The sequence below is a fragment of the Noviluteimonas gilva genome (assembly GCF_009740395.1).
Lineage (GTDB): Bacteria > Pseudomonadota > Gammaproteobacteria > Xanthomonadales > Xanthomonadaceae > Noviluteimonas > Noviluteimonas gilva.
In genome coordinates this window covers 281105-503061 of the sequence record NZ_WOXT01000002.1, presented here as the reverse complement: position 1 = coordinate 503061, position 221957 = coordinate 281105, and the positions used below count along the sequence as shown (strand labels likewise).

At 66.7% G+C, this 221957-nt stretch carries 227 protein-coding genes, 4 tRNA genes, 1 other RNA gene and 2 pseudogenes (2 of these 234 running past the window's edge); 98 read left to right on the top strand and 136 right to left on the bottom strand.

What is annotated here, in order from left to right:
* The 12 genes from GN331_RS09390 to GN331_RS09335 form a co-directional block, all read right to left on the bottom strand.
* Nucleotides 1-156 carry the 5' portion of an RNA polymerase sigma factor gene (locus tag GN331_RS09390; RefSeq protein WP_156641708.1) on the bottom strand. It extends 1137 nt beyond the left edge of the window, so the window shows 156 of its 1293 coding nt (coding positions 1-156); its start codon is at nucleotides 154-156; its stop codon lies off the left edge, out of view.
* Nucleotides 157-221: 65 nt separating this feature from the next.
* The gene (locus GN331_RS09385; RefSeq protein WP_156641707.1) at nucleotides 222-608 is read right to left on the bottom strand and encodes a type IV pilin protein; all 387 of its coding nucleotides are present in this window, start codon (nucleotides 606-608) and stop codon (nucleotides 222-224) included.
* A gap of 6 nt (nucleotides 609-614) precedes the next feature.
* Nucleotides 615-4238, bottom strand: coding sequence for a PilC/PilY family type IV pilus protein (locus GN331_RS09380; protein WP_197427066.1), 3624 nt, complete (start codon nucleotides 4236-4238; stop codon nucleotides 615-617).
* A gap of 14 nt (nucleotides 4239-4252) precedes the next feature.
* Entirely contained in the window at nucleotides 4253-4786 is a 534-nt protein-coding gene (locus GN331_RS09375; protein WP_156641705.1) for a pilus assembly PilX family protein, read from the bottom strand.
* Nucleotides 4783-5799 (bottom strand): PilW family protein, encoded by a 1017-nt coding sequence (locus GN331_RS09370; RefSeq protein WP_156642037.1) that lies wholly within the window; start codon nucleotides 5797-5799, stop codon nucleotides 4783-4785. Before GN331_RS09370 ends, GN331_RS09375 begins: the two co-directional genes overlap by 4 nt.
* Before the next feature lie 8 nt (nucleotides 5800-5807).
* Nucleotides 5808-6269, bottom strand: coding sequence for a type IV pilus modification protein PilV (gene pilV / locus GN331_RS09365; protein WP_156641704.1), 462 nt, complete (start codon nucleotides 6267-6269; stop codon nucleotides 5808-5810).
* Nucleotides 6269-6904, bottom strand: a complete 636-nt coding sequence (locus tag GN331_RS09360) for a GspH/FimT family pseudopilin (RefSeq protein ID WP_156641703.1) — start codon at nucleotides 6902-6904, stop codon at nucleotides 6269-6271. The genes pilV and GN331_RS09360 overlap by 1 nt, the downstream gene beginning before the upstream one ends.
* A 105-nt stretch (nucleotides 6905-7009) precedes the next feature.
* Nucleotides 7010-8467 (bottom strand): DHA2 family efflux MFS transporter permease subunit, encoded by a 1458-nt coding sequence (locus GN331_RS09355; RefSeq protein ID WP_156641702.1) that lies wholly within the window; start codon nucleotides 8465-8467, stop codon nucleotides 7010-7012.
* A gap of 25 nt (nucleotides 8468-8492) precedes the next feature.
* Nucleotides 8493-8933 (bottom strand): YciI family protein, encoded by a 441-nt coding sequence (locus tag GN331_RS09350; RefSeq protein ID WP_156641701.1) that lies wholly within the window; start codon nucleotides 8931-8933, stop codon nucleotides 8493-8495.
* Between the two features lie 130 nt (nucleotides 8934-9063).
* Entirely contained in the window at nucleotides 9064-9327 is a 264-nt protein-coding gene (locus GN331_RS09345) for a hypothetical protein (RefSeq protein WP_156641700.1), read from the bottom strand.
* 368 nt (nucleotides 9328-9695) lie between these two features.
* Nucleotides 9696-11171 (bottom strand): M61 family metallopeptidase, encoded by a 1476-nt coding sequence (locus GN331_RS09340; RefSeq protein WP_156641699.1) that lies wholly within the window; start codon nucleotides 11169-11171, stop codon nucleotides 9696-9698.
* A 61-nt stretch (nucleotides 11172-11232) separates the two neighbouring features.
* Nucleotides 11233-12432 carry a low temperature requirement protein A gene (locus tag GN331_RS09335; RefSeq protein WP_156641698.1) on the bottom strand — a complete coding sequence of 400 codons (1200 nt, stop codon included), beginning with the start codon at nucleotides 12430-12432 and terminating at the stop codon, nucleotides 11233-11235.
* A 99-nt stretch (nucleotides 12433-12531) separates the two neighbouring features.
* Here GN331_RS09335 and GN331_RS09330 point away from each other — a divergent pair.
* From GN331_RS09330 to GN331_RS09320, 3 genes and pseudogenes are all read left to right on the top strand, one after another.
* Nucleotides 12532-13382 (top strand): annotated as a pseudogene (locus GN331_RS09330) (NAD-dependent protein deacetylase).
* A 103-nt stretch (nucleotides 13383-13485) separates the two neighbouring features.
* Nucleotides 13486-13872 (top strand): BlaI/MecI/CopY family transcriptional regulator, encoded by a 387-nt coding sequence (locus tag GN331_RS09325; protein ID WP_156641697.1) that lies wholly within the window; start codon nucleotides 13486-13488, stop codon nucleotides 13870-13872.
* Nucleotides 13865-15847, top strand: a complete 1983-nt coding sequence (locus GN331_RS09320; RefSeq protein WP_156641696.1) for a M56 family metallopeptidase — start codon at nucleotides 13865-13867, stop codon at nucleotides 15845-15847. Before GN331_RS09325 ends, GN331_RS09320 begins: the two co-directional genes overlap by 8 nt.
* A gap of 80 nt (nucleotides 15848-15927) precedes the next feature.
* Here the strand turns inward: GN331_RS09320 and GN331_RS09315 are convergent, their stop codons facing one another.
* Nucleotides 15928-17250 (bottom strand): DEAD/DEAH box helicase, encoded by a 1323-nt coding sequence (locus GN331_RS09315; RefSeq protein WP_156641695.1) that lies wholly within the window; start codon nucleotides 17248-17250, stop codon nucleotides 15928-15930.
* Between the two features lie 306 nt (nucleotides 17251-17556).
* The gene (locus GN331_RS09310) at nucleotides 17557-18693 is read right to left on the bottom strand and encodes a right-handed parallel beta-helix repeat-containing protein (protein WP_156641694.1); all 1137 of its coding nucleotides are present in this window, start codon (nucleotides 18691-18693) and stop codon (nucleotides 17557-17559) included.
* Nucleotides 18694-19176: 483 nt separating this feature from the next.
* Between GN331_RS09310 and GN331_RS09305 the strand changes: the two genes are divergently transcribed.
* Both GN331_RS09305 and GN331_RS09300 read left to right on the top strand, forming a co-directional pair.
* Nucleotides 19177-20214: an MBL fold metallo-hydrolase gene (locus tag GN331_RS09305; RefSeq protein WP_156641693.1), complete on the top strand. Its 1038-nt coding sequence runs from the start codon at nucleotides 19177-19179 to the stop codon at nucleotides 20212-20214.
* Nucleotides 20214-21050 carry an exodeoxyribonuclease III gene (locus tag GN331_RS09300; RefSeq protein ID WP_156641692.1) on the top strand — a complete coding sequence of 279 codons (837 nt, stop codon included), beginning with the start codon at nucleotides 20214-20216 and terminating at the stop codon, nucleotides 21048-21050. Before GN331_RS09305 ends, GN331_RS09300 begins: the two co-directional genes overlap by 1 nt.
* Nucleotides 21051-21096: 46 nt before the next feature.
* Here GN331_RS09300 and GN331_RS09295 read toward each other — a convergent pair whose 3' ends face one another.
* Nucleotides 21097-21537, bottom strand: a complete 441-nt coding sequence (locus GN331_RS09295) for a hypothetical protein (protein ID WP_156641691.1) — start codon at nucleotides 21535-21537, stop codon at nucleotides 21097-21099.
* 88 nt (nucleotides 21538-21625) lie between these two features.
* Nucleotides 21626-21835, bottom strand: a complete 210-nt coding sequence (locus GN331_RS09290; protein ID WP_156641690.1) for a hypothetical protein — start codon at nucleotides 21833-21835, stop codon at nucleotides 21626-21628.
* Nucleotides 21836-21984: 149 nt separating this feature from the next.
* On the opposite strand from GN331_RS09290, the gene GN331_RS09285 reads away from it, so the two are divergent.
* Together GN331_RS09285 and GN331_RS09280 are read left to right on the top strand one after the other, a co-directional pair.
* Nucleotides 21985-22422: a response regulator gene (locus GN331_RS09285; RefSeq protein ID WP_156641689.1), complete on the top strand. Its 438-nt coding sequence runs from the start codon at nucleotides 21985-21987 to the stop codon at nucleotides 22420-22422.
* An 8-nt stretch (nucleotides 22423-22430) separates the two neighbouring features.
* Nucleotides 22431-22919 carry an NUDIX hydrolase gene (locus GN331_RS09280; protein WP_156641688.1) on the top strand — a complete coding sequence of 163 codons (489 nt, stop codon included), beginning with the start codon at nucleotides 22431-22433 and terminating at the stop codon, nucleotides 22917-22919.
* Here GN331_RS09280 and GN331_RS09275 read toward each other — a convergent pair.
* Nucleotides 22882-23892: an alpha/beta hydrolase gene (locus GN331_RS09275; RefSeq protein WP_156641687.1), complete on the bottom strand. Its 1011-nt coding sequence runs from the start codon at nucleotides 23890-23892 to the stop codon at nucleotides 22882-22884. The two genes, GN331_RS09280 and GN331_RS09275, sit on opposite strands and share 38 nt — an antisense overlap.
* Before the next feature lie 16 nt (nucleotides 23893-23908).
* Nucleotides 23909-24175: a DksA/TraR family C4-type zinc finger protein gene (locus tag GN331_RS09270; RefSeq protein ID WP_156641686.1), complete on the bottom strand. Its 267-nt coding sequence runs from the start codon at nucleotides 24173-24175 to the stop codon at nucleotides 23909-23911.
* Nucleotides 24176-24301: 126 nt separating this feature from the next.
* Between GN331_RS09270 and GN331_RS09265 the strand changes: the two genes are divergently transcribed.
* Together GN331_RS09265 and GN331_RS09260 are read left to right on the top strand one after the other, a co-directional pair.
* Nucleotides 24302-24778, top strand: a complete 477-nt coding sequence (locus tag GN331_RS09265; RefSeq protein ID WP_156641685.1) for a VOC family protein — start codon at nucleotides 24302-24304, stop codon at nucleotides 24776-24778.
* A 157-nt stretch (nucleotides 24779-24935) separates the two neighbouring features.
* Nucleotides 24936-27023 carry a TonB-dependent receptor plug domain-containing protein gene (locus tag GN331_RS09260; protein WP_156641684.1) on the top strand — a complete coding sequence of 696 codons (2088 nt, stop codon included), beginning with the start codon at nucleotides 24936-24938 and terminating at the stop codon, nucleotides 27021-27023.
* 15 nt (nucleotides 27024-27038) lie between these two features.
* Here GN331_RS09260 and GN331_RS09255 read toward each other — a convergent pair whose 3' ends face one another.
* From GN331_RS09255 to GN331_RS09245, 3 genes are all read right to left on the bottom strand, one after another.
* Nucleotides 27039-27419 carry a YciI family protein gene (locus GN331_RS09255; protein ID WP_156641683.1) on the bottom strand — a complete coding sequence of 127 codons (381 nt, stop codon included), beginning with the start codon at nucleotides 27417-27419 and terminating at the stop codon, nucleotides 27039-27041.
* A gap of 103 nt (nucleotides 27420-27522) precedes the next feature.
* A complete protein-coding gene (locus GN331_RS09250; RefSeq protein WP_197427065.1) occupies nucleotides 27523-28917 on the bottom strand; it encodes a pyridoxal phosphate-dependent decarboxylase family protein in 1395 nt (464 codons plus the stop codon).
* Between the two features lie 91 nt (nucleotides 28918-29008).
* On the bottom strand, nucleotides 29009-30709 hold the full coding sequence (locus GN331_RS09245) for a cation:proton antiporter domain-containing protein (RefSeq protein ID WP_156641682.1): 1701 nt from the start codon (nucleotides 30707-30709) through the stop codon (nucleotides 29009-29011).
* Nucleotides 30710-30858: 149 nt separating this feature from the next.
* Here GN331_RS09245 and GN331_RS09240 point away from each other — a divergent pair, with 149 nt between their 5' ends.
* Nucleotides 30859-32067 carry a hypothetical protein gene (locus GN331_RS09240; protein WP_156641681.1) on the top strand — a complete coding sequence of 403 codons (1209 nt, stop codon included), beginning with the start codon at nucleotides 30859-30861 and terminating at the stop codon, nucleotides 32065-32067.
* Nucleotides 32068-32070: 3 nt separating this feature from the next.
* On the opposite strand, the gene GN331_RS09235 is transcribed toward GN331_RS09240, so the two are convergent.
* Nucleotides 32071-32790, bottom strand: a complete 720-nt coding sequence (locus GN331_RS09235) for an SOS response-associated peptidase (protein WP_156641680.1) — start codon at nucleotides 32788-32790, stop codon at nucleotides 32071-32073.
* A gap of 230 nt (nucleotides 32791-33020) precedes the next feature.
* On the opposite strand from GN331_RS09235, the gene GN331_RS09230 reads away from it, so the two are divergent.
* Entirely contained in the window at nucleotides 33021-33413 is a 393-nt protein-coding gene (locus tag GN331_RS09230; RefSeq protein WP_156641679.1) for a hypothetical protein, read from the top strand.
* A gap of 2 nt (nucleotides 33414-33415) precedes the next feature.
* Here GN331_RS09230 and GN331_RS09225 read toward each other — a convergent pair whose 3' ends face one another.
* Nucleotides 33416-34990, bottom strand: a complete 1575-nt coding sequence (locus tag GN331_RS09225) for a CPBP family glutamic-type intramembrane protease (RefSeq protein WP_156641678.1) — start codon at nucleotides 34988-34990, stop codon at nucleotides 33416-33418.
* Nucleotides 34991-35105: 115 nt separating this feature from the next.
* On the opposite strand from GN331_RS09225, the gene GN331_RS09220 reads away from it, so the two are divergent.
* From GN331_RS09220 to GN331_RS09210, 3 genes are read left to right on the top strand one after another with little or no spacing between them, the layout of a single operon-like run.
* The gene (locus GN331_RS09220; protein WP_156641677.1) at nucleotides 35106-35384 is read left to right on the top strand and encodes a TFIIB-type zinc ribbon-containing protein; all 279 of its coding nucleotides are present in this window, start codon (nucleotides 35106-35108) and stop codon (nucleotides 35382-35384) included.
* 29 nt (nucleotides 35385-35413) lie between these two features.
* Entirely contained in the window at nucleotides 35414-35785 is a 372-nt protein-coding gene (locus tag GN331_RS09215) for a VOC family protein (protein WP_156641676.1), read from the top strand.
* A 51-nt stretch (nucleotides 35786-35836) separates the two neighbouring features.
* A complete protein-coding gene (locus tag GN331_RS09210) occupies nucleotides 35837-36355 on the top strand; it encodes a hypothetical protein (protein WP_156641675.1) in 519 nt (172 codons plus the stop codon).
* Here the strand turns inward: GN331_RS09210 and GN331_RS09205 are convergent.
* The 13 genes from GN331_RS09205 to GN331_RS09145 form a co-directional block, all read right to left on the bottom strand.
* A complete protein-coding gene (locus GN331_RS09205) occupies nucleotides 36352-36618 on the bottom strand; it encodes a hypothetical protein (protein ID WP_156641674.1) in 267 nt (88 codons plus the stop codon). The genes GN331_RS09210 and GN331_RS09205 overlap by 4 nt on opposite strands.
* 11 nt (nucleotides 36619-36629) lie before the next feature.
* Nucleotides 36630-36974 (bottom strand): hypothetical protein, encoded by a 345-nt coding sequence (locus tag GN331_RS09200; protein WP_156641673.1) that lies wholly within the window; start codon nucleotides 36972-36974, stop codon nucleotides 36630-36632.
* A gap of 153 nt (nucleotides 36975-37127) precedes the next feature.
* On the bottom strand, nucleotides 37128-37736 hold the full coding sequence (locus tag GN331_RS09195) for a hypothetical protein (protein ID WP_156641672.1): 609 nt from the start codon (nucleotides 37734-37736) through the stop codon (nucleotides 37128-37130).
* A 93-nt stretch (nucleotides 37737-37829) separates the two neighbouring features.
* The gene (locus GN331_RS09190; RefSeq protein ID WP_156641671.1) at nucleotides 37830-38087 is read right to left on the bottom strand and encodes a hypothetical protein; all 258 of its coding nucleotides are present in this window, start codon (nucleotides 38085-38087) and stop codon (nucleotides 37830-37832) included.
* Nucleotides 38088-38115: 28 nt separating this feature from the next.
* Nucleotides 38116-38334, bottom strand: coding sequence for a hypothetical protein (locus GN331_RS09185; RefSeq protein ID WP_156641670.1), 219 nt, complete (start codon nucleotides 38332-38334; stop codon nucleotides 38116-38118).
* A gap of 62 nt (nucleotides 38335-38396) precedes the next feature.
* Nucleotides 38397-39443: a serine hydrolase domain-containing protein gene (locus tag GN331_RS09180; RefSeq protein ID WP_156641669.1), complete on the bottom strand. Its 1047-nt coding sequence runs from the start codon at nucleotides 39441-39443 to the stop codon at nucleotides 38397-38399.
* Between the two features lie 29 nt (nucleotides 39444-39472).
* The gene (locus GN331_RS09175) at nucleotides 39473-40294 is read right to left on the bottom strand and encodes a helix-turn-helix transcriptional regulator (protein ID WP_197427064.1); all 822 of its coding nucleotides are present in this window, start codon (nucleotides 40292-40294) and stop codon (nucleotides 39473-39475) included.
* 55 nt (nucleotides 40295-40349) lie between these two features.
* Nucleotides 40350-41357, bottom strand: coding sequence for a bestrophin family protein (locus GN331_RS09170; RefSeq protein ID WP_156641667.1), 1008 nt, complete (start codon nucleotides 41355-41357; stop codon nucleotides 40350-40352).
* Nucleotides 41358-41372: 15 nt separating this feature from the next.
* On the bottom strand, nucleotides 41373-42671 hold the full coding sequence (locus tag GN331_RS09165) for a cytochrome b (protein WP_156641666.1): 1299 nt from the start codon (nucleotides 42669-42671) through the stop codon (nucleotides 41373-41375).
* A gap of 9 nt (nucleotides 42672-42680) precedes the next feature.
* Nucleotides 42681-43181 carry an Ohr family peroxiredoxin gene (locus tag GN331_RS09160; RefSeq protein ID WP_156641665.1) on the bottom strand — a complete coding sequence of 167 codons (501 nt, stop codon included), beginning with the start codon at nucleotides 43179-43181 and terminating at the stop codon, nucleotides 42681-42683.
* On the bottom strand, nucleotides 43178-43948 hold the full coding sequence (locus GN331_RS09155) for an SDR family oxidoreductase (RefSeq protein WP_156641664.1): 771 nt from the start codon (nucleotides 43946-43948) through the stop codon (nucleotides 43178-43180). The genes GN331_RS09160 and GN331_RS09155 overlap by 4 nt, the downstream gene beginning before the upstream one ends.
* Nucleotides 43949-43979: 31 nt before the next feature.
* Nucleotides 43980-45017, bottom strand: coding sequence for a LysR family transcriptional regulator (locus GN331_RS09150; protein ID WP_156641663.1), 1038 nt, complete (start codon nucleotides 45015-45017; stop codon nucleotides 43980-43982).
* Nucleotides 45014-45265, bottom strand: a complete 252-nt coding sequence (locus GN331_RS09145) for a sigma factor-like helix-turn-helix DNA-binding protein (RefSeq protein WP_156641662.1) — start codon at nucleotides 45263-45265, stop codon at nucleotides 45014-45016. Before GN331_RS09145 ends, GN331_RS09150 begins: the two co-directional genes overlap by 4 nt.
* Before the next feature lie 144 nt (nucleotides 45266-45409).
* Here GN331_RS09145 and GN331_RS09140 point away from each other — a divergent pair, with 144 nt between their 5' ends.
* The 5 genes from GN331_RS09140 to GN331_RS17020 all read left to right on the top strand — a co-directional run bounded on the left by GN331_RS09140 (nucleotide 45410) and on the right by GN331_RS17020 (nucleotide 49008).
* Entirely contained in the window at nucleotides 45410-45889 is a 480-nt protein-coding gene (locus tag GN331_RS09140) for a carboxymuconolactone decarboxylase family protein (RefSeq protein ID WP_156641661.1), read from the top strand.
* A 14-nt stretch (nucleotides 45890-45903) separates the two neighbouring features.
* Nucleotides 45904-46326, top strand: a complete 423-nt coding sequence (locus GN331_RS09135) for a cupin domain-containing protein (protein WP_156641660.1) — start codon at nucleotides 45904-45906, stop codon at nucleotides 46324-46326.
* A 61-nt stretch (nucleotides 46327-46387) separates the two neighbouring features.
* Nucleotides 46388-47278, top strand: coding sequence for an RNA polymerase sigma-70 factor (locus GN331_RS09130; RefSeq protein WP_156641659.1), 891 nt, complete (start codon nucleotides 46388-46390; stop codon nucleotides 47276-47278).
* A gap of 138 nt (nucleotides 47279-47416) precedes the next feature.
* Nucleotides 47417-48238, top strand: coding sequence for an alpha/beta fold hydrolase (locus tag GN331_RS09125; protein ID WP_156641658.1), 822 nt, complete (start codon nucleotides 47417-47419; stop codon nucleotides 48236-48238).
* 392 nt (nucleotides 48239-48630) lie between these two features.
* Nucleotides 48631-49008: an HNH endonuclease gene (locus GN331_RS17020; protein ID WP_156641657.1), complete on the top strand. Its 378-nt coding sequence runs from the start codon at nucleotides 48631-48633 to the stop codon at nucleotides 49006-49008.
* On the opposite strand, the gene GN331_RS09115 is transcribed toward GN331_RS17020, so the two are convergent.
* The gene (locus tag GN331_RS09115; RefSeq protein WP_156641656.1) at nucleotides 49005-49745 is read right to left on the bottom strand and encodes a restriction endonuclease; all 741 of its coding nucleotides are present in this window, start codon (nucleotides 49743-49745) and stop codon (nucleotides 49005-49007) included. The two genes, GN331_RS17020 and GN331_RS09115, sit on opposite strands and share 4 nt — an antisense overlap.
* Before the next feature lie 58 nt (nucleotides 49746-49803).
* Nucleotides 49804-50013 carry a twin transmembrane helix small protein gene (locus GN331_RS09110; RefSeq protein WP_231734438.1) on the bottom strand — a complete coding sequence of 70 codons (210 nt, stop codon included), beginning with the start codon at nucleotides 50011-50013 and terminating at the stop codon, nucleotides 49804-49806.
* Between GN331_RS09110 and GN331_RS16775 the strand changes: the two are divergent.
* Nucleotides 50012-50224, top strand: a pseudogene (locus GN331_RS16775) (GntR family transcriptional regulator); the annotation flags it as partial. The gene GN331_RS09110 and the pseudogene GN331_RS16775 sit on opposite strands and share 2 nt — an antisense overlap.
* 184 nt (nucleotides 50225-50408) lie before the next feature.
* Here the strand turns inward: GN331_RS16775 and GN331_RS16770 are convergent.
* On the bottom strand, nucleotides 50409-50891 hold the full coding sequence (locus GN331_RS16770; RefSeq protein WP_231734472.1) for a hypothetical protein: 483 nt from the start codon (nucleotides 50889-50891) through the stop codon (nucleotides 50409-50411).
* Nucleotides 50892-50947: 56 nt separating this feature from the next.
* The gene (locus GN331_RS09100; protein WP_156641653.1) at nucleotides 50948-51445 is read right to left on the bottom strand and encodes a hypothetical protein; all 498 of its coding nucleotides are present in this window, start codon (nucleotides 51443-51445) and stop codon (nucleotides 50948-50950) included.
* Nucleotides 51446-51520: 75 nt separating this feature from the next.
* Here GN331_RS09100 and GN331_RS09095 point away from each other — a divergent pair, with 75 nt between their 5' ends.
* Nucleotides 51521-51979 carry a hypothetical protein gene (locus GN331_RS09095; protein ID WP_156641652.1) on the top strand — a complete coding sequence of 153 codons (459 nt, stop codon included), beginning with the start codon at nucleotides 51521-51523 and terminating at the stop codon, nucleotides 51977-51979.
* Between the two features lie 57 nt (nucleotides 51980-52036).
* On the opposite strand, the gene GN331_RS09090 is transcribed toward GN331_RS09095, so the two are convergent.
* The 6 genes from GN331_RS09090 to GN331_RS09065 form a co-directional block, all read right to left on the bottom strand.
* The gene (locus GN331_RS09090; RefSeq protein WP_156641651.1) at nucleotides 52037-55552 is read right to left on the bottom strand and encodes a methylmalonyl-CoA mutase family protein; all 3516 of its coding nucleotides are present in this window, start codon (nucleotides 55550-55552) and stop codon (nucleotides 52037-52039) included.
* A gap of 324 nt (nucleotides 55553-55876) precedes the next feature.
* A complete protein-coding gene (locus GN331_RS09085; protein WP_156641650.1) occupies nucleotides 55877-56389 on the bottom strand; it encodes a hypothetical protein in 513 nt (170 codons plus the stop codon).
* Between the two features lie 38 nt (nucleotides 56390-56427).
* On the bottom strand, nucleotides 56428-56886 hold the full coding sequence (locus GN331_RS09080) for a hypothetical protein (protein ID WP_156641649.1): 459 nt from the start codon (nucleotides 56884-56886) through the stop codon (nucleotides 56428-56430).
* A 73-nt stretch (nucleotides 56887-56959) separates the two neighbouring features.
* Nucleotides 56960-57430 (bottom strand): cupin domain-containing protein, encoded by a 471-nt coding sequence (locus GN331_RS09075; protein WP_156641648.1) that lies wholly within the window; start codon nucleotides 57428-57430, stop codon nucleotides 56960-56962.
* On the bottom strand, nucleotides 57427-58230 hold the full coding sequence (locus GN331_RS09070; RefSeq protein WP_156641647.1) for an MBL fold metallo-hydrolase: 804 nt from the start codon (nucleotides 58228-58230) through the stop codon (nucleotides 57427-57429). The genes GN331_RS09075 and GN331_RS09070 overlap by 4 nt, the downstream gene beginning before the upstream one ends.
* Entirely contained in the window at nucleotides 58227-58940 is a 714-nt protein-coding gene (locus GN331_RS09065; RefSeq protein WP_231734437.1) for a glutathione binding-like protein, read from the bottom strand. The genes GN331_RS09070 and GN331_RS09065 overlap by 4 nt, the downstream gene beginning before the upstream one ends.
* Before the next feature lie 55 nt (nucleotides 58941-58995).
* On the opposite strand from GN331_RS09065, the gene pdxR reads away from it, so the two are divergent.
* Nucleotides 58996-60441: a MocR-like pyridoxine biosynthesis transcription factor PdxR gene (pdxR, locus tag GN331_RS09060; protein ID WP_156641646.1), complete on the top strand. Its 1446-nt coding sequence runs from the start codon at nucleotides 58996-58998 to the stop codon at nucleotides 60439-60441.
* Between the two features lie 103 nt (nucleotides 60442-60544).
* Here pdxR and GN331_RS09055 read toward each other — a convergent pair whose 3' ends face one another.
* Entirely contained in the window at nucleotides 60545-62065 is a 1521-nt protein-coding gene (locus tag GN331_RS09055; RefSeq protein ID WP_156641645.1) for a tetratricopeptide repeat-containing sulfotransferase family protein, read from the bottom strand.
* A 223-nt stretch (nucleotides 62066-62288) separates the two neighbouring features.
* Here GN331_RS09055 and GN331_RS09050 point away from each other — a divergent pair, with 223 nt between their 5' ends.
* The 9 genes from GN331_RS09050 to GN331_RS09010 all read left to right on the top strand — a co-directional run bounded on the left by GN331_RS09050 (nucleotide 62289) and on the right by GN331_RS09010 (nucleotide 70327).
* Nucleotides 62289-63389, top strand: a complete 1101-nt coding sequence (locus tag GN331_RS09050) for a Glu/Leu/Phe/Val dehydrogenase dimerization domain-containing protein (protein WP_156641644.1) — start codon at nucleotides 62289-62291, stop codon at nucleotides 63387-63389.
* Nucleotides 63390-63525: 136 nt separating this feature from the next.
* Entirely contained in the window at nucleotides 63526-64683 is a 1158-nt protein-coding gene (locus GN331_RS09045; RefSeq protein WP_156641643.1) for an isovaleryl-CoA dehydrogenase, read from the top strand.
* Between the two features lie 98 nt (nucleotides 64684-64781).
* Complete coding sequence (locus GN331_RS09040) at nucleotides 64782-65957, top strand: thiolase family protein (RefSeq protein WP_156641642.1); 1176 nt, start codon at nucleotides 64782-64784, stop codon at nucleotides 65955-65957.
* A 139-nt stretch (nucleotides 65958-66096) separates the two neighbouring features.
* Entirely contained in the window at nucleotides 66097-66492 is a 396-nt protein-coding gene (locus GN331_RS09035; protein ID WP_156641641.1) for a hypothetical protein, read from the top strand.
* A gap of 221 nt (nucleotides 66493-66713) precedes the next feature.
* A complete protein-coding gene (locus GN331_RS09030) occupies nucleotides 66714-67073 on the top strand; it encodes a hypothetical protein (RefSeq protein ID WP_156641640.1) in 360 nt (119 codons plus the stop codon).
* 127 nt (nucleotides 67074-67200) lie between these two features.
* Nucleotides 67201-68808 carry a carboxyl transferase domain-containing protein gene (locus GN331_RS09025; protein ID WP_156641639.1) on the top strand — a complete coding sequence of 536 codons (1608 nt, stop codon included), beginning with the start codon at nucleotides 67201-67203 and terminating at the stop codon, nucleotides 68806-68808.
* Between the two features lie 169 nt (nucleotides 68809-68977).
* The gene (locus tag GN331_RS09020) at nucleotides 68978-69493 is read left to right on the top strand and encodes a bactofilin family protein (RefSeq protein WP_156641638.1); all 516 of its coding nucleotides are present in this window, start codon (nucleotides 68978-68980) and stop codon (nucleotides 69491-69493) included.
* 2 nt (nucleotides 69494-69495) lie between these two features.
* Nucleotides 69496-69858: a hypothetical protein gene (locus GN331_RS09015; protein ID WP_156641637.1), complete on the top strand. Its 363-nt coding sequence runs from the start codon at nucleotides 69496-69498 to the stop codon at nucleotides 69856-69858.
* Between the two features lie 40 nt (nucleotides 69859-69898).
* A complete protein-coding gene (locus tag GN331_RS09010; RefSeq protein ID WP_156641636.1) occupies nucleotides 69899-70327 on the top strand; it encodes a hypothetical protein in 429 nt (142 codons plus the stop codon).
* On the opposite strand, the gene GN331_RS09005 is transcribed toward GN331_RS09010, so the two are convergent.
* From GN331_RS09005 to GN331_RS08995, 3 genes are read right to left on the bottom strand one after another with little or no spacing between them, the layout of a single operon-like run.
* On the bottom strand, nucleotides 70324-70566 hold the full coding sequence (locus GN331_RS09005; protein ID WP_156641635.1) for a DUF6587 family protein: 243 nt from the start codon (nucleotides 70564-70566) through the stop codon (nucleotides 70324-70326). The two genes, GN331_RS09010 and GN331_RS09005, sit on opposite strands and share 4 nt — an antisense overlap.
* Entirely contained in the window at nucleotides 70566-72416 is a 1851-nt protein-coding gene (gene feoB / locus GN331_RS09000) for a ferrous iron transport protein B (protein WP_156641634.1), read from the bottom strand. Before feoB ends, GN331_RS09005 begins: the two co-directional genes overlap by 1 nt.
* A complete protein-coding gene (locus GN331_RS08995) occupies nucleotides 72413-72661 on the bottom strand; it encodes a FeoA family protein (RefSeq protein ID WP_331713432.1) in 249 nt (82 codons plus the stop codon). The genes feoB and GN331_RS08995 overlap by 4 nt, the downstream gene beginning before the upstream one ends.
* Before the next feature lie 96 nt (nucleotides 72662-72757).
* Here GN331_RS08995 and GN331_RS08990 point away from each other — a divergent pair, with 96 nt between their 5' ends.
* From GN331_RS08990 to yeiP, 8 genes are read left to right on the top strand one after another with little or no spacing between them, the layout of a single operon-like run.
* The gene (locus GN331_RS08990; RefSeq protein WP_156641632.1) at nucleotides 72758-73546 is read left to right on the top strand and encodes an enoyl-CoA hydratase-related protein; all 789 of its coding nucleotides are present in this window, start codon (nucleotides 72758-72760) and stop codon (nucleotides 73544-73546) included.
* Nucleotides 73546-75558, top strand: a complete 2013-nt coding sequence (locus GN331_RS08985) for an acetyl/propionyl/methylcrotonyl-CoA carboxylase subunit alpha (RefSeq protein WP_156641631.1) — start codon at nucleotides 73546-73548, stop codon at nucleotides 75556-75558. The genes GN331_RS08990 and GN331_RS08985 overlap by 1 nt, the downstream gene beginning before the upstream one ends.
* Nucleotides 75558-76454 carry a hydroxymethylglutaryl-CoA lyase gene (locus GN331_RS08980; RefSeq protein ID WP_156641630.1) on the top strand — a complete coding sequence of 299 codons (897 nt, stop codon included), beginning with the start codon at nucleotides 75558-75560 and terminating at the stop codon, nucleotides 76452-76454. Before GN331_RS08985 ends, GN331_RS08980 begins: the two co-directional genes overlap by 1 nt.
* Nucleotides 76451-78934 (top strand): sensor domain-containing protein, encoded by a 2484-nt coding sequence (locus GN331_RS08975; protein ID WP_331713430.1) that lies wholly within the window; start codon nucleotides 76451-76453, stop codon nucleotides 78932-78934. The genes GN331_RS08980 and GN331_RS08975 overlap by 4 nt, the downstream gene beginning before the upstream one ends.
* Before the next feature lie 40 nt (nucleotides 78935-78974).
* Entirely contained in the window at nucleotides 78975-79412 is a 438-nt protein-coding gene (locus GN331_RS08970) for a GNAT family N-acetyltransferase (RefSeq protein WP_231734436.1), read from the top strand.
* A 2-nt stretch (nucleotides 79413-79414) separates the two neighbouring features.
* The gene (locus tag GN331_RS08965; RefSeq protein WP_156641627.1) at nucleotides 79415-80713 is read left to right on the top strand and encodes a metal-dependent hydrolase family protein; all 1299 of its coding nucleotides are present in this window, start codon (nucleotides 79415-79417) and stop codon (nucleotides 80711-80713) included.
* Nucleotides 80714-80752: 39 nt separating this feature from the next.
* Nucleotides 80753-81523, top strand: coding sequence for an SDR family NAD(P)-dependent oxidoreductase (locus GN331_RS08960; RefSeq protein WP_156641626.1), 771 nt, complete (start codon nucleotides 80753-80755; stop codon nucleotides 81521-81523).
* Nucleotides 81524-81527: 4 nt separating this feature from the next.
* On the top strand, nucleotides 81528-82094 hold the full coding sequence (gene yeiP, locus GN331_RS08955) for an elongation factor P-like protein YeiP (RefSeq protein ID WP_156641625.1): 567 nt from the start codon (nucleotides 81528-81530) through the stop codon (nucleotides 82092-82094).
* Between the two features lie 5 nt (nucleotides 82095-82099).
* Here the strand turns inward: yeiP and GN331_RS08950 are convergent, their stop codons facing one another.
* Nucleotides 82100-82654, bottom strand: coding sequence for an NUDIX hydrolase (locus GN331_RS08950; RefSeq protein ID WP_156641624.1), 555 nt, complete (start codon nucleotides 82652-82654; stop codon nucleotides 82100-82102).
* Between the two features lie 150 nt (nucleotides 82655-82804).
* On the opposite strand from GN331_RS08950, the gene GN331_RS08945 reads away from it, so the two are divergent.
* The 4 genes from GN331_RS08945 (at nucleotide 82805) to mtnC (ending at nucleotide 86373) form a co-directional block, all read left to right on the top strand.
* Entirely contained in the window at nucleotides 82805-84355 is a 1551-nt protein-coding gene (locus tag GN331_RS08945; RefSeq protein ID WP_156641623.1) for an amino acid permease, read from the top strand.
* 121 nt (nucleotides 84356-84476) lie between these two features.
* Nucleotides 84477-85115, top strand: coding sequence for a methylthioribulose 1-phosphate dehydratase (locus GN331_RS08940; RefSeq protein ID WP_156641622.1), 639 nt, complete (start codon nucleotides 84477-84479; stop codon nucleotides 85113-85115).
* On the top strand, nucleotides 85112-85672 hold the full coding sequence (locus GN331_RS08935; RefSeq protein ID WP_156641621.1) for a 1,2-dihydroxy-3-keto-5-methylthiopentene dioxygenase: 561 nt from the start codon (nucleotides 85112-85114) through the stop codon (nucleotides 85670-85672). The genes GN331_RS08940 and GN331_RS08935 overlap by 4 nt, the downstream gene beginning before the upstream one ends.
* Nucleotides 85672-86373: an acireductone synthase gene (gene mtnC / locus GN331_RS08930; protein ID WP_156641620.1), complete on the top strand. Its 702-nt coding sequence runs from the start codon at nucleotides 85672-85674 to the stop codon at nucleotides 86371-86373. The genes GN331_RS08935 and mtnC overlap by 1 nt, the downstream gene beginning before the upstream one ends.
* A 99-nt stretch (nucleotides 86374-86472) precedes the next feature.
* Here the strand turns inward: mtnC and GN331_RS08925 are convergent, their stop codons facing one another.
* Nucleotides 86473-87732, bottom strand: a complete 1260-nt coding sequence (locus GN331_RS08925; RefSeq protein ID WP_231734435.1) for a calcineurin-like phosphoesterase C-terminal domain-containing protein — start codon at nucleotides 87730-87732, stop codon at nucleotides 86473-86475.
* Between the two features lie 25 nt (nucleotides 87733-87757).
* Here GN331_RS08925 and GN331_RS16765 point away from each other — a divergent pair, with 25 nt between their 5' ends.
* Nucleotides 87758-88213, top strand: coding sequence for a hypothetical protein (locus GN331_RS16765; RefSeq protein WP_231734434.1), 456 nt, complete (start codon nucleotides 87758-87760; stop codon nucleotides 88211-88213).
* Here GN331_RS16765 and GN331_RS08915 read toward each other — a convergent pair.
* Entirely contained in the window at nucleotides 88210-90093 is a 1884-nt protein-coding gene (locus GN331_RS08915; protein ID WP_156641617.1) for an HAL/PAL/TAL family ammonia-lyase, read from the bottom strand. The two genes, GN331_RS16765 and GN331_RS08915, sit on opposite strands and share 4 nt — an antisense overlap.
* Nucleotides 90090-91460 (bottom strand): histidine--tRNA ligase, encoded by a 1371-nt coding sequence (gene hisS / locus GN331_RS08910; RefSeq protein ID WP_425489277.1) that lies wholly within the window; start codon nucleotides 91458-91460, stop codon nucleotides 90090-90092. Before hisS ends, GN331_RS08915 begins: the two co-directional genes overlap by 4 nt.
* A gap of 167 nt (nucleotides 91461-91627) precedes the next feature.
* Here hisS and GN331_RS08905 point away from each other — a divergent pair.
* Nucleotides 91628-91704 (top strand) — tRNA-Pro (locus tag GN331_RS08905).
* 90 nt (nucleotides 91705-91794) lie between these two features.
* Here GN331_RS08905 and GN331_RS08900 read toward each other — a convergent pair.
* Together GN331_RS08900 and GN331_RS08895 are read right to left on the bottom strand one after the other, a co-directional pair.
* Nucleotides 91795-92328, bottom strand: a complete 534-nt coding sequence (locus tag GN331_RS08900; protein ID WP_156641615.1) for a riboflavin biosynthesis protein RibA — start codon at nucleotides 92326-92328, stop codon at nucleotides 91795-91797.
* Between the two features lie 142 nt (nucleotides 92329-92470).
* Nucleotides 92471-92962 (bottom strand): DUF3313 family protein, encoded by a 492-nt coding sequence (locus tag GN331_RS08895; RefSeq protein ID WP_197427063.1) that lies wholly within the window; start codon nucleotides 92960-92962, stop codon nucleotides 92471-92473.
* A gap of 140 nt (nucleotides 92963-93102) precedes the next feature.
* Between GN331_RS08895 and GN331_RS08890 the strand changes: the two genes are divergently transcribed.
* The gene (locus tag GN331_RS08890) at nucleotides 93103-94119 is read left to right on the top strand and encodes an AraC family transcriptional regulator (protein WP_156641613.1); all 1017 of its coding nucleotides are present in this window, start codon (nucleotides 93103-93105) and stop codon (nucleotides 94117-94119) included.
* A 22-nt stretch (nucleotides 94120-94141) separates the two neighbouring features.
* Here the strand turns inward: GN331_RS08890 and GN331_RS08885 are convergent, their stop codons facing one another.
* From GN331_RS08885 to GN331_RS08875, 3 genes are all read right to left on the bottom strand, one after another.
* Nucleotides 94142-95092 carry an alpha/beta fold hydrolase gene (locus GN331_RS08885; RefSeq protein WP_156641612.1) on the bottom strand — a complete coding sequence of 317 codons (951 nt, stop codon included), beginning with the start codon at nucleotides 95090-95092 and terminating at the stop codon, nucleotides 94142-94144.
* A gap of 160 nt (nucleotides 95093-95252) precedes the next feature.
* Complete coding sequence (locus GN331_RS08880) at nucleotides 95253-95672, bottom strand: hypothetical protein (RefSeq protein ID WP_156641611.1); 420 nt, start codon at nucleotides 95670-95672, stop codon at nucleotides 95253-95255.
* A 179-nt stretch (nucleotides 95673-95851) separates the two neighbouring features.
* Nucleotides 95852-98179, bottom strand: a complete 2328-nt coding sequence (locus GN331_RS08875; RefSeq protein ID WP_156641610.1) for a catalase — start codon at nucleotides 98177-98179, stop codon at nucleotides 95852-95854.
* A 165-nt stretch (nucleotides 98180-98344) separates the two neighbouring features.
* On the opposite strand from GN331_RS08875, the gene GN331_RS08870 reads away from it, so the two are divergent.
* From GN331_RS08870 to GN331_RS08860, 3 genes are read left to right on the top strand one after another with little or no spacing between them, the layout of a single operon-like run.
* Nucleotides 98345-98866 carry a hemerythrin domain-containing protein gene (locus GN331_RS08870; RefSeq protein WP_156641609.1) on the top strand — a complete coding sequence of 174 codons (522 nt, stop codon included), beginning with the start codon at nucleotides 98345-98347 and terminating at the stop codon, nucleotides 98864-98866.
* An 11-nt stretch (nucleotides 98867-98877) separates the two neighbouring features.
* Entirely contained in the window at nucleotides 98878-99399 is a 522-nt protein-coding gene (locus GN331_RS08865; RefSeq protein ID WP_156641608.1) for a hypothetical protein, read from the top strand.
* A 20-nt stretch (nucleotides 99400-99419) separates the two neighbouring features.
* Nucleotides 99420-99815, top strand: a complete 396-nt coding sequence (locus GN331_RS08860; RefSeq protein ID WP_156641607.1) for a hypothetical protein — start codon at nucleotides 99420-99422, stop codon at nucleotides 99813-99815.
* Here GN331_RS08860 and GN331_RS08855 read toward each other — a convergent pair.
* Genes GN331_RS08855 through GN331_RS08835 form a run of 5 tightly spaced genes read right to left on the bottom strand, consistent with a single transcriptional unit; the run spans nucleotide 99812 to nucleotide 105039 of the window.
* Nucleotides 99812-100867: a sulfate/molybdate ABC transporter ATP-binding protein gene (locus GN331_RS08855; RefSeq protein WP_156641606.1), complete on the bottom strand. Its 1056-nt coding sequence runs from the start codon at nucleotides 100865-100867 to the stop codon at nucleotides 99812-99814. The genes GN331_RS08860 and GN331_RS08855 overlap by 4 nt on opposite strands.
* Before the next feature lie 6 nt (nucleotides 100868-100873).
* Complete coding sequence (cysW, locus tag GN331_RS08850) at nucleotides 100874-101734, bottom strand: sulfate ABC transporter permease subunit CysW (protein ID WP_156641605.1); 861 nt, start codon at nucleotides 101732-101734, stop codon at nucleotides 100874-100876.
* On the bottom strand, nucleotides 101727-102578 hold the full coding sequence (gene cysT / locus GN331_RS08845) for a sulfate ABC transporter permease subunit CysT (protein WP_156641604.1): 852 nt from the start codon (nucleotides 102576-102578) through the stop codon (nucleotides 101727-101729). The genes cysW and cysT overlap by 8 nt, the downstream gene beginning before the upstream one ends.
* 3 nt (nucleotides 102579-102581) lie before the next feature.
* Complete coding sequence (locus tag GN331_RS08840; protein WP_156641603.1) at nucleotides 102582-103580, bottom strand: sulfate ABC transporter substrate-binding protein; 999 nt, start codon at nucleotides 103578-103580, stop codon at nucleotides 102582-102584.
* Between the two features lie 13 nt (nucleotides 103581-103593).
* Nucleotides 103594-105039, bottom strand: a complete 1446-nt coding sequence (locus GN331_RS08835; RefSeq protein ID WP_197427062.1) for an OprO/OprP family phosphate-selective porin — start codon at nucleotides 105037-105039, stop codon at nucleotides 103594-103596.
* A 203-nt stretch (nucleotides 105040-105242) separates the two neighbouring features.
* Here GN331_RS08835 and GN331_RS08830 point away from each other — a divergent pair, with 203 nt between their 5' ends.
* From GN331_RS08830 to GN331_RS08805, 6 genes are all read left to right on the top strand, one after another.
* On the top strand, nucleotides 105243-105584 hold the full coding sequence (locus GN331_RS08830) for a hypothetical protein (protein ID WP_156641601.1): 342 nt from the start codon (nucleotides 105243-105245) through the stop codon (nucleotides 105582-105584).
* 85 nt (nucleotides 105585-105669) lie between these two features.
* Complete coding sequence (locus tag GN331_RS08825) at nucleotides 105670-106224, top strand: Hemin transport protein (protein ID WP_156641600.1); 555 nt, start codon at nucleotides 105670-105672, stop codon at nucleotides 106222-106224.
* A 33-nt stretch (nucleotides 106225-106257) separates the two neighbouring features.
* Entirely contained in the window at nucleotides 106258-108366 is a 2109-nt protein-coding gene (locus tag GN331_RS08820; protein WP_156641599.1) for a TonB-dependent siderophore receptor, read from the top strand.
* Nucleotides 108363-108659 (top strand): hypothetical protein, encoded by a 297-nt coding sequence (locus GN331_RS08815; protein ID WP_197427061.1) that lies wholly within the window; start codon nucleotides 108363-108365, stop codon nucleotides 108657-108659. Before GN331_RS08820 ends, GN331_RS08815 begins: the two co-directional genes overlap by 4 nt.
* Nucleotides 108656-110173, top strand: a complete 1518-nt coding sequence (locus tag GN331_RS08810) for a PepSY-associated TM helix domain-containing protein (RefSeq protein ID WP_156641598.1) — start codon at nucleotides 108656-108658, stop codon at nucleotides 110171-110173. The genes GN331_RS08815 and GN331_RS08810 overlap by 4 nt, the downstream gene beginning before the upstream one ends.
* The gene (locus tag GN331_RS08805) at nucleotides 110170-110454 is read left to right on the top strand and encodes a DUF3325 domain-containing protein (protein WP_197427060.1); all 285 of its coding nucleotides are present in this window, start codon (nucleotides 110170-110172) and stop codon (nucleotides 110452-110454) included. Before GN331_RS08810 ends, GN331_RS08805 begins: the two co-directional genes overlap by 4 nt.
* Here the strand turns inward: GN331_RS08805 and argH are convergent.
* The 8 genes from argH to GN331_RS08765 form a co-directional block, all read right to left on the bottom strand.
* On the bottom strand, nucleotides 110451-111731 hold the full coding sequence (argH, locus tag GN331_RS08800; RefSeq protein ID WP_156641596.1) for an argininosuccinate lyase: 1281 nt from the start codon (nucleotides 111729-111731) through the stop codon (nucleotides 110451-110453). The genes GN331_RS08805 and argH overlap by 4 nt on opposite strands.
* The gene (gene argC, locus GN331_RS08795; protein WP_156641595.1) at nucleotides 111728-112699 is read right to left on the bottom strand and encodes an N-acetyl-gamma-glutamyl-phosphate reductase; all 972 of its coding nucleotides are present in this window, start codon (nucleotides 112697-112699) and stop codon (nucleotides 111728-111730) included. Before argC ends, argH begins: the two co-directional genes overlap by 4 nt.
* On the bottom strand, nucleotides 112696-113295 hold the full coding sequence (locus tag GN331_RS08790; RefSeq protein WP_156641594.1) for a GNAT family N-acetyltransferase: 600 nt from the start codon (nucleotides 113293-113295) through the stop codon (nucleotides 112696-112698). Before GN331_RS08790 ends, argC begins: the two co-directional genes overlap by 4 nt.
* Nucleotides 113292-114626, bottom strand: a complete 1335-nt coding sequence (locus GN331_RS08785; protein WP_425489276.1) for an acetylglutamate kinase — start codon at nucleotides 114624-114626, stop codon at nucleotides 113292-113294. Before GN331_RS08785 ends, GN331_RS08790 begins: the two co-directional genes overlap by 4 nt.
* Nucleotides 114623-115717, bottom strand: coding sequence for an acetylornithine deacetylase (locus GN331_RS08780; RefSeq protein ID WP_331713452.1), 1095 nt, complete (start codon nucleotides 115715-115717; stop codon nucleotides 114623-114625). The genes GN331_RS08785 and GN331_RS08780 overlap by 4 nt, the downstream gene beginning before the upstream one ends.
* Nucleotides 115710-116912 carry an argininosuccinate synthase gene (locus tag GN331_RS08775; RefSeq protein ID WP_156641593.1) on the bottom strand — a complete coding sequence of 401 codons (1203 nt, stop codon included), beginning with the start codon at nucleotides 116910-116912 and terminating at the stop codon, nucleotides 115710-115712. Before GN331_RS08775 ends, GN331_RS08780 begins: the two co-directional genes overlap by 8 nt.
* 41 nt (nucleotides 116913-116953) lie before the next feature.
* Complete coding sequence (locus GN331_RS08770; RefSeq protein WP_156641592.1) at nucleotides 116954-117982, bottom strand: N-acetylornithine carbamoyltransferase; 1029 nt, start codon at nucleotides 117980-117982, stop codon at nucleotides 116954-116956.
* Between the two features lie 242 nt (nucleotides 117983-118224).
* Complete coding sequence (locus GN331_RS08765; protein ID WP_425489283.1) at nucleotides 118225-118659, bottom strand: hypothetical protein; 435 nt, start codon at nucleotides 118657-118659, stop codon at nucleotides 118225-118227.
* A gap of 123 nt (nucleotides 118660-118782) precedes the next feature.
* On the opposite strand from GN331_RS08765, the gene cysS reads away from it, so the two are divergent.
* From cysS to GN331_RS08750, 3 genes are read left to right on the top strand one after another with little or no spacing between them, the layout of a single operon-like run.
* Nucleotides 118783-120159: a cysteine--tRNA ligase gene (gene cysS / locus GN331_RS08760; RefSeq protein WP_156641591.1), complete on the top strand. Its 1377-nt coding sequence runs from the start codon at nucleotides 118783-118785 to the stop codon at nucleotides 120157-120159.
* Complete coding sequence (locus GN331_RS08755) at nucleotides 120156-120605, top strand: SufE family protein (protein WP_156641590.1); 450 nt, start codon at nucleotides 120156-120158, stop codon at nucleotides 120603-120605. The genes cysS and GN331_RS08755 overlap by 4 nt, the downstream gene beginning before the upstream one ends.
* Nucleotides 120602-121837, top strand: a complete 1236-nt coding sequence (locus GN331_RS08750) for an MFS transporter (protein ID WP_331713429.1) — start codon at nucleotides 120602-120604, stop codon at nucleotides 121835-121837. The genes GN331_RS08755 and GN331_RS08750 overlap by 4 nt, the downstream gene beginning before the upstream one ends.
* Before the next feature lie 84 nt (nucleotides 121838-121921).
* On the opposite strand, the gene dksA is transcribed toward GN331_RS08750, so the two are convergent.
* Entirely contained in the window at nucleotides 121922-122953 is a 1032-nt protein-coding gene (gene dksA, locus GN331_RS08745; protein ID WP_331713428.1) for an RNA polymerase-binding protein DksA, read from the bottom strand.
* Between the two features lie 110 nt (nucleotides 122954-123063).
* Here dksA and yidD point away from each other — a divergent pair, with 110 nt between their 5' ends.
* Nucleotides 123064-123291: a membrane protein insertion efficiency factor YidD gene (yidD, locus tag GN331_RS08740; RefSeq protein ID WP_331713427.1), complete on the top strand. Its 228-nt coding sequence runs from the start codon at nucleotides 123064-123066 to the stop codon at nucleotides 123289-123291.
* A 63-nt stretch (nucleotides 123292-123354) separates the two neighbouring features.
* A complete protein-coding gene (locus GN331_RS08735) occupies nucleotides 123355-124716 on the top strand; it encodes a dihydroorotase (protein WP_156641588.1) in 1362 nt (453 codons plus the stop codon).
* Nucleotides 124717-124761: 45 nt separating this feature from the next.
* Here the strand turns inward: GN331_RS08735 and folE2 are convergent, their stop codons facing one another.
* The 7 genes from folE2 to efp all read right to left on the bottom strand — a co-directional run bounded on the left by folE2 (nucleotide 124762) and on the right by efp (nucleotide 130002).
* On the bottom strand, nucleotides 124762-125685 hold the full coding sequence (gene folE2 / locus GN331_RS08730) for a GTP cyclohydrolase FolE2 (protein ID WP_156641587.1): 924 nt from the start codon (nucleotides 125683-125685) through the stop codon (nucleotides 124762-124764).
* Nucleotides 125686-125746: 61 nt separating this feature from the next.
* Nucleotides 125747-126478 carry a phytoene/squalene synthase family protein gene (locus GN331_RS08725; protein WP_156641586.1) on the bottom strand — a complete coding sequence of 244 codons (732 nt, stop codon included), beginning with the start codon at nucleotides 126476-126478 and terminating at the stop codon, nucleotides 125747-125749.
* Complete coding sequence (locus tag GN331_RS08720) at nucleotides 126475-127134, bottom strand: phosphoglycolate phosphatase (RefSeq protein ID WP_156641585.1); 660 nt, start codon at nucleotides 127132-127134, stop codon at nucleotides 126475-126477. Before GN331_RS08720 ends, GN331_RS08725 begins: the two co-directional genes overlap by 4 nt.
* 5 nt (nucleotides 127135-127139) lie before the next feature.
* Nucleotides 127140-127859: a bifunctional 2-polyprenyl-6-hydroxyphenol methylase/3-demethylubiquinol 3-O-methyltransferase UbiG gene (gene ubiG, locus GN331_RS08715; protein ID WP_156641584.1), complete on the bottom strand. Its 720-nt coding sequence runs from the start codon at nucleotides 127857-127859 to the stop codon at nucleotides 127140-127142.
* Nucleotides 127860-127877: 18 nt separating this feature from the next.
* A complete protein-coding gene (locus GN331_RS08710) occupies nucleotides 127878-129209 on the bottom strand; it encodes a TRZ/ATZ family hydrolase (protein WP_156641583.1) in 1332 nt (443 codons plus the stop codon).
* A gap of 2 nt (nucleotides 129210-129211) precedes the next feature.
* Complete coding sequence (locus tag GN331_RS08705) at nucleotides 129212-129436, bottom strand: hypothetical protein (protein ID WP_156641582.1); 225 nt, start codon at nucleotides 129434-129436, stop codon at nucleotides 129212-129214.
* Nucleotides 129436-130002, bottom strand: coding sequence for an elongation factor P (gene efp, locus GN331_RS08700; protein ID WP_331713426.1), 567 nt, complete (start codon nucleotides 130000-130002; stop codon nucleotides 129436-129438). The genes GN331_RS08705 and efp overlap by 1 nt, the downstream gene beginning before the upstream one ends.
* 78 nt (nucleotides 130003-130080) lie before the next feature.
* Here efp and epmB point away from each other — a divergent pair, with 78 nt between their 5' ends.
* Together epmB and GN331_RS08690 are read left to right on the top strand one after the other, a co-directional pair.
* On the top strand, nucleotides 130081-131094 hold the full coding sequence (epmB, locus tag GN331_RS08695) for an EF-P beta-lysylation protein EpmB (protein ID WP_156641581.1): 1014 nt from the start codon (nucleotides 130081-130083) through the stop codon (nucleotides 131092-131094).
* Between the two features lie 108 nt (nucleotides 131095-131202).
* Nucleotides 131203-133281 carry an EAL domain-containing response regulator gene (locus GN331_RS08690; protein ID WP_156641580.1) on the top strand — a complete coding sequence of 693 codons (2079 nt, stop codon included), beginning with the start codon at nucleotides 131203-131205 and terminating at the stop codon, nucleotides 133279-133281.
* 104 nt (nucleotides 133282-133385) lie between these two features.
* Here GN331_RS08690 and htpX read toward each other — a convergent pair whose 3' ends face one another.
* Nucleotides 133386-134291 (bottom strand): protease HtpX, encoded by a 906-nt coding sequence (gene htpX, locus GN331_RS08685; protein ID WP_156641579.1) that lies wholly within the window; start codon nucleotides 134289-134291, stop codon nucleotides 133386-133388.
* A 78-nt stretch (nucleotides 134292-134369) separates the two neighbouring features.
* On the opposite strand from htpX, the gene gluQRS reads away from it, so the two are divergent.
* The 4 genes from gluQRS (at nucleotide 134370) to phbB (GN331_RS08665) (ending at nucleotide 137585) form a co-directional block, all read left to right on the top strand.
* Nucleotides 134370-135299, top strand: a complete 930-nt coding sequence (gene gluQRS / locus GN331_RS08680) for a tRNA glutamyl-Q(34) synthetase GluQRS (RefSeq protein WP_231734433.1) — start codon at nucleotides 134370-134372, stop codon at nucleotides 135297-135299.
* Nucleotides 135300-135346: 47 nt separating this feature from the next.
* Nucleotides 135347-136087: an acetoacetyl-CoA reductase gene (gene phbB / locus GN331_RS08675; RefSeq protein WP_156641578.1), complete on the top strand. Its 741-nt coding sequence runs from the start codon at nucleotides 135347-135349 to the stop codon at nucleotides 136085-136087.
* A 150-nt stretch (nucleotides 136088-136237) separates the two neighbouring features.
* Nucleotides 136238-136744 carry a polyhydroxyalkanoate synthesis repressor PhaR gene (gene phaR, locus GN331_RS08670; RefSeq protein WP_156641577.1) on the top strand — a complete coding sequence of 169 codons (507 nt, stop codon included), beginning with the start codon at nucleotides 136238-136240 and terminating at the stop codon, nucleotides 136742-136744.
* Between the two features lie 100 nt (nucleotides 136745-136844).
* Nucleotides 136845-137585, top strand: coding sequence for an acetoacetyl-CoA reductase (phbB, locus tag GN331_RS08665; RefSeq protein ID WP_156641576.1), 741 nt, complete (start codon nucleotides 136845-136847; stop codon nucleotides 137583-137585).
* A gap of 121 nt (nucleotides 137586-137706) precedes the next feature.
* Here the strand turns inward: phbB (GN331_RS08665) and GN331_RS08660 are convergent, their stop codons facing one another.
* Complete coding sequence (locus GN331_RS08660) at nucleotides 137707-138597, bottom strand: M48 family metallopeptidase (protein ID WP_156641575.1); 891 nt, start codon at nucleotides 138595-138597, stop codon at nucleotides 137707-137709.
* A gap of 26 nt (nucleotides 138598-138623) precedes the next feature.
* Entirely contained in the window at nucleotides 138624-140471 is a 1848-nt protein-coding gene (locus tag GN331_RS08655) for a formylglycine-generating enzyme family protein (RefSeq protein ID WP_231734432.1), read from the bottom strand.
* A 121-nt stretch (nucleotides 140472-140592) separates the two neighbouring features.
* On the opposite strand from GN331_RS08655, the gene rnd reads away from it, so the two are divergent.
* From rnd to GN331_RS08640, 3 genes are all read left to right on the top strand, one after another.
* Nucleotides 140593-141690 (top strand): ribonuclease D, encoded by a 1098-nt coding sequence (rnd, locus tag GN331_RS08650; RefSeq protein ID WP_331713425.1) that lies wholly within the window; start codon nucleotides 140593-140595, stop codon nucleotides 141688-141690.
* Nucleotides 141691-141778: 88 nt separating this feature from the next.
* A tRNA-Ala gene (locus tag GN331_RS08645) sits at nucleotides 141779-141854 on the top strand.
* Nucleotides 141855-141925: 71 nt separating this feature from the next.
* On the top strand, nucleotides 141926-142243 hold the full coding sequence (locus GN331_RS08640) for a hypothetical protein (RefSeq protein WP_156641572.1): 318 nt from the start codon (nucleotides 141926-141928) through the stop codon (nucleotides 142241-142243).
* 10 nt (nucleotides 142244-142253) lie between these two features.
* Here GN331_RS08640 and GN331_RS08635 read toward each other — a convergent pair whose 3' ends face one another.
* The 5 genes from GN331_RS08635 to GN331_RS08615 all read right to left on the bottom strand — a co-directional run bounded on the left by GN331_RS08635 (nucleotide 142254) and on the right by GN331_RS08615 (nucleotide 150225).
* Nucleotides 142254-143543, bottom strand: coding sequence for a hypothetical protein (locus tag GN331_RS08635; protein WP_156641571.1), 1290 nt, complete (start codon nucleotides 143541-143543; stop codon nucleotides 142254-142256).
* Nucleotides 143544-143632: 89 nt separating this feature from the next.
* On the bottom strand, nucleotides 143633-145399 hold the full coding sequence (locus GN331_RS08630; protein ID WP_156641570.1) for a hypothetical protein: 1767 nt from the start codon (nucleotides 145397-145399) through the stop codon (nucleotides 143633-143635).
* Nucleotides 145400-145545: 146 nt separating this feature from the next.
* Nucleotides 145546-145944 carry a DUF6258 family protein gene (locus GN331_RS08625; RefSeq protein ID WP_156641569.1) on the bottom strand — a complete coding sequence of 133 codons (399 nt, stop codon included), beginning with the start codon at nucleotides 145942-145944 and terminating at the stop codon, nucleotides 145546-145548.
* A gap of 457 nt (nucleotides 145945-146401) precedes the next feature.
* Nucleotides 146402-147055 carry a hypothetical protein gene (locus GN331_RS08620; RefSeq protein ID WP_156641568.1) on the bottom strand — a complete coding sequence of 218 codons (654 nt, stop codon included), beginning with the start codon at nucleotides 147053-147055 and terminating at the stop codon, nucleotides 146402-146404.
* 2 nt (nucleotides 147056-147057) lie between these two features.
* Nucleotides 147058-150225 carry an RHS repeat domain-containing protein gene (locus GN331_RS08615; RefSeq protein WP_156641567.1) on the bottom strand — a complete coding sequence of 1056 codons (3168 nt, stop codon included), beginning with the start codon at nucleotides 150223-150225 and terminating at the stop codon, nucleotides 147058-147060.
* A gap of 169 nt (nucleotides 150226-150394) precedes the next feature.
* Between GN331_RS08615 and GN331_RS08610 the strand changes: the two genes are divergently transcribed.
* Nucleotides 150395-150868: a GNAT family N-acetyltransferase gene (locus tag GN331_RS08610; protein WP_156641566.1), complete on the top strand. Its 474-nt coding sequence runs from the start codon at nucleotides 150395-150397 to the stop codon at nucleotides 150866-150868.
* On the opposite strand, the gene GN331_RS08605 is transcribed toward GN331_RS08610, so the two are convergent.
* Nucleotides 150865-151401, bottom strand: a complete 537-nt coding sequence (locus GN331_RS08605) for a hypothetical protein (protein ID WP_197427059.1) — start codon at nucleotides 151399-151401, stop codon at nucleotides 150865-150867. The two genes, GN331_RS08610 and GN331_RS08605, sit on opposite strands and share 4 nt — an antisense overlap.
* A gap of 138 nt (nucleotides 151402-151539) precedes the next feature.
* Here GN331_RS08605 and GN331_RS08600 point away from each other — a divergent pair, with 138 nt between their 5' ends.
* A complete protein-coding gene (locus tag GN331_RS08600; RefSeq protein WP_425489282.1) occupies nucleotides 151540-152586 on the top strand; it encodes a serine hydrolase domain-containing protein in 1047 nt (348 codons plus the stop codon).
* On the opposite strand, the gene GN331_RS16760 is transcribed toward GN331_RS08600, so the two are convergent.
* Nucleotides 152583-153302, bottom strand: a complete 720-nt coding sequence (locus GN331_RS16760; RefSeq protein WP_231734431.1) for a M15 family metallopeptidase — start codon at nucleotides 153300-153302, stop codon at nucleotides 152583-152585. The two genes, GN331_RS08600 and GN331_RS16760, sit on opposite strands and share 4 nt — an antisense overlap.
* A 166-nt stretch (nucleotides 153303-153468) precedes the next feature.
* Here GN331_RS16760 and GN331_RS16755 point away from each other — a divergent pair, with 166 nt between their 5' ends.
* The 3 genes from GN331_RS16755 (at nucleotide 153469) to GN331_RS08585 (ending at nucleotide 156056) form a co-directional block, all read left to right on the top strand.
* Nucleotides 153469-153657 carry a hypothetical protein gene (locus GN331_RS16755; protein WP_231734430.1) on the top strand — a complete coding sequence of 63 codons (189 nt, stop codon included), beginning with the start codon at nucleotides 153469-153471 and terminating at the stop codon, nucleotides 153655-153657.
* An 87-nt stretch (nucleotides 153658-153744) separates the two neighbouring features.
* Complete coding sequence (locus GN331_RS08590; RefSeq protein WP_156641563.1) at nucleotides 153745-154653, top strand: hypothetical protein; 909 nt, start codon at nucleotides 153745-153747, stop codon at nucleotides 154651-154653.
* Between the two features lie 35 nt (nucleotides 154654-154688).
* Nucleotides 154689-156056, top strand: coding sequence for a cryptochrome/photolyase family protein (locus GN331_RS08585; RefSeq protein ID WP_156641562.1), 1368 nt, complete (start codon nucleotides 154689-154691; stop codon nucleotides 156054-156056).
* 22 nt (nucleotides 156057-156078) lie between these two features.
* Here GN331_RS08585 and ispG read toward each other — a convergent pair whose 3' ends face one another.
* Nucleotides 156079-157359: a flavodoxin-dependent (E)-4-hydroxy-3-methylbut-2-enyl-diphosphate synthase gene (gene ispG, locus GN331_RS08580; RefSeq protein WP_156641561.1), complete on the bottom strand. Its 1281-nt coding sequence runs from the start codon at nucleotides 157357-157359 to the stop codon at nucleotides 156079-156081.
* A 70-nt stretch (nucleotides 157360-157429) separates the two neighbouring features.
* On the opposite strand from ispG, the gene xseA reads away from it, so the two are divergent.
* Together xseA and GN331_RS08570 are read left to right on the top strand one after the other, a co-directional pair.
* Entirely contained in the window at nucleotides 157430-158773 is a 1344-nt protein-coding gene (xseA, locus tag GN331_RS08575; protein WP_156641560.1) for an exodeoxyribonuclease VII large subunit, read from the top strand.
* Between the two features lie 19 nt (nucleotides 158774-158792).
* Nucleotides 158793-160235, top strand: coding sequence for an aldehyde dehydrogenase family protein (locus tag GN331_RS08570; RefSeq protein WP_156641559.1), 1443 nt, complete (start codon nucleotides 158793-158795; stop codon nucleotides 160233-160235).
* On the opposite strand, the gene GN331_RS08565 is transcribed toward GN331_RS08570, so the two are convergent.
* Nucleotides 160236-163049, bottom strand: a complete 2814-nt coding sequence (locus GN331_RS08565; protein WP_331713424.1) for an EAL domain-containing protein — start codon at nucleotides 163047-163049, stop codon at nucleotides 160236-160238.
* 291 nt (nucleotides 163050-163340) lie between these two features.
* Between GN331_RS08565 and GN331_RS08560 the strand changes: the two genes are divergently transcribed.
* The 5 genes from GN331_RS08560 to GN331_RS08540 are packed head-to-tail and all read left to right on the top strand — an operon-like array spanning nucleotide 163341 to nucleotide 167853.
* Nucleotides 163341-163931 (top strand): RNA polymerase sigma factor, encoded by a 591-nt coding sequence (locus GN331_RS08560; protein WP_156641557.1) that lies wholly within the window; start codon nucleotides 163341-163343, stop codon nucleotides 163929-163931.
* Nucleotides 163928-164911: a hypothetical protein gene (locus tag GN331_RS08555; protein WP_156641556.1), complete on the top strand. Its 984-nt coding sequence runs from the start codon at nucleotides 163928-163930 to the stop codon at nucleotides 164909-164911. The genes GN331_RS08560 and GN331_RS08555 overlap by 4 nt, the downstream gene beginning before the upstream one ends.
* Complete coding sequence (locus GN331_RS08550) at nucleotides 164908-165495, top strand: IMPACT family protein (RefSeq protein WP_156641555.1); 588 nt, start codon at nucleotides 164908-164910, stop codon at nucleotides 165493-165495. The genes GN331_RS08555 and GN331_RS08550 overlap by 4 nt, the downstream gene beginning before the upstream one ends.
* Nucleotides 165495-167270: an ABC transporter transmembrane domain-containing protein gene (locus GN331_RS08545; protein ID WP_156641554.1), complete on the top strand. Its 1776-nt coding sequence runs from the start codon at nucleotides 165495-165497 to the stop codon at nucleotides 167268-167270. The genes GN331_RS08550 and GN331_RS08545 overlap by 1 nt, the downstream gene beginning before the upstream one ends.
* 4 nt (nucleotides 167271-167274) lie before the next feature.
* Complete coding sequence (locus GN331_RS08540) at nucleotides 167275-167853, top strand: HD domain-containing protein (protein ID WP_156641553.1); 579 nt, start codon at nucleotides 167275-167277, stop codon at nucleotides 167851-167853.
* Here the strand turns inward: GN331_RS08540 and GN331_RS08535 are convergent, their stop codons facing one another.
* From GN331_RS08535 to GN331_RS16545, 8 genes are all read right to left on the bottom strand, one after another.
* Nucleotides 167854-169446 (bottom strand): acyl-CoA dehydrogenase family protein, encoded by a 1593-nt coding sequence (locus tag GN331_RS08535; protein WP_331713423.1) that lies wholly within the window; start codon nucleotides 169444-169446, stop codon nucleotides 167854-167856.
* 72 nt (nucleotides 169447-169518) lie between these two features.
* Complete coding sequence (locus GN331_RS08530) at nucleotides 169519-169725, bottom strand: cold-shock protein (RefSeq protein WP_036169005.1); 207 nt, start codon at nucleotides 169723-169725, stop codon at nucleotides 169519-169521.
* Between the two features lie 100 nt (nucleotides 169726-169825).
* A complete protein-coding gene (locus GN331_RS08525) occupies nucleotides 169826-170587 on the bottom strand; it encodes an S-methyl-5'-thioinosine phosphorylase (RefSeq protein ID WP_156641551.1) in 762 nt (253 codons plus the stop codon).
* Between the two features lie 17 nt (nucleotides 170588-170604).
* On the bottom strand, nucleotides 170605-171156 hold the full coding sequence (locus tag GN331_RS08520; RefSeq protein ID WP_156641550.1) for a hypoxanthine-guanine phosphoribosyltransferase: 552 nt from the start codon (nucleotides 171154-171156) through the stop codon (nucleotides 170605-170607).
* Nucleotides 171153-172151, bottom strand: coding sequence for a beta-N-acetylhexosaminidase (nagZ, locus tag GN331_RS08515; protein ID WP_156641549.1), 999 nt, complete (start codon nucleotides 172149-172151; stop codon nucleotides 171153-171155). The genes GN331_RS08520 and nagZ overlap by 4 nt, the downstream gene beginning before the upstream one ends.
* 52 nt (nucleotides 172152-172203) lie before the next feature.
* Nucleotides 172204-173538: a 23S rRNA (uracil(1939)-C(5))-methyltransferase RlmD gene (gene rlmD / locus GN331_RS08510; RefSeq protein ID WP_156641548.1), complete on the bottom strand. Its 1335-nt coding sequence runs from the start codon at nucleotides 173536-173538 to the stop codon at nucleotides 172204-172206.
* A 108-nt stretch (nucleotides 173539-173646) separates the two neighbouring features.
* Nucleotides 173647-174297 carry a YdbL family probable chaperone protein gene (locus tag GN331_RS16550; RefSeq protein ID WP_197427057.1) on the bottom strand — a complete coding sequence of 217 codons (651 nt, stop codon included), beginning with the start codon at nucleotides 174295-174297 and terminating at the stop codon, nucleotides 173647-173649.
* 47 nt (nucleotides 174298-174344) lie between these two features.
* A complete protein-coding gene (locus GN331_RS16545; protein WP_197427056.1) occupies nucleotides 174345-176360 on the bottom strand; it encodes a translocation/assembly module TamB domain-containing protein in 2016 nt (671 codons plus the stop codon).
* 112 nt (nucleotides 176361-176472) lie between these two features.
* Here GN331_RS16545 and era point away from each other — a divergent pair, with 112 nt between their 5' ends.
* Nucleotides 176473-177369 carry a GTPase Era gene (gene era / locus GN331_RS08500; protein WP_156641547.1) on the top strand — a complete coding sequence of 299 codons (897 nt, stop codon included), beginning with the start codon at nucleotides 176473-176475 and terminating at the stop codon, nucleotides 177367-177369.
* Nucleotides 177370-177372: 3 nt separating this feature from the next.
* Complete coding sequence (recO, locus tag GN331_RS08495; RefSeq protein ID WP_331713422.1) at nucleotides 177373-178104, top strand: DNA repair protein RecO; 732 nt, start codon at nucleotides 177373-177375, stop codon at nucleotides 178102-178104.
* 6 nt (nucleotides 178105-178110) lie between these two features.
* Here the strand turns inward: recO and rnc are convergent, their stop codons facing one another.
* From rnc to rpoE, 7 genes are all read right to left on the bottom strand, one after another.
* Nucleotides 178111-178785, bottom strand: a complete 675-nt coding sequence (gene rnc / locus GN331_RS08490; RefSeq protein WP_331713421.1) for a ribonuclease III — start codon at nucleotides 178783-178785, stop codon at nucleotides 178111-178113.
* Nucleotides 178769-179149, bottom strand: coding sequence for a DUF4845 domain-containing protein (locus tag GN331_RS08485; RefSeq protein ID WP_156641546.1), 381 nt, complete (start codon nucleotides 179147-179149; stop codon nucleotides 178769-178771). The genes rnc and GN331_RS08485 overlap by 17 nt, the downstream gene beginning before the upstream one ends.
* A 41-nt stretch (nucleotides 179150-179190) precedes the next feature.
* Nucleotides 179191-179988 carry a signal peptidase I gene (gene lepB / locus GN331_RS08480; protein WP_156641545.1) on the bottom strand — a complete coding sequence of 266 codons (798 nt, stop codon included), beginning with the start codon at nucleotides 179986-179988 and terminating at the stop codon, nucleotides 179191-179193.
* A gap of 36 nt (nucleotides 179989-180024) precedes the next feature.
* Nucleotides 180025-181818 carry a translation elongation factor 4 gene (lepA, locus tag GN331_RS08475; RefSeq protein ID WP_156641544.1) on the bottom strand — a complete coding sequence of 598 codons (1794 nt, stop codon included), beginning with the start codon at nucleotides 181816-181818 and terminating at the stop codon, nucleotides 180025-180027.
* Between the two features lie 116 nt (nucleotides 181819-181934).
* Nucleotides 181935-183458 (bottom strand): DegQ family serine endoprotease, encoded by a 1524-nt coding sequence (locus tag GN331_RS08470; RefSeq protein WP_156641543.1) that lies wholly within the window; start codon nucleotides 183456-183458, stop codon nucleotides 181935-181937.
* A 53-nt stretch (nucleotides 183459-183511) separates the two neighbouring features.
* The gene (locus tag GN331_RS08465; protein WP_197427055.1) at nucleotides 183512-184414 is read right to left on the bottom strand and encodes a sigma-E factor negative regulatory protein; all 903 of its coding nucleotides are present in this window, start codon (nucleotides 184412-184414) and stop codon (nucleotides 183512-183514) included.
* Nucleotides 184411-185028 carry an RNA polymerase sigma factor RpoE gene (rpoE, locus tag GN331_RS08460; RefSeq protein WP_156641541.1) on the bottom strand — a complete coding sequence of 206 codons (618 nt, stop codon included), beginning with the start codon at nucleotides 185026-185028 and terminating at the stop codon, nucleotides 184411-184413. Before rpoE ends, GN331_RS08465 begins: the two co-directional genes overlap by 4 nt.
* Before the next feature lie 191 nt (nucleotides 185029-185219).
* Here rpoE and GN331_RS08455 point away from each other — a divergent pair, with 191 nt between their 5' ends.
* On the top strand, nucleotides 185220-187271 hold the full coding sequence (locus GN331_RS08455; protein WP_156641540.1) for a 3-hydroxyacyl-CoA dehydrogenase NAD-binding domain-containing protein: 2052 nt from the start codon (nucleotides 185220-185222) through the stop codon (nucleotides 187269-187271).
* A 79-nt stretch (nucleotides 187272-187350) separates the two neighbouring features.
* Here the strand turns inward: GN331_RS08455 and GN331_RS08450 are convergent, their stop codons facing one another.
* The 13 genes from GN331_RS08450 to GN331_RS08390 all read right to left on the bottom strand — a co-directional run bounded on the left by GN331_RS08450 (nucleotide 187351) and on the right by GN331_RS08390 (nucleotide 197981).
* Nucleotides 187351-187716 carry a PilZ domain-containing protein gene (locus GN331_RS08450; protein WP_156641539.1) on the bottom strand — a complete coding sequence of 122 codons (366 nt, stop codon included), beginning with the start codon at nucleotides 187714-187716 and terminating at the stop codon, nucleotides 187351-187353.
* A complete protein-coding gene (locus GN331_RS08445) occupies nucleotides 187713-188681 on the bottom strand; it encodes a DNA polymerase III subunit delta' (RefSeq protein WP_331713420.1) in 969 nt (322 codons plus the stop codon). Before GN331_RS08445 ends, GN331_RS08450 begins: the two co-directional genes overlap by 4 nt.
* Nucleotides 188678-189322 (bottom strand): dTMP kinase, encoded by a 645-nt coding sequence (gene tmk, locus GN331_RS08440; RefSeq protein ID WP_156641538.1) that lies wholly within the window; start codon nucleotides 189320-189322, stop codon nucleotides 188678-188680. The genes GN331_RS08445 and tmk overlap by 4 nt, the downstream gene beginning before the upstream one ends.
* A complete protein-coding gene (gene mltG, locus GN331_RS08435) occupies nucleotides 189319-190332 on the bottom strand; it encodes an endolytic transglycosylase MltG (RefSeq protein ID WP_425489281.1) in 1014 nt (337 codons plus the stop codon). The genes tmk and mltG overlap by 4 nt, the downstream gene beginning before the upstream one ends.
* Nucleotides 190333-190414: 82 nt before the next feature.
* On the bottom strand, nucleotides 190415-191236 hold the full coding sequence (gene pabC / locus GN331_RS08430; protein ID WP_156641536.1) for an aminodeoxychorismate lyase: 822 nt from the start codon (nucleotides 191234-191236) through the stop codon (nucleotides 190415-190417).
* Nucleotides 191233-192588: an aminodeoxychorismate synthase component I gene (locus tag GN331_RS08425; RefSeq protein WP_331713419.1), complete on the bottom strand. Its 1356-nt coding sequence runs from the start codon at nucleotides 192586-192588 to the stop codon at nucleotides 191233-191235. The genes pabC and GN331_RS08425 overlap by 4 nt, the downstream gene beginning before the upstream one ends.
* Before the next feature lie 16 nt (nucleotides 192589-192604).
* The gene (fabF, locus tag GN331_RS08420; protein WP_156641535.1) at nucleotides 192605-193837 is read right to left on the bottom strand and encodes a beta-ketoacyl-ACP synthase II; all 1233 of its coding nucleotides are present in this window, start codon (nucleotides 193835-193837) and stop codon (nucleotides 192605-192607) included.
* A gap of 120 nt (nucleotides 193838-193957) precedes the next feature.
* Nucleotides 193958-194197, bottom strand: coding sequence for an acyl carrier protein (gene acpP / locus GN331_RS08415; RefSeq protein WP_036169052.1), 240 nt, complete (start codon nucleotides 194195-194197; stop codon nucleotides 193958-193960).
* A gap of 133 nt (nucleotides 194198-194330) precedes the next feature.
* Entirely contained in the window at nucleotides 194331-195077 is a 747-nt protein-coding gene (gene fabG, locus GN331_RS08410) for a 3-oxoacyl-ACP reductase FabG (protein WP_156641534.1), read from the bottom strand.
* Nucleotides 195074-196021, bottom strand: coding sequence for an ACP S-malonyltransferase (fabD, locus tag GN331_RS08405; RefSeq protein WP_331713418.1), 948 nt, complete (start codon nucleotides 196019-196021; stop codon nucleotides 195074-195076). Before fabD ends, fabG begins: the two co-directional genes overlap by 4 nt.
* Nucleotides 196022-196153: 132 nt before the next feature.
* Nucleotides 196154-197131 (bottom strand): beta-ketoacyl-ACP synthase III, encoded by a 978-nt coding sequence (locus tag GN331_RS08400; RefSeq protein WP_156641533.1) that lies wholly within the window; start codon nucleotides 197129-197131, stop codon nucleotides 196154-196156.
* Nucleotides 197132-197195: 64 nt separating this feature from the next.
* Nucleotides 197196-197387, bottom strand: a complete 192-nt coding sequence (rpmF, locus tag GN331_RS08395; protein ID WP_156641532.1) for a 50S ribosomal protein L32 — start codon at nucleotides 197385-197387, stop codon at nucleotides 197196-197198.
* A gap of 45 nt (nucleotides 197388-197432) precedes the next feature.
* On the bottom strand, nucleotides 197433-197981 hold the full coding sequence (locus GN331_RS08390; RefSeq protein ID WP_156641531.1) for a YceD family protein: 549 nt from the start codon (nucleotides 197979-197981) through the stop codon (nucleotides 197433-197435).
* Between the two features lie 116 nt (nucleotides 197982-198097).
* On the opposite strand from GN331_RS08390, the gene GN331_RS08385 reads away from it, so the two are divergent.
* Together GN331_RS08385 and GN331_RS08380 are read left to right on the top strand one after the other, a co-directional pair.
* The gene (locus GN331_RS08385) at nucleotides 198098-198463 is read left to right on the top strand and encodes a hypothetical protein (RefSeq protein ID WP_156641530.1); all 366 of its coding nucleotides are present in this window, start codon (nucleotides 198098-198100) and stop codon (nucleotides 198461-198463) included.
* Nucleotides 198464-199033, top strand: coding sequence for a Maf family protein (locus GN331_RS08380; protein WP_156641529.1), 570 nt, complete (start codon nucleotides 198464-198466; stop codon nucleotides 199031-199033).
* A gap of 4 nt (nucleotides 199034-199037) precedes the next feature.
* On the opposite strand, the gene GN331_RS08375 is transcribed toward GN331_RS08380, so the two are convergent.
* Nucleotides 199038-200924, bottom strand: a complete 1887-nt coding sequence (locus GN331_RS08375) for an ArnT family glycosyltransferase (RefSeq protein ID WP_156641528.1) — start codon at nucleotides 200922-200924, stop codon at nucleotides 199038-199040.
* A 68-nt stretch (nucleotides 200925-200992) separates the two neighbouring features.
* Between GN331_RS08375 and GN331_RS08370 the strand changes: the two genes are divergently transcribed.
* From GN331_RS08370 to GN331_RS08355, 4 genes are all read left to right on the top strand, one after another.
* Nucleotides 200993-201943: an AAA family ATPase gene (locus tag GN331_RS08370; protein ID WP_156641527.1), complete on the top strand. Its 951-nt coding sequence runs from the start codon at nucleotides 200993-200995 to the stop codon at nucleotides 201941-201943.
* Nucleotides 201944-201945: 2 nt separating this feature from the next.
* Nucleotides 201946-202905, top strand: coding sequence for a DUF58 domain-containing protein (locus GN331_RS08365; protein WP_156641526.1), 960 nt, complete (start codon nucleotides 201946-201948; stop codon nucleotides 202903-202905).
* Nucleotides 202906-202955: 50 nt separating this feature from the next.
* Entirely contained in the window at nucleotides 202956-204860 is a 1905-nt protein-coding gene (locus tag GN331_RS08360; protein ID WP_156642020.1) for a transglutaminase TgpA family protein, read from the top strand.
* A gap of 64 nt (nucleotides 204861-204924) precedes the next feature.
* The gene (locus GN331_RS08355) at nucleotides 204925-205413 is read left to right on the top strand and encodes a Slp family lipoprotein (protein WP_156641525.1); all 489 of its coding nucleotides are present in this window, start codon (nucleotides 204925-204927) and stop codon (nucleotides 205411-205413) included.
* A gap of 432 nt (nucleotides 205414-205845) precedes the next feature.
* Here GN331_RS08355 and GN331_RS08350 read toward each other — a convergent pair whose 3' ends face one another.
* The 4 genes from GN331_RS08350 to dnaX are packed head-to-tail and all read right to left on the bottom strand — an operon-like array spanning nucleotide 205846 to nucleotide 208863.
* On the bottom strand, nucleotides 205846-206202 hold the full coding sequence (locus GN331_RS08350; protein ID WP_156641524.1) for a histidine triad nucleotide-binding protein: 357 nt from the start codon (nucleotides 206200-206202) through the stop codon (nucleotides 205846-205848).
* 11 nt (nucleotides 206203-206213) lie between these two features.
* Nucleotides 206214-206804 (bottom strand): recombination mediator RecR, encoded by a 591-nt coding sequence (recR, locus tag GN331_RS08345; RefSeq protein ID WP_331713416.1) that lies wholly within the window; start codon nucleotides 206802-206804, stop codon nucleotides 206214-206216.
* Nucleotides 206805-206817: 13 nt separating this feature from the next.
* Nucleotides 206818-207138 (bottom strand): YbaB/EbfC family nucleoid-associated protein, encoded by a 321-nt coding sequence (locus GN331_RS08340; RefSeq protein ID WP_156641523.1) that lies wholly within the window; start codon nucleotides 207136-207138, stop codon nucleotides 206818-206820.
* 33 nt (nucleotides 207139-207171) lie between these two features.
* Nucleotides 207172-208863 (bottom strand): DNA polymerase III subunit gamma/tau, encoded by a 1692-nt coding sequence (dnaX, locus tag GN331_RS08335; protein ID WP_156641522.1) that lies wholly within the window; start codon nucleotides 208861-208863, stop codon nucleotides 207172-207174.
* Nucleotides 208864-208966: 103 nt separating this feature from the next.
* Between dnaX and GN331_RS08330 the strand changes: the two genes are divergently transcribed.
* A tRNA-Ser gene (locus tag GN331_RS08330) sits at nucleotides 208967-209059 on the top strand.
* Nucleotides 209060-209117: 58 nt separating this feature from the next.
* An RNA gene (ffs, locus tag GN331_RS08325) (signal recognition particle sRNA small type) lies at nucleotides 209118-209214 on the top strand.
* On the opposite strand, the gene GN331_RS08320 is transcribed toward ffs, so the two are convergent.
* Genes GN331_RS08320 through GN331_RS08295 form a run of 6 tightly spaced genes read right to left on the bottom strand, consistent with a single transcriptional unit; the run spans nucleotide 209201 to nucleotide 212945 of the window.
* Nucleotides 209201-209641, bottom strand: coding sequence for a molybdenum cofactor biosynthesis protein MoaE (locus GN331_RS08320; protein WP_156641521.1), 441 nt, complete (start codon nucleotides 209639-209641; stop codon nucleotides 209201-209203). The two genes, ffs and GN331_RS08320, sit on opposite strands and share 14 nt — an antisense overlap.
* A gap of 1 nt (nucleotide 209642) precedes the next feature.
* On the bottom strand, nucleotides 209643-209888 hold the full coding sequence (locus GN331_RS08315; protein WP_156641520.1) for a MoaD/ThiS family protein: 246 nt from the start codon (nucleotides 209886-209888) through the stop codon (nucleotides 209643-209645).
* Nucleotides 209885-210376, bottom strand: a complete 492-nt coding sequence (moaC, locus tag GN331_RS08310) for a cyclic pyranopterin monophosphate synthase MoaC (RefSeq protein WP_156641519.1) — start codon at nucleotides 210374-210376, stop codon at nucleotides 209885-209887. Before moaC ends, GN331_RS08315 begins: the two co-directional genes overlap by 4 nt.
* Nucleotide 210377: 1 nt before the next feature.
* Complete coding sequence (gene moaA, locus GN331_RS08305) at nucleotides 210378-211415, bottom strand: GTP 3',8-cyclase MoaA (protein WP_156641518.1); 1038 nt, start codon at nucleotides 211413-211415, stop codon at nucleotides 210378-210380.
* The gene (locus GN331_RS08300; RefSeq protein ID WP_156641517.1) at nucleotides 211412-212179 is read right to left on the bottom strand and encodes an MBL fold metallo-hydrolase; all 768 of its coding nucleotides are present in this window, start codon (nucleotides 212177-212179) and stop codon (nucleotides 211412-211414) included. Before GN331_RS08300 ends, moaA begins: the two co-directional genes overlap by 4 nt.
* Nucleotide 212180: 1 nt before the next feature.
* Nucleotides 212181-212945 carry a 3-deoxy-D-manno-octulosonic acid kinase gene (locus GN331_RS08295; RefSeq protein ID WP_156641516.1) on the bottom strand — a complete coding sequence of 255 codons (765 nt, stop codon included), beginning with the start codon at nucleotides 212943-212945 and terminating at the stop codon, nucleotides 212181-212183.
* A gap of 24 nt (nucleotides 212946-212969) precedes the next feature.
* Between GN331_RS08295 and GN331_RS08290 the strand changes: the two genes are divergently transcribed.
* Nucleotides 212970-214034: a glycosyltransferase family 9 protein gene (locus GN331_RS08290; RefSeq protein ID WP_331713415.1), complete on the top strand. Its 1065-nt coding sequence runs from the start codon at nucleotides 212970-212972 to the stop codon at nucleotides 214032-214034.
* Nucleotides 214035-214109: 75 nt separating this feature from the next.
* Here the strand turns inward: GN331_RS08290 and GN331_RS08285 are convergent.
* Nucleotides 214110-214200 (bottom strand) — tRNA-Ser (locus GN331_RS08285).
* A gap of 126 nt (nucleotides 214201-214326) precedes the next feature.
* Between GN331_RS08285 and GN331_RS08280 the strand changes: the two genes are divergently transcribed.
* Nucleotides 214327-214734, top strand: coding sequence for a DUF6165 family protein (locus tag GN331_RS08280; protein ID WP_156641515.1), 408 nt, complete (start codon nucleotides 214327-214329; stop codon nucleotides 214732-214734).
* 148 nt (nucleotides 214735-214882) lie between these two features.
* Nucleotides 214883-215587: a PP2C family protein-serine/threonine phosphatase gene (locus GN331_RS08275; protein ID WP_156641514.1), complete on the top strand. Its 705-nt coding sequence runs from the start codon at nucleotides 214883-214885 to the stop codon at nucleotides 215585-215587.
* Between the two features lie 120 nt (nucleotides 215588-215707).
* Here GN331_RS08275 and dnaQ read toward each other — a convergent pair whose 3' ends face one another.
* From dnaQ to GN331_RS08260, 3 genes are read right to left on the bottom strand one after another with little or no spacing between them, the layout of a single operon-like run.
* Complete coding sequence (gene dnaQ / locus GN331_RS08270; RefSeq protein ID WP_156641513.1) at nucleotides 215708-216439, bottom strand: DNA polymerase III subunit epsilon; 732 nt, start codon at nucleotides 216437-216439, stop codon at nucleotides 215708-215710.
* On the bottom strand, nucleotides 216436-216891 hold the full coding sequence (gene rnhA, locus GN331_RS08265; RefSeq protein ID WP_156641512.1) for a ribonuclease HI: 456 nt from the start codon (nucleotides 216889-216891) through the stop codon (nucleotides 216436-216438). Before rnhA ends, dnaQ begins: the two co-directional genes overlap by 4 nt.
* On the bottom strand, nucleotides 216888-217550 hold the full coding sequence (locus tag GN331_RS08260) for a class I SAM-dependent methyltransferase (RefSeq protein ID WP_156641511.1): 663 nt from the start codon (nucleotides 217548-217550) through the stop codon (nucleotides 216888-216890). The genes rnhA and GN331_RS08260 overlap by 4 nt, the downstream gene beginning before the upstream one ends.
* 45 nt (nucleotides 217551-217595) lie before the next feature.
* Between GN331_RS08260 and gloB the strand changes: the two genes are divergently transcribed.
* From gloB to GN331_RS08245, 3 genes are all read left to right on the top strand, one after another.
* Nucleotides 217596-218360 carry a hydroxyacylglutathione hydrolase gene (gene gloB / locus GN331_RS08255; RefSeq protein ID WP_156641510.1) on the top strand — a complete coding sequence of 255 codons (765 nt, stop codon included), beginning with the start codon at nucleotides 217596-217598 and terminating at the stop codon, nucleotides 218358-218360.
* Nucleotides 218357-219574 (top strand): lytic transglycosylase domain-containing protein, encoded by a 1218-nt coding sequence (locus tag GN331_RS08250; RefSeq protein ID WP_156641509.1) that lies wholly within the window; start codon nucleotides 218357-218359, stop codon nucleotides 219572-219574. The genes gloB and GN331_RS08250 overlap by 4 nt, the downstream gene beginning before the upstream one ends.
* 65 nt (nucleotides 219575-219639) lie before the next feature.
* Nucleotides 219640-220428, top strand: a complete 789-nt coding sequence (locus tag GN331_RS08245) for an enoyl-ACP reductase FabI (RefSeq protein WP_156641508.1) — start codon at nucleotides 219640-219642, stop codon at nucleotides 220426-220428.
* Nucleotides 220429-220499: 71 nt separating this feature from the next.
* Here the strand turns inward: GN331_RS08245 and GN331_RS08240 are convergent, their stop codons facing one another.
* A protein-coding gene (locus tag GN331_RS08240) for a SurA N-terminal domain-containing protein (RefSeq protein ID WP_156641507.1) crosses the window boundary here: on the bottom strand, nucleotides 220500-221957 show its 3' portion. It continues 510 nt past the right edge of the window; the window shows 1458 of its 1968 coding nt (coding positions 511-1968); its start codon lies off the right edge, out of view; its stop codon occupies nucleotides 220500-220502.

Here is a 221957-nt window from a genome sequence, read left to right as displayed (position 1 = left end):
GGCGTCCTGCGCGAGTTCCTCGGCCAGGCCGACGTCGCGCACCATGCGCGCCAGGCCCGCGATCAGCCGGGTCGACTCGATGCGCCAAACCGCGTCGATGGTGCGGCGGACGTGGCCCTGCACGTCGCGCGCGGTGTGGTCGTTCGAAACATCCATGGGCGGCGATGACACCACCGCCGCCCCGGTCACGCAACCGGCGATTGCGTTGAACGCAGCCGGTTCTACCAGCAGCCCGATGTCGTCGGGGTGCGCACGTTGCGGTTGGTGAGCGTCATCGTGCCGCACTTGTCCTTCTGCTGGGCGCCCAACGGCCGCGCGCGCAGCGTGAAGCTCGTCGCGGCGGGCGACCCGGTATCGAACTCGATCGCATAGTGCTGGCGCACGTCCGCCGAGCAATCCGGCCAGCCGCCGCCCTGGTAGGTCATGGCCGTGGTGTAGTAACGCTCCAGCGCGCCGGCGGCCTCGGTGAGGCAGCCCTGCGCGGCGGCGCGGCGCGTCTTCATCGTGGCGAAGCCGTAGCCCGCCACGGCCATCGCCGCGAGGGCCGCGACGATGCCGACGGTGATCATCAGTTCCAGCAGGGTGAAGCCGAGCGCCTTACGTTTCATGGGTCATCAGTCCTTGAGGATTTCGCGCCACATCACGCGACGGGGATCGCCACCACCCGGCTGGACCTTGGCCGAATCCACCGAGCCGTCGGTCTTGCCGAAGAAGATGCGATCGCCGACGAAGACGACCTTGGTCGGGCTCGCGCCCGTGCTCATCGAACCCACGCCCACCTGCACCGGCCCGTTCGGGGTGTTGATGGTGATCGTGTCCAGGTTGGTGAAGGCGCCGTCCTTGTTCATGTCGAAGAACGGTTCGGCCAGCGCGGTGCCGGTGAAGGCGTCCACCGAGTTGATGAAGCCCGAGCCGCCGGCTTCGCACGTGGAGGCCGTCGGCGGAATCATCGTCGAGGTGACGACGGACGCACCCTTCAGCTGCGGACGGACCACGATGCGTTCGCCCGCGGTCGGGTTGTTCCAGTCCAGGTACCAGCCCTTCTTGCCGGAGGGCAACGGCGCGGTTTGTTCCAGCGCGCGGTAGATGCGCCCGTTCACCGTCGTGGTGCCGGCGATCGTGCGTGCCTGCAACTGCGACTGGATGACCGTGGCGCCTTCGTCGATCACGCCGTACAGGGTCTGCACGGTGTTGTCGCTGACGTCGCCGATCGTGAGGTAGCTGCCCGTGCCGAAGAACACCCACTGGCGACCGTCCGCGGGATCGCGACCGACGGCGATACCCGCGGTGATCGGCTGCCCGGTGCGCGTGCGATACAGCGGCTGGCCGCCGTTCGCGAGGGCCCAGCTGCCCGCCGTCGCACCGGTGAAGTCGAACTTCCACAGGTTGCCGTTCTTGTCGCCGGCGTAGATGTAATCGGTGGTGCCGTTGCCGTCGATGTCGCGGGCGCGCGGGTCGAACAGCGCGTTGTCGCCACCCGAGCCGGTATCGATCTTCTTGATCACCGCACCCGTGGCGACATTGACGATGAACAGCACCGAATGACCATTGGTGCTGTTGAGGCCGTTGCCGATCATCACCGCCTTGGTATTGGTCGCATCGTTCAGCGTGATGATCTGCCCTTCGCCGATCACCATGCCCATGTCGCCGCCATCGTCGCGCAGCTCCCACAGCACGTTGCCTGCGGCGAAGCTCGAGGGCGTCGTCACGTCCAGGCCGAACAGGCCCTTGCCGCCGCGGCCGAGCGCGCCGACCAGGTAGTTCTTGCCGGGGGTCTGCTTGAAGCTGGAGACCATGACCGGACCATCGACGAAGTACTTGTGCGAGTACTGCGGATCGCTGAGCGTGGCCAGGTCGGCGAAGTTGAGGCCGCCGGGCACGAAGGCGAACAACTCGGCGCCGGTCAGGGCGTTGAATGCGTGCAGCATGCCGTCGTTGGCACCGACGAAGAGCGTCTTGGTGTCGCCGGAATACATCGGCGAGGAGTTGACGATGTCGCCGAGCAGCGAGTCGCGGTTGCGCTGCGTGCCGCCCATGCGGCGTTCCTGCGACCAGTCGCCCTTGATGTAGTTGACGTTGTTGGCGCCGGTCACCGGCGCGATGCCGGTGGTGCGCGCGAGCGCGGTGGTCTGCGTGGTCGTCGGGAAGGTCTGGCCGCCGGTGCCGTTCCAGGTGAACACCTTGCGCCCGGCGTAAGCGATCTGGGCGGAGGATTTCCATGCCGGCACGGCCGACAGGCCCGAGCTCGACGCATCCCACGCGCTCATTTCGCCGATCCACTTACCGGAGACGTAGGTCGCCTGGTAGATGCGCGAATCGGTGGTGAACGAGGTGGAGTTGGCGGTCACGTTCGATGCCGAACCCAGGCGCGCGGCCACGGTGGCCAGCGCGTCGACCATCGCCTGCGCGAACTCGCTCGGGTTCTTCGCCGTCACGAAGTTGCCGTGGCCGTTGACCGAGGCGTGCCACAGGTCGTCGATGCGGTCGGCGTCTTCGGTGTCGGTCGGGTCGCCCCAACGCTTGGTGCCGTTGGTGATCGAAGGAAGATCCACGGCGGGGTTGAGGTTGCCCTGCAGGCCGATCGACACGCCCATGGTGACCATGTGCTGCCAGAAGGCCTGGTCGGCGTTGGAGGTCGGCACGTTGTTGGTGAGCGCGCTCATGAGGTCGCGCTTCCAGTAGTACATCGCCACGTCGGCGAGCGTGTTGCCGCGCGTGCTCGTGCCGCCCGAGAAGTTGTCGCGGTACGGACTGGCGATGGCGTAGCTGTAGGTCTGCGAGTTCGGGCCGGTGATGCTCGGGCCCGCGGTGCCGTCGGCGTCGCCGACCGGATTGTTGTAGCCGCTGTTGTCGTTCCAGTAGCCGTCGGTGGTGAGGATGGCGAAGTTCTGGCGGCAGCTGAGCTGGTTGGCGCCCGTCTCCGGGCCCCACGGGCCGGTGGCGGAGGCATCGGAGAAGTATTCGCCCGCGCGTTGCAGCGCGCCCTTCAGCGGCGTGCCGTTGTTCGCGTCGGCGGCGTGCAGCGTGGTGAACCATGCATTGCGGTTGGTACCGCTGAACACACCGTTGTTGGTGCCGACCGGGATGTTGAGCGGGCTGCGGTTCCAGATCGAGTCGTAACCCACGCGCAGCGAGCTGCCGGCCAGGCGGCTGAAGGCTTCGCTCGCGCCGGCCTTGGCCACCTTGATGCGGGTGCGGTGGTAGGAGTACCAGGTCGCGTAGTTGACCAGTTCGTTCGACAGCGAACGCTGCACGAGCGCGTTGGTGGAATCGCGGTACTGCGGCGTGGACGAGGTGCAGTTCACCCAGTCGTTGGAGCCGTTGGTACCGCCGCCGCCGCAGCGGTTGCTGTAGGTGGCGTTCCAGGAGAAGGCGACGTTCTTGAAGCCGGAGGCGGCGTTGAAGATGACGTACCAGGTGCCCGGCGTCGGGTCGTTGATGACGCACGATTCGCTGTTGCTGGTGCCGTTGATCGAACGGCAGTCGTAGACGGTCGTCGACGGCGTGCCGTTGAAGCGCACGTACATCTGCGCACCGTTGCCGCTGCCGTTGGACTGGCTGCCGTTGGTGCCGAACGAGCCGCCCGACGAGGTGACCGTGAGCTGCGAGGCGTTGGCGGGCACCGTCATCGCGATCGCGGTGGTGTTGTTGCCCGTCGTCGTCGTCGCCAGCGTCGAGGAACCGGAGTTGGTGCCCGACACGACCGTGTTGTATTCGGCGCGCACGATGTCGCCGCCGGCCGGGGTGATCTGGTAGCGGTAGTACGAACTCGTCGCGCCCATGTTCGTCGCGCCATCCTTCGGCGCGTAGAACGTGCGGGTGGCCGAGCCGAGGTTGGTCGCGCTGCTCAGCTGGCTGTCGTCGGAATACGCGCTGGCATACGACGTACCGCCCGTGTATCGGGTGTCGTCGGCCTTGATCCACGCCTGGTAGTTGATGCTTGGGTTGTAGTACAGCGTGTTGCGCGTGTACGCGGTCAGTCCCACGTTGACCGGCGTGGTCGTCGGCACTTCGCTCGAGCTGCTGGCGCCGGGCATGAAGTCCCATGCCATCGAACCGGAGTCGTCGAGGATGAAGCGCACGTTCGCCGGCGGATACGCGGTGCCCGATTGCAGCGGCACGTCCGGGATCGTGACCGCCACGCTGGGCAGCGCGATCATCGTCGTGCAGAAGGCGAAGACCAGCGCGGTCAGGCGCGCGTTCTTCGGGCGGGAATGTTTGACGGTCTGGGCAACCATGGCCATGACTCCGTTCAGGGCACTGCGTAATTGGTCTGGAGCATCACCGACGAGCGACCTGCGGCCTCGCTCAACGCGGTGATGCGATATCGGCTTTCGGTGCCGGTGCATGTTGCGTTCGGGTCCTGGTTATCCAGGCACTGCCCTTTCGCCTCGACGTTGACCGCGATCAACTCGACGATGTACTTCGCGCCGACCGAGTGCGTGCCCATGTCGATGTCGACCACTTTGGCCGTGTTCCAGTTGGCCGCCGTCTTCCAGCGCGGTGCATCGGTCGGCGCCGGAATGGCGCACAAGCCGTTGAGGCAACCGCTGCCGGGCACCGGGGGCTTGCCCGATGCGAACTGTTCGCCCTGGCGCAACGCGGCCTCCGCCGCCTGGAAGCTCGCGCTGCGGTCGGCCATGTTGGCGCTCATGCGCTCTTCCATCAGCGTCGAACGCAGGCTGACGAGCGCCAGCATCGACATCACCAGCAGCAGGATGAGCACCACGACCAGCGCGATGCCGCGCTCGCCGTTGCGGGATGGGATCGAAGGAATGCGGTTCATGTCAGTCGGTTCCGCAAGGTGACGGTGTGTTCGAGCCGTCGGGTGATGGGTTCGTGGGTCGTGCCGTCCTGGTCGACTTCGACGACCAGCACGATGCGCACGGCGATCACGTTGCCCTGCGCCCACTGGGCCGCCGACACCGACGCCGCCGGGACGTAGTCGTTGCCGCCGGCGAGCAGGTAGCTCAGTTCCATGTCCTGCACGCCGTCGGCGATTTCCTGGAACTGCGGGCTCGGCGCGCCGTTGACGTTGACGATGGTGGATTGGTAGAGCGAGCGACCGCCGCGTGCGTTCGCGCCGATGTACCAGCGCGACATGCGCACGTGCGCGATCTGCGAGAGCGCGGGGTACATGTAAACCGTGCCCGTCATCGAGCACGAGAGCGGGAACCCCATGCCCGTCGTGCAGTTGCCGGGGACGAACGTACCGGCGTAGGCCGCCTGCAGGACGTTGCTCGTGCCGTTGGAGGCCGCAGTGACCTGGAACACGGTCGCCTGCTTGAAATCGCAGACCAGCGCGATGTCGCCGGTGCGGAAACCGTGGTTGACGGTGTTGACCGTGAACTGGCCGGTGGTGTGCGTCACGACGCCGACGCTGTCGGCCAGGCCGGCCTTGAGTTCGACGGCATCGGTGCCCGCGATGCGCGCGGGGGCCGTGGTGCCGAACGAATCGCCGGGGAACGGGGTCGCGCCGTCGAAGCCGCGGATGCGGTTGTCGAAGTTCGTCCACCAGTTGGAGTTCGTGCGCAGCACGTTGACCGTGTCGACGTTGGCTTCGCACACGTTGCCGGCCGACTCGCGCATTTCGCGCGACATCACCTCATAGGAGGTGCGCACGTTTTCCTGGATGCGGCCGAGGTGTTCGCTGGTGCTGTAGACCTGCTTGTTGGCGAGGAACATCGCCAGCGCCGCGGCGGTGACGATCATGCCCAGCACGAGCGAGATCATCAGCTCCACGAGGGTGAAGCCGAGGACGGCGCGCGGTGCGCGGATGTGTCGGTTGCGAATGGGCATGTCGGTCCTCACAGCTGCGTCGTCGTCTCAACGAATTCTTTGTCGCTGCCACCGGCGCGCGTGTCGTCCCACGACACCTTGATCTTGCATTCGCGCGCACCGCACGTGATCGTTCCGCACGCGCGCGGACCAAGGACGTCGACGCGCTGCATCGTTTCCATCCAGTGGTGCAGATCGTTGGCGACGATGTCGCCTGCATCCGGCACGGCGCACGTTTCCGGGATGTTGTAGCGACCCTGCACCGCAAGGTCGTCGTTGGCGCGCATCGCATCCAGGATCGCGTAGGTCTGCGCGACCGCCTGGCTGCGTTCCAGCGCGCTCTGGCTGTTGCGCAGCGCGGTGAGTTGCATCGCGGCGATGCCGAGCAGGCCGAAGGCGAGCACGACGACGGCGATCAGGACTTCCACCAGGCCGACGCCGCGTTGCGTGCGGCGCGAGGGCGGGCGGCGATTGGAGGCGATCTGGTTCATCAGGGATTCCCGGGAGCGGCGCAAACGCCATCGGTGTCGACGCGGGTGACGGACATGCGGCTGCCGACACCGATCTCGATGCGGCGGACGTTCTCCGCCGGGCGACCGACCGGCAGGCACACGTCGATGCGGCCGGTGGCCATGTCGTTGTTGGGCGGGCTGCGGGCGAAACCGTCGGCGCGGAAGGTCACCTGGCTGCCGTTGGCCGTGGCCAGGCTGGCGCTCGGCAGGATCCGCACGTTCGGCGGCAGCGTGCTCTGGCGCACCAGCGTGTCGGTGCCGGTGTTGTAGAGGTCGTTGCCGTTGATGTCGATGTAGGTGATGAACCCCGTCGCATCGCTGGCGTTGGCCGGGGCGCAGGTCGGCGTCGTCGACGTCGGGTTGCGGCTCAGGCACAGCGTGGTGCGGTGGTTGAAGCGCATGGCTTCCATGCGCGCGGTCTGCAGCGACGTCAGCAGCTCATTGGCCCCACCGGCGAGGCGGTTCGAGTTGATCGTGCTCTCGAACTGCGGAACGGCCACGGCCAGCAGGATGCCTGCCACCACGATCGTGACCATCAGTTCGATGAGCGTGAACCCGGCCGCAGTTTGGCGCGGCGCGAAAACGCGTCGACGTGCTTGAAGGATCTCCCCCACGCTGCCTTCCCCTTAGAGGCGAGCTAGTGGGCGTATTAAGCCTGCGGCATCGTCCCGAATGGAAGAGATCGCGGCTCCACTGATCAGTCCTGTGACGACCGTTCGTCACTCAACGGCTGCTTGATCCCCTGCCGGCAGCCCTGCCCCGTGTGAATCCGTGACGGGCGTCCGAACTCGGATCACGACCCAACCGATGAGGGCCGCGGAGGCCGCGCACGCCGCGCCGATGACGAAGGCCACGTGGTATCCGCCGTTGAGGGCGGTCACCGCATCGGCGCCCGCCGCCTGCAGCGACGCGGTGCGTGCCGAGGCCAGGCTCGCGAGCACGGCGAGCCCCAGGGCGCCGCCCATCATGAAGGACGTGTTGACCAGCCCGGAGGCCAGGCCCGAATCGGCCGGCGACACATCGCTCATCGCCGCGAGCAGCACCGGATTGAACGCAAGCCCCGCGCCGATGCCGAGCAACACCATCCCCGGCAGCACGTGCGTGGTGAAGTCGCCCGCGACCGGCGCGGCCGCGAAACACGCAAGCCCCGCGGCAGCGAGCAGCAAGCCGACCGCGAGCGGCCCGCGAATGCCGAAGCGCATGACGATCTTCGCCGACAGCCCGAGCGAGAACGCGGCCATGATCAGGTTCGCCGGCAGGAACGCCAGGCCCACCTGCATCGGCCCGTAGCCGAGCACGAGCTGCATGTAGAGCGCGGAGAGGAAGAACCACGCGAACATCGCCGCGGCCCACAACACGCCGACGACGTTCGCCGTGGCGACGTTGCGCAGCTTGAACATCGACAGCGGCATGAGCGGTTCGCGCACGCGCGCTTCGATGACGAGGAACACACCGAGCAACACGATCGCTGCGGCAAGCAGGCCGAGCGTCGTCGGCGACGTCCATCCGGCTTCGTTGCCGCCGACGATCGCGTACACCGCGAGCATCATGCCGACGGTGACGGTCACCGCGCCCGCGACATCGAGCTTGCCGCCGGCCGCATGCCCGCTGCCGCCCGGCAACAGGCGCAGGCAGAGGAAGAACACGATCGCGCCGATCGGAATGTTGACCAGGAAGATCCAGTGCCAGTCGAGCGCGCTGGTGAGCAGGCCGCCGAGCAACACGCCGACGCTGCCGCCGCCGGCGCACACGAAGCCGTAGACGCCCATCGCCTTCGCGCGATCGGCCGGTTCATGGAACAACATCATGATCAGCGACAGCGCGACCGAGGTGACCACCGCGCCGCCGAAACCCTGCACGGCGCGCGCGATCACCAGTTCGGTCTGCGAGGACGACAACCCGCACCACAACGAGGCCAGGGTGAAGGCCACGATGCCCGCGAGGAACAAGCGCCGATGCCCGTACAGATCGCCCAATCGCCCACCCAGTAGCAGGAACCCGCCGAAGGTCAGCAGGTACGCATTGACGACCCACACCAGCGAGGCGTCGTTGAACTGCAGGTCCTGTTTGATCGACGGAAGCGCGACGTTCACGATCGTCGAGTCGAGCACGATCATCAGCACGCCCAGGCACAGCACCATCAGCGCGAACCATCGGCGGCGGGCATCGAGTTGCATGCGCGGGTTCCATGTCCTGCGTGGATTACTGGCGCGACGCGTTGCGCGCGGCGGCCTCTTCGAACAACTGCTTCTCGCGATCGCGCAATTCCTGCGGCATCACGTCGCCGAAGTCTTCGGCTTCGAACAGCGGGCGGATCTCGATGTCCGAATCTTCGTTCGGCATCGGATTGGGGCAGCGCTTGACCCACTCGATGGCTTCTTCCATCGAACGCACCTGCCAGACCCAGAACCCGGCGACGAGCTCCTTGGCTTCGGCGAACGGGCCGTCGGTGACGGTGCGCTGCTTGCCGGAGAAGCGGACGCGCGCGCCGTCCTTCGAAGGCTTGAGGCCATCACCGGCGAGGAGGATGCCGGCCTTGACCAGCGCCTCGTTGTACGCGGTCATCTCGCGCAGCAATTCTTCGGTGGGCAGGGCGCCGGCTTCGGAACCGGGCGTGGCTTTGACGATGACCATGACGCGCATGGGGAAACTCCTTGTGGTTGGGGGTGACGACAAGGACGACGAACGGGGGTGGCGCGGATCGACATGGAAGCACAAAAAAAGACGGCGGCCTTTCGGCCGCCGTCCTCGTGTCGCTTGTTGCCTGGGCCGATCAGTTGGCCGGGGCAGCAGCCGTCGAAGCGGCGGCCGGAGCAACGGCGGTCGACGCGGCCGGGGCCGTCATCGAAGCGGCCGGCATGGCGGTCGACGGCATGGCCGGGGTCATCGGCGCAGCCGGGGCGGCCATGGTGGCCGGGGCAGCGACGGTGGCCGAAGCGGCCGGAGCGGCTTCTTCGTTCTTCTTGCAGCCAACCAGGGCCACGGCGATCAGCGCGCCACAGGCCAGGGCGAGCTTGGTCTTCGTTTCGTTACGCATGGAGTCCTCCTCGTCCGGGCACTTCGCCCGAGGGTTAATCTTGCAGGAATACGGGATCTGTCGTGATGTTCGCGTTGTCCCCCGCGGGTCATGGCCGCTTCCACCCATGTCCGGCCATGCAATCGTCGAACGCATCCTCGCGCGGTTTACCGACATCGAGGTCGCGGGTCTTCGAATCGCAATCGGCTTGCGCGGTGTCGAAGGGCGTGGCGCCTTTGCCGGTCCAGCCGCGCTCGTGAGCGCAACCGAAGGCAAGGGACGCAACGACCAGGATCGACAACACACGAAAGCGCATCGGCGGACACAAGGTAAGCGGCCGGCGCGCATCCTGCCGGAATCCGCGCCCATTTGTAATCCCCCTCCCCCCACTATTTCGTACCTTGGGGCCCCTCCGGCACGAAAATCGCATCGAACCGCATGCGTTCGGCCTGCCCGGCGCCGGGTTCGCGGCTGACGTACATCTCTTCGACGAAGCTGTCCATCCGCAGCCCGAGTGCTGAAAACGCGGGGCGAATGTCGAAATCGCCGGTGCTCTCGACCGCCTGGGCGAGGAAGGGACGGAAGTCCGAATCGGTCAACTCGCCCGCAATGCGCACGATGTCGTCCAGATCGTAGGTTTGACCCGCCTGGCCGAACTGGCGGCGCATTTCGCGCAACAGATCCGGCAAACCGACCCGATCCGCGCTGCGTTTGCGCAACTCCACGTCGAGCGCCAGGGCCGCCAGGCTCCCGCCGCCGTAGACCAACTGGCGATTGGGCTGCTTGTCCTTGCCCGCCTCGCGCACGGTCATCGACAGTCCCTGCGCATGGCGGGCGATCAGTGCGCGGCGCGGCACGTTCTCCAGGCGCTTGAACAACAGCGGCGCGTCGATCAGCCCGTTCTTCGCGAGCGTGGCGATGGTCAGGTAATCGGTCGCGCCTTCCTTGAACCACTCCTCGTGCCAATCGGTCGGCACGATCGTCAGCCCGTTCCAGAAGTGCAGCAGCTCGTGCGCCATGACATAGCCCCAGATCACCTCGTTGCGCGCGTCGGCATCGCCCTGGATGAACTGGCTGAAGCTGCTCGCGAACGCGCCGCCATCGCCGCTCGCGTCCTCGTTGATGACGATCAGGTACCGCTTTGAGCGCGGCGCGCCGCCGAACAGATCGAAATAGCTCTGGAGCTGCGTGCGCAACAGGCGTTCGAAACGCGGCTTCGCAGGCAGGTAGCGCTTGCCGAGCACGAGCGTGAGTTGCACGCCGCCGGCTTCGAACGTGCTCGCATCCGCGGTGCCGAGGAACAGGGCATTGCTGGTGAGTTCGCGGCGCGAAGCGACATCGAACGTGCGCGCGTCGACTTCCGTCCAGGGCGTGTTCGCACGCCACCCTTTCGGCAAGTCGAACGTCACGCGGATCGGATCGGCGAAGGCCACGTCGCCGTCGGCGAAGAACAGCGCCGCACCCGTGACCATCAGGCCTTCGTCGGTGCGATAGCTGACCTCCTCCATGCCCGCGGGCCAGGGATGGGTGTCGTGCTCGAGCTTCACCGTGTAGTCCAGGTGCAACCGGCGCTTGCCCTGCACTTCGAAATCGCCGCTGCCCAGGCTCTTCAGCGCGACGGGCGCCCCGCTCGCATCGGTGACGCGCATGTTTTCGACCAGGTCCGCCTGCCCGTTCGGCAAGCCGTCGGCCGACATGATGTTGAACATCGAGAGCACGTCGCTTTCCTGCCAGACATCGGCGACGACATGCGCGCGCCAGGCTTTGTTGTCGATCGCCACCCGATAAGTGTTGGGTTGTCCGTCGCCGGCCATGGCGAAGGACGACAGGCAAAGCAGGCACAGCGCGAGGACAAGACGCAGCATCGGGGCGATCCGGACGGGTTCCACCAACGGATACTGCGCGCGCCGGCCCGGTTGCAGGGCCTCATTCGTCGCCGAGCAGGGCTTCGGCGACCTTGCGCACCGCCAACGATTCCCAGATCGCGACCACCAGCAACGCACCGTTGGCCAGCAGCGCCACGTGCAGCGGCGTGAGGACGTGCGTAAACGTCGGCCAGGCCAGCAGACCGAGCAGCCCCAGGCCGACCAGGTGCGACAAGGGCGGCGCGCGGCGGTCGTTCGTGATCCATTTGAACGTCGCGTTGCCGACCAGGTAGAGGATCGGTCCGCCGAGGATGATCGCCAGTTCCAGCCTCTGCCCGTGATGCGGATGCGCGATCACCAGCTCGTCCGCGACGGCGCACGCGATGATGCCGCCGACGATCAGCACGTGCACGTAGGTGTAGGCCGAGCGTGCTTCGCGACCCGGATCGTCCGCGCGTTCGATGCGTTTGGTCGCGCGCTTGGCGCCGGTGTCGAAGTAGATCCACCACATCAGGATCGTGCCCAGCACGGCGTTGACGAACCCCATCGACGTCGCACGACCCCATTCGCGCGCGGCGAAGGTCATGCCGGTGACGAGCAGGGATTCGCCGAGCGCGATGATGATGAACAAGGCGCAGCGTTCGGCCAGGTGCGCGCCTTCGACATCCCAATCCTCGATCGACGATTTGCCGAGGCCCGGCACCCAGAAATACGAAATCGGCGCGAGCGATTCGATCAGCAGCGCGATCGCCCACCACACCATGCGTGCGTCGTGCGTCGTCATCGCGCCCGCGATCCAGAACGTGGAAAACACGACGGTCCACACCAGGATGCGTTGGAAGTTGCGCCGCATGTGCACCGGTTCGCGACGCACGGCCCACAGGAAGAACAACGTGCGCCCGACCTGCAACGCGGTGTACGACAGCGCGAACAACAACCCGCGCGAATCGAAGGCCTTCGGGATCGCGATCGACAAGCCGATGCCGGCGAGCATCAACAACAGCAGCGCCAATCGCACCGGGATGCGTTCGGGATCCAGCCAGTTGGTCACCCACGAGGTGTCGATCCACACCCACCACACGCCAAGCAGCAGCATGCCGACCTGCAGCAGCCCACTCAGCGAGAGGTCGGCCACCAGCGTGTGCGAAAGCTGGGTGACCGCAAAAACGAAGACGAGGTCGAAAAACAGCTCGACCATCCCCACCTTGCCGCTGTCGGCGGCATCGCGCGAGCGCAACAGGGAGGGACGGCGCTTGCGCATTCGGCGGCTCGCGGGCGGGAGGCGTGGCGATCATGCCGCAGCGGCCGTGGCGGCCATGCTCACGTCGCGCGCGCGACAATCCCTTCGAACAGGACAGACATGACTTCCGAAGCACACGCCCTCGCCGACTGGTTGCATGCGCATCGACGCGTGTTCGTGCTGACGGGCGCCGGATGCAGCACCGCATCGGGCATCCCCGACTATCGCGATCGCAACGGCGACTGGAAGCGCAAACCGCCGGTCACCTACCAGGCCTTCCTGCATGAACCCGCCACGCGCGCCCGCTATTGGGCACGCAGTCATGCCGGTTGGCCGATGGTCGCGCACGCGCGGCCGAACGCCGCGCATCGCGCGCTGGCCGCGCTCGAACACGACGGACGCGTCGAACGCCTCGTGACGCAGAACGTCGATGGCTTGCATCAACGCGCAGGCAGCCGCGATGTCATCGATCTGCACGGACGCATCGATGCGGTGCGTTGTCTGGCGTGCGGCGCGTTGTCTTCGCGCGATGACGTGCAACAACAACTGATCGCGCGCAATCCCGAATGGACGCAGGCCGTCGACGCCGCGATCGCGCCCGATGGCGACGCGGACCTCGACGCGATCGACACGACGACCTTCGTCGCACCGCACTGCGATGCGTGCGAAGGCCTGCTGAAACCGGATGTCGTGTTCTTCGGCGAGACGTGCCGCGCGATCGCGTGTTCGATGCGCAGGCGGCGTTGCAGGCGAGCGATGCGATGCTCGTCGTCGGTTCTTCGCTGATGGTGTATTCGGGCTATCGGTTCGCCGTGCGTGCCCGCGAGGCCGGCCTGCCGCTGGCGATCCTCACCTCCGGCACGACGCGCGCCGATGCCATCGCCACGCTCAAGCTCGATGCCGACAGCGGGCAAACCCTCGGCAACGCATTGAAAGCGCTGGGAATTCAGGACACCGCGGACGCCGCCTAGTCCGATCCGGCCCATGACTTCCTTCATAGACAAAATGGTCTAGACAACTCGGTCTAGTCGGCGTAGCGTGCCCACTATCGCTCCAACGCACAGCGCCATACCGATGACCGACCGCAAGCCCACCGCCGCCGAACTCGACCTGCTCAACACGCTCTGGCGCATCGGTCCTTCGACCGTGAAGGACGTCCACCAGGCGATGCAGGAAGACAAGCCGACCGTCACCTACGCCAACGTGCTGCGCCTGGCGCAGGTCATGCACGGCAAGGGCCTGCTGGTGCGCGACGAAACGCAGCGCTCGCACATCTATGCCGCGGCGCAGGCGCAGGACGCGCTGCAGACGCACCTGCTCACCGATTTCATCCAGAAGGCGTTCGCCGGTTCCGGCAAGGGGCTGGTGCTGGCGGCGCTCAACGCGCACGTCTCGGACGCCGAGCGCGACGAGATCCGCAAGTTGCTCGACGCCACCAACGAGGGGACGCACGATGCGTGACTTCATCGACCAACTGATTCCCGCGATCGGCGAGGCCCTCGTCGATTTCACCTGGCAAGGGGCGTTGATCGGCGCGCTCGCCGCGTTGTTGTTGCGCGTCACGCGCCATTCGAAGCCGCAGGTGCGCTACGCGATCACCTGCCTTGCCCTGCTCGCCTGCGCGTTGCTCCCCATCATCAGCGTGCTGCGTTCGTTGCTCGATTCGGCGCCCGACACGCTCGCGTTCCAGGCCTGGGTCGCCGACGGCACGGTGCGCAACATCGCCGGAGACGACGCGCCGCTGGATTGGCAAGCGCGCCTGGCCACGATGCAGCCGATGATCGTCGCGCTGTGGGCCGCGGGCGCGAGCGTGTTCTGCCTGCGCACGCTGTTCGGCGTGGCGTGGGTGCAACGCATGCGCCTGTCGCCGCAGCCGCCGCTGCAGGCGCGCTGGCAGTCGACGCTCGATGCGCTCGCCACGCGCTTTCGCATGCGCGGTGTTGCGCTGCGCCTGGTCGAATCGCTCGATTCGCCCGTCGTCGCCGGTTTCTGGCGCCCGGTCGTGTTGCTGCCGATGTCGGTGGCGTTGCGCATGCCGTCGGAACTCGTCGAAGCGCTGCTGGCGCACGAACTCGCGCACGTCCGCCGCCACGACTATCTCGTGAACCTGCTGCAGCGTGCGGCCGAAGCGCTGCTGTTCTTCCATCCCGTCACCTGGTGGTTGTCGCATCGCATTCGCGTCGAACGCGAACTCGTCGCCGATGCGATCGCCGCCGATGTCATCGGCGATGGGCGCCGCCTCGCGGTCGCACTCGCCACGCTGTCGGATCTGCACGCCACGCGTCCCGCCCTTCCCCATCTCGCGCATGCCGCCCACGGAGGCCACCTGATGTCCCGCATCCAGCAATTGCTTCGCCCGCAACCGCGCCATCGCCTGCCCGCGGGGCGGATCGCGCTTCCCGTGATCGGCATTGCCGCGGCGTGCATCGCGTTCTATGCGCAGGCGCAGATCGGAAAGGCGTCGGACGTCGCGCCGGTCGCCGCCGAAACGCCCGCCGCTGCACCGGCGGCGCCTGCGATCGCTGCCGCGCCTTCCGCTGCTGCTGCGCCGTCGATCGCGCCGGCCGCGGAAGCAGCGCCTGCGGCCGCGCCGTCGCCCGCGGCAACCGCCGCACCCGCCGATGCAGCCGCGCCCGTCGCCGCACCGTCGGAGCCGGGGCCGTTCGCGCAGGTCCATCGCTATGGTCACGACGACAACGCATGGGCGCTGGTGCGCAAGGGTCGCGACGGTTACTCGATGTCCGGTTCCACCGACGACATGGACGACATCGATCTCGCCAGGCGCAGCCTGCAGCGCGATTTCATCTGGTTCCGCCGCGACGGCAAGGCGTTCGTGATCGACGATCCGTCGCTCGTGGCCCGCGCGCAGGCCGCGTGGAAGGACAGCGACGCGCTGGGCAACCGCATGTCCGCGCTCGGCGACCAGATGGAAGTGCACGGCAAGAAGATGGAAGCGCTCGGCGCGCAGATGGAAACGCTGTCGAAGACGCACGTCCCCTCGCCCGCCATGCAGGAAGCGCAGGAACGCATGGGCGCGCTCGGCCAACAGCAAGGCGAACTCGCCGGCCGCCAGCAGTTGCTCGCGATGAAGCAACGCAAGGCCGATACCGACGCCGAGCAGGACGCGCTCGGTCGCGAAATGGACAAGCTGGGCGACGAGATGGATGCGCTCGGCGATCAGATGGACGCACAGGGCAAGATCCTGGAGCGCGAATCGCAGAAGCTCGAGCGCAACCAGGAACCGATGGAACGCATCGGCGCGCAGATGGAAGAAGCCGCCAAGCCGATGGACGCCCTGGGCAAGCAGATGGGCGAACTGGGCAAGCAGCAGGAAAAGCTCGCCAAGAAGGCCGAGAAGGACCTCGACGTGTTGATCGGCGAAGCGATGCAGAAGGGATTGGCGAAGCCCGCCCCCTTCGCGCGCTCCGCGCAATAGCGCAGCAAGGCCCTCCCACGGGGCAAAAAAAAACGCCAGCCGCGAGGCTGGCGTTTTCCTTGTCTGCGATTACCGCGCTATCACGCGCGCGAATCGCGACGACCGCCGCTCGGCTTTCCAGCCGCGCTGCGATGCTGCTTCGGACCGGCATGCGCGTGACGCGGTTGCGCGGTGGCCGGCTTGCCGTGCGGGCGATGCCCGCGCTGCGGACGCTGCGTCGGCTTGCCGTTGTTGAACGGCGTGGCGTCCAGGCGGATCGGACGGCTCGGCTCGAAGCCTTTCACCGCATCCATCTGGATCTCCGCCTTCAACATGCGCTGGATCTGGCGCAGCAGGCCGCCTTCATCCGGCGAGACCAGCGAAAGCGCTTCGCCCGTCGCGCCGTTGCGGCCCGTGCGGCCGATGCGGTGCACGTAGTCTTCGGCGACCATCGGCAGGTCGTGGTTGATCACCAGCGGCAGGTTCGGGATGTCCAGGCCGCGCGCGGCGACGTCGGTGGCCACCAGCACGCGGGCCTTGCCCGACTTGAACTCGTTGAGCGCACGCTGGCGCGCCGCCTGGCTCTTGTTGCCGTGGATCGCGACCGCGGACAAACCGGCCTGCACGAGCTGTTCGGCCAGGCGGTTGCAACCGTGCTTGGTCTTGCCGAATACGAGCACCTGCTCGGTGTGGCGCTTGGCGAGGATGTCGATCAGCAGGTCGCGCTTGCGCGCGCCGTCGACCGGATGGGCGCGGTGCACGATCGTTTCGGCGATCGTGTTCTGCGCGGCCACCTGCACCTGCTGCGGCGACTTCATGAACTCCAGCGCCAGCTGCTTGATGTTGGACTCGAACGTGGCCGAGAACAGCAGCGTCTGGCGGGTCGACGGCACGCGCGCGAGCACGCGCTTGATCGCCGGCAGGAAGCCCATGTCGAGCATGCGGTCGGCTTCGTCCAGGACCAGCAGTTCGACGGCGTCGAGCTTGGCGGTGCCGCGCTCCAGGTGGTCGAGCAGGCGGCCCGGGCACGCGACGAGGATGTCGACGCCGCGACGGAACGCGTCGATCTGCGGCTGCATGCCGGCGCCACCGTACAGCGTGGTCACGTTGAGGCGCAGGTGGCGGCCGTAGGTCTTGATGCTGTCGCCGACCTGCACCGCGAGTTCGCGCGTGGGGACGAGGATCAGCGCGCGCGGCTTGCGCGGACCGATGGTGGTGGCGGGCTTGCCTTCCGAGAGGCGCTGCAGCAGCGGCAGGCCGAACGCGGCGGTCTTGCCGGTGCCGGTCTGGGCGCCACCGAGCACGTCCTGCCCGGAGAGGACGAGCGGAATCGCTTCGGCCTGGATCGGCGTGGGGGTGGTGTAACCGTTGTCGGCGAGCGCGCGCAGCAGCGCGGGCGAAAGCCCGAGGGTTTCGAACGTCATGTAAAGCTCCGATGTGAAGCACGCCGCGCAATGGCGGCGTGCACTCGAAGCTTTCCCTGATACCGCGCTGTCGAGTCAGTTTGTGCGCTCCGGCAGGCAGCCGGCGCGTGTCGCGCAACGAAAGAGGTACGGAGTGGGTCCGCCAAAAAGGGACCCGGGGGCCGGGAAAACGCTACGGCCGTGCGCGAGCGGGGCGAACCTTAACACGGCTCGGGCCCGGAAATCAGGAGGAATCCCAAAAAAAACGGCGCCCCGGAGGGCGCCGCTTCAGAAACCCGGTTCTAACGCCGGGTGTTCGGTACCGGTTTACTGGTACTTGTTGGTGCCGATCGTCCGCGTGGACGAGCTCTTCCACAGGATGTCGCGCTCGATCTTGCTGGACCAGCCGGTCATGGTGAACGGCGTGCGGGTCCGGGCGCCCAGTCGCGTGTAGTTCTGGTACGACAGGTTGTTGCTGTGGGTCACGCCGGAGGTGCCGGTGTTGTAGACGATGCCCGTCGCCGAGTTCAGGCGGATCGTGCAGTTGGTGACCTTCAGCGAGCTCACGCCATTGGTGCCCATGCCCAGGCTGCCGTTGCGTTCCATCGTGCACCCGGTGACGGTGACGCCCGAGGTGCGCTTCCAGATGTTGAAGCCGTACTTGGCGTTGTTGTTCAGGCGGCAGTTCTGGATGAGGATCGAACGCGCCGAACCACCTTCGTCCGGCTCGATGTCGATGCCGCACTCGGGCGAGGTGCCCTTGGAGTAGCTGAACTCCGAGTCGTAGACCTTGATGTTCGCGCAGTTGGTGATCGACAGGCCCTGGCGACGGTTGTTGGTCGAGACGATGTTGGCGATGACGACATCGTTCGCGTTGCCGCCGATGCAGACGCCATCGCCGGTGCACTTGGACACGCGCAGGTCGCGGATCGTGACGCGCGTGGAGCCGCCGCCGATCGAGATGCCGTGGCCCCATTCGTGCGTACCCGAACCGTAACGGTGCGTGTCGCGGTCGCCGACGAGCTGGCCGCCGGAGATTTCGACGTCCGAGTCGCCGTTGACGTGGATGAGGTAATGACGCGACAGCGACGAGGTCTTCGCCTTGAGGATCGCGCCGGCAGCCATCTTCAGGTGCATCTTGCTGCGCAGGTTGATCTTCTTCGACGTGTCGATCATGTACGTGCCGGCCGGGATGGTGACCGTGCCGCCGGTGGAGGGCAGCGCGTTGATCGCGGCCTGGATGCCGGCCGTATCGTCGTGGCTGCCGTTACCCACGGCACCATAGTTCTTCACGTCACGAACGGCAGTGCCACGCGCACGCGTCGGAGGCGTGGTGAGTGCGAAGGCCGGCATCGACACACCGCCGATGACGAGCGGTACGGCGAGGACGAGCGAGTTGCGGAGAAATTCGCGACGAGGCATTCCTGCCTCGCGCACTTCGTGCACGAGATTCGTGTTGTTCAAGGTCTGAGCCCCTTTCGTTGGCGGATCGACAATTGCGCCCAATAAGCAGCTAGTCGATCAAGTCAAAGACGGAAGTGTCGGTACGCGGCGATCACGCTGGAGCGTCGTTGTGTATGTCGACGTCTCGTGATGGCGTGGATGGACTCTACACGTCACGGATGTCGTTTCACCCCTTCATCACTCATCCAAACACGATCAGCGCATTCATGTTGGTTTCGGTTCAGACGAGTGACGAGGACAGCGCATTAATCTGCATTCGCTTAACACGCTGATAACTTTCGAGGCCTTTTTTTCCGGCTTTTTTCCGCGAAATCTCGTGCACCGCAACATCCGTGCCGTCGCTTTGCGCGGCTCAGTTCACGCACGCGACGTATTGCAGAGCATGCAACGCCCTCATGCACGACGACGGCCGCACTGCAGCGAACTTCGCGTTCGATCCACAGCCTGTCTCCAACTCCGCCCCCCACATTCGCGCGAGCCCCCATGCGCATCCATCGGCTCAACTGCATCAGCACGCGCCCCTTCGGTGGGCGACTCATCGACGGCACCACGCGTGGCGTGATGACACGCGGGCGATGCGTGAGCCACTGCCTGGTGATCGAAACCGGCGATGGCCTGTTGCTCGTCGACACGGGGCTGGGCATGGGCGATGTCATGGATCCCGAGCGCCGTCTCGCACCGGCCGCGCGCCGATTGCTCGCGCCGGACCTGCGCCCGGAAATGACGGCGGTGCGCCAGATCGAAGGCATGGGCTTCCGCGCCGACGACGTGCGCGACATCGTGCTCACGCACCTGGATTTCGACCAGGCCGGCGGCCTCGACGATTTCCCGCATGCCCGCGTGCATCTGTTCGCGAAGGAGGTCGAATACGCGGCCGCGCAGGCCAACTGGGGCGCCAAGCAACGCTATCGGCCGATGCAATGGAATACGCGGCCGCGCTGGATCCAGTACGACGCGCTGTCGGACGTGCCGTGGAAAGGCATGCCGTGCGTGCGCGATCTCACCGGCTTGCCGCCGGATGTGATCGTGTTGCTGCCGCTGCAGGGCCACACGCCCGGCCACGCGGGCGTGGCGATCAGCGCGGAGAACGGCTGGCACCTGCATTGCGGCGATGCGTACATGGATGCACGCGAGATGGGCGTCGATCCGCATGGCCGCTTCGGGATGCAGTTCTACGAGAAGTTCACCGCCGTGGATCGCGCGCAATACGCGCACTCGCAGCAACGCTTGCGCCTGATGCACTACAAGCATCCGGACGTGATCATGAATTGCGCGAAGGACCCGGGCGAGTTCGAACGCCTTGCGGGCCGCGCCGCACACCTCCCCGCCGATCCGATCACCCCGCTGGCGCGCGACCCGTACGTGGAGAAGATCGTGCGCAAGCGCGCCGGCGAGACGGCCGAACCGACGCCCACGCGCACCGCGACGGGCCTGGAAGTCGTCCACCACGATCCCGCGACATTCGATCTGGAACCCTTCGCCGCACCGCGCGGCTCCGCGCCTCCACAACCGAGTTCCTGATGGCGGCAGGCAAGGACGCATCCCTTCGCATCGCGACGTTCAATGTCAACGGCATCCGCTCGCGCTTGCCGCACTTGCTGCAGTGGCTGGAGAAGGAAGCGCCGGACATCGCGTGCCTGCAGGAACTGAAGGCCGCCGACGCGGGCTTTCCGATCGAGGCCATCCGCGACGCGGGCTACGGCGCGCTGTGGATGGGCCAACCGTCCTGGAACGGCGTGGCCATCCTCGCGCGCGGCGGCGATCCCATCGAGAGCCGCCGCGGCCTGCCCGGCATGCGCGACGACACGCAGAGCCGCTATCTCGAAGCGGCCGCGCACGGCGTCATCGTCGGTTGCCTGTATCTGCCCAATGGCAATCCGCGGCCGGGCCCGAAGTTCGATTACAAGTTGCAGTGGTTCGATCGCTTCATCGAACACGCGCAAACCTTGTTCGACAGCAAGCATCCCGTGGTCCTGGCGGGCGATTACAACGTGGTGCCCACCGACGCGCTGGACATCTACGATCCGACGCACTGGCGCAAGGATGCGCTGCTGCAACCGGAGACTCGCGAGCGCTACGAAGCGCTGCTTGCGCAAGGTTGGACCGATGCGCTGCGCACGCTGCATCCGGAGGAGAAGATCTTCACGTTCTGGGATTACTTCCGGAACCACTGGCCGCGCAACGCGGGGTTGCGGATCGATCATCTGCTGTTGAGCGATGACCTCGCGCCGCGATTGAAAGCCGCCGGCGTGGATCGCTGGGTGCGGGACTTGAAGGGCGCGAGCGATCACGCGCCGACGTGGGTGGAGATCGGGGCGAAGAAGGCTGCGAAAAAAGTGGCGAAGCGAAAGGCGTAACCCCTCCCCGGCCCTCCCCTGCATTTGCAGGGGAGGGAGCAGAGCGTCATTTCAGATTGATCTCACGCAGTAATTCTTCGCCCATCAACGTGCGCATCACTGTGCGCTTGCCGGAGGCTTCGTCGGCCTGCCGCACGTTCATCTTGGTCACCTTCTCCTGGATCGGCTGCATCTTCGCGTCCATGCCATCGAGCATGGCCATGTTCGGATAGGTCACGACCAGGTACACGTCCGCTTCCTGCGGGTTGTGCGCCTGCGCGCCATAGACGTGGTAATCGAGGACGTAGCCCGCCTTCTTCGCCTCCTCCATCACGACCTTCCAGTTCTTGCTCAGGTACTCCATGTAGTTCTCGAACTGCCCATCGACGATCTTGATGGCGCTGACGTTGGTGACGGGGCCTTCCGACCACGCGCGCTCCTGCGCGACCGCGGGAAGCGCGAGCAACGACAACAGCCCGGCAAGGAGCCAGGCGACCGGACGTTTCATGTGTGTTCTCCCATCCTGCGCGAACCCCTGACGCCTGACTCAACGCGCGCAAGCGGCCGTAACGGACAGCGTTCCCAGCGTCGGCTCGCTAACCGTAGGGAAGCGGATGCTCCCGCAGCAAAGAGCGCAGGTTGGCGAGCTTGACGCGGGCCTCCATGCTCAGCGTCAACCCATCGGGGGTGCGTTCGACCAGGCCCATTCCCAACAGCGTCTGCACGTGCTCGTCGGCGGGAACCACGCCGCGCTCCAACGCTTCCAGCAGGAACAGATAGTCGAAGTCGAGATCGCGACTTTTCATATCAGGATCGATGTTATCGAACCCATCCGTGAATTTGGTTTCACGTTCGACGACACACTTTCACAGTGCCTCCGTACGGCCGCTTCATCGGGATTTCACTGTCGAGGTTCGATGGTCGGCGCCACGCGAGACCTCTCCCGGACCCGTCCATGATCAGCGCCGCCGACATCCTTTCCGCCCGCGTGCTGGTCGTCGACGACGACTTCGATGCGTTGCGCACGCTGGAGCAGGTGTTGACCAGTGCCGGCTACACATGCGTGACCTGCACCACCGATCCACACGCCGTGCTCGACCTGCATCGCGAACAGGATTTCGACGCCATCCTGCTCGACGTGCTGATGCCCGGCATGGACGGCTTCGAAGTGATGGAAGCGCTCAAGCCGTGCGAACGCGACGGCTATCTGCCGGTGCTCGCGCTCACCGCCGAATCGGGCCATCGCACGCAGGCGTTGCGCTACGGCGCGAAGGATTTCCTGCGCAAGCCTTTCGATCCCGAAGAGTTGCTGCTGCGCGTGCGCAACCTGCTCGAAGTGCGCCTGCTCTACAAGGAACGCAGGATCGGCACGGCGATTTCCGTGGCCGCCTGAGCGGCGCGATGCCCGATACCAGCTGCGGCATCCTGTTGTGGCGTCGCGATGCAGACGCCGTGCGCGTGCTGCTCACGCATCCCGGCGGCCCGTTCTTTCGCAATCGCGATGACGGTGCCTGGACGATTCCCAAGGGCGGCGGCGAGCCCGGCGAATCGCACGAAGCCACCGCGCTACGCGAGTTCGCCGAAGAACTCGGCTCGCCGTTGCAAGGCGCCCTGCGCCCCCTCGGACAGATCAGGCAACGCGGCGGCAAGCTCGTCCACGCGTTCGCCGTGGAAGGCGACTTCGATGTCGCACACCTGCGCAGCAACGAGTTCGAATGCGAGTGGCCACCGCGCAGCGGCCGCCTGCAACGCTTCCCGGAAGTGGATCGCGCCGCGTGGTTCACCTTCGATCAGGCGCGCGTCAAGTTGCTCGCATCGCAGTGCGAATTGCTCGACCGCCTCGATGCCCTGCTCAGCGCAGGCTCGAAAGAAACTGTTCCTGGCGCTTGAGCGCCTCGCGCCCCTCGGCGGTATCCAGGTCGAATTGATACTCGTGCGGCAAACCCGGCGCGTGGTCTTCCGGCCAGAACAACGCATCCACGTGCACGCCTTGCGCGCGCAATGCATCGGCGAGCAGGTAGGAGTGCGCCTGCAGCGGATCGTCGTTGCCGACGGAAATGAAGGCGGGCGGGAAATCCTTCGTCACGTAACGCGCGACGGAGAACGTCGCCACGCGCGGATCCTTCCAGAAATCCTTGCGCCCCATGTAGGCCCACATCACCGAGCGCATGAACCACGACGGTTTGCCGTCGCGCGAGGTGCGCGTCAGCGCCGCATCGTAGGGACCGCAGAACAGGATCACGCCGACGATGCGCGCGGCCTCGACCGCAGGCTGGATACCGAGATCGCGCGCGTAGTCCCGACTCGTGGCGACATTGGCCAGTTGCGCCGCGATCTGCGCACCCGCCGAATCGCCGGCGAGCACGAAGCGATCGCGCCCGATTCCGTAGCGCGGCGCATTGGTCGACAACCATGCGAGCGCGCGATTGGCCTGCTCCACCGGCACGGGGTAATGCGCCCCGGGCGCGCGCGCGTATTCGATGCTCGCCACGCCGTAACCCTTCGACGCGAGGATGCGCGCGTAGTTGGCGACTTCCGACTTGCGACCCGCGACGAAACCACCGCCATGGATCCACACGATGGTCGTGCGCGGCGGCTTGCCGGCGGGGACGAAGAGGTCGAGCTTCGCATCGGCATCGCGGCCGTCGTAATTGACGTCGCGCATTTCGTTGACGCCCGCGGGCGGCACGTGTTTTTCGAGCTTGCGCGCCATCTTCGCGCCGCCCATGTCGAACACCGCGCGAATCGCCAACGCCGAAGGCCACGGTGAAAGCTTCGTCCAGGCGACGAGTGCGAGCACCACGAGCACGCACACGAACAGCGTCCGCTTGATGCCCCTGCGTTTGTGCGCCTCCCTGGCCATCCCCTTCCCCTTTCCTTCAGCGCAGTTGACTGTCCTTGCTTCCGCGCCGGTTGTAGCCGCTGAAGGCCTGTTCCTCGAGATCCGCCGCTTCCTGGCACGACACGCACAGGTGCACGCCGGGCACGGCTTCACGCCGGGCTTCGGGAATCCGCGCGCCGCATTCTTCGCAGTGTTCGAGCGAGGGTCCCTTCGGCATGCGATCGCGCACGCGCTGGACGCCGTCCTTGACGGTCGCGTCGATCTGGTCGTTGACGGCGTTGTCGCCCGCCCACCCGGTGGCCATGCACCACTCCTCCGCATCGCAACGCACGAAAGAATACCCGCGGGCCCATGAATGCAACGCGCCCGTGATCGCCGCGTAACGACCGCCCGTGCAAATTCACGCCTCCCCCACCCATGGAGCCCAGCAATGGCCGTTTCGTACATGCCTTCCGGCTATCACACGCTGACGCCGTCGGTCGTGGTCGACGACGCGAACAAGGCGATGGACTTCTACAAGAACGCGTTCGGCGCGAAGGAAACCTATCGCCTGCCGATGGGCGACAAGGTCGCGCACGCCGAAATGGACATCGACGGCTCGCGCTTCATGCTCTCCGACGAATTCCCCGAATGGGGCGCGCTGTCGCCCAAGTCGCGCGGTGGCGCCACCGGCGGCATGCTGATCTACGTCAAGGACGCCGACGCGGCGATCGACAAGGCCGTGAAGGCCGGCGCCACGGTCGTGCAGCCCCCTGAAGACCAGTTCTGGGGCGATCGCATGGGCACGGTGGTCGATCCCTTCGGCCACAAGTGGATGCTCGGCACGCACAAGGAAGAAGTGACGCCGGAAGAAATGGAGCGCCGCGGCAAGGCCTGGCTCGAGGACATGCAGAAGCGCACGAACTGACGACGCGTTCCATGACGACATCTGCCATGACCAATGGCACGGTCGCGCATATCGCTTAAACCAAACCTCACAACGCAACATCCATCTCCGGGACCGATGGCACGGTGCGCCGTGCCCTCGGGCTTTGCATTCTTTCGCAACTTCCGGGGGTTGTCAGATGCGTCGTTCGAATCGCCTGCATGGCGCTGTGTTGAGTGCGGCCCTGTTGCCGCTGTCCATCGCCAACGCACTCGCGCAGGAGGCCGCCGCGCCGCCGCCCGAGAAGGCCACCGTCGAAAACCCCGCGCGCACCTACACGCCCGACGACTTCACCCGCTTCGCGCCCAACAACGCGCTGGACATGCTGGAACAGGTGCCCGGCTTCGTCATCCGCACGCAGGTGGTCGAACGCGGCCTGGGCCAGGCGACCGGCAACGTGCTGATCAACGGGCAGCGCATTTCGGCGAAATCGAACGACGTGCTCAGCCAGTTGGGCCGCATTCCTTCGGGCAATGTCGTGCGCATCGAGATCGTCGACGGCGCGACGCTCGACATCCCGGGCCTGTCGGGCCAGGTCGCCAACGTGGTCACCAAGGCCGCCGGCATCAGCGGCCAGTGGGAATGGCGCCCCGACGTGCGCCGCGATTTCACCAATCCGCAGATCACGCGCGGCAACGTCTCGGTCAGCGGCGCGGCCGGACGCATGGACTGGACGGTCGGCTTCACCAACAACGCCAACCACAGCGGCGCGGGCGGGCCGACGGTGATCTACAACGCCGACGGCACCGTGCGCGAAAACCGCAACGACGAATGGACCGGCGAAAGCGACGCCCCCACGCTCAGCACGCAGCTGGCCTGGACGACCGAAAACGGTGGCAAGGGCAACTTCAACGGTCGTTATCAGCGCCTGATCTTCGATTACGTCGAAGAAGGCATCCGCGTCGGCGATCCCACCGTGCCCGATCGCTTCCGCACCGTGCTCGAAGACGAAGGCGGCTACAACTGGGAACTGGGCGGCGACTACGAGTTCAAGCTCGGCCCGGGGCGCCTGAAGTTGATCGGCCTGGATCGCTACACGCACGATCCGCTGGTCGACACGGTGTTCGACGATTATCTCGACGACGTCACGCCCACCGACGGCGCGCGCTTCCGCCGCATCGGCAACGAGACCGAGCGCATCGCGCGCAGCGAATACCGCTGGAAAGGTTTCGGCGGCGACCTGCAGGTGTCGGGCGAATACGCGTTCAACAAACTCGAGAGTGCTTCGACGCTGGCCTTGTCCACCGGCGACGAAGATTTCGTGCTCGTGCCGCTGCCCAACGGCACGGCCACGGTGCAGGAAGATCGCTATGAGCTGATGACCAGCTACGGCCGCGAACTCACGCCGGAGCTGCAGATGCAGGTGAACCTCGGCGGCGAGTACTCGCGCCTAGAACAGGTCGGTGCAGGCGGCCTGACGCGCACGTTCCGCCGGCCGAAGGGTTTGGTTTCCTTCGCGTGGAAGCAGTCGGAGAACACCGACTACAACTTCAAGCTCGAACGCCGCGTGGGCCAGCTCAACTTCTACGACTTCATCGCGTCGGTGAACCTCACCAACGACCAGGCCAACGCCGGCAATCCGGATCTCGTGCCGCCGCAGACATGGGAGTTGTCGGTCGAAGCCAACCGCAAGCTCGGCGCGTGGGGCACCACGACGCTACGCGCCTACGGCCAGCGCATCGACGACATCGTCGACACGATTCCCATCGGCCTGGATGGCGAAAGCCCCGGCAACCTCGAAGAGGCGACGGTGTACGGCTTCGAGTGGAAGGGCACGATCAACATGGATCCGCTCGGCTGGAAGGGCGCGAAGTTCGACGTGACCTGGCAGATGGAACACAGCAGCGTGCAGGATCCGCTGACGTTCGAAGACCGTCCGATCAGCAACAACCTCGCCGAGCTGGCCTCCATCGCGCTGCGACACGACATTCCCAACACCAACTGGGCCTGGGGCGGCGCGATCGACTATTCGTACTACGAGCTCGACTATCGCCTGACCGAAGTCGGCCGCCAGTGGGAAGGTCCGATCTGGGGCAACCTGTTCGTCGAGCGCAAGAACATCCTCGGCATGACGATCCGCCTGCAGGCGAGCAACCTGGGCGATGCGATGTCGATGTGGGACCGCACGGTGTACGTCGACCGCCGTACGGGCCCCATCGATTTCCACGAGATGCGCAACCGGACGATCGGCCCGATCTACAGCATCACTTTTAGTGGCAAGTTTTGAAGCCGGCGGGAAGTTTTAAGCCGCGACGGCCTTGTTCCCGCAATCGGCGTCCATGTCTTCGATCTGGCGCACCTCGCACTCGACGTTCCATTCGTCGCCGTGCACTTCGAGGAAGCGCTCGGTCAGCTTGATGGCTTCGGCCAGCGAGTCGGCCTTGAGGATGGCGTAGCCGCCGATCACTTCGCGCGACTCGGTGAACGGGCCGTCGGTGCGGCTGAGCTTGCCGTGGTTGTTGCGCAGGCGAACGCCTTCGGACGTCGGACGAAGGCCGGCGGTGTCGAGCAGCACGCCCTTGGCCATGAACTCCTCGATGAGCTTGCCCATCTCGGCCATCAGGCGCTCGCTCGGGACCTGGCCATTGTTTTCCTGCACGCGGACGGTGGAAAAGAAACGCATCGTGGAACTCCTTTGGGGTGGGAAGGAAAGCGGGCATTGCGCCCGTTTCACCCCATTCGACGAACGGGCGGGACGCGGATCGACACGCGTCCCGAAATTTTTTTCAGCCCCTGACCTGGCGCCAGACCCCGAGGATGGCGGCGACGCTGCGGGCGGCGTCTTCTTCGCTCGTGGCCCAGTTGGACACCGAGATCCGCATGGCGGCCTTTCCCTGCCAATTGGTCCCACTCAACCAGCAGGTGCCTTCCTGCTGCACGCCGGTGACGACGCGACGCGTGAGTTCGTCGTCGTCGCCGAAGCGCACCAGCACCTGGTTGAGGACGACGTCGGCCAGGATCGCAACGCCCTGCTCCGCCGCAAGGCCCTGCGCCATCTGCCGCGCCCGCGCGCACAGGCCATCGACGAGGTCCGCGATGCCGTCGCGGCCGAGCGCACGCAGGTTCGCGTAAGTCGGTACGCCGCGCGCACGGCGCGAGAAATCCGGCACCCAGTCGACGGCATCGCGCTCCACGCCCTGCGTCTGGATCAGATACGCCGCCGCCGTGGTCATCGCCGCGCGATGGTCTTCGCGCGACTTCACCAACGCCACGCCGCAGTCGTAGGGCACGTTGAGCCATTTGTGCGCGTCGGTCGCCCACGAATCGGCGAGTTCGACGCCATCGATCAACGCGCGCCGCTCCGAACTGGCGCTCGCGCGCGCCCACAAACCGAACGCGCCATCGATGTGCAACCACGCACCATGCGCATTGCAGGCCTCGCCGATTTCACGCAAGGGATCGAACGCGCCGGTGTTCACGTTGCCGGCCTGCGCGCAAACGATGGTCGGGCCTTCGAGCGTCGCGAGCTTGGCGCGCAACGCGTCGGGCTTCATGCGGCCCTGTGCATCGGATTCGACGCGCTGGATGCACTTGGTGCCCAGGCCGAGATAACGCAGCGCGACATCGATGGTGATGTGCGATTCGGCGGACGCGACGACGTTGATGCGCGGCGCGCCCTGCAAGCCATCTATCTCGACATCCCAGCCCACGCGCCGCAACACGCCGTGGCGTGCGGCCGCGAGGCACGTCAGGTTCGCCATCTGGCAACCGGTGACGAAACCGACGCCGGAATCGCGCGGCAGATCGAACAAGTCGAGCAACCAATCGCCCGCGACTTCTTCGACGACCGCCACCAGCGGCGAGATCACGTAGATGCCCGCGTTCTGGTCCCACGTGGAGACGAGCCAATCGGCCGCGAGCGACACCGGCGTCGCGCCCCCGATCACGAAGCCGAAATACCGCGGCGAATTGCAGGCCACCGCGCCGCGGGGGGCCTGCGATGCGAGGAGGTCGAGGACGGCTTCGGGGGCTTCGCCGGGGCCGGAGAGCGGCGTGCGCAAAGCGGCCATCAGTTCGTCGCGCGTGGCGGTGGAACCGACGCGACGTTCGGGCAAGGCGTTGAGATAGTCGAGGGCGTGCGCGTGGGCGCGCGAGAGGAGATCGTCGTAGGGCATGGTCATGTGCGGGCGCGGGAAAGGTACGAAGGAAAACCGGGACCTGTGGATCAACGACCGACCGCGTGCGTTCCGGTCATGCCGTGCGGCGAGCGGTTCAGGTACTGCCCTGGCCCTTCGCCCGCTCGATCACGTAATCGCTCATGCCATCCGCCAGTTCGACCTCGCCGAGGAACACCGTGCCGGCCTGGTCGCGCGCCAGCAGGCCCGCCTCTTCCTCGTTATGGCTGCGCACGATGATGTCGATATTCGGATTGAGGGTGCGCGCGACTTCCGCCATCTGCCGCACGCTGAACGTATCGGGCGTGGCGACGATCAACCAGCGCGCACCGGTGATGTGCGCCTGCACCAGGGTCGTCGCTTCGGCGGCATCGCCCGACACCGCCGCGTAACCCTGTTCCCGGAGTTGCTCCACGCGCTCGCGGTTCTGCTCGGCGACGACGACCGGAATGTCGTTGGCGGTCAGCTGCTGCACGATGCGCTTGCCCACGCGGCCATAGCCGACGAGGACCGCGTGGCCGGAGAGGTACTTCGCGTCGGTGGACGTCGGCAGCGCGGCCATCGGGTCGGCCGGTTGTTCCAGGCTTCGCGCGAGCGCGGAGCGTTCGCGGATCCAGCGCTGCAAGGGTTCGACCGCGGCGAACAGCAGCGGATTGAGTGCGATCGAAATGATCGCGCCGGCGAGGATCAGGCTGTTGCCTTCCGTGGGCAGCAGGCCGAGCGAGACACCGAGGCCCGCGAGGATGAAGGAGAACTCGCCGATCTGCGCCAGGCTGGCGGAGACCGTCAGTGCGGTGTTGAGCGGATAGCGCAGCAGCAACACCAGCGCGGCGGCGACGATCGTCTTGCCGATCACGATGATCGCCACGACTTCCACCACGCGTAGCGGTTCCTGCACGACCACCATCGGGTCGAACAACATGCCGACCGAGACGAAGAACAACACCGCGAACGCATCGCGCAGCGGCAGCGACTCCTCGGCCGCGCGGTGGGAGAACTCCGATTCGCGCAGCACCATGCCCGCGAAGAACGCGCCCAGCGCGAAGGACACGCCGAACAGTTCCGCCGCACCGAACGCGATGCCCACCGCGCACGCCACCACCGCCAGCGTGAACAATTCGCGCGATCCGGTCTGCGCCACCCACCACAACACGCGCGGCAGGAACTTGCGGCCGAAGACCAGCATCACGACGAGGAACGCACCGACTTTCAACAAGGTCGTACCGAGTGCGAGCCAGATGTTGCCGTCGCCCTCGGCCGCCGTGCCGCCCAGTGCGCCGGCGATCGGCGGCAGCAGCACGAGGACCAACACCATCGCCAGGTCTTCGACGACGAGCCAGCCCACCGCGATGCGGCCGTTCATCGAATCCAGCACGCCGCGCGCCTCGAGCGCGCGCAGCAACACGACCGTGCTGGCGACCGACAGGGCCAGGCCGAACACGATCGCCTCGGGCCAGGTCCAGCCGAACTGATAATGCGCGACGAGCGCGCCGAGCCCCGTCGCCGCCGCGATCTGCAGCACCGCGCCGGGCAGCGCGACCTTGCGCACGTCGAGCAGGTCCTGCAGCGAGAAGTGCAGGCCGACGCCGAACATCAGCAGCATCACGCCGATCTCGGCGAGTTCGGCGGCCAGGCCCGTGTCGGCGACGAACCCGGGCGTGAAGGGCCCGATCAGGACGCCCGCCAACAGATAGCCCACCAGCGCCGGCAAGCGCAGGCGCGCGGCGATGAAGCCGAGGATCAACGCCGCGCCGAAGGCGGTCGCGAGCGTGGAGATGAGCGTCAGGCCGTGGTCCATCCTGCAGGGGGTCCTCGATTCACGCGAAGGTCACGTCGACACGACTCTACAACGGCTGAACGCGTCAGGGGCTTCACGCGAATTCTCAGAATCGATTCAGTGCCACGGCCGCTAACTGCACGCAGGTCCACCAACCCCATAGGTGCGTCATGCGTTTCCATCGCAGTGCGATTCTCGCAGGTGCCATCGGCCTCGTCCTTGCCGGCGGCCTCGTTGCGCCCGATGCGTCGGCGCGCCAGAACGACAAACACCAACAGGACAACGAGAAGGCGAAGAAGCAGGCGCAGGCGCCGGCGAAGAAGCAGGCGCAGGCCCCGCAGCGCCCGCACCAGGAAGCGCAGCATCGCGCCGACAACGAGCGCCGCCAGTCGCAGCAGCGCGAGCAGTCGGAGCGCCGCATGGAACGCCAGCGCGAACAGGCGGAGCATCGCCAGGCGCAGGAACGCCAGCAGTCGCAGCAGCGTCGTGAAGCCGCGCAGCGCCAGCAGGCGCAGCATCGCGATGCGGAGCGTCGCCAGGCCGACGTACGTCGCGATGCCGAGCGCCGCCAGGCCGATGCGCACCGTCAGAACGACGCGCGCCGCCAGGCCGAAGCACGCCGCCACGCCGAAGCCCGCAACGAGGCGCAACGTCGCCAGGCCGACGCCCGTCGCGACGCGCAGCGTCGTGCGGATCTCCAGCGCGACGCCGATCGCCGACAGGCGCATCGCGCGGCCGATCAACAGCGCCGCGTCACCGAAGCCCAGCGCCAGCGCATGATCCAGCTGCAGCGCCAGCGTGAACTGGACTATCGCAACTACATGGCCTCGCGCCGCGTCGCCGAGCAGAACCGCATCGCGGCGCTGCAGGCGCAGCGTCGTGCGCAGCAGTACGCGTACCAGCGCTGGTACTGGCAGCAGCAGCTCGCGCAGCAGCAGCGTTGGTCGGCGCCGAGCTATTCGCGCGATCCGTACTTCTACGCGCCGGTGTCGTATCGCTACGCCCGCGATGGCCGCTACTACGACGCCAACCGTTACCAGGCCGACATGCTGCGACAGGCCGTCCGCCAGGGCTATGAAATGGGCGTGCGCGCCGGCATCGCCGACCGCCGCGACAACTGGCGCAGCGACTGGCGCAACAACTACGCCTACCAGGATGCGAGCTACGGCTACAACGGCTATTACGTCGACCGCAGCGAGTACAACTACTACTTCCGAGAAGGCTTCCGTCGCGGTTATCAGGATTCGTACGGCAACGACTATCGCTACGGCACCTACTACGGCGATCGCGACATGTACGACAGCAACGACGGTAATGACAACATCGCGGTCATCCTGACCAGCGTGTTGCAGTCGGTGCTGGGCCTGCAGCAGTACTGACGCTCACGCGTCGTCTTCATCGTCGGCGACATCGCCGAAGCCCACGGTGGCGACTGCATCCTCCTGCGGATCCACGGGATCCAGGAGGGTGTAGTCGTCTTCGTCGCGTGAGCGGATGCGGCGCGACACCGGATACGCCTCGAGCGCAGGCTGCGGCATGCGCGCAAGGAAACGTTGCGGGAACCACGGCCCTTCGATCCAGTCGGCGATCTTCGCCGATTCCACGAACACCGGCCCATCCGGCACCAACGGCGCCGGAATCGCCGCATTGCCCGCGGTCAGTACCGAGAACGAAAACACGTGCGGCTCCTCGCGGTGCCAGTGATCCCACAAGCCTGCCGCGAACAACACCTGCCCCGCCTGCGACTGGATGAAGTACGGCTGCGGCGGCGAAACGCTGCGATCCCACTTGTAATAGCCATTCAAGGGCACGACGCAGCGTCGCTGCTCCCACGGGCGCTTGAAGATCCGGCTGCGCGGTGCGCGGTCCAGGCGCGCGGTCACCGTCGTGTATTTCGTCTCGGGCAACTTCGACCAACTCGGGATCAGGCCCCAGTCGAAATCTTCGACGACGAGGCCCTCACCGCGATCAAGGATCACCGCTGCGGGTTTGCGCACCGCGATGTTGAAGCGATCCGGGCACGCGGCAAGCGCTGCGACCAGCGCGGCAGGCACGCCGCGCGGGAGACTCTCTTCGGAAAACGACTGCACGAACCGGCGCATGCGGCGATCCTCGCCCGCCGCGTGTCTTCGCCAGGCCAACGTGCGTCGGATCAAGCTCTACAGCCATCCGCCACCGCGCGTCACAGGCGCCGTGCCGTCACGTGGACGCAACGTGTGCCGGCGCTGAATCATTCACCCGCAGCGACGGCATGACATTCGGCGGACTGTGACCTGGGCCGCACGCATCGACGTCGCAAATCACGATCCTGCACGCCGTCATGGAGCGTCGCATGTTCGTTCGTCGTTGTATCGTCGGAGTGTTGATCGCGAGCGCCGTCTGCGCGCCCGCAATTGCGCAGTCGTTTTCGGTTGGCGCCACCGTCGTGCCGCACCGCACCGCGGTGCGCGCACAAGCCGACTTTCCCGTGCCCGCGTCCAGTCGCCGATTGACCACGCACACCTTCGGCAGCAGTTGGTACGTGCCCGATGCGATGCATGCCACCGCGGCGTTCTATCGCGGTGCGATGGCGCAACGCGGTTACCGCGTGGTGGCCGACGATACCCGCCGCGATGCCGTAAGCCTGCATTGGGAACGCGACGGCGAACGCGTCGAGATCCGCCTGCAACCGGTGCTCGGAGACGATGCCGGCACGCGCATGATCTTCAACGCGAGCGCCGGCTGACGTCAGGTCACCGCGATCAGCAACCCGATCGCCCATGCATTGTTGATCGCATGCAGCGCGATCGCCGGAGCGATCGATCCGGTGCGGCGCACGAGCCAACCGCCGAACAACCCCATCGCGAAATAAAACACGAAGCGCGGCGGATCGGTGTGCATGCAAGCAAACAGGAACGCCTGGATGCCATTCGCCCAGCGGAAGTCCAGGTGCCGCGCCATGCCATTGAGCAATAGGCCGCGAAACACCAGCTCCTCGAAGATCGGTCCGAGCAACGCAACGATGCACAGCGTCAGCATCACGCCGGAGGTGCCCTTCGCCTGTTCGGCGAGCGCGGCGACCATCTTCGTCTGCTCGGTCGAAGTGTCCACGCCGGTCACCGCAAACAGCGCGTTGAGCGCGAACACGATCACGAGCAGCACGGCCCAGTACGCGAGGATCCGCTTCCATGTCGCGCGCCACATGGCGCGATCGCCGAGCAAGCCGCGTCGTCCGAACACGCCGAGCACCGGCAGCATCAACAGCAGCGACACGCACATCGTCCACAGCATCAGCGTCAACAAGGCCGGCCCCATGCGCGCGCCGCCGCCGTCGAGCATTTGCGGCGCGACGAAGACCATCAGCACCGTGGGCACCGCGAGCGCGATCGCCGCGCCGTACCACGCGTGCCACAGCGTGACGCGCGGGAGCGGCGCCTGCGATATCCGGTGTTGCAGGCGACGCGCGACGCCGCGGTAATGCACGGGAACGAGCAGCAACAGCGGCAGCGCGGCCAGGCCCAGGCCCATCGCGATCACGGCGAACAACAACACCGGCATCTGGCCCGACAGCAAGGTCGAAGGGGCCGCGACGGCGAGTTGGCCGAAACGCTTGAGGTTCGGATAGAGCTGCGAAGTATCGCTGACGTCGAGCGTCGCGACCGCCGCGGGCCAGTCCTTGCGCGCCAGGGCGATGTCGAAGCGCAATTCGCGATAGGGCTCGAAGTCGGCGTCTTTCATCTCCTCGATCGCCGCGGCGGCCTTGTCCGGCTGGCCGGCGTGCAGCCACGCCCGTGCCAGGCGCGTCGGGACGATGGCGGCGTCCTCGTCGAGGCGCAGGGCCTTCAATGCGTAGTCGTCCGCCTTGTCGGCATCCAGGTTCGCAAGGTTCGCGTACAGGCGCGCGCGCAACTTGGGCGGCCATTGCTCCGACGCGGGGAGCCATCGCTCCATGCCCTGCACGGCGTCTTTCTCGCCATACACGCGATCGAGCTTGAACAACACGACTTCCGGCGCGTTGGGGAAACGCTTGTCGAGCTGCGCCTGGCAAGCAGCGGCATCCGCCTGTGCCGACTCGACGTACGTGCCGTACTCCACGTCGGTGTACCCGTCGCTGAAAGTGCATCGCTCGATCGCGAGCGCGACATCGTCGGGCGCGGCGGCCTGCGCGGCATCGAAACGCGCGAGCGCGTCGCGATACGCCGTCGCCGCGGCCGCCTCGACCTGCTCGCGGGCCGCAATGGACGTCGCCGCCTCCGCGCGCGCGCCGCCAACGAAGGTCCCCAGGGCCATCAAGCCCGCCAACCAGATTCCGAACGTCCGCATCCGAATATTCCTGCACCAATCCCCGCATACATCCTACGCGAGCCTTTCCAAAACCCTGACAACTTCCGGCCGCGAACCGGCTAACGTCGGTGCTCCCCCGAAACAGGTGTTCCGCATGCGCTGTCCCCATTGCCCCGACGCCACCCTCCTGATGACCGATCGCCAGGGCATCGAAATCGACTACTGCCCGACGTGCCGCGGCGTGTGGCTGGATCGCGGCGAGCTCGACAAGCTCCTCGAACGTGCCGGAAGCGCCGCCGCACCCGCGCCGCAACCCCAGGCCGCGCAGCCGGCGTATTCGCCGCATCCCCAGCAACACCAGCAGCATCACCAACATCACGGCAAGCCCTACTACAAGCACAAGAAGAGCTGGCTGAGCGAAATCTTCGACTGACTTCCTTCCCCCAATCCAAAGGCAACGCCATGGCCAATCCGGTCGGCTGGTTCGAAATCTACGTGCAGGATCTTCCACGCGCCAAAGCCTTCTACGAAGGCGTCTTCCAGACCACGCTCGAACACCTGGGCACCGGCGACGAAGTGCAGATGTGGGCATTTCCGATGGAACCCGAAGGCCAAGGCGCGGCCGGCGCCCTCGTCTACATGGCCGGCGCCCCGTCCGGCGGCATGGGCACGATCGTCTACTTCATGTGCGAGGACTGCGCCGTGGAAGCCAGGCGCCTGACCGAACAGGGCGGCCGGATCCACAAGGAGAAGTTCTCCATCGGCGAGTACGGCTTCATCGCACTGGGGCTGGACACCGAGGGCAACATGATCGGGCTGCACTCCCTGAAGTGAGCGGCCGCCAGGCGTAAGCTCCCGTCATCCGAACGCCGGGAGCCGACCGCCATGCGCACCGCCCTGTTGCTGACCGCCGCGCTCACCGTTTTCGGCGCGCGTGCGTCCGAAGCGACGCTCGACCCGCATTTCGAACCCATCGCCTTCCTCGTCGGCCATTGCTGGCGCGCGGACTTCCCAGACGGCAAGCAGGCCGACGTGCAGTGTTTCGAATCGCTGTACGGCGGCAAGCTGGTCGGCAACTGGCACGTCGTGGAAGGCTCCGACCCGGTTTACGAAGGACAGACGGTCTTCAGCTGGGACGATGCGAACAAGCGCGTGCGTTACCACTACTTCACCAGCACCGGCGCGGTGAGCGAGGGGTACTTCGTGCAGACCGCCGATGGCGCGACGATCCCCGAGCGGCACGTCTCCCCCGACGGCAGCGTCATCGAACTCGAAAGCAGCTACCGGCCCGATGGGAAGGACGGCTATCGCGTCGTGACGCGCGAGAAAACGAAGGACGGTTGGGTCGAACGCCGCAACATGCGTTACGTGCGCACCGAATGGCGCGAACGCGCGGCGCGTTAACGGAATCGCACGGAAGGCCGCAACGACTCGCCTTCCCCGCAGGGCCCGTCGACGCAATACCGCACCGCGCCCTGCAACGCCGCCAGGCACCCGGCTTCATCGATCGCGGTCGCGGCGATCTCCACTTCGCCCGCCGGGTCGCGCAGCCAAATGATGTCGCGCAGGAGGTCGGGCCGCAGCACCACGCGCCCCACGCGCGCTGAGTGTCCCCGGCGCAACGCCCAACACACCTGCGCGACATCGACCGCATCGACGGCACACACGACAACGCGCCTCAATTCGCCCGCGCGGCGACGGCGTCGAACACGTCCGCCGCCAGCGCCTGCCGCGCCAGGCACACCAGCAAGGTCTGCGCGCGCGTGCGTGCATCCACTTCGCGCGCCTCCAGGTCGCGCGCCGCGAATCGCGCCATCTCGCGCAATTGCGTCGAGGTCTGCGATTCGATCAAGCGCTCGATCCAACCAGCGCCACCGTGATCGAGCAGCGTCGCGACCACCGACGCCGCCGCGTGCAGAGCCTCGTCGGCCGAGCGCCCCGTGAGCAGGAACACCGCCCGCAGGCTCTTGAGCGCGTTGTCGCTGGCGCAGACGAAATCGGGGCGGGTATCGAAATCTTGCATGGCGATTGCCTTCCATCAGGTGTGACGGGAAGGTGCGCGCCAAACGCGCCCACGTCATTCGTCCTTTGGGGCAAGCGGGTGCAGGTCGAACAAAGTTGACTGGGTAGGAGATTTGCCCGAACGGGCCAGGAATGTGACGGGATAACGCGTGCGTTACTGGCCCTTGCAGGCCTCGCGCACCATCTCGTCGAGCCGCTGCAGTAGGTCGTAGGTCCGCCGGAGCCCGACCCTGCGCAACGTGTCTTCCCGATGCGCCTTCGCAGCTTCGCATCGTGCACGGTCTGCATCGAAGTTCGACGAAGACGCGACGGTGTAGGTCGGCCTGTCCGTACCCGCGATACGCGACATCACCTTGGCTCGCCGCACCGCAACGTCCCGCTTCGCCTGGGCGATCTCGATGTCGCGTTGCGTATCGGGCTGTGCGTCGTATGCAGCGCGCGTCGACTCGTCCGCGGCGCAAGGAAAACTCTGGAAGGAAACGGCGCCGCCCTTTCCGACGCACTTGTAGACCGTCGGTGTTGGATCAACGCGAATCTCGTCGACGAGCGCCTCGCTGGAGGGCGCAAGCTGCGTCACCAGCGACGCGTCCTCCGAATGCCCTGCCGTCTCCGCGCCGCGCGCGAGCATCCCGCGTACGAGCAGGAAGACAAGTGCGCCAAGCGCCAACAGCAACCACCAATGGAAAGTCGATCGACTCGATGACTTGCGCTGCGGCCTCACATCGGGCCGCACCGAGAACTTCAGATCAGCTGGATCTTCCACGCATTTCCCCAACGGACGTCCCCTACGCCCGAAGGGCACGCTACGTCAATGCGCGGTTGAGTTCAAATCGTAAGGTGAACGCGCCAGGATCGCTCACCGCCCGCCATACGCAAGCCCATCCATCATCTCCGCGAACCGCGTCCAATCGATGCGCTTGCGCAAGTGTCGGTTCGCGCCGCGCCAGTAGATCGAACCGCGGCCGACTTCGAGTTCGCCGAGTTTCTCGCGGCGCACGAAGACCTCCAGCCGCAGCGCCGATTTCGCTTTCACCAACTCCACGTTGGTCAATTCGGCGCGCACTTCATGCTTGCGCGAAGCAACAGTCCGGGTCGTACGCTTGCGGGTGGCCATGGCGCTCCTCCTCGTGGGCGCCGCGATCCTACTCCCCGCCGCGCGAAGGCTCCTCGCACAGCGCGCACTTCCGTCCGCGGCGCGCGTTGTAGATGCGGCCGACCACGTAGACCCACGCAGTGATCCCGCCCCAGACCAGCGCCTCGCTGATGGCGTAATGCAGCGGGCGATCGCGCAGCATGTGCGCGAGGAAAATCACCGGGGAGGCTATGGCGAAAGCGGCGAGCAACCAGCGGAGCCAGGGCATGACGGGCGTTTCCTGTGGGAGTTCGATGACAGGGACGCCCGCCAGCGGCGAATGTGACCGCCCTACTTCATCGCCGGCAACAGCTTCTCCGTGAACAGCTTGAACGTGAGCAGGTGCGGCTGGCGTTCGTTGTAGTTCGTCGTCGTGATCACGACGACCGCGCGCTTGTCGGGCACGAGGAACACGGTATTGCCGCCCATGCCCGCCATCGCGGGATACGTGCGGACTTCCTTGCCGACCGGCACCTTCATCAGCCACCACAGGTAACCGTAGTCGGCTTCCTCGCGCGCGGCAGCCTGCGCCGACAACGACGCCTGCACCCATGCCGCCGGGACGACCTGCTTGCCGTTCGCGCGTCCGCCGTCGAGATACACCTGCCCGAGCTTCCACAGATCGCGCGTGCGGAACCCGAGCCCACCGCCGGCCTGCGCCAAGCCCAGCGGCGCGAACTGCCATTCCGGCTTTTCGATTCCCAGCGGTCCGAACAAACGCCGTTGCGCGTAGTCCTGCAAGGGTTCGCCGACGGCGGTCTGTACCACTTCGCCCAGCGCCGTCACGCCCGCGGTGCAATAACGGAAGCTGCGCCCATGCGGCGAATCCTTGGGCTTCGAAATCCAGGCGGGGAAACCCTGCACCGGCAAGTCCGCCCAGAACTGCACCCAATCCTCGACCAGGTACATGCGCTCTTCGTTGCCGCGCGAAAACTGGTTCTCGTCGTCGCATTCGACCAGCGCCGACATCGTCAGCAGGTCTTCGACGGTGATCGCTTCCTTGCGCGGATCGGGATTCTGCATGTGCTGGCGACGCGCGGGCGGCAGCAGGTCGAACACGCGCGCATCCTTGCCGCTGATCTTGCCGTCTTCGATCGCCAGCCCCGCGAGGATGCCCGCGACGGTCTTCGTCGCCGAGCGCGTATTGCGCCGCGCCTCCGCGCCGCCTTCGTCGAAATAGTGTTCGTAGACGATCTTGCCGTCCTGCGCCACGAGCACGCTCGTGATCGCCTTGAAATCGCCGTTTTCCACTGCGCTTGTCGCGGGCGCGAACGCGTCCTGCGCCTGCGCGGCCAACGGGAACCCCATGCACATCGCCACCAGGCACCAACGCGACATCGACGATCTCCCTCGAGGAAGACCGCAGGCTAGCACCGCCGCAGCAGCCGATCTTGTATCCGCGCAACCTCGCTCCGCCCCAACGCCAGGCGCCGAAACGCGCCCGGCGTCATGCCGAACTCGGCGACGAAACACCGGTGCAGATGGCTCTGGTCGACGAACCCCAACGCGGAGGCCGCATCGGCCACCGCGCGTCCGCGCGCGATCGCCGACAACGCACGATGCAAGCGACGCTGCCGAATCCAGTCGCTCGGCGACTGCCCGAACCGCCGCCGGAACATGCGCGCGAGATACACCGGGTGCAGGTGCACGAGTGCGGCGAGTTCGCGAATCGAAGGCGGATCGCCGAGCGCATCATCCAGCCGTTCGACGACGCGATCGAGCACCGCATCGGCACGCTCGCTCGCGCGTTCGGCCGGTCGATCCATGAGCAGCTCGCCGACGATCGACTCGACCGCCAGCGGCGATGCCGCATCCCACTGCCACAACTCCGGCATCAGGCGCAGCGCGCGACCGAGCGCGCGGCGATCCAGCCGCACCGGGCCCTCGGGTGTTTCGATGCCGTCGGAAAACCGTCGCCACGCATCGAGCGGCATCGTCAGCGTCAGGAACAACCCGTCGAGCGATTTGAAGCGATCGCGATGCTCCGTGCCCGGCGGATTGAGGATCAGCGCCGGCTCCACGCACACCGCCGGCATGCCGCGCGCATCGCTCGCGTACGGGCCGGCGAGGACCAACACCAGATGCATGTCGCCGTGCTGGTGACGATGGATGGCGTGCTCGGGGATCGTCGGCCGCAGCTGCGCCAGGGCGATGTCGGCCGTCGCCTGCTGGCGAATCGAGTGGCCCATTACGCCGAGAGGGTGCGGGGTCTGCATGGCGGTGCCGTTGTAGCACGCGCCTGCGTTACATCGCGATCCCGCTCTCCAGGCGCGACGGCGCGGGCAACTGGATTTCCCCCAGCATCTCCCGCAGGTCCAATTCGACCTCCTCGCAAATCTTCGTGATCGGCACGTCGTTGGCGCCGCCCTCGAAGGGGTTCTCGGTGCTCGCCCCCACCTCGTCGAGGGACACATACATCCACGAAATGATCAGGCTCAGCGGAATCGCCAACCAAACCATGTACGCACCGGCCCAGCCGCCGAGACCGCTGCCGACGCGCGCAAGTTCGCCGATCATCCCGAAGGGCAGCAACACGCACAGGATCTTGACGAACAAGGAATGGATGAACGCGAACTGCCGCGGATACGGGTAATTCTTGATGCGCTCGACCTTGCCCTGCAGCTCGCCGAGTTCGCGCGTCGCACGTTGCACCTCGGCGAACGCGTTGGCAGGAATCGCGCCGGCGTCCAACATCCGCTTCGCGTCCGCAGTCTGCATCGCGAGCACTTGCCATGCCGGATTGCGCGACTCGAGCACCAGCGCGGCCTCTTCCGGCGCAACGAAGCGCGAGAGTTCGAACGTCAGCGTCTGCGCATGCTCAGGCACGGTGTAGTACTTCTTCCATTCGATGAAATTCGCCTTGTCGTGCTGCTCCCACGGCTTGTGCTTACGGAGTTCGTGGCGCAGCGCCGCCAGCCACGCCATGTGCCGGTTGATGAGGGTCTTGGCCGCGAACGTATCGGGCACCAGGTCGCGGCAACTCGCGCCGAAGGTGCGGCTGGCGCTGGCGATCGAAGCCCACAGCATCTGTGCATCCTGCATGCGCCCGTAGGTCTGCAGGTTCTTGAACCCGGCCGACAAGGCCACCGTGGTGCCGAGCAGGAACACGATGGCGAAGGGAATCTGCAGGTAATGCAGCCCCGCCACTTCGTACAACAGCACCGGCACCGTCGCGACCACGATCAGCACGTAGATACTGCGCCGCGTCCACATCAGGAACTCGGGCAGCGAGTAGGAACGATCGATCAACATGGCATCAGCTCCCGATCAGGTGTGCGGCGATCCCACGCGCGTCGGGACCGGCCTGGTCCGCTCGATGCCGAACGCGGTGTACACCCAAAGGAAACCGAAGAAGCCGAAATACGCGGCCACCAGCACGCGACCAAGCCCGTTTTCGACGGCTGCGACGTTGACGCCCTGCCCCAGCACGGCCGCGATCGCCGGCGTCGCCGCGCCCGCGCCGATCGCGCCGAGCAACACGAACGCAACCGCGAACATCCCGAGCGCCACTTTGTACCCGAGCCCGCGATACCGGATCGACTTCACCTTGCCGCGATCCAGCCACGGCATCAGGAACAGCGCGCCGATTGCGGCGAACATCGTGACCACGCCGAGCAACTTGTGCGGCACCACGCGCAACATCGCGTAGAACGGGGTGAAGTACCACACCGGCTTGATGTGTTCGGGCGTGACCAGCTTGTTGGCTTCGACGAAGTTGTCGTGCTCCAGGAACCAGCCGCCGAAGGTCGGCGCGAAGAAGACCACGAACGCGGCGATGATCAGGAACACGCTGGTGACCAGCAGATCCTCGAACGAGTAGTACGGGTGGAACGGGATGCCGTCCAGCGGCCTGCCGTTCGCCCCGGGCGTGTCTTCGATTTCCACGCCGTCGGGGTTGTTCGATCCGACCTCGTGCAACGCCAGCACGTGCAACACGACCAGCAACAACAACACCAGCGGCAATGCGATCACGTGCAGCGCGAAGAACCGGTTGAGCGTGGCATCGCCCGGCAGGTAGTCGCCCATGATCCATTCGGTCAGGCCCTGGCCCACGACGGGAATGGCACCGAACAGCGAGATGATCACCTTCGCACCCCAGAACGACATCTGGCCCCAGGGCAGCACGTAGCCGACGAAGGCTTCGGCCATCAACACCAGGTACACCAGCATCCCGAGTATCCACACCAACTCGCGCGGCTTCTTGTACGAGCCGTACAGCAACCCGCGGAACATGTGCAGGTAAACCACGATGAAGAACAGCGACGCGCCCGTTGAGTGCATGTAGCGGATCAGCCAGCCCCACTCCACGTCGCGCATGATGTGCTCGACCGAGTCGAACGCACCGGCCGCCGACGGGGTGTAGTGCATCGTCAGGAAGATGCCCGTCACCAACTGGTTCACCAGGACCACGCCCGCCAGCACGCCGAAGTAGTACCAGACGTTGAGGTTCTTCGGTGCGTAGTAGTCGGTCGTGTGCGCGGCGGTGAAGGACAGCAGCGGAATGCGGTCCTCGATCCAGGCGAGCACGCGATTGGTGGGGCGGATCTTCTCGTAATGCAATGCCATGGCAGCAACCTAGGTTTCAGGTGCCAGGACCACGATGTGTTCGATGCCCTGGCGGAACATCTTGGCGTACGGGCAGAAGCGTTCGGCCTGCCGCACGAGCTCCGCGGCGAGGCCGCGTTCGACACCCGGCAAATGCGCGTGCAACTCCGCCGACAACAGGAACAGGCCGTCGATCGGGTCGCGCGCGAATGTCACCGATGCTTCCACGCTCGCGTCGTGCACCACCACGCCGCAACGCGTGGCAAGCAAGCTCATGACGCCGTGGAAGCACGCCGCGTAACCCGCGGCCAGCAGTTCTTCGGGATTGCTGCCGCCGCCCGGCCCGCCCAATTCGGTCGGCAGGCGCAGTTGCGCAAGCAGCGTCCCGTCACCGGTCCGCACGACCCCCGAGGCACGCCCATGCGCCGCCTCGCCACCGGTCACGACGACGCGACCGGTGTACAGCGCTTGCGCTTCGTCGCCGAAGAACTTGTCCAGCAACTGCGTCGACGGGGGCGTGAGCGGGGTCATGCGTTGGCCGATGGCTTACGGCCATAGTCCGACTGCGCGAACCACCGATCGAAATCGAGCGCGCCCTGCCACGCCTGCCCCGCAGGCACGAGCGTTGCGTCCGACACCTCGCCGCCGAAATACAGCGCGTGCGGATCGGCGATCACGTCGCGCGAATCCTTCACGCGTTCCATGAAGCGATGCGCCAGCTCTGACAGCGGTGCACGTTCCGGGCCGGCGATGTCGAGGCTCGCATTCGCCGGCGTCTGCAATGCCGCGCGCCCCACCGCATCGGCGACGTCGTCCGCCGCGATCGGCTGCACCAGCGCCGAGGGCAATCGCACCGTGTTGCCTTCCGTCGCCGACTGGATGATGCCCGGCAGGAAATCGAAGAACTGCGTGGAGTGCACGATGGTGTACGGGATGCCCGATTCGCGGATCAGCGCTTCCTGCGCGTCCTTCGCACGGAAGTAGCCATTCGCGCGCGTGTTGGTGCCGACGACCGACAACGCGACGTGATGCGCGACTCCTGCGCGCTTCTCCGCGGCCACGATGTTCTTCCCGGCCGTCTCGAAGAACGCCGTCGCCGAGGCTTCATCGAATGCCGGGGAATTGGACAGGTCGACGACGACATTGGTGTCCTGCATCGCAGCATCGAGGCCGTCGCCCGTGAGGATGTCGACGCCCGTCTGCGGCGCCGCGGCGGTGACGTCGTGTCCCTGGTCGCGCAGGCGCTGCACCACCTTGCTGCCGATGCGGCCGGTTCCACCGATGACGAGGATCTTCATGTGCGCACTCCTGGGATTCGTGAAGTCGATGCTAGGAATCGTTGGCGCTGGCGAGTAGCCCTGCCGTCGGCGCCAGCGTGTTGCTTTCCGCGCACCAATCGCGCGGCATGGTGTCGAGGTCGATCCGGCGGATCTCCGTCGTCATGAAATCGATGAACGCGCGCACGCGCTTGGGCAACTGTTCGCGGCTGAGGTAGCAGAGGTAATGGCCGCGGTCGTCGGGCGCGTACTGGCGCATGCAGCTCACCAATCGACCGTCGTGCAGGGCATCGCACGCCTGGTAGGCCGGCAACTGCGCAAGGCCGTCCCCGCGCAACACAGCCTCCAGCGTGAGCTCGGCGTCGTTGAAGGTGAGTCCACCGTGCGGCGTCGCCGACGTCGACTTGCCATCGGCCTTGAACCACCACGGCTGCAGCCGACCGCTGGCCGCGCGCTGGTTGATGCAGGGATGTTGCGCGAGATCGTCGATCGACTCGGGCAAGCCGTGGCGCGCGGCGTACTCCGACGACGCGCACACCACCATCTGCATCGGAATCAGTTGCTTGGCGATGACCTGGCTGTCTTCGAGCGAGCCTTCGCGAAACGCGACGTCGATGCGATCGTTCACCAGATCGAACGGCCGCTCATCCAGCACGAGTTCCACCTCGACCTCCGGATACAGCGCGCGAAACCGCGACAGCAACGGCGCGACGACCTTGCGACCGAAGCCGCAAGTTGCCGACACACGTAGTTGCCCGCGCGGCGCGCCCTCGCGCAGTTCGCGCATTTCTTCCATCGCCAGCAGGATGCGTTCGACGCCGGGCCGGCAGCCGTCGTAGAAGCGCTCGCCTTCCGCGGTCAGCGACGTCGAACGCGTGGTACGCGAGAACAAGCGCGCGCCCAGCTGTCCTTCCAGTTTCTGCACGCTGCGGCTCACTGCCGAGCGGCCGATGCCGAGCCGGTCGGCTGCGCGCGCGAAGCTGCCTTCGGTGGCCACCGCGAGGAAGGCCACGACGCCGGCGTAACTCGTGGACAGACTGTGGGTGAGGAGGTCGTGCGCGGGGTCGCGCGACTGCAACAAGGGGCTCATGTGGTCTTACCTTCTTGAGGCTGGTCCTTCGGATCGGTTTCCGCGCGCACGAATGCACGCACGATGCGTCGCGCCTCCGCCAGGTGCTGTTCGCACGCGTCCTTCTGCACGCCGGTCAGGCGTTCGACTTCCGTATCGCTCGCATCGAACACCGCGTGCAGCAGGAACACCACGCGCGTGGTCGGCGGCAGTTGCGCGAGCAAGGTCAGGAATTCCGACCACACGCGCGCCGAGGGAGGCTGGTCCATGCCTTGAAGACGATTGGGCGCACGCGCCTGTGACAGGCGATTGGTGCGCCGTGCGCAACAGCCCGTGTCCGGACGAACGGCTACCGCAGGCGCGGCAGCGAGCCTAGATTGCGTCTCAACATTCGCCCCACGGAACTTGCTCCCATGACCCAGCGCATCGATTACAACGCCACCTCGCCCGAACTGGTCAAGAAGTTCGTCGAGTTCAGCCTGCTCACCCACAAGGGCACGATCGAAACGACGATCATCGACCTCATCAATATCCGCGCCTCGCAGATCAACGGCTGCGCGTTCTGCGTCGACATGCACAGCAAGGAAGCCACGATCCACGGCGAGCGGCCGCTGCGGCTGTACCACATCGCGGTGTGGCGCGAATCCACGCTGTTCTCCCCGCGCGAGCGCGCGGCGCTGGAATGGACTGAAGCACTCACCACGCTGCCACCGCACGGCGTGCCGCAGGCGACGTTCAACGCGGTGCGCGAAGAGTTGTCGGAGAAAGAGTTGTCCGACCTCACGTTCTGCGTCATGGCCATCAATGCCTGGAATCGCGTCAGCGTCGGCTTCGCGTCGGTGCCCGGCTCGATGGACAAGGCCTACGGTTTGACGCGCGCCAACCTGTCCTGATCGGAGGAGTCGCCATGCCTACTCGCACCCTCGTCTCCCTGCTGCTGGTCGCCGGGTTGGCGATCGGCTTTGTGAGCGCTTCGCAATCGGCCGGCAACACGCCGCCGCCCGAGCCCAAGGTCACGCCGCTGATGACTCAGCCGTTGCCCGAATTCCCCGGCAAGGAAGCGTTGATGCTGCTCGTGGAGTATCCGCCGGGCGCCGTCGAACATAAGCACCGCCACGATGCCCACGCCTTCGTCTACGTGCTCGAAGGCAACATCGTGCTGGGCGTGGAAGGCAAGCCCGAGGTTCCGCTCGGCCCCGGCCAGACCTTCCACGAAGGCACGAACGACATCCACACCGTCGGGCGCAACGCCAGCCAAAACAAGCCCGCGAAGTTCGTCGTGACCCTGGTGAAGGACATCGACAAGCCGGCACTCATTCCGGTGGAGTGACCGGCGCGCCCCGCGGGCGCAGTGGATGTCACAATGCGTCTTTCCAAATCGTCGAATCGATATGGAAGACGCCACCGACCTCTTCGGATCGCTACGGCCGCGCCTGATCGGCGCGGCCTATCGCATGCTGGGTTCCTCCGCCGAAGCCGAGGATGTGGTGCAGGACGTCTGGCTCCGCTGGCACGAGGCGGACAAGACCGCGATCGACAACCCCGAAGCCTGGCTGATCGCGACCACGACGCGCCGCGCGATCGATCGCCTGCGCTCGGCGCACGCGCAACGCGAACAATACGTCGGCATCTGGCTGCCCGAACCCGTCCTCACCGACGGCCCTGCAACGCCGGAACAGGTCAACGAGATCTCCAACGACCTGTCGATCGCATTCCTCACGGTGCTCGAACGCCTCGCACCCGACGCGCGCGCCGCGTTCCTGCTGCATGAAGTCTTCGAAGCCGATTACGCGGACATCGCGAAGACGCTGGGCAAGACCGAAGCCGCCACGCGGCAGATCGTCCATCGCGCGAAGCGGCAACTGGCCGAAGACCGCACGCGTTATCTCGTGACCGAACAAGCGCACCAGAGCCTGATGCGTCGCTTCGCCGACGCCCTCGCGCGTGGCGACTTCACCGGCCTGAAATCGATGATGTCCGAATCGGCGGTGCTGGTCGGCGACGGCGGCGGCTTCGTCAACAGTTTCCCGAAGCCGATGGTCGGCGGCGAGCGCATCGCGCAACTCCTGTTCGCGCCCACCTTGCGCCGCGAAGAAAACCATCTGCGCATCGAACTGGTGGAGATCAACGGCACCATCGGCGTGCTGCGTTACCTCGACGGCGAACTGGAGTCCGCCCAATCCTTCGTCAGCGACGGCGAACACATCCAGCGCGTCTACGTGCAACGCAATCCGGAAAAACTCGCGCGCATCCGCGCACATCAACACCTGCGCGTCGCCTGACGCGGCGCGTTTCACTCATCCGTTTCATTGATGCGCCACGCGCAACGCATTGCATCACGCGCAATGCCTACCAGCGTTCACCCCGGAGGATTACGTTATCGGTGTCGCCCCACGCGACCTCCCCCCAAGGAAACGCATATGTCCTACATCACCACGCAAGACGGCACCCAGATCTTCTACAAGGACTGGGGCAAGGGCCAACCCATCGTCTTCCACCACGGCTGGCCCCTGTCGGGCGACGACTGGGACACGCAGATGCAGTTCTTCCTGATGCAGGGTTACCGCGTCATCGCGCACGACCGCCGCGGGCACGGCCGCTCGTCGCAAACCTCCGGTGGCCACGAGATGGACACGTATGCCGCGGACGTCGCCGCGCTCGCGGAAAAGCTCGATCTGCGCGACGCCATCCACGTCGGCCATTCCACCGGCGGCGGTGAAGCGGTGCATTACGTGGCCAGGCACGGCAAGGAGCGTGTCGCCAAGGTCGCCATCCTCGGCGCGGTGCCGCCGATCATGGTCAAGTCCGACAAGAATCCGGGCGGCACGCCGATCGAGGTGTTCGACGGGTTCCGCAAGGACCTGGCGGCCAATCGCGCGGAGTTGTACTGGAACGTGCCGATTCCCTTCTATGGGTTCAATCGCGCGGGCACGCCGATCATCGAGTCGGTCCGCGCGAATTGGTGGCGCCAGGGGATGATGGGTGCGGTCAACGCGCACTACGAGTGCATCAAGGCGTTCTCGGAAACGGATTTCACCGAGGACCTGAAGAACATCAGCATTCCTTCGCTGGTGATGCACGGCGACGACGATCAGATCGTGCCGTTCGCCGATTCGGCGCCGCTTTCGAGCAAGTTGCTGAAGAACAGCACGCTGAAGGTTTACAAGGGATTCCCGCACGGGATGGCGACTACGCATGCGGATGTGATCAACAAGGATCTGCTCGAGTTCTTCAAGAGCTGAACGAGTTCGCTTGAAGCCCCTCTCCTTTTGGGGGAGGGGTAAAGCGCGCCTTAAACCTATTGGCGCGTCGCCCGAACGTTGATAGTTCCAAATTTTTTGGGAGAAAATTTGAAACTATCAACGCTGGGGCATCACCATTCGGGTCGCGTCGATCGTGGTCTTTCGCCCGGGCATTCCTTCGGGGCTGCAAAGCAAGCTTTGCAGGAAGCCGATCGTTTTCGAGGAGCGAAGCGCTCGCTCGTTAGTCGATTGTGCGCCGCAACCTGATGTATAACGTGCTCGCCCCATAGGCTCTCGCCTCGGGTGTTTCGCCCGGTCGGTTCTAGCCGTCGGGTTTCCGGATCGTCCCTTTTCAGGGCAGCCGGATTCTCCGACCAACTTGAGAACCGACAATGAGCAAATCCATACAAAACAATCGCCTCCGCGCATTCAACGCCCAGAAGGGGCGCTGCCACTACTGCGCTTGCCCGATCTGGTTAGATGATGAGCGAGCGTTTGCGTTGGCCTGGCCGCAACTGACGCGGAAGCAGCGCAGCCAATGTCGAGCGACCGCCGAACACATGCAAGCGAAGCAGGACGGCGGGACGAATCGCCGCGACAACATCGTCGCTGCTTGCTGCTACTGCAATCGATCTCGCCACCGCAGGCGCAGGCCTCTGGATGACATTCACTATCGGGCGTTCGTCCGTTCGAGGGTTGCGCGCGGGAAGTGGCCAACGATGAAGTGGATCGGTCATCGGCAACGCACAGCAGGCTACTCACCTGGCTAAATCTCGGGAGTGGCCTTGATGACCGTGATCGCTTCGTCGGCCTTTCGTTGCGACTCGCGGATTTCCTCCGGCGTTGGCTCCAGATGGTCGGGCTGCTCCATCGGGATCGGCGACGTGTCCAATACGTCGCCGTCGCCCGCATTCGGTACGACTTGCGGCTGAAGCATGATCGGTTCACCCGTCGGCAGCGGCTGCGCGGCGCGGTCCACCAACCGGTGGAACTGCGCCAGCACCATGAAGGACACCATTGCGAGCGTCGCGAGTGCAAAGAGGGTGAGCACGACGTACGTCAATCGCGAGTTCGATCCGGAATCCACCGATGCCGGCGGGCCAGGCAGTGGCCCGAGCATCTCGCGCAGGTCGTCGCCGTCGATGAGCTGTACATGGCCATGCCGCGTTGCCGCTTCGATCGCAGCGCGCGAGAACTCGCCGCTCGTGACCAGGATGGCGCCCGTGGCGCCTTCATTGACCATGATCCCGAGTAACTGGTGCACGTCGTTGTGCGGCACTTTCAATGCGTTCCAGTGTTTGCACTGGACGACGATGTACGCGTCGTCGCGACGCAGCTTCAGGTCGATGCCGCCATCGAACTTCGAACCGTTGGCGCCCGTGCCGCAATGATCGACCGTATATCCGGCGTTTCGATAATGCTCGGCAAGCAGGCGCTCGACCGCGGCCCAATGCGTTTGTGCGAGCGCATCCGTTCGCCGATGCGCGACGGGTTTCAGACTGGACATGCGATGCGCGCCTCCCCTTGGGCAGGGGAGATGCTACTTCGGATTGCCTTCTTTTGGCTCAGCCCGGATTGACGCCATGGAGGTCGATCCACCCCATCGCGCTCGCGAGCACGACGCCGAGGATCAACATGACGGACAATGCGATCCGCTTGGTCAAGGCGTTGACGGTTCGCTTGCTGCTGGAATCGTCGACGAGCATGTAATAGAGGCCCGCGCCGAGGTTGTAGAGGATCACGGCCAGGAACGCGACGATCACGAGGGTTTTCATGGCCCGGAAGGATAGGCAGGCGCCCGGCGCCCCGACAGACTCAGACGGCGCGGATTCGACCGGATCAGAGGGCATCACCCTGTATGCGGCGCTGGCCGCCGATATCGCCGCGTCCATCGCCAACGGCTCGTTGCGCTCGGGTGATCGACTGCCCTCGGTGCGCCAGCTCACCGCCAGCCGCCACGTGAGTCCGGCGACGGTTTTCGAAGCCTATTACCTGTTGGAAGCCCGCGGGCTGGTGCGTGCGCGTCCGCGGTCGGGGTACTTCGTCGCGCAAGCGCCGGCGCACGTGGCCGCCGAGCCGCGCACTTTGTCGAATCCGGATACCGCGCCGCGCGCGGTCGCGATCACCGACCTGATCTACGCGACCTTGCAGGCCACGGCCTCGCGCGACGTCATCCCGCTCGGCTCCGCGTTCCCGAGCCCGGCTGCGTCGCAGGATCGAGCGGTCCATATTCATCGTCGGTCATCTTCACCAGGCTCGTTCCCTTCTTCGCCAAGTACGCGTCGATGCGGTCGGCTAGTTCAGGGGCTGCACCGAAGACGGTGACGTCCGGGTCCGCCAGGATGGCCCATTGCTCCGAAGCGTCGAACATGACGAATTCCAGCGACCAATTCTCGCGGACGAATACGTGGTCGCGGAATGCGGTCCAGTTGGCCGGCAGCGTCTCCACGGGGTGGTCCGGCGTGTAGCGCGCGAAGCGCAATTCGGAGGGTGCGGCTACCGCAAGGATCGCCTCGAAGAACATCTCGGGCATGTTCGTGGCGGCGTACCGATCGCGATCGATCAGGCACCCGCGCCATGCGGGGTCGACGAACGGCGGAAGCATGCCGCCTTCTTCGTTGAAGAAGCGTTTGCGCGGGTCTGTCTGGGTCATGGCCGCATGATGGTCCGGCCTCTGCGTGCGCGCAATCTGCGAGCACGCCTCTCCGATTACTTGGTCGCCGACGACACCGGCTCGCCGCGGACCGCACCGAAGTCGTCCGCGCGCCCCAGGCCCAGCCACTCGGCATGCCCTTCGAACGCGTCGCCAATGAAGGCACCGACGTAAACGTAATAGTTGTCGCACGCTTCAGGCGAGAGCATGACCGTCGGCTTGCCTCCCAACTCTCCCCACGCAGGTGCGGGAAATTTGGCATCGCCCTCGATCACTTCCAGTCGCCGCCATTCGCCTGCCATGCAGGAGGTCGCGCGCTTGTCGGTGATGCGCAGGACGCTCGTGCGGACGACGTTGCCTTGCTTGTCGCGTTCGGTGAAGCGCCAGGTCTTGCCATTCGCCCAAGTGCTCGGTGCGACGAACTTGATGGTGGGCGAGATGTCTTCCATCGTGAGGTGGGCGCTGGGGTCTTCCGCGGTCTGGGGCGTGTTCGACTGCGAGCAGGCTGCGGTCGCCAGCGACAAGGTCAACAACGCGATGCGTAAGATGGGCATTCGGTTTCCCGCGGGAGGTGGCTGTCGCATCAGCCTAGGGTGGCGCGGCAGCCCGGGCGCACGCAAGATGCCGGCTTGAGCGGGCCGATCCGCCCGACAGGTTTGAGGCGCATTGAGATGCACGATGTCCGCGATGCTCTCGCCCTCCACGCTTTCGTGGCGGAACTCATGGCGCTCTTTCAAGGCGACATCCCGCGGCCGAATCCATTGATGGACGAAGATATCGACGCGACGTTGGTTGAGCTCTCGCTCATGCGCGACGACTTCTACGACACCTTTGCATTGCACGTGGCGCGTGAGTATCTGGCCGGGCGGATGGATTTCTACTGGGCCGACAAGGCCATGAACAGCTTGTTCGCCTGGTCGGATTTCGACCTGGCGGACGGCACCTTCGCCTGGGATGTCTTTGTCGCCTTCGACGAAGGCGAGTACGACCACAGCGCAGACCCCGAGGGCACTGATCCCGAGATCAAGTACACACGTCCTTACTTGCGGGAAGCGTTCGAACAGTTCGGGATCGAGTTACCGACGTAGCTGATGCAACCCCACCCCAGCCCTCCCCTGCATTCGCAGGGGAGGGAGCGAAGCGCGTTACATGTTGCGGCGGTATTCGCCACCAACGTCGTACAAGGCGTGGCTGATCTGCCCAAGGCTGTGCGTCTTCACCGCCTCCATCAGCGAAGCAAAGACGTTTTGGCGATCCCGCGCAGTCTTCTGCAGAAACCCCAGCCCCGTGTCGCCATTCCGCAGCGCCTGGTAGTTGGCGACATTCTCGATCTGCTGCCCCTTCTCCCCTTCCGTAGACCGAATCAACTCGATCTCCGTGACGATGTCCCCACCGTGATCCTTCGGCAGGAACGTGTTGACGCCGATGAGAGGCAGCGAACCATCATGCTTCTTGTGCTCGTAATACAACGACTCTTCCTGGATCTTCCCGCGCTGGTACATCGTGTCCATCGCACCCAGCACACCACCGCGCTCACTGATCGCTTCAAATTCCTTGTAGACCGCTTCTTCCACGATGTCGGTCAGCTTGTCGACGATGAAGCTGCCCTGCCAGGGGTTCTCGTTGAAGTTGAGGCCCAGTTCCTTGTTGATGATCATCTGGATCGCCACGGCGCGACGCACGCTTTCTTCGGTCGGCGTGGTGATCGCTTCGTCGTAGGCGTTCGTGTGCAGGCTGTTGCAGTTGTCGAACAACGCGTACAGCGCCTGCAGCGTGGTGCGGATGTCGTTGAACTGGATCTCCTGCGCGTGCAGTGAGCGGCCGCTCGTCTGGATGTGGTACTTCATCATCTGGCTGCGCGGGCCGGCGCCGTAGCGTTCGCGCATCGCTCTCGCCCAGATGCGGCGGGCGACGCGGCCGATCACGGTGTATTCGGGGTCCATGCCGTTGCTGAAGAAGAACGACAGGTTGGGCGCGAAGTCGTCGATCTTCATGCCGCGGGCCAGGTAGTACTCGACGATCGTGAAGCCGTTGCTCAGGGTGAAGGCGAGCTGGGAGATCGGGTTCGCGCCGGCTTCGGCGATGTGGTAACCGGAGATCGACACCGAGTAGAAGTTGCGGACTTGCTTGTCGACGAAGTACTGCTGGATGTCGCCCATCATGCGCAGGGCGAACTCGGTGCTGAAGATGCAGGTGTTCTGCGCCTGGTCTTCTTTCAGGATGTCGGCCTGCACGGTGCCGCGCACGGTCTTGAGGGTGTGTTCCTTGATGCGTGCGTAGGTGTCGGCGTCGATCACCTGGTCGCCGGTCACGCCCAGCAGGCCGAGGCCCAGGCCGTCGTTCGTCTCGGGCAGCATGCCGCTGTATTCGGGGCGCTTGCGGCCTTCGAACATTTTCTCGATGCGGTCGTGCGCTTCGTCCCAGCGCGTTTGTTCTTCGCGCAGGTACTTCTCGACTTGCTGGTCGATCGCGGTGTTCATGAACATCGCGAGGATGATCGGCGCGGGGCCGTTGATCGTCATCGAGACGGAGGTCGTCGGCGCGCACAGGTCGAAGCCGGAGTACAGCTTCTTCATGTCGTCGAGCGTGGCGATGTTGACGCCGGAGTTGCCGATCTTGCCGTAGATGTCCGGGCGCACGGCGGGGTCTTCGCCGTACAGCGTGACCGAGTCGAACGCGGTGGACAGGCGCGCGGCGGGCTGGCCGACGCTGAGGTAATGGAATCGGCGATTGGTGCGTTCGGGCGTGCCTTCGCCGGCGAACATGCGGATCGGGTCTTCGCCCGTGCGGCGGTAGGGGTACACGCCGCCGGTGTAGGGGTAGTCGCCCGGCAGGTTTTCTTTCTGCAGGAAGGTGAGGAGTTCGCCCCAGCTCTTGTAGGTGGGGGCGGCGATCTTCGGGATCTTCTGGTGCGAGAGGGATTCGCGGTAGTTGTCGACGCGGATCACCTTGTCGCGGACTTTGTATTCGTTGAAGTCGTCGGTGATGGACTTCAGGCGGGCGGGCCAAGTGCGCAGGAGTTTCAGCGCGTCGCTGTCGAGGGACTGGATGGCGTCTTGGTAGCGCTGGCGGAGCGTCAGCATGGAGGCGTCGACTCCGTGCGGACCCTCACCCCGGCCCTCTCCCGGAGGGAGAGGGAGAAGAGCGTCGGTCGCGAAGAGGTCCAAGGCGTTCGGCAACGCTTTGTCTTCAAGCGCATGCAGCGATTGCCAGTACGCCTGCGCGCGATCCGCGATTTCGCTCTGCGATTCGATGCGGCTGTTGATGCCCCTGCCCTGTTCGGCGATTTCGGCCAGGTAACGCACGCGGGCGCCGGGGATCAGCACGGTGGCGCGCGGTTCCTTCAGCGTGGTGTCGATGTGCGGGGTCCACTTGTCGTCCGGCAGGCCCAGCTTTTCGCGCAGCAGGCGCGTGAGGTTCGCGAACATCCAGCTGATGCCGGGGTCGTTGAACTGGCTGGCGATGGTCGGGTAGACGGGGAGGTCTTCGTCTTTCGTCGTGAAAGCGACGCGGTTGCGCTTCCATTGTTTGCGTACGTCGCGAAGTGCGTCTTCGGCGCCGCGCTTGTCGAACTTGTTGAGCACGATCAGCTCGGCGTAGTCGAGCATGTCGATCTTTTCCAGCTGGCTCGGTGCGCCGAAGTCGCTGGTCATGACGTACATCGGGAAGTCGACGAGGTCGACGATCTCCGAATCGCTCTGGCCGATGCCCGCGGTTTCGACGATCACCATGTCGTAGCCGAGGGACTTGAGGAAGGCGATGCAGTCCTTCAGCACGACGTTCGTCGCCATGTGTTGGCGGCGGGTGGCCATCGAGCGCATGAAGACGCGCTTGCTGCGCAGCGAGTTCATGCGGATGCGGTCGCCCAGCAGCGCGCCACCGGTGCGGCGGCGCGTGGGATCCACCGAGATCACGGCGATGCGCATTTCGGGGAAGGAGGCGAGGAAGCGGTTGAGGAGTTCGTCGGTCACCGAGGATTTGCCGGCACCGCCGGTGCCGGTGATGCCGATGACGGGGGTGGAAGGGGAATGGGGAATAGGGAATGGGGAATGGGCGCTCTGCGACCACTGTTTGCGCAGCTTCACCAGTTCGGATTCGGTGAACTCCTGGTCTTCGAGCGCGCTCAGCACGCGGCCGATGGAGATCTCGTCATCGATCGCGGGACCGACTGACCATTCCCCATTCCCTGTTCCCAATTCCCCGCGCGCAGCGCGCGCGCGGCGCACGACGTCTTCGATCATCGCCACCAGGCCCATGTGCATGCCGTCGTTGGGGTGGTAGATGCGCTCGACGCCGTAGTCCTGCAGTTCGCGGATTTCTTCGGGGGTGATCGTGCCGCCGCCGCCGCCGAAGACGCGGATGTGGCTCGCGCCGCGTTCGCGGAGCATGTCCACCATGTACTTGAAGTATTCGACGTGGCCGCCTTGGTAGGAGGAGAGCGCGATGGCGTCTGCGTCTTCCTGGAGGGCTGCGCGGACTACGTCTTCCACCGAGCGGTTGTGGCCGAGGTGGATCACTTCCGCGCCCTGGCCCTGGATGAGGCGCCGCATGATGTTGATCGCGGCGTCGTGGCCGTCGAACAGGCTCGCTGCGGTGACGAAGCGGAGCGGGCTCGTTTCGGTCTGGGGGGACGTGGCGACTTCGGTGGCGGGGGTGCTCATGGGGGCGCGCTCAGTACGGTTCTGGCTAATTCCGCATTGTAGCGCTGGGGGCGTTAAAGGCCTCCCCTCTTTCGGGACCGCCCGCCTGGGGCCGATTGGCGCGCCGCCCGAACGTGGTGTGTTCCGAACTTTTTTGGGAAAAAAGTTCGAAACACACCACGCTGGGGCATCACCTTGCGGGTCGCTTCGATCGTGGGCTTTCGCCCGCGCGTTCATTGGGGGCTGCAAAGCGAGCTTTGCAGGAAGCCGATCGTTTTCGTGGGGCGACGGCGTTAGCCCCTCTGGAGAGGGGTTGGGGAGAGGGTCCGGCGTGAGGCAGTTCCCTCAGGAAATCCAGTCCATCTTTCGGCTGGTGACGACCCAGCCTGCGGCGGTCTTGTCGAGTTCGAAGGTCCAGCCGCCTGCGCTCAGGGCGGCTTCGTAGTACTCGGCTCTCGCGGTGGCGTGCGTGGGCGATTTGATGTCGATGTCGCTGACGACGAACTGGAGTGCCGGTTCGTTCGTCTTGCGTAGTTGGAATTCGGGCATGCGGGTGCCTTTGAGCATTCCGGTCTTGCCGTCGGCGCATCGATGCACGCGCGGGGCGACGTCTTTGAAGCGTGCCATGAAGGCGTCGTTCGGCGAGTGTTTGCCATCGAGGCAAAGGACGGCCGGCTTGTCGTTCGCCAGGTCCGTGGCTTCGTTCTTGCCGAGGAGCGAGCGGAAGATTTGCTCGGCGATGTCGAGTCTGTCGTCGCGGGCTTCGGCTGCGGTGGGGGTGTCGGGCGCGGGGGCGTCGGGTTGCGACGCGCAGGCGGTGAGTAGGCTCAACGACAAGACGAGTGCGAAGGTGCGCATCGGTCCCCTCCCCAGGGTCGTGGGGAGAGCGTACTCCACTACCGCGGCAGGGATTGGCTTTGGCTCACCACGGGTGCCCCGGTCAGCCACTGGGTGAACCCGGGCGATTGAAACTCGAGGACGCCGCTCGGCCAGATGATCGGCAGCCGCCAGTGCGAGGACTCGTCACTCGCCGGGGCATCGGGGACGCGTGCTCGTTCGATGCCTTCGATCTGGAAGCCCGTGACTGCGCCGGAGACGGCCACGAAATCGATCGAGAAGCGCAGGCCGAAGACTTGGTGGAAGCGCAGGGTCGCAGGAGCGACCACGAAGTCGAACGTGCCGTCGTCGCGCTTGCGCCATTCGAGCAGGACGTCGATGTCGAGTTCGAGGTCCGAGGTGCCGAGTTCGGGGTTCTGGTCGACGAGCTTGAAGGCGTGAATCGTCGTGTCGTGCCAGGAGAGCGACGCGAAGTCGTCGGTGGTCCAGCGGTCGCGGGCGATGAGGGGATTTGGCATGCGACGAGTATGCAATGTGGCGCGCCAAGGGCACCCCTCCCCGGCCCTCCCCTGCTTTTGCAGGGGAGGGAGACTAGGCGTCGAGGTCGCGGGGGCGGATGCCCTGTTCTTCGCAGTAGCGGATGTACTCGGCGCGTTGCGTGCAGGCGTTCGCGACTGCACGCACTTCGCCGCCGGGGCCGATGAATTCGACTTCGCCGGTGACGACGACGAACGCGACCATGTCGTCGTCGCCGACGACTTTCCACCAGTCGACGTTGCCCGCCGGTTCGTGCACGTAGTCGCCGGGGCCGAGGATTTCGCCGCTGCATAGTTGCCGGTGGCCGGTGAGTTGGTGGACGTGCACTTCGCCGGTGTGGCGGTGCAGCGGCATCACGGTGCCGGGGGACATGCGCAGGAGTTCGACGAAGCCGCGGTCGCCCAGGAATTGCAGGGGCTTCGCCCATTTGCCGGGTTCGGTTGCGGGCACCCAGGGGAGGTCGGCGGTCGCGACGGCGCGCGAGGGGAGCGCGCCGCGGAGGGCGTCATGGAGGAAGGCGTTCATGCCGCCACCAGTTGGAAGAAGCGGTCGAACGAGGCTTCCACCGCTTCGCGTCCGTTGCCGAGGATGTTGCGGCCGCGGGAGAAGCCATAGACGTCTTTGTAGTCGTAGGGCGCGAGCAGCGCGCGCATGCGTCGGACGGAAGAAGGTTTCATCGGGGTGAAGTTCGGCACGCTGTGCATGAAGCTGACTTGTTTGCGGTCCTGCGTGACGTGCGGGCTGTCGCCGGGGAACAGGGTTTCGCCGCGCGGGCCGTTCTTCCAATGCAACGCGGTGCTGCCGGGGAAGTGGGCAGCGACGTTGATCAGGGTGACGTCGTTCGACAACGCGAGCGTGTCGCCTTTCCAGAATTGGATCGCGTTCGACGGGCGGCGCACCCATTCGCGATCCGCTGCGTGCAGCAGGATGCCGACGCCGCCGAGGGCTTCGCTCCATTCGACCATCGACGAGTAGAAGTGCGGGTGCGAGATGACGATGCAGTCCACGCCGCCGTTCGCCTTCAGTGCGTTCACCGCTTCATCGGTGACCAGGCCCAACGACTCCCACAGGATGTTGCCGCCGTCGGTGCGCAGGTGCAGTGCGCGTTGCGGGATGGCGTAGCCGGGCATGTCGATGCCGAGCAGGCCGTCGTCGTCTCCGATGCGGAGCGTGCGTTCGCGTTGCAGGGTTTCGAGCGTCGTCCACTGCTGGCCTTCCCACGCGACGTACTGGCGGTCGTCTTCGCACACGGGGCAATGCGTGGGCGGGGTGTCGCTCGGTGCGTACTGCGTGGCGCAGGTGGTGCAGATCCAGGCGGTGCTCATGCGAGGGCCTCGTCGATCAGCGAGAACTTGGGATTGGCGTAGACGTCGACGTAATCGGCGAAGGCGCGGTGCGTCGCGGGGCGTGCGCTCAGGGCTTCGAACCAGCGTTTGACGTTGGGGAAGTCGTCGAGGTTTTGTCCGTGGCCCTTGTGCGAGACGATCCACGGGTAGCAGGCGATGTCGGCGATCGAATACGCGTTGCCGGCGATGAATTCGCGGCCATTGAGGCGTCGGTCGAGGACGCCGTACAGGCGCGCGGTTTCCTTCGTGTAGCGCTCCATCGCAAACGCATCGCGTTGGTGTGCGTGCGTGCGGAACCAGCCGGATTGGCCGGCCATCGGGCCCAGGCCGGCGACTTGCCACACGACCCACTGCATCGTTTCGATGCGTGTGCGTTGGTCGCGTGCGAGGAAGGCGCCGGTCTTGTCGGCGAGGTATTCCAGGATCACGGCCGATTCGAAGATCGGCAGCGGTGCGCCGCCGTCGGCGGGGGCGTTGTCGACGATCGCGGGGATCTTGTTGTTCGGGGAGATCGCGAGGAAGTCGGGTTTGTGTTGTTCGCCGCGCGAGAGGCGCACGAGATGGAAGCGATGCGCGGGCATCTGTCCGCCGAGTTCGGCGAGTTCTTCCATGAACAACACGAGCTTCATGCCGTTGGGCGACTTGGCGTAGTAGAGGTCGAGCATCGGGTCCTCCGATGGGGTGTCCATGGATGCAGGGTCGCGCTAATCTGGCCCAGCGTCCGGGCCAGTTCGGAGAGAGTTCATGGAACCAGTTCTCCCCTTCGCCCCCGATTTGACGGGGTCGGCCGGTCATCTCGCCGGTTCGCTCCACCAGCAGTTGCGGGCGGCGATCCTCGACGGGCGCCTGGCGGCCGGAGCGGCCCTGCCCTCGTCGCGCACGCTTTCGGCTGAGCTCGGCATCGCGCGTAACACGGTGGTCGGTGCGTACGACTTGTTGGTCGCCGAGGGTTATGTGATGCCGCGGCGTGGCGCGAAGGCGGTGGTCGCCGATGTGCGCGGCCGCGCGATGCGCAAGCCCGATGCGCCGGTGCCTGTCGAAGATGCACGGCTAGCGCCGTTCTGGCGCACGCCCTTCATGCCACAGATGGCGGCGCGCGAATTGCCGGAGTGCAGCTTTAGGTTGGGTGTCGGCGATCACCGGCATTTCCCACATGCATTGTGGCGGCGGTTGACGGCGCAGGCGCTGCAGGCGTTCGCCAAGCAACCGTTTCGGTATGCGCCGTCCGAAGGCTTGCCGGTGCTGCGCACGGCGATCGCGCAGCACGTGGCGTTCGCGCGTGCGGTGGCTTGCACGGCGGACGACGTGATCGTGACGTCGGGGGCGCAGCAGGCGTTCGACCTGTTGGCGCGCTTGTTGGTCACGCCCGGCAAGACGCGCGTGGCCGTGGAGAATCCGGGTTATCCGTCGCTGCGTGCGGCATTCGCGGCGGTCGGCGCGGAGTTGGTGCCGATGCGTGTCGATGATGAAGGGCTTTGCGTCGAATGCCTGGGCGACAACGATGTCGACATCGTGATGGTCACGCCGTCGCATCAATCGCCGACGGGGGCGGCGCTGTCGTTGCGGCGGCGGATGGCGTTGCTGGATTACGCGCGGTCACGCAACGCGGTGATCATCGAAGACGACTACGACGGCGAGTTTCGGTTCGGGGGTCGGCCGCTGGATGCGTTGCAGACACTGGATCGCGACGGGATCGTGTTCTACGTCGGCACGTTTTCGAAGAGTTTGTTCCCGGCGCTGCGCAAAGGCTTCATCGTCGCGCCGCCGTGGGCGCGTGCGCCGCTCGCGCAGGTGAAAACGTGCGTGGATTCGCACAGCGATGCGATCACGCAGACGGTGCTGGCGCAGTTCATTCGCGATGGGCACATGGCGAGGCACGTGCGGAAGATGCGCGGGATTTATGCGGAGCGGCGTGCGGCGTTGTTCGCGGGATTGGAGTCGATGGACAAGTGGCTCGATCCGATTCCTTCGGAGGCCGGCATGCATACGGCGGCGCGGTTACGCGATCCGGACAACGCGCATCGGTTCTTCCAGTTGATGCGCGAGCACACGCCCGGCGCGCAGTCGATCGCCGAATATGCGATGGCGCCGTTGGCGGCGCCGGCGGTGGTGTTTGGGTATGGCGTGATCGATGCGGAAGAGATCACGATGCGGTTGAAGGCGCTGAAGCGCGCGCTCGAAAAAGCGTAACCCCTCCCCAGCCCTCCCCTGCAAGCAGGGGAGGGAGCAGTGCGTTCATCCCCCTTCCAAGGGGGATCAATCGCGCAAAGCGCGATTGAGGGGGATCGAGCCCTCAATCGCGAGCCGAATACCCATAAGACCCCAACGCCTTCTTCAACGGCGCCAACTGCCCCTCATAATTCCGCCAAGCCCCCTTCCCCTTCGCACGCGGCGCTTCCTGCACCACCCCGTCTTCCCACGGCAAGCTCAGGAATTCGAGCACGTCTTCCGCCACGCGACGCGGGTCGATCGTCAACTCGCCGTACCGCACATCGTGGATGCGATCCGGATACAGACGACGCCAATGCGCCATCAACTGGCGATAGCCCTTGTAGTACTCGGCCATCTCGCCCTGGTCGTAGGTGTGGCCGTAGAAACCGGGGAAGTGTTCTTTCAGGCTCGAGAAACACGTGTCCATCGGGTCGCGCGTGACGTGCAGGAACTTCGCGTGCGGGAGCGCGCGGGCGATGAAGCCGACGTTGAGTGCATTCACCGGCAGCGCATCGGTGAAGTACGGCTTGTCCTGCGTGTGCCAGCGCACATGGTCGAGGTAGCGACGACCAAGTTCGGCGAAGTCGATGTTCGCCGCGCCCTTCGCCAACCACACGTCGGGTTGCGGCGGGCCTTGTCGATCGACCATCCAGCGCAGTTGTTGCGTGAACTCGCGCAACTCACCGCCGGCGGCGACTTGCGAATGCGCGCCGAGGCTTTGTTCAAGCAAGGTCTGCCCCGAGCGCGGCATGCCGACGATGAAGATCGGCGTGGGGTCGCCTTCGCGTGGTTCGAACGTCGACGTGCCCGCATCGAGCGTTCCGAGATACGCGAACAAAGCCTGCGTATCGGCGTTGTCGTAGCGCATCGTCGCGCGGCGCAGGCGCAGTGCGGTTTCGAGCATGGGCCACGCTTGCGCGTACTCGCCGAGGTCGTCGAGTTCCTTGAACAACGCGTAGTGGAACAGCGCGGATTCGGCGTGTGCTTCGCCGACGCGGGCCACGTCGGCGCGCAGGCGTTCGACATGGTTGTTCGCGTGCGTCCAGTTGCGCAGCGTGGCGAGCGCCCACGCGGCGTGCGCGTAATCCGGGTGCGCGGCGAGCGCGGCTTCGAATTCGCCTTCGGCGCCGTCCAGGTCGCCGGTCTGCTGCAGCGACGTGCCGATCAGGTGGTGGATCGGCGCGGTCTCCATCCCGAGTTCGAGCGCGCGTTGCGCCAATTGCAGGGCTTGCTTCGGCAGGTACGCGAACGACATCAGCTTGCCGAGGTCGGCGTGGATCGTCGGGGTGCCGGCGGTCAATACGCTGTCGTAGGTCGCAACGCTCGCGGCCAATTCCATCTCGCCCACGGCGTACAGGCGCTTGGCGATCATGTCGAGCAGGTCGGCGTCGGACTGCCGGGCTTCCCAGGCTTTCAGGGCGTGATGAGTGGCGTCGCGCAGCCGGCCTTCGCGTCCATTGATGAGGGACAGTCGAAGGTGCGCCATGGGCGCCATCTCGGGATCTTCGGCGAGGGCCGCGTAGGCCTCGCGCGCCTGTGCGGTCTGTTGCGCGTTCAGCAGGCGCTCGGCGGTTTGCCAAGCCTGCAGGGACTGCGGTTCCATCGGTCGATCCCGGGGGTTATGAGAATGAAGTCGTGAAGACGAGTGTAGCGGTGCCGACACGGGACCGATCCGGGCGATTGGAGTAGACTGCGCCGCCTGCGGAGGGCGCCACGCCGCGCTCCTCGCCCGCAGTCTCCAGGATTCTCAACGACTTACCTCGACTTGTCGGTGTCCCTGTGACGCGTATCACGCGCATGCAGGCGGCGCACGACCGGAGCTCCCGATGATTTTCGAAACCCTCGACACCTACGGCCACGAACAGGTCGTGTTCTGCCACAACAAGGATGCGGGCCTGAAGGCCATCATCGCCATCCACAACACCGTGCTCGGCCCCGCGCTGGGCGGCACGCGCATGTGGCCGTACAAGACCGAGGCCGACGCGCTCAACGACGTGCTGCGCCTCTCGCGCGGCATGACGTACAAGAACGCGGTGGCGGGCCTGAACATCGGCGGCGGCAAGGCCGTCATCATCGGCGACCCGGCGAAGGACAAGTCCGAAGCGCTGTTCCGCGCCTTCGGCCAGTTCGTCGAATCGCTCGGCGGCCGTTACATCACGGCCGAAGACGTCGGCATCGACGTCAACGACATGGAATTCGTGTACCGCGAGACCGAGTACGTCACCGGCGTGCACCAGGTGCACGGTGGTTCGGGCGACCCCTCGCCGTTCACCGCCTACGGCACGCTGCAGGGCCTGATGGCCACGCTCAACAAGAAGTACGGCGACGAAGAAGTCGGCAAGTACTCCTACGCCGTGCAGGGCCTCGGCCACGTGGGCATGGAGTTCGTGAAGCTGCTGAAGGAACGCGGCGCGAAGATCTTCGTCACCGACATCAACAAGGCGCTCGTCGACAAGGCCGTCAGCGAATACGGCGCCGAAGCCGTGGGCCTGGACGAGATCTACGACGTGCCGGCCGACGTCTACTCGCCGTGCGCGCTGGGCGCGACGGTCAACGAGCAGACGCTGCCCCGCCTGAAGGCCAAGGTCATCTGCGGCGCCGCCAACAACCAGCTGGCGAACACGCAGATCGGCGATGAAGTCGAGAAGCGCGGCATCGTCTACGCGCCGGACTACGCGGTGAACGCGGGCGGCGTCATGAACGTGTCGCTCGAGATCGACGGTTACAACCGCGAACGCGCGATGCGCATGATGCGCACGATCTACCACAACCTCGCGCGCATCTATGAAATCTCCGACCGCGACGGCATCCCGACCTACAAGGCCGCCGACCGCCTCGCCGAAGAGCGCATCAGCGCGATCGGCAAGCTCAAGCTGCCGCTGGGCCGCGCGCAGCCGCGCTTCCAGGGCCGCATCCGCGGGCATTGATTCCTGCGGAATCAACGCCCCCCAAAGTTTGCTTCGGCAAACTTTGGGCCCCGGGGCTTGCAGGCCAAATCCCGCCGCTGTCGCGGCGCCCCTTTACTAAAGGGGCTGTTCCACCAGAACTAAGACGAGGTCGGTAATGCGCGCTTTTCCGCTGGGTGAAGACATCGATGCACTGCGCGACGCGGTCCGCCGCTTCGCAGACGCCGAAATCGCGCCGCGCGCGGCGAAGATCGACGAAGAAAATGTCTTCCCGCAGGATCTGTGGCTGAAGCTCGGCGAGATGGGCCTGCTCGGCATGACCGTGCCGGGCGAACTCGGCGGCAGCGACATGGGCTACCTGGCGCACCTGGTCGCGATGGAAGAGATCTCGCGCGCATCGGGTTCGGTCGGTCTGTCGTACGGCGCGCATTCGAACCTGTGCGTGAGCAACCTCTACGCCAACGGCACGCAGGCGCAGCGCGAGAAGTATTTGCCGAAGCTGTGCAGCGGCGAATGGAAAGGCGCGCTCGCGATGAGCGAGCCGGGTGCCGGTTCCGACGTCGTCGGTTCGATGGCGTGCAAGGCCGAATTGCGCGGCGATGTCTGGGTCGCCAACGGCAACAAGATGTGGATCACCAACGGCCCCGAAGCCGACGTGCTGATCGTCTACATGCGCACCGCGGGCAAGGATGCGGGCAGCGCGTGCATGACGGCCTTCCTCGTCGAAAAGGGCATGAAGGGATTCAGCACGGCGCAGAAGCTCGACAAGCTGGGCATGCGCGGTTCCAACACGTGCGAGCTGGTGTTCGAGAACTGCGAGATTCCGAAGGACAACGTCCTCGGTGAAGTGAACAAGGGCGTCAAGGTGTTGATGTCGGGCCTGAACACCGAGCGCCTCGTGCTCACCGGTGGCCCGATCGGTTTGATGCAGGCCGCGATGGACATCGCCTTGCCCTACGTGCGCGAGCGCAAGCAGTTCGGCGAAGCGATCGGCACGTTCGGGATCATGCAGGCGAAGATCGCGGACATGTACACGGCGCTGCAGTCCTCGCGCGCGTTCGCTTACCAAGTGGGTCGCGATTTCGACGCGGGGCACAAGTCGCGCATCGATTCGGCCGCGTGCCTGCTGCACGCCACCGAAGCCGCGGTGCAGGTCTCCCTCGAGGCCATCCAGGCCCTGGGCGGCAACGGCTACATCAACGAGTTCGCGACCGGGCGGATCCTGCGCGATGCCAAGCTGTACGCCATCGGCGCGGGCACCAACGAAATCCGCAGGATGTTGATTGGGCGGGAGTTGTTCGACGGGAAGTTCTGACCGCAGACCGTGAGGTTTGCGGCACTGCAACAAACGGACCTAGAATCGGGACCGACCCGGCACCACCTTGCCGGCCTGCCCTCCCGAGAATCCCCACCATGTCCGACATCGTCATCGTCGGTGCCAAGCGCACCGCCATCGGCGCCCTCCTGGGCCAGTTCACCGGCGTTCCCACCACGACCCTCGGCGCCGCCGCGATCTCGGGCGCGCTCGACCACGCGGGCGTCGCGCCCGACCAGGTCGACGACGTGATCATGGGCTGCGTGCTGCCCGCCGGCCTCGGCCAGGCGCCCGCACGACAGGCCGCCATCGGCGCGAACATCCCGACCGCCGCCGGCGCCATGACCATCAACAAGGTGTGCGGCTCGGGCATGAAAGCCGTGATGCTTGCGCACGACCTGATCAAGGCCGGTTCGGCGAATGTCGTCGTCGCCGGCGGCATGGAGTCGATGACCAACGCGCCGCACCTGCTCAACGGTTCGCGCACCGGTACGAAGTTCGGTGCGGTCACGATGCTCGACCACATGCAGACCGACGGCCTCGTCAATCCTTACGACGGCCAGGCGATGGGCGTGTTCGGCGAGATGTGCGTCGGCAAATACAACTTCACCCGCGAAGAGCAGGATGCGTACGCGGCCGAGAGCGTGCGTCGCGCGCAGGGCGCCGTGCAGTCGGGCGCGTTCAAGGCGGAAATCGTTCCCGTCGTCGTCGCCGGCCGCAAGGGCGATGTCACGATCGATACGGACGAAGGCCCGGGCAAGATCGACGCCGCGAAAATCCCCACGCTTAAACCTGCGTTCAAGAAAGACGGCACGATCACCGCCGCAAGCTCCTCCTCCATCAACGACGGCGCCGCCGCGACCGTGCTGATGTCATCTGAAGAAGCCGTTAAACGCGGCCTCACGCCGCTCGCACGCATCGTCGCGCACGCTACGCATTCGCAAGCGCCGGAGTGGTTCACCACCGCGCCGGTGACTGCGATTGCGAACGTGCTTGGGAAGGCGGGCTGGAAGGCCGAGGAGGTGGACCTGTTCGAAGTCAATGAAGCGTTCGCGTGCGTGGCGATGGCGCCGATGCGCGAGCTCGGCATCCCGCACGAAAAGCTCAACGTCAACGGCGGCGCGGTTGCACTCGGTCATCCGATCGGTGCCAGCGGTGCCCGCCTCATCGTCACCTTGTTGCATGCGTTGAAAGCGCGTGGTGGCAAGCGTGGCGTTGCCGCTCTGTGCATCGGCGGTGGTGAAGCGACGGCCATCGCTGTTGAAATTGCGTGAAGCCGTCGAACTTGCGTGAAGAGTAGAACGACGAAGCTGAAAGTTTCCGGCCAAGACACTTGACACGCGACAACCGCCGGTTGAGATTGATATTGGCGCGCAAAGCGCGTTGCCCATCCTAACGACGAGGAAGAAACACATGTCCACCATCAATAAGGCTCTGCTCGCCATGGCCCTGGGTCTCGCCCTGGCCGCGTGCACGAACAAGGAACAGGCTGCCGACTCCGCCGCCGAAGCCGGTCAGGCTGCGGGCGAAGCCCAGCAGGCCGCCGACAACGCCGCCGCCACGGGCGACGCCGCTGCCGCCGACTCGGCCCAGGCCGCTGCCGACACGGCCGCTGCCGCCGCCGACGCCGCTGCCACGCAGGCCGACGCTGCTGCGACCAACCCGACCGCGACCGGCGCCGACGACGCTGCCGACGCCGCCGAGAACGCGGCCGACGCCGCCGAACAGGCGCAGGACTCGGCTGAAGAAGCCGCTGCCTCGGCCGATGCCAAGACCAACAACGACGCCACGACCCCCGCCAAGAAGTAATCGGGATCGCCAGTCGTACCCCGCATTCACGCTGGCCTTCACGGGGCTGAATTGTGGTTACAATGCGAAGGCCGCCGGTTCGCCGGCGGCTTTTTCTTGTTAGACCAGCAGTCGTAGTCAGTGAACGAATGAAGCCGGCCGAAACGCGACCGGACTGCCACGCGCACTGGCGTTGCCTGACCCGTTAGCATCCTTCAGACAACTCCTCCAGGAGAGATTCCATGAACACGAAGCTCTATGTCCTCCTCGCCGCCGGCGTCCTCGCTCTCGCGGCCTGCAAGAACGAAACCCCGACCGCCCAGGCTGAAGCCGCCCAGGCTGCCGACGCCGCCGCCGCCGCTGGCGACCAGGCTGCCGCCGCCGCCGACGCTGCTGGCACCGCCGCCGCCGAAGGCGTCGACGCCGCTGCCGCCGCCACCGGTGAAGCCGCTGCCGAGACCGGCGCTGCCGTGACCGAAGCCACCGACACCGCCGCCGCTGCCGCCACCGACGCCGCCGCGTCGACGGCCGAAGCCGCCAAGGACGTCGCCGGTTCGGCCGAAGCCGCCGCGACCGAAGCCAACGAAGAAGTGAAGAAGTAATTCTTCGATTTTTCGAGCAAGACCCGAAACCCGCCGAAAGGCGGGTTTCTTTTTGGGCGGCCCGAATCCGGCGAAGGCGAGGCACGGCCGGTTATCCTTCACGGCATTGCACTCCAAGCGAAGCGACATGCCCGCACTCGTCTCCAGCCTCGACCCCCGCTCGCAGGATTTCCAGGACAACGCGGCCTATCACCGCGCACTCGTGGAAGAACTCGACGCACGCTTGCAGCGCGTGTCGGAAGGCGGTGGCGCCAAGGCGCGCGACAAGCACACCGAGCGCGGCAAGCTGCTGGTGCGCGATCGCATCACCGCCCTGCTCGACCCGGGCTCGCCCTTCCTCGAAATCGCACCGCTCGCCGCCGAAGGCATGTACGACGGCGCGGCGCCCGCCGCGGGCATCGTCGCCGGCATCGGCCGCGTGCACGGCCAGGAAATCGTGATCGTCGCCAACGACGCGACGGTCAAGGGCGGCACCTACTTCCCGATGACGGTCAAGAAGCACCTGCGCGCGCAGGAAGTGGCGCGCGAAAACAACCTGCCGTGCGTGTACCTCGTCGACTCCGGCGGCGCGTTCCTGCCGTTGCAGGATGAAGTCTTCCCCGACAAGGAACACTTCGGCCGGATCTTCTACAACCAGGCGCGGCTGAGCGCGGAAAACATCCCGCAGATCGCCGTCGTCATGGGCTCGTGCACCGCGGGCGGCGCGTACGTGCCGGCGATGTGCGACGAATCGATCATCGTGCGCGAGCAAGGCACGATCTTCCTCGGCGGCCCGCCGCTGGTGAAGGCGGCGACGGGCGAAGTCGTCGATGCCGAATCGCTCGGCGGCGCGGACGTACACACGTCGGTCTCCGGCGTGGCCGACCACTTCGCCGAAGATGATCGCGATGCGCTGCAGATCGCGCGCAACCTCGTCGCGCACCTCAACCGCAGCAAGACCGTGCAGGTGGCGACGCAGCCTTCGCGCGAGCCCCTGTTCGCGAGCGAGGAGCTCTACGGCATCGTGCCGAAGGACACGCGCCGCCCGTTCGACATCCGCGAGGTGATCGCGCGCATCGTCGACGGCAGCGAATTCCAGGAGTTCAAGGCGCGCTACGGCAAGACGCTGGTATGCGGCTTCGCGCACATCCACGGTTATCCGGTCGGCATCATCGCCAACAACGGCATCCTGTTTTCCGAGAGCGCGCTCAAGGGCGCGCACTTCATCGAGTTGTGCAACCAGCGCGACATCCCGCTGGTGTTCCTGCAGAACATCACCGGCTTCATGGTCGGCCGCAAGTACGAGAACGCGGGCATCGCGAAGGACGGCGCGAAGATGGTGACGGCGGTGGCGTGCTCGCACGTGCCGAAGTTCACCGTGGTGATCGGCGGCAGCTTCGGTGCGGGCAATTACGCGATGTGCGGCCGCGCGTACGGCGGTCGCTTCCTGTGGATGTGGCCGAATGCGCGCATCAGCGTGATGGGCGGCGAGCAGGCAGCCTCCGTGTTGTCGACGGTGAAGCGCGACGGCATCGAAGCGTCGGGCAAGTCCTGGTCGGCCGACGAGGAAGAAGCCTTCAAGGCGCCGATCCGCGACCAGTACGAGTCGCAGGGCAATCCGTATTACGCGAGCGCGCGCTTGTGGGACGACGGCATCATCGATCCGGCCGATACGCGTCGCGTGCTGGGCCTCGGGCTCGCCGCGGCGCTCAATGCGCCGATCGAAAAGGGGCGGTTCGGCATTTTCCGCATGTGAGTCGTGCGTCGCACGTTCGGCGCGCGAATGTGATCGCGCGCACCGATGAATGCGCGACGCAAAAAAGTTACCTGTCCCGCGCCTGAAGATCGCTCCCCAAGAGGCAGCGTCATCGGCGCGTGACGAGTGCTAGCCTCCGGGTTCCCTCAAAGCAGCAGGACTCCAGCCCATGGCCCTTTGGAAAGATCAGGCGCCCGCCAAGCCCGCCACCGGCAACCCGCCGCCGACGTCGGAGCCGGCGCGCTTCCAGCCTGAAGTCACGTCGGTGCCGACGCCTGCCGCCGCCGCGCCCGCTCCGTCGCCGACGCCTGCAGCGCCGCGTCCGGCCGCGCGCCAGATCAGCGAATCGGTGATCGCCGCCGACCTCACCATCGAAGGCAAGATCCACGGCACCGGCCACGTGCGCATCGCCGGCCAGTTCAAGGGCGACGTCAACGTCGAAGGCGACCTGACCATCGAGAAGGGCGCCAAGCTCACCGGTGGCGTCAAGGCGCAGAAGATCATCATCGCGGGCGAGTTGGACGGCAACGTCGAAATGGCGCAGCGCGTCGAACTGCTCGAAAGCGGCGTGCTCAACGGCGATCTGAAGGCCGCCTCGTTCACCGTCGCGGCGGGTTCGCGCATGCGCGGCTCGGTCGAATTCGGTTGGGACGAGAAGACCGGCCGCAAGGGCGACGACGCCTGAGCATGAGTGCCGCGCGCCCTGGAACGGCAGGTGCCACGCGCACCTGTCCCCACTGCAAGGCGACGATCCTCGAAAGCGCCAGCGTGTGCCCCGCCTGCCGGGGCCACCTGCGTTACGACGAGGCCGCGCTCGCACGCGCGAAGACGGCGATCCAGCCGTTGCAGATCGAAGGCACGATCTCGCCTCCCGACGGCGACACCGTGTTCGAGTATTCGATGGTGTTGTCGATCAAGAACGACCGTGGCGAGGAGGTCGCGCGCCAGGTCGTCGGCGTGGGTGCACTGCAGCCCGATGAGAAGCGCACGTTTTCGGTCGTCGTCGAGATGATCGAAGCGACGGGCGCGAAGGGCAAGCGCAGGCACTGATCGGCGGCGCTAGACTGTGTCCTCCAGCGAAGGGGGACGCATGGATTCGACGCCGGTGCGCATGTTCAAGGGCGCCATCCTGTTCGGCCTGATCGGGCCGGTGGTCGGCGCGTGGGTCTTCGTCGTTCTGTATGCGATCTATGCGGGCGAATGGGTCGTCATCCCGATCGGCTTCATGTTTTCGCTGATCGTCGCGCACTTGTACGGAGGCCTCGCGGCCCTCGCCACCGGCGCAATTGCGGGCGCGTTGCGTCCGATGTGGCGTCAACGGTGGCTCCATCTCGACGTCGCGGCATTGGGCGCGGCGATGTCCATCGCCTCCACGCCTGTATTCGAACCGCGACCGGAGCCACTCCTGCTGGCTGGCATCGCCGTCGTGGGTGCCGTTGCAGCGATGGCGTGTGCCGCCGTCTACATCCACGTGTTCGAGCCGTGGCGACGCATTCCCCCCGCAACGCCCGAAACCTAGTGCGACGAACACCCGTCGCAACCGCCGTCGCCACACGCGGCGGCGTTGCGCACCGCGGGCGCAATCCACACACCCAGCTTGCGCATCCACTGCGGCCGCGTCTCGCGCACCAGCGGCACCGCGCACGCGATGCGCAATTTGCGCACGCCCGCGGGCCAACGCGAATTCAGAACGAACGCGCCGCTCGCGACGACCACGACACCCACGACGACGTACTGCGCGACGATCCCCGCGTGCATCACCCGCCTCCCATCGCAACCGCGACCTGGTACGTCACCAGCGACGCGAGGTACGCCAGGGCGAACAGATACCCGGCGCTGATCGCCATCTGCTTCCACGATCCGGTTTCGCGCTTGATCGTCGCCAGCGTCGACAAGCACTGCGGCGCGTAGATGTACCAGACGAGCAGCGACAACGCGGTCGCGAGCGACCAGCCGCTCGCGATGATCGGCGACAACGCCGCCGACGCCGCGGCATCGTCCGCCGCCTGCAGCGCATACACCGTCGCCAGCGACGACACCGCGACTTCGCGCGCCGCCAAACCCGGGATCAGCGCGATGCATATCTGCCAGTTGAAGCCGATCGGCGCGAACACGGTCTGCATCGCGCGACCGATGTGCCCCGCGAAACTGTTGGTGACGTCCGTGCCGCCGTGCGGGAAATACAGCAGCACCCACAGCAGCACCGTCATCGCCAGGATGATGCCGCCCACGCGCTTGAGGAAGATCGCCGCGCGCTCCCACAGGCCGAGCGCGAGATCGCGCGGATGCGGCATGCGGTACGACGGCAGTTCCAGCATCAGCGCATGCTCGCTCTTGTCGCGACGCCACTTCTTCATGACCCACGCCACGGCGAGCGCGCTGAGGATGCCCGCGACATACAGCGCGAACAACACCAGGCCCTGCTGGTTGAACCACCCGATCTTGCGCGCGGGAATGAACGCGCCGATCAGCAGCGCATACACCGGCAAGCGCGCCGAACACGTCATCAGCGGCGCGACGATGATCGTTGCCAGGCGATCGCGCGGATCCTGGATCGAGCGCGTCGCCATGATCCCGGGGATCGCGCAGGCGAACGACGACAGCAGCGGAATGAACGAACGCCCGGAGAGGCCGGCCTTCGACATCAAGCGATCGAGCAGGAACGCCGCGCGCGGCAGATAGCCCGATTCCTCGAGCGCGAGGATGAAGAGGAACAGGATCAGGATCTGCGGCAGGAACACGATCACGCCGCCGACGCCTGCGATGATGCCCTTCGAAATCAGGCTGTTGAGCGGACCTTCCGGCAACGTGGCCTCCGCCCAACCCGCGAGCCAGGCCGTGCCGGCGTCGATGCCGTCCATCAAGGGCGTCGCCCAGGAATACACAGCCTGGAAGATCAGGAACATCACCACGGCGAACGCGACGATCCCGAGGATCGGATGCAGCAGCCAGCGATCGAGCGCGTCATCGATCTCCGCCGTGCGGCGCGGCATCGTCACCGCGAGCGACAGCAGGCGGCGCGTTTCGGCATGTAACGCATCCGGATCGACATCGGCGGCCGTCGAAACAGGCGGCTGCGCGTTGGCCGACATCGAATCGAGCATGGACACCAGCGCCTGCGCGCCGTTGCGACGCACGGCGATCGTCGGGACGACGGGCACGCCGATCTCGCGTTCGAGCTTGGCCAGATCCACTTCGATGCCGCGGCGCTTGGCCGCATCCATCATATTGACCGCGAGCACCATCGGCCGGCCGAGCGCGCGCACTTCGAGCGCGAAGCGCAAATGCAGGCGCAGGTTGGTGGCGTCGACGACGCAGACGATGACGTCGGGCGCCGGTTCACCGGGATAGAAGCCGCGGCACAGATCGCGCGTGATCGCTTCGTCCAGGCTAGCGGCATGCAGGCTGTAGGCGCCGGGCAAATCGAGCAGCGCGTACGAGCGGCCCGAGGGCGCGTGGAAGCGGCCTTCCTTGCGCTCGACGGTCACGCCGGCGTAGTTCGCCACCTTCTGCCGGCTGCCGGTCAGCAGGTTGAACAGCGCCGTCTTCCCGCAATTGGGGTTGCCGACGAGCGCGACGCGCAACGGAACGGCGTGCGCGGCACTCATGCGGCGGCCTCGTCGCGACGCACCACGATGCGGTGCGCTTCGGCGCGACGCAGCGCGAAGCGCGTGAAACCCACCTGGACCAGCAAGGGTTCGGCACCGAGCGGACCGGAGGCCACCACTTCCACCAATTCGCCGGCCACGAAGCCGAGTTCGCGCAGTCGGCGCGCGATGGCGTCGTTCGGCGCGTGGTCTTCGACGCGTTCGACGGCGGCGGCGATGCGGCGCGGCAGGTCGGTCAGCCTCACGTTGGGGGGTGTCCGGGGCAAATAGGAATTGTTCTCAAGAATACCACTGCGGCGGGCCGGCTTATCATTCGGCTCCTTTCCCTGACGGACGGCCCGATGCGCGACAGCCTGCAGTTGCTCCGCGAGGGCGCCCTCGCCCGCCTGCGCCTGGCCCGGCCGCAGCTGCACAACGCGTTCGACGCCGCCCTGATCGCCGATCTCACGGCCACGCTGGAGGAGGTCGGCAGCGACCCCGGCGTCCGCGTGCTCGTGCTCGAAGGCGACGGCGCCTCGTTCTCGGCGGGCGCCGACCTGAACTGGATGCGCGACATGGCCACGGCCAGCGAGGCGGCCAACCGCGACGACTCGCTGAAGCTCGCGCGCCTGATGCGCACGCTCGACGAACTCCCGAAGCCGACCATCGCCCGCGTCCACGGCGCAGCCTTCGGCGGCGGCGTGGGCCTGGTCGCCTGCTGCGACATCGCCATTGCCTCGGCCAATGCCACCTTCGGCCTCACCGAAGCGCGCCTGGGGCTACTGCCCGCGGTGATCTCGCCCTACGTGATCGCCGCGATCGGCGCGCGCCAGGCGCGGCGCTGGTTCGCCACCGCCGAACGGTTCGACGCGAACGAAGCGCATCGCATCGGCCTGGTGCACCAGGTCGTCCCCGATGAAGCCGCGCTCGACGCCGCCGTCGCGCAGCAGGTGAGCCTCCTGATGCAGGCCGGCCCCGTGGCCGCATCGACCGCGAAGTTCCTCGTACGTCGCATTGCAAACACGCACGACGCCTACACCATCGATGCACAGAACGCGGCGCTCATCGCCGCGCTCCGCGTTTCGCCCGAAGGCCAGGAGGGTCTGTCGGCCTTCCTCGGCAAGCGCAAACCCGCCTGGACGGAAACCTGATGTTCGATACGGTCCTCATCGCCAACCGCGGCGAAATCGCCTGCCGCGTGATCCGCACCTGCCGTCGCCTCGGCATCCGCACCGTCGCGGTGTTCTCCGAGGCCGACGCCGATGCGCAGCACGTGCGCCTGGCCGACGCCGCGTATCCGATCGGCGGCTCGCGCCCGCAGGACAGCTACCTGCGCGGCGACGCGATCCTCGAAGTCGCGAAGAAATCCGGCGCGCAGGCGATCCACCCCGGCTACGGCTTCCTCAGCGAGAACGCCGACTTCGCCGACGCGGTCGAAGCCGCGGGCCTGGTGTTCATCGGCCCGCGCGCGGCGTCGATGCGCAAGATGGGCAGCAAGGCCGGCGCGAAGGAATTGATGCAGGCCGCGAACGTCCCCGTCGTTCCCGGCTACACCGGCGTCGACCAATCGCCCGACCTGCTCGCGCGCGAAGCGGCGCGCATCGGCTTCCCACTGATGATCAAGGCCGCGCACGGCGGCGGCGGCAAGGGCATGCGCATCGTGCGCGTGCTCGATGAATTCCTGCCCGCGCTCGAATCCTGCCAACGCGAAGCGCGCAACGCCTTCGGCCGCGACCGCGTGCTGCTCGAACGCTACGTCACGCGCCCGCGCCACATCGAAATCCAGGTGTTCGCCGATACGCACGGCAGTACGCTGCACCTCAACGAACGCGAGTGTTCGGCGCAGCGCCGCTATCAAAAGGTGCTCGAAGAATCCCCGTCGATCCTGCTCACGCCCGAACTGCGCAAGCAGATGGGCGATGCCGCCGTGGCGGCCGCGCGCGCGATCGACTACGTCAACGCCGGCACCTGCGAATTCATCGTGGAATCCGACGAAGACGGCAAGCCGACCGGCTTCTACTTCATGGAGATCAACACGCGTCTCCAGGTCGAACATCCGGTCACCGAACTCGTCACGGGCCTGGATCTCGTCGAATGGCAGCTGCGCGTCGCCGCGGGCGATGCCCTGCCGCTCACGCAGGAACAAATTCGCCAGGACGGCCACGCGATCGAAGTGCGCCTGTACGCCGAAGACCCGGAAGCCGGCTTCCTGCCCGGCTCGGGCAAGCTCGAACGCCTGCGACTCCCGCAACCGGATGCACATGTGCGCATCGATTCGGGCGTGGTCGCCGGCGACACGGTGACGATCTTCTACGACCCGATGATCGCCAAGCTCATCGTGCACGACGCCGATCGCGCGTCCGCCCTCGCCCGCCTGCGCGATGCGCTCGCGCAGTGCGAGATCGGCGGGCCGAAGTCGAACATCGAGTTCCTCGAACGCCTGGTTCGCCACCCCGCCATCGTCGGCGGCACGATCGACACCGCGTACCTGGATCGCCATCTCGATGAATTCATGCCGCCGACGGAAGTCGACCGCGGCCTGCTGCTCGCCGCTGCAACCGCGCAGTTGCTCGCGCAGGAAGCCGCCGCGCGCGGCGCCGCCGCCGCATCGAGCGATCCGACCTCGCCCTGGGCCATCGCCGATGGCTGGCGCCTCGGGCATGCGAGCAAGCGTGACCTGGCCTTCCTGCACCGCGGCGAGCGCCTGGTGCTCGCCGCGCACGGCAGCGGCGGCGACTACCGCATCGAACACGACGGCACGACCCACGTCGTCGCCGGCGCCCGCCTGGACGGCGACGATTTGAGCGCTCGCATCGATGGCGAAGGCCGTCGTTTCACGATCGACCTCGACGCCCAGCGCACCGTGGCCCACGACGGCCTGCGCCGCCTGCGCCTGGAGCCGGTCGAGGTGTATCGTCGGGATGCCGGCGTGGCCGGCGACGGCGGCAACCGTGTCCTCGCGCCCATGCCCGGCCGCGTTGTGGTCGTGAAGGCCCGCGCGGGCGATCAGGTCCGCGCAGGCGACGAGGTCCTCGTGATCGAAGCGATGAAGATGGAACTGAGCCTCAAGGCGCCGCGCGACGGGCGCATCGGTGAAGTACGCGCGGTGGCCGGCGATTTCGTCGACGCCGACGCCGTCCTCGTGACGCTGGAAACCGAGTGATGTCCGCAGATTTCGTCCGCATCGTCGAAGTCGGCCCGCGCGACGGGCTGCAGAACGAAAAGACGCTGGTCCCCACGCCGGCGAAGATCGAACTGATCGATCGCCTGACGGCGTCCGGCCTCTCGACGATCGAAGCCACCAGCTTCGTCAGCCCGAAGTGGGTGCCGCAACTCGCCGACGCCGCCGAAGTCTTCACCGGCATCACGCGCAAGCACGGCGTGCGCTATCCGGTGCTGGTGCCGAACGAACAGGGCTACGACCGCGCGCGCGCCGTCGGCGCCGATGAAGTCGCGGTCTTCACCGCCGCGTCGGAAGCCTTCAACCAGAAGAACATCAACGCGACGATCGACGAATCGATCGAACGCTTCCGCCCCGTGCTCGAACGCGCGAACCGCGACGGCGTGCGCGTGCGCGGCTACGTGTCCACCGTGCTCGGTTGTCCGTACCAGGGCGAAGTGCCGGTCGAAGACGTCGTGCGCGTCGCCAAGCGCATGCATGCGCTCGGCTGCTACGAGATCTCGCTCGGCGACACGATCGGCGTCGGCACGCCGGCGAAGGCACGCGCGATGTTGCGCGCCGTCGCGCAGGAAGTGCCCATGCACGCGCTCGCCGTGCACTTCCACGATACCTACGGCCAGGCGCTGCCCAACCTGCTCGCATGCCTGGAAGAAGGCGTGCGCGTGGCCGATTCGTCCGTGTCGGGCACGGGCGGCTGCCCCTACGCGAAGGGCGCGTCCGGCAACGTCGCGAGCGAAGACGTCGTGTACATGCTGCACGGCATGGGCATGCAGACCGGCATCGACCTGGACCAACTGGTCGACACCGGCCGATGGCTCGCCGCCCTGCTGGGGCGCGCGAGCAGCAGCAAGGTCACCCAGGCGCGGGCGGCGGCGTGAACGACAGCGCGCTCCGCCGGAAGCTCGCCGAAGCGGAGGCTGCGCTGCAGGCCGCGAACGCGGCGCTCGAGGTGGAACGCAATCGGTTCCGCGCGTTGTTCGACGCGGTGCCCGACCCGGTCAGCATCCTCGACTGGGAAGGCACCGTGCTCGACCTCAACAAGGCGGGCATCGCGGCGTACAACCGGCCGCGCGGCGAAATCGTCGGCAAGAACATCGACATCCTCAATCCCGACCTGCCGCGCGACCATCTCGCGCCGGTGTGGGAAGTCCTCAATCGCGGCGGCACCTACGTCGTCGAAGTGACGAACATGCGCGCCGACGGCACGCGCTTCCCCGTCGAAGTGCACTCGGCCGGGTTCGACGATGGCGGCGAGACGCGCATCGTTGCGGTCGCGCGCGACCTCAGCAAGCGACACGAAGCGGAAGTCCGCTATCGCGAGCTGATGGAAGTGATCGACAAGGGCATCCTGGTTCGCAAAGCCGATGGCCGCGTCGCGTACGCCAACCCCGCGGCGATGCGCATCCTGCGCATTCCCAAGGGCGCGAGCCTCGTGGAAGAACTCGCGCTCGACCACTGGCGCATCTTCGACGAACACGGCAAGGAACTCGACGACCAGGAACTGCCGTCCTTCCGCGCTCTGCGCACGGGTACGATTTCGCCGAGCACGGTGCTCGGCTTCCTCAATCTCGCCACGCGACGGCTGATCTGGCTGTCGATCACCTCGGTGCCGCAATTCGCGCCGGGGCAGGATCACCCGCAACAGGTGTTGTCGCTGTTCTCCGATGTCACTGCGTTCAAGCGCGACATCACGCTGTTCGATCGCGTGCAGGACCTGGCGCACGTCGGCGGTTGGGAATGGGACGCCAACAGCGAGCACGTTTATCTCACCGGCGAAGCGCAGCGCATGCTCGGCCTGGCGCGCACGTCGGCGAGCATCAGCGAGTTGCAGGCGTGCCTGCGCGAAACCGAACGCAAGCGCTTCCACGATGCGCTCACGCGTGCGGTCGAGCACGGCGAAGGCTTCGAGATGGACCTGCAGGGCATCCGCGCCGATGGCCACACGTTGTGGATCCGCATCATCGGCGAATCCGAAGCCGCCGATCCCACGGGCACGCGCCTGACCGGCACGTTCCAGGACATCACCGAAACCAAGCAGGCCGAAGAAACCCTGCGCGTGCAGGCGCGCACCGACCCGCTGACGATGTTGCTCAACCGCGATGCGGTGTTGGAGGAACTCGAAGCGCGCCTGTCGGATCCCTCGCATTCCGACGTCGCGGTGCTCTACATCGACCTGGATCGCTTCAAGGTCGTCAACGATGTGCTCGGCCACGCAGCCGGCGACCAGGTGATCGCGAGCGCCGCGCGCCGCATCCAGCGCGCCGTGGCGACCGAAGGCCTGATCGCGCGGTTCGGCGGCGATGAATTCCTCGTCGTGTGCCTGACCGGCGACGATCCCGAACGTCCGCAACGTCTCGCGGCCGCGATCCTCGAGGCCTTCGGCGACGCCTTCCGCATGGCCGGCGAAGAATTCACGATCACCGCGAGCATCGGCATCGCGCGCGCGCCCGAACACGGCGATCGCCCGCAATTGCTGATCCAGAACGCCGACGTCGCGATGTACGACAGCAAGCGCCGCGCGCGCAACGGCTGGCAGGATTTCAGTCAGGCGCTCGCCGATCAGCAGCAACAGCGCCTGCAGATGGAAACGCACCTGCGGCGCGCGGTCGACAATCGCGAGTTCAAGTTGGTCTACCAGCCGCAGGTCGAACTGTTGACGGGCCGCATCGTCGGCGCCGAAGCACTGATCCGCTGGCGCAACGACACGCTGGGCGAAATGCGGCCGGATCATTTCATCGGCCATGCGGAGAACACCGGCGACATCGTGCGCATCGGCGGCTGGGTGTTGCGCGAGGCCTGCCAGCAAATGCGGCGTTGGCGTGACGAAGGCCTGCCGATCGAACGCGTCGCGGTGAATGTTTCCTATCGCCAGTTCCTGGCCGAAGATCTCGCCGAAACGGTTGCCGAAGCGCTTGCGAGCGCCGGCCTGCCGGGCGATGCGCTGGAACTGGAATTCACCGAGCGCGTGTTGATCGAAGATGCGCCCGACACGCTGACGACCTTCGCGGGCCTGCGCATGCTCGGCGTGTTGCTGAGCATCGATGATTTCGGCGAAGGCTACAGCGCGCTCAACTATTTGCGCCGCCTACCGATCCACGGTTTGAAACTCAGCCAGCAATTCCTCGAAGGCGTGCCGCACAACACCTCCGACGTCGCGATCTGCCAGGCCGTCGCCGGGATCGCGCAAAGCCTGGGCCTGGGCCTGGTCGCCGAAGGCATCGAGAGCGATGCGCAGCGTCAATTCCTCATCCGCCTTGGCGTGAAGATCGGCCAGGGCTTCCTCTTCGCTCCCGGCCTGACGCCGGAAGAGCTCGCCCTGCGCATCGCGCGCCATGCCCCCACGAGAGCCCATGCCTGAGTTGTCCGTACGACCCATTCAAGCGCGCGACGATGCGCGCATGGCGGAAATCATTCGCACCGTGATGCCCGAGTTCGGCGCAAGCGGCGCCGGGTTCGCGATCAACGATCCCGAAGTCGACTGGATGAGCCGCAGCTACGCGCAGCCGCGCAGTGCGTACTGGGTCGTCGAACGCGACGGCATCGTGGAAGGCGGCGGCGGTGTCGCGCCGCTGGAAGGCGGCGATGCGGACACCTGCGAATTGCGCAAGATGTATTTCCTGTCCTCGTTGCGCGGCCTGGGTGCGGGCGCGCAAGTGATGCAGTTGTCGCTCGATGCCGCACGCGCGTTCGGCTTCAAACGCTGCTATCTCGAAACACTCGGCGGCATGGACGCGGCGATGCGCCTGTACGAACGCACCGGCTTCAAGCGCATCGCCAAGCCGATGGGCAACACCGGCCACGGCGGTTGCAACACGTTCTACTTGCTGGAGCTCTGACCATGCGGCGTTTGCTCGGTGTGTTGCTGGCGTTGTTGTCCTTGCAGACCTTCGCCGCCGATGCGCCGAAGCCAACGTATCTGCTTCAGCCCGAGCGCGTGTGGACCGGCGAAGGCGCCTCGCACGCCGGGTGGGTCGTGTTGGTGCGCGATGGCGCGATCGTCGCTGTCGGCAATGTGAACACCGTCGATGCACCCGCCGATGCGCAACGCATCGCCCTGCCCGGCGCGACGCTGGTGCCGGGGCTGATCGACCTGCATTCGCACGTCTTCCTGCATCCGTACAACGAGACGCTCTGGAACGACCAGGTCCTGAAGGAATCGGAGGCGGAGCGCGTCCTGCGCGCGGCGCGTCACGCGCACGACACGCTGCAGGCGGGTTGGACGACGCTGCGCGATCTCGGCACCGAAGGCGCGAACTACGACGACGTCGCGATCAAGCAAGCGATCGAAAGCGGATTGATCGATGGCCCGCGTCTGTTCGTCGCGACCAAGGCGATCGTCGCGACCGCGAGCTACGGCCCCGGCCCGCGCGGCTTCCGCGACGATCTCTCACTGCCGCGTGGCGCGCAGGAAGTCAGCGGCGTCGACGCGGGCATCGCCGCCGTGCGCGACCAGGCCGGACACGGCGCGGACTGGATCAAGCTCTACGCCGACTTCGGCATCGGCGCCGACGGCAGCACGCAACCGACGTTCTCGTCGGAAGAATTGAAGGCGATGGTCGACGCCGCGCACCTCTCGGGCCGCCCCGTCGCCGTGCACGCGATGACCGACAAGGCCGTGCGCATGGCCGTCGACGCGGGCGCCGACACGATCGAACACGGTTACACCGTTTCCGAAGCCACCTTCCGCCGCATGCGCGAACGCAACGTCGCATGGTTGCCGACGCTGACGGCCGCCGAAGCCTACGGCGAATACTTCGAACATTACGTCCCCGGCCAATCGCAACCGACGCAGGACATGCGCGACGTCGCCGCCGCCTTCGCCCGCGCGCGCAAGGCCGGCACGACGATCGCCTGCGGCAGCGACGTCGGCGTGTTCCGCCACGGCGACAACTTCCGCGAACCCGAATGGCTGGTGCGCCTGGGCATGACGCCGCTCGAAGCCCTGCAGGCCTGCACCACCGTCGCCGCGAAAGTGCTGCGCCAGGACGCGAAGTTCGGCGCGATCCGCACCGGCCTGCGCGCCGACCTGGCGGCCTTCACCGGCGACCCGTCGCAGGACATCGGCGCCCTGCGGCGGCCGGTGTTCGTGATGAAGGACGGGGCCGTCGCCCGCCAACCGGCCGCGACCGCCCCATAGGCTAAAATCCCGCTTCTTTACCGCCCGCAGGGATCCCCCATGCAACTGTCATCCACCCGCGCCATCGTCACCGGCGGCGTCTCCGGCCTGGGCTTCGCCGTTGCGCAGCACCTGGTCACCAACGGCGCGAAGGTCGCGCTGTTCGACGTCAACGACGAGAAGGGCGCGGCCGCCGTCGAACAACTCGGCGCCGCCAATGCGAAATTCTTCAAGACCGACGTGAGCGACGAAGCGGGCGTGGTCGCGAACGTCGCGGCGGCGAAGGACTTCCTCGGTGGCCTGAACGTCGCGATCAACTGCGCCGGCATCCTCGGCGCAGGTCGCGTGCTCGGCAAGGAAGCGCCGATGCCGCTGTCGCAGTTCTCGACGACCGTGATGGTCAACCTCGTCGGCAGCTTCAACGTCGCCAAGGCGGCCGCCAACCTGATGCAGCACAACGACGCCGGCACCGACGGCGAGCGCGGCGTGATCATCAACACCGCGTCCGTCGCCGCTTACGAAGGCCAGATCGGGCAGGCCGCGTATTCGGCGTCGAAGGGCGGCGTGGTCGGGATGACGCTGCCGATGGCGCGCGAACTCGCCCGCTTCGGCATCCGCGTGATGACCATCGCCCCGGGCGTGTTCTGGACGCCGATGGTCGATGGCATGCCGGAGAACGTGCAGCAGGCGCTCGCAGCGTCCATTCCGTTCCCCTCACGCCTGGGCAAGCCCGAAGAATTCGCGGACCTCGTCGCGTACATCCTCGGCAACACCTACCTCAACGGCGAAACCATTCGCCTGGACGGCGCCACGCGCCTCGCACCGAAGTGATCCCATGAAGGCTTACGACATCAAGAAAGGCAACGTCGTCGAATACAACGGCGGCGTGTACCAGATCCGCGACATCGAACGCAGCTCGCCGCAGGGTCGCGGCGGCAACGTGCGCTTCCGCTTCGTCATGTACAGCATCCCCGGCGCGAACAAGCTCGACGCGAGCTTCGATGGCGACGACGATCTGCGCGAAGTCGACATGAGCCGCCGCCAGGCGACGTACTCGTACAAGGACGGCGAAGCGTTCGTGTTCCTCGACGACGAGGACTACACGCCGTACACGCTCGACGCCGATGCGATCGGCGACGCGGCCGGTTACATCGTCGATGACCTCACCGGCATCTACGTGCAGCTGATCGACGACGCGCCGGTGGCGATCCAGTTGCCGCAGAGCGTGGCGATGGAAGTGATCGAAACGCCGCCGGAACTCAAGGGCGGCACGGCGACCAAGCGCCCGAAGCCGGCGAAGCTGACGACGGGCATCGAAATCATGGTCCCGGAATACATCGGCACCGGCGAGAAGGTGTGGGTCAACACGACCACCGGCGAATTCGGCGGTCGCGCCGAGTAACAAGCTCAGCGCGACAACCACTTCTCCGCCATCCGCCGCACCGACGAATCCATCGATTCGTCGTGCGGCAACGTCGCAATCGCGCGCCACGCCAGCGCGTGCGATTCGTCGCTGACGACGAATGCTTCGTTCTCTCCCGCGCGCACGATGAAGCGCACGTCGTAGTGGATGTGTGCCGGGACGCCCTTGTGTTCCGGAATCTCGTGCGCGTCGAGGTCGAAGATCTCCGCCTCGACGGTCAACGCCGTCAGCCCCGACTCCTCTTCCGCTTCCGTCAACGCCACGCGCGCGAAATCGCACTCGCCGTCGGCGTGGCCGCCCAGCTGCAACCAGCGATCGAGCTTGCGATGGTGCGTGAGCAGCACGCGCTCGCCCGCACGGTCGACCAGCCAGGCCGAAGCGGTGAAATGGCCGGCCAGGCGTTCGCGGCGAAAGGGATCCTCGGCGTCGTCCAGCAGATCGAGGAAGCGGTCGACGGTCGCGGATTCAGCCAGCCAACGTCGGCGATAGTCGGCCAACGCTCGGCGCGCCGCATCGGCGGCGTTCGGGTCCATGGACATGGGGCGGTTTCGTGCGGGGAAGGGGCCGATTATCACCGCCCCCGAACGTTACTTGTGCCACCGCGCCGCCGCGGGGTATGTTCGCCGGCGGCCCACGCCAGCCATCGCGGCACCCGTGGGGTCATCTAATCGCTCTCCGGGGAGAACCAAATGCTGTTCTGGCGTGTCAAGCCTCTGGATTTAATCCTGAAGACGGCCGAGAAGAAGGCGCTCAAGCGCCAGCTCGGCGCCTTCCAGCTGACGATGCTCGGCATCGGCGCAATCATCGGCACCGGCATCTTCGTGCTGACCGCCGAAGCCGCGCAGAAGGCCGGCCCCGGCATGATGTTGTCGTTCGTGATCGCAGGCTTCGTCTGCGCGGTCGCGGCGCTGTGCTACGCCGAACTCGCGGCGATGGTGCCCGTGTCCGGTTCGGCATACACCTACTCCTACGCGGTGCTCGGCGAATTCGTCGCCTGGCTCGTGGGCTGGGCCCTCATCCTCGAATACGCCGTCGCGGCGAGCGCGGTCTCGGTCGGATGGTCAGGGTACCTGGTGGGCCTGCTGAAAAATTCGTTCCTGCATATCGAGGTACCGGCCGCACTGGCGACCGGTCCCTATGCGGGCGGCGTCATCAACCTGCCGGCGGTCTTCATCGGCCTGCTGGTCACCGTGTTGCTGATCCGCGGCACCAAGGAAAGCGCGGTGGTCAACGCCTTCCTGGTGACGGTGAAGGTGCTCGCGCTCACCGCGTTCATCATCCTGGCGATCCCGGTGATGAAGGACGCCAACTTCCATCCCTTCGCCCCGCTCGGCAACGCCGGCATCGTGGGTGCGGCGGCGTCGATCTTCTTCGCGTACGTCGGCTTCGACGCGGTCTCCACCGCGGCCGAGGAAACCAAGAATCCGCAGCGCAACATCCCGATCGGCCTGATCGCTTCGTTGATCGTCTGCACCATCTTCTACCTGCTGGTGGCGGCCGGCGCGATCGGTTCGTACGGCGCGCAGCCGGTGTTCGCGGCCGATGGTTCGCCGCTGTCGCCGGGTTCGATGGAACTGGCCGCACGATGCAAGGAACTGGCTGCCGGTGAAAACCTGCCGCTGGTGTGCTCGAGCGAAGCGCTGGCGCACGTGCTGCGCATGATCGGCCACCCGATGGTCGGCAACCTGCTCGGCCTGGCCGCGTTCATCGCCCTGCCCTCGGTCATCCTGATGATGATCTACGGTCAGACGCGCATCTTCTTCACGATGTCGCGCGACGGCCTGCTGCCGCCGATCCTGAGCAAGGTGCACCCGCGCTTCAACACCCCGCACGTGGTGACGATGATGACGGGCCTGGGCGTGATGATCGCCGCTGCGTTCCTGCCGGTCGGCAAGCTCGCGGACATCTCGAACTCGGGCACGCTGTTCGCGTTCCTGGTCGTCTCGCTCGCGGTCATGATGCTCCGTCGCAGCGATCCGACGCGCCATCGTCCGTTCCGCACGCCGCTGGTGTGGATCATCGCGCCGATGTCGGTCATCGGCTGCATGGTGCTGTTCTGGTACCTGCCGCGCGACGCCAAGCTCGTCTTCCCGATCTGGGCGGGCATCGGCCTGTTCTTCTACTTCATCTACGGCTATCGCAAGAGCCACATGAAGCCGGGCAACGAGCCGGTGGACGACGCCGCACCGGTGCTCCCGGCCGCGCCGGTCTTCCACGAAGGCCCGGAGCCGGGCCCGTAAGGCCTGCGACAAGCGACACACGAAACGGCGCGGGCAACCGCGCCGTTTCCTTTTGCGGATCGAGCACCGCCAGCAGGGACGTTTGCGGCGCCTGAACACGCAGCGGGTAAACTCCCCGCCCATGAACGCTCCCCTCCCCTTCGACCGCGAAGCGCTGCGTCGCGCGGCCGGCGAGATCGTCGCCAACGTCACCGAGCTCGCCGCGCGCGGGTGGACACCGGCGACCAGCAGCAACTTCTCGCGCCGCATCGATGCGCAGCACGCCGCGATCACCGTCTCCGGCCGCGACAAGGGCCGGCTGACCGAAGACGACATCATGGTCGTCGACCTCGAAGGCCAGCCCGTCGCCACCGACCGCAAGTCGTCCGCCGAAACGCTGCTGCACACGCAGCTGTACAAGCGCTTCCCCGAAGTCGGCTGCATCCTGCACACGCATTCGCAGAACCAGACGATCGCCTCGCGCCTGTTCGCCGGCGCCGGCCACATGCGGCTGGATGGCTACGAGTTGCTGAAGGCCTTCAGCGGCAACGACACGCACGAAGCGGAGATCGTCGTGCCCGTGCTGCCGAACTCGCAGGACATGCACACGCTCGCCGCGCAGGTCGACGCCCTGCTCGACCGCCGCCCGATGTGGGGCTACCTCATCGACGGACACGGGCTCTACGCGTGGGGCACCGACATGGCCGAAGCGCGCCGCCACCTGGAGGCGTTCGAATTCCTGATCGGCTGCGAACTGGAACTGAGGAAATTGCAACGATGAGCCGCCTGCGCATCTTCGAGGAAGAGCATCCCGACCAGCCCGTCGTCGTCGCACGCACGCTGGAAGACATCTCGCGCGAACTCAAGCCGATCAAGGTCGCGTTCGAACGCTGGGAAGCGGTGCAACCGGTGAAGGCCGGCGATTCGCCCGAAGTGGTCATGGCCGCGTACAAGCGCGACATCGATCGCCTCGTGGAAGCGCACGGCTTCCGCACGGTCGACGTCGTGAGCATCACGCCCGACAACCCCAATCGCGACGAGATGCGGAAGAAGTTCCTAGACGAACACTTCCACAAGGAAGACGAAGTGCGCTTCTTCGTCGATGGCTCGGGCCTGTTCACGCTGCACGCCGACGGCCGTGTCTACGAGTTGTTGTGCGAGGCCGGCGATCTCGTCGCCGTGCCCGATGGCATGACGCATTGGTTCGACATGGGGCCGGAGCCGCGCTTCGTCGCGATCCGCTTCTTCACCGAGCCCGATGGTTGGGTCGGCCATTTCACCGGCGCCGATATCGCAACACGCTTCCCGCGTTACGAAGTCGGGCAGGCGCGCGAGTGATGGCAACGCGCATCCTGACCGACATCGAAGGCACCACCAGCAGCATCTCTTTCGTGCGCGACGTGTTGTTCCCGTATGCGCGTCGTGCGTTGCCGGGTTTCGTGCGCGAGCATGGCAATGAACCGGACGTGCGGCACTGGCTCGACCAGGTCGCGATGGAAAACGGCGGCGTCTGCACCGACGACATGATCGTCGAGACGCTGCAGGGCTGGATCGACGAAGACCGCAAGCACACCGCGCTCAAGGCGCTGCAAGGCATGGTGTGGGAAGCCGGCTATCGCAATGCGGATTTCACCGCGCCGCTGTATCCGGATGTCGCGCCCGCGTTGCGTGCATGGCGCGATGCGGGGCTTCCGTTGGCGGTGTATTCGTCCGGCTCGGTGCCCGCGCAAAAGTTGTTGTTCGGCCACACGGATGCGGGCGATCTGACGGAGATGTTCAGCGGTTGGTTCGACACTGCAGTCGGGCACAAGCGCGATGCGGACAGCTATCGACGCATCGCCGCAGAGTACGGCGGGAATGCCGGGGACATCGTCTTCCTGTCGGATATCGTCGAAGAACTCGACGCGGCGCGTGATGCCGGGATGCGCACGGTGTTGCTGGATCGGCGCGAGGATTATCCGCGGGCGCGCACGGGTGAAGCGACGCATGGGCACGAGCGCGTCGAATCGTTCGCCGACATCGCCCTACCCCCCGTGTAAGGGGGGGTGATTCGCGCTTCGCGCGAATCGGGGGGTTGAAGATCGCAGCGAACTGACACAACCCTACCCCAGCCCTCCCCTGCCCGCAGGGGAGGGAGTTCAAGGCTCCGACAATCGATACGTCGTCTTCGCGCGCGTCTCCCCGCGCCACGTATCGAACGCCCGCACTTCGACCGTGTGCGCGCCGGCATCGAGCTTCGTCGGCAACGCACCCCGCCAAATGTGCGTCGACGGTTCCGCCTCGGGCGAACGATCGAACCCGCGCAAGGTCTCCGCCGCGTCGTCGCGCACGTTCTCTTCCACGAGCCGCGGATCGGGCTGCGCCACGCGCCGCATCGGCATCCAGTCGCCGTCGTCGACGCGATACTCCACGCGCGTGCCGGCATGGCCCATGTACACGTTCGCGTACACGCCCCACGCGGGCCACGCGCCACGACGCAACACTTTCGGCGCGTGCAGCGCGATTTGCGTGTCGGCCGGATCGCGCGCCGGATGCCAGGCGAGCGCGTAGCTGCCGTCGCGCTTCACATCGAGCGTCGCAAATCCATTCGGCGTGCCGTCGCTCATCGTCGCATCGGGAATGCCCTGCGCATCGGCCACACCCGACCAGAACGCCCCGCACGCGGCGCCCACGTTGTACTCGTGCAGCGGTTGTGCGCCCTGCCACCCGTCCTTCGCGCCATGGAAGTAATGCTGCTGGTTGTGCGTATGCGCACTCAGCAACAACACGTGCGGGAAGGGCTGCAGCAATGCGAACAGGCGCTTGCGATCGGCGGAGCGGAAGTTCTCCCAACCTTCCACTTCCGAGTTGTCGAAGAACGGAATGTGCGCGGCCAGGATGAGGAGCTTGTCGCGCGGCAGATCGCGCAGCCACCCTTCGATCTGCTTGAACTGATCCTCGCGCAAGCCGCCGACGTAACCCGGCGACTGACCCGGTCGCGCGATCACATCGTCGAGCACGATGACGTTCGCTGAATCGAACTTGCGCAAATACGTATCCGCGCCGAAGGCCTTGCGAAAGCTGACCAGCGACGCGACATCCGATTCGGCACCGGCATCCATGTCGTGGTTGCCGGGCGCGAAGAAAACGGGGATGCCGAGCCGCTTCGTCGCCGACTTCACCCCCGGATACAACGCCGGGTCGTCGTTGGAGATATCGCCGAGGACGATCGTCGCGACACTGCCCTTGGCGACGGGTCGCGCCGGCTCGACGATGTCGCGCAAGAAGTAATCCACGTCCGTGGCCGACTTGGGCTGCGGGTCGCCGAAGACCAGGAAGCGTTGCCCCTCGTCGCCAGGGCGAGCGGTCATCGGCACGCACGCGAGGCACAGCAGCAGGGCAAAGGGGATCGGGCGCATGGCGCGATCATGCCATGATGTTTCCATGCCACGTCGCCCTGCCGAGGACAAGGAACGCGAGTACGCGGAGCTCTCCGCGTTCATCAACCTGTGGTCGACGGAGGTCTGGAAAGTCGACCCGGCCAGCGAGTCACATCCCGCGCACGTGGGCCCCCGAATACGCGCGCGATTCGGACTGACGCAAGCGCTCGCCGGCGCGCGACAAGGGGTCAATGACATCCTCGAGGGCGTGTGCGACATACCACTCGAAGGCATCCGCGAAATCGACGCGCACCTTCGGAACGCCGGCGTCCTGACGCTCACCGAACTCCGTCGCCGCTACGCCGCTCGTTACAAGGCCATTCTCAAACGCGGCGCACTCCGCAACGAGACGGACTACTACCTCGTCAAAGGCATCCTCGACGACGCCGACTCGCCGATCGACGAAGAAGAACGCGACCGCCTCGGCCGGATGCTGATCGCGTTCGAAGGCGCGGCTTAGTCGTTCAACGCCGCACGTGCGGCATCGAGCACGACGTTCTCCGTCACCAACCGCACCGCCATCGCCACGTCGCCGTCGAGCGCGCGGTCGCGATCCATCGCCGCGATGCGCATGCGAATCGCGGCATGCGCTGCTTCCACCGCGCGACCCGGACGGAAGTCGGCGGCGTCGGCGAGCTCTGCGCGCAGGCCATCGACTTCGGCGAGGAAGCGCGCGCGATCCGCGTCGTCCTTCAACGGCCCGCCGTGCACCTTGGTCGCGAACGCTTCGGCATCCGCGCGATCGGCGAGCGAACGCGCGGCGTTGATCATGTCGCGACGCAAGTCGAGCGCCTGCGCGGCGGTCATCAGTTCCAGGCCCAGCACCTTGCCGAGATCGGCGACCATCGCGAGCACGTGGCGCGCTTCGTTCGCGCCCATCGAGACGTGGTCTTCGGCGTTCGCGCTGGTCGGGATCGAATACACGGAGGCCGGCATCGCGCGGCTGGCGAGATCGTTGACGATCGCCGCGGCGGTGTACTGCACGATCATCAGGCCCGATTCGGTGCCGTCTTCGTTACCGATCAGGAAGGCCGGCAGGCCGTCGTTGGTCGCCGGATCGACGAGCTTGTTGAGGCGGCGCTCGCTGATCGACGCGAGCACCGGGATCGCGGCCTTGACGTAGCTCATCGCCAGCGCGAGCGGCATGCCGTGGAAGTGACCGGCGGAAATCACCTGCTCTTCCACGTGCTGCGCCTGCGCATCGGGGAACACGAGCGGGTTGTCGGTGACCGAGTTGAGCTCGACGTCGAACACGCGCCGGGCCTGCTCCATCGCATCGCGCACGGCACCGTGCACCTGTGGAACGCAGCGCAGCGAATAACTGTCCTGCGGCTGGTGCTTCTTGCCGCCGCGGAACGGGCGGAAGCGCTTGTAGAACTTCTCGCGGCCGTGGCGCGCCGAGAACGGCACCCAATCCCAACCGATGTCGAAGGACAGGTCGCGCGAGGCATCGTCGTCCCACGCGTTCGGCGTCCATGCGCGGAACTTCGGCACGAGGTGATACGGGATGTCGGCGAGCGTCGAACCGTCGAGCAATTGACGCAGATGTTCAGCCGCATGCACCTGGCCCGGATGCGGGCGCAGCGCATGCACTTCTTCGGCGAACGCACCCAGGCGTCCGGCGAAGGCGTCGATCGTCATCGCCGCGGCGATGTCGGCCGTGTCCAGCAATTCTTCCAGGCGCTGCAACGCGAGCGAACCGCACGCGAGCATCTGCGCCGTACCGTTGTTGAGCGCGAGCCCTTCCTTGTACGACAGCGACACCGGGTGCAGGCCCTTGCGTCGCAAGGCTTCGCCACCCGACACGCGTTCGCCGTCGACGAATGCTTCGCCGCCACCGATCAACACGATGGCCAGGTGCGACAGCGGCGCAAGATCGCCCGAAGCGCCGACAGAACCAAGCTGCGGCACGACCGGCACGACGCCCGCATTGAGCATCGCGGCCATCGCCTGCAGCGTTTCGACGCGAATGCCCGAATGCCCGCGCAGCAGCGTGTTGATGCGGATGCACATCATCGCGCGCACGACTTCCGGCGAGAACGGATCGCCGACGCACACCGCGTGCGTGACGATCAGGTTGTCCTGCAGTTCGACATGCAGCGAACGCCCCGACTTCGCATCGCGCAACGGACGCGCGCCGAGCAACTTGTCGGCGTTGCTGCCGAAGCCAGTGGAGACGCCATAGATCGGTTCTTCGCGCGCGACCTGTTCGGCGAGGAATTCCGCCGCACGCGCGACGGCTTTCAACGAACCGGCATCGAGCTCCACGATCGCGCCGTGCGCGACTTCCACCAACATGCGCTGCGTCAGCGAGCGCCCATCGAGGCGAACGGGTCTCATCGCACGGTCTCCTGATGCAACTTCGCCGGCAGGTCGGCTTCGGTGAGTTCGAACTGATCGCCGCTGCGCATGTCCTTGACGGCCACAACGCCGCGCGAGATTTCATCCTCGCCGCGAATGGCGACGAAGCGGATGCCGGCGCGATCGGCGTATTGCAATTGCTTGGCCAGCTTGCGCGGCTCCAGTTGCGTTTCGACATTCATGCCCGCCGCACGCAGGCGCTGCGAAAGCGCGAGTGCGTCGGGCAACAGCGCATCGTCCATCAGCGAGACGAGCACGTCGACGGAACTCGCGGCCGTCGACACCAGCCCGGCCTTCTGCAGCTGATAGAACAGGCGCGTCAGCCCGATCGAAATGCCGACGCCCGGCAACTTCGACTTGGTGTAGTGGCTCGCGAGATTGTCGTAACGGCCGCCCGAGCAGATCGAACCGATCTGCGGATGCGCATCGAGGAAGGTTTCGTAGACGATGCCGGTGTAGTAATCCAGGCCGCGCGCGATCGACAGGTTCAACGCGTAACGATGTTCCGGCACGCCGAGTGCCTGCAATTGCGCGAGGATCGCGCGCAGCTCCGCGCGGCCTTCTTCGAACAACGCGGTGCCCTGGGGGAAATCATCGAGCTTCACCAGCGCATCCACGTGTCCGTTCGAACGCACCTGCGAGAACGACATCAGCGCATCGACCACGTCCTGCGACAGTCCGTAACCCTCACCCAGCAGCGTCGCGCGCACCGCATCGGGCCCGCGCTTGTCGAGCTTGTCGAGTTCGCGAAGCACCGCCGTCTGTTGCTCGCCATCGCCGATGCCCAAACCTTCGAAATAGCCGCGCAGCAACTTGCGATGGTTGAAGTGGATGGTGAAGTCGCCGATCGCCAGGTGTTCGAACACCGATGCGATGACCGCCGGGATCTCCGCGTCGAAACGCGGCGACAGCGAATCCTTGCCGATCACATCGATGTCGCACTGGTAGAACTCGCGATAGCGCCCGCTCTGGGCACGCTCGCCGCGGTAGACGCGCTGCATCTGGTACCGGCGGAAGGGGAACGCGAGGTCGTGTTCATGTTCGGCGACGTAACGGGCCAGCGGGACCGTGAGGTCGAAACGCAGCGCCAGCTCCGGCCGCCCGTCCTTGGCCGCGTTGTCGAGCGCGCCGGTGGATTGCACGAAATAGACCTGGCGCTCGGTGTCGCCGCCGGATTTGGTCAGCAGGACGTCGGACAGTTCCATCACCGGGGTTTCCACCGGCAGGAAGCCGAACTGCTCGAAGGTGCGGCGGATCGTGTCCAGCATGCGCTGGAAGGCGATCTGGTCGCGCGGGAGCAGTTCCATGACGCCCGATGGCGTGCGGGGCTTGATCGGCGTGCTCAATGCAGGCTCCAGGGGTTCAAGGGCGCCGGCGCCGGGCAATCCGCCGTGGCCGGCCGCAAGCCGCATAGTCTAGCGGCTGGGCGCGATACCCCTGCCCCACCCGCATCCACAGCATCCGAGGCTTGCCTCGGGCTCGGGCGTCCCGCTAGAATTCGCGGCTCGGCTGTCGGGGTGTAGCTCAGTCTGGTAGAGCGCTACGTTCGGGACGTAGAGGTCGCAGGTTCGAATCCTGTCTCCCCGACCAATTTTCAAGCCGCATTCGAAAGGCCCGCCAAGTGCGGGCCTTTTTCGTTCCGCAACCTTTCGCAGACATGCGCGTCTTTCGGACGCACTGTCACAGCGTCGACGTCACGTCTCCACCGGATGCGCGCAGAAGCTCTGCGGCTTGCGCGCGTTGTTCGGCCGAGAACGCATGCACGACGACCGTCGTCTGGCCTTCTTCCATCGCCTCGCGCGTGGCTTCGACCATGCGGTCGTGGTCCGGACGCAGCGACACCAAGCCGCCGAGAAGCAGGCCTCCGATCAAACCGAAGAAGACGAGCACCAGGAACGCCGCGACCGGGGAGTTGACGATGAATCGAATGCCCATCGCATTCATCGTGAAGAATGCGATGGCACCGACGATGGCGCCGACGATCCCCAATCGCACGTGGGCGACGACGATCGTGCGCCAGATGCCGGCGCTTTCCGGTTCGAGCTTTCGGCCCGGATGCGGATCGCCCGGCCTGATGAGTTGCACCTGCGCCGCGCCCAGCGACAACGTGGAAGCAACGCCCGCGGCGGCTTGCTGCGCGGAGCGCTGCGAGGGGAATGAAGCGGCGACCTTGTGGTTCGACACTTCGCCGGTGATGGGCGAGGGTCCTGTCATGGAGGTGCTCCCTGCGAGGGACATGCGCACTGCGAGCGCACGCAGCCTCCCAAACCCACGGTCGCAACAACGTGATCGGGCTCCGTCCGCTATGGGCGAGAAGCAGGCAGTGCCGCAGCAAGCACTGACAATTCAGCGCCCTTCATTGCACCGACTTCTCGACCTGCGCCGCGAATTCGGCTGCCGCTTGGCGGAGGGCGATCTCGGCGGGACCCAGGCGGCGAAAGCGGGCGCGCATGTGGGCCATGGAGGGATTGATGTTGGATGTGAACTTGGAGAGCGTGGCGCCGGTGCGTGCGTCTCGGCAGACGAATTCAACGCTTGCGCCGCCCTTGTCGAACGGCAGGAACAGCACCAGCGCAGAGGCGATGTTCAAGCCCGCGGAAACGGGATCGATGCGCGTGATGTTGGACTCCACGGTGATGTCGCGCGGCGCGTTCGCCAACGCACCCTGCAACTCGGTTTGCAGCAGCGTCTGCAGATAAGCGCGTTCTCCCGCCGTGATCTTCGCGCTCTCGGGCACGCTCCATTGCGCTTGCGCGATATCGATGCGATGCGCCGGCGTCGCCGTTGTCAGGCCGATTGGGGCCGGTTCGATGGGATCGACGGTGCGGCATCCGGCGACGGCGGCCATCAGGACGACAGCCAGGAAGATGGGATGGAGGGACATGGAAGCTCTCGCGAGGGATGGGTTGACGTGCGTCGGGCACGGGGGCAGCGTAGGCATGCACGTCCTCGCGGACTTGCCATCCAACGCCATTCTTCGTGCACCCGATGCCAGCTGTCCGCGCGTTCCTCCCCGCCCTCACGCTGCGTCTTCAACTGGACGCACTTTCATCGCTGGGTGTGGATGCCGATCAGGTTCGGGCGGCCGTCGGGCCACTCCCGACCGATCCCGATGCCGTCGTTCCGCCCGATGCGTACACGCGGATGTGGACCCGCGCCCAGCAGCTCTACCGCCGGGCCGGCCTTCCAAGCGCGCTGGCCGATGCCATCCCATTCGGCGCGTTCGGTGCGCTCGACTATCTGGTTGGCAGCGCCGAAACCGTGGGTGGGAGTGTCGAGTCGGCCCGCCTGCATTTTTCGATGGTGGCCAGCGACGTCTCGCTCCTTGTGGAGAACCTGGAACGCGGCGAGCGACTCGTTCGCGTCGTCGGTCGAGAAGCGCTGGAACCCGAGGCGGCGGAATTCACGCTGGCATGCGTGGTCACGCGCCTTCGCCAACTGGGTGGAGAACGCTTCAAGTGCCGCTTCGTGGGTCTCCCGGCCACGGCCTCCTCCGACGAGGCCGTTCGCCAGCGGATCTATGGCTCCGCCCTTGTCATGGATTACCCGCGCGCGGAATTGCGCATCGGCGCCGATGCCTGGAATGCCCCATGCGAGAAAGCGGATGCGTTTCTTCATGCAACGCTCCGACAAATGGCGCACGCGCTTTCGTTGGTCCGGCAGGACGAGGAGGCGTCACTTGAACAGGCCGTTCGCATGCGACTTCGTGGCGCGTTGGCCGATGGCAGCGCTTCTCCTGCCCGACTCGCGCGTTTGTTGGGCGTCTCGGAACGCACGCTGCAACGCAGGCTTGCGGAAACGGATCGGACATACCACGCCATCGTCGAGGACTTCCGCCGCGAGGAGTCTGCAAGGCTTCTGCACGATCACTCCCTGCAGTTGATCGAAGTCGCGACGCGCCTGGGTTACGCGGAGCAAACCTCGTTCAGCCGCGCATTTCGACGTTGGACCGGCTCGTCTCCGCGGGAATGGCGCCTTGCCCATGCAGCGGGCGGCTTGGCCTAGGGCGCAGGCGGCCAGGCTGCTTTCAGCGATCGACACAGAGGCGTTCGACCAAGCGCGGCGCATCCTGCGGTTTCCATTCGGAAGGTCGCATTGCGCGATGCGCCACGCGCGCCACCAGGTCCGCGAAGTGGGAGCAGAGAATGTCCGGCAGGCTGTGACCCATGCCCTCGACGAGCGTCAAGCATGAGCCGGGGATCGCCGTCGCCGTCGCGATGCCGCCGCTCGGATCGCAGACCGTGTCGGCAAGCCCATGAACGACCTGCGTGGGAATTCCTAACTGGCGAAGTTGCGTCGTTCGGTCACCGGCGGCCATTGCCGCCGCGGCTTGCCTCGCCATTGCGGCGTCGTCGTGTCCGCGATCATAGGCAAGGTTCGCAACGCGCCGAATTTCGGACGCGTCCTTGGCAAAGGTGCCCGCGCCGCTGATCTCGTACGCGCGCACCATGCGATCCACATACGCCTCCTTGGTGCTGATCGGCTTTCCGCTGAACACCGCGGCCAAGGTGCTCGGATGCGCCTGACCGACAGCCGTGTCGCCCGTCGTGGACATGATCGAGGTGAGTGAAGCAACGCGCTCCGGATAAGCGATCGCTGCGGTCTGGGCAATGGCGCCACCGAGCGAAGCGCCTGCCACGTGCGCCCGCGCGACGCCGAGAGCGTCGAGCACCGCAATGACATCGCTTGCCATGTCGACAAGCGAGTAAGGCGCCGATGCCGGATTGCCGCCGGCGATTGCGGCGAAGTCGGGCGCTGGAAGGCTGTGCAGATGCGTCGAACGACCTGCATCCCGGTTGTCCATGCGAACGACGTAAAAATCGTGGGCCAGCAGCGCGTCGACGAACGGCCGTGGCCAATGAATCAGTTGCGCCGCCATCCCCATGACCAGCACGATCGCTGGATGACGGGGATGACCTTCCGCGACGTACGCAATATCCACGCCGGCGACGTCGTTCCTGGCAAACATCTCTTGCATCGGCCTCATCCTTTTTTTCAACGAAGGCTAGGCTAGGGACGGGGTGCCAAGGGCGCTTGGCATTCGGCGCCAATCGTTGAGCATTGCGTGCCACGTCCACGCGAAAGCCGGTGCGAGGACAGGATGCATTCGGCCGGCTCGCCCGAAGGCTTCTCGTGCCTCAGCGCAGGTGCGCCCCGCGGCCGAACGCGAGCGGACGCGCAGGGACGATTTGCGCGTCGCGTTGCAGCCAATCGATCGCCGCACTGCGATCGCCGAAGATGCCCGCCGTGAATCCCACCTGCGCCGCCGCCTCGCGCAATTCGACGATGTTGCCTTCGGGACAATTGAGGTAGGCGATGCGCGCGCCTTCGAACTCGCGTCGATCGCGCAGCGCATGGAAGAACGACGCCTTCTCTTCCGGCGTGCCCAGGCTGTGCCACGCGAGGGTGAAGTCGATCAGATAGCGATCGATGCCCTCCGCCTTGCCGCGCTGGCAAACGACATCCAGTGCGCGTCGGCGGTCGGCGTAGCTCACAGGGCCCGTGAGCGAAGCGGTCAGGCGCGTGCCGCAGGCGGAGACATACAGCGAGAGGTGCATGGCCTTGCGACGCCCTGCGTCTGCCGGAGACAAGCGCCGGAAGTTACTCCCCTGAAAACGGTCCTCGCCTGTTCAGTTGAACGTGACTCGTGCGTTTCAGCATTGAATACGATTGCAGGAGATGGGCCGTGTCAAACAGCCGGTTGTGGCGGCGTCGACCAAATCGAGACATTCCCGGATCAAACCCTGGGCGGATCGGTTTCCCGTTCCCAGTGCCTGCGGCCCGCGACTTCGATGTAGGAACGGATCGCGCCGCGCGCATCGTTGCCGACGACCAGGCCGGGATCCTCGTCGCCATTGGGCAGCGTGGCCGGAATCCCCGCCGACTCCAACAATGTACCGCCGTCGCCGAAGACCAGCAGTGCCTTGCAGTGTCGATACTGCTCCTTGAGGTAATCGAGCGTGCGCGCGTCCTTGCGCAACTCGCCCATGCGATCGTCGCCGTCGGGCACGATCATGCCGTCGAACAGCACGCCGGGCTCGTTTTCCAGCGACACGTCGGCATCGAGCGTATCGCCCGCCTGCGTGGTGCACGGGCCGATGCGCACGCCCATCAGGCGCGGGACCGCGCCGGCATCGAGCAATGCGCGCTGCACGGCTTCCACCGTCTTCCCGTTGACGCCATCGGCGACGAGGATCGCGAACTTGCGCGAGCGCACGCCGGGTTCACCCGGCCTCGCCGTCATCGAAAGCGCCGGCGAAGATTTCACTTCGGCCTTGGGGACGCGCGCGATGGCGCGCGGCAGTGCATCCGGCAGTTCCATGCCGATGCCGTCCGCGACTTTCGCGGCCAGGTCGCGCGAAACATTCACCAATCCGGCGAGCATGCGCGCACGAACGGCCGGCACCGTGACCTTGCTCAATTCGAAGCGGAACGCGCCGACGATGTGCGCCTGTTCTTCCGGCGTCTGGCTGTCGAAGAACAACTTCGCCTGGTTGTAGTGCTCGGCGAACTTTTCGGGATGACCGCGCAATTCATCCTGCTTCACAGGTTCGGGGAAGGAAACGAAGCCCGCGGCACCTGCCTGGAACGGACAACCGCCGCCAAGGCTGTTCGGTTCGTACGAGACACGACCGCGATGGATCGCCTGTCGATGCATGCCGTCGCGCTGGTTGTTGTGCACCGGCGCGATGGGTGCATTGATCGGAATCTCGTGGAAGTTGGGTCCACCCAGGCGCGAGATCTGCGTATCCACGTAGGAATGGATGCGGCCGGCGAGCAGCGGATCGTTCGTGAAGTCGATGCCCGGCACCACGTGCGCGGTGCAGAACGCCACCTGCTCGGTCTCGGCGAAGAAGTTGTCGGGATTGCGATTGAGCACCATGCGGCCGATCGGCTGCACGGGCACCAGCTCCTCCGGCACGAGCTTGGTCGCGTCGAGGATGTCGAACGAGTAGCGCGCCGCATCGTCTTCGGTGAAGACCTGCACGCCGAGTTCGTACTCCGGATACGCACCGGCTTCGATGGCTTCCCACAGATCGCGGCGATGGTAATCCGGGTCCGCGCCCGAAATCTTGACCGCTTCCTCCCAGGCGAGCGCGTGCGTGCCCAGCTTCGGCGTCCAGTGGAACTTGCACAGCCGCGCTTCGCCCTGCGCATTGACCAGGCGGAAGGTGTGCACGCCGAAGCCCTGCATCATGCGATACGAGCGCGGGATGCCGCGATCCGACATCACCCACATCAGCATGTGCGTGCTTTCGGGCATGAGCGACACGAAATCCCAGAACGTGTCGTGCGCCGAAGCGGCCTGCGGCATCGCGTTGTGCGGCTCGGGCTTCACTGCATGCACCAGGTCCGGGAACTTCATCGCGTCCTGGATGAAGAACACGGGGATGTTGTTGCCCACCAGGTCCCAGTTGCCTTCGTCGGTGTAGAACTTCACCGCGAAGCCGCGCACGTCGCGCGCGGTGTCCTTCGACCCGCGCTCGCCCTGCACCGTGGAGAAGCGCACGAACACGGGCGTGACCTTCCCTTTCGCCTGGAACGGTGCGGCGCGCGTGAGATCGGTCAGCGGTGCGTAGCATTCGAAGAAACCGTGCGCACCGCTGCCGCGCGCATGGACGATGCGTTCGGGGATGCGCTCGTGGTCGAAGTGCGTGATCTTTTCGCGGAGGACGAAATCCTTCAACAGCGCAGGGCCGCGGAGCCCGGCCTTGAGCGAATGCTGGTTGTCGGAAACGGGGACGCCCTGGTTGGTCGTCATTCGCTGCGCGCTGGCATCGGTGCGCACAGGATCGAGCGGGCCGACCGCCACCGGCTCACCGCTCGTGGCGCGTGTACCGAGCTTGTCCGACGCATTCACTTCGCTCAGTGTGCTTGCGCCGACAGCCTCGCTTGGGGGCTCCACGCCCTCGCCTTCCTGCGGCGCATGCGCATTGTCGTAGCCGTATTCGAGCGGCTTGTTCGCGTTGAACGGCATCGCCGCCGACGTCGCGTCGACATCGGCCATTTGCTCGGCAATACGAGGGGAAGCGGGCGTGGGCGACTGCGACTTGCGACGGGCCATGGAAAACACCTCGATGCGTGGACTCACCACAACTACGCCGATGCAAGTGACATCGACATGAGGCTCGTTGGCTGAATCAGTCAGCTTCGTGCGTCCATTTCATTGACGTCACTTGCACCGCGACGAGTCCAGCATCGCCGGGTGCAGTCAACCGGAGGACACCTGATGGCACGCGACATCCTGAAGACGTTGAAGGACGAACACGACAAGCTCCGTGCGTTGTTCGAGCAAGTCAAGGACACCACCGACCGCGCAGTGAAGAGCCGCGCGGAATTGCTCGAACAGATCGAGGACAACCTCATCCCGCACGCGAAGTGGGAAGAACAGGTGTTCTATCCGGCGTTCAAGGAACGCGCCGATCGCGAAGGACTGCAGACGCTTGCCGAGGCCTACGCCGAGCATCACGCCGTCGAGAATTCCGTCATTCCCGAAGTGCACCAGGCGCAACCGGGTACGCCGGAGTTCGCGGGGCGCGTCAAGGTGTTCGGCGAATTCGTCGACCACCACGCCAAGGAAGAAGAGAAGACGATGTTCAAGATGGCGCGCGAGATGTTCAGCGCCGAGGAACGCGCGCAGATGGACGAGGACTATGAAACCTGGAAGTCCTCGGACGACGCGCAGAAGGCCGTGATGAACGAGAAGGCGAAAGCGGTCGGCGCCGCGGCGCGGCAAGCCACCCGCCAGTAACCCTGGCATCGATGAAGCCGGGCGTGCGCGCCCGGCTTTCTCGTTTGGATTACAGGGATGTTCATGCTCCCCACGCGGCCCCGAGGATCGGTTCTTCACGCGCCGTCCGCATTGCCGCGACGTCGCTGAATGCGTTGCGGCCGACCGATGTTCTTCCGGAAACGGTTACGGCAGAATCGCCCATCACTGTCGTCATTCGTGCGTGCGTCATGCCCCATTTGAATTCCCGCATCCTCGTGACCTTCGTCGGCGGCCCGCTGCATGGCATGCAGCAGGAACTCGATGCGCCGCCGGAACAATTCTGGCGCGACCTGCCGAATGGTTCGGCGCTGCTGTACGGGCGTCGTTGGTGTTCCGGCGACCCGGAAGCAACGGGCGCGCACGACACCCCGATGTACGCGGTGTATTCGCCGGTCGGCATGTCCGAACACGCCTATCGCGAGTTGTTGCAGACGGTGGATCTCGATCGGCACGAAGCGTTGGCCGCGGCGTCCTCCGACGTTCGCACCAAGCGTTCCAGCCGCACTCCCTGAGCCAGCACGGAAAGGATTCCATGCCCTATTCGCTTCAATCTCTGGACGCGCGCACCATCGAGGTGCGTTATACCGGCGTCGTCGGCTACTTCGAGCGCGCCGAGGCCGTCGAACGCGCGGCCGGCGCCATGCGTGCGGCGGAGGCCGATCGCCTCCTGGTCGACTTCACGCACGCCACGCCCGTCGAGGAAGACAAGGCGAACCGCGCCGACTTCATCGCGCGCACGATCACGCACCTGGCGATTCCGACCGCACGCGTCGCACTCGTCGGCGTTTCGAGCGTCTTCGCCTTTCCGGCGGAACTGGCGTGCGAGATCCGGCACATCCCCTCGCGCAAGTTCGATACGCGCGCCGAAGCGCTCGAGTGGCTGGCGCTCGACGTCATCGAAGTCACCAACCTCTCCAAGACGCCCTAAGCGGCTCCGTCGTTCGGATAGACCGACGCGCGCACCGGAAGGACGCGCACGACATCCCCCACGCGCGGCACCTGGGCATCCTGCGTATCGGGCAGATCGAGTTCGATCGTGCGCGGTTGGCCGGCGCATTCGAGTTCGGCGGTGATGCGGTCGGCGCGGCGGAACAGGTCGACGACCTTCGCCGCGAAGCCGTCGCCTTCCTTGACGATCGCCAGGTCGTGCGGCCGCGTCATCAGGATCGCGGGGCCGGCGTAGTCGCCTTCCATCGGCAATGCGAGCGGATGGCCCGCCATTTGGAAGCGTCCATCGCGCACCTCACCTTCGAGGCGATTCGCGCGACCGATGAATTCGAAGACGAAGGGCGATGCGGGCGCGCGGTGGATTTCGTCGACGGACGCGACTTGTTCGATGCGGCCTTCGCGCATGACGACGACGCGATCGGCGAGTTCGAGCGCCTCTTCCTGGTCGTGCGTGACGAACAGCGTCGTCTGCCCGGTGCGTTCGTGCAGGCGCCGCAACCAGCGACGCAGCTCCACGCGGACCTTCGCATCGAGCGCGCCGAAAGGCTCATCGAGCAGCAGCACGCTGGGCTTGATCGCGAGCGCACGCGCAAGCGCGACGCGTTGCTTCTGTCCGCCCGAAAGCTGATCCGGGTAGCGCGCGCCCAATTCCGGCAACTGGATCAGCGCCAGCAACTCATCGACGCGCTTGGCGATCTCCGCACGTGAGGGACGTTGCGAACGCGGCCGACTGCGCAGGCCGAAGGCGATGTTCTCCGCCACGGTCATGTGACGGAACAGCGCGTATTGCTGGAACACGAAGCCGACGTTGCGCTGTCGCAAGCGCATCGATGTCGCATCCGTTTCGCCGAAGTGCAGCCGCCCCGCATCGGGATGCAACAGGCCTGCGATCACGCGCAGCAACGTCGTCTTGCCCGAGCCCGACGGGCCGAGCAGCGCGACCAGTTCGCCCGACGCGATGTCGAGGTCGACGGCATCCAGCGCCGCGACCCCGGGGTAATGCTTGGCGATGCCTTGCAGGTGCAGGTCCATGCGGGCTCAGTGTCTCCGATGTGCGCGCGCGAGCGCGTCGCCGTGGCGCGCTTCCAGCCAGAAACGCACGACCAGCGTCACCAGTGCGAGCCCTGCAAGCAGCGAGGCGACCGCGAAGGCCGCGGTCGCGTTGAACTCGTTGTAGAGGATTTCGATGTGCAGCGGCAGCGTGTTGGTCAGGCCGCGGATATGGCCGGAAACCACCGACACCGCGCCGAACTCGCCCATCGCACGCGCGCCGCACAACAACACGCCGTACAACAGCGCCCACTTGATGTTCGGCAAGGTGATGCGTCGAAACATCTGCCACGGGCCCGCGCCGAGCGAGCGCGCCGCGAGTTCTTCTTCGGAGCCTTGTTGCTCCATCAGCGGAATCAGTTCGCGCGCGACGAAGGGAAAGGTGATGAACATCGTCGCGAGGATGATGGCCGGTCGCGCGAACAGGATCTGCAGGCCGAAGCGATCGATGACCGGGGCGAACCAACCTTCGCGCCCGAACAGCAGCACCAGGCACAGGCCCGCCACCACCGGCGACACGGCGAACGGCAGGTCGAGCAACGCCAGCAGGACACGCTTGCCGCGGAATTCGAAGCGCGTGACGGCCCACGCGGTCGCCAGGCCGAAGAACGCGTTGAGCGGGATGACGACCGCCGCGGTGATGAGCGTGAGTTCGAGCGCCGAACGTGCATCCGGCTCTGTCAGCGCGGCGAACCATACCTTTACGCCTTCCTGGAACGCCGCGCCCAGCACCATCGCAAGCGGCATCACCAGCAGCAAGGCCATGATCAGCACGGCGAGCACGGTGAGTCCCCATCGCAGCCAGCGCGGCGGTTGCAGCGGATCGATCGGCGCGCCCCGTTCAAACATCACGCTTCCTCGCGAACAGGGCGGGGATCAGCGTGTTGATCGCGATCAGGCAGACGAAGGACGCCGCCAACAACAGCGCTGCGATCGCGACCGCGCCGTCGTAGTCGTATTCTTCCAGGCGGATCGTGATCAGCAGCGGCGCGATCTCCGTCTTGAACGGCAGGTTGCCCGCGATGAAGATCACCGAGCCGTATTCGCCGAGCGCGCGCGCGAAGGCGAGCGAGAAACCGGTGAGCAGCGCGGGCGCAAGTTCGGGCAGCACGACGCGGCGGAACGTGGTGAAGCGGCTCGCACCGAGCGACGCGGCCGCTTCTTCCTGGTCGCGGCCGAGGGTTTCGAGCACGGGTTGCAAGGTGCGCACCGCGAACGGCAATCCGATGAACACCAGCGCGATCACGATGCCCGCCGGTGCGTAGGCGATCTTCCAACCGTGCGGTTCGACGAAACGCCCGACCCACCCGTTCGCCGAATAGATCGCCGTCAGCGCGATGCCGGCGACGGCCGTCGGCAATGCGAATGGCAAGTCGACGAGTGCGTCCATCAACCGTCGACCCGGGAATCGATAGCGCACGATCACCCACGCGACGAGCGCGCCGGCGAGCGACGCGATCACCGCGGCGACGGCCGACGCACTGAAACTCAACACGAGCGATGCGCGCACGCGCGGATCTTCGAGCACGCGCATCCAGCCTTCGCTGCCCAAGCCCGCCGAGCGCACCACGAGCGCGGCCAGCGGCAGCAGCACGATCAATCCGAGCCACGCCATGCCCAGCCCGAGGCTCAGGCCGAAGCCCGGCAACGGATGGCGCATCCGCTGCACCAGGCGCGTGGCGACGGTCGACATCGATCAGCGTCCCGGTCGATAGATGCGGTCGAAGAAACCGCCGTCGGCGAAGTGCGCCTGCTGCGCCTTCTTCCAGCCACCGAATGCGCTGTCGATCGTCACCATCGGCACCTTCGGGAAGCGCGCGAGTGCGGTCGGCGATACGCCTGCGGTTTGCGCCGGGCGATAGAAATGCCTTGCGACGATCTGCTGTCCCTGCGGCGTGTAGAGGAAGCGCAGGTAGGCTTCCGCCTGTTGGCGCGTGCCGTGTTTGTCGATGTTGGTGTCGAGCCACGCGACCGGCGGTTCGGCCTTGATGCTGACCGACGGCACGACGATGTCGAACTTGCCGCGCGTCTGCGCATCGTTCTGCACGAGCAAGGCTTCGTTTTCCCACGCGATCAGCACGTCGCCGATGCCGCGTTCGACGAAGGTGGTCGTCGCGCCGCGCGCGCCGGTGTCGAGGACGGGCACGTTGCGGAACAACTTGCCCATGTAGTCGAGCACCTTCGGACCATCGCGATACTCGCGCGATGCCCACGCCCAAGCCGCGAGGTAATTCCAGCGCGCGCCGCCGGAGGTCTTCGGATTCGGCGTGATCACCGCAACGCCCGGGCGCGCGAGATCGTTCCAGCTCTTGATCGCCTTCGGATTGCCCTTGCGCACGAGGAACACGATCGTCGAGGTGTAGGGCGCGCTGTTGTGCGGAAGGCGCGTTTGCCAGTTCGCAGGCAGCAGCTTCGCTTTCTCCGCGATGGCGTCGATGTCGGCGGCGAGTGCGAGCGTGACGACATCGGCGCCAAGACCGTCGATCACCGCGCGCGCCTGCTTGCCCGATCCGCCGTGCGAGGTGCGCAGGTTGAGGTCTTCGCCCGTCTTCTTCTTCCACTCCGCGGCGAAGGCGGTGTTCACCTCTTCGTAGAGCTCGCGCGTGGGGTCGTAGGAAACGTTGAGCAGCGTGGATTTCGCCGATGCGACACCGGCGAGCAGGATGAGGGCGAAGGTCGCGAGGAAGGTCTTCATGATGCGGGGGGCCTCAGAAGGAGAACTGCGCGCGGGTTAGCAGGATGTGTTCGGCGTCGCGGCGGATGCCGTCGGGCGCGGCGTCGAAGGTCGTATGCAGGTAATCGGCGACCAGCTTGAAGTGCGCGTTGAGATACCAGTTGAAGCCGACGCCCCAGCTGCGTGCGCCATCCGCGGCGCTTGCCGGATTGGCGAAGACGGGGAAGGCGCGGTCGTCGATGTCGAGTTCGCCGTAGCGCGCGGTGAGTTCGAGGGCGCCCCACCCGCTTTCGCCCAGCGCGAAGGGGTTGTCGGGCTTCGTGATGCCCTGGTAGCCCACGGGTTCGCCGGTGACCGCGAAGCTGGTGCTGATCTGCCACGCGCGGTTGTCGATCGCATCGCCAACGCCGTTGCGCGCGACCTCCTGGCGCGAGGCGATGTATTCGCCCAGCACGCCGAACCGGCCGACGTACCAGTACATCTGCGGCGACCAGCGATCGTGTGTGCCGGCGGCGGCGACATCGTTGCGATAGCTGAAGAACGTCACCTGCCCCGGCGTGCGATAGCGCGGGAGGAAATCGTTGCCGCTGCCGGTCTTGTCGCCGTGCGTGGCCGCGAGGCCGAAGCCGAGGCCGGACAACGCGGTGTCCCCGCCCTTCCACGGCTCGAAGAACACGCGTGCGGCGACTTCGAAATCGCCGTCGGGATTGGTCGACGCGCCATCGCGACCATCGACCGTACCGTTGTAGACGCCCAGTGCATACGACAAGCCGGGCCCGTCGAACTTGCCCTGCAACTGCACGCCGATGTCGCGGCCGGGCGCGAGTTCCGATGGCAGGCCGTTCTCGACCTGGCTGGTGGTCGCGCTCGATTGCAGGCGTTCCAGGCCGAGCGGGACCTTCGTCTTGCCCAGGCGCACGGTGGCGCGCGGATCCAGGCGCACGTCGAGATACGCATCCACCGTGCTCGCCGAATCGCCCGCGAATTGGCCGGTGAAGCGATACGCGAGCAATTCGCCGAAGTTGCCTTCGATCGTCGGTTCGGCGCGGCGCAGGAGGAAGGTGTCGTCCTGCACGTCGCCGTCGTCGAACCATTGGCGGCCGTCGTACTGGAACAAGCCGCGCAGGCGCAGTTCGGAGCCGCCGCCGATCGACGACTTCCACGCAAGCCCCTTGTCGTCGAAGGTGAAGCTCGGCGATTCCACGGGCTCGACCTCCTTCGCGGGCGGCGGTGGCGTTGCGGCCACGATGGCCGGTTGCGCCGCGAGTTTTTGCTCCAGCACGCGCAGGCGCTGGTCCAGCGAGGCCAGGTCGGCGGGTGTTTGTTGGGTCGTCTCGCCGAGCAGGGTTTCGAGGCGGCGCACGCGCGCTTCGATGTCCTGCAGCGTTGGCGGGTCTTGCGGCGGGTCGACCGCCCGTGCCTGCGGGATTGCGCAAACGCACGCGAGCGCAAGGAAGAGCGAAACAATGGCACGGACCATCGAGGTGTCTCCCTTGGCGGCGGGATCGCCTCCGGTGGTGGCGGTCGGGCAGGTTCGTCGGGCGCACATTCGTGGAGCGTGATGGGCTCGTGAGCCGAAAACCAGCCGGGCGTCGATTCGCGCGCATCCAATCGCCCCTCCCTCTTGCACGCCCTGCCCTTCGCGGCGTATTGCTGGCGGGCCACGCAATGGAGGCTTGGGTCATGCGATTCCGGGGATCGATGGTCGTGTTGTCGGCGGTACTCGTCGCCGCGTGTTCGAACAGTGGCTACGTCACCCTGCGCGGCGCGCTGCTGGTGCCGCCGCCCGGGCAGAGCGAATGCCGCCTGTCGCTGCCGCAATTCAAGGGCACGCCGGACGAAGGCGATTACACGCGCCGGCTGAAAGGCGGGCACTTCCAGGAGTCCTTCCCGATCGATGGGAAGGTCCGCGACTACGAGGTCGTGATCGCTTGTGCCGGATATCAGCCCATGACCCGGCAGGTGCACCTGGGCGAAGGGGTCTTCGCGGTGGATCTGGGCAACGTCGTCCTTTCGAAGGAATGACTCGGCTGTTTCCTTCCGCTTCAACCGCTTGACGCGCAAATACGAATCACTATCATTTGCCTGAAACCCAAACTCAGGCAAGTGGATGCTTTGGCATGCACGGACATCGCAGGCGCTTCCCACCGCGCCGCAGGCCCTGCCCACCCCGGCGCAGCTCGCGTCGCTGGGGCCGGTGCTGTGCCTGTCGCGGGTCCAGCCCGGCGGCGCGCTGGCCGGATGGGCGCAGGCCGCGCGGTCCGAGGTGGCCTGCGACGTCGAGCGTGAAGGCCCCTGCGAGGCGATCCACTTCGTCGACGCCCGCGAACGCCCCTGCTGGCGCCTCTATCTCCTCCCCGACAGCGACTTCCTCGCCTGGGATGCGCTGATCGCGGGACTGCGCACGCGCGCCGACCGCGCGTGGCATGCCGCGCGCGGCCATCGCCTCGAACGCCGCCTCCACGCCGAACGCTGGAGCGCCACCGTGCTGTCGCTGCGCACCACGCGGTCGCACGCCGACGCGGGCACGGCGCTCGCCGCCGATCGCAGCGCCATTTCTTCGCTCGGGATGTCGATCGCGCTGCGCATCGCGCGCACCGAAGGCATCGAACTCGACGCCCCGCACAACACCGACTGCTGTTGCCAGCACCACGCCTGGCGCTGATCCCCACTCCAACCACAAGAAGAACGTCCCTCCATGGCCCCCTCGCCGCTGCACCCGCTGTGCTTGTCCATCCTTGCCGCACTTGCGGCCCCCGCGTTCGCCGCGGACGACACCGCGCCCGCCGATGCGCGCGAACTAGACCGCGTCACCGTCGTGGGCGATGCACGCGACAGCCAGTCGTCCACGGCGACGCGCATGAACCTCACGCTGCGCGAAACCCCGCAGTCGGTGAGCGTCATCGATCGCGCGACGCTCGATGCATTCGGATTGACCAGCGTGAACCAGGCCCTCGGGCTCGCCACCGGCATCCAGGTCGAACAAGTCGAAACCGACCGCGCCTACTTCACCGCGCGCGGCTTCGACATCACGAACTTCCAGACCGACTGCATCGGCTTGCCCATGCCGTATGGCCTGGTGAACGGCGATATCGATCTTGCGATCTACGATCGCATCGAAGTGCTGCGCGGTGCGAACGGCCTGATGTCCTCCACCGGCAATCCGTCGGCGACGATCAACTTCATCCGCAAACGCCCCACGCCCGATCTGCAGGCCGATGCCGCATTGACCGTCGGCAGCTGGAACAACACGCGACTGGATGTCGACGTCAGCGGCGGTTTGGCGAACGAAGGCGCGGTGCGCGGTCGCGCGGTCGCGGCGTTCGAACAGGGCGACAACTACCTCGATCGTTACTCGCGCGACAAGCAGGTCTACTACGGCATCCTCGAAGCCGACCTCGGGGAAGCGACGACGCTCGCCGTCGGCGCGTCCCACCAACGCAATCGCCCCGAAGGCGTGCTGTGGGGCGCGCTTCCGCTGTTCTACAGCGACGGCACGCCGACCGACTACGACGTCTCCACCAGCACCGCCGCCGATTGGTCGCACTGGGACACCGACACCACGTACGCCTTCGCAGAACTGCAGCACGACTTCGCCGGGCAATGGCAAGCCAAGGCCACCGTCAATTACCAGGAGACCGAAGAGAACACCGAGTTGTTCTACGTCTCCGGCACGCCGGATCGCGCGACGGGCCTGGGCCTGTCCCCGTTTCCGTCCGCTTACGATTCCACGTACCGCGCGCATTACGCCGACATCTACGCAAGTGGACCGCTGACGTTGCTCGGCCGCTCGCACGACGTGGTCGTCGGCGGAAACTGGGCACGCGGCAACGTCCGCGAGGTCTCGCGCTACAGCGACGATGTCGGCCCGGATCTGCCGCCGCTCGAACTGTTCGACGGCTACTATCCCAAGCCCGTGTGGGATGCACCGTCCGCCGGTTCGGATTTCGACCTCGAACGCGAAAGCCTCTACGCCACGGTGCGCTGGAATCTCTCCGACAGCGTCAAGCTGATCACCGGCGCATCGCGCACGCACGCGCAATCGATCGGCGACAGCTACGGCGTTTCCAATTCGTCCGATGAAACCAAGACGACGCCGTTCGCGGGCCTGGTCATCGACCTCGCGCCCAACTACTCGCTGTACGGCAGCTACGGCGAAATCTTCAATCCACAGTCCGAGCTCGACGAAAACCATCAATTCGTCGGCGCGCTCACCGGCAGCAATGCGGAAGTCGGCCTGAAGGGCGCATGGAAGGACAACGCGATCAACGCATCGATCGCCGTCTTCCGCGCGCGGCAGGACAACCTGGCCGAGTTCGCCGGCTACTACCCCGGCACCTTCGACTCTTACTACCAGGGCACCAACGCCGAATCGCGCGGCATCGAATTCGACATGGCCGGCCGCATCACCGACACCTGGACCCTCTCGGGCGGCATCACGCACATGCAGCTCGTCGATGAAGACGGGCAGAACACGCGCGATTACGTCCCGCGCGATACGTTCCGCGTGGCCACGACGGTCGAGATCCCGCAGGTCGCAGGCCTGTCGTTCGGCGGCACGCTGCGCTGGCAGAGCCAGATCCACGTGGACGACGTGCTTCCCGATGGCGCGCCCGTTCGCGTCGAACAGGATGCGTACGCGCTGCTCGGGCTGATGGCGCGTTACGAGTTCGCCGATCGTTGGACCGCGACGCTCAATCTCGACAACGTGACGGACGAAAAGTACTACCCGAGCCTGTATTGGAACCAGGCGTTCTGGGCCGCACCGCGCAACGTCTCGCTCACCGTCGCGTACCGCTTCCAGTGATCGCCGCACGCACACAGCGACGACTCTCGCTCGCCAGCCGCGTGCTGGCAGCGCTGGTCGGCGGCTATGCGTTCGCGCATGCCGCCACGGCATTCCTCACGCTCGCCCTGCCCTTCGCGCGCGCCGATCGCGTGATTGCCGCGACCTTGCTTGCGTTCGTCGTCTGGTGCGGCGTTGCGATCTACGCGTTCATGGCGCCGAAGGCCTGGCGCGTGTGGGCGGTCCTCCTCGTCGGCGGCGCGCTGTTGTACGGCGTGGCCGTCGCCTTCCCCGACATGGCGGCACGCCCATGAAGCACAACGCGACGCAAGCCTTGTCCTGGCTGCACACCTGGTCCGGCCTGCTGGTGGGCTGGCTGCTGTTCGTGATCTTCGCCGGCGGCACGATCGCGTGCTTCGACAAGGAACTCGATTACTGGATGCAGCCATCGCTGCACGGACGCGCATTGCCGCAAACGCCGTCGTTCGACAAGGCCGTCGAACACCTGCAGAAGAAAGCGCCCGACGCGCACTCCTGGTACTTGCTCGTGGGCGATCGCGATCCCGCGCTGCAGGCCTACACCTTCATGGACGACGGCACGGAAACGCGCGTCGCGCTCGACCCCGTCACCGGTGAAGTACTGCCTTCGACCGCGGGGGGCGACTTCTTCTTCGAGCTTCACTACAACCTGCACGCCGGCAACCTCGGCATGTACATCGTCGGGCTCGCCGGCATGCTGGCGTTCGCCGCGATCATCGCGGGCATCCTGATCCACAAGCGCATCTTCAAGGACTTCTTCACGTTCCGGCCTGCGGCGGGCAAGCAGCGCGCGTGGCTCGACGCGCACAACCTCACCGGCGTCCTCGGCCTGCCGTTCCACCTGCTGATTTCGTACACGGGCGTGATCATCTTCGCGACCAGCTACATGTTCGCAGGCGTGAACGCGGGCTACGGCGGCGACATCAACAAGCTGTACACCGAAGCCGGCGACTTCTACGAGCGCGAAGAAGTCGGCAAGCCGCTCGGCAAGATGACTTCGACCGACGCCCTGCTCGACCGCGCCCGCGCGGAACTCGGCACGCCGATCACCTGGGCGAGCATCCATCATCCGCACGATGCGAGCGCGACGATCGCGTTGGGCGGCGACCACTCGCGCCACGTCGCATGGAACTTCCACCAGGCGACCTACGACGCCGCGGACGGTCGCCTGCTGCACGTGACCAAACCTCCGGCGGCCGGTTATCACACCTACGAGTTCCTCGGCGGGCTGCACATGGTGCAGTTCGGTGGATCGCTCGTGCGCTGGTTGTACTTCGTGCTCGGCCTTGCGGGTTGCGTAATGATCGCCAGCGGGATGCAGGTGTGGGTGCGCAAGCGCGAGAAGCGCGTGCGCGAGGCGGGCGCGGTGTCGGGCTACGGCCTCGTGCGTGCGTTGAATGTCGGCGTGGTCGCGGGTTTCCCGTTCGCCGCCACTGCGATGCTGCTCGCCAATCGGTTGTTGCCGTGGTCGCTGGCGGACCGCGCGTCGGCGGAAATCCTCGTGTTCTGCCTGGCGTGGTTTGGCGCGACCGTCTGGGGCGCGTGGGCGGATCGCAATGATCGTGGCTGGCGTGATCTGTTCGCCGCCACCGCAGCGGCCTTTACGCTCGTCCCGATCGTCAACGCAGTGACCACGCCGAACAGCGCGCTGTGGTCGACCCTGCGCACCGGCGACCTCGCGCTGGCCGCCGTCGACCTGACCTGCATCGTGTTCGCGATCTCCTATGCATGGATGGCGCGCCGCGCGGCACGCACCGCACCGATGCGTGTCGAGGAGGCGTTCGCATGAGCCTGATTCTGGGAACCCTGCTCGGGCTCGTGGCCTGGGCCACGTTGAGCCTCGGTTTGCCGAAGCACTTCCGCGCGTTGCGCGCACGCGATCCCTCGCTGGGCGAGCGCAAGTTCCTGCGCGCGATCGGCTGGACCACGCTCGTCGCGATGTGCGCCGTATGCATCGCGGCTTACGGCTGGGAGTTCGGGTCGGTCTACGCGGCGGTCCTCATGATGCTCACCGCGCTCGCATGGGCCTTGTGGTTGACGCGGATGACGCAGGTGCGCGCGAAGCGCTAACCCAGGCGCTTGCGCAATTCGTCGAGCTTCATGTCACCGGCCGCGCCGGGCGACACCCGCGCGGACAAACTCGCCGCCGGATCGCCTTCGGCCCACTTCGCCGGGTCGGCGGCCTGCTTGTAGGCATCGCGGAACGGCACGCCCTGTCGCGCGAGATCGACCGCGAGGTCGGTCGCGTACATCGAAGGTTCGAGCGCATCGCGCATGCGCTCGACGTTCCAGTCGAGGTTGCGCAACAGATCCGGCAACAAGGCCAGCGCGGCGAGCCCCTTGCCGAAACCATGGAACAACGCGCCCTTCGTGATCTGCAGATCGCGGTGATAACCGCCGGGCAACGACAGCAAGTGTTCGATCTCGCTCCGTGCGGCGGCAACGCTCGCATACGTGCCGCGCATCAACTCGACGACGTCTGGGTTGCGCTTGTTCGGCATGATCGAACTGCCCGTCGTGTACTGCGCCGGCAGGCGAACGAAGCCGTACTCGGCGGTCGTGAACACGCTGAGGTCCCAGGCCAGGCGCCGCAGGTCGAGCATGGCGCTGCCCAGAGCTTCGAGCGCCGCGAGTTCGAACTTGCCACGCGAGAGCTGCGCGTAAAGCGGCGAAACCTGCATGCGCGCGAAACCGAGCGCCTGCGTCGTATGCGCGCGATCCAGCGGCAGATTCACGCCGTAACCGGCAGCCGTGCCGAGCGGATTGGCATCGACCCATGCGCGCGTATCCGCGGCGCGCTGTGCGTTGTCGATGAACGCCTCCGCCCAACCCGCCCACCACATGCCCGCCGACGACACGACGGCGCGCTGCAGATGCGTATACCCCGGCATCGGCAATGCGCTTTCCGCTTGTGCGCGATCCAGCGCGATGCCCGCCACCTCGCGGCACAGCGCCTGCACGGTAGCGAGCTTGTCCTTGAGCCACAAACGCGTGGCGACCAACACCTGGTCGTTGCGACTGCGACCTGCGTGGATACGACGACCCGCGTCGCCAAGACGTTCGGTGAGACGCGCTTCGATCGCGGAGTGACCGTCTTCGAATCGCTCGTCGAGCACGAAGGTCCCGCTCTTGAAGTCCTCGGCCAACACCGTCAACTCGCGTTCCAATCCCGCGAGTTCCTCCGTCGTCAGCATGTCGATCTTCGCCAATCCCTGCGCATGCGCGCGGCTCGCGGCGATGTCCTGCAGGAAGAATTCGCGATCGAGCAACACATCGTCGCCCGCGAGGAAGGCCTGGATCTGCGCGTCGACCTGGACGCCCGGCTTCTGCCACAACAGGTCGCTCATGCGGCCTCCGCGTGCGTATCGAGGGGAATGCCGGCGAACTCGTCGAAACCGAACGCCAGGTTGAGGTTCTGCAGCGCCTGCGTCGCCGCGCCCTTGAGCAGGTTGTCTTCGGTGGCGACGACCACGAGGCGATGACCGTCTTCGGACAGCGTGAAGCCGCCGAGTTCGACGTGTTGTCTGCCGGCGATGTTGCTCACCCAGGGCGCATCGTCGAACACGCGCACGAGCGGTTCGCCGGCATACGCATCGCGATAACGCGCCAACACCGCTTCGCGATCGAACGCGGTGCGCAGGTGCAGGTTGGCCGTGATCGTCAAACCGCGGAAATGCGGCGCGACGTGCGGCATGAATTCCACCGGATGGCGCAGCTGCGTGCTGACTTCTCGCTCGTGCACGTGGCCGGTCAATGCGTACGGCATCAGGTTGTCGCGCAGCTTGTCGGGGTTGTTCTTGTCCGACGGCGTCGTGCCCGCGCCCGAGTAACCCGAGACGCCGAAGCACTGCACGGGACCGTTGATGAATTCCCGCATCGGGGCGATCGCAAGCTGCATCGCGGTCGCGTAGCAACCGGGATTGCTGATGCGGCGCTTGCCCGGATGCCACACGCGCGTGAGTTCCGGCAGGCCGTAATACCAGGCCGGATCGAAGCGGAAATCGGCGGACAGATCGACGATCACGGGATCGACGTTCGCGAAATCGAAGGCCGCCACGCACGCCGCGGCCTTCCCGTTCGGCAACGCAAGCACCACAGCATCCGCACCCAGCGTCGGCAAGTCTTCGTTCGCAGGCGCGCTGTAGCGCAGCTCACCGCGGTAGGACGGCTCGAACTCGGACACCAGGCGCCCTGCGCGCTCGCGCGACGACACATACGCAAGATCGAAGCGCGGATGCCCGCAAATCAACTTGATCAATTCCGTGCCGACGTGCCCGCGCGCGCCCACGATCCCAATGGTCGTCTTGCCGCTCATGCGTAACGCCCCAGGCGGCCGACCAGGTTCTGCTTCACCGCCGCCCACTCGGCGTCGATGATCGAGAAGTTGACCGTGTCGCGCAGCGTGCCGTCGCGATGGCGCACGTGATTGCGCGTGATGCCCTCTTCCTTCGCGCCCAGGCGTGCGATGGCGGTGCGCGAAGCGAGATTGAACCAACTCGTCTGCAATCCGACCGACGCACAGCGCAAGGTTTCGAAGGCATGCCCGAGCAGCAGCAACTTGGCTTCGGTGTTCAGGCCCGTGCGCTGCACGCTGGCGGCGTACCACGTGTAGCCGATCTGCAGCCGCGGCACTTCCGGCGCGAGCTCGTAGTAGCGCGTCGTTCCCACGACCTTGCCCGCCCCGTCGCGCACGACGAAGGCGAGCTGGTCGCCCTTCGCCTGCTTGGCCAGCGCGCCTTCGATGTAAGCATCGACGTCCTTCGCCTCGGGTACGTTCGTGTACCAGAGCTCGTATAGCCGCCCGTCTTCCACGGCGTCGCGCAGCCCATCGGCGTGCGCGGGCGTCAGCGCTTCCAGCGACACATGGCGGCCGCGCAGCGTCGGCGGCGTCGTCCAATCGGCGGTCGTCATGCCGCATCCTCCAGGGTGGCGAGTCGTGCCGCGCAATGATCGACGCAACGCGCGATGGCGTCGAGCGCATCGATGCCGTACCAGTACACATCCCAGCGCGGCTGCTTCACGCACCCGTCGCTCTCGGCGAAATAGAAGGCATTCACCGGATTGCCGCGCCGCGAGCGCCAGAACAGGCGCGGATTCTCCTCGCGCATGACATTCCACACCGCGCGGCCGAGTCCTTCGCCCTGCGCTTCGTCGAGCACGGCGAACTTGTCGAGATACACGCCTTCGTCCTCCTGCGTGAGGATCACCGCGACGCGGTAGTTCTCGCTCACGTAGGCGCGATGCAACTGCGTGCGCTCGAAATACTCCGGCAGCAGCTTGCGGCCGAACGCCGATTCGATGAGCGTGCGCAGGCGTGGGAGATCGAGTTCTTCCCAGCGCGTGGCCGAAAGCACGCGTTCACCACGCCGCACCAGCGTGCCGGAGCCGGTGTGCGTGAACAGCTCTTTCGCCAGTTCCGACGGCCGCGTGATCGAGATCGACGAGGACAGCGGCAAGGTATCGAGCAGCGCTTTGATCTGTTCGATCTTCACCTTCATGCCGCCATGGATCCACGGCTGCGCGATCAAATGGTCGTATTCGGTCGACAGGTTGATCGAATCGATGACGTTGCCCGCATCGTCGAGCAGGCCGCCGGTGCCGGTGAGGAACACGATCTTGTATGGCTGCAGCTTCTGCACGAGTTCGTTGGCGGCGAAGTCGGCGTTGATGTTGAGGATCTGCCCGCCGGCGGTTTCGCCCAGGCTCGCGATCACCGGAATCGAACCGGCCTGCAAGCTCGCCTGGATCGGCGCGAGTTCGACGCGCTTCACTTCGCCCACAAGACCGAGCGCATCGCGATCGAGGTAGTCGGCTTCGAACACGCCGCTCACGATCGACGTCGCACGCGCGTCCTGCGCCTGCAGCGCCTCGACGAGCTTGAGGTTCTGCGCATGGAACACGCGGCGCACGATCGCGAGTGCTTCGGGCGAGGTCACGCGCAGGCCATTCACCGTGCGCTTTTCGATGCCGGCGGCCGCGAGTTCCGCATCGAGCTGCGGGCCCGCGCCGTGCAGCACGATCGGCGTGAGGCCGACGTCCTGCAGGAACGCGAGCGAGGACGTCAGCGCTTCGAGATCGTCGCGCAGCACCGCACCGCCCACCTTGACGACGGCGAAGCGCGCCGCGTCCAGTTGCGAGAAGCGCTTGAGGTACTGCGAGATCTCCTTCGCGCCGGCCATGCTCGAAAGCAGTCGGACGATGGTCTGGCGGGTCTGCGGGTCGTGGATGTGCATGATGTTCATGCCTGGAGGATGCGCACGATGGAGTCGGTGTAACGCTGCAGTTGGTCGACCGCGACCCATTCGTCGACGCTGTGCGCCTGCGCGATGTCGCCCGGTCCGTAGACGAAGGTGGTCAGGCCCGCGCGTGAGAACAGCGAAGCTTCGGTCCAGAAGTCCACCGCGTTGCCGATGGGCAGGCCGAGTTCGTCGGCGAGGTCGCGTGCCTCGAGGCGGCGCGCTTCGGCGACCGCGACATCGCCCGCGGGCAAGGACGGGCCGCGGAAGGTCTCTTCGTAACGCGCGAGCGCGCCCGGTTCGGCGAGACGGCCGAAGGCATCGTGCAACTGCTCGAACGCCATCGACGGCAACGGACGGAAGCCGAAACGCACTTCCGCGCTCGGCGCGATCACATTCGCCTTGATGCCGCCTTCGACGCGACCGACGTTGAAGCGCAGGCCGGTCAACCCGCCGAAACGCTGGTGCGATTGCGATTCGACATAGTCCAACGCGCGATTGCCCCAACGCATCGCGTGGTGCAGCGCGCTGGCGTGCATCGCATCCGCGCCGGAGGCATGCCCCGCCTGGCCCTGGAAACGCAACAGCACCGAGCTGATGCCGCGATGCGCGAGCACCGCTTCGCAATGCGTCGGTTCCGCGACGATGGCTTCGGCGAAGCCGTGGTCGCTCGCGAGGAAGGCTTCGATGCAACGCGCATCGTTGGCTTCTTCGTCGCTACTGAAGAGGAACGCAGCGTCGCCCTTCGTCGCATTGGCGGCCGCGACCAAACCGGCGGCTGCGCCCTTGATGTCGCACGCCCCCAAACCGATCACGCGGCCGTTCGCGACCCACATGCGATGCGGAGGGCGCGTCCAACCGGCGGCGTTGGGCACGGTGTCCAGGTGCACGTTGAACACGCGACGCGGCGTGCCGCGCACCGCGAGCAGCGACACCGCGCCTTCACCGTGATCGGTCACGGTGCAGCGGAAGTCCGGCAACTGCGTGCGCAGATAGTCGAAGATGCCGCCGGTCGTGATGTGGCGCGGCGGATTGCGCGTGTCGAAGGACACGAGCGCTTCGAGATGGCTCAGAACCCGTTCGAGCACGTCAGCGATCCTTTTCGTTGATCTGTGCCCACAACGTGCTGCTCATGCCGAACAGGCGGATGAAGCCTTCGGCTTCCTCCACGCCCCAATCGGCCGATTGCGCGTAGGTCGCGCCCTTCGCGTTGAGCAGGTGCGGCGAACGCACGGCGACGGCATCCACGCGCGCACCGCGCGTTTCGAGCACGACTTCGCCGTTGACCATGCGCTGGCTGGAGGTGAGGAACGCTTCGAGATCGGTCTTCAAGGGATCGTGATAGAAACCTTCGTAGACGATCTCCACCCACTTGCGCGCGACGTCGGGCTTGAAGCGGTTCTGCTGCTTGGTGAGCACGGCTTCTTCGAGCGCGCGATGCGCGACGAGCAGCGCCGTCAGGCCCGGCGCTTCATACACGATGCGGCCCTTGAGCCCGATCGTCGTATCGCCGGTATACATGCCGCGGCCCACGCCGTAAGGCGCGAACAGTGCGTTGAGCTTCGCGAGCAACTGCGCACCCGGCATCTGCTTGCCGTCGATGGACACCGCTTCGCCCTGGACGAACGCGATCGTCGTGCGCAGCGCGTCGTTCGGCCACTGTTCGCGCGGCGCGCACCAACCACGCGCGCCGTCGCCCGGCGCTTCCCACTTGTCGATCTCGCCGCCCGACAGCGTCACGCCGAGCAGGTTCTCGTTGATCGTGTAGGCCTTCTGCTTGGCGCGCACGCCGAAGCCGCGTTCTTCGAGATACGCCTGCTCGTACGCACGCGTCTGCGTGTGCTCCTTCTGGATTTCGCGGATCGGCGCGACGATCGTGTAATCGCCGCTGGCCTTCACCGCCAGGTCGAAACGCACCTGGTCGTTGCCCATGCCCGTGCAGCCGTGCGCGACGGCGCGCGTGCCGAGCGCATGCGCGCGTGCGAGCGTCGCGTCGACGATCAAATAGCGATCCGACACCAGCAGCGGGTACTGGCCCTGGTAGCCCTCGCCCGCCATGACGAAGGGCTTGACGAAACCGTCCCAGATCGCGGGACCGCCATCGACGGTGACGTGCGAGGCCACCCCGAGTTCGGCGGCGCGCGCTTCGATGGTCGCGCGTTCTTCGGCGTCGACGCCGCCGGTGTCGGCGAACACGGTGTGGACGTTCCACCCGCGTTCCTGCAGGTAGGGAACGCAGAAGGAGGTGTCGAGGCCGCCGGAAAAGGCGAGGACGATGTCTTTGGATGCCATGGGGGAGAGTTCCGAAAAAAGTGTTCGACTTACGGCAGGAATCAGCGACGCTGGCCGATGAGCGATGCCATCACGGCCTTCTGCACGTGCAGGCGGTTCTCGGCTTCATCGATCGCGATGCAACGCGGGGAATCCATCACCGCGTCGGTGGCCTTCACGTTGCGGCGCAGCGGCAGGCAGTGCGAGAACACGCCGTCGTTGGTCAGCGCCATCTTGGCTTCGTCGACGATGAAGTGCTTGTGCGCGTCGCGAATGGGCTTCTCGGGCGCCCAGTTGCCGAAGTACGGCAACGCGCCCCAGCTCTTGGCGTACACCACGTCGGCGCCGCGATACGCGCTTTCGATGTCGTGGCTCACCTGCAGCGAGCCGCCGCTTTCGGCGACGTTCTGCTCGGCCCAGCCCATGTAGCGTTCGTCGAGCACGTACTCGGGCGTCGGGCACAGCAGCGTCACGTCCATGCCCATGCGCGTGGCGATGGTGAGCGCGGAATTCGCGACGGCCGTGTTGAGCGGCTTGGGGTGGTAGGTCCAGGTGAGCACGTACTTCTTGCCGCGCAGATCGCGCGTGCCGAAGTGTTCCTGCAACGCAAGGATGTGCGCGAGTTCCTGGCACGGATGGGTGATCGTCTCCATGTTGATCACCGGCACCGAGGAATACTTCGCGAAGCCCTTCAGCACGCGGTCTTCGCGATCGGTCGACCAGTCGACGAACTTGGGGAAAGCGCGCACGCCGATGAGATCGACATAACGCGAGAGCACGCGCGCCACTTCGGCGATGTGCTCTTCCGCTTCGCCGTCCATCACGGTGCCGAGGTCGAATTCGATCGGCCACGCATCCTTGCCCGGCTGCAGCACCACCGCATGGCCGCCGAGTTGGAAGGCACCGATCTCGAAGCTCGTGCGCGTGCGCAGCGACGAGTTGAAGAAGACCAGCGCGATGGACTTTCCTTCCAGCGCGCGCGGACCCAGCGGCTGCGCCTTGTACTGCGCGGCGAGCGCGAGCACGGCGTCGAGCTCGGCGCGCGTCCAATCCTGGGTGTTGAGGAAGTGCTGCAGCGGAACCTGTTTCATGGAGCGTCCTGTGGGGAAGGAAATCGCTGGGCCATGAACGAAAAAACCCAGCGACAAGGGCTGGGTTTCTGGCGGATCCGATACGACGCGGCGCGCTACCCAGCGAAAATGTGGGGGAGCGGTCGGCGCGCGCGCGAGGTCATGCCCGCCGCCATGTAGGCGGAGGTGAGTACGTCGGCGTCGGCGCGGAAGGTCTGCATCGGGCGCGCATGGTCGCATCGGCGGGCGGCCGATGCAACGCTTCAGGGCTTCCGCGGCGGGATATACGGGACGACGCTCACACGCACGCGCAGGCGGTTGCCCGGGTCGTAGGGCAGGCGCGAGCGGTACTTGGTGCCGCGATAGACGTAGTCGACGTCGTAGGCGATGGGGCGGCGGAATTCGCGGAGCACCGGGATCATTTCGCAGTTGGCCTGCGATTCGGCCGGATCGGGCTTGCGCGAGACCGCGCCCTTCACGGCGCCCACGATCTTCGCCAGGCCCTTCTCATCGGCCGCGGCCTCGTCGGCGCAGCGCGGTTCCATGCGCGTGGCGCGGAGCACCTGGTAGATCGGCTGCACCCGCATCACCTGGGCGAAGTCCATCCGCACGTTTTCGTTCTGCAGGACGGTGGTTCCCGGGTCCTGCGCAAGCGCGGGCGTCCCGGCCAGGGCGATGGCGAGGGCCGCGGTGCTCAGCAGGGGCGAAAGAAGGCGCACGCATTCAGTGTAAAGGCCGGACGACGGCTCGGGCCTGAATCGAGGCTTTCCCGACGGCTAGAATGCTCCGATCCCACAGCTACTCCCCCCATTTGGCGCCCCATGGCCCTCCGCCTCCATAACACCCTGACGCGCCGGGTCGAGCCGTTCGCGCCCCTCGACCCCGTCGCCGGCCCCACGATGTATCTGTGCGGCCCGACGGTCTACAACTACGTCCACATCGGCAACGCGCGCGGGCCCGTGGTGTTCGACGTGCTCGCCGCCCTGCTCCGCCGCCGCTACGGCGCGCTGCGTTACGCGCGCAACATCACCGACGTCGACGACAAGATCAACGCGGCCGCGCGCGAGGCCGGCGTGCCGATTTCCGACATCACCGAGCGTTTTACCGCGGTGTACCTCGAAGAGATGGCCGCGCTCGGCGTTGAACCGCAGTCGTTGCAGCCGAAGGCGACCGAGCACATCCCGCAGATCATCGCGATGATCGAGCGCCTGATCGAGCGCGGGAATGCGTACGCCGCCGAAGGCCACGTGCTGTTCTCGGTCGGCAGCTATCCCGATTACGGCAAGCTTTCGCGCCAATCGCCCGAAGACATGCTGGCCGGCGCGCGCGTCGACGTGGCGCCCTACAAGCAGGATCCCGGCGACTTCGTGCTGTGGAAACCTTCGACCGACGATCTCCCCGGCTGGGAATCGCCGTGGGGTCGCGGCCGACCGGGTTGGCACATCGAATGCTCAGCGATGGCCGAAGCGCACCTGGGCGACACCATCGACATCCACGCCGGCGGCGTCGACCTGCAGTTCCCGCACCACGAGAACGAAGTCGCGCAGAGCGAATGCGCGCACGGCGGCAAGCCCTTCGCGCGGTTCTGGCTGCACAACGGCATGCTCGTGTTCGGCGGATCGAAGATGTCGAAGTCGCTCGGCAACGTCGAGCGCATCCACACGTTGCTCGAGCGCTATCCCGGTCGTTCCGAAGCGCTGCGTTATGCGCTGCTGTCCGCGCATTACCGGCAGCCGCTGGATTGGACGCCCGCGCTCGTCGATCAATCGATCCGCACGCTCGATCGCTTGTACGGCACCTTGCGCGACCTGAGTGATGTCGAAGCGACGCCGGTGATTCCGCAATCGATCGAAGACATGCTCGACGACGACCTCAACACGCCGCAGGCGCTGGCGGAAATCGCACGCCTCGCCGGTGAAGCCCGCAAGGCCGAAGGCGCGGATGCGCGTCGCGAGGCGAAGTCGGCGCTGCTCGGTGCGGGCCTGGCGCTGGGCTTGTTGCAGCGCGCGCCGTCGGAGTGGATCGAAGGCGTGACGTCGAACGACGACGACGCGCGCATCCAGGGCCTGATCGACGAACGCATCGCGGCGAAGGCGGCGAAGGACTTCGCCCGCGCCGACGCCATCCGCAGGCAACTGGCCGACGACGGCATTCTCCTGGAAGACACGCCCCAGGGCGTACGGTGGAAACGTGCATGAACGTCGTGGCTGACCACCGCGTGTTTCCGCTGGAGCCCACCGCCGCCGACGCCCAGGCGACGATCGCGGAGGAGTTCGCGTTCTTCGGCGACTGGTCGGAGCGTTACCAGTACCTGATCGACCTCGGCCGCAAGCTGCCGCCCTTCCCCGACGCGTTCAAGACCGAAGACCATCGCCTGCTCGGGTGCCAGTCGATGGTGTGGATCGTCGGCGAAGGCGATGCGCAGCGGCTCGACTTCGTGGCCACCAGCGATTCGGCGATCGTCGCGGGGCTGTGTTTCCTCGCATTGCGCGTGTACTCGGGGCGCTCGGCGCAGGAAATCCTGTCGACGCCGCCGGATTACGTCGCCGACATCGGCCTGGCGAAGCATCTGTCGCCGACCCGCAGCAACGGCCACGCCGCGCTGCTCGCCTTCATCCGCGAGCGCGCGCAGGCCGCCGCGTGAGTGCGCTGACCGCCGCAGACTCGCCGCTGCGCAATCGCGCGTTCCTCGAGCTCCTCAGCTACCGCATCCTCGCGATGCTGTCCTACCAGATGGTCGCGGTGACCGTCGGTTGGCACATCTACGAGATCACGCGCGATCCATTGGCGCTCGGCCTGGTGGGGCTGGCGGAAGTCATTCCGTATTTCTGCGTCGCGCCCTTCGCCGGGTATCTGGTCGATCACGTGCGGCGGCGCCTGCTCGGTGCGATCGCGTGCGCGGGCCTGGCGATCACGGCGCTGATCCTCACGGCGATCGCCGCCGGCTGGATCGCGGTGTCCGGCACGTGGCTGATCTACGCGGCGATCGCGCTCACGGGCACCGTGCGCTCGTTCCTCACGCCGATCTACAACACCTTGTTCGCGCGCGTGTTGCCGCGCGAGCAATACGCGCGCGGCGCGGGGCTCGGCAGCGTGGTGTTCCAGCTCGGGCTCGTGCTGGGTCCCGCATTCGGTGGCGTGATGGTCGCGTGGGCCGGGAAGACGGCGGCCTATGGCATCGCGGCGGTGTTCGCGATCGCGGCATCCGCGGCGATCGGCACGATGCGCATGACCGAACCGCACATCCCGGCCGAACGCGCGCCGATCTTCGCGAGCATCGGCGAAGGACTGCGCTTCGTCTTCGGCCACCAGATCCTGCTCGGGGCGCTTGCGCTGGACATGTTCGCGGTGTTGTTCGGCGGCGCGGTCGCGCTGCTGCCGGCCTTCATCAAGGACGTGCTGCACGCGGGCCCCGAGGCGCTCGGCATCCTGCGCGGTGCTCCGGCCGCGGGTGCGGTGCTCGTCGGCCTGTGGATGGCGCGCAAGCCGCTGGAGAAGCATGCGGGGCGTGTCTTGCTGCTCGCGGTCGCGGGCTTCGGGCTGTGCATCATCGGTTTTGCGCTTTCACAGCACCTGTGGCTGTCGGTGGCGTTGCTGTTCGCGTCCGGCCTGTGCGATGGCGTGTCGGTCGTGCTGCGCTCCACGATCCTGCAGCTCGCCACGCCCGACGCCATGCGCGGACGCGTGTCGGCGATCAACGGCATCTTCATCGGCTCGTCGAACGAGCTCGGTGCGTTCGAATCGGGGCTCGCGGCGAAGTTCCTCGGGCTGGTGCCGAGCGTGATCTTCGGTGGGTGCATGACGATTTCGATCGTCGGGGTGACGGCGAAGCTGGCGCCGAAGTTGCGGCGATTGAATTTGAAGGATTTGCAGTGACTTTCGTCGTTGCTCTACCCCACCCAAAAAGAAACCCGCCGATTGGCGGGTTTCTTTTTGACCTCCCCTGGAAGGGGAGGTGGATCAATCGCCCATCTGCTTTTGCAGGTGTTCCCAGCGTTCCTGCTCGTCGATCGTGCGTTCGGCGGTCAGGCGCGCTTCGAGGCGGTCCAGGCCGATTTCTTCGCCCGAATCCACGCTGTAGCCGTACTCGCCGGCATCCAGGCGCTTGAGCGTGCTGTCGATCTTGCCGATCAACTTGCGGTAACGGTCGCGGGTGCGCAGTTCCAGCGAGTTCTCGGTCTCGCGCGTCGCACGTTCGGCTTCGTCGCCGACGTCGCGCACTTCGTCCTTGAGGTTTTCGATGGTCTGCTTGGATTCCTCGACGAGGTCGGCGCGCCAGCCGAGCAAACGCTGGCGGAAATATTCCACCTGCAACGTGCTCATGTACTCCTCGTCCGCCGCAGGCTTGTAGCCCTGCGGAACGATCGGGCGACCCGTGCCTTCATCGGTCTTGTATTCGACGACTTTCACCTTGCCCCGCGGTGCTGGTGCGGCCGGTTTCGCGGCCACGGCAACCGCCACTTTCCCCTCCGGGCGTGGGCGCGACGTGACGGCGGGCGCCGCCGACGATGCAGGCTTCGGCGACGTGGCGAGCGCGGGCTTCGCGGTCTTCGTTGCGGCCGGCGCTGCGGGCGCCTTCGCTTCGGGCTTGGGTGCGGGCGTGACCGGCGCGCTCTTGGTGGCGGGCTTCGCGGCGGGCTTCTTGACCGCGGCGACGCGCACTTCGGGCTGCTTTGCGACGGGCTTGGCAGGCGGCGCGGCCTTGGCGGGCGCGGACTTGGCGACCGGCTTGGCGGGAGCGACGACCTTCTTCGCAACGGGCTTGGCGACTGGCTTGACGGCCTTGGCCGGCGCCTTCTTCGCCGGAGCGGCCTTCTTGGCAACGGGCTTCTTCGCAGGCGCAGCCTTCTTCGCGACCGGTTTCTTCGCCGGGGCGGGCTTCTTGGCTGCGGACTTGGCGACGGGCTTCTTCGCCACAATCTTCTTCGCCGCCGGCTTGGCGACCTTCTTCGCGGCCTTTGCGGCCTTCTTCGCTGGTTTCTTCGCTGCCACGAGCGTCTACGTCCTCGTTCCCTTGAGGCGGGAAAGCGCGCTGTTATACCCTGCCCCGTCAAGGGCGGCAACCCGCGAAAGACTTGGTGAGAGCCCACATTTCCGCATCCGTGATCGATCGACTGCTCATCGGGGCCCTGCGCCTGTACAAGCGCTGGATCAGCCCATTGCTGGGTCCGCGCTGCCGTTTCGCGCCGACGTGTTCGGAATACGCGATGCTGGCCATCGCGCGTTTCGGCGCCGTGCGCGGAAGTTGGCTCGCGGCGCGTCGCATCGCGCGTTGCCACCCCTTCCACCCCGGCGGACACGATCCCGTGCCACCCGCCGCGTCAAAATGAACGCCACCCGCGCATGCATCTGAATGCGTCGCCCCGCCCCATCGCATCACCCAAGGACATGACATGCCCGAGACGTCGAAGCCCACGCTGATCGTCAACGCCCGCCTGGTGAACGAAGGCCGCGAGTTCGAAGGCGACCTGCGCATCGAGAATGGCCGGATTGCGCAAATCGGCACGGGGCTGTCCGCGCGCGAGGGCGACCATGTCGTCGACGCCGCCGGCCGCCGCCTGTTGCCGGGCATGATCGACGACCAGGTGCACTTCCGCGAACCGGGCATGGAATACAAGGCGGACATGGCGACCGAGTCGGCCGCGGCCGTCGCCGGCGGGCTCACCAGCTTCATGGACATGCCCAACACCAACCCGCCCACGCTCGACAGCGCGGCGCTGGAAGACAAATACAAGCGCGCCACCGGTCGCGCCCGCGCCAACTTCGGCTTCTACATGGGCGCGAGCAACGACAACATCGAAGCGATCCGCGCGCTCGACCCGCTGCGCGCCCCCGGCATCAAGGTGTTCATGGGCGCCTCGACCGGCAACATGCTGGTCGACAACCCCGAGACGCTCGACGCGATCTTCCGCGACGCGCCCACGCCGATCATCACGCATTGCGAAGACACGCCGATGATCGACGCCGAACTGGCGAAGTACAAGGCGAAGTACGGCGACGACATCCCCGCCGAATTCCACGCCGACATCCGTTCGCGCCAGGCGTGCAAGAAGTCGACGCTGCTCGCGCTCGAACTCGCCCGTCGCAACGGCTCGCGGCTGCACGTGCTGCACATCTCCACGGCCGACGAGCTGGAATTGTTCGAACGCGGCCCGCTCATTCGCGCCGATGGTTCGCGCAAGCAGATCACGGCCGAGACGTGCATCCATTTCCTGCGCTTCGATCGCGCCGACTACGCGACGCTCGGGCACCTGATCAAATGCAATCCTTCGATCAAGGAAGCGAGCGATCGCGAGGCACTGATCGCCGCGATCGGCGATGACGTGATCGATGTGCTCGCCACGGATCACGCGCCGCACACGCTGGAAGAGAAGATGCGTCCCTACACCGGCGCGCCGAGCGGTCTGCCGCTCGTGCAATACGCGTTGCTCGCCGCGCTGGAGCTGGTGCACGAAGGCCGGCTGACGAATGCGCAGGTCGTGCAGAAGGTGTCGCATGCGCCGGCGCAATTGTTCGACGTCGCGCAGCGCGGATACCTGCGCGAAGGCTACATGGCCGACCTGGTGTTGATCGACGACGCGCCGCTCACGGTGCGACGCGAGGATGTGCTGTCGAAGTGCGGGTGGTCGCCGTTCGAAGGCCGCACGTTCCATTCGCGCATCGGCGCGACGTGGGTCAACGGCGTGCTGGCGTGGGACGGCAGCCAGTTGGTCGGCGGGCCGAATGGGCAGCGGTTGGAGTTTGCTCGGGTTTGACCCCCTCAATCGCGCTTTGCGCGATTGATCCCCCTGGAAGGGGGATCAAGGGCCGGAGCCGCTGACCCTTGCTACTGCGTCGTGGGGATGCAGGCTTTCGAAGTGCGCCACGCGCACTTCATAGCGATCGATGCGCTCATCGCGCGACAGCGCACCGGCGACACGACGCGCGGCGTCTTCACAGAACATCAGGTTGGCGGCGTTGAGTTCGGCGAAGGCCTGTTCGTCTTCGCGCTTGACGGCCGTCTGCACGGGCGTGCCGAGCGAGGCTTCGACAGCGTCGACCAGATCCAGCAACGGCAATTCATCGAACGCCGGACGCAACACCACGCGCACGTCGGCGCGGCTGCGTTGCGCATGCGGCGTGGCCGCCAGGCCCCGTTCGGAGGCGAGCCAATCGCTCACGACCTGCGCCGAGATCGGCCGCGCGGCAGCGAAATCGCTGGCGAAGCGCTCGGCGTTGACCTGGCGCGACAGCGCCGCGGACGCCGGGCACGTGCTCGAGTATTCGACCGCGAACCCGAGCGCGAGATGCAGGTGCCCGTCCGCGAGTTCGGCTTCGATCGTCACCGGGTAACGCTTCCAGCCGACGTTGTCGCTCGCAAGCGCACGACGCTGCAGCAAATGTTCGTAGCGAATGTGCAGGCGCGCACGCGTGGAGGCGCCCTTCTGCGATTCGATGAAGCCCTGCAACACGCGGCGCAAACCGCCGGGCGTGATCGCTTCGCTCGCGAAGGCCTGCTGCAGTTGCAGATACAGCCGCGACATGTGGATGCCGCGTGCCTGGCCGTCGCGCAGGTCGACGGCGACGTCGACATCGGCAGCGACCTGCACCGACTGGCCGTCGGTGTCGTGGATGCGCACCGGGATCGCGATGCGATCCATGCCCACCCAGTCGAGCGGACGCGCCAGCGCCGCCGCTTCGAACGCGACGTCGGGGAGTTGCGCGGGGGGGCGGGAGGCGGTCATGAGGGGCGCATTCTACCCAGCGGTCGACGCGATTCGTGATGACACAAGCGCAACGGAGCGTTTAGCGCCGCGCCCCTTGCCACGAAGTCAGCAGGGCGCGCCAGGCGGGCAGCGGGCGCTCGGGCGCGCCGCCGTCGGCGTAGCGGCGCAGGCGTTCCCGCACCAACCCGGCATGCAGGCGCCCGGGCACGCGGCCGCCGTAAGGCAGGGGCCACTGGTCGAGCAAGGTGCGCGCCCACAGGCGGGAGGCGACGCCGGGTTCGGCACCTTGCCCCGCTTGCGCGATCGATTGCAGCGGCGCGGCCGCATCGCCACCGGCGAGTGCGCGCTCGGCGAGCAGGCTCGCGACGACGCTGCGCGCCGGCGCGGAATCGCCATGGCCGAACAAGGTCGCCGCGATCGTCGACACGGCTTGCGCGAAGGGTTCGAGCGCGGCGAATGCATCGTCGATGTTCGCCGGACGTTCGCGGCTCGCGCGCAACGACGGCAAGGCCGCCGCAAGCACCGGCCACGCGGCCGGTTCGCGCTGCAATACGATGCCGAGCGGATGACGACGCACGCCCTTCGCCCAGCCGTGCAGTTCTTCGGCCCACCACGCGAGTTTCGCTTCGCCGGGAATCGGATCGCTGCCGAACCACGCCGCGTGCGTCAGTTCGTCGCGCAACGCGAACCACGCGACCGCGCGTTCGCGATGCAGCGGCGCAACGAAGAGTTCGGCGAACGGCCACTCCGGCCAGCGTTCGCGCCATTTCGCCAGCGTCGTGTCGACCGCCGGGTCGCGCACCGCGCTCACGGCCAGCGTTCCGGCGCGCAGAGTTCGGAGGGCAGGTCGACCATCGTGTCGCCTTGCCACGCGATCGGATCGTCTTCGTCCAGGCGATAGCCCCACAACGCGACGACCGATCGCATCCCGGCCGCGCGCGCCGCCTGGATGTCGCGCTCGTCGTCGCCGACATACACGACATCGGCCACGTCGACACCCATCACTTCCGCCGCATGCAGCAGCGGCAACGGATGCGGTTTGCGTTCGGGCAGCGTGTCGCCGCCGATCAGCACGGCGCAGCGCGTTTCCCAGCCGAGCATCGGCATCAGCGCGCGCGCGAGGTATTCGGGTTTGTTGGTGACGATGCCCCAACGGCATCCGGCGTCTTCCAGCGCGCGCAGCATCGCGTCGACGCCTTCGAACAATTCGCCGTGATGGCCGAGCACGCGCTCGTAGGTTTCGAGGAATTCCGGGATCCACGCATTGCGCTCGTCCGCCGGAATATCCGGGAACGCCGCCGCGGTCATCGCACGCGCGCCCTTCGAAACGACCGGACGCAAGCGCGTCATCTCCATCGGACCACGACCCCGCGCGGCGCGCATCGCATCCACGGTGGCTAGCATGTCGGGCGCGCTGTCGAGCAAGGTGCCGTCGAGGTCGAACAGCACCGCTTTCGGAAACGACATTTCGATCATCCAGGCTTGCGCGCGCAGGCGAGGTAGTTCACGTCCGTGCGGCGCCCGATGCGCGCGGCGTTGCGCCAGGGTTCGTACACCAGGCCGCTGACGTCTTCGAGTTCGAGGCCGGCTTCGCGCAACCACGCCGCGAGTTCGGAGGGCTTGATGAAGTCGCGATACTGATGCGTGCCCTTGGGCAGGATGCGCGCGATGTATTCGGCGCCGACGATCGCCAGCGCGAACGCCGCCGGCGTGCGATTGAGCGTCGAGAGAAACATGCGGCCACCGGGCTTGAGCATCGCCGCGCACGCGGCGAGCACCGACGGCGGCGACGGCACGTGTTCGAGCATTTCCATGCAGGCGATGACGTCGAACGTCGCGGGCAGTTCTTCCGCGAGCCCTTCGGCGGGCACCTGTCGATAGTCGACCTTCACGCCGGATTCCAAACCATGCAGGCGCGCGATCTTCAACAGGTCCGGCGCGAGATCGATCGCGGTGACGTCGGCGCCGGCCGCGGCCATCGATTCGCTGAGCAATCCGCCGCCGCAACCCACGTCCAGCACGCGCGCGCCTTGCAGCGACACACGATCGGTGATGTAGCCCAGGCGCGCGGGATTCAGCGCGTGCAGCGCCTTTTGCGGACCATCGGGATCCCACCAGCGATGCGCGAGTTCGTTGAAGCGATCGAGCTCGGCCTGGCGGAAGTTTTCTTCGTTCGGTTGCGCTTGCGTCATCGGAGCCTCGGGAGCGGATTACGCCGTGCGGACCGCGGCGATGCGGTCGCGCCACTGGCGCGCGTTGGCCACGATTGCGTCCACGTCCATGTCGATGAGAATGCGGTTCTCCAGCTTGCGATGGCCGGCGATCCACACGTCGCTCACCTGCTGCCGCCCGCAGGCGTAGACCAGTTGCGAGACGACGTGGTGCAGCGGCTGCGTTTCGAGCGCGGCCATGTCGACGCACACCAGGTCCGCCTGCTTGCCCGCTTCGATCGAACCGATCGCGTCCTCGAAGCCCAGCGCCTTCGCGCCACCGAGCGTCGCCGCGCGCAACGCGGAGAATGCATCGAACGCAGAGGCGTCGTCGCCGACGGCTTTCGCCAGCAATGCAGCGGTGCGCATCTCGCCGAACATGTCGAGGTCGTTGTTGCTGGCCGCGCCGTCGGTGCCGATGGCGAGGTTCACGCCCGCGGCCGCGAGCTTCGCGATCGGGCAGAAGCCCGACGCGAGCTTGAGGTTGGATTCGGGGCAATGCGCGACGCTCACGCCGCGTTCGGCGCACAGCGCGATCTCGGCGTCGGTCAGTTGCGTCATGTGCACCGCGATCAGGCGGTCGTTGACCAGACCGAGGCGATCCAGGCGCGCGATCTGCGACTGGCCCAGCGTCTTGCGTGCTTCGGCGACTTCATGTGCGGTTTCGTGCACGTGGCAATGCACCGGCACGTCGAGCTGGTCGGCGAGCATGCGGATGCGTTCGAAATTCGCATCGGACACGGTGTACGGCGCGTGCGGTGCGAACGCGGTGGCGACGAGCGGATCGTTGCGCCACTGGTCGTGCACTTCGCCCGCGCGATCGAAATATTCGTCGGACGTGCGCGCCCACGCGGTGGGGAAATCGATGACCGGCAGCCCGACGCGCGCGCGGAAACCGTGCTTGCGGTACGTCGCGGCCTGCACGTCGGGGAAGAAATAGTTTTCGTTGCAGCACGTCGTGCCGCCGCGGAGCATTTCGGCGATGGCGAGCGTCACGCCGTCGGCGATGAAGTCGGGCGCGACGACCGCGGCTTCGATCGGCCAGATGTGGCCCTGCAGCCATTGCATCAGCGGCAGATCGTCGGCGACGCCGCGCAGCAACGTCATCGGATTGTGGACGTGCGCGTTGACCAGGCCCGGGATCAGCACGCCGTCGGGGCGCGAGACCGTTTGCGCGGCGGTGAATCGCGCGCGCGCATCGGCGATCGGCAGCACCGCGACGATCGCGCCGTCGCGCACGGCGACGGCGTAATCGGCCAGCACGACGCCGTGCGGTTCCACCGGCACGACGTGGCCGGCTTCGATCAACAGATCGCAGGCTTCCGGCGCCATCCTTACCAGAGGCCCGCGCCGAGGGCGAAGGTGAGCCCGAAGGCGCCGGCGCCGAACAGCAACCACGCCAACAACATCAGCCGCAGCGCTTCGCCGTAACGCAAACCGCGCACGCGACCGGGGAACACGCGCGGCAGCGTCGTGTTCCAGAGCCACAGCACCGCGCCGCCGGCGACGAGGACGCCGACAAGCCAGATCGCGAGCTGGATGTAAGCGGAGGAATCCATCACTTCACGCGGCTGACGTATTCGCCCGAGCGCGTGTCGACCTTGATGATTTCTTCCTGGCCGACGAACAGCGGCACGCGCACGACCGCGCCGGTTTCCAGCGTGGCCGGCTTGCCGCCGCCGCCCGAGGTGTCGCCGCGGACGCCCGGATCGGTTTCGGTGATCTTCAGTTCGACGAAGTTCGGCGGCTGCACCATGATCGGCGTGCCGTTGAAGAGCGTGACCACGCACTCTTCCTCGCCCTTGAGCCACTTGTCCGCGCCGCCCATGCCGTTCTTGTCGGCCTGCACCTGCTCGAAGGACTCGGGGTTCATGAAGTGCCAGTATTCGCCGTCGGCGTAGAGGAACTGCATGTCGGTGTCGACCACGTCGGCCTGTTCCACGTTGTCGGTGGCCTTCATCGTCATTTCGACGACGCGGCCGGACTTGATGCTGCGGTACTTCACGCGCGTGAACGCCTGACCCTTGCCCGGCTTGACGTATTCGGTATCGATGATGACGCAGGGGTCGTTGTTGACCAGGATCTTCTGTCCGGTCTTGACGTCGTTCATGCCGAGGCTGGCCACGGTGTCGCTCCTGTTAAACGTTGTGCTTGTAAGGTCCGGCGAGCCCGCGGCGGGGCCGGCTAGAATGCGCAGCTCGCCATGATAGCCGAACCCCTTCCCCTCCCGCCCCTGGCCGCGCCGGACTGGCGCCACCAGTGGCGCGACGCCGTGCGCGATCCGCGCCAATTGCTCGCGCTGCTCGGCCTGGATGCGCACGCCGCGCGCATTTCGGATGCCGCCGCCGCGCAATTCCCGCTGCGCGTGCCGCGCGCCTTCGTCGCGCGCATGCGCCACGGCGATGCGGCCGATCCGCTGCTGCGCCAGGTGCTGCCACTGGATGAAGAGGACCGGATCGTGCCGGGCTTCGGCATCGACGCGGTGGGCGACACCGCCGCGCGCACGGCGCATGGCGTGCTGCAGAAATACCGAGGCCGGGCGCTGCTCGTGGCCACCGGCAGTTGCGCGGTCCACTGCCGCTACTGCTTCCGCCGCCACTTCGACTACGCGGGCGACACCGCCGCGGCGGGCGGATGGGCGCAGGCGATCGCGCGCATCGCGGATGACCCGACCATCGACGAAGTGCTGCTCAGCGGCGGCGATCCGCTGTCGCTGGCGACGCCGAAGCTGACCGAACTCACCGACGCGCTGGCCCGCATCCCGCACCTGAAGCGGCTGCGGATCCATACGCGCCTGCCGATCGTGTTGCCCGACCGCGTCGACGATGGCCTGGTCGCCTGGCTTCACGCGCTGCCGTGGCCGGTGACCGTGGTCGTGCACGCCAACCACGCGAACGAGTTCGACGGCGCCGTCGATGCCGCCCTCGCCCGCCTGCGCGACGCCGGGGCGATGCTGCTCAACCAGGCGGTCCTGTTGCGCGGGGTGAACGACTCGGTCGATGCGCTCGCGGCGCTGAGCGAACGCGGCCACCGGGCCGGCGTGCTCCCGTACTACCTGCACCAGCTCGATCGCGTGCAGGGCACGGCCCATTTCGAAGTCGACGACACGCGGGCCATCGCCCTGCATCGCGCACTCGCCGCCCGGCTGTCGGGGTATCTGGTGCCGCGCCTGGTTCGTGAACTCCCCGGCGATCCTGGAAAGAGACCCCTCGTCTAAGCGTCCGGCGCATGGACCTCGACCGGCCATTCGTGCCATAAGGTCAACCGTCCGTCGCCGGAACCGTTTTCCACTCCCCGGTCGACCGCCCGACCCAGAGAGACCCGGATGCGAGCCAAACAGGACAGCGTGCTGCGATTGCTGATCGTCGACGACAGTGTCGAGGCGGCGGAAGCCATTGTCAGCGGCCTGCGAAACGCCGGCATCGCCGTGCGCGTGTCGCGCCCCGAGAACGAGGAAGCGTTGCCCGCCCTCGTCGGCGGCGCGCTCGACATCGTGATCGCGGCCAAGGATGCCAAGCAGCCCACGATGGCCGCCGCGATGCAGGCCATCGACGCCAGCGGCAAGGACATCCCGCTGCTGATGGTGGTCGACACCGTCGACGACAACATCCTGCTGCAGGCCAGCGAACGCGGCGTCCGCGGGCTCATCCTGCGCGGCCGCACGCCGCACGTGCTCGCCACCGTGCGCGCCGAGTGGGAAGACCTCGAGGCCCGTCGCGCGCAGCGCCTGCTCGAAGCGCAGGTCCGCGAGACCGAACGCCGCTGCGACGCCCTCATCGATTCCTCGCGCGAGCCCATCGCCTACGTGCACGAAGGCATGCACATCCGCGCGAACCAGGCTTACCTGGAAATGTTCGGCTTCGATTCCTTCGAGGACATCGAAGGCATGTCGCTGCTCGACCTCGTCGCGCCCAGCCACGTCGCCAACTTCAAGACGCTGCTCAAGGGCCTGTCGAAAGGCGACGCGCCGCCGCCGCGTTACGAACTCGAAGCGCTCGACCAGGAAGGCAACCGCTTCCCCGCCACCATGGAATTCACCTCGGCCTTCTACGAAGGCGAGGCGTGCATCCAGATCGTGTTCCGCCGCCAGGAATCCGATCCGGAGCTGGCGCGCGAAGTCGAGGAATTGCGCCAGCGCGACCAGGTCACCGGCCTGCTCAACCGCCAGACCTTCCTGCAACAACTCGAGTCGGCCGTCGGCGGCACGGCGCAGAGCGGCGCGCACCACGGCCTGCTGCTGATCGAGCCGGACCACTTCGTGAAGCTGCTGCAGGAAATCGGCCTGGATGCGGCGGACGATCTCATCGCCGGCCTTGCCGGCCGCCTGCGCAGTGCGCTGGCGCCCGAGGATGTCGCCGCGCGTTTCGGCGAACACCAATTCGCGGTGCTGTCGAAGAATAGCGAACACGTCGCCACCGTCGCACTCGCCGAGCGCTTGCGCGCGGCGTTCGAAGGCCACGTGTTCGAAGTCGGCGACCGTTCGCTGTCGGCGACGGTGAGCATCGGCGGCGTGCAGATCGGCGAGAAGATCGCTTCGGTCACGCAGGTGCTCGCCAAGGCGAGCCAGGGCGTGCAGTCGTCGGTGGGCGTGGGCGGCAATCGCGTGGAGCTGTTCGATCCGGGTGCCGTGGACCGCGCCGAAGAAGAGCGCGTGCGCGCGTGGGTCGAGCGCATCCGCGCAGCGGTGGACGGCGACGGCTTCGTGCTGCACTACCAGCCCGTCATCAGCCTGCACGGCGAACCGGGCGAAACCTACGAAGCGCTGCTGCGCTTGCGTGGTGGGTCCGAAGGCGAACTCGTGGCGCCGCAGATGTTCCTGCCGGTCGCCGAAGAACACGGCTTGCTGTGGGAAATCGACCGCTGGGTCGCCGGTCGCGCGATCCAGGTCGTCGCCGAGCGTGCGCGCCAGCGCAAGGACACCACGCTGCTGGTCAAGATCACGCAGGCCTCGCTGGCCGACGACACGCTGGCGAAATTCATCGGCGAACAACTCGCGGCGCACAAGGTGCCGGGCGAGAAGCTGGTGTTCCAGTTGCCGGAGTCGAAGGTGTTCACGCACCTCAAGCAGGCGCAGGCCTTCCGCACGACGGTGAAGCAGTTCGGTTGCCGCGTGGGGCTGGAGCAGTTCGGCACCGGCCTCAACTCCTTCCAGCTGATGCAGCACTTCGAACCGGCGCTGGTGAAGATCGACCGCGCCTTCATCCAGGAACTGGCGCAGAACCCGGACAACCAGGCGAAGATCAAGGAATTCAGCGCGCGCGCGTCGGAGCAAGGCGCGAAGACGATCGCCGAATTCGTGCAGGACGCGGGGTCGATGACGTTCCTGTTCTCGAGCGGCGTGGATTACGTGCAGGGGCACTTCCTCGCGGCAGCGGGCCCCGACATGGATTACGACTTCCAGTAACCGCTGGGAATGGGAAACAGGGAATGGGGAATAGTAGATTCGCGCCCCATCAAGTCGCGTCGACTCAACTATTCCCCATTCCCTATTCCCAATTCCCGCCGACGTCAGCTCACGACGTTCTGTCGCACCGTATTCGCCGCCGGCTGCCAGTTGCGCAGCGCTTCGATGCGCTCTTCCAGCGGCGGATGCGTCATCAACAGGCGACGCAGGCCATGACCGACGCCACCGCTGATGCCGAATGCCGCGACCTGCTTGGGCAGCGTGCTTTCGCCGTAGGTCAGCGAGAGACGCTGCAGCGCGGCGACCATCTTGTCGCGGCCGGCGAGCGTGGCGCCGCCCGCGTCGGCGCGGAACTCGCGGTGACGCGAGAACCACATCGCGATCATGCTCGCGAACAGGCCGAACACCAGGTCGAGCACGAACACGATGACGAAGTAGCCGATGCCACCGCCACCGCCTTCGCGATTGCCGCTGATGAAGCCGTCGATGACGCGGCCCACCACGCGCGAGAGCACGATCACGAAGGTGTTCAGCACGCCCTGCAGCAACGCCATCGTCACCATGTCGCCGTTGGCGACGTGGCTGACTTCATGGCCCAGCACGGCTTCGGCTTCATCGCGATCCATTGCGCGCAGCAAGCCCGTCGACACGGCGACCAGCGCCTTGTTGCGATTGGCGCCGGTGGCGAAGGCGTTGATTTCCGGCGCGTCGTAGACCGCCACTTCCGGCATGCCGATGCCGGCGGCCTTGGCCTGGCGCTGCACGGTTTCGAACAGCCAGCGTTCGGTTTCGTTGCGCGGTTGTTCGATGACGTGCGCGCCGGTCGCGCGCTTGGCCATCCACTTGGAGATCAGCAGCGAGATGATCGAGCCGCCGAAACCGAACACCGCGGCGAAGAGGATCAACCCGGTCGCGGACTGCGGATTGACGCCGAAAATCGCCATCACCACGCTCAGCAGCGCGAGGACGGCCAGGTTGGTGGCGAGGAACAACACGAGGCGCTTGAACATGGTCGTCGCATCCGGGCCGTCGGGGGAGTAGCGGCCGTATAGGGGAAGTGTGGCGATGTTTGTTTAAATTCAAGCCGAATGTCGATGCGAACCGACCCGACCCAACCCCGCCTGCGTCCCGCCCGACGCGGACGCTTCGCGCCCTCGCCCACGGGCGACCTGCATCCGGGCTCGCTGCTTGCGGCCTTCGGCAGCTGGTTGCTGGCCCGTCACGATGGCGCCGAATGGTGGGTGCGCGTGGAAGATCTCGATCCGCCGCGCGAGCAACCGGGCGCGATCGAGCGCCAATTGCGCACGCTGGAAGCCTTCGGGCTGGTGTCCGACGGCCCGATCCTGCGCCAGAGTTCGCGCGACACCGCTTATCGCGAAGCGCTCGATCGCCTGCTGGGCAGCGGCGCCGCATTCGAATGCTGGTGCAGTCGCAGCGACCTCGCCGCCACCGGCGGCCTGCATCACGCCTGCGTCTCCGGGCCGCAGGCCGGCCGCGCACCGGCGGTGCGGCTCCGCATCCCCTGCGGCGAGAGCGTCGCCTTCGACGACGCCATCCAGGGCCGCGTGGCGCAGGACGTGGGGACCGAAGTCGGCGATGTCGTGCTGCGGCGCGCCGACGGCTTCTGGGCCTACCAGCTCGCCGTGGTCGTCGACGATGCGGCGCAGGCGATCACCGATGTCGTGCGCGGCGCCGACCTGCTCGACTCCACCCCGCGCCAGATCCTCCTGCAACGCGCGCTCGGCCTGCCAACGCCGAGTTACGCGCACCTGCCACTCATCGTTGACGCGCAGGGGCGCAAGCTGTCGAAGTCGACGGACGCGGTGCCGATCGACGACGCCAACCCCCTGCCCGCCCTGCGCTTTGCCTGGCGCGCCCTGGGCCAGGATCCGGCGGCGTTGGAATCGTGCACCGATCTCGCCGGAACACTCGCCGCGGCGCGTGAAGCCTTCTCGCCAGCTTGCATTCCGTCGGAATCCGTTGCGTTGCACAACACAGGTGTCGCAATCGCGTCCTAGACTGGACCGACCGGCTTTAATCCACGCGACAGACCAGGGAGAGGCGCATGACATCCAGGGTGGCTTTGGTGACGGGCGGCACCGGCGGCATCGGCACGGCGATCTGCCGGCGGCTGGCGCTGACGGGGCATCGGGTGGCGACGAACTACCGCAACGAGGAAAAAGCGCGCGCCTGGCAGGCGCAGTTGCGTGCGGAGGGGATCGACGTCGCGCTCGCGCCGGGCGATGTCTCCAGCGACGAAGACGCCGAAGCGATGGTCCGCGCCGTCGAGTCGCAACTCGGCCCCGTCGAGATCCTCGTCAACAACGCGGGCATCACGCGCGACACCACGTTCCACAAGATGAGCACGCTCCAATGGCGCGAAGTCATCGGCACGAACCTGGACTCCTGCTTCAACGTCACGCGCCCGGTGATCGAGGGCATGCGCGCGCGCAAGTGGGGCCGCATCATCCAGATCGCGTCGATCAACGGGCAGAAAGGCCAGTACGGCCAGGCGAACTACGCCGCGGCCAAAGCCGGCATGCACGGCTTCACCATCTCGCTGGCGCAGGAGAACGCGAAGTTCGGGATCACCGTCAACACGGTTTCGCCGGGCTACATCGGCACCGACATGGTGATGGCCGTGCCCGAGGAAGTGCGCAACAAGATCGTCGCGCAGATCCCCACCGGGCGCCTGGGCGAGCCCGACGAGATCGCCTACGCAGTCGCGTTCTTCCTTCCTGACGAGGCCGGCTGGATCACGGGCGCCAACCTTTCGGCGAACGGCGGCCAGTACATGGGCTGGTGAATCGCGGCAGATGACCGGGCGCGGGGCGAAATTGAATCGCCCCGAACCGACGAATTCACGTTCATGACCTGAGGGTCTTGACAGTCCTGTTGCAATCCCCTGTTGCGGTGCGCCATGCTCGGGCACGCCGTCTTCGGGGGTCGACCGCACATGCCAGTCCGCGTCATCAAGAAATATCCCAACCGCCGTCTCTACGACACGCGGATCTCCAGTTACATCACCATCGAAGATGTGCGCCAGCTCATCGTCGAGGGCGAGGAATTCGAGGTGCGCGACGCCAAGACCGGCGAAGACCTCACGCGCTGCGTGCTCCTCCAGATCATTTCCGAGCACGAGCAGGAGGGAGAACCGATCCTCTCCACCCAGTTGCTCAGCCAGATCATCCGGTTCTACGGGGATTCGCTGCAGGGCTTCATGGGGAACTACCTCGAGCGCTCGATGCAGATGTTCCTCGAGCAGCAGCAACAGTTCCGCCAGCAGATGAGCGGGCTGATCGGCCAGGCGCCCTGGACGATGCTCAACCAGCTGACCGAGAAGAACCTGGAGATGTGGAAGGACTTCCAGAACGGCCTGGTCGGCGGGATGGGCCGCCCGGCCGCGCCCCGCGCCGCGCCGGCCCGGGACGAGAAGGACGAAAAGGACAAGTCGAAGGCCTGATCCTCGGACCCGCACGCCGCGACTGTGACCGGCGTGCGTTGACGGCCTCTCCAGCCGCTGGCACGCTGCCGGCTGTTGCACTGCACCAATCAGGAATCCCATGAGCAAGCGCGTGGCCGTCGTGACCGGCGGCATCGGTGGTCTCGGAACCGAGATCTGCAAGACCCTCGCCCGTGCGGGCCGCACCGTCATCGCCGCCGACCTCGGCGCGCGTGAGGAGCGCATCGCGCAATTCCGCCAGGACGTCGACGGCCTCGACGTGCATTTCGAATCCGGCAACGTCGGCGACTTCGACGCGTGCGGTGCACTCGTCCGCAAGGTCGAAGCCGAACGCGGCCCGATCGACATCCTCGTCAACGCCGCGGGCATCACGCGCGACGGCACGCTGCGCAAGATGGAGCGCACCGACTGGGATGCCGTGCTGAACATCAACCTCGACGGCGTGTTCAACATGTGCCGCCACGTGGTCGACAGCATGACGACGCGCGGTTTCGGTCGCGTGGTCAACATCAGCTCGGTGAACGGCCAGACCGGCCAGTTCGGCCAGACCAACTATTCCGCTGCGAAGGCCGGCATGCACGGCTTCACGATGGCGCTGGCACGCGAAGTCGCGCGCAAGGGCGTCACCGTCAACAGCGTCTCGCCGGGTTACTGCGAAACCGCGATGGTCATGGCGGTGCCGGAAGACGTGCGCACGAAGATCGTCGAAGGCGTGCCGGTCGGTCGACTGGGCAAGCCGAGCGAGATCGCGCGCACGGTGGAGTTTTTGACGAATGACGAAGCGGGCTTCATCACGGGCGCGAACATTCCGGTGAACGGCGGCCTCTTCATGAGCTTCTGATTTGCTCCCTCCCCTGCTGGCAGGGGAGGGCTGGGGTGGGGTTGCGTGATCTCTGCGCGTCCTTGATCCCCCTCAATCGCGCTTTGCGCGATTGATCCCCCTTGGAAGGGGGATGAAATCTTCAGCGCGCCGTCTCGCAGAACTTCTTCCGATACTCCATCGCCTTCGGCATCAAGGCCTGCAGGTTTTGGATGCGCGTGCCCGGGTTCGGATGCGTGCTCGAGAATTCCGGCGGCGCCTGTCCGCCGCTCGCCTGTTCCATGCGCTGCCACAGCGGGATCGCTTCTTCCGGGTTGAAGCACGCCGCCGCGGCGAGCATCAATCCCATCTCGTCGGCCTGCGTTTCCTGCTTGCGCGCGTACGGCAGCGCGCGGCCGTAGCCGTACACGGCCATCACCGCCTGCATCTGCTGCGCGTCCATGCCGCTCATCGCGCCGGCCATCTGGCCCATCTGCGCGAGCTTCTGTTCCGACATGCGCTGCGCACCGTGGCGCAGCAACGCATGCGTGATTTCGTGGCCCATCACCACCGCCATCGCGTCGTTGTTCTGCGCGACCGGGATCAGCCCCGTGTACACCGCCATCTTCCCGCCCGGCAGGCAGAACGCGTTGACCTGGTCGGACTGGATCAGGTTCACATCCCAATCGAAGGTCTTCTCGATATGCGGCGCCTGCATGCCGTGTTCGGCGGCGAGCGCATCGGAGACTTCCGGAATCTTCACGATCAACCGCCGCGCGATCTCCGTGACCGCGGCCGCGTTCGGATCGCTCTTCGGCACGATCTGCTCGGTCTGCTGCAATTCGTTCCACGCCTGCAGGCCGAGCGCCTTTTCGTCGTCGGGCGTGATGCTCTGGTCGATCAGCACCTTCTCGCCGGTCAACGGATCGTCGACGCGATTGGAGAACCAGTAGTACGCCGCATAACCGGCGAACAACAGCAACACCCACCAGCGAATCCCGCCGAATCCCATTCCGCGCCGTCCTTGCGCCTGGTTGCCGTAGGGACTGTTCATCGCCGCTCCTTGAAAGTGGACGCGCGCTACAACTCCCGCACGAGGCGAAAGCCGAGCCGCGCATTGGTGGTGTCGCCATCCGTCGACAGGCGCCAGGCCGATCGCACCTGTGCCGGTGCGCTCACCCACGATCCGCCGCGAATCACGCGCTGGCGGCACCCGGGGTTCACCCAGGCCTGCCCGTCAGCGGGGGCGCGCCGGTACCCGTCGTGCCAGCAGTCGGCGACCCACTCGCTGACGTTGCCGCTCAGGTCGTGAAGGCCGAATGCATTCCCCGGATAGATGCCCGCCGGCGCCGGGCCCCAGTAGCCGTCGGCATAGCCGATGAAGGCGTTGCGCCAGCGGCGGCCGGTCGGGGACCGATCGCCCATTCCGGTGACGTTGCCTGCGAACCTCGGCGGGATCGGGCTGCTCCAAGCCAGGCTCCCCTGGCTGCCCGCGCGCTCGGCGTATTCGAACTGCGCCTCGCTCGGCAGCGCATAGCGCTCGCCGGTCTGTTGCGACAGCCAATGCGCATAGGCCTCGGCATCGCGCGCGCTGACGTGCAGCACCGGCATCGCGTCGGTCGCGAGCTGGCCGACGTAATCGTGGCGCCAGTCCACGCCGCTGCGCCGCGCGAGCGTGCCGCTGCGTTCGTCGTACACGGTGGAATGCCCGCGCCGCACCGCGCGTGGTTTGTAATTGGTGGCCTGCACGAAACGGCGGAATTCGCCGACCGTGGTTTCGGTGCGCGCCATCGCGAAGCCGCGGTCGAAGCGCACGTAATGCAGCGGACGCTCGGACGAGGACGCATCGTTTTCGCCCTCACGCGCGCCCATGCTGAAACCGCCGTGCGGCACCACCACCATCTGCGGCCCGCGCGCGCCGCTGCGCAATGCGTCGGTGAACACCTGCCCCGGTCGGAACAGGCCGTAATGCGCGACCTGGTCGATGCGCGTGCGCAACTCGGCCGCGGCCGGATCGCCCGGCGGCGCGATGCGCAACATGTCGGACAAGGTGCGGCGCGCTTCGGGCAAGCCGTTCTCGCGCATGAGCACGGCCATGCCCTTGTCGCGCATCGCATCGACGCTGGCGCGGCGCTGCGTCGCGATGCGCGCCCGCGCGTCCTCCGCGGTCGTCATGGTGGGACGCACGCGATCGGCGAACTTCAACCACTGCTCCGCGCCGTCGAAATCGTTCTGCGCGGCGCGTTCTTCCGCGCGGCGGATCAGGGCGCTTTCGACCGCGGCGATGCCTTGCGCCGCGCGCGCATCGCCGGGGCGACGCTCCAGCGCTTCGCGGAAATAATCCAGCGCGCCGCGATCGCCCGGCGCTTCACCCAACCGACCCGATTGCAATTCGCGCTCGCCACGATGATCGAGCTGGACCGATTGATCGGCGCGATCGATGCGCGACAGATACTCGCGCATCGACGGATCCTCCGGCGCGGCCGTCCGCCCGACTTCGCCGACTTCGTGCGCATGCACCAGGCCATTGGGATCGGCGTCCATGCGGCCGAGCGCGGCATCGCCCTGCGCGATCAATAGCGCGATCGCGCGCGCATGCGTGCGCTTGACGTCGGCATCGTCGGGCGCGCGCGCGCTCAATTCGAGCAACAACGGCACCGCATCGCGCGGACCACCGAAGAGGCGGTCTTCCTCCAGCGCCTGCTTCGCTTCGGCGAGCACCGCGGGCTCTTCGCCCGTGGCGATCATCACCGGCGGCGGTTGCCACGCGGGAACGACGACCGCTTCCTCGCCGGTGATCGTCACCAACGGATTGCGTTCGGAATCGGGGGTTGCAGCCTGGTCCGCGCGCTTGCCATCGCAGGCGGCGAGCGCGAGCGCGCACGCGAAGGCAAGCAGGGGGAGCGAGCGGGTCCGTGGAGGCGTCATGAACGTCCGTGGGGCCGTGACGCGACGATGGTGGGCCATCGCCGGTCTCCGGGGCAACAACCGTGACTTGGGCGCGGGCGCCCGGTTAGTCTGGCGCCCTGCCCTGTTCGCAAGAAGCCTCGTGCATTACTGGATCACCGACCCCACCGACCTCGCGGCGCGCCTGGCGCACCGCCCCGCCCGCGTAGGCCTGGATACCGAGTTCATCCGCGAACGCACCTACTGGCCGCAGCTGGCGCTCGTGCAGATCGCGTTCGACGATGCCGACGGCGCGCAGCAGATCCTCCTGGTCGACACGCTGAAGGACGGCATGTGCGAAGCGCTCGCGCCGATGCTCGCCGATCCGGGCGTGCTCAAGGTGATGCACAGCGCATCGGAAGACATCGTCGCGTTCAAGCGCGCGTGCGGCGTGGCGCCGACGCCCTTGTTCGACACGCAGATCGCCGCCGGGCTCGCGGGCGTCGGCGCGGGCATGGGATATCAACGCCTCGTGCAGCACATGCTCGGCGTCGCGCTGGAGAAAGGCGAACAACGCTCCGACTGGCTGCGCCGCCCGCTCAGCGACGCGCAACTGAAATACGCCGCCGATGACGTGGTGTATCTCGACGCCCTGTATCGCGGGCTCGCCGAGAAACTGGACGCGCTCGGCCGTCGCGCGTGGCTCGACGAAGACAGCGCACGGCTGGCGCAAGGCGCCGACGAAGCCGGCGAGCGCTGGCCGCACCTGTCGATGCGCGCCGCGCAATTCCTCGACATCGCGGGCCAACGCCGCCTGTTGCGCCTGCTCCGCTGGCGCGACGCCTACGCGCGCACAAGCGACCGCCCGCGCAGCTGGATCCTCGACAACGAACTGGCGACCACGCTCGCGCGCACGCCGCCGATCGATCGCGACGGCCTCAAGCGCCAGCTCGATGCGATCCCGAAATCCCCGCGCAGCCTGGTCGACGCCATCTGGACCGCGCTGACCACCCCGCTCCCCGACGAAGCCGACGCCCCGCCGCCGCGCAGCGAAGAACGCGACAAGGTCGCCCTGCGCAAACTGCAGGACACGACGGCGGAAGTCGCGAAAGAACTCGGCCTGCCCGACGGCGTCCTCGCCTCGCGCCGCTGGCTGGAAGCGCTGCTCGATGGCCACGACTGGCCCGGCGCCCTGTCCGGCTGGCGCCGCCAGCAACTCGAAGCGCGCCTCAAACCGCTGCTGGCCGCGGCCGGCAACTGAACGGGGCTGCGAGCGCTTACGCGGCGATGCGGATCGCCGCAACCGACTTGGCAGTCCCGCGGCGCCTCCGTATACTGCGCGACTTCGTGGGGCGGTAGCTCAGCTGGGAGAGCGTCGCGTTCGCAATGCGAAGGTCGGGAGTTCGATCCTCCTCCGCTCCACCACTTATTCCAGATGTGCGAAGGGCCTGCAGCGATGCAGGCCCTTTTTCTTTTCCGATCGCGTTGTCCCAGGCATGGACCTCCGACCGATCGCCAGTCTCGCCCTGCTCCTCGCGCTGTCGCTGATGAGCAACGCGCACGCGCAGAGTTGCTTCAACGACCAGGAATGCCAGGACGGCTCGTGGTGCAACGGGGTGGAGCGTTGCGAGGGCAATCCGGGCAAGGGCACGTGCATGCCCGCGCCGAAGCCGATGTGCCTGGGGAAGAAGGTGTGCGACGAGGGATCGCAGCGGTGCCTTGCGCCGAAGCAGGTCGACGAATTGCTTGGGTGTCCGAAGGGCCAGATCTACAGCGATGCGGAAAAGAAATGCGTGGCGAAGCCGCCGCGGTAGACGCCCTGCTTCAGAGCCTGTAGTTGTCGAGACCGACTTCGCGCTCCCACGACCGCTCCTCCTCACGCGGTAAGTAGCCGCGTTCACCGAGCATCTCTCGCGACCGCGCGCTCAACGTCGGGCTCTGGGCGATCGCCTTCGCCAGTGGCGCGAGCAGACTCCGATTCCCGGTGTGATAGGTCAGGTTGATCCATGTCGCGATGAGATCATGGAAGTCGGGGCGTAGCACCAGTTCGGTTCGCACGACGTCGAGGAACGCGATGTCGTCCCAGACGTACACGCGATCTTCGAACCACGCCTTCGCCGCGACGGGATCTCGCGCCAACCGCGCTCGCAATTCCGCGGACGCGGCCGCGACCCACTGTGCGCGCGTCTGATCGCCATGTTGCGCATACCACGTGCGCCAATCGCGCGCGGTGTGCAGGTTGTCGAGCAACGTGATCCGTCGCAGCAGCTCGCGGCTTTCGTATCGATCCGGCGTGCGCTGGCTTTCCACGTCGAAGGTGCGGATCAGGTACGGGATGTAGGCCGCGTGCCGGAGCGCATACCCCGTCCCCAGCAGCAAATCCCGGTTGTCCCGGTCCCCCTGGAGCGCTTTGATCGCTTCGGCGATGCGCGCGTCGTCCACGGCGACGCCGCGATCGTGCAGATACGTTTCGACGAGCAGGCGTTCCCCCGGATCGCGCACGGAGGTGCGGTAATCGCTGAAGAACTGCTGGGCCGCCGGGCGATCGAATCCCTCGAGGATGTCCAGCAGCGCGCGGCGGCGCTCGACGGATCGCTCCCGCGCGTGCGCGGCGATGAAGAACGCGATCCAACGGTCCTGCCCCGTCAACCACGGCCAATCGCCCACGCCGTAGCTGTTGCTGAACCCGTACTGCCAAAGCGGAAGCAGGTGTTCGTACACCCGTTCGCGCTGCTGCGACGCGAGCTTCTTCTCGAGCCACGGGATCGCGGCGGGATCCTTCACGTAACCCATGACGTGATAGAGCGCGTTGACGAGCTCCTCTTGGCGAGAGGCGTTCTGCATGCGATCGATCGCGGCTTCGGTCGCCGCGGTGGCGCCGAATCGGAGCTGCATCAGGCGCTGGAGGTCTTCGTTGGCGTTGCCGTGCATGTCGAAGAGAAAGAGCGGGCGTTGGCGCTCCAGACCGTCGATCAGGCGATTCGCCTCAAGCTGCGGCGATGCCGGTGGCGCAGCCACGGCGTCGGGGACCGCCGCAGGAGCCCGCGCGGGAGAAAGCGACCACGTTGCGATTCCGATCAGCAGCAACGGCCTGATGCATGCCATCCAGTTCATGCGTCGCTCCAGGTCACGGGGGGTCCAAGCCTCGTCACTCTACCGAACCTTCGCATCCACCATCTTCTTCGTTTGGACTCGCACCTCGATCAAGGCGCCGGCGCACTCCGCCGCACCACCCGCGTCGACCGCCCGAAGACATCGAACGCTTCCACCGACGAGGTGAAGGTCCTGCCCTGCTGCACGATCGTCGTCGTCACCACGGGCGACAAGCGCTCCAGCTTGTCGATCGCGGTGCGCTGCGTCATCCGCGTCAAACCGATGCGTGCCGGCCAGGGGCCCTGGTCATGTGGTGCGTAGGTGTAGGTGGTCGTGCGCATCAGCGTCGATTCGGCCTGGTACACCTCCGAGCGCAGTTGCCTGCCTTCGCTGATGCCCCAGCGGGTGGAATACACCAGCCGCGTCCGATGCCCGTCGGGGTCGCTCATGTCGACGAACGCTTCCTCCGCGCACGTCCCGACAGCAGCGCATGCATCGCGTAGTGCGCTGGACTGCGCTTGAGAGTGCGCGTACGTCCAAGTCCGGGTGGGAAGGCCAGGGCCGCTCACCGTGCGTTGCGTCAGCACCCAAGCGCCGAACAGCGGCGGGTTGGTTTCCTGCGAGTGGTTGGTCACCGGGTCGCGGTAGCAGGTGCTCGACACGTAGCTTCGCCCGCGCCACGCTGCTGAGCGCACGAAGGTCCCGATGGCACCCGACGGCGCAGTCACGGTCGCGGTGCGATCGCCTTGCGAAAGCGAAAGCTGGCCGCCATTGCGGATGTCGCAATTGGTTTGCTGCTGGTGCGACGGCGGATCCAGATCGGCCACCCAGCCCGCATACGTCCAGCGCGAGTTGTCCGGCAATTGCACGCCGGTCAGCTTGGCCGAGGTGATGATGTTCGTGCCGCCCATGACGGCGAAGGAATACGAATACCGCCAGGTGCGTTCGGAGGCGGTGCCGGGCATCACGGTGATCGCCGTCACGACGGGATACTCGGTTCCCCACGTCAGGCGCACCGAGCGACCATCCTTCGCCGTGATCTGCGTCAATTGCTTGCCGGTGTAGTGGTACCGCACCCAATTGCCGAAGCGATCTTCGATGCGCGTTGCGAACATCGTTGCGAATTTACGATGGATGCGATTGGCGTCTGGATCGTCTTCGATGACCGCAGACGTGTCGGCCTGCACGAGGTAATCCAGGGAATACTTCGTGCCGTCGGGCGAGACGGCAAGGTAGGCCTCGCCGGCTTCGCCGTTCGCGGTGTTGGGCAAACAGCCGATCTGCCAGTGGGACAACGTCAGCGCGGGGAACACCATCGGCGCGCCGGCGGCGTCACGCATCGTCGGCTTCGGCGCGGTGTTCTCGACAGCACGCTTGAGCAGCAACTGTCGCGCACCGTCTTCGGTGACGAAGTCGTAGCCGTGCCACCATTCATCCATCGCGAGGTTCGGTGCGTCGAACCGCGTGCACCGCTGCTGCGTGTTGGCGATGCCCACGCGCCAGTTCTCGCCCGCCGGTTTCTGCGTCTTCGGATCGTCGCGCAGCATCGTTTCGATGCGCGGAATCGACAGATCCCAATCGCCGAAGACCGGCGAGTCGTAACTCTTGTCCTGCTGTTGCGTCTTGGTCGTGCGCGTGAGCACGATCGCCGGCCCGGTGCCTTCCAGCACGATGTCGGCCTGGGAGAAGCTCAGCTCGCCCGTGATCGGGTTGATCGATTCGCCGAAGGGGCTATCGCCGGCGGCCGAGACGGACTGGTAATCCTTGATCGTCTTGCCGTACTCCATCTGCGGCGTGACTTCCTTCGCCAGGCCATGCACGGCGCCCGATGCGCACACACCCATCGCGGCGAACGCCGCCACTCCCCAGTTCCGCATAGCCGCTCCGCGATCAGCGATGAATGCGTCAGTAGAAAGTGTGCGCACGCGCGAAGGTGCGCGATGCGTCGCCAACCAGGCTTGGCCGACGCTGCGAATCGCGTTGGAATCGTCGCGCGCGTTGCGCGACACCACGCCGAATCCCTTTACTGAGTAATTCTTAGGCCAGGTATATTGGCATCTTCCAAAACCATCGACGCCGCCATGATCCGGATCTCCACCTCTGTCCGGGCGCCAGCAGCATCAACTGCATCCACACTCATGACGATCAAGAATTGATCATCTGAAATTGACTCTGCGCGAACTTCGTTTATGGAGTCATTAGGAATTACACCACTCGGCGAGAGTGTAATGCTTTGCACGCCTGTGAACACGATGAAACCGTCTTGCAAGTCTTCGGCGGAGTAGTAGTCCCACGAGGCAGATCTGACCCGGGAAATACAAGTTACCTGCACCTTGACCTCAGCGTTCCAGCCATCGATCAACACGGACTTGCATCCTCGATCGCCGACGTAGACTGTCTTCAGGAATTCGATAGGGTTCATTTGTTGATCGGCCAATGTGCATCAGGGCTATTCGATGGAACCTTGTTTCCTTGAGGATCAATCGACGCGCCCCTGTCCTTTCTCCGGATTATTGGCCATCACAACCTTGAGGGCGTTGAAATCATTCGACACCGTGGCTTGGATCACCTTCTTTCTACTCATTCCTCTCATACCTGTGGTGTCTGTCGCTGCTCAAACTTTCGAAGCTTTGCCAAAGATTGCCCCCTGAGTCACAGGCAGTTGGGAGGCCACCGGGCTGACGTATACGCGCGTCCGATTTAGAAGGCTCGCAAAGATATGCAACGGCCCAATCGCTGTCCTGCCTGATTAGCAGCTTTGACATGAAATGGAGAGAGAGAATTTCAAATGATGAGCGCGCAACCGATTTCGCGGCGAATGGCTGCCAACAGCTGATCCTGATCATCAGCCGTGAGGTAAAAGTTGATTTGCCTGCCAATCATGACGACTCGCCATCTAACTGCCTGTCCGCAACCATCAAGGCCTTGAGTTTCTCGGCGAACGTGGACCAGGATTCGACGATCTCGGGCCATTTCGTCATCGCCGAATACTCCTGAAGCTTGCAGTCTAGGTATGCGGTCGCCTCTTCATTTTTCCCTTGCAGGAAAAGTGCGACTGCGATTCGTTGCGGAAACCCCCCGAGCATGCCTTCTCTTTCGCGGAGCAGTGGCAAAATCGCATCGATACGGGCATGCGCACGCATCCATGGCACGCCATACTGGACAATCGTCCGCGCCATCCTTTCGGCTTCGGGTTCGATGGGACGTCTGTCGTCGAAAACAAACACCTCGACATCCGGCGCCAGCTCGCCTAGATGCAAGGCTACCGTCGCCATTTGTCCGACCTTGTAAGGCCACTTCTTCGGATTGTCGTTCAACTGGTCCCACAACTTCATTATCGAAACGAAATGCACACCGATGAAGGGGTTGAGCTGCAGAGCGTGCCCCATGTTGAGGCGATTGAGTCCGATCCAACCGAACGCGTCTTCATCCAGCCGGATTAGAGGATTGCCGCGACGAGGCGACTTGAAACCATACTGAGAGAGAGCTTCGTCGCAGGCGGCGTCAATCTTATTGAGAAGTTTTCGATCCATCGTCAGAGACGCTCCTCTAGGAACTTGGCAACAATCGGTTCGCTTGGAGTTAGGCCGGCCGCCTTAGCGTTGTTTCCGACCGGCATTACATACGATCCGGTAGCCGCATCCTGTGCCAATCCTGCTTGTCCGCGCGACAAATGTGCACCTCCAGTCTTAACCTCAACAGCCGTCCCGTCCTTTCTCATGATGTCCACGATTGTGAGCCGACCGTCGCTGCCTTTGATCGCCACACCCCGCCCCGCCACCTCAGCACCCAACCTCTTCGCAACATCAGCCTCGCCGATCGCCCCTTGAAGCTGGTTCTTCAGCAACGTACGCGCCTTGGTTACTTCTCCACTGGAAACCGGGGAAATAAAGTCGAACACCGCTGCGGCTTTCTCCACCGGCGATGATGATCCATCAAGAATGGTCACGAGCGAATCGACCATCTCCGTCCCTGTCTCCTTCAACGCGCTTCGAACGTCCCCGCCGTTCTTCAACGCTTTGATGAGGGGTCTTATCAGTTTCGGACTGCGCCCGTCCGGATCGGTCAGCCCGTAGGGATTGTTGAATGCATAGGCGTAGCGATTGAAGAACCGCATGTCGCCGTTGCCGTACGCGGTTACGGGATCGACGCTCAGAAAACATCCGCACGTCGAGTCGTAATACCGCTGCTGCATATACGTCAGCCCGGTCGCCTTGTCCTCGACGTGACCGGTAAACCCAACGCCGTCCCGTGCCGCATGGTTCAGGACCTTGCCGTACGGTTCGTAGTGACTCCGCTCGATCACGGTGCCGTTCGCATCCGTCACCGCCACCGGCGTTCCCAATGCGTCCGTGTGTTGATACCTGACCGTGGCGTTCGTCGACCCGGTGGGCACCGTTCGGGTCGCGATCAGTTTGTCGCCCAGGTACACGTAGTGCGCGGACTCCTGCTTCCGCACATCCGAGGTGTAGGCCAACAGGCCGCCCTGCGTGTACAGGCTGTACCGGCTGCCCGTCGTGTAATCCCGCACGCGCCGGCCAATCGCGTCGTAGATGTAACTCGATGCGACGCCGCCGGTCGTCGAGCGCAAGCGATTGTCGAGGCCGAACTGGAAGTGGACGTTGTTCTTCGTCTTCAGGTTGCCCTGCAGGTCGTACGCGAAGGCCACCATTGCGGCGGTGCCGTTGCTGCACTGCGCGGTTGCGCCCGCGCGCAGGGTCGTCAGGCGATTGGTGCCGTCCTCGTAGCAGTAACGTTGGCTGCGGTTGGGCGCACTGACCGAGACGATGTTGTCCAGGACGTCATAGCCGTAATCGATGGCCCCGGTGCCGCCCAACATCGGCGAGGTCATGCGCGTCAGCCGATCCTGCTGGTCGTAGACCATGTTCCGGTCGGTCGCGCCGGCCGTCGCACCATCACTGATCGCTACGACATTGCCGTTCTGGTCGTAGTCGTAGCTGTCGTCGAGGATCCCCGCGGTGCCACGGAAATCACGGCTGCGCTCCGGCAACAGGCGCGCGTTCTGGTGCGCCTTGTGCTGCACGCCGTTGCCGTAGGTGAAGGAATCGACCGTCCCGTTGGGGTGGTACGTGACGTTCGTGGCATACGTGCCCGCCCGGGTCGGGCGGCCCAGCGCATCCGGTGCGTAGTCGATCACGACGTTGGGCGGGTAGGACTGGCTTGCCACGTTCGCGTGGGCGTCGTAGCCGTATCCCAGCATCCAGTTGATGCTGGCCCACGACAGTCGTTCGCTCGTCAACAGACGGCGCTTGTTGTAACCGTAGGTGGTCGTGACGACCGCGCCCGATCCGTTGTCGACGGACTGCGCTGCCGGCAAGCCGTCGGCCGTGTACGCGTAGGAGGTGTTGCCCAAACCGTCAGCGAAGGTGAGCGACGTGATGCGATTGCGGTTGTCGTAGGCGTGGTCGGAGCGGCGTGCGGCAACGGCCGCGTCGCTCACGCAGGTCGATCCCGGCGCATATCCCGAGGCCGACCACGCGAGCAGGCCCGCGGCGTCGTACCCCATGTAGGTCGACCCGGTTTCCGGCTCGTGGAGCCGGCACAGTTCCTGCGCTTGCGTGTATCCATACGTGCGGGTCGCCGAGACGAGGTTGCCGGCGTCACGACGCCTGATCGATGTCGGCTTGCCGAACACATCCCGGGTGATGTCCGTATACGACCCGGCGGGCTGCACGATGCTGACGGGCCAATCGGTCGTTGGCTCGGCGTACGTCTTGAAAGCCGTTGTCGACGCCTGTCCTCGCGGGTTGGTCACGCGCGTCTGGAAGCCAGCGAGATACGCCATCGTCGTGGCCACCACGCCACCGAATTCGGGCTCGGCGTGCTGTTCGACACGCGTTGGCCGGCCCAGCGCGTCGAACGTGCTCGAGGTTCCCTTCAGGGAGGGATCTGCGAAGGAGAGCGTCCCCGGGGCGTTCAGTGGATACGACTGGAACACCGTCTGGCCGGCGGCATCGAAGCGACGGAACGTCACGACTTTCCTGGTCGCCGGTTCGGCGAGATCGAGTGTCTCCTCGACGACCGGGCGCAACAGGCCGTCGTAGACCGTGATCTTGCGAGCGTTGCCGTTGACCGTGGTTTGCCACCAGGCTCCAGCTGGCATGCCGTAGATCGCGGGGTTGCCGGCACTGAAGCTGACGATCGTTTCGGCCCAGGCCGACGCATCGCAGACGCCCGATATGGTTTCCGATGGATAGGTGATTTTCCGCACACGACCCATGGCGTCGTAGGCGTAGCAGGTCTTCGCGCCCGTTTCGTCCGTCGCCGAAAGGATCTGCCCCAGGTCGTCGACGACCGCGGACGTCGACGCGCCATCCGGATGCGTGATCGTTTGCGGAATGCCCCGCTTCCAGTTGCCGAATGTGGTCGTCGTATTGAAGCTCGCCGAATCCTTGGCGTCGGACACCGTCGCGACCGTTCCGTCGGCGTTGTACGTGAGCCTCTGTTTCAACTTGCCGAACGCGTACACGTCCGTCGGCAACGCAGTGATCGGGTCGTATTTCGTCTCCGATTCCACCAGGCCCGTGTCGACGTTCACCGAGGCCATGGGCTGGCCGATGACCCACTTGTCGAGGTTGTCCTCGTATGTGGTGGTATCGGTCCGGATGTACGTCTGTGCGTTCGCGTCGACGGCACCCGCCGCGGAAAGCGCGAGCGCAACTGCCAGCGTCTTCCCGTTCATTCCCTGCCCCCGACTGCCCGCTTCCGCATACCGACTCCACTACGCGCGATGAATGCGGCAGTAGAAGGCGCGTGGGCGCGCGCAGGTGCGCGACGCATCCCCCGATGTCGCCAGCCGGCGCTGCCTATAGCGCTGGAATCGTCGCAATCGGCGGGCATACACTGGCCCCGTGCTGGGCCTCCCCACCATCCGTCTCGCAACGCCGGACGATGCGCAAGCCATCGCGACGCTGTCGCGCGATGCGATCGAACACGGCCTGCGCTGGCGCTACACGCCCGCGCGCATCCTCGCCGCCATCCGCAGCCGCACGAGCAACGTGGCGCTCGTCCACGCGAACGGCGGACTGCATGGCTTCGCGATCATGGAATACGGCGACACCACGGCGCACCTGACGCTGCTCGGCGTGCAGGCCACGCAACGTCGACGCGGCCTTGGCGCGCGGTTGCTCACCTGGCTGGAAGACGCGGCGCGCGTGGCCGGCATCGAACGCATCGACGTCGAATGCCGATCCGACAATCCCGGCGCGATCGCGTTCTACCGCCACCAGGGGTATCGCGTGCAGGGGGTGTTCCCGCATTACTACGAAGGGCGCATCGACGCGGTGCGACTGGCGAAGGACTTGGCGCAGCGTGAATCGAATTAGCGCGCCGCCTTCCCGAACAACACCGACGCCCCCATCCACAGCACGACATACATCGTCGTGATCGCCAGCATCATCACCGGCACGTCGAGTCGTCCGAAGATCGCGATCGCACCGACCACGGCCTGCGCGACGGCCGTGGCGACCATCACGCGCGCCATGCCCTGCGCGCGGAAGCGCACGACGATCGCGCCGATGATCGCGACCAGCAACACACCGACGTACATCAGGTTCGCCGGGTTGCGTTCGTCGCCGATCACGCCGACGGCCAGGTTCGCCCACACCAGGAAGAATGCGGTACCAACGGCTGCAGCGGCGCCTGCGCGATAGGCCAGGCTGGCGCTCCTGCGCGCGAACAACTCGTACGCGCCGCACGCGGCGGCCAGCATGCAGCCGAAGGTGATGAAGTCGCGCGCGGTCCAGTTCACCTCCTGGGTGAAGCGCATCGCGACCGCGGGCACGGCCAGCAGGGCGGCCGCGCCGGTCCAGATCGCCAGGCTCCAGCGGTTGCCGACGCTACGGAAGTCTTCTGCCATGACGGTGCTCCCTGCGATGGAAAGTGGGGCCAGCCTCGTCCCCCGCCGTGAGCCGCCGATGGCGCTTGTGTGAAGCGGGGAAGAAGTCGCCGTACACTCCGGCGGTCCGAGGGGGGCCACGCCATGCCGCACCGCGCCATCGTGCAATGCCTGTTGCTGGGAGCCGCCGTCCTGCTGGCGGGCTGCACCGCCAAGAGCGATCCCGCGATGACCGACCCACTCGACGCGCTGATGCACGACTACGCCGGCAATGGACCGGGTGCCTCGGTGCTCGTCGTTCGCGACGGTAAAGCCATCGAACGCCGCAGCTACGGCTTCGCCGATCTCGAAGCGAAGACGCCGATCACGCCGAAGACCAACTTCCGCCTCGCATCGATCAGCAAGCAATTCAACAGCGCCGCGATCCTGTTGCTCGCGCAGGACGGCAAGCTGTCGATCGACGATCCGATCAAGCGCTTCCTGCCCACGCTTCCGCCGGAAGACGATGCGATCACGATCCGCCACCTGCTCACGCACACCTCGGGCCTGATCGATTACGAAGACCTGATGGATCCGAAGGACACCGCGCAGATCCACGACATCGGCGTGTTGCAGTTGCTGGAAAAGGCGCCGAAACATTACTTCGTTCCGGGCACGAGCTATCGTTACAGCAACAGCGGTTATGCGCTGCTTGCGTTGATCGTCGAGCGCGCATCGGGCCAGCGCTACGCGGATTTCCTGCGCACGCGCATCTTCGAACCGCTGGGGATGAAGCACACCGTCGCTTACGAAAACGGCATCTCGACCGTCGCCAATCGCGCCTACGGTTACACGGAAGAAAACGGCAAGTGGACGCGCACGGATCAGAGCACGACCAGCGCCGTGCTCGGCGACGGCGGCATCTATTCCTCGATCGACGATCTGGCGCGCTGGGATGCGGCGCTGTACGACGATCGCCTGCTGCCGCAGTCGGTCTGGAAACAGGCCTTCACGCCCGCGACGAAAACCGACGACCCGACGATCGAGTACGGCTTCGGCTGGCGCATCACCGGCGAGACCTTGTGGCATTCCGGTGAAACCGTCGGCTTCCGCAACGTGATCGTGCGTTATCCGCAGCGCCATCTCACCGTCGTCGTGCTCACCAATCGCAACGAACCCGAGCCCTACGAACTGGCGAAGAAGATCGCGGCGTCCTACCTGGATTAACGCACCGGAATGTCGAACGCCACGCGCGGGGACGGCTCGGGCTTCAAGGTGAAGTGCCACCACTCCATCGGATAGTTGCGAAACCCCTGCGCCTCCATCGCATCGCGCAGGCGGTGGCGGTTCGCGCGCTGCGCGTCTGTGGCTTTCTTCGAATCGGTGTTCGCCAGCGTGTCGAAGAAATCGAAGTGCGTGCCCATGTCCAGCGGCGTGCACGCCACGCCCGTGTCGTCGCATTCCATCAGATCCAGGTCGACGGTCGCGCCGCGGCTGTGGCCCGAGGTCGGCGAGATGTAATCGCCGAGCAACGCGCGTTTGTCGAAGGACGGGTAGTACGCGGCCTTCGTGCGGCCGTCTTCCGGCGCGTGCGCCCACGCGACGAAATTCTGCACGGCACGCACGGGGCGGTAGCAGTCGTACAGGCGCAGGCGCATGTGGTCGTCGCGCAGCGTGCGTTCGACGCGCGCGAGCGCTTCGGCGACGGGGCGCAGCAGGAAACACTTCGGCGCCTCGTAGCCATCGACCGGCGCGCCGGTGAAGTTGTTCGCGCCGGCGTAACGGATGTCGAGATCGATGTCGGGGACGAGGGAGCGGATGTCGACGAGGTTGGCGTCCTCGGGCGTCGTCGCGGGCGAAATCGGCGCGGAATTTTGTTGCGTTGCGCAAGCGGTGGCGAACAGGGCGATGGTGGACAGGAGCGCGTGTCGGCTGAAACGCATGCGGATTTCCCGGGCTTTTTTGCCACGGTAGCAAAAGCCGCGTCGCCGCCCGTCGCTCCCTTGCGCCGCCGGGAGGACAGGCGCGCCGGACCTCACCCCGCATTCACGAATTCGTGGCTCATCCTTGGCACGCCCGAGGAGGGCGCGCTTCTCAGGGGGAACACACATGAACATCAAGACGCTCGAAACGGTGCTGGAAGAAATGCGGCGCGCGAACCACGCCGACGAACGCCAGCTCCGCGATTGGGAAGCCCGCATCGCCGAAGCGATCACCGACGACCTGGTGATGCGCATCCAGGCTTCGTTCGGCGCGCCTGCGCTGGCGCCGACGCCCGGCGGACACGACTGGGAGTAACCCCGCGCCCGGACGCGCGACGCGTCCGGAACGCTCCGCCGCCACGCCGGGTTGAACCGGCGCGCCTGCCCGCCGGTATTCGTGCGCATGTCCTCGCGCACGCTGTCCTCCGCAATCGCTGGCCTGCTGGCCCTGGTGTCGCTGCCGGGGATGGCACAGGAAGTGATACGCGAAGACGAAGTCCTCGACGGTGATCGCCCCGAAGCCTGGGCGATGCACTACAGGACCGCCTCCACGCTGATGGCGGCCTTCGGCCCCTCGCCTGCGCTCGCGCCCGGCCATTGGCAGGCGGCGGTCGAACTCGGGGAGGTGCCGCATCTGCCTGCGCGCAAGACGATGGTCGGTTTCAACGGACTGAAGAACGAAGATCTCAACAAGTCGCCCGTGTTCGGGCGCGTGCGCGGATGGATCGGGCTGCCCGGCGGGTTCGTCGCCGAGCTTGCGTGGACACCGCCGGTCGAAATCGGCGGCGCGAAGACGCGCGATCTGTGGGCCGCCGCCATCGCAAGGCGCGTGGTGGATGCGAACGGGGTGATCGTGTCGGTGCGCGCGTTCGGCCAGCACGGCGCGGTGATCGGCGATGTCACCTGCCCGGCGGCCCTCGCGGGCGTGCAGGACTTCGACCTGAATCCCTACGGTTGCGAGGCGCCGTCGAGCGACACGCTCCAGCTGAATTACTACGGGCTCGAAACGACCGCCGCGCTGGCACACGGCCCGTGGACCTGGCACCTGAGTGGCGGCCTGGTGCGCATGGAAAACGAAGTGCACGTCGACGCGCTCACCTTCGGTTTTCGCGACTACTCGCGGCTGACGGCGACGGACGATGTCGGCTATCTCGCATTCGGCGTCGGTCGCACGTTGACCAAGGGCTGGGGCGCCGCGATCGAAGTGTTGTACGTGCCGCTCACGGTGTTGCGTACGCCCGATGGTTCGGCCGACAGCGATCCGATGCTCTCCTTCCGCCTGCAGGTGCGATACGCCTTCGACGCGCGGTGACGCCGCCATCCACGCGCATTGGCGATACTGCGCGCATGCCCCATGCTCTCGTCTGGTTCCGCGACGATCTCCGCCTCGACGACCAGCCCGCGTTGCAGGCGGCGATCGCGCAGGGCTATGCGCCGGTTCCCGTGTACGTGCATGCGCCGGAGGAAGAAGGCGATTGGACGCCGGGCGCGGCATCGGACGCGTGGCGGCGTCGATCGCTTGCGGCGCTCGATGCGTCGTTGCGGGCGCGCGGTTCCCGCCTGGTCTGCGTGCGCGGCCCGACGCAGGCCGCGCTCGAACGCCTCGCACGCGACACGCAAGCCGAAGCGGTGTTCTGGACCCGACGTTACGAACCGGCGATCGAACAACGCGACACCGCGTTGAAGTGGACCCTGCGGCAATCGGGACTGTTCGCGCAAAGCCACAACGGCGCGTTGCTGATCGAACCGTGGGACGTCGCGACCAAGGCGGGCGATCCGTACAAGGTGTTCACGCCGTTCTGGAAAGCCGCGGCGGCGGTGATGCGAACGCCGCGCACTTTCGATGCGCCTGCGCGGTTGCCGCCGGTGACGATCGACGGCGAATCGATCGATGCGTTGCTCCCGTCGCCGACACCCACGTGGGACCGTCCGTTCTGGACGCACTGGACGCCGGGCGAAGACGGTGCGCGTGCGGCGTTGCAGGCATTCGTCTCGAAGGTCGCCGACTATCCGGAAGCGCGCGACCTGCCCGCCATCGACGGCACCTCATCGTTGTCGCCGCACCTGCATTTCGGTGAAGTCTCGATCCAGCGCGTCTACGCGACGATCGCGCAATGCGATGCACCGAAAGAAGCGCGCATCGCGTACCTGCGGCAATTGTTCTGGCGCGAGTTCGCGCACCACCTGCTGCATCATTTTCCACGCACGACGGACCACAACCTCGATCCGCGCTTCGACGCGTTCGAGTGGGCGCCCATCGACGACGCGCAACTCAACGCGTGGAAATCCGGCCGCACCGGTATTCCGATCGTCGACGCCGGCATGCGCCAACTCTGGCAAACCGGCTGGATGCACAACCGCGTGCGCATGCTCGTCGCGAGCCTGCTGACCAAGCACATGCGCACGCATTGGATCGAAGGTGCGCGCTGGTTCTGGGACACGCTGGTCGATGCGGATCTCGCGAACAACACGTTGGGATGGCAATGGGTTGCGGGCACGGGCGCCGATGCCGCGCCCTACTTCCGCATCTTCAATCCGTTGTTGCAGGCCAGGCGTTTCGATCCAGACGGCGCGTATGTGCGGCGGTGGGTGCCGGAGTTGGGGACGAAGGATTACCCGGTGCCGATCGTCGATTTGGCGGTCGCGCGCGAGGCTGCGCTTGCGGCTTACTCGCGTCGCGGGGGGATCCCCCCCAATCGCGCTTTGCGCGATTGACCCCCCTTGGGAGGGGGGTGGACTACTTGGCGCCGAACTTGCGCTCGACGTAGTCGTCGATCATCGCGACGAACTCCTGCGCGATGTTGTCCCCGCGCAGCGTCCTGGCCTTCTCGCCATCGATGAACACCGGCGCGGACGGCGCCTCGCCGGTGCCCGGCAGCGAGATGCCGATGTTGGCGTGGCGCGATTCGCCCGGCCCGTTCACCACGCAACCCATCACGGCGAGCGTCAGGTTCTCCGCACCGGGGTGGCTGACCTTCCACGTCGGCATCTTGTCGCGTACGTGTTCCTGCACGGTCTTCGCCAGCTCCTGGAAGAACTCCGACGTCGTGCGCCCGCAACCGGGGCACGCGGTGACCATCGGCGTGAACGCGCGCAGGCCGAGCGTCTGCAGCAATTCCTGCGCGACGATCACTTCCTGCGTACGCGACGCACCGGGCTCGGGCGTGAGCGAGATGCGGATCGTGTCGCCGATGCCTTCCTGCATCAGGACCGCGAGCGCCGCGCTGCTCGCGATGATGCCCTTGCTGCCGATGCCGGCTTCGGTGAGCCCCAGGTGCAACGCGAAATCCCCGCGCGTGGCGAGTTCGCGATACACCGCGATCAATTCCTGCACGCCGCTGACCTTCGCGCTGAGCACGATGCGATCGGCGGGCAGGCCGAGTTCGACCGCACGATGCGCCGAATCGAGCGCGGAGCGAATCAATGCTTCGCGCAACACGCGCCCGGCATCCCACGGTTCGGCGCGCAGGTGGTTTTCGTCCATCAACTGCGTGGCGAGCGCCTGGTCGAGCGAGCCCCAGTTCGCGCCGATGCGCACGGGCTTGCCGTTGGCGATCGCGAACTCGATCAACTGCGCGAACTGCACGTCCTTCTTCTTGCCGAAGCCGACGTTGCCCGGATTGATGCGGTACTTGGCGAGCGCGCGCGCGCAGGCCGGCTCACCGGCGAGCAACTGGTGCCCGTTGTAGTGGAAGTCGCCGATGATCGGCACGTGCACGCCCATCATCTCGAGCTTCTCGACGATGCGCGGCACGGCGGCCGCCGCTTCGGGCGTGTTGACGGTGACGCGGACGAGTTCGGAACCGGCACGCCAGAGTTCGGCGACCTGCTTCGTGGTCGACGCCACATCCGCGGTGTCGGTGTTGGTCATCGACTGCACGACGACCGGCGCGTTGCCGCCGACCGCGACGCCGCCCACGTGGACCTGCCGCGTCTGCCGGCGTGGCGCGGGGCCGAAGCGCGTGGCGTGGCACGGCAGATGGTCGTTGGCGGCGGGCGTGCGGGTATCGATCGACATGCGCGCATTCTACCGTGGCAGACACGCGGGCCCGCCTGCGCTACCGTGTCCCGCCGTCCTCCGCCGCCCTATGTCCCGCGACGACGCCCGCCGCATCCTCTCGCCCAGCCAGCTCAACACGCTGGCGCGCGACCTGCTGGAAGGCAGCTTCCCGTCGGTCCTGGTCGAGGGCGAGTTGGGCAACCTCTCGCGGCCCGGGTCGGGGCACCTGTATTTCACGCTGAAGGACGCCCGCGCCCAGGTGCGCTGCGCGCTGTTCAAGCCCAAGAGCCAGTGGCTGAACTTCGTCCCGCGCGAAGGCCTGCACGTGCTCGCGCGCGGCCGCCTGACGCTGTACGAGGCGCGCGGCGACTACCAGCTGATCCTGGATTCGCTGGAGGAAGCCGGCGAAGGCGCGTTGCGGCGCGCGTTCGAAGAACTGAAACAGAAGCTGACCGCCGAGGGCCTGTTCGAGACCGAGCGCAAGCGACCCCTGCCGGCGTTCGTGCGGCGGCTCGCGGTGGTGACCTCGCCGTCGGGCGCCGCGGTGCGCGACGTGCTCAGCGTGCTCGCGCGGCGCTTTCCCCTGATGCACGTCGACGTGCTGCCCGTCCCCGTGCAGGGGGAGGCGGCGCCGGCGCAGATCGTCGCGATGCTGCAGCGCGCGTATCGGACGGAACGCTACGACGCGATCCTGCTCGCGCGCGGCGGCGGCTCGCTCGAAGACCTGTGGGCCTTCAACGACGAACGCCTCGTGCGCGCCATCGCGCAATCCCCCGTGCCGGTGGTCTCCGCGATCGGGCACGAGACCGACTTCAGCCTCAGCGATTTCGTCGCCGACGTGCGCGCGCCGACGCCGTCGGTCGCCGCCGAATTGCTGGCGCCCAATCGCCACGATCTCGCGCTGCGCCTGCAGGGTTTGCAACGCCGCGCGACGCGCCTGATGGCGCATCACCTGCGTCGCGACGCGCAGCGCGCCGACCGCGCCGCCCTGAAATTGCATGCGCTGCGGCCGCGCGCGCGCCTGGATTTGTTGCTGCGTCGCCAGGCCGAAGCGCAGCGGCGCCTCGACCATGCATTCCGCAAGCAGCTGGAACGTTGGCATTCGCGCATGCGCCACGCCGACGCGGTGTTGCGCACGATGGCGCCCAAACGCCGCATCACCCTGCTCCACCAACGCCTGGAAGCCTTGCGCCCACGCCCGCTTGCCGCGATGACGCGCCGCCTGCGCCACGACCAGGTGCACCTGCGCGGGCTGGCGCGTTCGCTGGAAGCCGTGAGTCCGCTGGCCACCGTGGCGCGCGGTTACGCGATCCTCCAGCGCGACGACGGCCACGTCATCCGCAGCGTGCAGGATGTGCAGGCCGGGCAGCGCGTGCGCGCCCGCCTGGGCGACGGGACCTTGCCGTTGCGGGTGATCGATCCGGAAGACTGAAGGCACGAAGGAGACGCACATGGCGAAGCACGGATTGTCGAAGAGCTACCCCTGCTATCTCGCCAATGCGCCGATCCCGGGCGCGTCGGAACTCGACGTGCTCGACAAGTTCACCGGCAAGCGCGCCACGCGCGTGGGATTCGCCGATGCCGCGCTCGTGCGCAAGGCGATCGTCGCCGCGCACAAGGCGCGCCGCGCGGTCGCCGAGTTCCCGCCGGACAAACGCCGCGACGTCCTGGAACATTGCGTGCGCCGGTTCACCGAACGCCAGGAAGAACTCGCGCTCGCGCTGTGCATCGAAGCCGGCAAGCCGATCCGCGATGCGCGCGGAGAAGTCACGCGCTTGATCGATACCTTCCGCATCGCGGCGGGTGAAGCGACGCGCATCGACGGCGAAGTGCTCGAACTGCAAATCTCGCCACGCACGCGCGGTTATCGCGGCATGGTCAAGCGCGTGCCGATCGGTGCGTGCGCGTTCATCACGCCGTTCAACTTCCCGCTCAACCTGGTCGCGCACAAAGTGGCGCCGGCGTTGGCCGCGGGTTGTCCCTTCGTGTTGAAGCCCGCGGCGAAGACGCCCGTCGGCGCGCTGATCATCGGTGAAGTGCTCGCCGAAACCGACTTGCCGCGCGGCGCGTTCTCCATCCTGCCGTGCTCGAACGAAGATGCGTCGCTGTTGGTGGAAGACGAGCGCATCGCGCTCTTGAGCTTCACCGGCGGCCTCGTCGGCTGGGATCTCAAGGCGCGCGCCGGCCGCAAGAAAGTGACGCTGGAATTGGGCGGCAACGCGGCGTGCATCGTCGACGAAGACCCCGGCCAATCGCTCGACGCCGTCGTCGAACGCATGATCTTCGGCGCGTACTACCAATCCGGCCAGAGCTGCATCAGCGTGCAGCGCATCTTCGTGCATCGCGCGCAGCACGCGAAATTCAGGAAAGCGTTCGCGGACGCCGTCGCCAAACTCCGCATGGGCGATCCGAAGGACGAGAAAGTCTTCATCGGCCCGATGGTCGACGAGGCTGCAGCCAAGCGCGTGGACGCCTGGATGGATGCGGCGATCGCCGGTGGTGCGAAGGCACTCGTGCGTGGCAAGCGCAAAGGCAACCAACTCCCTGCCGCATTGCTGGAAAAAGTGCCCCACGACAGCGACCTGTATCGCCAGGAAGCCTTCGGCCCGGTCGCGTTGATCGAACCGTTCGACGATTTCGACGACGCCATCGACCTGGTCAACGAGAGTGACTTCGGCCTACAGGCCGGCGTGTTCACCGGCTCGATCGCGCATGCGATGCGCGCGTGGGATCGCATCGAAACGGGCGGTGTGATCGTCGGCGATGTCCCGAGCTTCCGCGTGGACAACATGCCCTACGGCGGCGTGAAGCACTCCGGTCTCGGCCGCGAAGGCGTACGGAGTGCGATCAGGGACATGACGGAAGAACGCTTGCTGGTCGTGCGGGACGTCTGATCAGCTCGAACGCGCCGCGGGCCTCGCGAACAAGTAGCCCTGCCCGCTTTCGCACCCCAGCCCGATCAACGCATCGCGCTGCGCTTCGGTTTCGATGCCTTCGGCGATCGTGTCGATGTTGAGCGTGCCCGCCAGCGCGAGGATCGCGCGGATCACCGCGAAGCTTTCCGGCTGCGCGGTCGACAGGCCGGCGATGAAGCTGCGATCGATCTTCAGGCATTCGATCGGGAAGTGGTGCAGGTACGACAGCGCCGAGAAGCCGGTGCCGAAGTCGTCGAGCAAGGCGAGCACGCCGTGGCGGCGCAGGTCGCTCAACGTGCGAAGTGCGCGCGGTGCGTCGTCGAACAGCGCGACCTCGGTGATTTCGATGCGCAGGCGCGCCGGATCGACGTTCGATCCTTCCAGCAACCCGAGCAGGCGTTCGGCGAAATCCGGCGAACGGAAATGGCGCGGCGAAACATTCACGGACACGTAGCCGCTGTTGTTCCAGCTGGCCATGTCCTGGATCACGCGCGCGTACAACAACCAGTCGACCTGTTCGATCAGCCCGCTGTCTTCGCCCACGCCGATGAATTCGGCCGGTGAGAGCACGCCGCGCTTCTCGTGGCGCCAACGCAGCAGCGCTTCGTGGCCGAGCACGGTGCCGTCGGTGATGCGCACGATCGGTTGGTAATGCGGTTCGAACGCGTCGGCGTTGATCGCGCGGCGCAGGTCGGCTTCCAGGTCGAGGATGCGCGTGGCTTCGTCGCGCATCGCTTCGTCGAAGACCGCGCTGCGATCGCGGCCGGCGCCCTTGGCGCGATACATCGCGGCGTCGGCGTCGCGCAGCATGTCTTCGCCGCTGCGATAGCGCGGGATCCACAGCGCGATACCGATCGAAGCGGTCGGAAACAGTTCGCGCCCTGCGATCCACACCGGCGCACCGAGCGCGCCGAGCACGCGGCCGGCGAGTTCTTCGGCCATGTCCTGCCCGTCGATCTGTTCGACGAGGATCGCGAATTCGTCGCCACCCAGGCGCGCGACGGTATCGCCCGCGCGCACGGCGGCCACGATGCGACGTCCCGCTTCGATCAGCAATTCATCGCCCACCGCGTGGCCGACTGAATCGTTGACCAGCTTGAAGCGATCCAGGTCGAGGAACAGCACCGCGAACGTGCGCCCTTCGTCGGCACCGCTGCGGGCCCGCTGGATCGCGTGGCTCAGGCGTTCGAGCAACTGCGCGCGATTGGGCAGGCCGGTCAGCGTGTCGTGCTGCGCTTGATGCGTGAGGCGGCGCTCGGCATGCATGCGCTCGCCGATCTGCGCCATCAGCTCGGCGTTCGCCGCGGCGAGTTCGCGCGTGCGTTCTTCCACGCGGCCTTCGAGTTCGGAATGCGCGGCCTTGAGGTTTTCCTGCGCCTGCTTGCGTTGCAGGCCCGCGCCGATGTGGTGCGCGACGAACGTCAGCAGCTCCTGGTCGCGCGGCGTGAACGCCACGGCCGGCGAATAACTCTGCACCGCGATCACGCCGACGACCGATTCATCGCGGAACAACGGCACGCCCAGCCAGTTGTGCGAAAGCGTGCCCATCGTCTTGACCTTGCCTTCGCGATCGAGCGCTTCGATCGCGTTGCGATCGGCGAGCACGGCGCGGCCGGTGCGGATGACGTATTCGGTCATGCCCATGCCGAATTTGCGGCGCGGGCGATTGGGATCGCGTTCGTCGATGGAGTACGGGAATTCGAGTTCGTCGCCCTCGCCGGCCAGCAGCGCGATGTAGAAGTTGCGCGCATAGAGCAGCTCGCCGACGACGTCGTGCACTTCGGCGTAGAAGCGCTCCAGGCTTTCGGAGGTGATCGACAACTCGGCGATGCGGAACAGCGCGCGTTGCAGGCGTTCGGCGCGCTGGCGCTCGACGATCTCCGCCTGCAGCACGCGGTTGGCTTCCTGCAGGGCGTGCGTGCGTTCTTCGACGCGGCGTTCGAGTTCGCTGCGCGCCTGGCGGCGATCGAGCGCGGTGAGGATGTGTTGCGCGACGTAGCTGAGGAGCGCGCGGTCTTCGTGGCTGTAGCTGGCGCGATGTTCGTAGGACTGCACGACGATCGCGCCGCACACGGTGCCTTCGCGGCGCATCGGCACGCCGAGCCAGTCTTCCGAATCGGGGCCGTGCACGGGATCGGAGGGAATCTGCAGCTTCGCGCGCAGCGCCGCCGACGGGCCGAGCAGCGGCTCGCCGTGGCGCAGCAGCGCCATCGTCAGGCTGGTCGGGACTTCGGCGACCGGGATCTCGTGCGAGGGATCGGCGATGTAGGGATCGTGCCGGTCGGCGAAGTAGAGGAAGCGCAGCGTCTGCCGCACTTCGTCGTACAACACGATGAAGCAGTTCTCCGCGTACATCAGCGAGCCGACGACGGCGTGGATGCGGCGGAGCATCTCGTGCATCTCGAGGCTCGACCCGGCCAGGTCGGCGATCTCGTACAGGGCCTGCTGGAGGCGCTCGCTCTTTTCGAGCGTCGCGATGCGGTTGCGCGCTTGCCAGGCTTCCAGCGACGCGGCGATGGTGCGGCGGGCCATGGCCTGCCAGACGTCGCGCATCGGCGACACGACCCCGGACGAATTCTGCGCGGCGAGCACGATCTCGGTGCCCTGCTCGGTGGTCCAGTGGTCGAGGATCTCGGCGTCGCGGGCGCGGCCCTTGGTGCCCAGCATCGACAGGGCACGCGCCACCAGGGCCGCCGGAACCGCGTCGTCCGCCGAATAGGCGTCGCCGCCGGCGTCCCGCCAGCAGATCACGATGCGGCCATCGGCCGGCAACACGTCGCGGACCGCGCGCACAAGCGCCGGCCCTGCGGACGATGCCGCGGCCCCTGCCGCTCCAGCCAACTCCGGGCTGCGCACGTTTATGTCGTCCCCCCAGACATGGGCGTGAGCATACAGACTTCGTGCCATGGCGCGCGGCCGGTCGCGGCGCGGGTGTTGCGAGGTTCCATGAACCGGATGAACGGAAATGGGGGCGCTTCCCGGAACCCCGCACGGCCGCCTCGCTCGTTTTCATTCACCGTGACCGCCGCCCTCGCCCACGACGGCCGCTTCCCCGCCCCGTCGCCAGCCCGTACGCTGCGCGCCATGGACGACGGGGTGCAGGCCAGCGACGAACAGCTGATGCTCGATTGGGTGTCCGGCGACGGCGCCGCGTTCGAGCAGCTGTACGGCCGCCATCGCACCCGCCTGTACCGCTATTTCCTCCGCCACTTGCGCGATCCGTCCCTGGCGGACGAGTTTTTCCAGGACGTCTGGCAGAAGGTGATCGCCGCCCGCGCCGGCTGGACGCCCGATGCGCCCTTCGGCACCTGGCTGTATCGCATCGCACACAACCGGTTGGGCGATCATTGGCGGGCCGCGAAGTACCGCCCGCCCGCGCCGGAGGATGCCGACGAGCGCGCGGCCCGCATTCCCGATCCCGACACGCCGGAGCGGCAGTTGTCGGAATTCGAACAACGCCGGCGCCTGCAGCTCGCCCTCGACGCGCTGCCGCCGGAACAACGCGAGGTGGTGCTGTTGCGCCTCGAACAGGAACTCACGCTGGAGGAGATCGGCACGATCACGGGCGTCGGGCGCGAAACGGTGAAGTCGCGATTGCGTTACGCGATGGACAAGTTGCGCGCCGGATTGGGCGGCGAGAAGCCGGGCACGGATCGGGAAGCGGAAGCGTCATGAACACGCGCGACGACAACGCACTGACCCCGGAAGAGCGCGCGCTCGCGCAGCGCCTTGCGAAGATCGGTCCGCAGGGCGGCGAGCCCTCGCCGTCGCTGGACGCGCGCATCCTCGCGATGGCGCACGCCGCGGCGTCGGCGCCTGTCGAGGACGTCGCGCCTGCGCGCGTGACCACGCTGCGCAAGCGCAAGCCGCAGACGTGGGTGACGACGGTCGGTTTCGCCGCGTCGCTCGCCATCGCATGCGGCATCGCGTGGAATCTGCGCGAGATGCCCGATGCGCCGCCGCCCGAGCCGGTCGCCGCGCAGGCGCCGGAAGAGGAAGCGGTCGAATATCAGCCGCCACCGCCGCCGTCGATGTCGGCGCGCGTGGTGCCGCGTCGCCCGTTGAACATGCCCGCGCCGCCGCCGGAACCAGTCGTCACGCAACCGCGTTCGACGTCGCGTGCGGCCGCGCGCGCGAAGGTCGAACCGAAACCGCAGCCCTTCGAAGCCGCGCCCATCGTGCTGGACGAGGCGGTGCATCCGGTCGCGCCGGGCGCCATCAATCCGATCGACGTGACCTCGGTCGAAAGTACGACGGTGTTCTCCGCCGAACAGCTCGCGAAGCTGCCCAAGGCGCGCACGATCACCGCGCCGCCGATGGCTGCGCCCGCCGCGGCACCCGCACCCGCAGCACCCACGCGAGACCAATTCCAGCGCGCCGCCGATGCTTCCCTCGAACGCCGTCGCCAGGCGAACGAAGCCGACGCCGCCGCGAAGGCCGCGCGCGCCGAAGAACCCGCCTTCGCCGAGTCCGACGAAGAAGTCGTTCCGCCCGCCACCGCCAACGATCCGGCCGTGCGCGACGCGTGGCTGCTGCGCATCCGCGAACTGGTGCGCGACGGAAAACTCGACCAGGCGCGCGAAAGCCTGCACGCCTTCCGCGCGCGCTACCCGGGCCAGCCCCTGCCCGAGGACCTGCGCGCGCTCGGCGAATGAGCGACACGCTCGCCGCGCCCGCCTCGCACGCCATCGAGGTCAAGCACAGTCGCTTCCTCGCGCAGGCCGCGCCGGTCGAATCGCCGGCCGATGCGCTCGCCTTCCTCGGCGAGATCGCGCGAACACCCGCGACGCACCACTGCTGGGCCTGGCGCATCGGCGGCGACTATCGATCCAGCGACGACGGCGAACCGGCGGGGACCGCGGGGCGGCCGATCCTCGCGGCGATCGACGGACAGGGCTTCGATCGCGTCATGGTCGTGGTCACGCGCTGGTACGGCGGGGTGAACCTCGGTGCCGGCGGCCTGGTGCGCGCCTACGGCGGGGCCGCGGCCGAATGCCTGCGCACCGCATCGCGCCTGCCGCTGGTGGATTGGCGCGAACTCGACATCCGCGCCGGCTTCGACGACACCGGCCCGGTGCACGCCGCGCTTGCGGCACACGGCGCGCAGCGCCTGTCCGAAGCCTTCGACGCCGACGGCCTGCACCTGCGCGTGCGCCTGCCGGCCGATCGCGTGGACGCGCTGGCCGTCCAATTGCGCGACGCCACGCGCAACCGCGCGCGCATCGGGGACAATGGCTGATGGCAGACGCATCGGCAGACATCGAGAAAACCGCGCAGGCGAAGGGCAAGGTCGTCAGCCTGCGCGGCCTGTGGCCCTTCGTGCAGCGCCAGCGCGGGTTGTTCCTCGCGTGGTTGCTGGCCTTGTGCGCCTCGTCCGCGGCGACACTCGCCTTGCCCGTCGCCGTGCGCGGGATGATCGACGACGGCTTCCGCAGCGCGAGCAACATCGACGCGACCTTCGCGTGGCTGTTCGCGGTGACCGCCGCGCTCGCACTCGCGACGGCGGCGCGCTTCTACTTCGTCTCGCTGCTGGGCGAACGCGTGGTCGCCGACCTGCGGCAACGCCTGTACAGCCATCTGCTCGGGCTGGATCCGGCGTTCTTCGAAGCCACGCGCAGCGGCGAACTGGTTTCGCGTTTGTCCGCCGATACCGAATTGCTGCGCAGTCTCGTGGGCTCCAGCATTTCCGTTGCGCTGCGCAGCTTCCTGATGGTGCTGGGCAGCATTGCGATGATGTTCGTCACCAGCCCGCGGCTGGCGACCTACACGATGATCGGCATCCCGCTGTTCGTCGCGCCCATCGTGATCGGCAGCCGGCGCCTGCAGAAGATGTCGCGCCAGAGCCAGGACCGCGTGGCCGATGCGAATGCGCTCGCCAGCGAAGTGCTCGGCAACGTGCGCACGGTGCAATCGCATGCGCGCGAACCGTATGAGCGCGGGCGCTTCTTCGACGCCGTCGCGCGCGCCGTCGCCACCGCGCGCCGCCGCATCGGGATGCAGGCGATCGTCACGGCGGTCGCGATCACCGCGTTCTTCGGCGCGATCATCATCGTGCTGTGGTCGGGCGCGCACGATGTCGTGTCGGGGCGCATGAGCGCGGGCACGCTGGGGCAGTTCGTGCTGTACGCGATGCTGGGCGGCGGTTCGGTCGGTGCGCTGGCCGAAGTCTGGAACGACGTGCAGCGCGCGGCCGGTGGCATGGGCCGCATCAACGATCTGCTGATGGAACGCGCGCTGCTGGTCGCGCCCGCGAATCCGACGCCGATGCCGCTGCCCCTGCGCGGCGACATTCGTTTGAACGATGTCGTCTTCCACTATCCCTCGCGTGCGGATGCGCCTGCGCTCGAAGGCTTCTCGCTGCACGTGCGCCCCGGCGAAACGGTCGCGCTCGTCGGTCCTTCCGGCGCGGGCAAGAGCACGGTGTTCGCGCTGCTGCTGCGCTTCCACGATCCGCAGCGCGGCAGCATCGCGATCGACGACATCGACCTTCGCCAACTCGACCCCGCGCGCCTGCGCGAATCGATCGCCCTGGTCCCGCAGGCGCCGACGATCTTCGCGACGACCGCCCGCGACAACATCCGCTACGGCCGTCTGGAAGCCACCGACGCCGATGTCGAGCAGGCCGCACGTTCGGCCGAGGCGCACGACTTCATCGACGCCCTGCCCCAGAAGTACGCAAGCGAACTCGGCGAACGCGGGGCGCGCCTGTCCGGCGGGCAGCAGCAACGCATCGCCATCGCGCGCGCGCTTCTCAAGGACGCGCCCGTGCTGTTGCTCGACGAAGCGACCTCCGCGCTCGATGCGCAGAGCGAACGCGCCGTGCAGCACGCGCTGGAAAACCTCATGCAGGGTCGCACGACGCTGGTGATCGCGCATCGCCTGGCCACCGTGCTGAAAGCCGACCGCATCGTCGTGATGGACCACGGCCGCATCGTGGCCGAGGGCACGCACGCCGAACTGCTCGCGCAAGGCGGGCTCTACGCGGATCTCGCGCGACTGCAATTCCTGGATTGACCGCATGCAGCACGTCGTCGACTTCATCCTCGAACTCGATCGCCTCAAGGGCGTCACGCGCAAGTCCCGGCCCATCGGGCTCGATCGTTACGAGAACTCGGCCGAACACAGCTGGCAGATCGCGATGCTCGCCGGTGCGATGGCGGAGTTCGCCGATCCGGGCGTCGACGTGCATCGCGTGATGCAGATGCTGTTGGTGCACGACATCGGCGAGATCGACACGGGCGACACCATCGTCTACGACGACACCGGCCTGGCCGAACGCAAGGCTGCCGAACGCGTGGCGGTCGAGCGCATCTTCGGGATGCTGCCGAACGCGCACGGCGCGCGTTTCCTCGCGTTGTGGGAAGAGTTCGAAGACGGCGAAACGCCCGAGGCGCGTTTCGCGCATGCGGCCGATCGCGCGATGCCGGTGTTGCTGAATCTCGCCAACGGCGGTGGCAGCTGGGTCGAGAACGGGATCAGCTACGAGCGCGTGATCCGCAAGGTCGGTCCGCCGATCGAAGCCGGTTGCCCGGCACTGTGGACGTGGTTGGCGCCGCAACTGGAAGACGCGCGCGAGCGTGGGTTCTTCGGCGGCTGATCAGAGCGCGCGCGACAGGATCGATTCGAACGCGGCGTCGTCGACGGGCAACGTCCCGAACGCGAGGCCGTGCTTGGCATCGAGGCGGCTTTCGCAGAACAAAGGCGCGATGGCTGCGTTCGTACGCAACAGGATCGAGGCCTGCAGCGCGAGCGCCATATGTTCGACCAGCAGCCGCGCACTGGCTTCTTCGGGCGCGCGCAGCATCGTGCGCAGGCGCGCGATGGCCGCATCGAGCGCGGGATGCAGGCCTTCGCCGAGTTCGGCGAAGAACGCTTCTCCGGTTTCGGGTTCGCGATGCAGCGCGCGCAACACGTCGAGGCACTGGATGTTGCCGCTGCCTTCCCAGATCGAATTGAGCGGCGCCTGCCGATACAGGCGCGGCAGCAGCGATTCCTCGACGTAGCCGTTGCCGCCGAGGCACTCCTGCGCTTCGTTGACGAAGGCCGGCGCGCGCTTGCAGATCCAGTACTTGCCGATCGCCGTGGCGATGCGCGCGAACGCGGCTTCGCGCGGATCGCCTTCGGCGGCATCCACCGCGCGCGCGACGCGCATCGACAGCGCGAGCGCGGCTTCGGATTCGATCGCCAGGTCCGCGAGGACGTTGCGCATCAACGGTTGGTCGGCGAGCAGTTTCCCGAACGCCATGCGATGCCGCGCGTGGTGCAAGGCCTGCGCGAGCGCCATGCGCATTTCCGCCGCCGAACCCAGCATGCAGTCCAGGCGCGTGAGCATCACCATGTCGAGGATCGTGGCGATGCCCCGCCCTTCGTCGCCGACGCGTGTTGCGCGCGCGCTCTGGAATTCGACTTCCGACGAGGCGTTGGACCAGTCGCCGAGCTTGTCCTTCAAACGCATGAGGGTGAAGGCGTTCTTCGACCCGTCCGCGAGGCGGCGCGGCAGCAGGAAGCACGTCAAACCCCCCGGCGCCTGCGCGAGCACGAGGAAGCCGTCGGACATCGGCGCGGAGAAGAACCACTTGTGGCCGGTGAGCGCGTATTCGTCGCCTTCGAGCGCTTGCGCGTGCGTGGTGTTCGCGCGCACGTCGGAGCCGCCCTGCTTCTCCGTCATGCCCATGCCCAGCGTGACGCCGTGCTTGTCGGCGATCGGCACGTCGCGCGGATCGTAGTGCGGCGCGGCCGCCTTCTGCGCCCATTCGGCCAGCGCCGGTGCGCGACGCAGCGCGGGCAGCGCCGCATGCGTCATCGTCAGCGGGCAGCTCGTGCCGGGCTCGACCTGATGGTGCAGATAACTCAGCGCCGCGCGCGCGACGTGCGCGCCGGGCACCGGTTCGCGCCACGAAAGGCCGGCGACGCCGTGCTCGATCGCCGCCTGCATGAGCGCGTGGTAGTTCGGATGGAAGTCGACGCGGTCGATGCGCGTGCCGAAGCGATCGTGCGTGCGCAGGCGCGGGCGATCGCGGTGCGCGTCGAAGGACAATGCGTACAGCGTGTCGCCGGCAAGGCGTGCATACGTGGAGATACGATCGGCGAAACCCTCTGCGCCTTCGCGCGCAACGGCCTCGCGCAGCACGATGTCGTCGCGCCAAAGATCACGCGGGGCGAATTCCGGCGGTTGGTTGTCGGAGGTCACCGAACGACGATACCCCAATAAAAAAGCCCCGCTATGCGCGGGGCTTTCCGAGCGACGCAATGCGCTCGAGACTCAGGCGACGGGCACCACGCCGGCGGCCTGGGCACCCTTCGGGCCCTGGACGACGTCGTAGCTCACACGCTGCCCTTCCTGGAGGCTGCGGAAGCCCTTGCTGTTGATCGCCGAGTAATGCACGAACACATCGGCGCTGCCGTCTTCCGGGGCAATGAACCCGAAACCCTTTGCGTCGTTGAACCACTTCACGGTGCCGTACTGCATAACCTGTCTGACCTCGTCTGGATGCGGTTGCGTGCGCTGGTGCGGGGGCCTCCGCGCACGGCGCGAGTATGCATGAGTGTGAACGGATGGCAACAGCCGTTCAGCCCGTCAAACCGCCCAACAGCGCCCTCAACAGGGGGGGAATGCCACTGGAAGCGGTTTCAACGTTGGCCAGCACTTCGGCCATCGTGATCTCTGCTGCATCGCCGCATCCGGCGGCCCAGTTCGCGACGATGCCCAGGCACGCGTACTCCAGACCGAGCTCGCGCGCGAGGCCGGCTTCCGGCATGCCGGTCATGCCGACGAGGTCGCAGCCATCGCGGCGCAAGCGGGCGATCTCGGCTTTCGTTTCCAGGCGCGGGCCCTGGGTCGCGCCATAGCAGCCGCCGGCGACCAGGGCGACGCCGGCACGCTGCGCTGCATCAAGGATGTGTGCGCGCAGCGCCGTCGTGTAGGGATCGCCGAAGTCGACGTGCAACACGTCGGTACCCGGCTCCTCGGACAGCGTCGAGATACGGCCCCAGGTGTAGTCGATCAGCTGGTCCGGGCACGCGAGCACCGTCGGGCCGTAACGCTCGGTGATCCCGCCGACCGTGTTGAGCGCGAGCACGCGCGTCGCGCCGACCATCTGCAACGCAACCAGGTTGGCGCGGTAGTTGATCTTGTGCGGCGGCACGCCGTGTTCTTCGCCGTGGCGCGCGAGGAAGGCGATGCGCTTGCCGCCGATGCGACCCACGCGCACCGGCCCCGAGGGGAATCCGTATCGCGTTTCGGGCAGGTGGCTTTCGACGTCTTCCAGTTCGGCGATCCGGTACACACCGGTGCCGCCGATGACGGCGAGCGCGAGGTCGGCGTGGTGCATGCTCCCTCCAGCGATGCTCATTCGAGCGCGTAAATGGCCGGCAGGTTGCGGCCCTGTTCGTGGTAGTCCATGCCGTAGCCGTAGACGTAACGATCCGGCACGACCAGGCCCGAGTAATCGGCCGTCAAACCCGGCACGCAACGGTTGTGCGCCTTCACCGCGAGCGCGGCGATGCGCACGTCGAGGGCGCCTTCGCTGCGGCACCAGGCGCGCACTTCCGACAGCGTGTGGCCTTCATCGACGATGTCGTCGACCAGCAACACGCGACGGCCACGCAACGGCGTCGCGGGGCGATGCTTCCAGTGCAGGCTGCCGCCGGACTGCGCGCCGCGATAGCGCGTGGCATGCAGGTAGTCGAATTCGAGATCCAGCCCGCGCGCACCGAGTTCCAGCGCAAGCTGCGCCGCGAACGGCAACCCGCCGTGCATCACCGTCAGATACACCGGCACGCTGCCCGCGAAGTCGTTGCGGATGCGCACGGACATGCGGGCGATCGACTCTTCGATCGCCTGCCGATCGTGGACGACCACCGAATGCTTCAGCGCTTGCGCCAGCGTGCCCTCGTTCATGCGAGGTCGCCGCCGAAGCGCGCGTGCGCATCGGTGTAGCGCGCGTCAGCCAGCAGGCCTTCCCACGCGAGCGGGCCGCGGCCGATCAGACCGGCGAGCGCCATCGTGTTGAGCTTGCGGCCTTCGACGGCGGCGAGCGATTCGGTCACCAGTTCCGGATGGCACACGAGCACGACATCGCAACCGGCATCCAGGTGCGCATCGATGCGCGACTTCACACCGCCGGCGGAGAACGCCGCGGCCATGCCGATGTCGTCGGAGAACACCACGCCCTTGAAGCCCATCTGCTTGCGCAGGATGTCCTCGATCCACAGCTTCGAATAGCCCGCCGGTTCCGGCGCGACCTTCGGATACACCACGTGCGCCATCATCACCGCATCGGCACCGGCGTCGATGCCGGCGATGAAGGGGATCAGGTCCAGCGCGCCGATTTCATCCAGCGTGCGGTTGTCGACGGCATCGTCGAAGTGCGTGTCTTCCAGCACCGAGCCATGCCCCGGGAAATGCTTGAGCGTGGCGGCCATGTCCGCGGCGTGCATGCCTTCGACATAGGCGCGCGTGAACTCGGCGACGATCTGCGGATCGGCGGAGAACGCGCGATCGCCGATGGCGCGATTGCCGCGGCCGAGATCGACGACCGGTGCGAAGCTCAGGTCCACGCCGCTGGCGCGCACTTCGCTCGCCATCACCCATGCATGTTCCTTCGCCAGTTCGATCGCGCGGTCGGGTTGGCTGCCGTAGAGCTTGCCGAACTGTTCGAGCGAGGGCAGCGCGCTGTAACCGTCGCGGAAGCGCTGCACGCGGCCGCCTTCCTGGTCGACGCAGATCAACTGCGGGCGCGGCGCGGCTTCGCGGATGGCCTGCGACAACTCGGCGACCTGCGCGCGCGAAGCGAAGTTGCGGGTGAACAGGATCACGCCGGCGCAGGCGTCGTGCTGCAGCCAGTCGCGTTCCTGCGCGGTGAGTTCGGTGCCGGCGACGCCGATCACGAGCATCTGGGGGACTCCTTGAAGATTCGGTCGATGATAGTGCTGTTTTAAAGCCGGATCAGCGCGGTTCGAACATCGCGATGCTTTCCACGTGCGCCGTGTGCGGGAACATGTCCATCACGCCGGCCGCCTGCAGCTTCCAGCCGCGCTCGTTCACCAGGTAGCCGGCGTCGCGCGCCAGCGAGCCCGGATGGCAGCTCACGTAGACGATGCGCTTGAGGCCGTCGAGGGAAAGTTGTTTCAGTACGACATCGGCGCCGGAGCGCGGCGGGTCGAGCAACAGCCGGTCGAAGCCCGCGCGCATCCAAGCGTGCGAGGCCAGGTCCTGCGCGAGGTCGGCGGCGTGGAAGTCCACGTTCGCCAGCTGGTTGTGCGTTGCGTTCTCGCGCGCGCGACGGATGAGGCCGGCATCGCCTTCCACGCCCACCACTTCGCCCGCGGTGCGCGCCAGCGGCAGCGTGAAATTGCCGAGCCCGCAGAACAGGTCGAGCACGCGATCGCCCGGCTGCACGTCGAGCAGCGAAAGCGCGCTGGCGATCATGTGCTGGTTCAGGCCCGCGTTGACCTGGATAAAGTCGAGCGGTCGGAATTGCAGTTCGATGTCCCAGGCCGGCAGCGTGAAGGACAGCTTCGGCTGGTGCGGCCACAACGCATGCACCGAATCGATGCCGCCGGGCTGCAGGAAGATCGCGAAATCGTGCGCCTTCGCGAAATCTTCGAGTGCCTGCGTGTCGCGCGGCGACAACGGCTGCAGATGTCGGAACACGAGGGCGATGGTGTCGTCGCCCGCGATGAATTCGATCTGCGGAATGTCGCGACGACCGTCCATGCCATCGACGAGCGCGGAGAGCGCGGCGATCTTCATGCCGATCTGCGGGATCACCGTGTGGCATTCGCGCAGGTCGGCGACGAAGCGCGGATCCTGTTCGCGGAACCCCACGAGCGTCTTGTCTTTCTTCTCCACGCGGCGCACGGAGAAGCGGCCCTTGCGACGGTAGCCCCACGCGGCATCGACCAGCGGCGGCAGCACGGATTCGGGCGTGACGTGGCCGATGCGTTCGAGGTTGTCGAGCAGCACGCGTTGCTTGACGTGGATCTGCTTGGCTTCGTCGAGGTGCTGCAACGCGCAGCCGCCGCAGACACCGAAGTGCGGGCAGCGCGCGGGCACGCGATCGGGCGAGGCGACAAGGACGTCGAGGGTTTTCGCTTCATCGAAGCTGCGGTGCCGCGCGGTCTGCTGCGCGATCACGGTCTCGCCGGGCAGGGCCCCTGCGACGAAGATCGCCTTGCCTGCGCCGGGGACCTTCGGATCGGGCCGGCGGGCGACGCCGCGGCCGTCGTGGCTGACGTCGGTGATCTGGATTTCGAACGGGGTTTGGTCGAGGCGGGCCAAGTTGGGGACTGCGGGGGACTGGGCCGCAGATTATCGCCCGACTATCGAAGTGCTACTAAGCAACCCCTCCCCGGCCCTCCCCTGCCTGCGCAGGGGAGGGAGAGGAACTTACTTCTGCTTCCAGCTGCCGCCGGCGTCCTGGTACCACCAGCCGCCGCGGGCGCTGTCGACCCACTGCTTGGCGAAGACGCTGCGGATGTTCTTTTCCCAGTCGGCGTGGCCGTTGGCGACCGCGATTTCCTTGTAGACCGCTTCGCGGTCGCGGTTGTCGTCGGCCACGGCCTTCTGCATGCCCACGCGATCCTTCAGCTCGAGCGAACCCGGATCGCGCAACACGACCAGGCCGTCCTTGCTGAAGCCCAGCGCGCCCAGGTCGAAGCCCTTGCGCAGCGTGGAATCGAAGCGCGAGGCCATGCGCGACTGGATCGCCTGGATCGCCGGCGTCTTGATCGTGATGTCGGGCTGCGCCTGCGCGTAAGCGCTGCCGATGCCAATCAGGCTCAGCGGATCGATGCGCTGCAGCAGGCTGGCCATGCCGCCGCCGTTCGGGGTCTTCTGTTCGGGCTTGGCGTCCTCGGGCTTCGCGCCGTTGGGCAGCTCGTCGCCGATGACCTTTTCGACGAATTCCTTCGCCGCTTCCTTCGCTTCCGCCGCGGGGAAATAGACGTTGATGGTGACGCAGGCGCTGAGCAGCGCCATGGCGGCGAAACTCGCTGCGGTCGGCGCAAACTTTCTGCGGGCATTGCGCGTGGCGGACATTCGGAAACTCCTTGGAGCGGCAGGGTCAGGTTGGGTGGCATCGTCCATCAGCGGACCTCGGGTGTCACCTCGCCGCCGGCGACTGCGCCGAGGCGCTCCACCAGCGTAGGCCAATCCACGTTGTCGTGGATGCCGACGACCGTCAGGCGCGGGATGCCCGCGCCTTGCACGATAGTAAATCCGTCGCCGGCTGAACCGATCCCGCGCATGCGGCAGACCTCGTTGGCCAGCTGGCACCCGATGCCGATGCGCTTGTAACCGAAGTCGTCGAACAGCCCGATCAACTGCCCCTGCAGGCTGGAGACGATGGAGCTGTCGCCGACGCTCGAAATGCTCTGCACGGCGCGCTGGCTGATGCGCTGGCGGGTCCCGTGGGTCGGATCGGTGTGCAGGTCCGCATCGAAGGCCGTGACGGTCCAGTCGACCAGGCGCAAGGCGTCGATGCGCCCATCCAGCCGCCCGCTGATGCTGCCGAAGTCGAACACTTCCGTCAGCGCGAGGAGGTCGAGGTCTTCGATCGCCAGGTCCGCCGCGAGCGTGGGCGCCACGCCGAAGGGGCGCTCCATCGACAGGGACGAGACATCCACGCGCCCGTCGAAGATCGCCAGCGACAGGCCGCCTTCGAAATCCAGGCGCTCGTTCGCGTAATGCGCGCGCGGCAGGCGGCCGGTGAGTTCGCCGCGGAAGGCGGGCCAACCGAAGGTCGTCGCAAGTTTGCCGAGTTCCAGGTGTTCGACGCCGAGCCCGAACACCGCATCGGCGCCCTGCTCGCCCGACGCCGGGCGCAGCGTCATGTTCTCGAAGCGCAGCGTGCCGCCGAGGAACGGCACGGGCACCGCGTCGGTGAGCGTGATCGCACCATCGCCGCTGCGCATCGACAGGCGCGCCTGCGCGAACGGCAATTCGTACAGCGAGCCTTCGCGCCAGGTGAGCGTGCTCTGCACGGGCGTCGTGCGCGAGTAACGCAGGTCGCCGTCGAGATCGATGAACGCGAAGCGATGCGCCTCGCCATCTTCGATGTCGACGTCGTGCGGCACGACGCTGAAGGATTGCAGCGCGTCGCCTTCGATGTTCACCTGCGCATCGAGCGCGCCTGCGAGCTTGAGATCGGACAGACCCGCGGTACCGAGCGGGCCGGACAGATAACGGTCGCGCACGGGCGCGAGGTCGCCGCTGTGGATCTGCACGTCGAGCAAACGCAGCGTGCCATCGTCGGTGAATGCCGCGCGGCCGCGCACGGTGAGCGTGTCGCCGTCGGTCCATGCGATCGACGGCAGCGACCAACCCGCGCCTTCGCGTTGTTCGCCGGTGATCGACAGGCGCACGGGCGATGTCGGCAACGCGATGTAGGTCCCGCCCGCGAGCACTTCGCCGCCGCGCAGCGTGCCGTCGAGCGTAAGCAGCGACGGGCGCGGTGCGTCGTCGATGCGGTAATCGAAGTCGAACGTGCCGCCGAGGTTGTCGGCGGCGATGGTCGCGTCGGTGGTTTCGAGTTTGACCTTCGCCGCCTGAAGTTGACCCGCGATGCGCAGCGGGCCTTTCGACGGCGCGGCGACATCGATGCGTCCGTCCAGCGTGCCGCCTTGCAGGCGCGCGCTGGCCCAGCTCTTCGACAGCAGGCTCTGCGCCCAGGCGATCGGGACGCGCGTCAGATCGATGCGGGTGAGGTCGGGCGTCGCGGTGCCGCGTTGAACCGCCATCGTGCCGCGGCCTTGCTTCAGCGCGCCGGACAGGCCCGCTTCTTCGAACGCGATGCCCAGGCGGAACACCTGCTTGCCTGCGCGCAGTTCGCCTTCGCAGCCCCAGCCGTGGGCATCGATGCGTCGCAGCGGGCAGGTCCACGCCAGGTGGCGTGCATCGATGCCGAGGCTCGGCGACTGCAGCCGCGTGGTCTGCAGCCGCAGCTTGCCCTCGGGCGCGTTCGCGGGCCAATCCAGTTGGACGTGGACGCCTTCGAGCGTGGCGATCGGCAGCGTGATCTTCGCGATGTCGGCGTCGAGCGTGCGCGCGTGCGCGTGGCCTGTGAAGGCCAGCAGGAAGACGAGGAAGAGCGCGCGCGTCATTGGGGCGGGAGGATAGCGGCAATCGTGTGGGCCTATCCCCCTCGAGCGCGCTGTGCGCGCTCGATCCCCCTTGGAAGGGGGATGAAGGCCGCAGGGGTCTACAATTGCGCCCATGGATACCCAACCCTTTCGCGCCGGGCACGTGGCCGTCATCGGCCGCCCGAACGTGGGCAAGTCGACCCTGGTCAACGCGCTGGTCGGCTTCAAGATCAGCATCACCTCCAATCGCCCGCAGACCACGCGCCACCGGCTGCTCGGCATCGCGACCTTCCCGCACGGCCAATTGCTGCTTGTCGACACCCCCGGCCTGCATCGCGAGCAGAAGCGCGCGATGAACCGCTGGATGAACCGCGCCGCGCGCGGTGCGCTCGAAGGCGTGGACGCGGCTCTGCTCGTCATCGAAGCAGGGCGTTGGGACGATGAAGACACCCTCGCCTACGAGGCGTTGAAGGAAGCCGGCGTGCCCGTCGTGCTCGCCGTCAACCAGGTCGACCGCATCAAGGACAAGACCACGCTGCTGCCCTTCCTCGCGAAGGTCGCGCAAGAGCGCGAGTTCGCGGCGGTCCATCCGATTTCCGCGCTGAAGAAGAAGGGCCTGGAGCCGCTGGTCGACGATCTGCTCAAGCTCGTGCCCGAACAGGCCGCGCTCTACGGCGAAGACGAAATCACCGACAAGAGCCAGCGCTTCCTCGCCGGCGAACTGGTGCGCGAACAACTCATGCGCCAGCTCGGCGCCGAGTTGCCGTACGCGACGACGGTGGAGATCGAGAAGTTCGAACTCGACGGCCGCATGTGGCGCATCAACGCCGTGATCTGGGTCGAACGCGATGGGCAGAAGGCCATCGTGATCGGCAACAAGGGCGAGCGCCTGCGCGAGATCGGCACGCGAGCGCGCGAGCAGATGGAGCGCCTGTTCGACGGCAAGGTGTTCCTGGAGACCTGGGTGCGCGTGCGCGAAGGGTGGTCGGACGACGAAGCCGCGCTGCGTACGCTCGGATACCACGACTGACACGTGCGCATCACGGGTGAAGCCGCGTACGTGCTGCACGCGCGCCCGTGGCGCGAGACGAGCCTGCTCGTCGAAGTCCTCGCCGAACAACAGGGCCGCCTCGGGCTGATCGCGCGCGGCGTGCAAGGCCCCAAGCGCCACGTGCTGCGCGCGGCGCTGCAACCGATGCAACACATTCGCCTGGATGCGGTGCTGCGCGGTGAACTCGCGCAGTTGCGCAGCGCCGAAGCGCTCGACGCCGCGCCCGTGTTGCAGGGCGATGCTGCGCTCGCTTCGTTCTATGTCAACGAACTGGTGTTGCGCCTCGCACCGCGTGGCGATGCGCTTCCCGAATTGTTCGACGCCTACGGCCAAGTGCGCGTGTACCTGGGCAGCGATGTTCCGCTCGCGTGGACGCTGCGTCGCTTCGAACGCGATCTGCTCGAAGCGCTCGGATTCGGACTCGTGCTCGACGCCGACACCGACGGCGTGCCGATCGATCCCGCCGCACGCTATCGCCTCGATCCCGAACAGGGTGCACGCCGCGTTCGCCACGACCGCGGGCAAAGCGATCGCGACACCGCCGCGACGGGACGCGCGTTGTTGGCGCTGGCCGAAGATGCGCAACCCGAGGGCGATGACCTTGCGAGCCTGCGTCGCGCGATGCGCGAAGTGCTCTCGCATCACCTGGGCGCGCGTGGATTGAAGTCCTGGGAAATGCTGGCGGAACTGGGCCGCTTGTCGAAACCGCGTTAGCCGCGCTTACGGTTCGATTTGTTGCAGCACGCAATCGGCGGCGAGTTGTTCCGCCGCGCGGCGCGAGGTCGCTTCGCCTTCGCATTCGACGACCGGATCGGCGAGCGTGCAGGCGACGCGGAAAACCTTCGCGTGTTCGTCGCCGCTTTCGGACACCAGGCGATACACGGGCAGCGGTTTGCCGCGCCCCTGGAGCCATTCCTGCAGGCGCGTCTTCGCGTCCTTGCCGATCTTGTTCGGCGGCGGCAGCGCCTCGATGGCCGATTCGAACCACGGCAACACCGCCGCGCGGCACGCATCGAACCCTGCATCGAGATGGATGGCGCCGACGATCGCTTCGACCGCATCGGCCAGGATCGAATCGCGGCGATGCCCACCGGACTTCATTTCGCCGGGGCCGAGCACCAGGTGTGCGCCGAGATCGAGCGTGCGGGCGATTTGCGCGAGCGAGGATTCGCGAACGAGCTCGGCGCGCGCGCGTGTCAGCGTGCCTTCGTCGGCACGCGGCCAGCGCTTGTAGAGCGCTTCGGCGATGAACAGGTTGACGAGCGCATCGCCGAGGAACTCGAGCCGCTCGTTGTGCAGCGGCGCGGCGCTGCGGTGCGTGAGCGCCTGCGCCAGCAAGCCCGGATCGACGAAGTCGTATCCGGGCAGGCGGAGGGCGTCAGTCGGCCGGACCACCGTGGGTCAGGTCCTTTTCGGCGACGAAGTTGCCGATGACGTCGAGGTTGGCGATGACCGGGCGGCGCACTTCGTACGACACCGTCATGTGCCAGCCACCGTCGGCGCGCTCGATCGAGACGTTCTCGGGCTTCACGTTGTCCGAGTAGTTCACGTAGAGGCGGCGGAAGAACAGGCTCTTGATGCGGTCCGGCGGCGCGTTGTTGATGCCCGGCTCGAGCGCGAGCCCGTCGAGCGACTTCTTGACCGCGTAGAACTCCGAGTACATCGGGATCACCTTCATCCCCACGTAGACGCCGATGCCGACGACCGCGAGGATCAGGATGAATCCCAACAGCGTGATGCCGCTCTGGTTGCGCCTCATGTTGTCCCCTTCCCCTCGGGTCGATCGATGTGCCGGAATGGTTACGGGATGTTCGAGCCGATCCTCGAGAAATCCACGCCGCCCGCCTGTTTGTCCCAGTTGAACCAGATCAGGAATGCCTTGCCGCGGAGGTTTTCCTCCGGCAGGAAGTGCACGGCCCAGAAACGGCTGTCCTCGCTATTATCACGATTGTCGCCCATGACGAAATAGTGCCCGGGCGGTACCACCCATTCCCCTTCCCCCTGGATGGAGAACGGAGAGTCTTCGCGTTCCAGGACGGGGTGCGGACGATTGGGCAGGTCTTCCTGCCGCAAGTCCGCGCCGGTCATGTCCGCGCCCTGCCCCTTGCCGTCATATTGGCCGATCTGCTGGTACTTCAGCGCGACGCCGTTCACGAACACGGTATTGTCGCGGTAGGCGATGGTGTCGCCCGGCAAGCCGATGACGCGCTTGATCCAGTCCTGGTCGGGGTGGTGCGGCGGGCGGAAGACCACGACGTCGCCGCGCTTGGGCTCGCCGATGGCGACGAACTTCTTGTTGTTGATCGGCAGGCGCAGGCCGTAGGCGAACTTGTTGACCAGGATGAAGTCGCCGATCAGCAGCGAGGGCATCATCGAGCTGGACGGGATGCGGAAGGGCTCGGCGACGAAGCTGCGCAGGCCCAGCACGATGGCCAGCACCGGGAAGAACGCGCGCGAGTAGTCGACGAGCAACGGCTCCTTCTCGTCGAGCAGGCCGGCGGCCTCCTTGCGGGCCTTGGCGAAGAACAGCTTGTCCCCCAGCCAGATGATCCCGGTGAGCAGGGTCAACACCACCAGGATCGTTTCGAACCACACCATGCCAGCTCCTTGTGCCGGTCCGTGCCGGGGGCAAGCTTACTTGTTATCGACCTGCAGGACGGCGAGGAAAGCTTCCTGTGGGATCTCGACGCGTCCGACCTGTTTCATCCGCTTCTTGCCCTCTTTCTGTTTCTCGAGGAGCTTCTTCTTGCGGGTGGCGTCGCCGCCGTAACACTTGGCCAACACGTTCTTGCGCAGCGCCTTGACCGTGCTGCGCGCGATGATCTGCGAGCCGACCGCGGCCTGGATCGCCACGTCGAACATCTGGCGCGGAATCAGTTCGCGCATCTTCTCGGTCAGGTCGCGGCCGCGGCGATCGGCGTGCGCGCGGTGCGTGATGATCGACAGCGCGTCCACCTTGTCCCCGTTGATCAACGTATCCACGCGAACGAAGGGGCCGGCCTGGAAGCGCACGAAGTGGTAATCCAGCGAGGCATAGCCGCGCGAGACCGACTTCAGGCGATCGAAGAAGTCCAGCACCACTTCGGCCATCGGCAGCTCGTAGCTGATCTGCACCTGGCTGCCCAGGTACGTGATGCCGACCTGCGAGCCGCGCTTTTCTTCGCACAGGGTGATCACGTTGCCGACGTAATCCGGCGGCGTGAGCACGTTGGCGCGGATGATCGGTTCGCGGATTTCTTCGATGTGGTTGGTCGGCGGGAGCTTGGCCGGGTTGTCGAGCGGCATCACGGTGCCGTCGGTCTTGAGCACTTCGTAGATCACCGTGGGCGCGGTGGTGATCAGGTTGAGGTCGTATTCGCGCTCCAGGCGTTCCTGCACGATTTCCAGGTGCAGCATGCCGAGGAAGCCGCAGCGGAAACCGAAGCCCATCGCTTCGGAGCTTTCGGGTTCGAAGCGCAGCGCGGCGTCGTTGAGGCGCAGTTTTTCCAGCGCTTCGCGCAGCGCCGGGTAATCCTCGGCATCCACCGGGAACAGGCCGGCGAACACGCGCGGCTGCATTTCCTGGAAACCGGGCAGCGGCTTGGACGCAGGATCCGACGCGAGCGTGAGCGTGTCGCCCACCGGCGCGCCGTGCACGTCCTTGATCGATGCGGTGATCCAGCCCACCTCGCCCGCGCCGAGCTTTTTCAGCGGCTTGCGCTTGGGGGTGAACACGCCGACGCCTTCGACCTGGTGCGTGCGGCCGGTCGACATCACCAGCATCTTGGTGCCGGGCACGAGTTCGCCCTGCATCACGCGCACGAGGCTCACGACGCCGAGGTAGTTGTCGAACCACGAGTCGATGATCAGCGCCTGCAGCTTGTCGGTGTCGCGCGGCTTCGGCGGCGGGATGCGCTGCACGATCGCTTCGAGCACGTCGACGACGTTCAGGCCGGTCTTCGCGCTGATGGCCACCGCGTCTTCGGCATCGATGCCGATGACGGCTTCGATTTCCTTCTTGACGCGGTCGACGTCGGCCGTCGGCAGGTCGATCTTGTTGAGCACGGGCACGACTTCGAGGCCCTGCTCCACCGCCGTGTAGCAGTTGGCGACGGACTGCGCTTCCACGCCCTGCGCGGCGTCCACGACGAGCAGCGCGCCTTCGCACGCGGCCAGCGAACGCGAGACTTCATAGGAGAAGTCGACGTGGCCGGGCGTGTCGATGAAGTTCAGCTGGTAGGTGACGCCGTCCTTCGCCGTGTAAGGCAGCGAGACCGACTGCGCCTTGATGGTGATGCCGCGCTCGCGCTCGATGGGGTTCGAGTCGAGGACCTGCGCCTCCATCTCGCGGGCTTCGAGCCCGCCGCAGAGCTGGATGATGCGATCGGCCAGCGTCGACTTGCCGTGGTCGACGTGGGCAATGATGGAAAAGTTGCGAATGTGCTGCATCGAGCCTGGGCCGGGAAAAAAGCGCGCCATTGTCGCATTTACAGCGGCATGGCGCCCGCGGCCGCTCCGGTGCCGGGAGCGTTCGCGGGCGCGCGGCTCGATGCGCCGGAGCGGATTTACTGCGTTTCCGCCGCCGGACGGGGCGAGACGGCGATGTAGCGGCTGGTCCCGCCGCGCTGCACCAGCAGCATCGCGGTGTCTCCGGCCCGCAAGGCGGACAGCTCGCGATCCAGCTGCGCGACCGACCCGACGGAATTGCGGCCGACCGCCAGGATGATGTCGCCCTGCTGCAACCCGGCCCGACGCGCGGCCAGGCCTTCGATGCGCGCGATCATCACGCCTTCGTTGTTCTCCAGGCCCAGGCGGCGGCGCGCGGCGCCGTCGACGTCTTCACCGACGATGCCCAGCGGATTGCGGTAGGTCGGCACCGGCGTGGCGGAGGTCGGGATCGAGCGCGGCTCGGCCGCGGCGAGTTCGCCGAGGACCACGGTGACGTCGCGCGCCTTGCCTTCGCGCATGATCGTGAGCGTCGTCTTCGCACCCGGCGGCAACGCGCCCACCAGCGGCGGCAGCGACGAGGCGTCTTCGATCGGGGTGCCGTTGAATGCGCGGATCACGTCGAGGCGTTGCACGCCGGCCTTCGCCGCGCCGCTGCCGGGCTGCACTTCACGCACGAGCGCGCCGCGCGTGTCGGGCAGGCCGAGTGCGCGGGCCTGGTCGGTGTCGATGCCTTCCAGGCCGATGCCGAGCAGGCCGCGGCTCACGCGCCCCTTCGACTTCAGCTGGTCGACCGCGTTCATCGCAACGTCGATGGGGATCGCGAAGCTCACGCCCATGTAGCCGCCGGAGTTGCTGAAGATCTGCGAATTGATGCCGACCACCTGGCCGCGCGTGTCGAGCAACGGACCGCCGGAGTTGCCGCGGTTGATCGCGACGTCGGTCTGGATGAAGGGCACGTACTGCTGGTTGGCGTAGGGATTGGAGCGGCCGACCGCGCTGACGATGCCGGCGGTGACCGAATGGTCGAGGCCGAATGGCGAACCGATCGCGACGACCCACTGCCCCGGACGCAGCGAGCGCGAGTCGCCCACGCGCAGCGACGGCAGGTTGGTGGCGGCGATCTTGAGCAACGCGACGTCGGACTGTTCGTCGCTGCCGACGACCTTGGCCTTGTATTCGCGACGATCGGAAAGCCGCACGGTCACTTCGTCCGCGCCATCGACGACGTGATGGTTGGTCAGCACGTAACCGTCGCTGGAGATGATGAAGCCGGTGCCCATCGACACGCCGCGATCGCGGCCGCCACCACCGGGCGGCATCTGCGGCATCGGCATGCCGCCGGGGCCGAAGAAGCGCTTGAAGAATTCCGGCATCTCCTCGTCGTCGTCCATCGCCGGCTGGTCGCTCGGGCCACCACCGATGTCGGCTTCGACATTGACGACCGCGGGACCGACCTGGTCGACGAGATGCGTGAAGTCCGGCAGCCCCGTGACCATCTGCGGCGCCTGCGCGGATACGGGCGCAGGCGTCGTGGTCTGCGCGGCGATGTCGGTCGACAGGACGACGGCGGTCGTGGCGGTCGCGGTGATCGCGACCAGGAATGCGGTGCGGACGGGAGTGCTACGGAGCAGGCTGTGCATCGGGACCGGGGCCTCGACTGTCTTGTGAGCGAAAGGGGATGTGCGACGCGCCGTCAGGGTTCGGGCGTCGTCGCGGGCGCGGTGTCGTCGTTCGCCGGCTCCAGCACCGGGCCGGGCGAGAAGGGATAGAACGACGGGCGCGTCGCGTAATCGGCCGACAACGTGCCGCCGCCATTGAGTTGCGGCAGCACCGCACGCGGCCACGGACGCGCGGCGTCGGACTGGAGTTCCGCGGACTGCAGCACGCTGTGCTGCAACGCCGCGCTCGCCGGCACTTCGGGAACATCCGCCAACAAATTCGTATTGATCGCGACCGCGGGTTGCGGCGCTTCTCCGGTGATCTGCGAAGCCGCCTGCGACGGAACCGCACGCGCGCTGACGGCGGTGCTCACCACGCGATCGGTCGCGGCGCGGCCGCGTTCGACATTGCGCGAACGCTGCGCGACGCGCTCGGACAGCGGACGCGCGGCAGCGGCGATCGCCACCGCGGCGGAGGCCTGCTGCAACCCCGGATCGGGCACCGACGGCTGCGCGGGTGCGTGTTGCGGTGCCTGCGCGGCCACTTGCGCCGGCGCTGCATCGTGCGCGCCATCGGCACCCATCGGCATGCGTGCGAGGAAGAACGCGACGACCGCGGCGGACGCCGCCATGCCGACGCTGCCCCAACGAATGCGACCACCACCGGCCGCGCGACGCGCAGGCACCGCGGCGACGGCCACTTCATCGCGCAGTGCATCGCGCACGCGCTCGGGGAAGGACAAGGGCAAGGACGCACTCTGCGCGCGCAGCGCATCGCCGATGCGTTGCCAGCGGTCGCAGGTGGCGCGCCAGTTCTGGTCGTGGTCCAGGCGCTTGAGCGCGAAACGTGCGACGTCGCCGACGAGCTCGCCGTCGAACAACGCGCTCAGCGCTTCGCGATCGGAATCGAAATGATTGTTTGGGGTCGTGGTGTTCATCGGGTGGCACGCTCGCGTTTCGGTTCGGTGTCGAGCACGGGGCGCAGTTCCGCGTCGATGGCCTCGCGCGCGCGGAAGATCCGCGAGCGCACCGTGCCGATCGGGCATTGCATCCGTTCGGCGATGTCTTCGTAACTCAATCCATCCACTTCCCGCAGGGTGATGGCTTCACGCAACTCGGTGGGCAGGCGCTCCACCGCACGCATCACCGTTTTTTCGATCTCCTGCCGCATCAGCTCGCGCTCCGGGGTGTCGGTGTCGCGCAACCGGATGCCGGAATCGAACTGCTCGGCGTCGGTGACGTCGATGTCGTCGGTCGGCGGGCGGCGGTTGTGTGCGACAAGGTGGTTCTTCGCCGTGTTGACTGCAATCCTGTGGAGCCAGGTGTAGAACTGCGCATCGCCCCGGAAGTTCCCGATCGCGCGATACGCGCGGATGAACGTGTCCTGTGCGACGTCCTGCACTTCGCTCCAGTCGTGGATGTAACGCGCGATCAACGCCTGCACCCGGTGCTGGTACTTCCGCACCAGCAGGTCGAAGGCGACGCTGTCTCCGCGCTGCACCCGGGCGACGAGCGCCTGGTCCAGTTCCTGTGATTCGTGTTCGGTGGCCATGGCCGCGCCGGGGACTCCTGAATGCTCAGCTCGGCCGAGGCCGGGCGTTGGGACAAGTCGGCGGCAGGAAAGTTCAATGGCGCTGCCCGCCGAATCGAGGTCGACCCGACTCTAATGGGGACGGCATTGACGGCATCCAAACGTCGCCGGGATCATAGACCCTCTCCCGTACCTCGTCGGATGGTGGCCGCATGCTCGCTGGTCTCGATGGTTTGCGCTTCCAGCACTGGCGTGTCGAATCCGCCGCCGACGGCATCGTCGTGCTCAGCTTCGACCGCGCCGGCGAAAGCGTGAATACGCTGGCGCAGGACGTGCTGCTCGAACTCGACGGCATCTTGGAGCGGCTCGCGCTGGACCCGCCCAAGGGCCTGGTGGTGCGCTCGGCCAAGGCCGCGGGCTTCATCGCCGGTGCCGACATCCGCGAATTCGCGGCGTTCGACGCGAAGGGCACGGTCGGTGATGCGCTGCGTCGCGGCCAGCAGGTGTTCCAGCGGCTGGCGGAACTGCGCTGCCCCACGGTCGCCGCGATCCACGGCCACTGCATGGGCGGCGGCACCGAACTGGCGCTTGCCTGCCGGTATCGCGTGGCCTCCAACGATGCCTCCACCCGCATGGGCCTGCCCGAAGTGAAACTCGGCATCTATCCGGGCTGGGGCGGCAGCGTGCGCTTGCCGCGGCTTGTGGGAGCGCCGGCGGCGTTCGACATGATGCTCACCGGCCGCGCGCTGTCGGCCAAGCAGGCGAAGGCGATCGGTCTCGTCGACAAGGTCGTCGAACCGGCGATGCTCACCGACGCTGCGATCGAACTCGCGCGCAAGGGCACCGCGCGTCCGTTCAAGCAGCGCGCGCTCGCGTGGCTGACGAACACGTGGCCCGCGCGTCAGGCGCTCGCGCCGATGCTCGCCAAGCAGGTCGCACGCAAGGCGCGCAAGGATCATTACCCCGCGCCGTACGCGTTGATCGAAACCTGGCGTCGCGCCAGTGGCGGCGTGCAATCGCTGCTGTCCGCCGAACGCAAGTCGGTGATGAAGCTTGCTTCCACTCCGACCGCGCGCAATCTCACGCGCGTGTTCTTCCTGCAGGAACGTCTCAAGGGGCTGGGCGGAAAGGATCACGGCATCGCGCGCGTGCACGTCGTCGGCGCGGGCGTGATGGGCGGCGATATCGCGGCGTGGTCGGCGTACAAGGGTTTCGAAGTCACACTCGCCGATCGCGAGCAGCGCTTCATCGACGCCGCGCTGACGCGTGCGCAGGACTTGTTCGCCAAGCGCGTGAAGGATGAAGCCAAGCGTCCGGCGGTGGCCGCGCGCTTGCGTGGCGATCTGATGGGCGAAGGCGTGCAGAACGCGGACCTGGTGATCGAAGCGATCATCGAACGCCCGGATGCGAAGCGCGCGTTGTACGCGGAAGTCGCGCCGCACCTGAAACCCGATGCGCTGCTGACGACGAACACCTCGTCGATTCCGCTGACGGAATTGCGCGAAGGCCTCGCGCAGCCGGCGCGGTTCGCGGGCCTGCACTACTTCAACCCGGTGGCGCTGATGCCGCTGGTGGAAATCATCCGCCACGACGCGATGGCCGAAGACACCGAACGTCGCCTCGCCGCGTTCTGCCGCGCGATCGACAAGCTGCCGGTGCCCGTTGCGGGCACGCCGGGCTTCCTCGTCAATCGCGTGTTGTTCCCGTACATGCTCGAAGCGATGGCGGCGTACGCCGACGGCATCCCCGGCCCGGCGATCGACAAGGCGGCGGTGAAGTTCGGCATGCCGATGGGGCCGATCGAATTGGTCGACACGGTGGGGCTGGATGTCGCGGCGAGCGTCGGGCGTGAACTTGCCCCGTTCCTCGGCTTGCCGATTCCCGCGGGCCTGGAGAACAAGCTCGAATCGGGCAAGCGCGGCAAGAAAGACGGCCAGGGTTTCTACACGTGGGAAGACGGCAAGCCGCGCAAGCCGGAATTGCCGAAGGACTTCAAGGCGCCCGACGACCTGGAAGATCGCCTGATCCTGCCGATGCTCAACGAGTCGGTCGCGGCCCTGCACGATGGCGTCGTCGCCGACGGCGACCTGCTCGATGCGGGCGTGATCTTCGGCACCGGCTTCGCACCGTTCCGCGGCGGCCCGATCCAGCACATTCGTGCGGTGGGTGCAGATGTGCTGGTTGCGAAGTTGAAGGCGCTGGAAGCGAAGTACGGTGCGCGCTTTGCGCCGCGCGTGGGGTGGGATTCCCCGGCGCTGCGCTGATCCAAGCGCGGCCCTCATCCCCCTTCCAAGGGGGATCGAGCGCGCAAAGCGCGCTCGAGGGGGATAACCCCCCCGCGCCCTACATCGTGTGCGTAGGCTTATCCGCCGTCAGCGTACCCGCCAAAATCGTTTCGATCTTGTGGCGCACCGCTTCGCCCTCGGCGCTGTCGGCGAACTGCACGCCGATACCGGCGGCGCGATTGCCCTGCGCGCCCGGGGGCGTGACCCAGACGACCTTGCCGGCGACCGGCAGGCGATCCTTTTCTTCGAGCAATGTCAAAAGCAGGAAGACCTCGTCGCCGAGGAAATAACGCTTGGGCGTCGGCACGAAGATGCCGCCGGATTTCAGGTACGGCATGTACGCGTTGTACAGCGCCGATTTGTCCTTGATGGCGAGCGACAGGATGCCCTGCCGTGCCCCGCCTGCCCCTGCCACTGCGCTCATCCCCTGCCCCCTCGTGCGACCGGCGCCGGCGCATCGCCGCGCCAGGCCAACAACAATTCCGTGACCGCCAAATCCGCGCGAACCGTGGTGCGCAACAGATCGCGGGTTGCGTTCGCTGCGTCGAACCACGCGGCCAGACTGCGGGTTCGACCCGGATCGGTCAAGCTCGAAGCCCGTTGCAAAGCGAGGTCCGCTGCATGACGAAGACGCAATCCGGCGTGTTCATCGGCCACCCACGCCTGCGCCGTGGCGAGCGCGCCGGCGGTGCCCTGTGCGAGTTTGTCGAGATCGGCCGCGACCTGGCGACGCAACGCGAGCCCGTCGTTCCGCAGCCATTCGTCCGCCAAACCCGGATGCCCGCGCGCGGCATCGAGCGCTTCCTCGGCGGCCGCGGGCTTGTGACCCTGCGAGACCAGCCAGGCCAGCGCCTCGGCGCGCAGCGGCAGGTGGAATTCGACGCGATGCGTGCGGCTGCGAATCGTCGCGGGCAGGCGCGAGGGATGCGCGCTGAGCAACCAGAGATAGCGGCCCGGCTGCGGTTCTTCGAGCGTCTTGAGCAGCGCGTTGGCGCCGGCGTGGTTGATCGCGTCGGCCGGCGTGATCAGCGCGACCTGCGCGCCGTCGAACTGCGGCGTGAGCGCCAGGCGTTCGGAGAGTTCGCGGATTTGCTGGATGACGATCTCGGTGCGCAGCTTCGTGCCTTCCGTATTCGGAAGGAAACTGACGAACCGGTAATCCGGATGCGTGCCCGCCGCGAACAACTGGCAGCTCTTGCACGTCCCGCACGGCAGTCCCGATGCGGGCGGTTGCCGGCACAACACGCGCTGCGCCAGCCGTTCGACGACCGCGCGCTTGCCGATGCCCGCCGGACCGACGAACAACACGCCATGCCCGAGCCGGCCGGCTTCGTGCACCGAAAGCAGGTGTTCGTAAACGCGTTGCTGCCAGGGCGCGAGCGGTGTCACAGGCCGTGCTCGATGTAGTGCTGCAGCAGCGTGGTGGCGCGCAACGCGACATCTTCGGCGGACGCCGAGGCATCGATCACGCGCATGCGTTCGGGTTCGGCGCCGGCGCGCGCGAGATAGGCGGCACGCACGCGTTCGAAGAATTCATCGCGCTCGCGTTCGATGCGGTCGGGCACGAGGTCGCGCCCGCGCGTGCGTTCGCGGCCCTGCTGCACGCCGAGGTCGAGCAACAGCGTCAGCCCCGGGCGTACGACGACGAAGCGGCGTTCGAGTTCGGCGATCAACGCAGGATCCAGCCCGCGTCCACCGCCCTGGTAGGCGAAGCTGGAACCGGTGAAGCGATCCGACAACACCCACGCGTTGCGTTGCAGTGCAGGCAGCAGCGTTTCGCGAACGTGTTGCGCGCGCGCGGCGAACATCAGCAACAGTTCGGTTTCCGCCGACGCCGGCTCGTGCGAGGGATCGAGCAGCAATTCGCGGATGCGCTCGGCCAGCGGCGTGCCGCCGGGTTCGCGCGTGCACACGACTTCGGCACCCGTCGCCATCAACGCATCGCGCAGCGCGTTGAGCACCGTGGACTTGCCGGCGCCCTCGCCACCTTCGAGCGTGATCAGGCGTGGCTGCGTCACCAGGCCGTTCATTGCGTCCGATTCTTTGCGCGATAGCGCGCCATGTACGCGCGCCACGCAGCCTGGTGTTCGGCGTAGTTCCTGCTGAACACGTGGCGCCCGCTGCCGTCGCCCACGGCCATGAAGTACAGCGCATCACCGCCCGCGGGATTGGTGGCCGCGCGCAAGGCGTCGATGCCGGGCATCGCGATCGGCGTCGGCGGCAGGCCCGTGATCTTGTAGGTGTTGTAGGGCGTGACGGCCTGCAGGTCCGCCTTGCGGATGTTGCCGGCGTACGCGCTGCCCATGCCGTAGATGACGGTCGGGTCGGTTTCCAGGCGCATGCCCAGCTTCAGGCGCCGCGCGAAGACGCCCGCGATTTGCGGACGCTCGTCGGCGACGCCGGTTTCCTTTTCCACGATCGAGGCCAGGATCAGCGCTTCGTCGGGCGACTTCAGCACGGTGTCCTTCGCGCGCGCTTCCCACGCTTCATCGAGCGCACGCGCCATCGCTTCGTGCGCGCGACGCAGGACGTCGAGGTCGCTGTCGCCGCGGACGAACTGGTAGGTCTCCGGCAGGAAGCGCCCTTCCGGATGCTGGCCCGCGTGACCGAGCTTCGCCATCAGTGCGGCGTCGGTCATGTCGCCGGTTTCGTGCTGGAGCGCGGTGTTGCGTGCGAGCGCGGCGCGCAGGTCGCGCATCGTCCAGCCGGGCACGATCATGAAGCCGCGGCTGATCACCTTGCCGTCGCGCAGGGCCTTGAGCACGTCGCGCGGCGACATGCCCGGTTCGAGTTTGTATTCGCCCACCTGGAGCTTGTTGGCCGCGCCGAGTTCGCGCGCGAGCGACTGCCATTCGACGCGATGGCCGACGTCCACGCCCGAGGCACGCAAGCGCCCGACCACCTTGGCCAGCGAGTCGCCGGGCTCCACGACGAGCGTTTCGCCCTGCTCGATGCCCGCCATCGGTGCATCGGCGAAGCCGGTGTAGCGCTGGTATGCCCAGAACGCCGCGCCCGCCAATGCGAGCAGCACGACGAGCACGAAGAGTTTGGAAATGCCGCGACTGCGGCGTGGGCCGGGCTGGCGCCGGCTGCGTCGACTGCGTGTCACGCCACCTCCGTGGTCAAAGCAAAGGTCCTGCGGCGAAGCCCGGATGCGCATGCGCCAGGCGCTGCGCGAGTTCCGCCACGGCCGGATGCGGCGCGAACACGCGCTCGCCAAGCCGGGCCACGGGCAGGATACCCCGCACCGCGTTGCAGAGCAGGACTGCGTCGGCGGTTTCGACCTCCGCCGGCGCCATGCGGACTTCCGCCGCGCCGGTTTGCGACAGGAGCCACGCACGGCACGTGCCGGCCACCCCGCATCGGTCGATGCGCGGCGTCGACCAGCGAGTGCCGTGAAGGACGAACAGGTTCGCGGCCGTCGCGCACACCACGTCGCCGTCGGTGCTGCGCATCAGGCCTTCTTCGATCGTGGGGTCGTTCCACTCGCCGCGGGCGAGGACCTGTTCGAGGCGATTGCAATGCTTCAGGCCGGCGAGCGCGGGTTGCACGGCGAGTCGGGTCTCGCACCAGCGCAACACGAGGCCGCCGGCGCGCGGGGCTTGGGGAAACGGATGGCGCGAGAGCCGCCAGACGGGCGGTGCGTCGAGCGCTGGCGCGTAGCCGCGACCGCCACCGCCGCGCGTGACGATCAGCTTTGCGACACCGTCGCCCTGATCGTCGAACAATTCGGCGAGCACGCCCTCGATCGTTGTCGCCGTCGGCAGGGACAAGCGCAAACGCGCGGCGCCCGCTTCCAGGCGCGCACGATGCGCCGCCCACCACGGCACCACGCCCTGGTGCACGCGCATCGTTTCGAACAGGCCGTCGCCATACGCGAATCCGCGCGCGTCGCCCGGCAAGGCCTCGATGCGCGTCTCGCCGATGAACGAGCGACCGCTCATTCGCCCGCGCCCAGCGCGCGCAGCAAGCCGCGTGCCTTCGCGCGCGTTTCGTCGAGTTCGCGCTGCGGCACCGAGTCGATGACGATGCCCGCGCCCGTGCGGAAGCGCAGCGTGTCGCCTTCGAGTTCCGCGCTGCGGATGAGGATGTTGAGGTCGAGGTCGCCGTCGCGGTTCAACCAGCCGAACGCGCCGGTGTACGCGCCGCGCCCCTGCCCCTCCAGCGCGGCGATGATCTGCATGCAGCGCACTTTCGGACAACCGGTGATCGTGCCGCCGGGGAAGACCGCGCGGATCACGTCGCCGGGCGTGGCGTCGTCGCGCAAACGCCCGCGCACGTTGCTCACGATGTGGTGCACGTGCGCGTAGCTTTCGACGGTCATCAGCTCATCGACTTCGACGCTGCCCGGCGTGCAAACGCGGCCGAGGTCGTTGCGTTCCAGGTCGATGAGCATCACGTGTTCGGCGCGTTCCTTCGGATGGCCGACCAATTCGCGGATGCGCGCGGCTTCATCGTCGCCGGGCAAGCGCGGGCGCGTGCCGGCGATCGGGCGCGTCTCCACCGCATCGCCACGAATGGAAACCAGGCGCTCGGGCGACGAACTGACGATCGCCCAATCCGGTCCTGCGAACAGGCCGGCGAACGGCGCGGGATTCGCCGTGCGCAAGCGCGCATGCAATTCGGCGGGCGGCAACGGCGCATCGAAACGCGCGCGCCAACCGCGCGAGAGATTCACCTGGAACACATCGCCCGCGGCGAGATGTTCGATGACGCGTTCGACGCCTTGCGTGAAGCGTTCGGGTTCGTCCTCGATGACCGAAGCGGGCGCGCGCCATTCCGGCAGCGGCGGCAACGTGGCCGCAGCGCGCGCATCGGCGAGGAGCGTGTCGATCCATTCGCGTTGCGCGACTTCCGCGACCGCGAACACTTCACCTGTCGCGTGGTCGCGCAGCACGGCAGCAGGACTGCGCATCGCATACGCGACGGGAACGCCGCCTTGCGCCTGCGGCAATCGCAACACCGGTTCGACTTCGCCAGCCAGTTCGTAGGCGAGGAACACCACCCAACCGCCGCGGAACGGCCAGCGCGGTTCGTCGCGCGCTACGCGTGCATCGCGCCACGCAGCGTCGAGCGCGGAAAGAAAATCACCGTCGATCGTGCGGTCGTCCTGGTCGCGCACGACACCGTCGCGATCCAGCCGCAGCGTTTGCCCGCCATCGACGAACAGCATGTCCCATCGCCCCTGCGCGGTGCCGTGCGCGCTGGATTCGAGCAACACCGGATAGCGCGCAGGCGCCTGCCGGTGGAGTGCCAGCAGGTCGAGCGTGGGGTCGAGTTGGTGCGTGACGAGCACGTGCCCGTCTCCTGCGTCAGATGCGACGGAACACCAGCGTGCCGTTCGTGCCGCCGAAGCCGAAGCCGTTCGACACCGCGATGTCGATCTTCTTCTCGCGGGCCACGTTGGGCACGTAATCCAGGTCGCATCCTTCGCCGGGATTGTCGAGGTTGATCGTCGGCGGAATGATGCCGTCGTGCAGCGCCATCACCGAGAACACCGCTTCGGCACCGCCGGCGGCGCCGAGCAGGTGGCCGGTCATCGACTTGGTGGAGCTGACCATCGTCTTGTACGCGTGGTCGCCGAGCGCGCGCTTGATCGCGAGCGTTTCGGCCACGTCGCCCAGCGGCGTGGAGGTGCCGTGCGCGTTGAGGTATTCGACCTGGTCGGGGTTGATCTTCGCGTCCCTGAAGGCCGCGGCCATGCAACGCGCGGGGCCGTCGCCGTCTTCGCTCGGCGCGGTCATGTGGAAGGCGTCGGAGCTGGCGCCGAAACCGGCGAGCTCGCAGTAGATGCGCGCGCCGCGCGCCTTCGCGTGTTCGTATTCCTCGAGGATGAGGATGCCCGCGCCGTCGCCGAGCACGAAGCCGTCGCGGTCCTTGTCCCACGGGCGCGAAGCGCGCAGCGGGTCGTCGTTGCGCGTGGACATCGCCTTCATCGAGCAGAAGCCGCCCATCGACGTCGGCGTGGAGCCGCGTTCGGCGCCACCGGCGAACATCACGTCGGCGTCGCCGTGCTGGATCAAACGCATGGCCATGCCGATCGAATGGTTCGACGTGGCGCACGCGGAGACCGCGGAGAAATTGGGGCCCTTGGCGCCGGTGAGCAGCGACACCTGGCCGGGAACCATGTTGATGATCGTGCTGGGCACGTAGAACGGCGAGATCTTGCGCGGGCCGCCTTCGTGCGCCTTGATGGTCTGTTCTTCGATGCCGAGCAGGCCGCCGATGCCGGAACCGATGAGCGCGCCGATGCGCTCTGCGTTGGAATCGTCGATGGTCAGCGCAGCGTCTTCCAACGCCATCATCGAAGCGGCGACGCCGTAATGGATGAACACATCCATCTTCTTGAGGTCTTTCGGCCCCACCCAGCGGCTGACGTCGAGGTCGCGCACTTCGCCTGCGATGCGCGTGGTCAGGCCGGATGCATCGAAATGCGTCACCGGGCCGATGCCCGAACGCCCGTTGACGATGCCGTCCCACGTGCTTGCCAGGTCATTGCCCAGCGGCGAGACGATGCCCATACCCGTTACGACGACGCGACGCATAGATAGCTCCTCAACTCTTGGACCCGCCGGACTCAGATGGTCACGTACGGCGGCGAATGCAATCGCAGAAACACACAGGGCCGCGAAAGCGGCCCCGTGGCTGCGACGTCAGGCCAGGTGTCAGGCCTTGACGTGCGCCTTGATGTAATCGATGGCCTGCTGCACCGAGGTGATCTTCTCGGCCTCTTCGTCCGGGATCTCGCACTCGAATTCTTCTTCGAGCGCCATCACCAGTTCGACGGTGTCGAGCGAGTCGGCGCCGAGGTCGTCGACGAACGAAGCGCTGTTGGTCACTTCTTCTTCCTTGACGCCAAGCTGTTCGATGACGATCTTCTTGACGCGTTCTTCGATGCTGCTCATGGATCGTGCTCCTCCAGGGAGTCTGTTCAGGCGGGTAGTGTAGTGGAAGCCGGGGGGCGGCGCGTGGAGGCCGCGCCCGGCAAGCCGGTGGGGTGTATTTCGGGTGTATTGGGGTGACCGAGAAGCCCGGCCGTCAGGGCATGTACATGCCGCCGTTGACGTGCAGGGTCTCGCCGGTGATGTAGGCCGCCGACGGGCCGGCCAGGAAGGCCACGGCGCGGGCGATGTCCGCCGGTTCGCCGAGGCGGCCCAGCGCGATCTGGCCGACGAGCGCGGCCTTGGCGTCTTCGGGCAGGCCGGCCGTCATGTCGGTGGCGATGAAGCCCGGGGCGACCACGTTGACCGTGATGCCGCGGCTGCCGATTTCCTTCGCGAGCGATTTGCTGAAGGCGATGATGCCGGCCTTCGCGGCGGCGTAGTTCGCCTGCCCTGCGTTGCCGGTGACGCCGATGACCGAGGCGATGTTGATGATGCGGCCCTTGCGCGCCTTCATCATGCCGCGCATGACGGCCTTGGAGGTGCGGTAGACGCTCGTCAGGTTGGTGTCGAGGATCGCCTGCCAGTCTTCGTCCTTCATGCGCATCAGCAGGTTGTCGCGCGTGATGCCGGCATTGTTGACGAGGATGGAGACGCCGCCGAATTCCTTGCCGATCGCATCGATCAGCGCATCGACCGACGCGCCGTCGGTGACGTTCAACATGCGGCCGTGGCCGCCCTTGCCTGCGAGGCGTTCGCCGATGGCGGCCGCGCCGCTGTCGCTGGTCGCGGTGCCGATGACGGTCGCGCCGAGCGCGGCGAGTTCGTCGGCGATCGCCGCACCGATGCCGCGGCTGGCGCCGGTCACCAATGCGACTTCACCCTTCAATACGTGTTCGCTCATGCCTGGCTCCATTCGGTGAGCGCGGAATCCATCTCCGCGGGCGTGCCGATCGCACGCGCGTCGAGCGACTTGTCGATGCGTTTGACCAAACCCGTCAGTACCTTGCCCGGGCCGCATTCGGCGATGCGCGTGGTCCCGCGCGCGGTGAGCGCCTGCACGCAACCGGTCCACTGCACAGGCAGGTAGAGCTGGCGCACGAGCGCATCGCGGATGGACTGCACGCCTTCATGCACTTCGGCATCGACGTTCTGCACGACCGGGCGATCGGGCGCCGACCATGCGAGCGCGTTCATCGCTTCGGACAAACGGTTGGCGGCTTCGCGCATCAGCGGCGTGTGCGACGGCACGCTGACGGCGAGCTTCACCGCTTTGCGCACGCCGCGTGCGGCGAGCAGTTCGAGCGCGCGATCCACCGCGCCGGCGTGACCGCCGATGACGATCTGGCCCGGCGAATTGAAGTTGGCGGGCACGACGATGTCGTCGCCCGAGGCTTCCTTGCAGACTTCGAGCACGAGCGCGTCTTCGGCGCCGAGCACGGCGGCCATCGCGCCGGTGCCGGCGGGCGCGGCGTCCTGCATGAGTTGACCGCGCAGACGGACGAGCTTCGCGCCGTCATGCAACGAGAGCGCACCGGCCGCAACGAGCGCGGCGTATTCGCCGAGGCTGTGGCCCGCGAACAACGCCGGCTGCGCGCCACCGCGCGCCAGCCATGCGCGCCACGCGGCGACGCCGGCGGCGAGCAGCGCGGGCTGCGTGAATTCGGTCTTGTTGAGTTGGTCTTCCGGGCCCTGCTGCGAAAGCGACCACAGATCCGCGCCCGCGCCTTCGGAGGCTTCGTCGAACGCCGCGCGCACGTGCGCGTCGCCCGCCGCCAGTTCGGCAAGCATGCCGACCGATTGCGAGCCCTGTCCGGGAAACACGAAGGCGAGTTGGGGGTTGGTCACGCGATCACCCGATGCAAAGAGGGCGGCATGATAAGTGCGTTCGCCGCAAGGCGTCTGTACGACGACGTATGTAGGGAGCGGGCCGTCATTCGTGTACTGCGGAGTACGTCGCCGCGAATGCGGCGCGAACGATCAGTAACGAAGCAGCGCCGAGCCCCACGTGAAGCCGCCGCCGAAGGCTTCCAGCAGCACCAGTTGCCCGCGCTGCACCTTGCCCGAGCGCACCGCTTCGTCCAGCGCCAGCGGCACCGAACCCGACGAGGTATTGCCGTGCTTGTCGATCGTGACGACCACGCGCTCCATCGGCATGTCCAGGCGCTTGGCCGTGGCTTCGATGATGCGCAGGTTGGCCTGGTGCGGGATCAGCCAGTCGATGTCGTGGCGATCCAGGCCGTTGGCCTCGAGCGCTTCTTCGACGACCGAATCGAGCGCTTTCACGGCGTGCTTGAACACATCGTTGCCGCTCATCTGGATGCGCACGCCACCGTTTTCCTGGGCCTTGAAGCCGACCGAGACGCCGACCGGGCTCCACAGCAATTCCTTGCGGCTGCCGTCGGCGTGCATGTGCGTGCTGAGGATGCCCGTGTCGCTGTCGGCCTTGAGCACGACGGCGCCCGCGCCGTCGCCGAACAGCACGCACGTGGTGCGATCCGTCCAGTCGACCATGCGGGTCAGGGTTTCCGAACCGATCACGAGCGCGGTCTTCGCCGCACCGGAACGGATGAACTTGTCGGCGACCGTCAGCGCGTAGACGAAGCCCGAGCACGCGGCGTTGACGTCGAACGCGGGGCAACCGAGTGCGCCGAGGCGGTGTTGCACCAGACACGCGGTCGACGGGAACACGAGGTCCGGCGTCGTGGTGCCCAGGACGATCAGGTCGAGTTCGGAGGCCTGCACGCCCGCGGCTTCGAGCGCGCGGACGGCGGCGTGGTACGCGAGATCGCCCGTGGTTTCGCCTTCGGCGGCCACGTGGCGCTCGCGGATACCCGTACGCGCCTGGATCCACTCATCGCTGGTATCGACGAGCTTTGCGAGATCGTCGTTGGTGAGGACCTTTTCCGGCAAATAGCTACCGGTACCGGCGATGCGCGCGAACACTTGCTGGGTCATGCCCCTGCCCTGAGTGGGGTTGGCCTGGGTGCGCCGGCGCATTGGAGCGCCGGCGACGCGAACGTCATTCTTCGACGACGCGGCTCTTCGACGGCACGACCTTCTTGCCACGGTAGTAACCGTCGGCAGTCACGTGGTGGCGCAGGTGCGTCTCACCCGTGGTCGGGTCGGTCGACAGCTGCTTGGCCGTCAAGGCGTCGTGCGAACGGCGCATGCCCTTCTTGGACGGGGAAACACGGGACTTCTGGACAGCCATGGTCTTGCTCCGATGAAAGCTTTTTGAATTGTCGAAAGGCTGCGATCAGCCCTTCGGTTTGTCCTTCAGCGCGGACAACCCTGCGAACGGGCTGGCACGCTGCATTTCTTCTTCCGTTGCGGTCCAGTCGCGCTCGACCGCTTCGGTACCGGGCGCCACGGGAACCACGGGGACGGCGAGGATGAGTTCGTCCTCCACCAGTTCCGCGAGCCGCAGCAGGCCGTCGTCGCCGATCAACAGCGCCTCGTAGCCTTCCGGCAATGCATTCTCCCCTTCTTCGTCGCGGATCAGACCGAGCCGTTGCACGATCGTCACCGGCAGTGCGAATTTCTGCAGGCTGCGCTGGCATTCCAGCGGGAGCTTTGCGTCGATCCGCAACTCGACGAAGGGGATGCGCAACATGTCCTGGCCGAATTCGACCTCGACGCGTGCGCTGCCTTCGGTGTCCGCGAGTGCGCCCTTCAACCGCTGCATGCCGGCCAGCGGCAGCGCGCCTTCGAAGGTGCGTTGCGCGGCGACCATGCGCCAGGCATCCAGTTGTTCCGGGAGCCCTCGCGGGTGACCGGCCAAATGGTTAGGCGATTCGGCGGACATAAGCCGGGAATTGTTAGGCACGCACCCCATCGGTGTCAAACCAGCCGACTTCGAACTGCTTGATAAGGCAGGGAATCGGACGGCAGACTGCGTGAAGATTTTCCACGGAAGCCCGCGTGACCACCACCCTCCTGATCCTCATCGCCGCGGGGGTCCTCGTGGCCCTGTTCATTGTCCTGATGCGGCGCCAGGCCGGCCGGGGCCGCCAGCGGGCCGTGGCCGCGCTGCTGGACTCCGCCGACGCCCTGGAAGCGCGGCTGCGCATCGCGCGGGCCGAAATCGAGGCGGTGGCGGGCGACGAGGACAACCCGGTCCAGGTCGCCCTGCGCGAAATGCTCCGCCAGCGGCTGTGGCTCCAGCAGCACGGCCAGACGGCCTCGCTGGAGGAACTGCAGACCGTGCGCGCGTCGATCGACGCCGCCCGCGGCCGCATCGAGACCCAGCTCGCGCTGATCGAACGCGCCCGCGCGCCGCTGGCCTGAATGAAGCTGATCCTCGCCTCCACCTCGCCCTACCGGCGCGAGCTGCTCGGCCGCCTGCGCCTGCCCTTCGACGTCGTGCGGCCCGAGGTCGACGAGACCCCGGCCCCGGGCGAAACGCCGGCGGCGCTGGCCCTGCGCCTGGCGCGCGCCAAGGCCCAAGCCGTTTCGGCGGCGCATCCCGACGCGTGGGTGATCGGCTCGGACCAGGTCGCCGACCTCGACGGCACGCCGCTCGGCAAGTCCGGCCACCGCGAGGCGGCCATCGAGCAACTGCTGTCGATGTCCGCGCGCGCCGTGATGTTCCGCACCGCGGTGAGCGTGCGGCGCGGCGAAGTCGCGTTCGATTCGGTCGATGCCACGCGCGTGCGCTTCCGGCCGCTGTCGCGCGAAGAAGTCGAACGCTACGTCGATGCCGAGCAACCCTTCGATTGCGCGGGCAGCTTCAAGTCCGAAGGCTTCGGCATCGCCCTGTTCGACGCGATCGAAACCCAGGATCCGACCGCATTGATCGGCCTGCCGATGATCGCGACCGCGCGCATGTTGCGCGCGGCGGGCTACCCGTTGCCCTGATTTTTCAGTCGACGATGCGCAGCGGTTGTTCGGACCACTGTTCGACGCTGCCATCGTGTCCCGTCAGGCGCAGCCCGAGCCAATGCACGCCCGGCGACACCGAGCCGGCGCGCACGCGCGCGGTCCACGCGACATAGGGATGTTGCGGGTCGTTGGATTCGCGCCAGTAACCGCGGATGCCGACGTGCTGCTGGCCGTAGTCGGCCAGGCCAATGACTTCGCCGTCCAGCGTGACTTCCACGCGCGCGATGCCCACGCCGTCCTTGAACGCCCAACCGGCGACTTCGAAATCGCGCGACACGCGTGCCTTCGCCCGCGGCGAATCGATGTAGGCCATCGCCGGCGCCGTGCATTCGCCGCTCGCGCGCTTGGCGGGCATGCGGAACAGGACGAACCGCTGGCGCCCGTGGTCGATGTTCACCACGCGCGGTGGCGGCAGCGGGCCCATCAGGTCGCACAGCGCGTGGTAGTGCTGCAGCAACTCGCGATACCGCACTTCCGACGCACCGACCACGAGCAACAACGGGCGTTCGCCGAGCGCCGCGCGATCGTGCGCGAGCAACTTCCACACATCCAGCTGCGGCGCGCGACCGTGCCGCGTGTTGAGGCCATGCGGTAGCACCGCGATGTTCGGATCATCGAGCGCGAAGCCCAGTTCGCTGCCGATCTTGAAGTTGTCGGCGACGATGCGCGCGTCGGGTGGCATCTTCGCGCGTTCGTCGCGCACGGCGTCGGCCAGCGCATCCCAGCCCGCGAAATTGGCCGGATACCACTTCGCCGCCGCGAAGCGCGCTCGCGCGGCGGGACTGGAGACGACGACGTAATACCCGAGGATCGCCACCAGGCCCGCAAGCGCGAGGATCCACGTCGCACGCCGCCATCCGCGCGGCCATTGCGCGAGCGTCGCGGGCACGAGCGGCAACAGCGCGTACAGGCCCGCGAGCGTCCAGTGGAAACTGATGCGCTCGTTGTCGGCGAAGAACCCGAGCAAGCAGAACGCGACGACGGTGCCGCCGCCGATCAGCGCGAAATACTTCGCATGGTTGCGATCGTCCGCGCCCTGCCCGTGCCAGCCGCGCACCGCGGCGTGCGCCATCGCGGCGAACAACAGCGGCGTTGCGAGCAGCGCCTGCACGACGAAGAACCACGCGCCGTCGAAATGAAAATCCCACGGATGGCGATCGACGAGCTGGAAGCGCAGGCCCGCATCGGCGTTGTCGAGATTCCACACGATCAGCGGCGTCCACGCGATCGCGCCGATCGCGAGCGCGACCCAGGTGCGCACGTCCTTCAACACGTGGCGCCCGCGCGGGATCACCAGGAATGCGATCATGCCCACGCCGATCACCGCCGCGAAGCGATAGTGGCTCAACGCACCGATCGCCAGGCCCGCGGCGAGTTCGAGCGCGCCGGCGGGTTCGACCTTGCGCAACAAGCGCACGCCGGCATCCACGCACAACAGCGTCGCGAACGCGAGCGGCACGTCGGGCACCGCGAGCAAGCCGAGCGAGCCGCCCAAAGGCAGCAGCACCGCGAGCAAGCCGGCCTGCCACGCGAAGACTTCGCCCGTGCGGTCGCCTTCCTGCGGCGCATAGGCCTGTCGCGAGATGCGCACGACCATCCACGGCAAGGCCATGCCGAGCAACAGGAACGGCCAGCGCAGGCCGAAGACGTTCGTCCCCGCGATGCTGGTCCCGAGGCGCGCGAGCCAGGCCGTCAGGCCCGGCACGTCGGAATACGCGAGCGCGAGATGGCGGCCCTCCTGCCAGTAGAAGGCTTCGTCCACGAACGGGGGCAGGCGCACGGCGACCAACAGCTTGATCGCCGCCACCGCAGCCCATGTCCACAGGAACGCGCTTCGTGCGCGTCGTGCGTCTTGTTCGTTCCGCATCGACCCCGGCCTCGTTAGACTCGAACTCGTACACTCATCGCACACGCGCCCAACCCAGCAGGAAGCATATGTCCGCACTCCCGGCCGCGAAGATGCTACCCGATGCGCTCCGCCAGGCCCTCGGGGATGGCCAGGACCAGGTCAACACGCTGGTGCTGGGCAAGGTGCAGGAAGTCCGGCTGGCCTTCGTGGCGCTGTTGTCCGACGGCCATCTGCTGATCGAGGACCTGCCCGGCCTGGGCAAGACCACGCTGGCCCATGCGATGGCGGCCACGCTGGGCCTCGGGTTCCAGCGCGTGCAGTTCACCTCCGACCTGCTGCCGGCCGACATCCTCGGTGTGTCGGTGTTCGACGCGCAATCGCGCAGGTTCGATTTCCATCCCGGACCGATCTTCGCGCACGTGCTGCTCGCCGACGAAATCAACCGCGCGCCGCCGCGCACGCAGAGCGCACTCCTCGAAGCGATGGCCGAACACCAGGTGACGGTCGATGGGCGCACGCACGCCCTGCCCTCGCCGTTCTTCGTGATCGCCACGCAGAACCCGGTGGATCTGGCGGGCACGTATCCGTTGCCGGATTCGCAGCTCGATCGCTTCCTGCTGCGCCTGACGCTCGGCTATCCCGGCGAAGAGGCCGAACGCGCGCTGCTCGCGGGCACCGACCGCCGCGAATTGATCGCGCAGGCCAAACCGATCCTCGGCAACGCCGATGTGCTTGCGTTGCGCACCGCCGCGAGCGATGTGCATGCGGGCGATCCGCTCGTCTCCTATGTGCAGGCGTTGTTGGCGCGCAGCCGCCGTCATCCGGGCGTGCGCGTGGGGCTATCGCCGCGCGCGGGCCTGGCCTTGCTGCGGGCCGCGCGTGCGTATGCGTTGTTGCTCGGTCGCGAACACGTCGTGCCCGAAGACGTGCAGGCCCTGTTCGCGCCGGTCGCCTCGCATCGCCTGGTGGCGGACGCCGATGCCGGCGACGGTGCATCGCTGGCGCGCGCGATCCTGCACGCGGTCCCCGTCGACTGACCATGCGCGGTTGGCTGCACGCGCTGCGCGCATGGATCGAGAAGTTCGCGCGCCCTCGCGCGCCGGAAGCGGTTCCGATCGAACTGCATCGCGGCCGCATCTACGTGCTGCCCACGCGCTTCGGCCTGTTCTTTTCCGCCGCGCTCGTGGCGATGGGCCTGGGCGCGCTCAACTACAACAACAATCCGGCGCTGCTGTTGATGCTGCTGCTCGCGGGCGCGGCGCTGACGAGCATGCTCAGCGCGCACCTGCAGTTGAGCGGGCTGCGCTTCGTCGCGGTGGGCGGTGATCCGGTACCCGCCGGCGCGACGATCCTCGTGCGCATCCACGCGCGCGCCGATCGCCGCGGCCGCGCACGTCGCGGCATGCGCGTGGATTGCGAAGGCGGTGCAGGCAAGTTGTCGTTGAACGAGGGCGCCGGCGATGCGGAAATCGCGTTGCCGACGACCAAGCGCGGCTGGTTCGACGTGCCGCGCCTGCGCGTCTCGACCACGCGCCCGCTCGGCATCGTGCGCGCGTGGTCGTGGATCTGGCCGGAGCAACCCTTGCTCGTGTATCCGCATCCCGAAGCCGACGGCCCGCCGCTGCCCGAAGGCGCCGGCGAAGCCGCGGCCGCGCGCCTGCATCCGCTCGGCGACGACGTGCACCATCTGCGCGCTTATCGTCGCGGCGATCCGCCGCGCACGATCGCCTGGAAACCCACCGCGCGCCACGGCAACCTGTTGGTGCGCGAATACGAACGCCCGCAGTCGGCCGACATCGTGCTCGACTGGCGAGCGCTGACCGGCCTGGACACCGAAGCGCGCATCCGTCGCCTCGCGCGCTGGGTCGATGAAGCCGAACGCGACGCGCGCCGTTATCGCCTCGTGGTGCCGGGGCATGCGCCGATCGGTCCCGCGCACGGGCCCGCGCATCGCCATGCGTGCCTGCGCGCACTCGCCTTGCTGCCGGGGCACGCGTGAGCGCCGCGCCCGCTTCCGCGCGCATTCGCCTGGATCCGCGTTCCCGCGCGATGGTGCTGATCGCCGGCGCCGCGTGCGTCGTGCCCTTGCTGTTGCGGCTGGATCCGAAACTCGCGACCGGCATTGCGGTAGCCGGCTTCGCCGTTGCGCTCGGCGCGTGGCGGCGCCCGTTGCCGGCGTGGTTGCGCGTGTTGCTTGCGCTCGGCCTGGCCGGCGCGGTGTTCGCGACGATGGGCGTCAACTTCGGTCGCGATACCGGCTGCGCGATCCTCGCCGCGATGCTCGCGGTGAAACCCGCTGAAACCGACAGCGTGCGCGACGCGCGCAGCTTGCTCGGCTTCGCATTGTTCGCGCCGTTCGCGACCTTCCTCCTCGACCAGGGCCCGTTGTCGCTGGCGCTGGGGTTGATCGCCGTGGTGTGCGCGCTGATCGCGATGCAGCGCCTGTCGGACCTGGAATCGGGCGAACTGTTCGACGAAACGCCGTGGTGGAAACGCCTGGCGAGCACCGGCCGCATGATCGCGCTCGGTTTGCCGATCGCATTGGCGGCGTTCTGGCTGTTCCCGCGCCTGGCCACGCCGATGTGGGGCGTGCCCGATCGCGCGATGTCGCGCCCGGGCCTGGCCGACAGCATGTCGCCGGGCCGGTGGGAAGACCTGATGTTCGACGACACGCCCGCCGCGCGCGTGCGTTTCTTCGGGCGCACGCCGCCGCTGACCGCGATGTATTTCCGCGGCCCGGTGTTCAGCGAATTCGATGGCCGCACGTGGTCGCGCGGACGCTGGGCCACGGCGTATCCGGCCGCGCCCGTCGCCGACGCAAGCGCGCAATGGGATTACGAGTTGTCGATGGAGCCGACCGACCGCCGGCAACTCATCGCGCTCGACGTGCCGCTGTCGGCGCCGTCGAATGCGTACTTCGGCGAAGACCGCGCCCTGCGCGTGTCGCGCCCGCTGGATTCGGTGACGCGCTGGCGCATGCGCTCGGGCAAGGTCGCGCGCTTCGGCGATGCGACGCTGTCGCCGTTCCTCCGCGCGCGCAATCTGCAATTGCCGGAAGGCTTCAATCCGCGCACCGTGGCCCTCGCACGGCAATGGCGGCAGGACGCCGGGAGCAACGATGCCGCGATCGTTCGGCGCGCGCTCGACTGGATCCGTCGCGACTTCGGTTACACGCTGGCGTCGTCGCTCGCGGGGCGCAACGCGGTCGATCAGTTCCTGTTCGTCGACAAGCGCGGGTATTGCGAGCAGTTCAGTTCGTCGTTCGTCGTGTTGATGCGCGCGGCGGGGATTCCGGCGCGCGTGGTGGGCGGATACGCGGGCGCGGAGTTCAACCCGGTCGGCGAGTACTGGATCGTGCGCCGCTCCGACGCGCACGCCTGGGCCGAAGTGTGGTCCGACGGCCGCGGTTGGGTGCGCGTGGATCCCACCGCCGCGGTGGCGCCCGAGCGCGTGTTCGACACCATCGCCGATCGCGCGGCCACCGGCGACCTGCTCGCCTCGCTGCAACCGATGTGGGATGTCGGCGACTGGATGTTGAACGGGTGGAACGACTTCGTGCTCGGCTTCAACGCCGATCGGCAACGGGCCCTGTTCCGTCCGATCGGCCTGGGCGACATCGACACGGAGATGCTGTTGATGCTGTTCTCGCTGGTCGCGCTGTCGTGCCTGGCCGCGACGGTGTGGCTCCTCAGCCGCGATGCGCGGGAGCGCGATCCCCTGCTGCGCGCCTGGCACCGCCTCGGCCGCTGCTACGGGAAGCTGGGCCTGGCCCGCGCCCCGCACGAGCCCGCGCTCGACTGGGCCGAGCGGGTCCACCGCGCGCGCGCCGGGGGCGACGAGGCCCTGCGCGCCCTGGGCGTGCGATTCAGCCGGTGGCGGTATGGGATGCGTCCCGGGCAACCCGTCGAATCGCTGAACGCCCTGCTCCGCGACCTGCGCACGCACCGCCCGTAACGCCGCCTGCGCGTATCGTATGCATCATCAGACGCCTGAACCGGCGCCCCCTGGGAGACCTGCCATGACATCGTTCCGAATTGCGGCGCTGGCCATGGCGAGTGTGTTGCTCGCCGCCTGCGCGACACAGCCCACGCCCCTGCAGGGTGAGTACCTGCCCGTCACGCCGCGCGACGCGGCCGCGGCGAACGAGACCGGTTCGGTCGTGCGCTGGGGCGGCCGCATCGTGCAGACCTTGCCGCGCGACAACAGCACCTGCTTCGAAGTGCTGGCCACGCCGCTGGATGCCAGCGCGCGTCCGCACTACAACTCCGACACCGACGACGGGCGTTTCATCGCGTGCCGCAGCGGGTTCTACGATCCGGCGGTGTTCGAGCCCAATCGCGAGATCACCTTCACCGGCCGCATCGAGGCCTACGACACGCGCAAGATCGGCGGCTTCGACTACCGCTTCCCGCGCGTCGCCGCGGACGTCGTGTACCTGTGGCCGATCCGCGAACGCGTCGACGTGCTGACGTATCCGGCGCCTTGGCCGTGGTGGGGTTACTGGTGATTTTTTGAGCGCTCGCAAAGAGCGTTGACTTCGGGACGACGCCTCGCCACGTGACGCGATGTGGTTCCCCTGTCGCCCGACGGGAGCGGCATCCTGCCCACCGACGGGCGAGCGCACGGCCATCCATGGCCGTGCTCTGGGAAACCACATCGCGCCACGCGTCGAGGCTCACCGCAGTTTCGTTTTCTTCCTCTTCGGTGGAGAGGCAAAGCCCCTCTCCACCGCGAGGGGTTGGGGAGAGGGTCCGGCGAAGGGACGACCTATCAAGTCAGGTGAGCCTCGACGCGTGGCGTGGTGTGGTTCACCAGAGCGCGGCCATGGATGGCCGCGCGTTCGCGCCTCGGTGGGCAGGATGCCGCGTCCGCGGCGCGACAGGGGAACCACACCACGTCACGTGGCGAGGCGTCCTTCCGAAGAGGAATAACCCTGCAGTTACTTCGGCGTCCCGAACCGCCCCAACTGCGCACCTGCCAGCAAATGCAGGTGCAGCTGGAACACCGTCTGCCCGCCGTGGCCGTTGCAGTTGATCACCACGCGATAGCCGTCTTCGGCGAAGCCTTCTTTCCGCGCGTACTCCGCGGCCGCGTAAGCGAGCTTGCCGACGATCTGCGCCTGCGAGGGCTTCATCGCATCCAGCGTCCGCACCGATTCCTTGGGCACGAACAACACGTGCACCGGCGCTTGGGGCGCGATGTCGCGGAACGCGAAGACCTCGTCGTCTTCGTACACGATGTCCGCCGGAATCTCGCGGCGCGCGATGCGATGGAAGATGGTGTCTTCGTCGGTCATGTCCTGCTCCTTCAAAGCATTTCGCTCCGCGTCCCGAAGGCATGCGACAGCGTGCCGCGGTCCACGTATTCCAGCTCGCCACCCAACGGAACGCCGTGCGCGAGCCGGCTCGGCCGCACGTTGTGCCGGCGCGCGAGTTGCGCCAGGTAATGCGCGGTGGCTTCGCCTTCTACCGTCGGGTTGGTGGCGATGATCAGTTCCTGTATCTCACCCTCGCCCATGCGGTTGTCGAGTTGGTCCAGGCCGAGTTCGCGCGGGCCGATGCCGTCGAGCGGACTCAGCTTGCCCTGCAGGATGAAGTAGAGGCCGCGGTAACCGGTCGCCTGCTCGATCGCGAGGCGATCGGCCGGCGACTCGACCGCGCACAGCAAGTGCGCGTCGCGCGAGGCGCTCGCGCAGATCGCGCAGATTTCGGTCTCGGTGAAGTCGCGGCAACGCGCGCAGTGGCGGATGTCCCGCACGGCCTGCGCGAGCACCTCGGCCAGGCGCTTGCCGCCGACGCGTTCGCGCTCCAGCACGTGGTAGGCCATGCGCTGCGCCGACTTCGGGCCGACGCCCGGCAGCACGCGCAGCGCTTCGATGAGTTGGTCGATCAGTGCCACGAAGCGGCGACGATCAGAACGGCATCTTCATGCCGGGCGGAAGCGGCATGCCGGCGGTGGCCGCGGACATGCGCGACTGCGATTCTTCGTTGACCTTGTTCACCGCGTCGTTGAACGCGGCGGCGATCAGGTCTTCGGCCATCTCCGGATCGGACAGCACCGACGGATCGATGCGGACCTTGCGGCATTCCATGCGGCCGCTGATCGTCACGCTCACCATGCCGCCACCGGACTGGCCGGTGACTTCGAGCCGGGCGAGTTCTTCCTGCGCGCGCTGCATGTTTTCCTGCATCTTCTGCGCTTGTTGCATGAGCTGGGCGATGTTTCCCTTCATGGGGGCGGTCTCTCGTGTGGGGCGACGGCGCGGTCAGGCGTCGTCGAAGGGGCGAATGGAATCGGGTACGACGCTGGCGCCGTGGCGCTGCATCAGGCGCTGCACGTCGGGGTCGCCGAGGAAGGCTTCCTCGGCAGCGACCTGGCGCGCATCGCGTTCGCGCGCGGTGCGCTGGTGCAGCGTTTCGCCCCGCGCGGACTCGGTTTCGAAACGAATCTGCGGCGGCGCGCCGAGCGTGCGCGCGAGCGCATCGGACAGGCGTTTGACCAGGCCATCGGCCTTCAGGTGATCGTCGTTCGGCGAAAGCGAAAGACGCAGCACACCGTCTTCGTATGCGATGAAACCGGCGTGCGCCGCGAGTTCCTTCGCGGGGCCACCGAGGCCGAGGTTGGCGGCGAGGTCGGGCCAGGTGTGGGCGTCGAGAATCGTGGCGCCGGGAACCGGGAACGGGGAACCGGGAGGCGTGGAATCCGATGCGTGTTGCGTTTCGCGAGCCGGAGCTGGCGTCGGAAGGGGTGTCGGTGTCGAAGGCTGGGCGATCGGTTTCGGCGCGCTCGCCGATTGCATTCCGAGCGCCTCGCGAGCGGCTTTCGGGCCACGCGCTCCGCCCGGTTCCCGGTTCCCGGTTCCCGGTTCCCCAGTCGACGCCCCCGGCCGAAATGCCAACATCCGCAACACCGTCATCTCAAATCCGGCGCGCGGGCTCGGCGCGAGCGCCAGGTCGCGGCGCCCGTTCAACGCCATCTGGTACCAGAGTTGCACGAGTTCGGGCCGCAGCTTCGCCGCGAGGACATCGACCGGCACGCTGTCTTCATCGATCTCCGCACCCGGCACGAGCTGGCGCACCTGCACGCGATGCAGCGCATCGGCGAGCGCGTCGAGCACGCCGTTCCAATCGGGCGAGAAGTCGGCGAGCGTGCCGACGATGTCGAGCATGCGCGCGCCTTCGGCGTCGGCGAGTGCGTCGAGCAGGCCGGCGATCTGCGTGCGATCGACCGTGCCGAGCATCGCGGCGACGGCCGCGTCGTCGAGCTGGCTCCCCGTGTAGGCGATGGCCTGGTCGAGCAGCGACAGACCGTCGCGCAGGCTGCCGTCGGCGGCGCGCGCGAGCTGGCGGATCGCGCCGGACTGCGCGGGAATGCCTTCGGCTTCCAGGATCTTCGTGATCTGGCCGCCGATCTGCGCCTCGTCCAGCCGCTTGAGGTTGAACTGCAGGCAGCGCGAGAGGACGGTGACGGGGAGCTTCTGCGGATCGGTGGTGGCCAGCAGGAACTTCACGTGGCCCGGCGGCTCTTCGAGCGTCTTGAGCAGCGCGTTGAAGGCCGACTTCGACAGCATGTGGACTTCGTCGATCAGGTAGACCTTCACCCGACCGCGGCTGGGCATGTACTGCGCGTTGTCGATCAACTCGCGGACGTCGTCCACGCCGGTGTTGCTGGCCGCGTCGATCTCGAGCAGGTCGACGAAGCGCCCCGCGTCGATGTCGCGGCACGCGTTGCACTCACCGCACGGCTCGGCGGACGTGCCGCGCTCGCAATTCAGCGACTTGGCGAAGATGCGCGCGATCGTGGTCTTGCCCACCCCGCGCGTGCCGGTGAACAGGAAGGCGTGATGCACCCGCCCGGAATCGAGCGCATTGGTAAGCGCCCGCACGACATGTTCCTGACCGACGAGCTCCGCAAACCGCCGGGGCCGCCACTTCCGCGCAAGGACGAGATAGGACATGCGTGAATGATGCCACGCGACGACCCGCGCTTGTCCCATCGGGGGGCGGGGGCTAGAATTCGCGACCCGAACGTCGGTCACAAGCCGTCCTCCGGGTTCCAGCGGAGAGGTGTCCGAGCGGTTGAAGGAGCACGCCTGGAAAGTGTGTAAGCGGCTAAACCCCGCTTCGCGGGTTCGAATCCCGCTCTCTCCGCCACATTCCAGGCAACGGCCCGCCCGGCGGGCCGTTGTGCTGAAACAGTTCTATGGTGGCCCCGTCGGCCCCTCGCGACGCTAGATCGAAAATCCCGCCAGGGCCGGAAGGCAGCAACGGTATCGGTCGATGCGGGTGCCGAGGTCAGTCGGCGGGGTCATCGCCTTTTGGGGCCGGATGCAGCCAATCCGCATCGCCCTGCGCGTATCGCTCGTGCTTCCAGATGGGGACGCGCTGCTTCACCTCGTCGATGATCCAGCGGCAGGCGGCGAAGGCGGCATCGCGGTGCGCGGCGGCCACGCCCACCCAGACGGCGAGTTCACCGATGGCCAGATCGCCCGTGCGGTGGACGCAGCGCGCGTCGAGGATCGCGAAGCGTTCGCAGGCCTCCGCAAGCACGCGTTCACCTTCGACCTCCGCCAGCGTCACGTACGCCTCGTAGCGCAGGCCGGTGACTTCGCGCCCGGCGTTGTGGTCGCGGACCCAGCCTTCGAAGCTCGCGTACCCGCCCACGCGCGCGTCGAGCAATTGCGCGCGCAATGCGGCCACATCGAACGGTGTTTCGGACAACGCGAAGCGGTTCATTTCAGCCACCGGACACCGGCGGGATGAACGCGATCTCGCTGCCGTCGCGCGGTGCGTCTTCCCAGCGCGCGAATTCGCCGTCGACCGCCACGCGCAAACGATCCACCGACAAGGGGAAGCCGTAGCGCGCGCGCAGTTCGAGATACAGCACGCGCAGATCCGGCGCGCTGGTCTCGAAGGTTTCGTGGTCGATCTCCGCCACGTCGCGCAGCGAGGCGAAATACAGCACCGTCACGCGCGCGCTCATCCGACGTCTCCGACATCGCGCTTGCCGCCACGCTTGCCGACCAGCTTCGCCGGGCCGATCACGATCGCGTGCGACAGCGCCTTGCACATGTCGTAGACCGTGAGCGCGGCGACGGTCGCGCCGGTCATCGCTTCCATTTCCACGCCCGTGCGATGCGTGGTGCGCACCGTGCAGACGATCGTGAGTTCGCTGACGTGCGACCAGTCGATCGCAAACGTGCAGCCATCGATCGGCAAGGGATGGCAGAACGGGATCAGGTCCCAGGTTTTTTTCACCGCCATCGTGCCGGCGATGATCGCGGTGTCGACGATCGCGCCCTTCTTGCTGCGCAGGCCGCTCGCGCGCAGTTGGCGCGCGACGTCGGCAGGGAATTTCACGCGGCATTCGGCGCTCGCCGTGCGCGCGGTGATCGGTTTGTCCGCCACGTCGACCATCGTCGGCCGGCCCGCGGCGGACACATGCGTCAGGGAGGTCTTGCGCGTCGCCATGTCAGCCGCCCACCAGGTACATCTCGACATGGCGCCGCGACGCCGTCGCCGCACCGCGGATCTCGCTGTAGCGGTCCGCGCGGCGCGTCCACGCTTGCGCGAGCGCGTCCACCACGACGTCCTCGCCCTGCCGCACGAGCGCGCGCAAGGGTTGGCCGTCGGCGGCGAACAGGCAGGTGTACAGCGTGCCGTCCGCCGATACGCGCGCACGATGGCAATCGCCGCAGAACGGCACGGTGACGGAGCTGACGAAGCCGACTTCGCCGGCGCCGTCGTGGTACGCATAGCGGGCCGCGACTTCGCCGCGATAGTTCGGGTCCAGCGCGCGCAGCGGCCAGCGCGCATGCAGACGATCGCGCAATTCGGCCGAAGGCACGACGTTCTCGCGACGCCAGCCATTGCACGTGCCCACGTCCATGTATTCGATGAAGCGAAGCACGTGGCCGTGTTCGCGCGCGAATGCCGCGAGCGGCAACACTTCGCCTTCGTTGACGCCGCGCTGCACGACGCAATTGAGTTTGATCGGCGCGAAGCCCGCGGCCTGTGCGGCGGCGATGCCGGCAAGCACCGCGTCGATGTGGCCACGACCGCCGGACATCGCCGAAAACATCTCCGGCGACAGCGCATCCAGGCTCACCGTGATGCGATGCAGGCCGGCGTCGCGCAAGGCTTGCGCATGCGCGGCGAGCAGGCTGCCGTTGGTCGTGAGCGCCAGATCGTCGAGCCCATCGATGCGCGCAAGCCGCTCCACCAGATCGGGCAACCCCTTGCGCAACAGCGGCTCGCCCCCGGTCAATCGTAGCTTGCGCACGCCCAGGCGCACGAAGCCGCGCACCAGCGTTTCGATTTCGTCGAACGACAGGCGCGACGCCGCGTCGAGCCCGTGGTCGTCGGGAATGCGATCGGCCGGCATGCAATATGGGCAACGGAAGTTGCACGCGTCGATCACCGACAAACGCAGGTCGCGCAACGGGCGACCGAGTGCGTCGCGCGGCTGCGGCAGCGCGCGCACGGTTTCGACGGGCAACGGCGCGCTCATCGCAGCGGCGCCATCTGGGCCGTGGTCGGTGCGAGCCGGATCACTTCGCCGGCGCGCGCGATGCGATGCCCGCGGATTTCCAGATGCGCACCGTCGACTTCGCTGGCGTAGTGATACAGGCAGCAACGCGCGAGGAGCTCGGCCGGATATTCGCGTTCCAGATCCTCGATGCCGCTGTGCGAAGGATTGCCGTGCAGTGCGCAGTCGTGGAGTACGAGCTCACCGGCGTCGGCGAACTTCGCGAGTTGTTCGGGAATCGGCCGCGTATCGCCCGTCCACACCATGCTGCCGCGCAGGCGCAGGCCGAAACTGGTGTCGGGCCAGTGGTGGCGCGTGGGGAAGACTTCCATCCGCACGCCGTCGTGCCAGAAGTGATCGCCGACGGGCACGAGATGGAACGCGTCCCAGAAATTGGCGCCGCCTTCGGCGAGCACGTTCGGATACGAGGCGACGCGTTGTTGCAGCAGCGGCACGAGCGGCGCAGGCACGTACAGCGCGACGCGGCCGCGCAGGGCCTCGTCCCAGAAGCTCGCGCCGAACAGGCGTTCGAACCCGCCGACATGATCCAGGTGTACGTGCGTGATGAACACCGCGCGCGGCGATGCGCCGTAGTGCGCGAGGTAATGCGTCAGACCGTCACTGCCGCAGTCGATCGACAGCCACGGCGCGCCGTCGCGTTCGATCGTGGCCATCGCCGAGCCCAGTTCGGTGGCGAAGGCGTTGCCCACGCCCTGCAGGCGCAGGGACCATGTGGCGGCGGTCATTTCAGTAGCCCTTGTTCCATTGCGCTTCGTAGGCCTCGCGCAGGCGTTTGAAGTCGCGCTCGACATCGTCGTTGCCGCGGTCGCCGCGCAACTTGAGCAGCGAGCGCTTCAGGCGCGTCAGGTTGCGTTCGCGCCACTTGGTGGCCGGGATGCGGAGCGCGCAGCGGTCCAGATCGATCATCCAACCGTTGCCTGCATCGTCGAAGAGCAGATTGTGGGCGTTGAGGTCGGCGTGGTCGAGGCCGGCGCGGTGGAAGCGCGCGATCAGGCGGCCGGCCGCTTCCCAGGGTGCGGTATCGCCCGGGGTGTTGGCGCGATGGCCGAGGGAATGCACGTGTTCGATGCGTTCGAGCAGGATCGCGGCGCGATAGCGGTGGCCCTTGCGCACGTAATACGCGGCGATCGGCGCGGGCACCGGCAACTTGCGCTTGCGCAATTCACGCAGCAGGCGGTACTCGGCGAAGCTGCGCACGCGGTCGTTGCCGCGCCACAGGTGCCGATCGCGGCTGATGCGCGCGGCGAGGCCCCCGCGCAGGTAATGGCGCAACACCGCGCCGCCGAAGGGCCCGTCGACGAACCAGGCCGCCCCGCGCCCACCCGACGACACCGGTTGCGCGTGGCTGCCCCAGTGCTGCGGATCGAACCATTCGGGCACGGCGTGATCCACGCCTGCTTGCCGCAGGTATGTGCGGTCGAACAGAATCGCCCCATACCCCATCCCTTCGCGGAACGGCGTCAGGCTTTCATTGGCGTCGAAAGCGGCCATGTCCAAACGAGTCTAGCAAGCAACGTGCCTGCAACGTCGCCCCCGCCCCGCTCGCTCTGCCTGCTCCGCCTTTCGGCGCTGGGCGACGTCACGCATGTCGTTCCGCTGGTGCGCACGCTGCGGCAGGCCTGGCCGGAGACGACGATCACCTGGGTGATCGGCACCGGCGAGTTCAAGTTGCTCGAAGGCCTGCCGGGCGTGGAGTTCCTCGTCTACGACAAGCGCAGCGGGATCGGCGGGATGCTGGCCTTGCGGCGCGCGCTGGCCAAGCGGAAGTTCGACGCGTTGATGCTGATGCAGGTGGCCTTCCGCGCCAATCTGTTGTCGGCGTGCATCCCGGCCGACCGTCGCATCGGTTACGACGCTTCGCGCTCGAAGGACCTGCACGGCTTGTTCGTCAACGAACGCATCGCCGATCGCCCCGGCATCCACGTGCTCGATGCGATCGGCAGTTTCTGCGAGCCGCTGGGCATCGTGCAGAACGAAGTGGTCTGGAACATGCCCGTGCCCGAATCGGCACACGCATGGGCCCGTGCGCAATGGCCCGAAGATGGAACGCCGACGCTGGTCGTCTCGCCGTGTTCGAGCCACGTGCTGCGCAATTGGCGCGCCGAGCGTTACGCGGCACTCGCCGATCACGCGGCATCGAAAGGGTGGCGCGTCGTGTTGTGCGGCGGGCGCAGCGCACTCGAGCGATCGGTGGCCGATGCGATCCTCGCGTCAATGCAATCGCCGGCGCTGGACCTGGTCGGCAAGGACACGTTGAAACAGTTGCCGGCGTTGCTCGCGCGCGCAGACCTGGTGGTCTCGCCCGATTCGGGGCCGACGCACATCGCCAACGCGATGGGCACGAAGGTGCTTGGGCTGCACGCACCGAGCAATCCACGTCGCAGCGGGCCGTATTCGGATCTGCGGTACTGCGTCGATCGTTACGACGATGCGGCGCGCAAGTTCCTCGGCAAGCCGGCCGACGAGCTGCCCTGGGGTACGAAGATCGAGCGCGAAGGCGTGATGGATCTGATCACGGTCGACGATGCGGTGCAGGCGTTCGATCGCTTCTGCGCGGATCGTCGGGCCGGGCGGTACTAGCGCGTCGCTGCGGTTTCCACCCCCGGCTTTCGCGCAGGCAAAAAAAACGCCCCGTTCAGGGGCGTTTTTCTTGTATGGCGGAGAGGGAGGGATTCGAACCCTCGGTGCGCTATAAACGCACGCCTGATTTCGAGTCAGGTACATTCAACCGCTCTGCCACCTCTCCTGAAAGCGGGCGTGCCGAGGCATCTGGAATGCCGCCGGACTGCGGGGCGTGCATGATACGGGCGTGCGTCGCGCGGGACAAGCGCGGGTAGACTGTGCGCCCCCATTCCCTCATCGCGGCGCGCCCATGTCCGAACTCCTGGTCCCGGTCTCCTACGGCGAGCTGCTCGACAAGATCGCGATCCTGCAGATCAAGTCCGAGCGCATGACCGACCCCGCCAAACTGGCGAACGTCCGCAACGAACTCTCCGCGCTCGAGAAGACCTGGATGGCGCACCCCGCCGCGGGCGGCGATGTCGCCAAGCTGCGCGCCGATCTCAAGGCCGTGAACGAACGCCTTTGGGTCATCGAAGATGACATCCGGGTGAAGGAGAAGGAGCGTGCCTTCGACGAGGAGTTTGTGCGCTTGGCGCGCAGCGTGTATTTCGAGAACGACGAACGCGCGCGGATCAAGAAGGACATCAACCTGGCGCTGGGCTCTGCCTACGTCGAGGAGAAGTCGTACCAGGACTACCGCAGCGGCGACGCGCCCTGATCGCGCCCTGCTCCGGGGGGTGGCGTACGGACAACGTGACGGCCTCCGCGAATCCTGAGGTTCGCGCGTCATGCACGGCCGGATCGCAACGATCATGCCGTTGATGCCTGCAAGCCCCCTTGCGGGTCCCCACGCCTCGTCATCCAACATGATCGAATTCGGACACCTGACCCACGTCGGCCTGCGTCGGGAATTGAACGAGGACACCTACTACGGCGATAGCGAGCTGGGGTTGTGGCTCGTTGCCGACGGAATGGGCGGCCACGAATACGGCGAAGTCGCCAGTGCGCTCGCGCGCGAGACCATCGTGCGCGAAGTGCGCGACGGCACGCCGCTCGCGCAGGCGATCCGCATCGCCGACGAAGAAATCATCCGCGCCTCGCGCCGGCGCAACGATGCGCTGCCCATGGGCACGACGGTCGTCGCCGCGCGCGTGTCCGGCAATCGCTTCGAAGTGGCGTGGGTCGGCGACAGCCGCGTGTACATCTGGCGCGAGGGTCACCTGGCGCAGTTGTCGCAGGATCATTCCTATGTGCAGGAGCTGATCGCGCAGGGCGCGATCTCCGCCGAGCAGGCCCGCAGCCATCCGCACCGCAACGTGGTGACGCAGGCGCTGGGCGTGACCGATCCGAGCCAGCTCAACGTGGAAACCATGACCGGCGAACTGCGCCCGGGCATGCAGCTGCTGTTGTGCAGCGACGGGCTGACCGAGGAAGTCGAGGACGGCAACATCGCCGACGTGCTCGGGCACGACGATTGCAGCGCGCAGGAATGCGTCGACACGCTGGTGGCGGCGGCGCTGGATGGTGGTGGGTCGGACAACGTGACCGTGGTGTTGGTGCGTCGGCACTGATTCGCTTTGCGAATCAGTACCCCCAAAGTTTGCTTCGCAAACTTCGGGCCCCGGTGTTGCATGCCAATATCCCCCGCTGTCGCGCGCCCCTTTTACTAAAAGGGGCTACTCCACCCGACGCTACGCCGGGACGAGCACGGCCGGCGCCTCTTCTTCCAACAACACATCCCACACCGCGCGCCCGGCCTTCTTTCGAAGCACCGCCAGCCGCGCGTCGTGCGCGGCCAGGTCTTCGGCGGTCGCCGTGATGCGCGGACGCGGGCCGCCGGTGGCGGCGAACTGCGCGACCACCGCGCGCGCCGGATCCTCGGCGGCGGCGAAGCCGATCTCGCCCTGGCCCGAGGTGAGCGCGAGGTAGGCCTCGGCGAGCAACTGGGCGTCGAGCAGCGCGCCGTGCAGATGGCGGTGCGAGTTGTCGACGCCGAGGCGGCGGCACAACGCGTCGAGCGAATTGCGCTGGCCGGGGAACCGCTGCCGCGCGAGTTCGAGCGAGTCCTCGACGTTGCAGCGATCGCGCACGCGACCCAGGTGCGCGCCGATGCGCCCGAGTTCGTAGTCGAGGAACCCCAGGTCGAAGGCGGCGTTGTGGATCACCAGCTCCGCGCCGTCGATGAAGGCGAGGAATTCCTCGACGACTTCTTCGAACTTCGGCTTGTCGGACAGGAATTCGAGCGTCAGGCCGGTGACTTCCTGTGCGCCGGGTTCGAACACGCAATCGGGTTTGAGGTAACGCTGGAAGGTGCGGCCGGTCGGGCGGCGCTCCACCAGTTCGACGCAACCGATTTCCACCACGCGGTTGCCCTTGTCCCAGGACAAGCCCGTGGTTTCGGTATCGAGCACCACCTGCCTCATTGCGTCGCCATCCCCTTGAACTTCACTGCCTGGTCGCGCGCGAGTTGGTCGACGCGCTCGTTGTCCGGATCGCCGCTGTGCCCCTTCACCCAACGCCAGTCGATCGTGTGGCGTTGCGTGGCGGCATGCAGGCGCTCCCACAGGTCACGATTCTTGACCGGATCGCCTGCCGCTGTCTTCCAGTTCCTGCGCACCCAGTTCGGCATCCAGGCGCAGATACCCTGGCGCACGTATTGCGAGTCGGTGAACAGCACGATCGTGCACGGCTCGCTGAGCGATTCCAGGCCGGAGATGGCGGCCATCAGTTCCATGCGGTTGTTGGTCGTGTGCGCTTCGCCGCCGACGACTTCGCGTTCGACGCCCTTGTAACGCAGCAGCGCTGCGTATCCACCGGGACCGGGGTTGCCGAGGCACGCGCCGTCGGTATGCACTTCCACCTGCTTGGACGTCATGCGGCGGGCACGCCGTTGTTGAAACGCACGAGCGGACGGTTGCGGATCGGAATCAAGGGGACCACACGTTTCTCCGCGCGCAGCAGGAAGGCCGCGCGCATGCCTGCGCCCTGTTGCAGGGACGCGTTGGGAATGGAATTCCACCTCGGTCCCACGCCTTGCGACACCGCCTCGGGCTCGAGGCCGGCGGTGCGCAGGCGGCGACGCCAGCGGACGGGTTCGGAAGCCGACGGCCCCTGCCGCAGCCAACGCATGCGGTAAGGAGCCAGCGGATTGAGCGTCAGCAGCCATAACCGGCCGCCGGGCACGAGCACGCGCGCGATTTCCTCGAGCAGCGCCGCCGGCAACACCGCGCCATCGGCGACGTGCTGGACCACGGCGGTGCCGATCGACTCGGAGACGAACGGCAGCGGCAACGCGCAGCGCACGGGGCCGTGGAACGCCCCATCGGCGATGTGGAACGGGAGTTCGCGCTCGCCGACGGGCTCGAGCCCTTCGACCGGCATCAGGCGCAGCCAGGGCTGGCCGGGGCGCTCGGCCGCGGCCTGGCGGACGATGTCGTCCTCGCTGTCCAGGATGGCGCGACCGGCAACGCTGGCGAACCACGCGCCCGCGAGCGGGGCTTGTTCAGGTTGACGGGCGGTTCCGGGGAGCGGCATGGTCCCTATTCTGCGGGATGCCCCTTCCGCGTGGAGAGGCCATCGATGCGATTGCGACCGCTGCCGGCGTTCGAGGACAACTACATCTGGGCGCTCGTCGAAGACGACGGGAGCGCCTTGGTGGTCGACCCCGGCGACGCGGCCCCAGTCCTGCGCGCCGTTGGCGAAGGCCTGTCGCTGCGCGGCATCCTGCTGACGCACCACCACCACGACCACATCGGCGGCGTGCCCTCGCTACTCGCCGAAATGCCCCACCTGCCGGTGATCGGCCCGCGCGACGACCGGATCACGACCGCCACCGAGCGCGTCGGCGCCGGGGACACGGCCCGGATCGCGGACTGGGTCTTCGAGGTCCATGAGATTCCGGGCCACACCGTGAGCCACATCGCATTCCACGGCCATCAAGTCTTGTTTTGCGGGGACACCCTCTTCAGCCTCGGCTGCGGCCGCCTGTTCGAGGGAACCCCGATGCAGATGTTGGACTCGCTGGATCGCCTTGCCGCCCTGCCCGGTTCGACCCGGGTGTGCTGCGGGCACGAGTACACCGTCGCGAACGCAGCGTTCGCGCTGACGGTCGATCCGGCGAACGCCCTGCTCCAGGATCGCAGCACCGAAGCGCAGCGCATGCGCCTGGCCGGCCAGCCGACGGTGCCGACCACGCTGGACGACGAGCGCACCTGCAATCCGTTCCTGCGCATCGACATCCCCGAGGTGCGTGGCGCGGTGTCCAAGCACGTCGGTCGCCCGCTGATGGATCGCGTGGACGCATTCGCCGAATTGAGGCGCTGGAAAGACGGGTTCCGCGCATGAGGTTGCGCCGCCGCCTGGCGTTCGGCCTTGCCGCGAGCCTCGTGCTCGTGGCGCCGGTCGCATCGGCGGCTTCGCAGGAGATTCCACTGACACCCCCGCGCGCCGAGCAGGCGCCGGTCGAAGACGTGCTCGCGCCGCGCAACGCCCGCAGCGGCCGCGACATCTACACCAGTTTCCGCGAAGGCCTCGCCGATCCGAGTTGCCCGTCCGGCGGCAGCGCGCGCTGGAAGCAGCACTTCGCCAACGCGCCGCGCCGCATGGCGAGCGCGAACGACGACGTGCTGCCTTTGTTCGGCTACGTCGTCGACGCCGTGCGCGAAGCGCATCTGCCGACCGAATACGCGCTCATTCCCTTCGTCGAAAGCGGCTACAAGGCCGGCGCGCGCAGCCCGAGCGGTCCCGCCGGCCTGTGGCAATTCATCCAGACCACCGCGCGCAACCACGACGTCCCGATGCGCGCCGGGTACGACGGCCGCCTGTCGCCCGTGGATTCCACGCGCGCCGCGGTGCGTTATCTCAAGACCTTGCACGGCATGTTCGCCGGCGACTGGCGCCTGGCGGTGATGGCGTACAACGCGGGCGAATATCGCGTGCTCGGTTCGCTGCGCCGCGCGGGGCAGAACGCGCGCAACGCGAAGCCCGAAACGCTGCCCGGCCTTTCGCCGATCACGCACGCGTACGTGCAGAAGTTGCGCGCGCTGTCGTGCCTGCTCGAACAGGCCGACGATCGCGAAGAATGGATGCGTTCGCTCGACCGCCCGGTCGCGCATCTCGATGCGCAGGTGCTGCCCGCCAACATCAGGACGCTCGACGCGTTCGCGCGTGCGCGCGGGCTCGATGCGGCACAGTTGCGCCGCTTCAATCCCGCGTTCGAAGGCGGCCGCGTCGTGCCGCGCAAGGATGTCGCCCTGCGCGTGCTCGCGCCGGTGCCGATGGACGACGGTGTGCGCGTCGCGATGGACACACCCGCGAAAGCCGAGGCGGCAGCGACGCCCTCCCCCGTCGTCGGTGAAGTGTTGGCGACCGTCTCGCCGAAGCGTTCCCACACGGTCGCGCGCGGCGAATCCCTGTCGGTCATCGCCCATCGGTATGGCGTGCGGACCGGCGAACTCATCGCCCTGAACAAGCTCGACAAGGGCGCGAAGATACGCCCGGGCATGGTGCTGCGGATCGATGCGGAAGACGCATCGGCCGCGACTGCGGCTGGCCCCTGAGGCGCGGCGCAGGCACACTTGTCGCCCCCGCCGCCCCGCCGGCGCGCCGCAACATCGGAGGTTCCATGGGTTTCCTGCAGGGCAAACGCGCGCTGATCACCGGCGTCGCGAGCCAGCGCTCCATCGCCAGCGGCATCGCCGAGGCGATGCATCGTGAAGGCGCGCAGCTCGCTTTCACCTACCAGAACGAAAAACTCAAGTCGCGCGTGGAAGACGCGGCGAAAGAGTTCGGCAGCGACATCGTCATTCCGCTGGACGTCGCCGACGATGCGCAGATCCAGGCGTGCTTCGACGCGCTGGGCAAGCACTGGGATTCGTTCGACATCCTCGTGCACGCGATCGCCTATGCGCCGCGCGAAGCGATCGATGGCGAATTCCTCGACGGCCTCACGCGCGAGAACTGGAACATCGCGCACGAGATCTCCGCGTTCTCGCTCGCCGCGATGGCCAAGGCCGCGCGCCCGATGATGGCCAACCGCAACGGCGCCATCGTCACGCTGAGCTACCTCGGCGCCGAACGCGCGCTGGCGAACTACAACGTCATGGGCGTGGCGAAGGCCAGCCTGGAAGCGACGGTGCGCTACCTCGCGCTCAACCTCGGCCCGGAAGGCACGCGCGTCAACGCGATTTCCGCCGGCCCGATCAAGACGCTCGCCGCCGCGGGCATCGCCAACTTCCGCAAGATGCTCGGCCACGTCGAAGCGTATGCGCCGTTGCGTCGCAGCGTGTCGATCGAGGACGTCGGCAACGTCGCCGCGTTCCTGTGTTCGGATCTCGCCGCGGGCGTGACGGGCGAAGTGACGTACGTCGATGCGGGCTACAACATCCTCGGGATGACCGGGCTCGACACGTGACGTCGCGCTGATCGACGCGAACAAAAAAGCCCGGCGATGCCGGGCTTTTTTCGTTGCAACGTTGGCCGCCCTTACAGGCGCGTTTCTTCGACGTGCACCGTCATCGCCTTGCGCATCGTCGAGACGAACGCCTTCGCATCGTCGGCGCCGCCGGACTGCGAGAGCTGGCGCTGCAGCAGCGCGCGTTCTTCGGCCGTCGCCTTGGCGGGATCGCCGGCGACGACCTTGTCGACCGCGAACACGACGTGGCTGCCGTCGGCCAGGCGCACGCTGCCCGGCGAAACCTTGCCCGCCGCCGGTGCCGGCACGGAGAAGTACGCCTGCGACGCTTCGCGATCCGGGAACGGCGCGCCGCGCGGCACGTTCGGCATCGACGTCGGCGCCAGGCCGCGTTCGGCGGCAACGGCTTCGAACGGCTTGCCGGCCTTGAGCTGGGCGACCATGCCGTCGGCGACCGCTTGCGCGGCCTTCTGCGTGCGCTCGGCGCGGATCGCCGCGACGATCTGGTTGCGCACCTGCGCCGCCGGCAATTCGCGCGCCGGCGTGTGCTGCGTGACGCGCAACATGACCACGTGGTCGGTGCCGACTTCGATCATGTCGCTCACCAGGCCGTCCTGGATCGCAGAATCGGCGAACGCGGCGCGCTGCACGGCACGGTTGCCGGCGATGCCGGGACCACCGCCACGCGGGAACGGGCCGAGCGTCTGCACCGTCAGGCCCGCGGCCTTCGCGGCCGGATCGAGCGCGGTGGGATTCTTGTTGACCAGGTCCACCATCTTGGTGGTGGTGTCGTTGAAGATGCGTTCGCGATCGGCGTCGGCCTGCTCGGTCGCAAGGCGCGCGCGCACTTCGTCGAAGTTCGCTTCCGTCGCGCCCTTGATCTCGCGCACCTGCAGGACGTGCCAGCCGAACTGCGTGCGCACGGGGCCTTCGATCTGGCCGCCCTGCATCGCGAACACGGCGTCTTCGAACGGCTTCTCCATCACGCCCTTCGCCACCCAACCCAGGTCGCCGCCCTTGCTCTTCGACAGGCCGTCGTCCGAGTTGGCGGTCGCGAGCGCCGCGAAGTCCGCACCGGGCGCCTTCGCTTCGGCGGCAAGCTTCTTGGCCTTCGCTTCGGCGGCCTGCTGCGCGGCGGGATCGGCATCGGCCGGCACGGCGACGAGGATGTGCGAGACGAGGCGTTCACCGCCGCTGCCCAGGCCCGCCTTTTCTTTTTCGAAGCGCGCGCGCAGCGTCGCTTCGTCGGCCGCCGGCACGGTGAGTGCGTTGGCGTCGATGTCGACGTATTCGATCGTCACCTGTTCCGGCGCTCGGAACTGGTTGCGGTGCGCCGCCCAGAACGCATCGATCTCCTTGCCCGACACGGGGCCGTTGTCCGGCGCCGGCGCCGGCAACTGCACCCACGACACGCTGCGCTCTTCGGCAAGCAGCTTGAGCAGGCGATCCATTTCCGAATTGGTGACGAACGCCGAATCGTTGAGGCCGCGCGGCAGGGTTTCGACCGCCAGGCCCTCGCGCACTTCGTT

What these genes read in the sequence shown, in the direction of transcription:
- GN331_RS16770 (WP_231734472.1), bottom strand. Translation starts at nt 50,891, where the DNA reads ATGACCCAGACAGACCCGCGCAAACGCTTCTTCAACGAAGAAGGCGGC.
- GN331_RS09050 (WP_156641644.1), top strand. Translation starts at nt 62,289, where the DNA reads ATGATTTTCGAAACCCTCGACACCTACGGCCACGAACAGGTCGTGTTC.
- GN331_RS08450 (WP_156641539.1), bottom strand. Translation starts at nt 187,716, where the DNA reads ATGAGCGCAGTGGCAGGGGCAGGCGGGGCACGGCAGGGCATCCTGTCG.
- rpoE (WP_156641541.1), bottom strand. Translation starts at nt 185,028, where the DNA reads ATGGCCACCGAACACGAATCACAGGAACTGGACCAGGCGCTCGTCGCC.
- GN331_RS08900 (WP_156641615.1), bottom strand. Translation starts at nt 92,328, where the DNA reads ATGACAGGACCCTCGCCCATCACCGGCGAAGTGTCGAACCACAAGGTC.
- fabF (WP_156641535.1), bottom strand. Translation starts at nt 193,837, where the DNA reads ATGCGTCGCGTCGTCGTAACGGGTATGGGCATCGTCTCGCCGCTGGGC.
- GN331_RS08865 (WP_156641608.1), top strand. Translation starts at nt 98,878, where the DNA reads ATGAAGCCGGGCGTGCGCGCCCGGCTTTCTCGTTTGGATTACAGGGAT.
- GN331_RS09245 (WP_156641682.1), bottom strand. Translation starts at nt 30,709, where the DNA reads ATGGACCACGGCCTGACGCTCATCTCCACGCTCGCGACCGCCTTCGGC.
- GN331_RS09300 (WP_156641692.1), top strand. Translation starts at nt 20,214, where the DNA reads ATGGCGGCAGGCAAGGACGCATCCCTTCGCATCGCGACGTTCAATGTC.
- GN331_RS08895 (WP_197427063.1), bottom strand. Translation starts at nt 92,962, where the DNA reads ATGGCCGCCGTCGCCGGATGCCGCACCGTCGATCCCATCGAACCGGCC.
- GN331_RS16755 (WP_231734430.1), top strand. Translation starts at nt 153,469, where the DNA reads ATGAACATCAAGACGCTCGAAACGGTGCTGGAAGAAATGCGGCGCGCG.
- GN331_RS08840 (WP_156641603.1), bottom strand. Translation starts at nt 103,580, where the DNA reads ATGAAGACCTTCCTCGCGACCTTCGCCCTCATCCTGCTCGCCGGTGTC.
- folE2 (WP_156641587.1), bottom strand. Translation starts at nt 125,685, where the DNA reads ATGACCGCCTCCCGCCCCCCCGCGCAACTCCCCGACGTCGCGTTCGAA.
- GN331_RS08470 (WP_156641543.1), bottom strand. Translation starts at nt 183,458, where the DNA reads ATGCACAGCCTGCTCCGTAGCACTCCCGTCCGCACCGCATTCCTGGTC.
- htpX (WP_156641579.1), bottom strand. Translation starts at nt 134,291, where the DNA reads ATGTTCAAGCGCCTCGTGTTGTTCCTCGCCACCAACCTGGCCGTCCTC.
- GN331_RS08560 (WP_156641557.1), top strand. Translation starts at nt 163,341, where the DNA reads ATGGACGACGGGGTGCAGGCCAGCGACGAACAGCTGATGCTCGATTGG.
- GN331_RS09270 (WP_156641686.1), bottom strand. Translation starts at nt 24,175, where the DNA reads ATGGCCACCGGGTGGGCGGGCGACAACGCCGTCAACGACCAGATCGAC.
- GN331_RS08950 (WP_156641624.1), bottom strand. Translation starts at nt 82,654, where the DNA reads ATGTCCATGGACCCGAACGCCGCCGATGCGGCGCGCCGAGCGTTGGCC.
- GN331_RS08960 (WP_156641626.1), top strand. Translation starts at nt 80,753, where the DNA reads ATGCAACTGTCATCCACCCGCGCCATCGTCACCGGCGGCGTCTCCGGC.
- GN331_RS08940 (WP_156641622.1), top strand. Translation starts at nt 84,477, where the DNA reads ATGAACGCTCCCCTCCCCTTCGACCGCGAAGCGCTGCGTCGCGCGGCC.
- GN331_RS08890 (WP_156641613.1), top strand. Translation starts at nt 93,103, where the DNA reads ATGCCAGCTGTCCGCGCGTTCCTCCCCGCCCTCACGCTGCGTCTTCAA.
- GN331_RS08315 (WP_156641520.1), bottom strand. Translation starts at nt 209,888, where the DNA reads ATGAGCGCGCGCGTGACGGTGCTGTATTTCGCCTCGCTGCGCGACGTG.
- GN331_RS09255 (WP_156641683.1), bottom strand. Translation starts at nt 27,419, where the DNA reads ATGCGTTTCTTTTCCACCGTCCGCGTGCAGGAAAACAATGGCCAGGTC.
- GN331_RS08380 (WP_156641529.1), top strand. Translation starts at nt 198,464, where the DNA reads ATGAAGCTGATCCTCGCCTCCACCTCGCCCTACCGGCGCGAGCTGCTC.
- GN331_RS08705 (WP_156641582.1), bottom strand. Translation starts at nt 129,436, where the DNA reads ATGGATTCCTCCGCTTACATCCAGCTCGCGATCTGGCTTGTCGGCGTC.
- GN331_RS08945 (WP_156641623.1), top strand. Translation starts at nt 82,805, where the DNA reads ATGCTGTTCTGGCGTGTCAAGCCTCTGGATTTAATCCTGAAGACGGCC.
- GN331_RS08980 (WP_156641630.1), top strand. Translation starts at nt 75,558, where the DNA reads ATGTCCGCAGATTTCGTCCGCATCGTCGAAGTCGGCCCGCGCGACGGG.
- GN331_RS08550 (WP_156641555.1), top strand. Translation starts at nt 164,908, where the DNA reads ATGAGCGACACGCTCGCCGCGCCCGCCTCGCACGCCATCGAGGTCAAG.
- GN331_RS09045 (WP_156641643.1), top strand. Translation starts at nt 63,526, where the DNA reads ATGCGCGCTTTTCCGCTGGGTGAAGACATCGATGCACTGCGCGACGCG.
- GN331_RS09040 (WP_156641642.1), top strand. Translation starts at nt 64,782, where the DNA reads ATGTCCGACATCGTCATCGTCGGTGCCAAGCGCACCGCCATCGGCGCC.
- GN331_RS08375 (WP_156641528.1), bottom strand. Translation starts at nt 200,924, where the DNA reads ATGCGGAACGAACAAGACGCACGACGCGCACGAAGCGCGTTCCTGTGG.
- GN331_RS16545 (WP_197427056.1), bottom strand. Translation starts at nt 176,360, where the DNA reads ATGACGCGCGCGCTCTTCCTCGTCTTCCTGCTGGCCTTCACAGGCCAC.
- GN331_RS09075 (WP_156641648.1), bottom strand. Translation starts at nt 57,430, where the DNA reads ATGAACGCCTTCCTCCATGACGCCCTCCGCGGCGCGCTCCCCTCGCGC.
- mtnC (WP_156641620.1), top strand. Translation starts at nt 85,672, where the DNA reads ATGGCAACGCGCATCCTGACCGACATCGAAGGCACCACCAGCAGCATC.
- GN331_RS09140 (WP_156641661.1), top strand. Translation starts at nt 45,410, where the DNA reads ATGACCCAGCGCATCGATTACAACGCCACCTCGCCCGAACTGGTCAAG.
- GN331_RS09380 (WP_197427066.1), bottom strand. Translation starts at nt 4,238, where the DNA reads ATGGTTGCCCAGACCGTCAAACATTCCCGCCCGAAGAACGCGCGCCTG.
- GN331_RS08820 (WP_156641599.1), top strand. Translation starts at nt 106,258, where the DNA reads ATGGCCCCCTCGCCGCTGCACCCGCTGTGCTTGTCCATCCTTGCCGCA.
- GN331_RS09320 (WP_156641696.1), top strand. Translation starts at nt 13,865, where the DNA reads ATGCGTGACTTCATCGACCAACTGATTCCCGCGATCGGCGAGGCCCTC.
- cysW (WP_156641605.1), bottom strand. Translation starts at nt 101,734, where the DNA reads ATGTTTGAACGGGGCGCGCCGATCGATCCGCTGCAACCGCCGCGCTGG.
- GN331_RS09185 (WP_156641670.1), bottom strand. Translation starts at nt 38,334, where the DNA reads ATGCCCTGGCTCCGCTGGTTGCTCGCCGCTTTCGCCATAGCCTCCCCG.
- GN331_RS08280 (WP_156641515.1), top strand. Translation starts at nt 214,327, where the DNA reads ATGTCCGAACTCCTGGTCCCGGTCTCCTACGGCGAGCTGCTCGACAAG.
- GN331_RS09085 (WP_156641650.1), bottom strand. Translation starts at nt 56,389, where the DNA reads ATGCGCACCTTCGCACTCGTCTTGTCGTTGAGCCTACTCACCGCCTGC.
- GN331_RS08570 (WP_156641559.1), top strand. Translation starts at nt 158,793, where the DNA reads ATGGCGAAGCACGGATTGTCGAAGAGCTACCCCTGCTATCTCGCCAAT.
- GN331_RS08390 (WP_156641531.1), bottom strand. Translation starts at nt 197,981, where the DNA reads ATGTCCGCCGAATCGCCTAACCATTTGGCCGGTCACCCGCGAGGGCTC.
- GN331_RS08245 (WP_156641508.1), top strand. Translation starts at nt 219,640, where the DNA reads ATGGGTTTCCTGCAGGGCAAACGCGCGCTGATCACCGGCGTCGCGAGC.
- GN331_RS09385 (WP_156641707.1), bottom strand. Translation starts at nt 608, where the DNA reads ATGAAACGTAAGGCGCTCGGCTTCACCCTGCTGGAACTGATGATCACC.
- GN331_RS09065 (WP_231734437.1), bottom strand. Translation starts at nt 58,940, where the DNA reads ATGGACACCCCATCGGAGGACCCGATGCTCGACCTCTACTACGCCAAG.
- xseA (WP_156641560.1), top strand. Translation starts at nt 157,430, where the DNA reads ATGTCCCGCGACGACGCCCGCCGCATCCTCTCGCCCAGCCAGCTCAAC.
- GN331_RS08350 (WP_156641524.1), bottom strand. Translation starts at nt 206,202, where the DNA reads ATGACCGACGAAGACACCATCTTCCATCGCATCGCGCGCCGCGAGATT.
- GN331_RS08810 (WP_156641598.1), top strand. Translation starts at nt 108,656, where the DNA reads ATGAAGCACAACGCGACGCAAGCCTTGTCCTGGCTGCACACCTGGTCC.
- acpP (WP_036169052.1), bottom strand. Translation starts at nt 194,197, where the DNA reads ATGAGCAGCATCGAAGAACGCGTCAAGAAGATCGTCATCGAACAGCTT.
- moaC (WP_156641519.1), bottom strand. Translation starts at nt 210,376, where the DNA reads ATGGCGACGCGCAAGACCTCCCTGACGCATGTGTCCGCCGCGGGCCGG.
- GN331_RS09170 (WP_156641667.1), bottom strand. Translation starts at nt 41,357, where the DNA reads ATGTTGATCGATCGTTCCTACTCGCTGCCCGAGTTCCTGATGTGGACG.
- epmB (WP_156641581.1), top strand. Translation starts at nt 130,081, where the DNA reads ATGATAGCCGAACCCCTTCCCCTCCCGCCCCTGGCCGCGCCGGACTGG.
- dnaQ (WP_156641513.1), bottom strand. Translation starts at nt 216,439, where the DNA reads ATGAGGCAGGTGGTGCTCGATACCGAAACCACGGGCTTGTCCTGGGAC.
- GN331_RS08605 (WP_197427059.1), bottom strand. Translation starts at nt 151,401, where the DNA reads ATGGCAGAAGACTTCCGTAGCGTCGGCAACCGCTGGAGCCTGGCGATC.
- GN331_RS08455 (WP_156641540.1), top strand. Translation starts at nt 185,220, where the DNA reads ATGCTCGCTGGTCTCGATGGTTTGCGCTTCCAGCACTGGCGTGTCGAA.
- GN331_RS09315 (WP_156641695.1), bottom strand. Translation starts at nt 17,250, where the DNA reads ATGACGTTCGAAACCCTCGGGCTTTCGCCCGCGCTGCTGCGCGCGCTC.
- GN331_RS08585 (WP_156641562.1), top strand. Translation starts at nt 154,689, where the DNA reads ATGCCCCATGCTCTCGTCTGGTTCCGCGACGATCTCCGCCTCGACGAC.
- GN331_RS09280 (WP_156641688.1), top strand. Translation starts at nt 22,431, where the DNA reads ATGCCCGATACCAGCTGCGGCATCCTGTTGTGGCGTCGCGATGCAGAC.
- GN331_RS08710 (WP_156641583.1), bottom strand. Translation starts at nt 129,209, where the DNA reads ATGGCGCCGGAAGCCTGCGATCTGTTGATCGAAGCCGGCCACGTCGTG.
- GN331_RS08355 (WP_156641525.1), top strand. Translation starts at nt 204,925, where the DNA reads ATGACATCGTTCCGAATTGCGGCGCTGGCCATGGCGAGTGTGTTGCTC.
- ubiG (WP_156641584.1), bottom strand. Translation starts at nt 127,859, where the DNA reads ATGACGCAAGCGCAACCGAACGAAGAAAACTTCCGCCAGGCCGAGCTC.
- GN331_RS08545 (WP_156641554.1), top strand. Translation starts at nt 165,495, where the DNA reads ATGGCAGACGCATCGGCAGACATCGAGAAAACCGCGCAGGCGAAGGGC.
- GN331_RS08805 (WP_197427060.1), top strand. Translation starts at nt 110,170, where the DNA reads ATGAGCCTGATTCTGGGAACCCTGCTCGGGCTCGTGGCCTGGGCCACG.
- GN331_RS09345 (WP_156641700.1), bottom strand. Translation starts at nt 9,327, where the DNA reads ATGCGTAACGAAACGAAGACCAAGCTCGCCCTGGCCTGTGGCGCGCTG.
- GN331_RS09130 (WP_156641659.1), top strand. Translation starts at nt 46,388, where the DNA reads ATGGAAGACGCCACCGACCTCTTCGGATCGCTACGGCCGCGCCTGATC.
- GN331_RS09200 (WP_156641673.1), bottom strand. Translation starts at nt 36,974, where the DNA reads ATGCAAGATTTCGATACCCGCCCCGATTTCGTCTGCGCCAGCGACAAC.
- pabC (WP_156641536.1), bottom strand. Translation starts at nt 191,236, where the DNA reads ATGAGCGGTCGCTCGTTCATCGGCGAGACGCGCATCGAGGCCTTGCCG.
- GN331_RS09175 (WP_197427064.1), bottom strand. Translation starts at nt 40,294, where the DNA reads ATGGGCCACTCGATTCGCCAGCAGGCGACGGCCGACATCGCCCTGGCG.
- GN331_RS08785 (WP_425489276.1), bottom strand. Translation starts at nt 114,626, where the DNA reads ATGAACATCATGCACATCCACGACCCGCAGACCCGCCAGACCATCGTC.
- GN331_RS09055 (WP_156641645.1), bottom strand. Translation starts at nt 62,065, where the DNA reads ATGGAACCGCAGTCCCTGCAGGCTTGGCAAACCGCCGAGCGCCTGCTG.
- gloB (WP_156641510.1), top strand. Translation starts at nt 217,596, where the DNA reads ATGCGATTGCGACCGCTGCCGGCGTTCGAGGACAACTACATCTGGGCG.
- GN331_RS08855 (WP_156641606.1), bottom strand. Translation starts at nt 100,867, where the DNA reads ATGGACCTGCACCTGCAAGGCATCGCCAAGCATTACCCCGGGGTCGCG.
- GN331_RS08885 (WP_156641612.1), bottom strand. Translation starts at nt 95,092, where the DNA reads ATGCAAGAGATGTTTGCCAGGAACGACGTCGCCGGCGTGGATATTGCG.
- GN331_RS08300 (WP_156641517.1), bottom strand. Translation starts at nt 212,179, where the DNA reads ATGACCGCCGCCACATGGTCCCTGCGCCTGCAGGGCGTGGGCAACGCC.
- GN331_RS09215 (WP_156641676.1), top strand. Translation starts at nt 35,414, where the DNA reads ATGGCCAATCCGGTCGGCTGGTTCGAAATCTACGTGCAGGATCTTCCA.
- GN331_RS09290 (WP_156641690.1), bottom strand. Translation starts at nt 21,835, where the DNA reads ATGAAAAGTCGCGATCTCGACTTCGACTATCTGTTCCTGCTGGAAGCG.
- GN331_RS09165 (WP_156641666.1), bottom strand. Translation starts at nt 42,671, where the DNA reads ATGGCATTGCATTACGAGAAGATCCGCCCCACCAATCGCGTGCTCGCC.
- GN331_RS09355 (WP_156641702.1), bottom strand. Translation starts at nt 8,467, where the DNA reads ATGCAACTCGATGCCCGCCGCCGATGGTTCGCGCTGATGGTGCTGTGC.
- GN331_RS08970 (WP_231734436.1), top strand. Translation starts at nt 78,975, where the DNA reads ATGGCGGAAATCATTCGCACCGTGATGCCCGAGTTCGGCGCAAGCGGC.
- GN331_RS08790 (WP_156641594.1), bottom strand. Translation starts at nt 113,295, where the DNA reads ATGACGACCGCCGATTGGACGACGCCGCCGACGCTGCGCGGCCGCCAT.
- GN331_RS09155 (WP_156641664.1), bottom strand. Translation starts at nt 43,948, where the DNA reads ATGAAGATCCTCGTCATCGGTGGAACCGGCCGCATCGGCAGCAAGGTG.
- GN331_RS08590 (WP_156641563.1), top strand. Translation starts at nt 153,745, where the DNA reads ATGTCCTCGCGCACGCTGTCCTCCGCAATCGCTGGCCTGCTGGCCCTG.
- GN331_RS09305 (WP_156641693.1), top strand. Translation starts at nt 19,177, where the DNA reads ATGCGCATCCATCGGCTCAACTGCATCAGCACGCGCCCCTTCGGTGGG.
- GN331_RS08365 (WP_156641526.1), top strand. Translation starts at nt 201,946, where the DNA reads ATGCGCGGTTGGCTGCACGCGCTGCGCGCATGGATCGAGAAGTTCGCG.
- GN331_RS08640 (WP_156641572.1), top strand. Translation starts at nt 141,926, where the DNA reads ATGGACCTCCGACCGATCGCCAGTCTCGCCCTGCTCCTCGCGCTGTCG.
- GN331_RS09375 (WP_156641705.1), bottom strand. Translation starts at nt 4,786, where the DNA reads ATGAACCGCATTCCTTCGATCCCATCCCGCAACGGCGAGCGCGGCATC.
- argC (WP_156641595.1), bottom strand. Translation starts at nt 112,699, where the DNA reads ATGAGCGGCAAGACGACCATTGGGATCGTGGGCGCGCGCGGGCACGTC.
- argH (WP_156641596.1), bottom strand. Translation starts at nt 111,731, where the DNA reads ATGAGCGACCTGTTGTGGCAGAAGCCGGGCGTCCAGGTCGACGCGCAG.
- GN331_RS08320 (WP_156641521.1), bottom strand. Translation starts at nt 209,641, where the DNA reads ATGAACCGCTTCGCGTTGTCCGAAACACCGTTCGATGTGGCCGCATTG.
- GN331_RS08985 (WP_156641631.1), top strand. Translation starts at nt 73,546, where the DNA reads ATGTTCGATACGGTCCTCATCGCCAACCGCGGCGAAATCGCCTGCCGC.
- GN331_RS09080 (WP_156641649.1), bottom strand. Translation starts at nt 56,886, where the DNA reads ATGCCAAATCCCCTCATCGCCCGCGACCGCTGGACCACCGACGACTTC.
- GN331_RS09275 (WP_156641687.1), bottom strand. Translation starts at nt 23,892, where the DNA reads ATGGCCAGGGAGGCGCACAAACGCAGGGGCATCAAGCGGACGCTGTTC.
- tmk (WP_156641538.1), bottom strand. Translation starts at nt 189,322, where the DNA reads ATGAACGGCCTGGTGACGCAGCCACGCCTGATCACGCTCGAAGGTGGC.
- GN331_RS08825 (WP_156641600.1), top strand. Translation starts at nt 105,670, where the DNA reads ATGCTTTGGCATGCACGGACATCGCAGGCGCTTCCCACCGCGCCGCAG.
- GN331_RS08525 (WP_156641551.1), bottom strand. Translation starts at nt 170,587, where the DNA reads ATGCACCACGCCGACCTCGCGCTCGCCGTCATCGGCGGCACCGGTGTG.
- GN331_RS08625 (WP_156641569.1), bottom strand. Translation starts at nt 145,944, where the DNA reads ATGAACCCTATCGAATTCCTGAAGACAGTCTACGTCGGCGATCGAGGA.
- GN331_RS09285 (WP_156641689.1), top strand. Translation starts at nt 21,985, where the DNA reads ATGATCAGCGCCGCCGACATCCTTTCCGCCCGCGTGCTGGTCGTCGAC.
- GN331_RS08690 (WP_156641580.1), top strand. Translation starts at nt 131,203, where the DNA reads ATGCGAGCCAAACAGGACAGCGTGCTGCGATTGCTGATCGTCGACGAC.
- GN331_RS09005 (WP_156641635.1), bottom strand. Translation starts at nt 70,566, where the DNA reads ATGCACGCGGGGATCGTCGCGCAGTACGTCGTCGTGGGTGTCGTGGTC.
- nagZ (WP_156641549.1), bottom strand. Translation starts at nt 172,151, where the DNA reads ATGCTCGTGATCGGCGTCGCCGGCACCGAACTCACCGCGCAGGAACGC.
- phbB (WP_156641576.1), top strand. Translation starts at nt 136,845, where the DNA reads ATGAGCAAGCGCGTGGCCGTCGTGACCGGCGGCATCGGTGGTCTCGGA.
- GN331_RS09090 (WP_156641651.1), bottom strand. Translation starts at nt 55,552, where the DNA reads ATGAGCACCCCCGCCACCGAAGTCGCCACGTCCCCCCAGACCGAAACG.
- GN331_RS09035 (WP_156641641.1), top strand. Translation starts at nt 66,097, where the DNA reads ATGTCCACCATCAATAAGGCTCTGCTCGCCATGGCCCTGGGTCTCGCC.
- GN331_RS08340 (WP_156641523.1), bottom strand. Translation starts at nt 207,138, where the DNA reads ATGAAGGGAAACATCGCCCAGCTCATGCAACAAGCGCAGAAGATGCAG.
- GN331_RS09115 (WP_156641656.1), bottom strand. Translation starts at nt 49,745, where the DNA reads ATGTCCAGTCTGAAACCCGTCGCGCATCGGCGAACGGATGCGCTCGCA.
- GN331_RS08250 (WP_156641509.1), top strand. Translation starts at nt 218,357, where the DNA reads ATGAGGTTGCGCCGCCGCCTGGCGTTCGGCCTTGCCGCGAGCCTCGTG.
- GN331_RS08400 (WP_156641533.1), bottom strand. Translation starts at nt 197,131, where the DNA reads ATGACCCAGCAAGTGTTCGCGCGCATCGCCGGTACCGGTAGCTATTTG.
- ispG (WP_156641561.1), bottom strand. Translation starts at nt 157,359, where the DNA reads ATGTCGATCGATACCCGCACGCCCGCCGCCAACGACCATCTGCCGTGC.
- GN331_RS08880 (WP_156641611.1), bottom strand. Translation starts at nt 95,672, where the DNA reads ATGCACCTCTCGCTGTATGTCTCCGCCTGCGGCACGCGCCTGACCGCT.
- fabG (WP_156641534.1), bottom strand. Translation starts at nt 195,077, where the DNA reads ATGAGCGAACACGTATTGAAGGGTGAAGTCGCATTGGTGACCGGCGCC.
- GN331_RS08485 (WP_156641546.1), bottom strand. Translation starts at nt 179,149, where the DNA reads ATGAGGCGCAACCAGAGCGGCATCACGCTGTTGGGATTCATCCTGATC.
- GN331_RS09230 (WP_156641679.1), top strand. Translation starts at nt 33,021, where the DNA reads ATGTTCGTTCGTCGTTGTATCGTCGGAGTGTTGATCGCGAGCGCCGTC.
- GN331_RS08540 (WP_156641553.1), top strand. Translation starts at nt 167,275, where the DNA reads ATGCAGCACGTCGTCGACTTCATCCTCGAACTCGATCGCCTCAAGGGC.
- GN331_RS08990 (WP_156641632.1), top strand. Translation starts at nt 72,758, where the DNA reads ATGCGCGACAGCCTGCAGTTGCTCCGCGAGGGCGCCCTCGCCCGCCTG.
- GN331_RS08630 (WP_156641570.1), bottom strand. Translation starts at nt 145,399, where the DNA reads ATGCGGAACTGGGGAGTGGCGGCGTTCGCCGCGATGGGTGTGTGCGCA.
- gluQRS (WP_231734433.1), top strand. Translation starts at nt 134,370, where the DNA reads ATGTCGATGCGAACCGACCCGACCCAACCCCGCCTGCGTCCCGCCCGA.
- GN331_RS08660 (WP_156641575.1), bottom strand. Translation starts at nt 138,597, where the DNA reads ATGAACAGTCCCTACGGCAACCAGGCGCAAGGACGGCGCGGAATGGGA.
- rpmF (WP_156641532.1), bottom strand. Translation starts at nt 197,387, where the DNA reads ATGGCTGTCCAGAAGTCCCGTGTTTCCCCGTCCAAGAAGGGCATGCGC.
- phbB (WP_156641578.1), top strand. Translation starts at nt 135,347, where the DNA reads ATGACATCCAGGGTGGCTTTGGTGACGGGCGGCACCGGCGGCATCGGC.
- GN331_RS08835 (WP_197427062.1), bottom strand. Translation starts at nt 105,039, where the DNA reads ATGGTCCGTGCCATTGTTTCGCTCTTCCTTGCGCTCGCGTGCGTTTGC.
- pdxR (WP_156641646.1), top strand. Translation starts at nt 58,996, where the DNA reads ATGGAACCAGTTCTCCCCTTCGCCCCCGATTTGACGGGGTCGGCCGGT.
- GN331_RS09030 (WP_156641640.1), top strand. Translation starts at nt 66,714, where the DNA reads ATGAACACGAAGCTCTATGTCCTCCTCGCCGCCGGCGTCCTCGCTCTC.
- GN331_RS09325 (WP_156641697.1), top strand. Translation starts at nt 13,486, where the DNA reads ATGACCGACCGCAAGCCCACCGCCGCCGAACTCGACCTGCTCAACACG.
- feoB (WP_156641634.1), bottom strand. Translation starts at nt 72,416, where the DNA reads ATGAGTGCCGCGCACGCCGTTCCGTTGCGCGTCGCGCTCGTCGGCAAC.
- GN331_RS08620 (WP_156641568.1), bottom strand. Translation starts at nt 147,055, where the DNA reads ATGGATCGAAAACTTCTCAATAAGATTGACGCCGCCTGCGACGAAGCT.
- GN331_RS09160 (WP_156641665.1), bottom strand. Translation starts at nt 43,181, where the DNA reads ATGACCCCGCTCACGCCCCCGTCGACGCAGTTGCTGGACAAGTTCTTC.
- GN331_RS08915 (WP_156641617.1), bottom strand. Translation starts at nt 90,093, where the DNA reads ATGAGACCCGTTCGCCTCGATGGGCGCTCGCTGACGCAGCGCATGTTG.
- GN331_RS09235 (WP_156641680.1), bottom strand. Translation starts at nt 32,790, where the DNA reads ATGCGCCGGTTCGTGCAGTCGTTTTCCGAAGAGAGTCTCCCGCGCGGC.
- GN331_RS08615 (WP_156641567.1), bottom strand. Translation starts at nt 150,225, where the DNA reads ATGAACGGGAAGACGCTGGCAGTTGCGCTCGCGCTTTCCGCGGCGGGT.
- GN331_RS08530 (WP_036169005.1), bottom strand. Translation starts at nt 169,725, where the DNA reads ATGCAGTACGGCACCGTGAAGTGGTTCAACGACGCAAAGGGTTTCGGG.
- GN331_RS09015 (WP_156641637.1), top strand. Translation starts at nt 69,496, where the DNA reads ATGAGTGCCGCGCGCCCTGGAACGGCAGGTGCCACGCGCACCTGTCCC.
- GN331_RS08925 (WP_231734435.1), bottom strand. Translation starts at nt 87,732, where the DNA reads ATGCGCCCGATCCCCTTTGCCCTGCTGCTGTGCCTCGCGTGCGTGCCG.
- GN331_RS09025 (WP_156641639.1), top strand. Translation starts at nt 67,201, where the DNA reads ATGCCCGCACTCGTCTCCAGCCTCGACCCCCGCTCGCAGGATTTCCAG.
- GN331_RS09100 (WP_156641653.1), bottom strand. Translation starts at nt 51,445, where the DNA reads ATGCCCATCTTACGCATCGCGTTGTTGACCTTGTCGCTGGCGACCGCA.
- GN331_RS08965 (WP_156641627.1), top strand. Translation starts at nt 79,415, where the DNA reads ATGCGGCGTTTGCTCGGTGTGTTGCTGGCGTTGTTGTCCTTGCAGACC.
- GN331_RS09340 (WP_156641699.1), bottom strand. Translation starts at nt 11,171, where the DNA reads ATGCTGCGTCTTGTCCTCGCGCTGTGCCTGCTTTGCCTGTCGTCCTTC.
- GN331_RS09240 (WP_156641681.1), top strand. Translation starts at nt 30,859, where the DNA reads ATGCGTTTCCATCGCAGTGCGATTCTCGCAGGTGCCATCGGCCTCGTC.
- GN331_RS08465 (WP_197427055.1), bottom strand. Translation starts at nt 184,414, where the DNA reads ATGAACACCACGACCCCAAACAATCATTTCGATTCCGATCGCGAAGCG.
- cysS (WP_156641591.1), top strand. Translation starts at nt 118,783, where the DNA reads ATGGCCCTCCGCCTCCATAACACCCTGACGCGCCGGGTCGAGCCGTTC.
- GN331_RS08295 (WP_156641516.1), bottom strand. Translation starts at nt 212,945, where the DNA reads ATGGCCGCTTTCGACGCCAATGAAAGCCTGACGCCGTTCCGCGAAGGG.
- GN331_RS09135 (WP_156641660.1), top strand. Translation starts at nt 45,904, where the DNA reads ATGCCTACTCGCACCCTCGTCTCCCTGCTGCTGGTCGCCGGGTTGGCG.
- GN331_RS08875 (WP_156641610.1), bottom strand. Translation starts at nt 98,179, where the DNA reads ATGGCCCGTCGCAAGTCGCAGTCGCCCACGCCCGCTTCCCCTCGTATT.
- GN331_RS08775 (WP_156641593.1), bottom strand. Translation starts at nt 116,912, where the DNA reads ATGGCATCCAAAGACATCGTCCTCGCCTTTTCCGGCGGCCTCGACACC.
- GN331_RS09250 (WP_197427065.1), bottom strand. Translation starts at nt 28,917, where the DNA reads ATGACCATGCCCTACGACGATCTCCTCTCGCGCGCCCACGCGCACGCC.
- cysT (WP_156641604.1), bottom strand. Translation starts at nt 102,578, where the DNA reads ATGTCGACCGTCGCCACGCGCCTGGTGCAGCGGATGCGCCATCCGTTG.
- GN331_RS09125 (WP_156641658.1), top strand. Translation starts at nt 47,417, where the DNA reads ATGTCCTACATCACCACGCAAGACGGCACCCAGATCTTCTACAAGGAC.
- GN331_RS08870 (WP_156641609.1), top strand. Translation starts at nt 98,345, where the DNA reads ATGGCACGCGACATCCTGAAGACGTTGAAGGACGAACACGACAAGCTC.
- GN331_RS09070 (WP_156641647.1), bottom strand. Translation starts at nt 58,230, where the DNA reads ATGAGCACCGCCTGGATCTGCACCACCTGCGCCACGCAGTACGCACCG.
- GN331_RS09225 (WP_156641678.1), bottom strand. Translation starts at nt 34,990, where the DNA reads ATGCGGACGTTCGGAATCTGGTTGGCGGGCTTGATGGCCCTGGGGACC.
- GN331_RS08720 (WP_156641585.1), bottom strand. Translation starts at nt 127,134, where the DNA reads ATGTCGTTTCCGAAAGCGGTGCTGTTCGACCTCGACGGCACCTTGCTC.
- GN331_RS09335 (WP_156641698.1), bottom strand. Translation starts at nt 12,432, where the DNA reads ATGCGCAAGCGCCGTCCCTCCCTGTTGCGCTCGCGCGATGCCGCCGAC.
- GN331_RS09260 (WP_156641684.1), top strand. Translation starts at nt 24,936, where the DNA reads ATGCGTCGTTCGAATCGCCTGCATGGCGCTGTGTTGAGTGCGGCCCTG.
- phaR (WP_156641577.1), top strand. Translation starts at nt 136,238, where the DNA reads ATGCCAGTCCGCGTCATCAAGAAATATCCCAACCGCCGTCTCTACGAC.
- GN331_RS09370 (WP_156642037.1), bottom strand. Translation starts at nt 5,799, where the DNA reads ATGCCCATTCGCAACCGACACATCCGCGCACCGCGCGCCGTCCTCGGC.
- GN331_RS09350 (WP_156641701.1), bottom strand. Translation starts at nt 8,933, where the DNA reads ATGCGCGTCATGGTCATCGTCAAAGCCACGCCCGGTTCCGAAGCCGGC.
- GN331_RS09190 (WP_156641671.1), bottom strand. Translation starts at nt 38,087, where the DNA reads ATGGCCACCCGCAAGCGTACGACCCGGACTGTTGCTTCGCGCAAGCAT.
- lepA (WP_156641544.1), bottom strand. Translation starts at nt 181,818, where the DNA reads ATGCAGCACATTCGCAACTTTTCCATCATTGCCCACGTCGACCACGGC.
- GN331_RS09180 (WP_156641669.1), bottom strand. Translation starts at nt 39,443, where the DNA reads ATGTCGCGTTGGTGCCTGGTGGCGATGTGCATGGGGTTCCCGTTGGCC.
- GN331_RS08655 (WP_231734432.1), bottom strand. Translation starts at nt 140,471, where the DNA reads ATGACGCCTCCACGGACCCGCTCGCTCCCCCTGCTTGCCTTCGCGTGC.
- GN331_RS17020 (WP_156641657.1), top strand. Translation starts at nt 48,631, where the DNA reads ATGAGCAAATCCATACAAAACAATCGCCTCCGCGCATTCAACGCCCAG.
- dnaX (WP_156641522.1), bottom strand. Translation starts at nt 208,863, where the DNA reads ATGTCCTATCTCGTCCTTGCGCGGAAGTGGCGGCCCCGGCGGTTTGCG.
- GN331_RS09265 (WP_156641685.1), top strand. Translation starts at nt 24,302, where the DNA reads ATGGCCGTTTCGTACATGCCTTCCGGCTATCACACGCTGACGCCGTCG.
- moaA (WP_156641518.1), bottom strand. Translation starts at nt 211,415, where the DNA reads ATGAGCGCGCCGTTGCCCGTCGAAACCGTGCGCGCGCTGCCGCAGCCG.
- GN331_RS08770 (WP_156641592.1), bottom strand. Translation starts at nt 117,982, where the DNA reads ATGAAACAGGTTCCGCTGCAGCACTTCCTCAACACCCAGGATTGGACG.
- GN331_RS08755 (WP_156641590.1), top strand. Translation starts at nt 120,156, where the DNA reads ATGAACGTCGTGGCTGACCACCGCGTGTTTCCGCTGGAGCCCACCGCC.
- GN331_RS08555 (WP_156641556.1), top strand. Translation starts at nt 163,928, where the DNA reads ATGAACACGCGCGACGACAACGCACTGACCCCGGAAGAGCGCGCGCTC.
- GN331_RS16765 (WP_231734434.1), top strand. Translation starts at nt 87,758, where the DNA reads ATGCCACGTCGCCCTGCCGAGGACAAGGAACGCGAGTACGCGGAGCTC.
- GN331_RS08260 (WP_156641511.1), bottom strand. Translation starts at nt 217,550, where the DNA reads ATGCCGCTCCCCGGAACCGCCCGTCAACCTGAACAAGCCCCGCTCGCG.
- GN331_RS09295 (WP_156641691.1), bottom strand. Translation starts at nt 21,537, where the DNA reads ATGAAACGTCCGGTCGCCTGGCTCCTTGCCGGGCTGTTGTCGTTGCTC.
- GN331_RS08360 (WP_156642020.1), top strand. Translation starts at nt 202,956, where the DNA reads ATGGTGCTGATCGCCGGCGCCGCGTGCGTCGTGCCCTTGCTGTTGCGG.
- GN331_RS08520 (WP_156641550.1), bottom strand. Translation starts at nt 171,156, where the DNA reads ATGAACGAGGGCACGCTGGCGCAAGCGCTGAAGCATTCGGTGGTCGTC.
- GN331_RS09150 (WP_156641663.1), bottom strand. Translation starts at nt 45,017, where the DNA reads ATGAGCCCCTTGTTGCAGTCGCGCGACCCCGCGCACGACCTCCTCACC.
- GN331_RS16550 (WP_197427057.1), bottom strand. Translation starts at nt 174,297, where the DNA reads ATGTCCGCCACGCGCAATGCCCGCAGAAAGTTTGCGCCGACCGCAGCG.
- GN331_RS08275 (WP_156641514.1), top strand. Translation starts at nt 214,883, where the DNA reads ATGATCGAATTCGGACACCTGACCCACGTCGGCCTGCGTCGGGAATTG.
- era (WP_156641547.1), top strand. Translation starts at nt 176,473, where the DNA reads ATGGATACCCAACCCTTTCGCGCCGGGCACGTGGCCGTCATCGGCCGC.
- yeiP (WP_156641625.1), top strand. Translation starts at nt 81,528, where the DNA reads ATGAAGGCTTACGACATCAAGAAAGGCAACGTCGTCGAATACAACGGC.
- GN331_RS08735 (WP_156641588.1), top strand. Translation starts at nt 123,355, where the DNA reads ATGCCCGAGACGTCGAAGCCCACGCTGATCGTCAACGCCCGCCTGGTG.
- GN331_RS08370 (WP_156641527.1), top strand. Translation starts at nt 200,993, where the DNA reads ATGTCCGCACTCCCGGCCGCGAAGATGCTACCCGATGCGCTCCGCCAG.
- GN331_RS08935 (WP_156641621.1), top strand. Translation starts at nt 85,112, where the DNA reads ATGAGCCGCCTGCGCATCTTCGAGGAAGAGCATCCCGACCAGCCCGTC.
- GN331_RS08830 (WP_156641601.1), top strand. Translation starts at nt 105,243, where the DNA reads ATGCGATTCCGGGGATCGATGGTCGTGTTGTCGGCGGTACTCGTCGCC.
- GN331_RS09010 (WP_156641636.1), top strand. Translation starts at nt 69,899, where the DNA reads ATGGATTCGACGCCGGTGCGCATGTTCAAGGGCGCCATCCTGTTCGGC.
- lepB (WP_156641545.1), bottom strand. Translation starts at nt 179,988, where the DNA reads ATGGTGTGGTTCGAAACGATCCTGGTGGTGTTGACCCTGCTCACCGGG.
- GN331_RS09220 (WP_156641677.1), top strand. Translation starts at nt 35,106, where the DNA reads ATGCGCTGTCCCCATTGCCCCGACGCCACCCTCCTGATGACCGATCGC.
- GN331_RS09210 (WP_156641675.1), top strand. Translation starts at nt 35,837, where the DNA reads ATGCGCACCGCCCTGTTGCTGACCGCCGCGCTCACCGTTTTCGGCGCG.
- GN331_RS08635 (WP_156641571.1), bottom strand. Translation starts at nt 143,543, where the DNA reads ATGAACTGGATGGCATGCATCAGGCCGTTGCTGCTGATCGGAATCGCA.
- GN331_RS09110 (WP_231734438.1), bottom strand. Translation starts at nt 50,013, where the DNA reads ATGAAAACCCTCGTGATCGTCGCGTTCCTGGCCGTGATCCTCTACAAC.
- GN331_RS08860 (WP_156641607.1), top strand. Translation starts at nt 99,420, where the DNA reads ATGCCCTATTCGCTTCAATCTCTGGACGCGCGCACCATCGAGGTGCGT.
- GN331_RS09145 (WP_156641662.1), bottom strand. Translation starts at nt 45,265, where the DNA reads ATGGACCAGCCTCCCTCGGCGCGCGTGTGGTCGGAATTCCTGACCTTG.
- rnhA (WP_156641512.1), bottom strand. Translation starts at nt 216,891, where the DNA reads ATGACGTCCAAGCAGGTGGAAGTGCATACCGACGGCGCGTGCCTCGGC.
- pilV (WP_156641704.1), bottom strand. Translation starts at nt 6,269, where the DNA reads ATGAACCAGATCGCCTCCAATCGCCGCCCGCCCTCGCGCCGCACGCAA.
- GN331_RS09020 (WP_156641638.1), top strand. Translation starts at nt 68,978, where the DNA reads ATGGCCCTTTGGAAAGATCAGGCGCCCGCCAAGCCCGCCACCGGCAAC.
- GN331_RS16760 (WP_231734431.1), bottom strand. Translation starts at nt 153,302, where the DNA reads ATGCGTTTCAGCCGACACGCGCTCCTGTCCACCATCGCCCTGTTCGCC.